This is a genomic window from Burkholderia sp. AU31624 (assembly GCF_020420065.1).
Taxonomy (GTDB): domain Bacteria; phylum Pseudomonadota; class Gammaproteobacteria; order Burkholderiales; family Burkholderiaceae; genus Burkholderia.
In genome coordinates this window covers 54,752-236,917 of sequence record NZ_JAIZRT010000012.1, presented here as the reverse complement: position 1 = coordinate 236,917, position 182,166 = coordinate 54,752, and the positions used below count along the sequence as shown (strand labels likewise).

Genomic DNA, 182,166 nt, shown 5'->3' with positions numbered 1-182,166 from the left:
CTTCCATCAAGCGCCCACACTTATCGGCTGTTAATTTTTAAAGAGCATTCTGCGAGGAACTTCGTGTTTCTCAGCAGCGCTGCGTTTTCAGCAGCAGAGAAGCGAGATTATGAACCGTGTTTCGCAGTTCGTCAACAACTTTTTACACTACATCGTTGCGACTGCGGGGCTCAACTTCCAGGCCAGTTGCGCGCTCCAGACTCCAGCACACCGCCAACCCTGCTTCCCTCTTCCGCGCCGCGTTTCCGTTAGCGCGAAAGAGGCGTGATTCTAAGCACCCGCCCCCGTCTCCGCAAGCCCTTTGTGAAAATATTTTGAAAAAGCCCCCGTGCGCTGGCGCGCACGGGGGCTTGGGGCTCGACGGGCCGGGCAATCATGCAGACGACCGATACCGCCACGTCGCCGGCCAACTACCCCAGCAACTCGATCAGCGGTGCTTGAACACCGGCTTCCGTTTCTCGACGAATGCCGCCATCCCTTCCTTCTGGTCTTCGGTCGCGAACAGCGAATGAAACAGCCGACGCTCGAAGTGGACGCCTTCGGCCAGCGTCGTCTCGTACGCACGGTTCACCGACTCCTTGACCATCATGACCGCCGGCAGCGAAAACTCGGCGATCGTCGCCGCGGCGGCAAGCGCCTCGTCGAGCAGCGTGTCGGCCGGCAGCACGCGAGACACGAGCCCCGCGCGCTCCGCTTCGGCAGCATCCATGAAACGGGCAGTCAGGCACATATCCATCGCCTTCGCCTTCGACACCGCGCGCGGCAGACGCTGAGTGCCGCCCGCACCCGGCATGACACCCAGCTTGATTTCCGGCTGGCCGAACTTGGCCGTGTCCGCTGCAAAAATGATGTCGCACATCATGGCCAGCTCACAACCACCGCCCAGCGCAAAGCCCGAAACCGCCGCAATGATCGGCTTGCGGATCTCACGGACCGTCTCCCAGTTGCGCGTGATGTAGTCGCCCCGGTAGACATCCATATAGGAGTAGGTCGCCATCATGCCGATGTCCGCGCCAGCCGCGAACGCCTTCTCGCTCCCGGTCACGACGATCGCGCCGATGCCATCGTCCGCATCGAACGCCTTCAGCGCGTCGCCCAGCTCATCCATCAGTGCATCGTTCAGCGCATTCAGCGCCTTCGGGCGGTTCAGCGTAACCAGCCCGACACGCCCCCGGGTCTCCACCAGGATGTTCTCGTAAGCCATCTATTTCTCCTCGATCAATGAAATGAGAAACGCCTCGCACATGCGAATAGTTTGATGCTACCATTCTCCGACCAACCGGTCGGTTAATTAATCGATCCAACCCCTCTCAACGTCCATCAGGCTGCCGCCATGACCCATGCACTGTTCACGAAGCACGAAGACACGCTGAAACACGCACTCGCCGCCATCGAGAGCCGCGGGTACTGGAGCCCGTTCGCCGAAATGCCAAGTCCCAAAGTGTACGGGGAAAGCGCGAACGCAGATGGTGAGGCCGCGTTCAAGTCGCACCTCGACAAGACGTTCGCGCTCGACCAGCCGGCGTCCGGAGAAACGGTCGGCGCAGAGCGGTCGCCGTACGGCATTGCACTGGGCATCCGGTATCCGAAGTCGACGCCCGACGAACTGATCGCCGCCGCTGCCGCAGCACAACGCTCGTGGCGCGAAGCCGGCCCAAGCGCCTGGATCGGCGTCAGTCTCGAAATCCTCGCGCGCCTGAATCGCGCCAGCTTCGAAATCGCCTACAGCGTGATGCACACCACGGGACAGGCATTCATGATGGCGTTCCAGGCCGGCGGCCCGCACGCACAAGATCGTGCGCTCGAAGCAGTCGCCTATGCATGGGACGAACTGCGCCGCATCCCGGCCGACGCGCACTGGGAAAAACCGCAAGGCAAGAACCCGCCGCTCGCGATGCACAAGCGCTACACGATCGTCCCGCGCGGCACCGGGCTCGTGCTCGGCTGCTGCACCTTCCCGACCTGGAACGGCTATCCCGGCCTGTTCGCCGATCTCGCAACCGGCAACACCGTGATCGTCAAGCCGCATCCGGGCGCGATCCTGCCGCTCGCCATCACCGTCCGGATCGCTCGCGACGTGCTACGCGAAGCCGGTTTCGATCCGAACGTCGTCACGCTCCTCGCGACCGAACCCAACGACGGCGCACTCGTCCAGGATCTCGCGCTGCGCCCCGAGATCAAGCTGATCGACTTCACCGGCAGCACGCAAAACGGCACGTGGCTCGAACGCCATGCCCACCAGGCACAGGTCTATACAGAGAAGGCTGGCGTCAACCAGATCGTGATCGACTCGACCGACGACCTGAAGGCCGTCGCCAAGAACATCGCGTTCTCGCTAGCGCTGTACTCCGGCCAGATGTGCACGGCACCGCAGAACATCTACGTGCCGCGCGACGGCATCCGGACGGCGGACGGCCATGCGAGCTTCGACGAGGTCGCACAAGCCATCGCCGTTGCCGTGCAAAAACTCACCGGCGACCCGGCACGCTCGGTCGAACTGATCGGCGCAATCCAGAACGAAAGCGTGACCGCACGCATCGACAACGCCCGCGAGCTCGGCCGCGTGCTCGCCGATAGCCTGACCCTCCAGCACCCTGCGTTCCCCGATGCCCGCGTGCGCACGCCGCTCGTGCTGCAACTCGACGTGGCCGATCGCGAGAAATTCACGCAGGAATGGTTCGGCCCGATCTCGTTCGTGATCGCGACCGACTCGACCACGCAGTCGCTCGACCTCGCCGGGGAAATCGCGGCCGAACATGGCGCGCTGACCCTCTCCGTCTACAGCACCGACGACGCGATCGTCGACGCCGCCCACGACGCGGCGGTACGCGGTGGCGTCGCATTGTCGATCAACCTGACGGGCGGCGTGTTCGTGAACCAGTCTGCCGCGTTCTCGGATTTCCACGGCACGGGCGCGAATCCGGCAGCCAACGCGGCGTTGGCCGACCCGGCGTTCGTCGCCAACCGGTTCCGTGTAGTGCAAAGCCGCGTCCATGTTGCGCCGAAAGCAGCCCCCGTGGAAGCCGGTCAACCGGTATAACCCGAATGGCCGACGTGCAAACGCCGCCACGTTCTCTACCATGAACGAATCCGCCACCCGGCGGGTTCGTTGCTCATCGATACGCCCATGACAGACGCCTTTATCTGCGACGCGATTCGCACTCCCATCGGCCGCTACGGCGGCGCCCTGAAAGACGTCCGTGCCGACGACCTCGGTGCGGTGCCGCTCAAGGCGCTCGTCGAGCGCAACCGTGACGTCGACTGGACGGCAATCGACGATGTGATCTACGGTTGCGCGAACCAGGCCGGCGAGGACAACCGCAACGTCGCGCGCATGTCGGCGTTGCTCGCGGGTCTGCCGACCGACGTGCCCGGCACGACGCTGAACCGGCTGTGCGGCTCCGGGATGGACGCGGTCGGCACCGCCGCGCGCGCGATCAAGGCCGGCGAGGCGCGTCTGATGATCGCGGGCGGCGTCGAGAGCATGACGCGTGCGCCGTTCGTGATGGGCAAGGCCCCGAGCGCGTTCGCACGCCAGGCCGACATCTTCGACACGACGATCGGCTGGCGCTTCATCAATCCCCTGATGAAACAGCTTTATGGCGTCGATTCGATGCCCGAGACGGCCGAAAACGTCGCAGTCGACTACAACATCAGCCGCGCCGACCAGGATCTGTTCGCGCTGCGCAGCCAGCAGAAGGCCGCGCGTGCGCAGCAGGACGGGACGCTCGCTGGCGAAATCGTCGCGGTCACGATTCCGCAGAAGAAAGGCGATCCGGTGGTCGTCTCGCGCGACGAGCATCCGCGCGAGACTTCGCTCGAAGCGCTCGCGAAGCTGAAGGGCGTCGTGCGCCCGGACGGCTCGGTGACGGCCGGCAACGCCTCGGGTGTCAACGACGGTGCGTGCGCGCTGCTGCTCGCCAATGCGCAGGCAGCCGACCAGTACGGCCTGCGCCGCCGCGCACGCGTCATCGGCATGGCGACAGCCGGCGTCGCGCCGCGCGTGATGGGCATCGGCCCCGGGCCGGCCACGCAAAAACTGCTGCATCAGCTCGGCATGACCATCGATCAGTTCGACGTGATCGAGCTGAACGAGGCGTTCGCGTCCCAAGGTCTCGCGGTGCTGCGCATGCTCGGCGTCGCCGACGACGATCCGCGCGTGAACCCGAACGGCGGTGCGATCGCGCTGGGACATCCGCTCGGCGCATCGGGCGCCCGGCTCGTGACCACGGCGCTCCACCAACTCGAGCGTACGGGCGGCCGCTTTGCGCTCTGTACGATGTGCATCGGCGTCGGCCAGGGCATCGCACTTGCGATCGAACGCGTGTAACCGACGCATAGCGCGCCTATAACGAAGTCATGAAGGAGACACTGCATGTCCTATCAGGCGATTCAGCTGGAAATCGATCAGGCCTCGAACGTAGCCACGATTACCCTCAACCGCCCCGATAAGCTGAACAGCTTTACGCGGGCGATGCATCGCGAGTTGCAGTCGGCACTCGATGATGTCGAGGCGGCCGGCGCGCGCGCGCTGATCCTGACAGGTGCGGGGCGCGGCTTCTGCGCGGGCCAGGACCTGGCCGATCTCGACTTCACGCCGGGTGCGTCCACCGATCTCGGCGCGCTGATCGACGAGCACTTCAATCCCCTGATCCGCCGCCTGCAGCGTCTGCCGATTCCGGTGATCGCCGCCGTCAACGGCACGGCGGCCGGTGCCGGTGCGAACCTCGCGCTCGCCTGCGATCTCGTGTTCGCCGCCCGCTCGAGCAGCTTCATCCAGGCCTTCGTCAAGATCGGTCTCGTGCCCGATTCGGGCGGCACGTGGTTCCTGCCGCAACGCGTCGGCATGGCACGCGCGCTGGGGCTCGCGCTGACCGGCGACAAGCTCGGCGCCGAACAGGCCGAGCAATGGGGATTGATCTGGCGCGCGGTCGACGACGACGCGCTCGCTGCGTCAGCCCGCCAGCTCGCCACCCAGCTCGCGCAGCAGCCGACGCTCGCGATCGCATCGATCAAGCAGTCGATGCGTGCCAGTGTCACGAACACGCTCGACCAGCAACTCGACATGGAACGCGACCTGCAGCGCAGGCTCGGCCAGTCGCACGACTACGCAGAAGGCGTGAAGGCATTCATCGAGAAGCGCGCGCCGCGCTTCGAGGGGCGTTGACATGACGAACGCCACTGCCACGCTCGACCCCGATGCGCTCGCCCGCGCCACCGCGCGGGCCATGTACGATGCCGACGCATGCAGCCGTGCGTTCGGGATGGAAATCGCCGAAGTACGCGCCGGCTACGCGCGCCTGCAGATGCGCGTGCGGCCCGAATTCCTGAACGGGCATCAGACCTGCCACGGCGGAATCATCTTCACGCTGGCCGATTCGACATTCGCGTTCGCGTGTAACTCGTACAACGTGAATACCGTCGCGGCCGGCTGCTCGATCGAATTCCTGCGCCCCGTGCACGGCGATGACGTGCTGACGGCCGAGGCGATCGAGCAGGCGCGCGCCGGCCGCCAAGGCATCTACGACATCCGCGTCACGAACCAGACCGGCGAAACCGTCGCGATGTTTCGCGGCAAATCCGCCCAGATCAAGGGCACGGTCATCCCGGAAGACCGCTGACGTCGACGGCTCGCACATAACAAACACTGGAGACATGCATGACTACCCCGCTACCGCTCGAGCCGATCGAGACCGCCTCACGCGACGAGCTGACCGCGCTGCAGCTCGAGCGCCTCAAGTGGTCGCTCCGGCATGCGTATGACCACTGCCCCGTCTATCGTCGCAAGTTCGACGACGCGGATGTCCATCCGGACGACCTGAAGACGCTCGCCGACCTGTCGCGCTTCCCGTTCACGACGAAGAGCGACCTGCGCGACAGTTACCCGTTCGGGATGTTCGCGGTGCCGCAGGACCAGATCTCGCGCATTCATGCGTCGTCGGGCACGACCGGCAAGCCGACGGTCGTCGGCTATACGGCCCGCGACATCGACACGTGGGCGAATCTCGTCGCGCGCTCGATCCGCGCCGCCGGTGCGCGCCGCGGCGACAAGGTGCACGTCAGCTACGGCTATGGCTTGTTCACGGGCGGGCTTGGCGCGCACTACGGTGCCGAACGCGCAGGGCTGACCGTGATCCCGTTCGGTGGCGGCCAGACCGAGAAGCAGGTGCAGCTGATCCAGGATTTCCGACCCGACATCATCATGGTCACGCCGAGCTACATGCTGTCGATCGCCGACGAAATCGAGCGCCAGGGTCTCGATCCCGTGCAGAGTTCGCTGCGCATCGGCATCTTCGGCGCGGAACCCTGGACCAACGACATGCGCGTCGCGATCGAGCAGCGGATGGGCATCGATGCGGTCGACATTTACGGGCTGTCCGAAGTGATGGGCCCCGGCGTCGCGTCCGAATGCGTCGAGACCAAGGACGGCCCGACCATCTGGGAAGACCACTTCTATCCGGAAATCATCGACCCCGAAACCGGCGAAGTGCTTCCGGACGGCGAACTCGGCGAGCTCGTGTTCACGTCGCTGACGAAGGAGGCGCTGCCGATCGTCCGCTACCGGACCCGCGACCTCACGCGGCTGTTGCCCGGCACTGCCCGCACGATGCGCCGGATGGAGAAGATCACCGGGCGCTCGGACGACATGATGATCGTGCGCGGCGTCAACGTGTTCCCGACGCAAATCGAGGAGCAGTTGCTCAAGCAGCACGCGCTCGCCCCGCACTATCAGATCGTGCTGACGAAGGAAGGCCCGCTCGACGTGATGACGCTCAATGTCGAGCCTTGCCCCGAGACAGCACCCGATACGGCGGCGATCCATGCGGCAAAACAGGCGCTCGCCTACGACATCAAGTCGCTGATCGGCGTGACGGCCGTGATCAACGTGCTGCCCGTGAACGGGATCGAGCGGTCGGTCGGCAAGGCGCGACGCGTCGTCGACAAGCGCAGGGGCTGACGAAAGTCGCTGCGCGTGAATGACGCGCGGTGAATCCGTGGCTGCAAATGAAACAACCCGATCGGCCAACACCGATCGGGCTGTTTCATTCCGGGATGCATTTGGGCATCCGCCGACGCAACAAGCGCATCACGAAATCTGACACTGCACGTCCGCCCTCACGATCAGAGCAACGTGCCCCACGCGCACAGCCGCTTCTACGAATGCAGCGTCTGCCGCATCGGCGGTGACCCGAGGAACCCCAGCCACCCGCGCCGCGTCACATCACGAATTCGGGAACAGCAGCCACATCCGGCCGACCTGCTTCATCCGCCCAGCCTGATCGCCTGCATCGTCGCCGAGCCCCCAGAAATAGTCGGCCCGCACGCCGCCCTTGATCGCGGAGCCCGTATCCTGCGCGAACACGAGCCGGTTCATCGGCGTATTCGTCAGCGGGCGCGTCGTCTGCAGGAACACGGGCGTGCCAAGCGGGATCGACGACGGGTCGACGGCGATCGAACGCTCCGGCGTCAGCGGCACGCCCAACGCGCCGATCGGGCCGTCCGCACCGCCGTGCGGTGCATCTTCCTTGGTCGGCATGTCGCGGAAGAACACGAACCGCGGGTTCGTGTCGAGCAACGCGTCGACCCGGGTCGGGTTCGCCTTTGCCCACGCCTTGATGCCCTGCATCGTCGCCTGAGCGGGCGTCAGCTCGCCACGATCGAGCAGCCACTTGCCGATCGAGCGGTACGGCTGGTTGTTGGTGCCGCCGAAGCCGACCCGCATCACCGAACCGTCGTCGAGCAGCACGCGCCCCGAGCCCTGCACCTGCAGGAAGAACGCTTCGATCGGGTCGTCGACCCACACGAGTTCGTTGCCGTTCAGGATGCCGGCGCGTTCGAGCTGCGCGCGTGCCGGGAGCGCGGCGCCCGCGCGATAACCGGCCGGCCAGCGGTAGAGCGCGTACTGATACGGACCGCGACGCACGCGCGAACCGTGCAGCAGCGGCTCGTAATAGCCGGTCACGAGCCCGTCGAGCGTACCGTCGGTGTTCGCGAGCTGGAACGGCGTGAAATACGTTTCGAAGAACGTGCGTGCACTGCTGACGTCGAGCTCGTCGAGCCTGTCGGCGGCCGCGCACGCGCGTGCCCAGGCCGGCTGGCGCGCGAGCCGCACGCAGTTCTGCCGCAGCGCGGCGGTTGCGCCGAGCAGCGAATCGTCCTGCCAGCCCGGCACCTGCTGCCACGCGACCGGCGTGAGCCGCTTCGCGGCAACCTGGCCCGGCACGATCGCCGCGCCGGTCGGCGGTTTCAGCGACGACGTCCGCGTCGGCGCGCCACCGCACGCCGCCAGCAGCGCCGCCGCGGCTGCAGCCGCAACCCACCCGGCCACCCGGGGCCCAAACCACATACAATGTCCGTTCTTGATGGAAACCGCCATGTCAGATTTTCTCGACCAATATCCGATGCTCATCTTCGCGCTCGAAGCCTTCGTAGCGCTCGCCCTGCTGATCTTCATCGTCGTGTGGACGTCGTCGGGCAGAAAGAAGCACACCCGCAAGCCGCGCTAACACCCTGACGCACGCCGCACGCTCAATGCAGCGTGCGCGGCATGTGCAGGGCGAACTCGTCGACCGGCGCCTCGAAGCGCTCGCCGTCCTCCGCCACGCAGAAGTACGCGCCACGCATCGTGCCGACCGGTGTCGCGATCACGGCCCAGCTCGTGTACTCGAAGTGCTCGCCCGGCTGCAGCAGCGGCTGGTGCCCGACGACGCCGAGCCCCTTCACTTCCTGCACGTGGTTCTCGCTGTCCGTGATGATCCAGTGACGCGCGATCAGCTGTGCCGCGACCTGCCCGGTGTTGCGGATCGTCAGCGTGTACGCGAATGCGTATTGACGGCGATCGGGGTCGGATTGTTCCGGCAAGTAGCTGGTTTTCACCGAAACGGTGAATTGATACTGACTCATGGTGTTTCCGCTGGAAGATGACTGCCCGTGCCGGCATGGGCAACGGGGCCGCGGGCGCGCCGCATTGGTTCGGCATTCTATGCGCAATCCGGCCTCGACCGCACGGCCTGCGGCCGCGCACCGGGTCGCCGGACGGTAGAATGGCGGTTTTGCGCCGCAACGTCCCCGCTCCCCTGCCATGACCCAATTCCGCATCGCTCCCAGCATCCTGTCGGCCGATTTCGCACGGCTCGGCGAAGAAGTCCGCAACGTGGTCGCCGCCGGCGCCGACTGGATCCACTTCGACGTGATGGACAATCATTACGTGCCGAACCTGACCATCGGCCCGCTCGTGTGCGAAGCGATCCGCCCGCACGTGCAGGTGCCGATCGACGTGCACCTGATGGTACGCCCGGTCGACCGGATCGTGCCCGATTTTGCGAAGGCCGGTGCCAACCTGATCAGCTTCCACCCGGAAGGCTCCGATCACATCGACCGCACGCTGTCGCTGATCCGCGACCACGGCTGCAAGGCCGGCCTCGTGTTCAACCCGGCCACGCCGCTGAACTACCTCGACCACGTGATGGACCGCCTCGACTTCGTGCTGCTGATGTCGGTCAACCCGGGTTTCGGCGGCCAGTCGTTCATTCCGGAAACGCTGAACAAGCTGCGCGAAGCACGCGCACGCATCGACGCGTACACCGAGCGCACCGGCCGCGAGATCCTGCTCGAAGTCGACGGCGGCGTGAAGACCGACAACATCGCGGAAATCGCGGCGGCCGGCGCCGACACCTTCGTCGCGGGTTCGGCGATCTTCGGCAAGCCCGACTACCGCAAGGTGATCGACGAGATGCGCGCCGCGCTCGCTACCGTCGAGCGGAGCTGACGCCGTGGCCGACTCGTCGCTCACCGGCCATGCGCCGGCCGGAGCCGCACCGGAAGCCGCTCCGATCCGCTTCGCCACGTCGCGCAGCATCGACGCGGCGCTGATCGATCTCGACGGCACCATGGTCGATACGGCCGACGATTTCACGGCCGGCCTGAACGGGATGCTCGCGCAGCTCGGCGCGCCAGCCACGTCGCGCGACGAGGTGATCGGCTACGTCGGCAAGGGCTCCGAACACCTGATCCAGAGCGTGCTGAAGCCGCGCTTCGCAGCCGACGAGGCGCACGCGCGCTTTGACGCCGCGCTCGCGATCTACCAGACCGAGTACGCGAAGATCAACGGCCGCCACACACGCCTCTACCCGGACGTGGCCGCCGGTCTCGACGCGTTGCGCGCAGCCGGCATCCGGCTCGCGTGCGTGACGAACAAGCCGCATCGCTTCGCGGTCGAGCTGCTCGAGCAATACGGGCTGGCCGATTGCTTCGGCATCGTGCTCGGCGGCGACAGCGTCGCGCGCAAGAAGCCCGATCCGCTGCCGATGCTGACGGCCTGCAACGCGCTCGGCGTCGCACCGGATGTGGCAGTCGCGATCGGCGACTCGGAAAACGATGCGCTGGCAGGCCGCGCGGCCGGGATGGCGACGCTGACGGTGCCGTACGGCTACAACCATGGCAAAGCTATACAAACGATAAATTCGGATGGTATAGTCGATTCGTTGCTGGTCGCAGCTCGCGCGATCTCCGCGCACAACGCCGGCCGGCCAACCTTCTGATCATTTCTTCCATCTGCATGTTTCTGAATAAAAAACGGAGTCTGAGCAGCATCGACCGGGGAGCCTGGCCCTGGCGTCGCTGGTCGCGCTAACCTCTTCGATGAGGTACGCTGAAGCACGTCTTCAGCGCCGTTTTTTATCTCGCTGCGCATCCGCGCGCCGATCGTCGCACCACCTCGAGTTCTACCGCGTCCGAACGCTTGCGTTCAGGCACGGCCGCAGGCTCGCGACGTTCACGCCCGGAGTGCCGGCCGGCAACAGGCACTTCTCGATCGACCGCCCTTTCGCCGACGGCAACCCGCGCAGCGTCAAGTGATCCCTGGCGCACGCGCCGCTCGTCCCGAACAGGACCGGAACATGACCGAACTCGAATTTCAATCGCTCGCGAACGAAGGCTACAACCGCATCCCGCTGATCGCGGAAGCCCTCGCCGATCTCGAAACGCCGCTGTCCCTCTACCTGAAGCTGGCCCAGCCCGAACGCTCGGGCGCCAACTCGTTCCTGCTCGAATCGGTGGTCGGCGGCGAACGCTTCGGCCGCTATTCGTTCATCGGCCTGCCCGCCCGTACGCTCGTGCGGACCCGCAACGGCGTGTCGGAAGTCGTGCGCGACGGCCAGGTCGTCGAGACGCATGACGGCGACCCGTTCCAGTTCATCGAATCGTTCCAGGCGCGCTTCAAGGTCGCGCAGCGCCCGGGCCTGCCGCGCTTCTGCGGCGGTCTCGCCGGCTATTTCGGCTACGACGCGGTGCGCTACATCGAGAAGAAGCTCGCGAACACCGCACCGCGCGACGATCTCGGCCTGCCCGACATCCAGTTGCTGCTGACCGAGGAAGTCGCGGTCATCGACAACCTCGCCGGCAAGCTGTACCTGATCATCTACGCGGACCCGAGCCAGGCCGAAGCCTATACGAAGGCGAAACAGCGCCTGCGCGAACTGAAGCAACGCCTGCGCACGACCGTGCAGCCGCCGGTTACGTCGGCAAGCGTGCGCACCGAGACGTTCCGCGAGTTCAAGAAGGACGACTATCTGGCCGCCGTGCGCCAGGCGAAGGAATACATCGCGGCCGGCGAGCTGATGCAGATCCAGGTCGGCCAGCGTCTGACGAAGCCGTACCGCGACAATCCGCTGTCGCTGTATCGCGCGCTGCGTTCGCTGAACCCGTCGCCGTACATGTACTACTACAACTTCGGCGATTTCCACGTGGTCGGCGCATCGCCGGAAATCCTCGTGCGCCAGGAAAAGCGGGGCGAAGACCAGATCGTCACGATCCGCCCGCTCGCCGGCACGCGCCCGCGCGGCAACACGCCCGAGCGCGATGCGGAACTCGCGACCGAGCTGCTCAACGATCCGAAGGAGATCGCCGAGCACGTGATGCTGATCGACCTCGCGCGCAACGACGTCGGCCGCATCGCGGAAATCGGCTCGGTGCACGTGACCGACCAGATGGTCATCGAGAAATACTCGCACGTGCAGCACATCGTCAGCTCGGTCGAAGGCAAGCTGAAGCCCGGCATGACGAACTACGACGTGCTGCGCGCGACGTTCCCGGCTGGCACGCTGTCCGGCGCGCCGAAGGTCCGTGCGATGGAACTGATCGACGAGCTCGAGCCGGTCAAGCGCGGGCTGTACGGCGGCGCCGTCGGCTACCTGTCGTTCTCGGGCGAGATGGATCTCGCGATCGCGATCCGCACGGGCCTGATCCACAACGGCAACCTGTACGTGCAAGCGGCGGCCGGCGTCGTCGCGGATTCGGTGCCCGAATCCGAATGGCAAGAGACCGAGAACAAGGCGCGCGCGGTGCTGCGTGCGGCCGAACAGGTCCAGGACGGCCTCGATAGCGACTTCTGACCGGAGACTGACCATGCTGCTCATGATCGACAACTACGACTCGTTTACCTACAACCTGGTCCAGTACTTCGGCGAACTCGGCGAGGACGTGCGCACCTACCGCAACGATGAAATCACGCTCGACGAAATCGCGCGCCTGAATCCCGATGCGATCTGCCTGTCGCCCGGCCCGAGCAACCCACAGCACGCGGGCATCACGCTCGACGTGCTGAAGGAATTCGCGGGCAGGAAGCCGATCCTCGGCGTGTGCCTCGGCCATCAGGCGATCGGCGAGGCCTTCGGCGGCCGCGTCGTGCGCGCGAAGACCATCATGCACGGCAAGGTGAGCAAGATCGAAACCGACTGCCGCGGCGTGTTCGCCGACCTGCCGAAGCACTTCGACGTCACGCGCTATCACTCGCTCGCGATCGAGCGCGAATCGCTGCCCGACTGCCTCGAGGTGTCCGCCTGGACCGACGACGGCGAAATCATGGGCGTGCGCCACAAGACGCTGCCGATCGAAGGCGTGCAGTTCCACCCGGAATCGATCCTGTCCGAGCATGGCCATGCGCTGCTCGAGAATTTCCTGAAACAGGCCCGCGCCGCGGCCGCGCAAGCCGCCTGACGGGAGCCTCACGATGACGATTACCCCGCAGGAAGCGCTGCAGCGCACGATCGAACACCGCGAAATCTTCCACGACGAGATGCTGCACCTGATGCGGCTGATCATGCGCGGCGACATGTCGCCCGTGATGGCGGCCGCGATCATCACCGGGTTGCGCGTGAAGAAGGAGACGATCGGCGAGATCGCCGCCGCCGCGACCGTGATGCGCGAATTCGCGAACCACGTCGAGGTGCAGGACAATTCGAACTTCGTCGACATCGTCGGCACCGGCGGCGACGGCTCGCACACGTTCAACATCTCGACCGCGTCGATGTTCGTCACGGCCGCGGCCGGCGCGAAAGTCGCGAAGCACGGCAACCGCGGCGTATCGAGCAAGTCCGGCAGCGCCGACGTGCTCGAGGCGCTCGGCGTGAACATCGACCTGCAGTCCGACCAGGTTGCCGCGTCGATCGCCGAAACGGGCATGGGCTTCATGTTCGCGCCGAACCATCACCCGGCGATGAAGAACATCGCGGCCGTGCGCCGCGAGCTCGGCGTGCGCACGATCTTCAACATCCTCGGCCCGCTGACCAACCCGGCCGGTGCGCCGAACCAGCTGATGGGCGTGTTCCACCCCGACCTCGTCGGCATCCAGGTGCGCGTGATGCAGCGCCTGGGCGCGCAGCACGTGCTGGTCGTGTACGGCAAGGACGGGATGGACGAGGTATCGCTTGGCGCGGCAACGCTCGTCGGCGAGCTGCGCGACGGCAAGGTGCACGAATACGAGATCCATCCGGAAGACTTCGGCCTGCAGATGGTGTCGAACCGCACGCTGAAGGTCGAAAATGCCGACGAATCGCGCACGATGCTGCTCGGCGCGCTGGACAACCAGCCGGGCGTCGCGCGCGAGATCGTCACGCTGAACGCCGGCACCGCGCTCTATGCGGCGAACGTCGCCGAGTCGATCGCGGACGGCATCCAGCTCGCCCGCGAAGCGATCGCGAGCGGCAAGGCCCGCGCCAAAGTCGACGAACTCGTGCGCTTCACGCAGCAGTTCAAGCGCTGACTCCCCTTACGAATCAAGCAGGAATCCACATGAGCGACATTCTCGACCGAATCATCGCCGTCAAGCGCGAAGAAGTCGCGGCGGCCATGCGCAGCGCGCCGCTCGAGGCACTGAAACTGGAAGCGTCCGCGCGCGACCTGCGCGACTTCGTCGGCGCATTGCGCGCGAAGCATGCGGCCGGCCACGCGGCCGTGATTTCCGAAATCAAGAAGGCCAGCCCGTCGAAGGGCGTGCTGCGCGAGAATTTCGTGCCGGCCGACATCGCGCGTTCGTATGCAGCGCACGGCGCCGCGTGCCTGTCGGTGCTGACCGACGAGCAGTTCTTCCAGGGCAGCGCCCGCTATCTCGAACAAGCGCGCGCGGCCTGCGAGCTGCCGGTGCTGCGCAAGGACTTCATCGTCGACGCGTACCAGATCATCGAAGCGCGCGCGATGGGTGCCGACGCGATCCTGCTGATCGCCGCCGCACTCGACACGCCGCTGATGCAGGATCTCGAAGCGTATGCGCACTCGCTCGGCCTCGCGGTGCTGGTCGAAGTACACGACCGCAACGAGATGGAGCAGGCGCTGACGCTCAAGACGCCGCTGCTCGGCATCAACAACCGCAATCTGCGCACGTTCGAGACGTCGATCCAGACCACGCTCGACATGCTCGACATGATTCCGGCGGACCGGATCGTCGTGACCGAATCCGGCATCCTGTCGCGCACCGACGTCGACACGATGCGTGCGGCAAACGTGAACACGTTCCTCGTCGGCGAGGCGTTCATGCGCGCCGAGCAGCCGGGCGAGGAACTCGCACGGATGTTCTTCTGATGGCGATCGAAAAGGAAATCAAGCTTGCGCTGCCGGCCGGCCAGGCCGACGCCGCGCGACGCTTCTTCGAGACGCTGACCGGCGAACCCGGTCGCGACATCACGCTCGCGAACGTCTATTACGACACGCCCGATCTCGCGCTGGCCCGCTCGAAGAGCGCGGTGCGCGTGCGCCGCACGCCGCAAGGCTGGCTGCAGACGTTCAAGACGGTCGGCAGCGCGGAAGGCGGCCTGCATCGCCGCCACGAGTGGGAGCTGCCGGTCGCCGGCGACGCGCTCGAAATCGACGCGCTCGTCGCGGCCTGCGACGTGCCGGAAGCCGCCGCCGCGCTGAATGACGCGGCCGGCTCGCTGTCGGCGCTGTTTCGCACGGATTTTTCGCGTACGCTGTGGCGCATCGCAATCGGCGGCGCAACCGTCGAAGCCGCGGTGGACCTCGGCGAGATCGTCGTCCAGGCGGAACACGAAACGCGCCGCGAACCGATCAGCGAAATCGAACTCGAACTGATCGACGGCCCGGAGGCGGCGCTCGCAACGCTCGCCGCCGAATTGCAGCAAGCGCTGCCGGGCCTCGTTCCCGAAAACATCAGCAAGGCGCAGCGCGGCTACCGGCTGCGCGCGCAATAACCCGCATCACGCATGGCAACCCGCAAGACTTCCCGCGCGCCGCAACAGGCGTCGCTGTTCGATGATCCCGTGCCGGAAACGGCACCGGCCGATACCCCGTCCCCGGCGCCCGAAGCGCCCGCGGCCGGACGCAAGCCCGCAAAGAAAGCCGCGGCTCCGGCTGCGGCCCCGACGGCACCGCAGCCCGTTGCCGCCGACGTCCCGCACCTCGCCGCGCAATTCGACGCGCTGCCGCCCGTCTGGCGCGACGTGCTGAAACCCTTTACCGACAGCGACGCGTATGCGCCGCTGTGCCGCTTCGTCGATGACGAGCGTGCGGCCGGCAAGACGGTCTACCCGACCGACGTGTTCCGCGCGCTGCGCCTGACGAGCCCGGACGACGTAAAAGTCGTGATCCTCGGCCAGGACCCGTACCACGGCGACGATCGCGGCACGCCGCAGGCGCACGGGCTCGCGTTCTCGGTGCCGCCGGCCGTGCGCACGCCGCCGTCGCTGCGCAACATCTTCAAGGAAATCGCCGCGAACTTCGGCCACGACACGCCGCGCCATGGCTGCCTCGACACCTGGGCGCGCCAGGGCGTACTGCTGCTCAACACGGTGCTGACGGTCGAGCGCGGGGCCGCCGCGAGCCATGCGAAGCGCGGTTGGGAGCAGTGCACGGACACGCTGATCCGCGAACTCGCCGGCCGCCATCAGGGGCTCGTCTTCATGCTGTGGGGCGCCCACGCGCAGGCGAAGCGCGCGCTGTTCGACGCCAGCGCGCACTGCGTGCTCGAGGCGCCGCATCCGTCGCCGCTGTCCGCGCACCGCGGCTTCCTCGGCTGCCGCCATTTCGCGCTCGCGAACGACTATCTGGTCGAGGCAGGCCGCGAACCGATCGACTGGCGCCTGCCTGAAGTGGCGGAAACGCTCGCGTAACCGCCGCGCCGCCGTTCGTTCGCCACGCCAGCCGGCATGCAAAAACGCCGCGCCCCTTTCGGGTCGCGGCGTTTTTTTATCGGGCGATGCGGCGGGTGCGGCGCACCCGCATCGACCTTACGCGGCGGCGATCGCTTCGCGTGCGCCAGCCAGCGCTGCGCTTTGCGCATCCGCGCCGAGGTTCAGGCCTTCCGCGAAGATGAAGTTCACGTCGGTCATGCCGACGAAGCCGAGGAACGTACGCAGGTACGGGGTCTGGCTGTCGTTCGGCGTACCGGCGTACTTGCCGCCACGGGCCGTCACCACGTGAACCTTCTTGCCCTTGATCAGACCTTCCGGACCGTTCTCGGTGTAGCGGAACGTTACGCCTGCACGTGCGATCCAGTCGAAGTACGTCTTCAGTTGCGAGGAGATGCCGAAGTTGTACATCGGTGCGCCGATCACGATGATGTCGGCAGCTTGCAGTTCGGCGATCAGTGCATCGCTCTTCGCGACGATCGCATTCTGTTCCGCGGTGCGCTTGTCGGCCGGCGTGAAGAACGCGCCGAGCACCGATTCGTCGAGGTGCGGCAGCGCGTCGGCCAGCAGGTCGCGAACCACGACGTTCGCGCCGGGGTTCGATTGTTGCAGCTTTGCCGTCAGTTCGTTGGCCAGCAGCGTGGATTGCGCACCTTGCGAACGCGCGGCGGAATTGATTTGCAGAATGGTCGTCATGTCAGGCTCCAGTAGGGTTGCGCTTGGGTAGCGCGAGTGACGCCATTGTGCGTGGCCGCACGACCGCGAAAAAGCGGGTTCAGGGCGACGGATTGTTGCAGCAGCAGAACAATCGTTGATCGCGCCCCGATACCCGCTTCAGACCGCTCAACCCTTCAGCCAGGCCTCCCGGGCCTTCGAAACCGCGGCCGGCTTCGCGGCCGCCGTCAGCCGGTAGCGCGTGACTTCCGGGCCGTCGAGCTTCAGTTTCGCGGTGCGGAGCTCGTCGCGACGGAAGGCGTGAACCTCGACCTTGTCACCGGGCCGGTAGCGCGCGAGCAGTGCGTCGAGGTTGGTGCCCGTGACGCGCAGCCCGTCGACCGCGATCAGCATGTCGCCGGCCGACAGCCCCGCACGATGTGCGGCGCCGCCTTCGTAGACGGCCGCGAGCGTGCAGTCCGCGCCGCCGCGCAGGCGCGCGCCGATCGTCGGCTTCGCGATCGCGCCGTTCGCGACATCGGGCGCAAGCGTCACGCCGAACGGTGCGAGCAGTTCGGCGAGCGGCAGGTCGCGCGTGCCGTGCACGGCATCGGCGAACAGGCGGCCGAGCGCGACGCCCGTCGCCGCTTCGATCAGCGCCTCGACTTCGTTCTCCTCGACGCCCATTTGCTTGCCGCGGTAGAAATCGCGGCCGTAGCGCTGCCACAGCAGGCGCATCACGTCGTCGAGCGACTTCTTGTTGCGCGTCTGCGCGCGGATCGCGAGATCGAAGGCGAGTGCGACGAGCGAACCCTTCGTGTAGTAGCTGACGATTGCGTTGGTCGCGTTCTCGTCCTGGCGGTAGTACTTGATCCACGCGTCGAACGAGCTTTCGGCGACGCTCTGCTTCAGGCGCCCCGTGCCGCGCAGCACACCGCCGACCGTACGGCCGAGCGCCGCGAAATATTCGTCCTGCGACATCAGCCCGCTGCGCACCAGCATCAGGTCGTCGTAATACGACGTGAAGCCCTCGAACAGCCACAGCAGCGACGTGTAGTTTTCCTTCGACAGGTCGTACGGCACGAACGCCGCCGGCTTGATGCGCTTCACGTTCCACGTATGGAAGTACTCGTGGCTGCAGAGCCCGAGATACGTGCGATAGCCTTCCGTCGTTTCGGGCCGCCCCTTCACCGGCAGGTCGGTGCGGTTGCAGATCAGCGCGGTCGACGCGCGGTGCTCGAGGCCACCGTAGCCGTCGCTGACCGCCAGCGTCATGAACACATAGCGGTCCATCGGCGCTTTCTTCGATTTCGGCTCGAACAGCGCAATCTGCGCTTCGCACACGCGCTTCAGGTCGGCGCGCAGGCGCTCCAGGTCGAGTTGCGTCACGCGCCCCGCGATCACGATGTCGTGCGGCACGCCGTGCGCGTCGAACGTCGCGAGCGCGAATTCGCCGATCGTCACCGGATGGTCGGAGAGCTCGTCGTAGTTCGCTGCGCGATAGGCGCCGAACCCGTAACGCTTGGTGCCGCGCGCCTCGGGCAGCGACGTGCCGACGCGCCATGCGCGGAACGCCGCACCGGCCGGCTTCGCGATATCGACTTCACACGGCGCCTCCTCGTGGCCCGCGACGCTCAGGAACACGGCCGTCGCGTTGAAGAAGCCGCCCGATTCATCGAGATACGCGGAGCGCACCGACAGGTCCCACGCATACACGTCGTAGCGCAGCGTCAGCGTGCCGTTCACGGGTGCGGCCTGCCACGTGTGCTTGTCGGTCTTCGCGATCCGCACCTTGCGGCCTGCGTCGTTGAACGCGCCGAGCGTCACGATGTTGCGCGCGAACTCGCGCACCAGGTAGCTGCCCGGAATCCACACCGGCAACGAAAAGCGCTGGCCTTCGGGGTCGGGATCGGTGACCGTCACCGACACTTCGAACAGGTGCGCGGCAAGATCTTTCGGAACTATCGAATAGCGGATCGGCTGGGTCATCGTGGCAATCGGTCGGTCGAATACGGCGGCGGAAACGAAGAGAGGCGCCGGCAGATGCGGGCGCCCCTCGCTGGCCGGGCCATACGGCCCGGCGTGTGTCGGTTACTTGCTCGAGGCGAGCGCCTGGTTGAGCTGGTCGGCCGACACGGCGCCCGGCAGGCGGCGGCCGTCCGGCAGGAAGATCGTCGGCGTGCCCGTGACGTTCATCCCGCGGCCGAGCGCGAGGTTCTTGTCGAGCGCGGTCGTGTCGCAAGTACCGGCGCCGGACGGCGCGCGGTGGTCGAGCATCCAGCCCTGCCACGTTTTCGCGCGATCGGTCGCGCACCAGATCGCCTTCGACTTCGCGGTCGAATCCGGCGACAGCACCGGGTACAGGAACGTGTAGACGGTCACGTTGTCGACCGACTGCAGCGTCGTCTCGAGCTTCTTGCAATACGGGCAGTTCGGATCGGAGAACACGGCGATCTTGCGGGCGCCGTTGCCCTTGACGACCTTGATCGCATTCGCGAACGGCAGGCTCGCGAAGTCGATCTTGTTGATTTCGGACAGGCGCGCGTCGGTCAGGTTCTTGTGCGTCTTGGTGTCGACGAGATCGCCGAGCAGCACGTAATCGCCTGCCGCATCGCTATAGATGATCTGCGAGCCGAGGTTGACTTCGTAAAGGCCGGCGACCGGCGCTTTCGACACGCTCTTGATCGGTGCGTCGCTGCCGAGGCGGGCCTGCAGCGTTGCTTTCAGCTTGTCGGTGGTCTGGTCGGCCTGCGCGGTGCAGCCAAGCGTCGCCATCGTGACGGCCAGCGCCAGCGACGCGATGCGGATCGTTTTTTTCATCGAAATCTTCCTTCAGCTCAATCGGAGTGCACGGCACAGTGTACGCCGTAACGGAACCGTGTCCGACCGGCGAAGCGGCCGAAGGTTCGATCGATCAGCCGAGCGCGGCCGATACGAGCCAGCGCTTCACGAGCGGCTGCGCGCCGACGAAGGCCATGCCCGCGTTGCGCACGACCTTCGCGAGCGAGCCCGGCACGGCGAACAGCCGCTGCAACCCATCGGTCGCGACCATCAGCGCGCGGATGTCCTCGCGGCGCGAACGCTCGTAGCGACGCAGCAGCACCGTATCACCGAGGTTGCGGAAGCTTTCCTTGCCCGCGATCGCGTCGGCAAGCGCCGCGACGTCGCGCAAGCCGAGATTCATCCCCTGCCCCGCGAGCGGGTGGATCAGGTGCGCGGCATCGCCGACGAGCGCGACGCGCGGTGCGATCAGCTTGTCGACCGTCTGCAGCGCCAGCGGGAAGCCGGCAGCCGGCGTCACGCAGTCGAGCGTGCCGACCTGACCGTGCGACACGCGCTCGACTTCGGCCGCGAGCTGCGCCGGATCGAGTGCGAGCAATTCGTCTGCATGCGCGGTGTGCGCGGACCAGACGAGCGATACATGGCCGTCCGGCAGCGGCAGCAGCGCGACGATCTCGCCTTCGTGGAACCACTGGTAGGCGGTCTCGCGGTGCGGCAACGACGCCTTGAAGTTCGCGACGACGCCGGTTTGCCGGTAGTCGCGCCGCTCGACCTTGGCCCCCATTTGCGAGCGCACCCACGAATGCGCGCCGTCCGCGCCGACGACGAGGTCCGCTTCCAGCACCTGCCCCGACGACAGCGTGAGCACGGCCGCGTCGTCGCGCACGTCGAAGCCCTGTGCGCGCGCATCGAACCACGTGAGGTTCGGCTGGAACCGCAGCGCGGCGTCGAGCGACGCCTCGACCAGCGACGATTCGGCGATCCACGCGAGCTGCGGCACGGACGCCTGGTACGCGGAGAAATGCAGTTCCGCGTGCGCGTCGCCGTACACGCGCATGTCGTAGACCGGCGCAAGCCGGCTGTGATCGAGCGCCTGCCAGACGCGCAGCCGCTCGAGCAGCGCCTGCGAACTGGAGGACAGCGCGTAGACGCGCGTGTCGAAGGCGAGATCGGCGGGGCGCGGCGTGGCCGGCTGGGCGAGCAAGGCTGTCTTGTAGCCGGACTGGGTCAGCGCGAGCGCGGCCGTCTTGCCGACGAGCCCGCCGCCGACCACGGCGACGTCGAAGGTGTGGTGGGCAGTCATGGCGGGCATTATAGCCGCGGGGCCAAACCCTTACGCGGCCGGACTTTGCGGGAAATCAGCAGAATCGCAGGGCGATGCGGCAACGCAGCGGCCCGCCGCATCGGCCATTCGGCGCCTGCCCGGAATCCGGGGCGTCGGCACGGTACAATAGCGACTTTGACCGTCGGCCCGCCGCGCCCCACGCGCCGGCCGCCCTTTTTTCCCGCGCCGCCGTGCCCTGTCCGGCCGCGCCGCCTTACCCGTCCGAAGGATTCCATGAGTCTCAAATGCGGCATCGTCGGCTTGCCCAACGTCGGCAAGTCCACCCTGTTCAATGCGCTGACCAAGGCCGGCATCGCCGCCGAGAACTACCCGTTCTGCACGATCGAGCCGAACGTCGGCATCGTCGAAGTGCCCGATACGCGCCTGAAGGCGCTCTCCGAGATCGTCAAGCCGGAGCGTGTCGTACCGGCCGTCGTCGAATTCGTCGACATCGCGGGCCTCGTCGCGGGCGCGAGCAAGGGTGAAGGCCTCGGCAACCAGTTCCTCGCGAACATCCGCGAAACCGACGCGATCACGCACGTCGTGCGCTGCTTCGAGGACGAGAACGTCATTCACGTCGCCGGCAAGGTCAGCCCGATCGACGACATCGAAGTGATCAACACCGAGCTCGCGCTCGCCGACCTCGGCACCGTCGAGAAGGCGCTCACGCGCTATTCGAAGGCCGCGAAGTCGGGCAACGACAAGGAAGCGGCAAAGCTCGTCGCGGTGCTCGAAAAAGTGCGCGCTCAACTCGACCAGGGCAAGGCCGTGCGCGGCCTCGAACTGTCGGACGACGAAGCGGCGCTGATCAAGCCGTTCTGCCTGATCACCGCGAAGCCGGCGATGTACGTGGCCAACGTGAAGGACGACGGTTTCGAGAACAACCCGCATCTCGACGCGGTCCGCAAGTACGCGGAAAGCGAGAATGCGCCGGTCGTGGCCGTATGTGCGGCGATCGAGGCGGAAATCGCCGATCTCGACGATGCGGACAAGGAAGCGTTCCTCGCCGACATGGGCATGGAAGAGCCGGGCCTCGACCGCGTGATCCGCGCGGGCTTCAAGCTGCTCGGTCTGCAGACGTACTTCACCGCGGGCGTGAAGGAAGTGCGCGCATGGACGATCCATATCGGCGACACGGCGCCGCAGGCAGCCGGCGTGATCCACACCGACTTCGAGCGCGGCTTCATCCGCGCGCAGACGATCGCGTTCGACGATTTCGTCACGTACAAGGGTGAGCAAGGCGCGAAGGAAGCCGGCAAGATGCGCGCGGAAGGGAAGGAATATGTCGTGCACGACGGCGACGTGATGAACTTCCTGTTCAACGTCTGAGCGTTGCGTTATCGCCTCAGTGAAAAGCCCGCTTCTGCGGGCTTTTCACTTTTCGGTGTACCTGCCTAGTCACGACCGGAGCCGCCCGTGTCCGATTTAGATCCGGCTATGCATAGCTGCATGGTGCCCCCCCCTGTGCCGTCTCATTGCATTGCGCAAATCGACGCGCGCTCCATACGGTTGCGCGGATGGTATTTCGACCAGACAAACTGACTGAAATAGCTTTCAGCAACCTCCGTCCATGTCCGAAGTCCGTCGTCTTCCTGCAGTACGTGCCTCGCGTTAACCAGCAACCAGGACATCACGGCCTGGCTGTCGCGACACTTCGCGCATTCTCCTGACGTACAACAGCGCGCAAGCGAGACAAAATCGGCACGATACGCATTGAACCTGGGTAGCGCGGGCCACCCCGACGCGAACCGATCCACGTTTTGCGGATGATCTTCGCTGACGCTCGGACAACTAGCACCATTGAATGCTCCCCAGGCGGTCTCACCCCGCATCAGGGCCGTCAGATAATAGGGATGGCTTGCAATGGTTTCAGGGTATTTCGCTTTCAAGTCGAGCAGGACGTCCAGCAACCGCTCCTCGCCTCGTCGACGTAGCGGGCCGTCAACGTCGTAGGGACTGTAGTAATTGAACAGCAACCGATTCCCGTTATCTCGAATTTTGCGCACCGTTTCCTCGATGTACGCAATACCGTCAATCGTCACTGCATAGACAAAACCCGCACGTTCGTCGTCGCGATAGTTTGCCAGCGTCTTGTCGAATAAGCCGGTGAAGCGTTTTCCGTTCGGACCAATCGCACGCAATTCATCGTCGAGTGGCCCGCCGCCAAATACGGAGATCGCGATGGTGATGTCCTCGAATCCTTCAGACGGGATTTTTCGAAGTCCATTCGTCGACACTGACACTTTCGGCATGTATTTCCTGAACATCCGTATCCGATCGAGGTGCAATGCAGGCTCGCCGCCAATCAATAGCGGCGCGTTGACCCCGCGCGCAGCCTCCTCCGTCACACGCTGCTCAAGGCGACGCGCATCGCTCAACTCTTGCGATGCTGTATCGAATTCGTTCTCGAAAAACCAGCAGCCCTTGCAACGGAGGTTGCATTGATTCGTGAGATGGTAAAGCGACGCGCGCGTCTCCTTCGCCTCATTTCTGACGGCCCTGAAGCGCGATTTCATTTCTGTTGAATCATCCATCATGGTCTCCTGATGTGAGGATGCGAACGACACGCGCCGTCAGCGCAGCAACCCTCTGGTGAGTTCCGGCCACAGCGACGAATGCTCGCGGCGGAACATGCCGACGTGGCCAATTGCTCGGCCGTCGGGATTTTCTGGATGGATGAAGTGGACGTCGGACTTGGCGCTCGGCAGCAGGCGCAGCCAATCTGCAATATTGGCCGGCGTGGCAAGCGGGTCGTCGGTTGCGGCCACAACGGTGACGGGAGCGATAAATTCGTCGTAGTAGTGGCGCACCACCTCTGCTCCGAATTCGTTCGCCACATATCCGGGCCGACGGCACCATCGGGCCCACTGACGTCCGACGCACGGCGGCAGATCATCTCCCCAGCCGAATACCCTGGCCGGAACGTAACCGAGCAGTCGAGCGGAAATCGGCACATACAGATGGGCAAGCAGCAAGGCCGCGAAACGCTTTGGCCAGCGAATATTGCCGACATACCCGGAAGACGCCGAGATGGCGCATAGCGAGCGAATCGACGCGTGATTCGGCATCAGACCGACCAGCTGTGCGCCCGCGCTATGCCCAATCAAGTGCGCGTCGCGCGCCCGGGTTTTGCCAAGGAGCCAGTCGAGCGCTGCGGGCATGTCGAGTTGCCCCCAGTCCTGTTTTCGCGCCCGGGACTGGCGGACGTGATCCGTACCGAGCGACGCGCCGATCCCCCGATAATCGAATACGACCGTTGCATGACCGCCTTTGCTTAGCCAATCTGCAAACGGGAAATAAAAGGATTGTCGGATTCCCGTCGCAGGGCAGATGAGCACCGGGGAACGATCACCCTCGGCCGCCGGGAAATAGGTTCCCTTGAGCTGGAATCCGTCGCGGGCGGAGAAAGTTATGCCGACGCGAGCAGTCGAACGCTCAGTCATTGTTGCGACCTCGATACAGTCGACAAACGACAAGGCGTATCGATCGCGCAATTGGATATCAGGTGCTTCCTGATAATGCCGATCATCAACAAAGGATGCCAAATTGATTCATCCATCGATTCACCTCGGTAATCGAAGCAATCAATGTACGAGCATGTCTTTGTTGACGAAATCAGACGAGTTCGATTATTGCGAGCTAGTTGCTTCTTGCCTCTCGCAACGCGTCGCGCGTCGGCATTTTCGGCCGCATTGGATGCGACAAAAGCAAATGGCCCGACCGGCAAACGCCGGTCGGGCCATTTTTCATGACGCGGGCTTTCCGCCCGCCATCACTTCACCCACTCAAGTCGCCGACACGCGCCGCCCTTCGCTCGCCTGCGCATCGCGACCACGCTTGTTCAGCCACGACGCCAGCAACACGATCAGCGCCAGCACGGCCGTCGCCCCCACTTCCATCCGGTGATCCTCGCTCACGAGCATCACGGTCAGTGTGCCGCAGATGAACAGGATCACCAACCACGTGAGCCACGGGAACAACCACATCCGCAGCGTCAGGTCCGCACCGGTCGATTCGAGCGTCTTGCGCATCCGCAGCTGCGAGATCGCGATCACGAGATACACGAGCAGCGCGATCGCGCCCGACGTTGCCAGCAGGAAGCCGAACACCTGCTCCGGCATCAGATAGTTCGCGATCACGGTCAGGAAACCGAACGCGGTCGACGCGAGCACGGCCGCGCGCGGCGTGCCGGTCGAATCGGTGCGGTGCAGGAACGCGGGCGCATCCTTGCGCTTGGACAGCGAGAACAGCATCCGCGACGCGGTGTACAGCGCCGAATTCAGGCAGCTCGCGACCGACACCAGCACGATCACGTCGATGATCGCCTTCGCGTTCGGGACGCCGATCAGCTCCATCGCGCGCTGATACGAGCCGTGCTTCGGCAGCAGCGGGTCGTTCCACGGCACGATGGCCGCAACGACGAGAATCGAGCCGAGATAGAACAGCGTGATACGCCAGATCACCGAGTTGGTCGCGCGCACGATCTGGCGTTGCGGGTTGTCCGATTCGGCGGCCGCGATCGTCACGATCTCGGTGCCGAGGAACGAGAACATCGTCGTCAGCATCGCCGCGAGCACCGCGCCGGCGCCGTGCGGCATGAAGCCGTCATGCACGAACAGGTTCGACACGCCCGACACAGCCGGCGCCGGGATGATGCCGACGATCGCCGCACCGCCGATGCACAGGAACACGACGATCGCGACAACCTTGATTAGCGCGAACCAGAATTCGAATTCGCCGTAGTTCTTGACCGAGAAGAGGTTGGTCACCGTCAGCACCAGCGTGATGCCAAGCGCGAAGACCCAGGTCGCGACGCCAGGGAACCATGCGTTGAGAATGGTCGCGGCGGCGGTCGCCTCGATCGGGATCACCAGCACCCAGAACCACCAGTACAGCCAGCCGATCGAGAAACCGGCCCAGTGGCCGATCGCGCGATCGGCATAGGTGGAGAACGAACCGCTGTCCGGATGGGCGACTGCCATCTCGCCGAGCATGCGCATCACGAGCACGACCAGCACCCCTGCGATCGCATACGCGAGGATCGACGCCGGGCCGGCTTCCGCGATCGCGTGGCCGGAGCCGACGAACAGGCCCGCGCCGATCACGCCGGCAATCGACATCATCGTCACGTGCCGCTGCTTCAGGCCCGTACCCAGGCCTGTGTTGCTTCCACTCATCTGTCTCTCTCCAAAAAACGGTTCCGGTATGGCCGGGTATCGCGTGAAGGCAGCACGGGGGATTGTGGTTCTTGAGCCGGGCCGGATGCGGCGCCTGCACGGGATGCAGGCGCGCAGCCGGATCGGGGGCCGTTCCGGAACGGGTCGCGACGCAGTCTGCGAAGCTGCGGGTGCGATGCGGCACGCAGGGCGCCGGCGCATCGCGTGCGCCCTTTCCGTCGGCTTTCGTCAGCTGCCTTCGAAGCGAAGGAGTGTAAGCATCAAACGGTTCTTCACTAAGAACCAATTGAAGAATTTCGATGGAACCACTTGTTGCATCGACATCGATCGATGCAACGCTTGTACCGTCCGTGGCGACTCGCGAGCGCGCCGAAAGCGCCCGGCGACATCGGGTCAGTCAGTCGCAACCGGCGGCGCGTCAGCGCGTGCCGTTCGCCATCTCGTCACGCCATTTGGCGGGGACGACGGCCTGCCATTCTCGCAGAAGCAGGCTTTTCACGGCGTCCGGATGGGCCGCCGACAGCCGCACCAGCACGATCGGCCAGCCGACGTAGTGATCCGTCACGTAATACACGTCGGGTTCCGATTCGATCAGCCACGCGCGCTCGTCGGGGCCGACGCCTTTCACGACGAGCGTGTCGCCGTCCTCGCGCAGCCGCGCGAGCATCTTGCCCTTCACCTTGAGGGAGGGCGTGCCGTATGACGTGCCTTCCTCGACGCCGCGCCACGCCAGCGCGATCTGCCGGACTTCGTCGAATGTCATGGAGCCTCCCGGCTGGATGCCTTCGGTTCACGATCCGGCCACCCTACCGGAATTCGCGAAGCCGTGCCGTGGGCAGTGCGCTTATCCGCGCGCTGCACGCGCGGCCGTCGACGCACGCCCCGTCGTCGCGACGATCGCGAACGCGATCGCATTCGCGGCGGCACTGGCCAGGATCGGAACGAGATAGCCGCCGCCCGCGTCATAGATGAAGCCGGCCGCGGTCGGCCCGATCAGCGTGCCGAATGCGACGCTCGTATAGAGCACGCCGATGATCCCGCTCACGTTGCGGCCGCCGAAATAGTCCATCACCACCGCCGGCAGCACCGCGACCCAGCCCCCGTAGAACACGCCGAACCCGAGTGCGAACGCGGCAAGCGTGGGGACGGTGCCGGCGCCGGCCCACGCAACGAGCGCGACGGCCATGCCCGCGAACATCGCGAGCAGCGACGTGCGGCGGCCGAAGCGGTCGGCGAGGCCGCCGAGGAAGAAGCGGCCGGCCGTGCTGCCGACGCCGATCGCGCCGAGCAGCAGCACGGCCGTCGATGACGAGACGCCATGATCGAGCGCGTACGGCACGAGATGAACGAACGGGACGAACACGCCAAACGAGCAGATGAGGCATGCCGCGTAGAGACTCGCGAACGAACGCGACGTAACGGCTTCGCGCACCGTCGCGCCGGCAGCCGGCTTGCGACTCGCGGCTGTACCGGACACCGAAGCCCCCGCATCGCGCGCGGTGGCTTTCGCGCCGCCGCCCTCGACGGACTCATGCGCCGCCTCCCCGTCCGGCAGCAGCCCCCGCCCGCGCGGATCGTTCTCGATCAGCAACGCCATCCCCGCGCCGATCACGACCGCGATCACGGCCAGCGCGAAATACGCACCGCGCCAGCCGACGTGCGCGATCAGCGCGGACGCGAGCGGCGGCATCACCAGCGTGCCGACGCCGATCCCGGCGACCGCGAGCCCCGACGCGAAGCCGCGCCGGCGCACGAACCAGCGCTGCACGGCGCCGACAGCCGGCACGTACGCGCAGCCGACGCCGAGACCGACACCGAGCCCGTACGCGACATAGACCTGCACCAGCGTATGCGCGGCGCCGGCAGCCGCGAGCCCGATGCCCGTCAGCAGCATCCCGGCGACAGCGAGCCGCCGCGAGCCGAAGCGGTCGGCCAGCGGCCCGCTGACGATGCCGAAGCCGAAATACAGGAAGCCGGCGAGCGAGAACACGAGCGAGATCTGTCCGCGCGACGCGGCGAAATCCTGCTGCAGCGACTCGACGAAGGCGCTGAACGTGTATGCGCTGCCGAAACCGACGAACGTGACGGCAAACGCGGCCGCCACCACGTACCAGCCGTAGAAAACGCGCGATGCGCCCTGGCGGTTCATGACGATGCTCCTCTCAGGTTCCGCCGGCTGCCGGGCGGCGTCCGGATTGCCTCATGGATATAGTTGAACTATGTTGATCGCACCGGCTGCCGACAGGCAGTCGCGAAGCATACGATCCGATGCGTCAACGGTACTCGTGCATACGCATCGTCTCAAACGATATTTCGTCGGACTTTCGATTTAGAAAAACTGAATGAATCGTTCCCGCTTGCCGCCTCTCAACCCGCTGCGCGCATTCGAAGCGGCCGCCCGCCACCTGTCGGTGAAGGCGGCTGCCGAGGAGCTGTCGGTCACGCCCGGCGCGGTAAGCCAGATGATCCGCACGCTCGAGACGCATCTCGGTGTACAGCTGTTCGAGCGCGTCAACCGCGGCATCCTGCTCACGGCCGCCGGCCGCGACTACCTGCCGCCGGTGCGCAACGCGTTCCGGCAGATCGCCGATGCGTCGCAGCGCGTGTCGGGTGCGGCCGACAGCGGCGTGCTGACGGTGAGCGTCACGCCGTTTTTCGCATCCGCGTGGCTCGTCCCGCGCCTCGCGCAGTTTCGGGAGGCTTGCCCGGACGTCGACCTGCAGGTCGTCACGAGCCATGCACCGGCTGATTTCTCGCGCGACGGTGTAGACGTCGCGATCCGTCATGGCCTCGGGCGCTACATCGGGCTGTGCAGCGAGCGCCTGCTGACGGTGGAGATCGTCGCGCTCGCGTCGCCCGAACTCGTCGCGCGGCTCGGCATGCCGGCGACGCCGGCCGAGCTCGTCGGCTGGCCGCAGTTGCACGACGCCGAGCGCAAGGGCTGGCACATCTGGTTCGGCGCACAGCGGATCGACGACTTCGGCCCGCCGCGCGGCCCCGCGTTCGACGACTCGGGCCTGTTGCTGCAGGCGATCGTCGCCGGCCAGGGCGCCGGGCTGCTGCCGGCCGCGATGGTGCGCGGCGAGCTGGCGAGCGGCCGACTCGTGCAGCTCGCCGACGTCGCGTGGCTCGACGATTTCGCGTACTACCTCGTCTATCCGCCGCATCACGCGGAACGGTCAAAAGTTGCCGCCTTTCGCCGATGGATCCTCGACGCCGCACTGGCCGACGGCGCGGCATCGATGTCCGGCGCGGCGTAGTGCCCTCCGTCACGGCGCGCTTCTTCTGCCGATCGGCTAACATGCGGCCCGGCACCGATAACAACAGACCGAGAGAGACCATGCCCGCCCTGCTCCGCCGCGCGACACGCGTCGCGACGCTGTCCGCCGCATTTTTCGTCGCGTGCGCCTCGCTGCCCCTTCCGGCACACGCGTATCGCGCACCGACCGGCTACAGCAACGAAGCCGATCTCGACCGCCACGACACGTATCGCAACCGCGACGGCGAAACCGTGCACGCCCCCGCGCATTCGAAATCGGGCCGCGTGCCCGACGGCGCGAGCGCGCGCTGTCGCGACGGCACGTACAGCTTCAGCCGCCACCGGCGCGGCACGTGCTCGGGGCACGGCGGCGTCGCCGCGTGGCTGTAGCCTCGGCCGAATGGCCAATCCGGACCGCTGCAGCCCCCCGCCGCTGTCAGCGACGCTCGGCGGCGAAGTACAATAGCCGCTCGCGCCGCCCACATGCGGCGACGCCGCCGCGCCCTGCGCGGCACGCTCCGTACCGAATCACCCGACGCCGCCACGCCCGCGCGCTGCGCGGCAGTCTCAACCACTTCTGACTTTCACACCGAAATGGCCCAATACGTTTTCACGATGAACCGGGTCGGCAAGATCGTGCCGCCCAAGCGCCAGATCCTGAAGGACATCTCGCTGTCGTTCTTTCCCGGCGCGAAGATCGGCGTGCTCGGCCTGAACGGCTCGGGCAAGTCGACACTGATCCGCATCATGGCGGGCGTCGACAAGGACATCGAAGGCGAAGCCACGCCGATGCCGAACCTGAACATCGGCTACCTGCCGCAGGAACCGCAGCTCGACCCGACGAAGACGGTGCGCGAAGCCGTCGAGGAAGGCCTTGGCGACCTGTTCCAGGCCAACAAGAAGCTCGAGGAAATCTACGCGGCGTACGCGGAGCCGGACGCCGACTTCGACGCGCTCGCAGCCGAGCAGGCGAAGTACGAGGCGATCCTCGCGTCGAGCGACGGCGGCAGCCCCGAGCAGCAGCTCGAAGTGGCCGCCGACGCACTGCGCCTGCCGTCGTGGGACGCCAGGATCGAACACCTGTCGGGCGGTGAAAAGCGCCGCGTCGCGCTGTGCAAGCTGCTGCTCGAAAAACCCGACATGCTGCTGCTCGACGAACCGACCAACCACCTCGACGCGGAATCGGTCGACTGGCTCGAGCAGTTCCTGGTGCGCTTCCCGGGCACCGTCGTCGCGGTCACCCACGATCGCTACTTCCTCGACAACGCGGCCGAGTGGATTCTCGAACTCGACCGCGGCCACGGCATTCCGTGGAAGGGCAACTACAGCAGCTGGCTCGACCAGAAGGAAGAGCGCCTGAAGCAGGAAGAAGCGTCGGAATCGGCGCGCCAGAAGGCGATCAAGAAGGAACTGGAGTGGGTGCGCCAGAACCCGAAGGGCCGCCAGGCGAAGTCGAAGGCCCGTATCGCGCGCTTCGAGGAGCTGAGCAGCCAGGAATACCAGAAGCGCAACGAAACGCAGGAAATCTTCATTCCGGCCGGCGAACGCCTCGGCAATGAAGTGATCGAGTTCAAGAACGTCAGCAAGTCGTTCGGCGACCGCCTGCTGATCGACAATCTGAGCTTCAAGATCCCGGCCGGCGCGATCGTCGGCATCATCGGCCCGAACGGCGCCGGCAAGTCGACGCTGTTCAAGATGCTGACCGGCAAGGAACAGCCGGATTCGGGCGAAGTCGTGATGGGGCCGACGGTGAAGCTCGCGTACGTCGATCAGAGCCGCGACGCGCTCGACGGCACGAAGACGGTATTCGAGGAAATCTCGGGCGGCGCCGACGTGCTGACGGTGGGCAAGTACGAAACGCCGTCGCGTGCGTACATCGGCCGCTTCAACTTCAAGGGCGGCGACCAGCAGAAGATCGTCGGCAACCTGTCCGGCGGTGAACGCGGCCGTCTGCACCTCGCGAAGACGCTGATCTCGGGCGGCAACGTGCTGCTGCTGGACGAACCGTCGAACGACCTCGACGTCGAAACGCTGCGCGCGCTGGAAGACGCGCTGCTCGAATTCGCGGGCTCGGTGATGGTGATCTCGCACGATCGCTGGTTCCTCGACCGGATCGCGACGCACATCCTCGCGTTCGAAGGCGATTCGCAGGTCACGTTCTTCGACGGCAACTACCAGGAATACGAAGCCGACAAGCGTGCACGCCTCGGCGAGGAAGCCGCGAAGCCGAAGCGTCTGCGCTACAAGCCGATCAGCCGCTGACCGGCACGACCCGGGTGCCCGGCGCCGCGGCAACGCGGGGCCGTCGCCGAGGGCGGCCGCTTCAGGACGGGTCACGTCACAACAAAAAAGCGGGCCGCTGGCCCGCTTTTTCTATCCGATGGCAGGCTGCTCGCCCGCCGCTTACGCGAGCGCGCCCAGTTCGCGCAGCCGCGCCTCGGTCGTCGCCGCACTCGTGTGATGAATGCCGTGCCAGCCGAGCGCCGTCGCGGCCGCGGCGTTCTTCGCGTTGTCGTCGATGAATACGAGTTCGTGCGGCGCGATGCCCGGCAGGTGCGGTTCGATCCGCGCATGCATCTCGCGGTAGATTGCCGGATCGGGCTTCACGAGCTTCACACGACCCGACACGACGATCTCCTTGAAACGCCGCAGCACCGGGAAGTTGTCCCACGCATACGGAAACGTCTGCGCGGACCAGTTCGTCAGGCCGAAAAGCGGCATCCCTTGCGCTTCAAGTCGATCGACGAGCGCGGCGCCCTCTTCGAGCACACCGCCGATCATCTCGTGCCAGCGCGCGTAGAACGCGCGGATCAGCGCCTCGTGCTCCGGAAACTTCGCAACGAGCTCGGCCGTCCCCTCTTCGATCGTCTGCCCGCCGTCCTGACGGATCACCCAGTCCATCGCGCACACGTGCGTGAGGAACCAGCGACGCTCCGCGTCGTCGGGAATCAGCTCCCGGTAAAGGTACTCCGGGCTCCAGTCGATCAGCACGCCGCCGAAATCGAACACCACGGCCTTGATCGTCATGCGAACTCCGTCGAAAGGACGTCCGCGAGCGGCCGCGGCGTCACCGGGTTGCCCGACAGCGAATTGTTTTGCCATACGAAGTGATGGTGCGCGACGATCTGCGCAGCCGACAGGTGCGTGCGCTCGTTCGTCGTGTGCAGATCGGACACGACCGTCGTCCGGTAGCCAAGCAGCGCCGCGCGGCGTGCGGCCGAATCGACGCAGAACTCGGTCGCATAACCGCAGATCAGCACCGAACGGACGCCGTGGCGGTCGAGCTGCGCCGCGAGCGGCGTGTCGTGAAACGAATCGCTCACCTGCTTGCGCACACGCCAGTCGTCGTTCCCGACGACCAGCCCCGCATGCAGCTCCCAGCCCGGCGTGCCGGGCACGATGTCGTCGTCCGCATCGCCGTCGTGCTGCACGAAGCACACGGGCGCGTTCGCCGCACGCGCCGCCGCCGTCAGCCGGTTGATGCCCGATACCACGTCGTCGAGCCGGTAAGCGGGCCGCGCCCGCTCCACCAGCCCGCGCTGCATGTCGACCACGATCACTGCGGTGTCCGCCATTGCCTGCCCTCGGTTGTGTCGTTCGGCCGTTGTCCGGCCGTTATCGCGTGTTGTGTCAGATCGGCTGCGTGCGCGCGACGAGCCACGCCTTCGCATCGCCGCTCAGGTGCCGGCCGACACGCTCGCGCACCGTCGCGTGATACGTGTTCAGCCATGCGCGCTCGTCGTCGTGCAGCATCTCGATCAGCACGCAGCGCGTGTCGATCGGGCACAGCGTCAGCGTCTCGAATGCGAGGAAATCGCCGAATTCCGTTTGCCCGGCCGCGCGGTTCACGACCAGGTTCTCGATCCGGATGCCCCACTGGCCGGGACGGTAGACGCCCGGCTCGATCGACGTGATCATGCCCTCTTCCATCGCCGTGTGCGGCTCGGCCGGCGCGTAGTGCGAGATCACCTGCGGGCCTTCGTGCACGTTCAGGAAGTAGCCGACGCCATGCCCCGTGCCGTGGCCGTAGTCGAGCCCGGCCGCCCACATCGGTGCGCGCGCGATCGCGTCGAGCATCGGCGAGCGGATGCCGCGCGGGAAGCGGGCACGCGACAGCGCCATCATCGACTTCAGCACGATCGTGAAATCGCGCCGCTGCAGGTCGCTGACGGTGCCGACCGGCACGACACGCGTGATGTCGGTCGTGCCCGTCACGTACTGGCCGCCCGAATCGATCAGCAGCAGGCCGTCGCCGGCGATCGTCGCGTGCGACGCCGGCGTCGCGTGGTAGTGCGGCATTGCGCCATTCGCGTTGAAGCCCGCAATCGTCGCGAAGCTTGCCGACACATAGCCGGGGCGCCGGGCGCGGGCGGCCGTGAGCTTTTCCTCGATCGTCAGCTCGGTGATCGTCTCGCGGTTCACCGCCTGCTCGAACCACGCGAAGAACTCCGCGAGCGCGGCGCCGTCGTGTTCCATCGTCACGCGCACGTGCTCGATCTCGGCGGACGTCTTGCGCGACTTCGCGAACGTCGACGGATTCACGGCCTCGACGAGCTTCACGCCGGCCGGCACGGCCTCGAGCGTGCCGAACGTCACGCGGCGGGGGTCGATCAGCAGCGTCGCGCCGTCCGGCAGCGACGCGAGCGCGGCGCGCGCGGCGTCGTAGGCACGAACGTCGACACCATCCTTCGCGAGCGACGCGGTCAGCGCCGGCGACACCTTGCCGTCGGCGACGAACAACGTCGCGCGATCGGCGCCGATCATTGCGTGCGCAACGAATACGGGATTGAAGTTGACGTCGGCGCCGCGCAGGTTGAACAGCCATGCGAGATCGTCGAGCGTCGAGACGAAATGCCATTGCGCACCCTGCGCGCACATCGCGCGGCGCACTTCGGCCAGCTTGCTCGCGCGCGTCGTGTCGGCCTGCGGCGCCGTGTGCTCGAACACCGCGTCGCCGGGCAGCCCCGGCCGCTCGGGCCAGATCGCGTCGAGCAGGTCGAGATCGGTGCGCAGCGCGATGCCACGCGCATTCAGCGCACCCGTCAGCCCGCGTGCGGCCGCGACGCCCAGCACGGCGCCGTCGACGCCGACCGTCGCACCGGCCGCCACGTTCTGCGCGAGCCAGTCGACGTGCGGCGCGCTCTGCTGCCCACCCGTCATCTTCATCAGTTGCACGCCCGTGCCCGCCAGTTCGGCATCGGCCTGCACCCAGTAGCGGCTGTCGACCCATAGCCCCGCGAAATCCGCGGTCACGACCAGCGTGCCGACCGAGCCCGTGAAGCCGGACAGCCAGCGGCGGGCCTGCCAGCGCTCCGGCAGATACTCGGACAGATGGGGATCGGCGGACGGCACGAGATAGGCGGCCAGGTCCTCGCGGGCCATGGCGCCACGCAGCAGCGCGAGGCGGGCCGGCACCGGCGAGACTTCGGGAAGACGGGCATTCATGATTTCACCTGAGAACATTCAGCGACGGGCCGACAGCGTAACCGTCACGGCTACGACGAGGAACGCGACACCGGTGCAGACCGGCCATTCGAGCGTCTCGCCATCGTAAAACAGTCCCGAGAGATTGCCGGCCATGCGGGCCGCGCCCGCGCCGACGATGCCGGCGAGCACCGCGATCCACCATGCCGGCCGGCCCGTGCGCCGCATCGGATGCAGCCATCGGCCGAACAGCCCGACGGCCGCTCCCAGGACAAGGATTCCAAACCAGTTCATTCGACGCCTTCTATAAATTCAGATTCGTCCCATAGGCGTGAACGTTGCCAGCGGCTAGCATCGATTCATCCATCGAACCCGAGACCAGCCGGGTGCCGCCAACATTCGAGTGTAGGGGCCGACTCGACGTTATGGCAAGCGCGCGCCGGCTGCCGTATTGAAGAAATTCTCATGCGAATCGCTCTGATCGATCCGGACGCGCGCCATGCCGCGCTCCTGAACCGCCTGCTCTTTGCGGGCGGTCATGTGTGCCACGCGTTTCCGTCCAGCGCGGCGTTGTTCGAGTGGCTCGCCACCGACAACACGTGCGACATGCTGATCACCGGCCACTGGGCCGGCGACCAGCCGGCCGAGGAAGTCATCCCGCGTGCGCAGACGGTCCTGCCGGGGCTGCCGGCCATCGCCGTGATGCTGCTGCCGCGCGAAAGCGAAATCGTATCGTGCCTGCACGCGGGCGCCGACGATTGCCTCGTACGCCCCGTGAGCGGGCCCGAGCTGCTCGCGCGCGTGAACGCGCTGAGCCGGCGCGCCGGCGTCCGCCGGCCGCCCAACCGCTCGCGCGAAATGTATGGCGAATACGTTTTCGACGCCACGCATTGCCTCGTTCGCTTCGACGACGCAATCGTTTCACTCACGCCGAAGGAGTTCCGGTTCGCGCAGTTGCTGTTCACGAACCTGTCGCGGCCGGTGTCGCGCGCCCATATCCTCGAAACGGTGTGGGCGCGCCGCCGCGACATGAAGTCGCGCACGCTCGATACCCATGCGTCCCGGCTGCGCAGCAAACTACGGCTGCTTCCGGAGCGCGGCTACCGGCTGCTGCCGCTCTACGGCTACGGCTATCAGCTCGACCGCGTGCCGATCGAGCCCCCAAATTCCCGGCCCCGCCACGCCGATGCCCGGTATGCAGCGAGTGAGGAAATCGCTGAAACGCTATAATATGGGGCTAAACGATAGCCCTCGATATGCAACTCCTCACGATCGGAATCAATCACCACACTGCGCCTGTCGCCTTGCGCGAACGCGTGGCGTTTCCGCTCGAGCAGATCAAGCCGGCTCTCGTCACGTTCAAGAACGTGTTTCTCGGCCCCCAGGCGCCCAATACGCCCGAAGCGGCGATCCTCTCCACCTGCAACCGCACCGAGCTGTACTGCGCGACCGACGATCGTGCGGCACGCGAAGGTGCGATCCGCTGGCTGTCGGAGTATCACCGGATCCCGGTCGACGAACTCGCGCCGCACGTCTACGCGCTGCCGCAGTCGGAAGCGGTCCGGCACGCATTTCGGGTCGCCTCCGGCCTCGATTCGATGGTGCTCGGCGAAACGCAGATTCTGGGCCAGATGAAGGACGCCGTCCGTACCGCGACGGAAGCCGGCGCACTCGGCACCTATCTGAACCAGCTGTTCCAGCGCACATTCGCGGTGGCGAAGGAAGTGCGCGGCACGACCGAAATCGGCACGCAGTCGGTGTCGATGGCCGCCGCCGCGGTGCGCCTCGCGCAACGGATCTTCGAAAAGGTGTCGGATCAGCGCGTGCTGTTCATCGGCGCTGGCGAAATGATCGAGCTGTGCGCGACGCACTTCGCCGCGCAAGGCCCGCGCGAACTCGTCGTCGCGAACCGCACGGCCGAACGCGGCCAGCGGCTCGCCGAACGCTTCAACGGCCGTGCGATGCCGCTCGCGGATCTGCCGACCCGCATGCACGAGTTCGACATCATCGTGTCGTGCACGGCGTCGACGCTGCCGATCATCGGCCTCGGCGCAGTCGAGCGCGCGGTGAAGGCGCGCCGCCACCGGCCGATCTTCATGGTCGACCTCGCGGTGCCGCGCGACATCGAGCCTGAAGTCGGCAAGCTGAAGGACGTGTTCCTCTACACCGTCGACGATCTCGGCGCGATCGTGCGCGAAGGCAATGCATCGCGCCAGGCCGCGGTCGCGCAGGCCGAAACGATCATCGAAACGCGCGTGCAGAATTTCATGCAATGGCTCGACACGCGCAGCGTCGTGCCGGTGATCCGTCACATGCATACGCAGGCCGACGCACTGCGCCGGGCCGAAGTCGACAAGGCGCAGAAGCTGCTCGCGCGCGGCGACGATCCGGCCGCCGTGCTCGAAGCGCTGTCGCAAGCGCTGACCAACAAGCTGATCCACGGCCCGACGAGCGCGCTCAACCGCGTGAACGGCGCCGATCGCGATTCGCTGATCGACCTGATGCGCGGCTTCTACCAGCACGCCCCGCGCTCGAACGACCAGTCCGGCCACTAGCGCCGCCAATCGCCCTGCCGCCGGCCGCGCGCCGGCCTATCCTTTCCGAATACCCCTTGCCCGGGAGCGCCGCTCCACACCATGAAAACGAGCATGCAACGCAAGCTCGACCAGCTGTCCACACGGCTGGCCGAACTGAACGACCTGCTGAGCCGCGAAAACGTCACGGCCGACCTCGACCAGTACCGCAAGCTCACGCGTGAACATGCGGAACTCGGCCCGGTGGTCGAACAGTACGCGCTGTGGCGCCAGTCGCGCAGCGACGAGACGGCTGCACAGGAACTGCTCGGCGATCTGTCGATGCGCGACTTCGCGGAAGACGAAATCCGCAGCGCACGCGAGCGCATGACCCGCCTCGAGACCGAGCTGCAGAAGATGCTGCTGCCGAAGGATCCGAACGACGACCGCAACATCTTCCTCGAAATCCGTGCGGGCACGGGCGGCGACGAATCGGCGCTGTTCGCGGGCGACCTGCTGCGCATGTACCTGCGCTTCGCGGAACGCCAGCGCTGGCAGGTCGAAATGATGTCGGAGAGCGCGTCGGATCTCGGCGGCTACAAGGAAGTGATCGTGCGGATCGCGGGCCAGGGCGCGTATTCGCGCCTGAAGTTCGAATCGGGCGGCCATCGCGTGCAGCGCGTGCCGGCCACCGAAACGCAGGGGCGCATCCACACGTCCGCGTGCACGGTCGCGGTGATGCCGGAAGCCGACGAAATCGGCGAGGTCGAGATCAATCCGGCCGATCTGCGGATCGACACGTTCCGCGCGTCCGGCGCGGGCGGCCAGCACATCAACAAGACCGATTCGGCGGTGCGCGTCACGCACATTCCGACCGGAATCGTCGTCGAGTGCCAGGACGACCGCTCGCAGCACAAGAACAAGGATCGCGCGCTGAAGGTGCTCGCCGCGCGCATCAAGGACAAGCAGTATCACGAGCAGCACGCGAAGGAAGCCGCGACGCGCAAGAGCCTGATCGGCTCCGGTGACCGCTCGGAGCGGATCCGCACGTACAACTTCCCGCAGGGCCGGATGACCGACCACCGGATCAACCTGACGCTGTACCGGCTCGAAGCACTCATGGACGGCGACCTCGACGAACTGATCAGCGCGCTGGTCAGCGAACACCAGGCCGAACTGCTCGCGTCGCTCGGCGATGCCGACTGAGACCGCAATGCCCGACACCACCGCCGACGAACTGCTGCGCGCGTCGCCGCTCGACGCGGTCGATGCGCGCGTGTTGCTCGCGCACGCGCTCGGCTGGACCCGCACGCAATTGATCACGCGCGGCGACGCGCCGCTCGACATGGCCGCGGTCGAACGCTATCGCGCGCTCGAGGCGCGCCGCCTGGCCGGCGAGCCGGTCGCGCAGCTCGTCGGGATGCGCGAATTCTTCGGCCGGCCGTTCGACGTGACGCCCGACGTGCTGATTCCACGCCCTGAAACCGAACTGCTCGTCGAAGCCGCACTCGATGCGATCGACGGGCTGCCGCATCCGGCCGTGCTCGATCTCGGCACGGGCAGCGGCGCAATCGCCGTCTCGATCGCCGCCGAGCGTCCCGATGCGCGCGTGTGGGCGCTCGACCGTTCGCCGACCGCCCTCGAGGTCGCACAACGCAACGCCGGCAAGCTTCTCGACGCGCGCCGCCCCGGCGGCCCGCTGCACTGGCTGCAGAGCGACTGGTACACGGCACTCGATCCGGCACTCGCATTCGACACGATCGTCAGCAACCCGCCTTACATCGCGCAGCACGATCCGCACCTCGAGCAGGGCGACCTGCGTTTCGAGCCGCGCGGCGCACTCACCGACGATGCCGACGGCCTCAGTGCGATCCGCACGATCGTCGCGGGCGCCGGCTCTTATCTGAAACCGGGCGGCACGCTCTGGATCGAGCATGGCTACGACCAGGCCGAGGCCGTGCGCGCGGTGCTCGCCTCCCACGGCTTCGTCGCGGTCGAATCGCTTGCCGATCTGGCCGCCATCGAACGCACGACAGGCGGCCGCCTGCCGGGCTGATGCCCGGCCCGCCCGGTTGAAATCCGCTATCATTTCGATCTAACGCCCCGCAAACGCAAGGTCAGTCATGGACACCCAACAACGTATCAAGCAAATCGTCGACGAAAACCAGGTCGTGCTCTTCATGAAGGGCAACGCGCAATTCCCGATGTGCGGCTTTTCGGGCCGCGCCATCCAGGTGCTGAAAGCCTGCGGCGTCGACCAGTTCAAGACGGTCAACGTCCTCGAAGACGACGAGATCCGCCAGGGCATCAAGGCATTCTCGAACTGGCCGACCATCCCGCAGCTCTATGTGAAGGGCGAATTCATCGGCGGCTCGGACATCATGATGGAGATGTACCAGTCGGGCGAACTGCAGCAACTGTTCGCCGCCGCGTAATACGCCCCTCCTTTCGATGGCCTCTCCCAGCGCGCCGCCACGCCGGCTGATCGTCGCGATCACCGGCGCCACCGGCGCGATCTACGGCGTACGGCTGCTCGACCTGCTGCGCGCCGCCGGCGGCGTCGAAACGCACCTGCTGATTTCGAACGCCGGCTGGCTCAACATCCAGCACGAACTGAAGCTGTCGAAGGCCGATGTCGAAAGCCGTGCGGACGTCGTGCATTCGGTGCGCGACGTCGGCGCGACGATCGCATCGGGGTCGTTCGCGACCGACGGCATGGTGATCGCGCCCTGCTCGATGAAGACGCTCGCGAGCGTCGCGCACGGGCTGTCCGACAACCTGATCACGCGCGCAGCCGACGTCACGCTGAAGGAACGCCGCCGCCTCGTGCTGATGGTGCGCGAAACGCCGTTCAACCTCGCGCATCTGCGCAACATGACGGCCGTCACCGAAATGGGCGGCATCGTCTTCCCGCCACTGCCCGCGTTCTACGCGATGCCGAAGACGATCGAGGAACTCGTCGACCAGACCGTCACGCGCGTGCTCGACCTGTTCGCGCTCAGCGCACCACTGACGACGCCGTGGGCCGGTATCCGGCACGCGCAGTAAGCGAGCACCCCACGGTCCGTTCGTCGCACATCCTCGCCGATTTTCACTGAAATTCGTTCAATTTCGCGCATACGGCGTCCAGCTGCCGTGAAGCGCACGGCGCCGCGCCCGGATTATCAACAAACAAGCGTCAATCAAATTCCCGATCGCAGATTTATCAATATCCGGTGCGCGCCTATAGTCACAGGCAAATCCCCTTGCAGGCCACCACCATGAACCGCTTGCCTTCGCTCTACCTGTCCCACGGCGCCCCGACGCTGCCGATCGACCCGACGCTGCCGTCCGGCGCGTTCACGCACCTGGCGGCCGAATTGCCGCGCCCGCGCGCAGTGCTCATGCTGTCCGCGCACTGGGGCACGCAGCGGCCCGTTTCCAGCATCGCCGCGCATCCGGAAACGATCCACGATTTCTACGGCTTTCCGCAGGCGCTGTACGACATCCGCTACCCGGCGCCCGGCGCGCCCGACGTCGCCGAGCGCGCGGCCGGGCTGCTGAATGCGGCCGGCATCGAGACCGCGACGACCGAGCACGGCCTCGACCACGGCGCGTGGGTGCCGATGCTGCTGATGTTCCCGGAAGCCGACGTGCCGGTGGCGCAGCTGTCGATCCAGCCGCGCGCGGATGCCGCCCACCACTTCGCGCTCGGCCGCGCGCTGCGACCGCTGCGCGACGAGGGCGTGATGGTGATCGGCTCCGGCCAGATCACGCACAACCTGCGCGCCGCCGATTTCGGTGCGGCACCGGAGGATGCGGACCCGCGCGTCACGGAGTTCACCGACTGGTTCGAGGCGAAGCTGGCCGCGCGTGACGTCGACGCGCTGCTCGACTACCGCCGGCAGGCGCCGCACGCGGCGCTGATGCATCCGACCGACGAGCATCTGCTGCCGGTGTTCACGGCACTCGGCGCGGCGGACGACGACTACCAGCTCGGCATCCAGTCGCTCGGCACGTACCAGCGCGTGCTCGCGATGACGAACTACGTGTTCGCCGGCACAACCGCCTGAGCGGCCGCGCGGCAGCCGCCGACCGCCCAACAAAAAACCCGCCCGAGCATCGCTCGGGCGGGTTTTTTTACGCTGCTTGCTGCCGCCGCCGGATCCGGCGGCAGGTCACGCGTCAGGCACCGACCCCTTCGAGGATCTCGTCGTGCGACTCGCGCTCGTCGAGATACTTGGTCCGGTAGCCGGTATTTACGCCCCAGAAGTAGAACACCAGCGAGATCGCCGCGACGACCACCATGTCCCAGCCGTACGGCAGCACGCCGTGGCCGCCGAACTCCTTGCTGCCGATCAGCGACAGCACGGCCATCGTCGGCAGGTACGCGACCAGCCACCAGGCGGCCTTCAGGTCGTCACCCCAGCCGGTCCAGCCCGACTTCGCCTGGAAGTAGAAGTACACCGGCAGCGCGACGATCATCAGCAGGATGATTTCGCCCGTCAGCGGCCACTTCGCCCAGTACAGGATCAGCGACGCGCAGACGAATGCGAACGGTGCGATCAACTTCATCAGCGGAATCGACAGCGGACGCTCGATGTCGGTCGCCGAACGGCGCAGCGCCATCAGGCTGATCGGGCCGGTCAGGTACGAAATCACCGTCGCCACCGAGATCACTGCCGCGAGCGAGCTCCAGCCGCGGAAGAAGAACAGGAAGATGAACGACACGAGCAGGTTGAACCACATCGCCTGGCGCGGCACGCCGTAGATCGGGTGCACGTTGCCGAACATCTTCGGCATCGTGTTGTTGCGCTCCATCGCGTAGATCATGCGGGTGGTCGTCGCCATGTAGGTCGTACCAGTGCCGCTCGGGCTGATGAACGCGTCGACATACAGCAGGATCGCGAGCCAGTTCAGGTTCAGCGCGATCGCGAGTTCCGCGAACGGCGACGAGAAGTTGAAGTGCGCCCAGCCCTTCGCGACGTCGGCCGGATTCACCGAGCCGATATACGCCATCTGCAGCAGCACGTAGATCACGAGCGCGAGCAGGATCGACGTGATCACCGCGAACGGCACGCTGCGCGACGGGTTGCGCGCTTCACCGGCCAGGTTCACCGGGCTCTGGAAGCCGTTGAACGCGAACACGATACCGCTCGTCGCGACCGCGGTCAGCACCGCCGACCAGCCGTACGGCGCGAAGCTTGCATTCGATGCCGTGCCGAGGTTCTCCGCATGGAAGCTCGTCAGCATCAGGCCCAGGATCGTGAGGCCGGGGATCAGGAACTTGAAGATCGTGATCGCGGTGTTCGCCCGCGCAAAGGCCTTGACGCCCCAGTAGTTCAGCATGAAGTAGATGACGACCAGTACGGCCGACAACAGCAGGCCGAGCGTCTGTAATTCGCCGTTCACGAACAGTGCGTGCGCCCAAGGATACGGCCACGTGCTCATGTACTGGATCGACGCTTCGGCCTCGATCGGGATCACGGATACGATCGCGATCCAGTTCGCCCACGCACTGATGAAACCGACCAGCGAACCGTGCGAGTAGCGCGCGTAGCGCACCATGCCGCCCGACTCGGGGAACATCGCGCCCAATTCCGCGTAAGTCAGTGCAATGGCGAGAATCACGACAGCGCCGATGATCCAAGCGCAGATCGCCGCCGGACCGGCAATCTTCGCGGCCTTCCAGGCGCCGAACAGCCAGCCCGAGCCGATAATCGAACCCAGCCCCGTCAGCATCAATGCAAACGGGCCGATGTTCCGTTGAATAGAACTCTTCACATCCTCTCCTGTGTCTCAAAAAGCATGGTCGGCTCGCGGTCCGGGATCGGCTCGGACAGCACCGCGCACGCAATTTTGGGGGGGCGTGTCACCCGATCGGGGCAACCCGTCCACGCGGCGCGTAGTTTAACGGTTGCACCTCAAACGTGGCGCCAAAATCGTTCGGCCCCTACAAAAAATTCGCATCGTTTGCAAGCTTTGTAAACCTCATCTCCGCAATAACCCTGAGTCCATGGAAATACGGTTGACCACGCGCTGGATAAGCCGTATAAAGGACTTCGCAGGATTTCAAGTGGCGAGTGAATTGGTTCTTTCGTAGTTCGCCCATCAACGGTACTCCGGTTGGTCCTATTACCCCTTCCTTGATTTTCCGCACCCCATGGGCCTCGGCCCCGTTTTATCTTTTTAGGAACAAGTAACATGGCAACCGGTACCGTCAAGTGGTTCAATGACGCAAAGGGCTTCGGCTTCATCACCCCGGAAGGCGGCGGCGACGATCTGTTCGCGCACTTCTCGGAAATCCGCGTCGAAGGCTTCAAGACGCTGCAAGAAAACCAGAAGGTTGAATTCGAAGTGAAGACGGGCCCGAAGGGTCTGCAAGCTGCGAACATCCGTCCGGTCTAAGCTTGGCGCGATAATTCGTGAAAAAAAGCCCCGCTTCGGCGGGGCTTTTTGTTTTTCGGCGCCGGTCGACCGGCATCGCGGCCTTTCAGCCGCCCGCATTCAGCCGAACAATCGCTGCGCGTGAATGCCGAGGCCCGTCGCGACACTCGCGAGGCGGTCGCCGAATACCGGCTGTGCATCCGGGAATGCGCCCGCGAGCGCGCCCGACAGGAACGCGAGCCCCGTCGAGCCGCCGGTGAAATACAGGGCGCCGACATCGCGCGGCGCCACGCCCGCCAACCGCACCGTCTCGCGCGCGGCGTCGACGATGCGTGCGGTGTCGTCGCGGCTCGCGTCGACGAGCCGGTCGGCATCGAATGCGATCTGCAGATCCTCTTCCACGTCGTTCAGGTCGATCATCGTCTCCCCGCCCGCCGCGACGCCGATCTTCGCTTCTTCCGCACGCGCCATCAGCGCATGCCCGAGCCGCTGCTCGACCACACTCGTGAGCCGGTCGTACTGCTGCACGTCCCGGTACAGGTGCTTCATCAGCTTCAGCTCGCCGAGCCGCTTCGGCGTGTAGACCGTGTTGATCAGGTGCCAGGTGGCGAGATCGAAGTAGATCTTGTTCGGCAGCTCGCGCCCTTCGGGGTCGAGCGAACGGTAGCCGAATGCGGGCAGGATCGCCGCCAGCTCGACACGCCGGTCGTAATCGGTGCCCGCGACGTGCACGCCGTGGTGGGCCAGCACGTCGTCCTTGCGCTCGAGCCGCGCCATCCGTTCGGGCCCGACGCGCACCAGCGAGAAGTCGGACGTGCCGCCGCCGATGTCGGCGACGAGCACGAGGCGCTCCGCCTGCTGGCGCGACTCGTAGTCGAACGCGGCCGCGATCGGTTCGTACTGGAATTGCACGTCCGCAAAGCCGACCGATCGCGCGGCGGCCTCGAGCTGATCCTGGGCGAGGCGGTCGGCGCGCGGATCGTCGTCGACGAAGAACACCGGCCGGCCGAGCACCGCACGGCCGATCGGCGCGCCCGCGCGGGCTTCGGCCTTGCGCTTCAGGTGCGTCAGGAAGCGCGCGATGATTTCGGTGTACGCGATCGCGCTGCCGTCGCCGAGATCGGTCGTCGTTTCCGCGAGCGGCGAGCCGAGGATGCTCTTCATCGAGCGCATCAGCCGGCCGTCGAAACCGTCGATATAGGAAGCCAGCGCCGCACGGCCGTATTCGACCGTCTCTTCGTCGTTGTTGAAGAAGATCGCGGTGGGCAGGGTCAGGTGGTCGCCCTCGACGGGCGCGAGGCGCATGCCGTCGCCGTCGGGCAGCGCCACGGCGGAATTGGACGTGCCGAAATCGATCGCGCAGTAAGTCATGGGAAGTTGCCGCAGCAGGGCCGGCGCGAAAACGGAAAGGACGGGCTTTTTAACATGAAGCCCGCGGGATCACAACCGGGGCCGGCCACCAGTCCCGCGCAACGGGCCCGGGAGGCGGGGGCGCGCAACCTGGCGCGCTGGAGAGCGATGCGGGCGGGATGCGCGACGCAGCCCGTCCGCCACGCAGGTCAGGCTGCCGCGTCGAAACCCTTCTTCCATGCGCCCGCATAGACGACCTCGCCGATCGCATGGCGCGTGCGCGGCGCCTTCTCGCGATCGCGCAGCACCGGATCGAGCTTGTCGACGTTGCCGTAGTGACCGAGCGAGATGATCGCCGGAATCGCGACGTCGGCCGGAATCGCGAATGCATCGCGGAACGCCTTCGCGTCGAAGCCGCTCATCTGGTGGGCGGCCAGGCCCAGTGCGTGCGCCTGCAGCACCAGCGACATCGCGGCGGCACCCGCGTCGTACAGCGCGGTGGGGGCCGGCTCACCCTTCGGCGTGAGCGTGTGCGCGGTCACCGCGATCAGCACGGGCGCCGGCGCATTCCAGCCCTGGTTGAACGGCACCAGCGTCGCGAACGCGCGTTTGAACGCGTCTTCGTCCTGCGTGCGGTCGAATACGATGAAGCGCCACGGCTGCGCGTTGTACGCGGACGGCGCCCAGCGGGCGGCTTCGAGCACCGCGTGCAGATCGCCGGCGCTGACGGCTTCATCCGAATACGCGCGCGGGCTCCAGCGGCCCGCGATCAGATCGTGAATCGAAACAGTGGTGGGAGCAGGTTTGACGGACATGCGGTTCCTCGCTGACATCGATGAAGGGGCGCGAACGCCTCGCGAACCGAAAGCATACCCGCTTGAGCCGATGCGCGCCCGATCCTCCCGCGCTATGCAAATCTCCGGGCGTGCATTGCCCGGCCGACCGCCGCGCGGCCGGCCGGGCCATCGGATTGCCGCGCTCAGGCCGCCTGCGCGGCTGCGCGCGACGGGCCGCGGTTGATCCGCAGCACGATCAGCGCGCCGACGATGCACAGGCCGCCCGAGATCATCGACGCGATCGTGTAGGTGCCGAGGCTGGCGCGCAGCAGCCCAGCGCCGAGCGCCGCGAACGCCGCGCCGAGCTGGTGGCCGGCGACGATCCAGCCGAACACGACGGGCGCCGCGGCCTTGCCGAACACGTCGGTCGCGAGGCGCACGGTCGGCGGCACGGTCGCGATCCAGTCGAGCCCGTAGAACATCGCGAACAGCGGCAGCCCGAAGAAATCGATCCCGAACGCGTGCGGCAGGTAGATCAGCGACAGCCCGCGCAGCCCGTAGTACCAGAACAACAGCATGCGATTGTCGTAGCGGTCGGACAGCCAGCCCGACAGCGTCGTGCCGAACAGGTCGAACACGCCCATTGCCGCAAGCAGCGACGCGCCCTGCACTTCCGTCATCCCGTAGTCGCTGCACATCGCGATCAGGTGCGTGCCGACGTAACCGTTGGTGCTCGCGCCGCAGATGAAGAAGCTGAAGAACAGCAGCCAGAAATCGCGCGAACGGCTCGCCGTCAGCAACGTGCGGAACGCGACCGTGAGCGGGTTCTCCTTCGCCGCCTCGGGCGCGGCCGGCGCATCGGCCGGTTCGCCATACGGGCGCAGCTGGACGTCGGCCGGCCGTTCGGGCAACAGGAATGCAACCAGCGGAATCACGATCGCGGCCGCGACCGCGACGACCAACACGACCGGCCGCCAGCCATGGCGCTGCGCGATCGCCGCGAGCATCGGCAGGAACACGAGCTGGCCGGTGGCCGTGCTCGCGGTCAGGATCCCCATCACGAGGCCGCGCCGCGCATGGAACCAGCGCGTGACGAAGGTCGCGGACAGCGTCAGCGCAACGACGCCCGTCGAGCAGCCGACCATCAGGCCCCAGATCACGACCATCTGCCAGCTCTGCGTCATCATCGACGACAGCGCGACGCCCGCGCTCATCGTCACGAGCGCGGTGAGAATGGTCGGACGCAGCCCGAAGCGCTGCATCGCGGCGGCCGCGAACGGGCCCGTCAGTCCGTACAGCGCGATGTTCACCGAGATCGCCAGCGAAATCGCCGCGCGGCTCCAGCCGAGCTCGCGCTCGAGCGGCACCATCAGCACGCTCGGCGTCGCGCGCGTGCCGGCCGCCGCCAGCAGGATCAGGAATACCACCGCCGCCGCGAGCCATCCGTAGTGGAAGCGCCCGCCGATTCGTGTCACCGCCCAGTTCATCTTCGCGTTCTCCAGTTGGCGGCTCCGGTGCCTCCGCACCCGCGCCGCCCGCCCTGCCAGGCCACCTCCGCCGCACACTGCATCGGCTGACCCGGGCCGACGCTTGGCATTTGTCTGTCGATCCGGCCGGCATTGTTACCGACCAGTCACAAGTGTGTTGCGATCGTAGTGACCAATCGGTAACATGTCAAGCAATCCAATATGCAGTCGAGGGTCATCATGTCGGGCATCGAGATCGCCAAACCGCTGCCGCGCCGCACGCGCCGGCCGATCGACGGCGCCACCGCGCAGGAGCACCTGCTGCGCGCCGCCGAGGAGCTGTTTTACAAGGAAGGCGTTCGGACGGTGGGCGTCGAGGCGGTCGTGGAGCGCGCGGGCGTCAACAAGATGAGCCTGTATCGCCAGTTCTCGTCGAAGGACGAGCTGATCCTCGCGTACCTGGAGCGGATGGATGCGTGCTTCTTCGACCGCTTCAACACGAGCGTCGCGAAGCACCCGGGCCAGCCGAAAGCGCAGCTGATCCAGTATTTCGTCGATCTCGCCGAGCGCGCGACGCAGAAGGATTACCGCGGTTGCCCGTTCGTCAACGTCGCGGCCGAATTCCCGGATGCGTCGCACCCGGCGCGCGAGCGCGTCGCGCAGAACAAGGAACAGCTGATGAAGCGGCTCGTCGCGCTATGCGAAGACGCCGGCGCGCGGCAGCCGCAGGCGCTCGCCGACTCGCTCGCGCTGGTGATCGAAGGCATCTACGCGGCAAGCCAGACCTACCGGCACGGCGAAACGCCGATCGGCGTCGCGCCCGCACTCGTCACGCAGTTGATCGAGGCCGCCTGCGCGTGACGGCGCGCCCGCTACAATGCGGCCCTCGCCGCCCTTCCGCCCGACTGGTTTCACGATGACCGACACCCGCCCCGAATCGCACGACGACATCCTCGCCGCCACGCGGCACTGGCTCGCGCGCGCGGTGATCGGGCTCAATCTGTGCCCGTTCGCGAAAAGCGTCTATGTGAAGGAACAGGTGCGCTACGCGATCAGCGAGGCGACGACGCTGGAAGACGCGCTCGCCGAACTCGAAACGGAACTGCACGCGCTCGACGCGGCGGACCCGCGGCAGGTCGACACGACGCTCGTGATCTTCCCGCATGCGTTCGCCGATTTCATCGACTACAACGATGCGCTGTTCTTTGCCGACCGACTGGTGCGGCAACTGCGGCTCGACGGCGTGCTGCAGATCGCGAGCTTCCATCCGGACTACCGGTTCGAGGGCAGCGAGCCCGACGACATCGAGAACTACACGAACCGCGCGCCGTACCCGATCCTGCACCTGCTGCGCGAGGACAGCATCGCACGCGCGGTCGACGCGTTCCCGGACGCGTCCGCGATCTACGAAAAGAATCAGGAAACGCTGCGGCGCCTTGGCCATGACGGCTGGCGCGAATGGATGCGCCGGCCGGGCGACGACGTCTGACGCGACGTGCAACGGACGGCGTGCAACGTGCGACGCGCCCGCCCACGCGCAGGTCAACCGGCGGCCGGTTCGACGACCTCGCCGCCCGCGGCCGCGGCCTCCGGCACGAAGAAGCGTGCGTTCAGCTCGGCCAGCCCGAACATCCCGAGGATCTCGTTCAACCGCTCGCCGGGCCGCCGGCGCGGCAGGTTCTTGTACTGCGCGATGATCAGCTCGTTCTTCATCGAATGCTCCCAGCCGACCAGCTCGGTCACGCTGACCTGGTAGCCGTGCGCTTCGAGCTGCAGGCAACGCAGCACGTTGGTGATCTGGCTGCCGAATTCGCGCGTATGCAGCGGATGCCGCCACACTTCCGTCAGCGCGTTCGCGAGCGACTTGCCCTTGTTCTTGCGCAGCACGCCCGCGACTTCCGCCTGGCAGCACGGCACCAGCACGATGTGTTGCGCGCGCTTCGCGAGCGCGAAGCGGATCGCGTCGTCGGTCGCCGTGTCGCACGCGTGCAGCGCGGTAACGACGTCGACCGTTTCAGGCAGTTTCGGCGACGTGATCGAATCGGCGACCGACAGGTTCAGGAACGACATGCCGCCGAACCCGAGCCGCGCGGCAAGCTCGGCCGAGCGCGTGACGAGCTCCTCGCGGGTCTCGATCCCGTACACGTGCGACGCGAACGCCGGCGTGCCGTGCCCCGGCTGCTGCTTGAAGAACAGGTCGTACAGGATGAAGCCGAGATACGACTTGCCGGCGCCGTGATCGACGAGCGTCACGCTGCCACGCTCGGCCTGCACGCCGGCGAGCAGCGGCTCGATGAACTGGAACAGGTGATAGACCTGCTTCAGCTTGCGACGGCTGTCCTGGTTCAGCTTCCCGTCGCGGGTGAGGATGTGCAGTTCCTTCAGCAGCTCGACGGACTGCTCCGGGCGGATTTCGTGGGTCTTGTTCGACATCGTGATGCGGCGCCGGGCCACGGTCGGTCGACCACGGCCCGGCGGCGGGAATTCGTGAGGAATGGCGACAGTTTACCGAAAATGCGCGGTCAGGCTCGTGCGCCGAGCCGCCAGAGCGACGTGACCTCGGCCTGGCGTGCCGCGTGCAGCGGATCGTCGGCGTCCATCGCCTTCGGATGCGCGGGACGGATATCGTCGCGACCGAGCACGACGAGGCCGGCTTCGTCGATCCATTGCAGCAGCGTGTCGCGCGGCCGCAGGCCCAGATGCTCGGCGAAATCGGACAGGATCAGCCAGCCTTCGCCGCCCGGCTCGAGGTGCGCGGCGAGCCCCGCGAGGAAACCGCGCAGCATGCGGCTGTCCGGATCGTAGACCGCGTATTCGATCGGCGCGCTCGGCCGGGCCGGCACCCACGGCGGGTTGCAGACCACGAGCGGCGCACGGCCGGCCGGAAACAGATCCGCCTCGACGACTTCGACGCGATCCGCGTGACCCAGCCGCTCGACGTTCTCGCGCGCACAGGCGAGCGCGCGCGGATCCTGGTCGGTCGCGACGACACGCTCGACGCCGCGCGACGCCAGCACGGCCGCCAGCACGCCGGTGCCGGCGCCGATATCGAACGCGAGCGACGTCGCCGGCAGCGGCGCGCGCGCGACGAGTTCGACGTATTCGCCGCGCACCGGCGAGAACACGCCGTAGTGCGGGTGGATCGGCGCACCGCCGAGCGCCGGGATCGGCACCCCTTTCTTGCGCCATTCGTGCGCGCCGACGAGGCCGAGCAGTTCGCGCAGCGACACGACCGACGGCGCGCCGCCGGGCCCGTATGCCTCCTCGCATGCGGCACGCACGTCGGGCGCGCGGCGCAGCGGGATCGTGTAGTCGGCCTCGAGCGGGATCAGCAGCATGCCGAGCGTGCGGGCGCGCTGCGACTGCGCGAGACGATGCAGGTTGAACGCGTCGACGCCAGCCGCGGCTTTCGCCTTCTTCGGCTTGCGCTCGACACGGCGCGCCATCGCCTGCACGAGCTGGCGCGCATTCTGGAAATCGCCCTGCCAGACGAGCGCGGTGCCCTCGCAGGCGAGACGGTAGGCCGCGTCAGCGGTGAGGCGGTCGTCGGCAGGCACCGCGCGCTTCGGCGGTTGCACGCCGGCTTCGGAGCGCCAGCGCACGGCATGATCGGCGCCGTCGGCGTCGGTCCAGTGGAAAACGGGGAAATCGGTCACGCGAACTCGGTTACGGTTGGCTTCAACGGGCGGCGCGACGGTATGGCGGGCGCCGCGCGGCTCACACCATACCGCGCTTTGCCCGCGCGGCAAAGCGCGGGGGCCGGCCCTTGCCGCGCGCCGCCGGTTTCGCCGGGTTCAGCCGCCCCACCCCGGCATCGCCGGCAGGCGCAGCGTCCCGGCATCGTTGAAGTGCACGGTGCCGAGCGCGCCGCCCGCGAGCCGGCCGCGCAACGCATACGGCAGCTCGCCGTTCGCGGCCGCGCCGGGCAGGTTCCACGCCTGCCGCGCGGCGGCGAAGGCCGACACGGAAACCGGCACGTCGAGCACGGCCTCGCCGAAGCGCGGCACGGTGCCCGAGCGATCGCTGACGCCGCTCGCGAACGGCGTGCCGTTCAGGTCGAGCGCGACCGAAATGCCGTCGTAGTCGATCGGCGCGTCGTTCGGGTTCTGCACACGCAGCTTCAGGCTGAAACGCATCTCGAGGCCTTGCCCGACGAGCGGGTCGAGCCCGGCGACCGTCACGCGCACCGGGTCGCGCGTCAGCCCCGCGCAGCCGCCGAGCAGGAGCACGGCGGCGAACAGCAGCAGCACGGCGCGCAGCGGCGCGATACGGAACAGGGTGCGTGGCATGGGAGAACCTCCTCGCGGCAATCGGTGAGCTTGTCGTCGCTGCATTGTACCGAGCACGCCCCGGTACGCCGGGTTTCGTAGTTTTCGCAGCCACGCGAGATCGTTAATAGATTAAAACTACGAAAATAACATCCGGACGGAAAGCGCATTAATGCTTCCCAGCATTCAATGAAGCACGGCGAATTCAATAGATGCAATTTCTAAATTTTTCGTTTCCTTTACCTAAAACCATCAAGTATATTTACGCATCCTTCGAGCAAGCCGACAAACCTTGAAGCCGCATGACGGTGATTTTACGGAACGGCGACACGCCTTCCTGCCATCCTGCGACGAGGCCCGGCCAGCCCCGTAGGTCGTCTGTTCAAAGGGGAAAGCACGCCCGCCCAGGGCGTGCGGCTCCGTGTCGTGCGCGCGAAATCAATTCAGTACAACACGCGCCGGCCATTTTGAACCGGCAAGTTAACCGACATCCGGAAATCCAGAGGGGGCAGTAAACCATGATTACCTTCACGTAGTCGGCCGCCGTCTTTTCGAATAATCCGTCATTGGCATTTTCATCGCTGTTGATTAACGGCGAGGGGATTGTCTTTGCCGGCGTTTTCGCAGCACTGAACGATTCTTTCAACAATCGAGGTTTCAGTCATGTCGATCAACATTCGCAAGATGCGTTATCTGCCGATCGTCGCCGCGCTCGCGCTAGCCGGGTGCGGCGGCGACGACGGCGGCGTGGGCTCGGCGTCCGCGCTCAGCTCCGCCGGCGCGCCGCACTCGGGCTCGTCGCCCACCGTCACCGCGCCGCCGAGCGCATCCAATGTCGACAAGAGCGTCTCGCCTGTCGAGTTGCCGGACACCGTGGTACCCGTGAACTACCGGCTGTGGTTCCGCCCGAACGACGCGCTGAACGCGTTCGACGGCCGTGCCGACGTCGAGATCAAGGTGCTGAAGCCGGTCAACAACATCGTGATCGCCGGCCACCGGATCAAGTTCACGAACGGCCGCATCACGCTGCAGCCGGGCAACATCCAGCTGATCGCGACGCCGCAGGACAAGGGCGACTTCTACCAGCTGCGCCCCGTGAGCGGCACGATCTCGCCGGGCAACTATTCGCTGCACATGGAATGGTCGGGCATCATCAACTTCAAGTCGTATGACGATCCGGTCGCAAAGACCGGCGGCAGCTGCGGCGACGATCCGTATCCGGGCTGCTCGGCCGCGGAAGGCATCTTCCGCGTCGACCTGAAGGGCACCGACGGCAAGACGAGCGGCGCGATCCTCACGCAAGGCGAAACCAACCTGTCGCGCCAGTGGTTCCCCGGCTGGGACGAGCCGGCATTCCGCCCGACCTATGAAGTGACGGCCGAAGTGCCGCAAAGCTGGCGGGTCGTGTCGAATGCGGCCGAGAAGCCGGCGACCAACGTCGGCGGCGGCTACAAGCTCGTGCAGTTCGAGAAGACCCCGCCGATGCCGTCGTACCTGCTGTTCTTCGGCGGCGGCCTGTTCGACACCTACGAGGACGACTTCTCGAGCCCGCTGCCGGGCGGCAAGGGCGGCCTGCACCTGCGCGTGTTCACGCCGCCGGGCATGAGCGACTGGGCGAAGCCGGCGATGGACCGCACCAAGCAGGCGCTCGACTTCTACTACCGCTACACGGGCATCGCGCTGCCGCTGACGAAGTTCGACACGGTGGCCGCGAACGACGCGTTCAAGGAGCAGAAGGACCTGAACTTCGGCGGGATGGAGAACTGGGGATCGATCCTCGAGTTCGCCGACGACATCCTGCCGCAGCCGGGCCAGCCGATGTCGCACTACGGCAACGAGGTGCTGACGCACGAAGTCGCGCACCAGTGGTTCGGCGATCTGGTCACGACCGACTGGTGGGACAACGTGTGGCTCAACGAGTCGTTCGCGACGTTCTTCGAGACGAAGACGACGATCCAGTTCTTCCCCAACGAGTTCAGCTGGCTCGACCAGGTGAAGAACAAGTACCGCGTGATCAATCGTGACATCGGCCCGAACGCGTTCCCGGTCGCACCGAACTTCAACGGCTGGGCGTCGAACGACTTCGTGCTGAGCGCCAGCGCGTTCACGTACGACAAGGGCGGCCACGTGCTGAAGACGCTCGAGAACTATCTCGGCGAACAGACGCTGCGTAAGGGTCTGCAGCAGTACCTGGTCGACTACTCGTTCGGCAACGGTACGCCGAAGCGTCTGTGGGATGCGCTGTCGAAGGAAAGCGGCCAGGCGATCGGCGCGATCGGCGACAGCTACGTCCGCCAGACCGGCGTGCCGCTGATCTCGCTCGACACGCAGTGCGACCTGACGAAGAACCAGACGGTCATCACGCTGAAACAGCAGCCGTTCCCGAACAAGAACGCGTATCCGGGCCTGCAATGGACGGTGCCGATCACGCTCGCGTACGGCCAGGGTCTCGCGAAACGCACGACGCTCGCGCTGAAGGACACGCAGACGCAAACGCGCGTCGACGGCTGCACGGGCGTAGTCGCCGACCCGAGCGGGCTCGACTACTACGTCGTGAACTACAGCGACGCGGCCTGGAGCGGGCTGCTCACGCAGGTCAACGGCTCGACCGATCCGGTCCTGCTCGCGAACCTGAAGAGCGAGGCCGCACTGCTCGTCGCGAACAACCTCGCACCGGCCTCGCGCTCGACGTCGATCGGCTCGGTCGCTTCGCCGGCCGCGATGAAGCTGCGCCAGACGCCGACCTTCGGCGGCCTCGAGCCGGTGACGAAGGAACGCCCGGCACTGCACTACCAGGGCATCTTCAAGCCGCGCAAGGTAGTGACGCAGTAACGGTGCGCATCCGGCCGGCGCCGCGCAGTTTGCGGCTGCCGGCCGGCGTGCCGGCTTCTCCGACCTTTGACGGGCCTCGCTTGCGAGGCCCTTTTTTCTTTCGGCACGGGCGCTCGGCCGCCGTCATGCCCACGCGGCATCCCATGCCGGCTGCGCGAACCACGTCGCGAGAAACGCAACGAGCCGCGACGCGCGCGCGGTGCCTCGCGCCTGCTGGCGCAACACGTGGATCGTCGCCGGCTCGGGCGCGGCCGCGAACTCCGGCAGCACCGCGCGCAAGCGTCCGTCGCGCAGAGCATCGCCCGCGAGCCAGGTCGGCAGGTGCGCGAGGCCGAGCCCGTCGATCGCGGCTTCGAGCAACGCTTCCGAATGATTGCTGCGAAACCGCGGCTGCGCCGGCACGTGGCGGCGCTCGCCGAAGCGCCATGCGCCCGGCGGCGGCGCGCCGTGCCAGGCGAGGCAGTCGTGACCGGCGAGCGCGTCGGGCGACTCGGGCTCGCCGCGCCGCGCGAGATACGCCGCGCTCGCGCACAGCACGCGCCGCTGCGGCGCGAGCACGGTCGCGACGAAGCGCGTGTCCTCGAGCGGGCCGATGCGCACCGCGAGATCGACGTCGGAGCCGAGCCGCGCGCCTTGCAGGTCGACCATGCTGTCGGTCAGCACCAGGTCGACCTGCAGCGCCGGATGACGCTGCATGAAGGCAGCCAGCGCGGCCATCAGGTGCCGGCGGCCGAACGGCGCCGGACAGTCGACGCGCAGCAGCCCGCTCGGCTCGTCGTGCTGGCTGTGCAGGTCTTCCTGCAGGCCGCGCAGCTCGGCCAGCATCCGCGTCGCGCGCCCGTACAGCAACTGCCCGGCCTCGGTCGGCCGCAGCGCATGCGTGGTGCGATGCAGGAGGCGGATGCCGAGCTGCGTCTCGAGCCGGTCGATGCGCCGCGTGACCGACGACGCGGCGACGCCCAGCCGACGCGCGGCCGCCGAGAAGCTCTGCTGGTCGACCACGTCGACGAACAGCGCCAGATGCGGGGAAAGAAAGTCGTCCATTCGGTTCTTCAGAGTTGGCTATGCGTTTGGCGCAAAGCAATCATCCGCCTTTGCACGTTTCCGCGTCAAACCGGGCCGACTAGACTGCATGCATCCTTTTCACCCGCTGCGCGCATCGCCCCATCGGGCCGCGCGCCAGCCATCCGCCACGGAGATCATCATGCGCAGCATCCGCTTCGACGCCCCCGCCGCCGACATCGAGTCGCTCGACGCGCGGGTCAGGGAAATCGACCCGCCCGTCCCGGCCGACGGCCAGATGCTGATCGAGGTGCGCGCGGCCGGCGTGAACCCGAGCGACGTGAAGGCCGCGCTCGGCCGCATGCCGCACGCGGTGTGGCCGCGCACGCCCGGGCGCGACTGGGCCGGCATCGTGCGCAGCGGCCCGGACGGCTGGATCGGCGCGCCGGTGTGGGGCTCGGGTGGCGATCTCGGCGTGCATCGCGACGGCTCGCATGCGGAGTGGCTCGTGCTCGACGCGGCCCTGGTGCGCCGCAAGCCCGCCGTGCTGACGCTCGACGAAGCGGCCGGCGTCGGCGTGCCGTTCGTGACCGCCTATGAGGGCTTGCGCCGCGCCGGCATGCCGACGGCCGGCGACGTCGTGCTCGTGTTCGGTGCGAACGGGAAGGTCGGCCAGGCGGCGATCCAGCTCGCGAGCGCGCACGGCGCGACCGTGATCGGCGTCGAGCGCAGCGCCGGCGGCTATCGCGGCCACGCATCAGGCGACGTGCACATGATCGACGCGTCGAAAGAACCGGTGGCCGACGCGGTGCGCGCGGCAACCGGCGGCCACGGCGCGGACATCGTCTACAACACGGTGGGCAGCCCGTACTTCGAAGCGGCGAACGCGTCGATGGCGATCGGCGCGCGGCAGATCTTCATCTCGACGATCGACCGCAGCGTGCCGTTCGACATCTTCGCGTTCTATCGCGGCCAGCACACGTTCGTGGGCGTCGATTCGCTGCAGCTCGGCGGCGCCACGGTCGCACAGATCCTCGACACGCTCGCGCCCGGCTTCGGCAACGGCACGCTGCGCCCGTTCCCGATCGGCGACGACTACGTATACCCGCTCGAGCACGCACACGACGCGTATCGCGCGGTGCTGGCCGGTGCGCGCGAGCGCGTCATCCTCAAGCCCTGACGCCGGACCACACGGGAGACTGCCATGATGGATTACGTGACTTCGCTCGCGGTGGGCCTCGGCGTCGGCGTGGTGTACGCGCTGCTGCACGTGCGCTCGCCCGCCCCGCCGCTCGTCGCGCTCGTGGGCCTGCTCGGGATGGTGATCGGCGAACGCGCGATCGCGCTGCTGCGCTGACGTGTCGATGCGGCGCCGGTGGTGCTAGCGGTCGTTGCGCCGGCGGAACGCCCACCACGCGGCGAGCGCCGTGAAACCCGCGACGAGCAGCACCATCAGCCAGAAGCCGTGCTTGTTCTCCGAGAACGGCACGCCGCCGACGTTCATCCCGAAGAAGCCGGCGACGATGTTGATCGGCAGCGCGATCACGGTCACGAGCGTCAGCGTGAACAGCGTCCGGTTGTTCTGCTCGTCGAGACGCGAACCGATCTCTTCCTGCAACAGCTTGATCCGCTCGTTGAGCCCCGCCAGATCGGCCAGCACCAGCGAGAACTCTTCGGTGGATTCGCGCAGCTCCTGCACGTCTTCCAGATGCAGCCACGCGGGCGGCTTCGCGAGCAGCCGGAAGATCGACCCGGGCTCGGGCGCGAGCATGCGCTGCAGGCGCGTCAGCGTGCGGCGCATCGCGCCGAGCTCGATGCGGCTCGACGTGAGCCGCTGCGACAGGAAGCGATCCTCGATGCGGTCGACGTCGACGCTCGTGCGCCGCATGATCTGGATCAGCAGGTCGGCCTGGTCGCGCAGCAGGTGCACGAGCAGTTCCGCGGGCGACCTGAACTGCTCGCCGTCGCGCACGCATGCGCGCAGCGTGTCGACCGAGCGCAGCGGCTTGAGCCGCGCGGTGACCATGATGCGCCGCTCGACGTGGACGAACAGCGTCGCGATCTCCGACGGCGTCAGTTCGAGGTTGAACATCACGTCGTTGACGATCGCGCGCAGCGCGCTGTCTTCCTGCTCGATGCGCGTCGAGCGCGAGCCTTCGTGGAGGAATTCGAAGAAGCTGTCGGGCAACCCGAGATGCGTGCGCATCCAGCGCTCGCTCGCGCCGTGCGCGAGATTGAAGTGCAGCCAGACGAAATCGCCCGACGCGGCATCGTGCTCGCGGCACGTGCGCAGCCACCCGGCGGCCGTGTCCGCATCGAGCGTCGCGCCGGAGCCGCCGGGAACGAAGCGGAATCCGCACACCATGCCGGACGTATCGGCGCCGTAAGTCTGTACGATCAGGTCCATCGTGTCGAAGGTCGTGCGGCGCACGGCGCGCCGCGCATAGCGGGTCGCGCACCCGCGCCGGAAAAGGAAAGGAGACGTATGCCCGACGGGCGTGACGCGCCGGTGACAGCGTCACGCCGCATCATACCGCCCGGTTCCGCGGCCCCCAAAAGCAACGCGCCGCCCAACGGGCGGCGCAGGTGCGGCGAGTCGACACGCGCGGGACGCGTTACTGCCGCGTCTCCGACTGCGCGGCGCTCGGGCACGCGGGGTCCTTGCCCCAGTGGCCATCGCAGACGCGCCAGCGGCACAGTTGATCCTCGAAGAAACCGCGCTCCGAACACTCCTTCACGCGCGACGCCAGCGAGCCGGTCGTCGCGGCCGTCTTGGTCGGCACGGCCTGCGCCTTCTGCGCGGCGAGCTTCTTGTCGGCCGGCTTCGTGCGCGCGACGAGCGCCGCGAGCAGGTCCGCATCCGGATCGTCCTTGCCGGCAGCCTTCGCGGTACGGGCCGGCGTCGCGTCGCGATGCTTCTTCGCCTGCGCGAGCTCGGCCTGCTGTTCCTTGTGACGCTTGCGGGCCTCGGCTTTCGTGTCGGCCTTCGTATCGGTCTTGCCGTGCGCGGCGACCTTCGCGCCCTTCGCGGCGTCGGCCTTCGCGGTTTTGGTCGTCGCGGCAGCGGCGGCGGCCGCACCGGCCGTGGCCGCACCCGACGCGTCGTCGGCGCCATTGGCGAGCGCACGCGACAGGCGGCTGTTGTCCGCGGCGGACGCGGACGATGCGGATGCAACGGTTCGGGAAGCCGCGTCGTCGTTGACGATCGTGGCCGGTTGCGCGGCGGATGCGGCGGACGCGGCATTCTGCGCGACCTGCACGGCGGCATCGCTGGCCGCCGCGGCCTTCGCCGGCGCGGCGGCTGTCGGCGCAGCCTCGGCCGTGACGGCGGGGGCCTGCTCGCCCGCATGCTGCATGCGCCATGCGCCCCAGCCACCGACGGCGACCACCAGGGCCACGACGGCGGCGATCGGCGCCTTCAGCGAACGGCGCGGCGGCTCGGCCGGCGGCGTGACACGTCCTTCCAGATTCGCGAGAATGCGCGACTGCTGAGCTCCGTCGCCTGCCGGTTTGGTATCGGACAGCAGGCTGGGCGGAGATTTCGAATTTGAATTTTCCGGCGCACTCATTCAGCGTCTCATTGAATCCTGGTTTAATTCACCGCGATAATATAGCCCGGCCTCTCGAAGCAGCCTGATTCTAAGAGCAAGCATTGCAAAACACAATCAATTCCAATTTCCGGGGATTTCTTTGATTGCCGTCGCACTCGTCGCCTATTTCGCCCTTGCCGTCGCGGTTGCGGCACTGTTGCTTTTACCGGGTATCCGCGCGACCGTATTCGAATCCGTCGCCCAGTTTCACGGCCGTCTAACGCGCCGCGCGAACGATCGTGCCTCGCGTACGCGAAGTCAGATTGTTAAATCGGCAAGCGCTACGCGCGGTGCTTTAAACGACGTGCAAAATTTACTGGTTCGCCGGCGCTTGATGATTATGGTATCGGCAGGTATTCTTGCGACGCCGCCATTGGTCGCCATTGCGTTACGCGGCCGGCAATTGTTCCAGTACGACGACACGGCGCGCGTGCCCGACGAGAAGATCGCCGCGCTGCTGCAGGGCGAACAACTCGTGCCGCCCCCGCCGCTGCCGCCGGAAGTCTTCGCCACCAAGGAAGTCGAACAGGTGCGCCCGGCGCTGAAGGATGCGAGCCGCGACTGGAACCTGCTGGATCCGGATTTCCGTACGCGTTTGCTGCTGGTCTACAAGATCATGCACGAACAATATGGTTATGAAATGGCGTTGCTGGAAGGTTACCGGAGCCCGGAACGGCAGAACCGGCTGGCGCAGATGGGCACCAACGTGACCAACGCGGCCGCCTTCCAGAGTTATCACCAATTCGGGCTGGCGGCCGACAACGCATTCCTGCGCGACGGCAAGCTGGTCATCTCCGAGAAAGATCCGTGGGCGATGCGCGGCTACCAGTTGTATGGCCAGGTCGCCGAACAGGTTGGCCTGACCTGGGGGGGCCGCTGGAAAATGATGGATCTCGGGCACGTGGAATACCATAAACCCGGTTTTAAACTGGGACGCGGCAGCTAGCCAGGGCTGCCGGACAGGAAATAATGAGGGCGGCATGGGGCTTTTTAATATCCCGGCAGGAAACGATATGGGCGGCGCAAAAAATCATGCATTCCGGTGCGCGATTTTTTCCGGCCGCCGCTTCCGTTTTAAATCTCACAGCGTCCTTTCGTTAATGCGCGCGCCTTCTCCGATGCCGCGGGCGCATTGATGCCAGCCCCCTTCATCCCGTTTGACAGCATGGCGACACATCGCGGCGCCACCCTTGCCGCTCGGCGCGCCTGCGTCGCCTCATCGAATCGCACCGGAACCTGAACGTCCTATGCAACGCATCCTCAACGTGCTGACTCATCCGCGTACGCTCTCGATCGTCGGGATCGTCGCGCTAGCGGCCATTCTCTTCATCGTCGCCGACATGCTGCAGCTGCCGCTCCTATGGGCGGCGATCGCCTTCGCGGCGATCCTCGCGCTGTGGCTCGTCGTCGCGCTGTGGCGCCGCTGGCGCGTGAAGCGCGCGAACCAGCAGCTCGGCCAGGTGCTGGAAGAGCAGGCGGAAACCGGCAAGATCGCCGCGCCCGCCGCCGCCGCGCTCGCCTCCGACGCGAAGACGGCCGACCTCGACGTGCTGCGCACGCGCCTGTCGGACGCGGTGAAGACGATCAAGACGTCGAAGATCGGCCAGGTGTCGGGCGGCTCCGCCCTGTACGAACTGCCGTGGTACATCGTGATCGGCAACCCGGCCGCGGGCAAGAGCAGCGCCGTGCTCAATTCCGGCCTGCAGTTCCCGTTCGCGGACAAGAACAGCGCCGTGATCCACGGCATCGGCGGTACGCGTAACTGCGACTGGTTCTTCACGACCGAGGGGATCCTGCTCGATACGGCCGGCCGCTATTCGGTGCATGAAGAAGACCGCAGCGAGTGGCTCGGCTTCCTCGGCCTGCTCAAGCGCTACCGCCCGAAAGCGCCGATCAACGGCATCATCGTCACCGCGAGCATCGCCGAACTCACCGGCAACCGCCCCGAATTCGCGATCAACCTCGCGAAAAACCTCCGCCAGCGCGTTCAGGAGCTGACGGAGAAGCTCGAAGTGTTCGCGCCGGTCTACGTGATGTTCACGAAGGCCGACCTGATCACCGGCTTCACCGAATTCTTCAGCAGCAGCGACAAGCACGAGTACGACCGCGTGTGGGGCGCCACCCTGCCCTACGAACCCGACGACAAGCGTGACGTCGTCGCGCAGTTCGACACGCACTTCGAGGAACTCTACGAAGGGCTGAAGGAGATCAGCGTCGCGCAGCTGTCGCTGTCGCGCGGCAACCAGCTGTCGCCGGGCCAGTTGAGCTTCCCGCTCGAATTCTCGACGATCAAGCCGTCGCTGCGCGCATTCCTCGCGACGCTGTTCGAGAACAACCCGTTCCAGTACAAGCCGATCTTCCGCGGCTTCTACTTCACCAGCGCGCTGCAGGAAGGCGAAACCAACAGCGCGGCCGCGCAGCGCATCGCGCATCGCTTCGGCCTCGACGGCGCCGCGCTGCCGAAGCCGCACAGCGCGTTCTCGAAGAACGGCTTCTTCCTGCGCGACCTGTTCTCGAAGGTGATCTTCGCGGACCGCCAGACGGTGCGGCAGTTCGCGAGCCCGACCAAGACGCGGCTGCGCTACGCGACCTTCTTCGGCTTCGTCGCGGCGCTCGCGCTCGCGCTGGGCGGCTGGACCTGGTCGACGATCGGCAACCAGCAGCTCGTCGCGAACGTGCAGGCCGACCTCGACAACGTCACGCGCCTGCAGCAGGGCCGCAACGACCTGCAGTCGCGCCTGCAGGCGATGGACATCCTCGAGGACCGGATCGAGCAGCTCGAGCAGTTCCGCCGCGACAAACCGATTTCGGTGTCGCTCGGCCTGTACCAGGGCGACCGTCTCGAGCAGCACCTGCTGACCGAGTACTACAACGGCGTGCGGCAGATCCTGCTGGCGCCGGTGTCGCAAAACCTCGCGTCGTTCATGAAGGACGTGAACGCGCACCCCGAACAGCTCGTGCCGATGACGCGCCCGCCCGAATCGGGCGCCGTGCAGGGCGGCACGATGCCGGTCTCGACGAACGCGGCGGGCGCCGCGCCGCAGGCCGGTGCCGCACTGGCCGCGTCTGGCGCCGCGCCGGCCGCAGCGCAGCAGCCGGCCGCACCGCAGGGCGGCCTCTACAGCGATGCGTCGCCGACCAACGTGCAGGACGCATACAACGCGCTCAAGACGTACCTGATGCTGTCCGACAAGCGTCACGTCGAGCAGGCGCACCTGACCGACCAGCTCGCCCGCTTCTGGCGCGGCTGGCTCGAGACGAATCGCGGCAACATGCCGCGTGACGAGATGATCAAGAGCGCGGAACGCATGATCTCGTTCTACCTGGCCCGCGTGAACGACGACAACTGGCCGATGATCGACGCGAACCTCGCGCTCGTCGACCAGACCCGCGAGAACCTGCGCCACGTCGTGCGCGGGATGCCGGCCCGCCAGCGCGTCTATGAGGAAATCAAGGCACGCGCGTCGACCCGCTTCGCGCCGATGACCATCGCGCGCATCGTCGGCGACGGCAACCAGGGGCTCGTGGCCGGCAGCTACGCGATTCCGGGCACGTTCACGCGCGAAGCGTGGTTCGACTACGTGCAGCCGGCGATCCGCGACGCGGCGACCAAGGAACTGCAGGCGAAGGACTGGGTGCTGAACACGTCGACGCAGGACGACCTGACGCTCGAGGGCAGCCCCGAGCAGATCCAGAAGACGCTGGTCGGCATGTACAAGACCGAGTACGCGCAGCACTGGCAGAAGTTCATGCAGGGCATCGCGGTGCAGGGCTTCAGCAGCTTCGGCCAGGCCGTCGACGGGATGAACCGCCTCGGCGACCCGCAGGATTCGCCGATCCGCAAGATCCTCGAGACCGCGTACGACCAGACCTCGTGGGACAACCCGTCGCTCGCGAACGTGACGATCAAGAAGGCACAGACGGGCGTCGTGAACTGGGTCAAGCAACTGTTCTCGCGCTCGCCGGCCGGCCAGGTGGCGGCCGCCAACATCGACATCAACGGCAATCCGGCCGAGGTGCCGATGGGTCCGATCGGCCAGGAGTTCATCGGGCTCGCGCGGATCGTCGCGTTGCATGACGGCACGTCGATGCTCAAGGGCTACATGGAATCGCTGTCGAAGGTCCGCACGCGCTTCAACGTGATCAAGAACCAGGGCGACCCGGGCCCGGGCGCACGCCAGCTGATGCAGCAGACGCTCGACGGCAACGGTTCGGAACTCGCCGATTCGCTGAAGCTCGTCGACGAGCAGATGCTGACGGGCCTCACCGATTCGCAACGCAAGTCGCTGCGTCCGCTGCTGGTGCGGCCGCTGATGCAGGCGTTCGCGGTCGTGATCCAGCCGGCCAGCGCCGAAGTCAACAAGGTGTGGAACGCGCAGGTCTACCAGCCGTTCCAGAACTCGCTCGCGACGAAGTACCCGTTCGCGGCGAGCGCGAAGGTCGAGGCCGGCGCCGGTGAAATCGCGCAGGTGTTCGGTCCGGACGGCTCGATCGCGAAGTTCGTCGGCACGACGCTCGGGCCGCTCGCGGTGCGCCGCGGCGACACCCTCGCCGCCCGCACGTGGGGCGACATGGGCATCGGCCTCACGCCGGACTTCACGAACGGCTTCGCACGCTGGGTCGCGCCGCTCGCCGGCGGTGCGGCAGGCAGCGCCGCCGCGTCGTCCGAGCCGCAGACCGTGTTCCAGATCCTGCCGCAGCCGAGCACGGGCACGACGGAATACACGATCGCGATCGACGGCCAGCAGCTGCGCTACCGCAACACGCCGCCGCAGTGGACCAACTTCGTGTGGCCGAACCCGCAGGGCTCGCCGGGCGCGACGCTGTCCGCGACGACCTTCGACGGCCGCACGGTGCAGCTCGTCAACGAGCCGGGCCGCTACGGTCTCGAGAAGCTGATCAACTCGGCGCAGCGCAAACGCCGTCCGGACGGCACCTTCGACCTGACGTGGGCGCAAGGCAGCGTGAACGTGTCGGTGACGATGCGCATCATCAGCACGTCGCAACCGTCCGGCGGCGGCGGTGACCAGCCGCAGCAGCAGAGCCTGCGTGGCCTGCAGCTGCCGTCGTCGGTCGCCGACGCGAGCGCGGGCGCCGCGCAGAACGCAACCCAGACCGCCGGCACGGGCACGCCGGCCGCAGCGCCGGCCGTCGCGGCCGCCAACGCAACGCATGCCCAGGGGGCGCAATGACGCAAACCGTACAGGCGCAGATCGCCTACTTCGGCAAGATTCCGTCGCGCGGCGACTTCGTGAAGAGCCCGCACAACCCGCAGTTGCTGCAGACGCTCGATCGCTGGATCGCGCAGGCGCTCGAGCTGCTTGCGGAAGATCCGCGCTGGAAGCTCGTCTACGAGGATGCGAAGCCGATGCATTTCGCGTTCCTCGGCTCGCGCAGCAAGCTCGCGATCGCGGGCCACATGGTCGCGAGCCACGACGTGTCGATGCGCCGCTTCCCGTTCCTCGGCGCGACCGCGCTCGAGGTCGACCGGCCGCTCGCGTTCCTCGCGCGCAGCCCGCTCGCGTTCGCGCGGCTGTGGTCGCGCGTCGCCACGCAGATCCCGCCGCTGCTCGGCAAGGACGAGCCGCCCGGCGCGCTGCAGGCGCTCGGCGACACGCAGGTGCCGATCGACATCGGCGGCCCCGGCACGTCGCATGACGGCACCTTCAACGATTTCGTCGAGCACCAGACGCTGCACGGCCTCCAGGAGATGCTGCTCGAAAGCGGTCATCCGGTGCGGCTGCGCGGCGCGATGCTCGCGCTCGGCTCGCTGCTGCGGCCGGTGATGCAGAGCGGCTCGTCGCACATCGAGCGCGGCCTCACGCTGCCGCTGCCGGTCGATCCGTTCTACCGCAGCCTCGTCGCCGCGTTCTGGCTCGAACTGATCGCGCCGTTCGTCGCGCAGGCCGACTTCGAGCTCGCGATCTTCATCGGCACGATCGCCGAGCGCGAACGGCTCATCATCGGCTTCAACGGCGCGTCGGCGAAGACGCTGCTGAGCGTCGTCGACCCGCAGACCTACGCCGCCCACAACATCGACATCGACGATCCCGAGTGGATCGACGCCCATGCGCAAAACGATCACCAGATCAGCAAGCTCGTCAGCTACCTCGACCAACCGCAACTCTCGCTGCGTGTCGCCATCGACGCGTTCCGCGAAGCGTTCATCGGAGGCTGACGGGATGCATCGCACGATTCAAGCCCGGCGCGCGCGCTTTTCGGCCGCGCTCTCGCCCGCCGTCGCCGCCCTCCTCGCCGCCGGGCTCTTCGCCAGCGGCGCGGCCTTCGCGCAGAACACCGGCGCGACCGTCACACCGGTCGGCAACGGCACGGTCGCGACCACCGCGCTGTCCGCGAACCCCGGCGCCGCGCCGGGGACGGCGTCCGGCGCCGTCGTGCACGGCACGGCCGGCACCGCGAACACTGTCACGCCGCCGCCCGCGACCGCGACGCCCGGCCAGGTGGTCGTCGGCGGCAAGGTGCCCGACGAGGCGACCAAGGCCGCCGTGCTGCAGAAGCTGCGCGATACCTACGGCGCGACGAACGTCGTCGACCAGATCGAGGTGGGCGATGTCGCAACGCCGCCGAACTGGAGCGCGAACGTGCAGAAGCTGCTCGGCACGCAGCTCAAGCAGATCAGCAAGGGGCAGTTGAAGATCAACGGCACGCAGATCGAGATGAAGGGCGAGGTGCACAACGAGGCGCAACGCCAGCAGCTCGCGAGCGACATGGCGAACACGCTGAACCCGACGTATACGATCAAGAACGGGCTGCGCGTGTCGGCGTCCGAACAGGGCGTGCTCGACCAGACGCTCGCGAACCGGACGATCGAGTTCGAGACGGGCAGCGCGACGCTCACGCCGCAGGGCAAGCTGATCCTCGACCAGATGGCCGCCGCACTCGCGAAGATGCAGAACCGCACGGTCGACATCATCGGCCACACCGACAACTCGGGGAACCGCACGTCGAACATCGCGCTGAGCCAGGCGCGCGCGGATTCGGTGAAGGGCTACCTGATCACGAAGAGCATTCCGCCGCAGCAGATGACGACGACGGGCGTCGGGCCGGATCAGCCGATCGCGCCGAACGATACGGCGGATGGACGGGCAAGGAATCGGCGGATCGAGTTCCGGGTGGGGCAGTAGGCGGCGCGTTTTGCCGCCTCGCGGGGCGGTGTTCGCATCGCGTCGTTGGATGCGGGTCGCGCGGGGCTGTCGGCGGGCAGGCCCTCTAAGCGCTCGCTGGCTGCTGTCGAATCGTGACCGGCCGCCAGCCTCGCTGTTTCAATCGTCCATCAATGTGACCGGCTTCCCGTGAACGCGCTCCAGCCGAAGGGGTGTGACAATCATCAACAGGATGCCCTTGACGGCAAGGCCCGCGAAAAACAGCGAGCACGGGGTCAGCAACACCGTCGAGAACAACAACAAATCCGCTGACGCCGGCAAAGGTGCCCGCATCCTCACAGCCAGGAACACGGCCGGCGCGGCGAACAGGACGAGCCCCTGAGCGATCCGGGCAATCGGGCCACGATGGTTCGACAACGTGCTCAACTGCTGCATTGCCGACAGGCTGTACTGAATCTCGCTGCCGGCATCTCTGAAGGCCTGCACGATGAATTCGGGCTTCCCGAGAACGGCGGATACCTGGCGGGCCGTCATGACCACCCAGAGAAGGGTCCCCGTCACGGCCACAGCAATGCACATGGCGCGAAGCGCCGATGGCATCGGCACGGATGAAACATAAAACATCCATGAGATACCCGCGGTCCACACGTAGATCGACGCGCTCACGAGAACCGCAGCCACGCCGTATAGCCACAGGCGCCCGCGCCCGTCGTCGACTCGCCATGCGGCGGCCTGGCCGATGCTGGTGGCCAGCGCCACGCCACCGGCGATCTTCCACGGCAGCGAATCGTCGAGAAACAGCGGCGATCCGATCATAACCGCACATCCGATCAGGAATGCGCCGGCGAGCAGATTCGCTTTGAAGATTGCGAGATATCGATCGTGGATGGTGCAGGGTTCCGTCGTTTCCATTGGCGGTATTGAGTCAAATGCCGTCACGTATTTTCAGGCTGTGGCGGTGCCACGGGAATCGGAGCGTTGCGAAGCAGACGCCGCTGCATGCGGGGCGATATGTGGCCGGTACGACCGGCAACGAATTGCCGGTCATTGCGCGAGGATGACCCTCTTGCCGGTTCGCCTCTCAAGCTTCAACGGCAAATACACACGAAAGAACAGCTGCCGTACATAAAAATTCCCGACAAGTGAGAGCGTCATTGGAAACGCAAGAAGCGAAAAAGCGATACACAACACATGGGGACCGATGTTCTCGCCAAAAACATGATTCACATTCCCCCCTAACGCAGCTGCGAGCGGCGTCAAATACGCAACCACCGACAACACCCCCGGTTTCAATGGATTTCTTGCTGTCAAACCATCGATATACCCACCACAAGAATGACGCAGGACCAGGTTTTTTCCATTGTCGTGATAAATCGTCTGCACGACTGACTCTATCTTTGCCGCACGACGAAAGTCCGAAAGAACCAAGAAGGCATGACGCGCGATAAGCGCGAAACAAGCCGCTATCACCGAAACCTTCAATACGAGCGGAATCGGGATGGACAGCAAATAAAACAGCCAGAGCAATGCAATCATCAAAAACGGGAACAGCATCAGCATTGAGACAATGCCTTCCACCCAGAGCCTACGTGGCCGTCGGTTCATCACATAGTGCAAAATCATTACAGTCGACACGAAGAGCTGAGCGGCCAGCACTAACTTCCACAACGAGGCCGCGACCACCCCAAATTGTGAAAACACGAAATACCCACCGGCCACGAGCGAACTCACCACCAGCTCAAGAACCGCCAATTTTCCGTGAAAATCTATCGGTGAAGCATCATCAAGGTCAATTGTCATTATTTACGGTTCAAAAAGCTGGCAACCCTCGGTTTCAGATGATCGACGCTCATGATCCAAGAATGACCTTCTTCCCGGTTTTTCGCTCTAGCTTGATAGCGATATAAATATGAAAATAAGCAAATCTCACAAAGAATTTCATCATGAGCCAGCAAGTGATAGGAAGCCCTATCGCCGACAAGATAATAAACATCCCATGCGGCCCACCATTCCCTTCAAAAAGCCGGGCTGACAACATAGAATATCCGATAAGAATCGGACCGACCACCGAGACCAGCCAATATGGGACTGCGATCGATTTTCCCGGCCCGTCCAGCTTTCCAATAACAGAATCAGATTCGTCTGGATACACAATACGATCACTTTCGTTCTTGAAAAGCCGCTCAAGCAATCCAAGCCGATCATTTTCCCGAGCAAAAGCAGCCCATGAGAGCCAGGCCCAAGTTGCCGTCACCGCCAAGCACATCAAAAGTGCAATCGAGCGAATTGCAACTGACATCGGCGCAAAACAAAAATAAAACAACCAGTACGAACCGAGCAGCATCCATGTCGGGATAAATCCGACACACACTGCAACCCCCTCCCAAATCAGCCGCCTCGATTGCCGATTCAGAAAATAATGCACATACAAAAACAGGGGACACCCGATCTCCAGCACCAAGGCAATGACCCAGGGTAGCCTAGACGACCAAAAACCGTTGAATGCATGCCAATATATGATTATAGGGATGATTCCAATTACCAATCCGATTTTGGCGGCCAACGGATGATCATCAATCCGGGTTCTGTTGCCTTTCCTCTTATCGCCTGAGCCGCGCATCACATCAGGTTTCATGGCGTCACTCCGAGGAAGCAGAAAGTCTATATTTATGGAGCAAGTATGACTTTCTTACCGGTCTGTCGTTCGAGTTTCCAAGCAAGATACACATGAAAAAAGAAAATTCGCGCAATCATTTTAGCGAACAACCAGCACGTAGCCGGAAGCGCAAAAACGGATAGAAAAATAAGTGGAACGTGCAGGGTGCTATTGCCGGTACCCATATGTATCGTCGATATCGCAAATCCCCCACCGATAGGACCTAATATCGAAACAACCCACATCGGCATGATCCAGGAGCGGCCTGGCCCCTCAAGCTCAGAGACTTCCGCATCAGAAGCTCCTGCCGGATAAATGATCCTGTCGCCCCTTACCATGTAGAGTTTTTTAGTCAAATCAAATCGGACAGTCGCACGCCGATAACTCCACCATGAAAGCACTACCCACCAAGCAACAATCAGAGTACAGGTCGAAAAACCGAGATATCGCAACCAAGTTGGCAGAGGAGCAAATCCAAAATAGAAAAAACACCATGACCCGAACATCAACCACATCGGCCCGAACATGCCGATGCACGTCGCAACGCCTGCCCAAACGAGTCGCTTCGATTGGCGATTGAAAATATAATTTGCAATCAGTACCAGCGAGGAAATAACCAGAACAGTAAGTGCAATCTTCCACGGCTGAAATGGCGATCCGCTGTCTCCAAACATGATCCAATAGATACCAACAGGACCAATGCCGATCACCAGACCTAACATCGCCGTTTTAAGATTATCGTCAATTCTCGTTCTTTCCACACCATCCCCACTGAGTCAAACTTCCCTTGCATCCTAATTCATGACGTCACTGCGCCGGAAATATTACCCACGACGATTCGGAGTATGAACTCCCATAATCAGCAGGAATTTGCTGCTCCAGCAGCTTTCCGGCTTCGCGAATGAGATTCGATACGTATTCGTTAAATTTCTCCATAGTCGCACCAGCCTCCCGGATCACCGACGCCAACCCTTCGGCCACGCCAAAATGGTTAAATGCCATGGCGACACCTATGCCGAATACCCATGTGACTGCCAACAACCCAAGGGCAATGACCGTAACCGGAAGGGCGATCGCCGTCCCACTTGCGACGAAAGCCAAGACTAGGGCGTATGCAATCGTTGCAAATATCGTCGTAAATATTGCCTGCAGCCCATCGGATATCAGTATTGCCAGCAAGTCCACTATGTCCTTATGCGCCGGACTGCCAACTGGCTCGAACCAGTAATCGTGAGCCCAGGCCATCGTATCTACTGCGAGGGCAAAATAGAACATCCGGCCGGTTAGCGTCTTGATACTCAATCCTCCTTTTACGCTTTCCCACGAAGCTCGAAACGGCGCGGTCAGAGAGCCCGTACCCGCAGCCAACGTCATGACACGCATGTCATTAGCTCGTGCCTGATAAGTAGCCAGGAGCCAGCCGAAGAGCTTGCGCTCCTTCGCGGACGTCGAAAACAGCAGACTAAATTCACCGGCCGAATTTCTATGCATCAGGAACTCGCGGTTCCAGAACTCCCTAAGCGGTCCATTCGGACCGAATGCATCCCATGCGTATCCGAATCCGGCCGATCCGGTGACCATTCCGATAAGAAAGTTCCGCGAGATCGTCCCCGTAGGATCCCATTTGAACACTCGGGTACCACTCTTAAAAAACGCAGTAAGCTCCTCTGGAACCTCTGAACCGCTGGTCTGCGTGACCTTAAATGCATGGATAGCCGGCAACCCTCCCCTGGGCTTGGTCGCTCTTGCTTCTGAACGCGGAACCGGTGCAGATGCGAATTGAGTCCTGCCTTCCGCCACGGCCGCATTTTTCAGCCCCGATCGCCCCGCTCGGGAGTGATCGAGGGCTGGCACGGGTTGCTGACCAGCGGTAGACGCGCTACCAAGCCGCTCCAGGTCATTCGCTAGCGTCTGACCAGACTGACTGTTGTGCAAGACGATCAACAAGGGCGCCGGCTTGTCCTTCGGGTCGTCAGTGCAACCCTTTGTACAGTCCATCTTGGCAATTGGATAGCACCCCAGTACCTTTTGGCCCTGCTTGAGAATCAGGCTCCCCTCGAAATTACGGCCGATCCAGATGTGACACGACTCCCCGTCCTTGAACGTCGTCTCACCGGTATTCACCTTTCGCTTCGTGTCATAAAAGCGCCCAGTCGGTCGATCGGGATGCGTCGTCGTGACGGTATACGTCGCGCCAGCATGAAGCTTGATGTCGAACACCACGTCCCGATGCTTGCGCAACAGCACCGTCAGATCCGTCTCGGCTCGGCAGCTCACTGCCTCCCCCGGCAAATCAATACAAACATTATGCTGAACAAGCGGCCTGCCCATTTCACTCTCCCGTCCGTTTGACCTGACTGGCAACGAACTCGTCAAAATCGATGTTCTTCAATTCCGCCCGGCCTTCCGCGTCGAGCGCGACGCTATGTTCGGTCCCGTCCTCGGTCGCGAACTTGATCGGTTCCCCGTGCGGCACGTTGCCGTCGGCGTCGACATAGCGAATCCGCATGTCCGCCTTGCGGCCCTCGGCCTTGAACGTCTTGTGCATGCTCGTCGGCCCGCTGAATGCATGCTGCCCGCCCTTCACGTCGATCTGGCCCGGTGCGTGGATCTCGATGTTGCCGTCCTTGATCCGGACATACGCGCCGCCCGCCGTCAGCAGGATCTCCTGCTTCGCGACGCCTTCGATCGATGCCGTCGCCGATAACACCTTGATCGCCTTCTGCGCAATCATCTCGACGTTGTCGCTGTGTGCCTGAATCTCGACCGGCCCCTTGCCGGCGAAGAGCTTCATGCCCGCGTTCTGCACGAACAGGCTGAGCTTGTCCTTGACGCTCGCCACCAGCGACTTGCCGCTCGCGAGATGCGTGCTTTGACCGCTGACAAGGTTCACGTGCCGGTCCGCTGCCACGTGCGCGCTCTGCTGCGACGACACGCCGATCCCCGCCGGGCTCGCGAACAGCATCACCGGCTCCTTGAACGCATTCGCGTCACCCGTCCCGCCGCCCGACGTCCTGCCGCCCGACGATGCCCCCGTCACGCTGTTCTTCGTCGCATCGGCGAACTGCTTCAATGCGTCGTGACCGGGGCCGAGGCTTTCGGCCTGATGCATTTCACTGGCCTGCGACATCGCTTCCAGTAGCCCGTCTGCATCGGTGAGTTGGTCCCGCGCCTCGCTCGCATCGAGCGGCTGGCTATTCGCCGCTTTCGGATGCGTCGTGACGTACAGCCCCTGCCCGGCACGCACGGCACCATACGCATCGGTGCGCAAGTCGAACCCCGAGCCGAGATACGCGCCCCGCGTGTTGCCGTTCTGCTCGATCAGGTAGCCGAGATGCAATAGCGAATTCGCACTGCTGCTGAACAGGCGTGCACGGTTCTGGCCGGTCGCGTCGTCGAGCACCATCTCGTTGTGCCCCGACCCCGCGTACTCCTTCGACCGGAAGCCCGACAGGATGCCGTCGCTATGCCACTGCGGCCTAGTTGCCCCGTTGTAGACGCGATGCATCACGATCGGCCGGTCGCAGTCCCCGCCGATGTAACCGATCAGCACTTCCTCGCCGACCCGCGGAATATGGACGGCCCCGTAGCCGCCGCCGGTATCCGACTGCACGACACGCATCCAGCACGATGCGGTTTCGGTGCCCTCGTTCTGCCGGTCCCAGACGAACATGACCTTGATGCGGTTCAGCTCGTCCGTATACACCTCTTCGCCCTTCGGCCCGACGACGACGGCCGTCTCGAGCTGCATCACGGGCTTCTTGTGCTCGAACGGGCTGCGATACGGCACCGCCGCACGTTGCGCTTCGACCTCGACGAGATAGAACCCGGCCGAACCGTCGTCATGACCCACTTCGAACGAAACAGCCGAACCGTGACCGGCTTTCGCCTGCGCGAGCCGCGCCTGCAGGCTGTGCGGGAAGTTCGCTTCGTGGTCCGAGATCGGCAGGTTGTTCTCGATGTACCGCGACACCTTCAAGGCCGCAAATTCCCGGTCCTGCGCCGAATCGCGGTCGTGCTCGGGATGGTCCGCCAGCGTGAAGCGCCGCCCCGCGTCGATCCCCCGCACGCCGCCCACGCCGAAGAAGCGTTTCGCGCGCGACTCCCATTCCTCGAGGCGGATCTTCGACAGATGCTCGCCGCGGTCCTGCCCCGCGTACGTGTATGCGCCGGTGTATTCGTAGATCTCCGTCTGGCCCGGCAGATCGCCCTGGCCGGCCTTCGTGGGCAACGTCGTGCCGTTCGGATTGCCGGGCGTCGACGGCGATTTGTAATCGAACGTGCGCGTGGTGTGCTGCGAACTCTGCAAGGTGCGCGACGCGGCCCACTGCGTGAATCCGGTGGCTTCGCTCCCGGCTCCCGAGCGGTCGAACCGGACGATATTCGGCGACACTTCGTCGAGCGCGTGCAGGTCGTCGGTGATGACGAGCGTGTGCGCGCTGCCGTCCTCGGCGTGCCGCCAGAAGCCGAACAGCCCTTCGTCTTCCATCAGGCGATGCACGAAGTTCCAGTCGGTTTCGCTCTGGCGACAGTAGGACCGCGACGGCAGCGGCTTCGACAGCGCAAACTGATAGCGACCCTTGGCCTGTGGATGCATATCGAACACGTCGGCCAGGATCGCGTCGACCGGCTTGTCCTGCCAGTACCGCATGTCGCTGCGGAACTTGAGGAAGTGCATCCACGACGCGAAGGTCAGCTGGTAGCCGGACAGGCTGCCGTCCGTGCCGAGCCGGCGCGCCGTATGGACGTAGCCGTTGATCGGGAGATACGACCGGTCCACCTGCTGGATCCACAGCGTCATCGGCTGCGCGATCAGCGTCTTGAGCTCGACGTCGCTCGCGCTGGACACGAGATCGAGCGTCACGCTGAAGTCTCGGCCCAGTTCGGAACAGATCACGGCCCGGCGCGGCACCAGCGCGTTGTTCGGCAGCGACGGGATGTCTGTCTTCAGCAGGCGATCCTGCTGAATCAGGCCACCGCGAATCGCCTGCGCCAGTTCTGTCATGTTCATGCGTCACTCATCTTCTTGTTTGCCGCGGACCCGCCCGGGTCCACGCTCTCAGGAAAGAGCCCTTCTCTCACCGCACGACGGCGTCCGGGCACGCGTCACGCGCGCCGCCACCACATCGTCTTCACGACTGCTCGTCCGGCCTCACGCCCAGCAACTCACGAATATGCGACAGCGAGCCGTCGTCCTTCACGACGCTCTCGAGCCACTTGTGCAGCGGCATGTCGGCCCATTCGGCGGCCTTGTCGGCGAGATACGCGACCGGGCTGTGCGGCTCGGTCTGGCGGAAGTAACGGGCGACCGCGCGCAACTGGTCGACGGCCTGCGCACGGTTCTGGATGCCGGCGATCATCTGCGTCACCGGGGCGCGCGGAACGGGCTGCGGCTGCACGTGGGTCTCCTCCGTCTGGATCGGGTTGCCGAACACCGGCTCGATGCGCTCGGGCTGCGCCTGCTGCGCCGCCTGCGTGTGCGGCGCGCTGCCCGTATAGCCCTGCTCGCGCGCAAAGCGCTCGGCGAGCCGGTACACGGTCTCGAACGCGTCGCGCGCCTGCCGGAAGCTCGGCGCCGAATCGCCCGCGCGCTCGACGAGCCGCTCCTCGAACGCATCGAGCGCGAACTCGAACGCCTTCAGGTTCGCGAGCAACGCGGTGTAGAACGCGATCGACGTCACGCGTCGCGACGAATCGATCTGCTCGATCGACGGCTTGCCGCGCGCGATGTCGTCCGCATGTTCGGGGTCGCGCTTGATGGCCTGCGCGACGTGCTGCGCCACTTCCCAGTCGAGTGTGCTGAACGCGTTCGACGCGCCGTCCGTCATCGGCACCGCGCGCAGCAGCTCGGCCGTGCGGCCGGACAACCACGCGACGTTGCCGAGCCGGTGCTCGGTATCGCCGTCCTCGGGCAGCGGGTGCACGGTGTCCCAGAAGTCGCGGCACAGGCCCTCGAGCAGCGCATAGCCTTCGGTGAGGCCGGTGATGCCGTCCTCGAGCGCGAGCGCCTCGGTCAGCCACACGGCGAGCCGCAGGTCCTTCGTGCGCGTGCGCAGCAGCTCGCCCGCATGGTCCACCACGAAGCCCCAGTCGGCCTCCTTGATCTCGGTCACCCACTCGCCCTGGTCGAGCGTCGGATCGTCGTAGCGCCGCGCATCCTGGATCGCGTCGAATTCGTTCGAAAACAGCAGGTCGTCGCCGCTGGGCGACGCATCGCTGATCGGCGTCAGCAGCTCGGGGAGATTGATCGGCATGGTTCGGTCAGTTCATCAGATGCTTGCGTTGCTCGGCCGCGCTCATTCGACGGTGTACGTGAATTCGCCGGCCTCGTCCGCGCGCACCGCGATGCGCGCGATGGCCTCGCCGTCGGCGATCCGGCCGAGCACGTGGCCCGCGATCTCCGGCAGCAGCGTGCCGTTCAGGATGTGGTCGACGTTGCGGGCGCCCGAATCGACCTCGGTGCAGCGCGCGAGCACCGCCTCGACGAGCGACTCGTCCCATTCGAACACGGCCTTGTGGTTCGCCTCGATCCGGCGGCGGATCCGCTCGAGCTTCAGCTCGATGATCTCGGCCAGCACGTCGTCGGAAATCGGGTAGTACGGCACGACCTTCATCCGCCCGAGGAACGCGGGCTTGAAGGTCTTGTACAGCTGCGGGCGCAGCGTCTCGGCGAGCGCGTCCGGATCGGGCAGCTCCTCGGCCGGCTTGTTCAGGCACGCCTGCATCACCGCGGATGAACCGACGTTCGACGTCAGGATGATCAGCGTGTTGCGGAAGTCGATCTCGCGGCCTTCCGCATCGTCCATCGCGCCCTTGTCGAACACCTGGAAGAACATCTCGAGCACGTCGGGGTGCGCCTTCTCGACCTCGTCGAGCAGCACGACGGAATACGGGTTGCGGCGCACGGCCTCGGTCAGCACGCCGCCTTCGCCGTAGCCGACATAGCCCGGCGGCGAGCCCTTCAGGCCCGACACGCTGTGCGCTTCCTGGTACTCGCTCATGTTGATCGTGACCATCTTGCGCTCGCCGCCGTACAGGATGTCGGCCAGCGCGAGCGCCGTCTCGGTCTTGCCGACGCCCGACGGCCCGACGAACATGAACACGCCGCGCGGCTTGTTCGGATCCTCGAGGCTCGCGGTCGCGGTGCGCACGCGCTGCGCGATCGCTTCCAGCGCGTGATCCTGGCCGATCACGCGCGCGGCGAGCAGCGGCTGCAGGTTCAGCACGGTGTCGATCTCGTCCTTCACCATCCGGCCGAGCGGAATGCCCGTCCACGCGGCGACGATCTCGGCCACCACGTGGCCGTCGACCTGCAGCGGCACCATCGGCTCGCCGTCCTGCAGCGCGTGCAGCGCCGCGACGCGTTCGGCGAGCTTGTCGCGGGTGGCTTGCACGTCGACCGGCTGGCCGTCTTCCGACGGGCCGCGTGCCTTGTCGAGCGCTTCGCGCAGTTCGGTGATCTCGGCGACGATCACGCGCTCGGCTTCATAGCGCGCTTCGTCCTTCGCCAGTTGCTCGAGCGCCGTGTCGCGCGTGCCACGCAGCTCGCCGAGCCGCTCGTCGTGCGACGCGCCGCCCGCTGCCTCGCGCTCCAGCGACGCGATTTCCGCGTCGATCCGCTCGATGCGCTTCTTCGTGTCGTCGATCGCCGCCGGCGTCGCGCTGTGCGCGAGCGCGACCTTCGCGCACGCGGTGTCGAGCACGCTGATTGCCTTGTCCGGCAGCTGGCGGCCGCTGATGTAGCGGTGCGACAGGCGCACGGCCTCGGTGATCGCATCGTCGAGGATCCGCACGTTGAAGTGCTTCTCCATCAGGCCGGACATCCCGCGCAGCATCGCGGCCGCGAGCGGCTCGCTCGGCTCCTCGACCTTCACGACCTGGAAGCGCCGCGCGAGGGCCGCGTCCTTCTCGAAGTACTTCTTGTATTCGCTCCACGTCGTCGCGGCGATCGTGCGCAGCTCGCCGCGCGCGAGCGCCGGCTTCAGCAGGTTCGCCGCGTCGTTCTGGCCGGCCTGGCCGCCCGCGCCGATGATCGTGTGCGCCTCGTCGATGAACAGGATGATCGGATGCGCGCTCTTCTTCACCTCGTCGATCACGCTCTTCAGGCGGTTCTCGAACTCGCCCTTCACGCTCGCGCCGGCCTGCAGCAGCCCCATGTCGAGCACGTGCAGCGCGACGCCGCGCAGCGGCGGCGGCACGTCGTCGGCCGCGATGCGCAGCGCGAGCCCCTCGACGACCGCCGTTTTGCCGACGCCGGCCTCGCCGGTCATGATCGGGTTGTTCTGGCGGCGGCGCATCAGGATGTCGATCGCCTGCCGAATCTCGGCTTCGCGGCCGATCACCGGGTCGATCTTGCCGTCGCGTGCGCGCTGCGTGAGGTTGGTCGTGTACGTGTCGAGCGCGGGCGTCTTCGACGGGCCCGATGCGGGCGCCATGCCGTCGGCGGCCGGCGCGACGTCGCTCCCTTCGTCGTCCGCCTGACGCGGCTCGGCTTCGCTCGAGCCGGCCATGATCTCGTCGAACTTGTGCTTCAGGTCCGTCACGTTCATTTCCGCGAACTGCGACGACATCCGCTGCGCGAATTGCGCGAGATCGGGCGCGGTCAGCAGCGCGAGCAGCAGGTGCCCCGAACGGATGCGGCCGAGCTGCGAGTCGAGCGACGCGATCAGCCAGGCCTGTTCGAACAGTGCGATCAGGTGCACGGAGAACACCGGCGTGCGCGTGTTGCCCGTCTTCAGGCGCGTCAGTTCGCGCTCGAGATCGGCGTGCAGCGCATGCGGATCGACGCGGCTCGCGCGCAGGGCGAGCGGCAGGTCGCCCGTCGCTTCGTCGAGCAACGCGAGGAACAGGTGCTCGAGATCGACCTCGTAGTGGCCGCGCGCCAGGCATGCGCTCGCCGCACGCTCGGTCGCGTGGCGGCACAGCGGGTTCAGTTTCGTGATCAGGGTCTTCAGAGGCGTGCTCATGGCGTCGATCTCAGGTTCGATTGCGTGTTTGTTGTCGTTTGGAATGAGTGAATCAATGAATCACGTGCAGTTCGTAGCGGGCGTCGGAGCGGTCGTCGATCGCGTCGCGCGTGCAGAGGAACGCGTCCCAGCCGAGCCGCGAGCCCGCGCCGAGCACGCTCGCGCCGACTTCGGTGCGCTTGAGCACGAGCTTCACTTCGTATTCGAGCGTGACGCCGGCGAGCAGCGTCAGCATCCGCTCCAGTGCGATGGCGTGCGCGCCGCCGGGCAGGAACGCCTCGTAGTCGCGCTTGGACAGCGGGCCGACGACGATCCGCGCGCGCATGTCGCGCTGCCACACGCGTTCGCCGACGAGCGCCGTCGCGCCGAGCACCGCGTTGACTTCGCCGAGCACGCTCAGCTGGTCGGGCGGCACGTCGTACCACTTGCCGACGAACTGGTCGATCTTCACCGGCACGCGGAAATAGTCGGACAGCGTGCGCTGCAGGTAGGCGGCCGACATCGGCCGGTGCCGCGCGGCAAGCGCATAGCCGGCCACGGCCTCGTCGAGCACGCCGCCCACGCCGGCCGCGAGACTGTCGCGCACCTCGTCGCTCGGCACGCCCGCGATCGCGAGCAACAGCGGCAGATAGCGCTCGTCACGGTCGAGCTCGTAGTGGAACGGCAGCCGGTATTTCTTCCACGCGGCATAGAACAGCGCGGTCGCGCGGTTCGAGAACACGTCGAAGAAGGCACGCGCCGCATGGTCGCGCTTCAGGTGCTCGCGCGCGACGATCTGCTCGGTGTAATGCAGCGGCAGCGCGCCCTGCCCGCCGAGCAGCCCGAAGAACGCGGGCGTCAGCTCGACGTGGCCGAGCTCGCCGGCCGCGAGCGCGGCGCCGCGTGCCTCGCCCGTGTCGAGGTGGGTGCCATCGTCGTCGAACGAACGCGCGCCTTCGATCTCGCTCGGCGGAAAGCCGAGCGACAGCGTATTGCGGAATTCGATGCGCTGCGCGACCACGTCGCCCTGCCGCCACGCGCCGGGCGCGTCCGACGCCTGCCGCGCGAACAGCCCTTCGAGCACGCGCACCGCCTGGAAGAACTCGAAGCGGTGCGGCTCGTCGAGCAGCGCGTCGACTACGCCAGGATCGATTCGCCGGTCCGGGGCTTGCATCGGATGATCTCCTCGCCGGTGCGCTTCGACACGACGACTAGTTGAACGAAACTGTTGAGGTGCACGTACAGCCCGAAGAAGCTGTCGAGCACGCGCACGAACGAGGCCAGGCTCGCGCCGACGAAGTGTTCCTCGTCGATCGTCAGGCGGATCTCGATGCCGCGCACGAAGGTCGCGAACGGCTTGCCGGGCAGCCACTGCACGGCGCCGCGCTGCTCGATGCCGGCCAGGCCGTCGATCTGGCGCATCGACACGGCGGTGCGCCGCAGGTCGTACAGCGTCAGCATTTCCTTCAGCGGCGCGAGGCCGTGCGCGACCAGCGACACGTGATTGAGCGCGAGATGCGACACGAGCCGCCAGTGCGCGGCGCGGCCGCGCTCGAAGCGCACGCTCTGCGTCGGGCGGCGCAGCAGCGAAATGCCGCTCGTCTGCGCACCGCCTTCCTGGAACAGGTCGCCGCCTTCGAGCCCGAACGCGAGCATCGCCGGCAGGTCGCGGTTCGTGCAGGTGAGGTCGAGGCTCAGCGTGTCGGTCTGCGGCGACGTCGGCTCGAAATCGATGTCGACGATCGAGATCTCGGTTTCGTAGCCGGGGCTCTTCTGCGCGACCCAGTCGTTGCGGCGCGCGAACCAGTAATGGCCGATCCGCGCCGATTCACCGTGGTGCAGCGAATAGAACGGCCGGAACTCGATCACCGACTCCTCGTGCGCCTGCTGCCTCACGAGCTTCACCGAATCGATCGAATACACCTCGTACGCGAACGCGCGCCGCGCCTCGGCGATCACCGGGTAGGACACCGCGCGGTGCGTGATGCGGATCGGTTCGCCGTGCTGGCGGAACAGGTTGACGATCGGCGTGCAGAACAGCCGGAAGTGGCTCGCCGTCAGCAGTTCGAGCAGCCGCGCGACGTGCGAATCGCTGCGCACGTCCTGCAGCACGAGATGCAGCGTCGCGCGCTGGCAGCGGCCGCTCGCGCGCGCGATCGCCGCGATGTCGAAGTCGACGAAATCGAACTTGTCGGGGAACGCGAAGTATTCGGTGAGCAGGCGATACGCGGGATGCGATTTCGCCGGATAGTCGATCAGCGCGTCGTCCTCGTCGAAGCCGGCATGCGCGATCGGCAGCTTGCGCAGCGCGGTCCAGCGGCCGTTGCGCTCAGGCTCGACATACGCGCCGAGCACGTTGACGAACAGGCAGTCGGTCAGCGCGGCGACGAACGACTGCTCGCCGTGCAGGTGCGCGCGCAGCGTCGGCAGCTTCAGCGCGCCGAGATCGAGCTGCGCGGCGAGCGATTCGAACGTGATCGAGATCACGCCCGTCGCGTTCGACGGCAGCACCGTCGCACTCGGCGCGAGCGCGACCGGCGTATAGCGGGCTTCCGAGATGCGGATCGGCGCGAGCGTCACGTCATAGGCGGTGCGGAACCGGCACTGCACGCCGCGGATCGGGCGGCTCTTCAGCTCGGTGCCGCGATCGATCACGACCGGTTCGGTCTGCTGGCCGGGGGACGCCGGCGTGAACTGCGCGATCGAGCACGACGGGAACGGCCGCAGGTAGTGCGGATACAGCACTTCCAGCAGCGCTTCGGTGAATTCCGGGTAATCGTCGTCGAGCTTCTTGTTGATGCGCGCGCCGAGCAGCGCGAACGACTCGATCATCCGCTCGACGTGCGGATCCTCGCAATGCTCGCCGGACAGCGCGAGCCGCGCCGCGATCTTCGGATAGCGTTCGGCGAAATCTCGCGAATAGCGCCGCAAAAACGATAATTCGCGCTCGTAATACGGCAGCAATTCTTCCATCGACGACCCCGAACCTCAATATTTCCTGCCGGACCCTGATCCACCACCGGGCGGTCCGGCCCGCTCGGCGGCTTGATTTACTGCATTCTTGCGGCGCGTGCGCGCGTGACCGAATACTGCAGCGTCGAGGGCTGCAGCATCGCGTCGAAACTCACCGGCTCCTCGGCCGGGTGCACGACGAGTAGCGCCTGGATCGCGAAGTAAAGCGCGTTGGTGGCCTGCTCGTTCAGCTCGAACGTCACCTGCACCTGCTGCAGGCGCGGCTCGTGGCGCGCGATGGCCTGCTGGATCGACTTGCAGATGAACGCGCGATCGTAGTGACTCGCGAGGCTCAGCCCCGCGAAATCGTTCAGCCCGTAGGTCAGCACCGACTTCTGGCACTCCGGCAGCGTGGCCAGCTCGTTCTCGGTGTGGGCGATACGGGTGTTGAGGATCGCCTCGACGTCGCGGGCGACCGTGTTCTTGAGCTCGTCCAGCGACAATTGCCGCATCGCTGCCGAGGCCGGCAGGTGCGGTTCGTCGTCGAACAGCTTGTCGAGAAAACTGGGTTCGAATCGTTTCATCGGCCGGTATGTACAGCGAAAACGGCAACGGGGACGCCGAGCGCCCCGTTGCCGCAACCGACCTTAGACCGCGTAGGTCTTGTCGTTCTTCGTCAGACTCCAGGCGCCTTGCGTGTTGCCGCCCTGGTTGCCGCCGATCTTCTGCTGGGTTTGCTTCCACTGCACAGCTGCGTACTTCAGCGAGAACGTCTCGAGCGGCAGACCTTCTTCGCGAACGCTCGGGGCGATGCTCGAGATGATCACGTACTTGAGCTTGACTTCCAGATACTGCACGCGCTTGCCTTCACCGTCAGCGCGCGAGAAATGGACCGTCACCTCGTCGAACGTGGTGCCGCCCGAAGCGTGTTGGTACAGCAGCGGGCTCGACGAATCGATTTCCTTCGTGAAGATCATGTCGCCGTGTTCGCAACGCGTCATCGTGTGACCGCCAGCGGTCGATGCGGTTGCCGAACGCGGCTGAACGATCGAGTGATCCCACGATTTCAGTTCGATCCAGCCCTGGTGGTCCTTGTCCGCGGATTCGCCCTTCACCGCGGGACTACCAAACTGCAAGTGCATATGTAACATGGCCCTTCGACTCCCCAAAGAGGTGGTTTTAACGTCCTACCCAGGCGGCCCGCCCGGGCGATTTACTCGCTTATGAATTTGCCGGTTTGGGCAGATCAGCGACAAGTCGCAGAGAAATCGAGAGTTCGTCGAGCTGAAAGTGCGGGCGCAGGAACGCGACCGAACGATACGAGCCCGGCTTGCCCGGAATCTCCGACACTTGTATGGATGCCTCGCGCAGCGGAAATTGCGCTTTCTGTTCCTGCGAGGCGTTGTCGTCGAGCAGGACGTATTGCGAAATCCACCGGTTGAGGAAAGTCTCCACGTTCTGCGCCGATGCGAAGCTGCCGATCTTGTCCCGCATCATCGCCTTCAGGTAGTGCGCGACGCGCGATACCGAGAAGATGTACTGAAGCTGGGCGGACAGGACGGCGTTCGCATTCGCGCTGTCGGTGCTGTATTTCTTGGGTTTCTGCACCGACTGCGCAGCGAAGAACGCGGCGTAATCTGAGTTCTTGCAATGGACGAGCGGGATGAAGCCGAGGTCGCTCAGCTCCTTCTCGCGGCGATCGGTGATCGCGATTTCGGTCGGGCACTTCAGCGCGACTTCACCGTCGTCGGTCTTGAACGTGTGGGTCGGCAGGTCCTCGACGAGGCCGCCGCCTTCGACGCCGCGGATCGCCGCGCACCAGCCGAAGTCGTCGAATGCGGCCGTCAGGCGCGCAGCGAACGCCCACGCGGCGTTGCACCACAGGTACTTGTCGTGGTCGGTGCCGTCGACGTCCTCGACGAAGTTGAAGTTCTCCGCGGTCTGGCCGTCCTTCGGATTGAACGGCAGGCGGCCGAGGAAGCGCGGCAGCGTCAGGCCGACGTAGCGCGAATCTTCGGCATCGCGGAACGACTTCCACTTCGCATATTCGACCGTATCGAACACCTTGCCCAGGTCGCGCGGCTTGCCGAGGTCGGAGAACGACTCGAGGCCGAGCAGCTCGGGCGATGCCGACGCGATGAACGGCGCATGCGCGGCCGCCGCGACGTGCGACATCTGCTCGATGAAGTACATGTCTTCCGGCTGGCGCGAGATCTCGTAATCGCCGATCAGCGCACCGAACGGCGAGCCGCCGAACGTGCCGAATTCCTCTTCGTAGACCTTCTTGAACAGCGCGCTCTGGTCGAACTCGCTCGCGCCCTTGAAATCGCGCACGAGGTCGCGCTTCGGTGCGTGCAGCGCCTTGATCTTGATCGTCTGGCCGGTGTTGCTTTCCTTGACCAGGTAGTCCATCCCGCGCCACGTGCTTTCGAGGCGCTGGAATTCCGGCGCGTGCATCACCGCGGAAAGCTGCGTGGAAATCAGGCGGTCGAGTTCCGCGACGCGCGCGTCGATCGTGGCCGACAGGTTGTCCGACACGATCACCGTGCCGTCGAGCACCTGGTGCACGAGTTCGCCGATCAGGTCCTTCGCACGCGCATGCTCGGAATCGGATTTCGCGACCTTGCTCTTCTCGACGATGTCGTCGAGCAGCGAGGTCCCGGCGGCGTAGTCCGCGCCGCTCGCTTGGGCCGCAGCCGTTTGCTGGTTCATCTCAACACTCCGTCGTCATTCGCCGTCTTTGTCGCTGCCCGTGCCCTTCGCGAGCTCCTGCAGCTGCTGCGTGTTCTTCAGCACCTCGGACAGCAGATCCTCGAGCTTGTCGTTGCCGGCGAGCTTGTTGCGCAGGTCGGCGAGCTTCGAGCGCGCCTCGAGCAGGCGGCGCAGCGGCTCGACCTGTTCGACGACTTCGTCCGGGCTGAAATCCGACAGCGAACGGAACTTCAGGTCGACCGCGAACTTGCCGCCTTCCGGGCTCAGGCGGTTTTCCACCTGGAACGCGGCACGCGGCTCGATCGCCTTCATCACGTCGTCGAAATTGTCGCGATCGATGTTGACGAATTTACGGTCGCGCAGCTTCGGCTGCTCGATTTCGGACTGGCCCGCCAGATCGCCGACGACCCCGACGACGAACGGCAGTTCCTTCACCTCGATCGCATCGCCCTTCTCGACCTCGTAGGTCAATTGGACGCGCGGCGGCCGTATTTTCTGCAAGCTTTTCTGAATGCTTTCTTTCTTGGCCATCTCGACGGCTCCCAGGTTAGTTGTGGTTATCGCGTCAGTTTTGCGGTCAGTTGCGCAGTGCGCCGAACGGGTCCGCACCGCCCTTCTGCGGCGTGGCGGGCGGCGTCGGCGTGCTGGTCGCCGCTGCTTCGGCCGCCGGTGCAGCGCCGGCCTTCGGACGATGGACGACACGACGCGGCTGGCGCGGCTTCACGACCTTCGTTTCCGGCGGGAACAGCGCCGATTCGCCCAGCGTATCGCGCAGCTGCTTCGCGAGCGCCTGCGCATCCGACTTCGCGTCACCCGCGAGCGACGAATCCTGGCGCAGCTCGCCGAGCGACTGCGTCGCGATCCGCAGGCCGGCCACGGCCAGCACGCTCTTCGCCTGACGGTCGGTCGCGTCGCGCTGCAGCGCTTCCTGCGCGGCAACGATTGCCTGACCGTAATGGTTCTGGGCGAACTGGATTTGCGCGATGCGCGACCACGGCTCCTCGCGCGTCGGATCCGACTTCGCGAGCTGCTGATACAGGCCGAGGGCCTTGTCCTGATCCCCTGCCTTCGCAACTGCGTCCGCATCCGCCAGCGACTTGTTGAACACGTCGGCGGTCGGCGGCGCGGGAGGCTGGCTCGCACAACCGGCGATCACGCCGCAAGCCACTACTACCCCAGACAGTTTTGCGAAGAGACGGTCTTTCATCGTTATATCCACCGGCGCGTGAGTTTTAAATCGTTGAGAATCTGGTTCTTTTGCTTTGCAAGAAGCGCGCGGGTATAGTACCGATCAATTTTTCATAATTCAATCGTCGTGTGAAGAGTAATTCCTTTTAAAACCGGGCGCTACCCCCTCCAATGGCCTCTCGCAGCGGGCTCGCAGCGATTTTTCTTTCGGCCGGAACGGGCAAGTTTTACTGGTTTCGCGACGCGCCGCCCGGACGGCGGCAAAATTTTCCGGGCGCCTGCCTCGACGCGGGCGTGCTTAATAGTTGAACAGTGCAATGCCGGGGATACGCAGCGAACGCGGAAATACCCGGCAGATTTGACAGGGATAAAAGGCAGCCCGCCGGAAATACGATGAGATCGTTGATGATTCGCTACGCGCTGCCACTGGTTGCCTGCGCCCTTCTGGCCGGATGCGCGGCCGCCCCGCTGCTCGGCTCGGCCGCGAGCGCCGTGATGTCCGCGGCCGGCATCGGCAAGCCCGAGGTGCCCGACGCGCAGAAGCCGCCGCGCAACCTCGGCATCACGCTCGCCGCCGCGCCGAACCTCAATGCCGCGACCGACCACAAGCCGCTCGCGCTCGTCGTGCGGCTCTATACGCTGAAGGACCCGACGTCGTTCCAGCAGGCGCCGTTCGACGCATTCACGGATCCGACCAAGGAAAAGGCCGCATTGGGCGCGGATCTGCTCAACGTGCGTGAAATCACGCTGATTCCGGGCCAGCGCTATACGGCAACCGAGAAGGTTTCGCGCGAGGCGCAGGCATTCGGCGTCGTCGCGCTGTTCCGCGATCCCGCACTCCAACGATGGAAACTGACGTTCGACCCGGTGAAGTCGGAGAAATCCGGCATAATCATCGGCCTGCATAATTGCGCGATGACGGTCACCGACGGCACTGTCATCGCACCGCAACAGGGTGCGCCTTCACAACCGCTGAATTTGCTTTCTTCGGTCTCCTGCGGTTAAACAATGACGCACGAATGTCAATTAACAAGAGTTAACAATTGGCGATTTAATTCGGGCACGAACAAATCGATTACATCGCAACGCGACATTAACCGGATTTGACATGAGTTATTCGGCCAAGGTGCTGTGGGGGGAAGGGCTGTTCCTCCGGCCTCAACACTTTCAGCGACAGGACGCGTACCACGAAGCGCGCCTGTTCGAATCGATCCAGGCGATCCAGCCGTACAACTGGGGCGTGCGCTCGGTGCGCATCGACCGCGATGCGCTCGGCAGCAACGTGCTGCGGGTGGCCGAGCTTGCGCTCGTGTTCCCGGACGGCGCGCTGTATGCCGCGCCGCAGGCCGACGACCTGCCGCCGCCGATCGCGCTGGACACGCTGCCTGACGGCATCAACGAATTCGTGTTCTATCTTGCGCTGCACCCGCTGCGCGAGAACGGCACCAACTACAGCGACGATCCGGCCGCCGGCTTCATGACGCGCTTCGTCAGCGAGCAGACGAGCGTCGGCGACAACTTCACCGACGCCGCCGAAGCCGACATCACGTTCCTGAAGACGCAGGTCAAGCTGATCGCGCACAGCGAACCGCGCGACCAGCTGCTGTCGGTGCCGCTCGTGCGCGTGCGCCGCACCGCGACGTCCGGTTTCGAGATCGACGACAGCTTCGTGCCACCGTGCCTCGCGATCGACGCGTCGCCGATCCTCCACCAGCGGCTGCGCCAGCTCGTCGACGCGCTGCAGGCGAAGGTGAACGCGCTGTACGGCTTCCACCGCGAGCCGTCGAAGAACATCATCGAATTCCGCTCGGGCGACATCGCGTCGTTCTGGCTGCTGCACACCGCGAACGCCGCGTTTGCGACGCTCGCGCACCTGCACCAGCACTCGGCGCTGCACCCGGAGCGGCTGTTCCAGGAACTGCTGCGCCTCGCAGGCCAGCTGATGACGTTCTCGAAGGGCTATACGCTCGCCGACCTGCCGGTGTACCGCCATGACGACCCGGGCCCGAGCTTCGCGCGTCTCGACCTGATGCTGCGCGAACTGCTCGACACCGTGATCTCGACGCGCTACTTCGCGATCACGCTCGACGAGGTGCGCCCGTCGTTTCACCTCGGTCGCCTCGACTCCGGCAAGATCGACGACAAGACCGAGTTCTACCTGGCGGTCTCCGCGGACATGCCGAGCGTCGAGCTCGTCGATGCGGTGCCGGCCCGCTTCAAGGTCGGCGCGCCCGACGACGTCGACAAGCTCGTGCTGTCGGCGATGCCCGGCGTGCGGCTCTCGTACACGCCGCAGGTGCCGCCCGCGATTCCGGTGCGCCCCGGCGCATGCTACTTCGCGCTCGATTCGCGTAGCCCGCTGTACGAGCGCATGCTGCAGGCCCAGTCCGCGATGATCTACGCGCCGACTGGCATCAATGACCTGAAATTCGAACTGATCGCGGTCACATCATGAGCTACGCGCCTTCCCTGTTCGGCGACAACGCGCCGGCACCCCTGCATACGCCGGCGTCGACCGACGCCTCGTTCCAGGCCCGTTCGCTGCTCGACCTGCTGTACGACGGGTTCTTCATGCTGTTCCTGCTCAAGAACGGGCGGGAGCCGGAGAGCGCGGGCGAGTTCGGCACGCGCATCCAGGAATTCCTGTCGGACTTCGAGCGCGGCGCGAAGAAGCTGAATATCGCCGCTGAAGACGTGTACGGCGCGAAGTTCGCGTTCTGCGCGGCGATCGACGAGATGGTGCTGTCGTCGCAGTTCAAGATCCGCACGGAGTGGGAACGCCGGCCGCTGCAGCTCGTGCTGTTCGGCGAGCAGCTGGCGGGCGAGAAGTTCTTCCAGTATCTCGAGGATTGTCGCGCGCAGGGTGCGGCGCGGCTGCAGTCGCTCGAGGTGTTTCATATGTGCCTGCTGCTCGGGTTCCAGGGGAAGTATCTGCTCGAGGGGCCGGAGAAGCTGGCTTATCTCACCGCGCGGCTGGGGGACGAGATCGCGCATATGAAGGGCAAGCGGGCCGCGTTCGCGCCGCATTGGCCGCTGCCGGATCAGATCGCGCATCGACTCAAGCGTGAAGTGCCGGTTTGGGCGATTGGGGCGGTTTTTGCGCTGGTTGCGCTGCTTGGGTATCTCGGGCTGAATACGTATCTGAAGGACAAGACGCTGCAGGCGTTGGCGCCTTATTCCCAAGTCATCAAGGTCGGGCCGGAGTCGGCTAATTTGACGATTTCGTTGCCTTGAGGGGTGGGCGTCGCTCCGGCGCTGATGCTTCATGAAAAAAGGACCGCTTGGCGGTCCTTTTTTACTGTGGCGCGCGGCACATGCCTCGTCAGAGCAGAATGAACTCGTCGTTGTCGACGTAGTACACAAATGCGTCGAATAATTGCGCGACGCTCGGTTCGTCGACTTGGTCATGCGCGTTGATCACGATGTCCTCGATCGTCGCGCTGTCCAGCGTCACTTGCCAACCGGGGTGGCAAGCGATGGCAGGCAACGCTTCGTCTTCAGCGTCGTTCGCGTCTTCGGAGAATGCACCCTCCGTGTCAAGCGTCCATGGCATCGGAGGGAGATAGAGCCATCCGGAGAAATCGCCCGGGCGTTCGAGAATGTGTTTCAGCGACACGACGGTCGCGGGGGTGGTCGACATGGGGTATTGCGGTGATAACAGAGGTAAATGGGCCCGCGTGGCAATGCGGCGGGCGCAACGATATGCATGCGCTGCAGCGCTCGTGTCAGCGAGCCGTGATTATGCCAATTCCGCACGCGTGAGGTTGGTCCTGCGACCGTTGTTGCCTCATGCCCGGCCGCAAATCAATCGAGGTGCAGCGTGATCCTCTGACCCGCGAAGATCGCCGTCAGCCCCTGCTTCAAGTGCTCGAGCCGATCGGTTGCACGCACTTCGATCGTCACCAACGCCAGCCCTCCCGGCCATGCGACATCGCGAGACAGTTCGATGTTGAGCATTTCACCCTGCAGCGAAACCGACGCGACGCCACCGTATCCGGCCACGCCATCGACTTCCATGTAGTAGGTGTCGAGACCGAGCGCCTCGTCCTGCTCGTCGTCTTCGGTTCCGCGCTGCAGGATCACGTAACTGGACGGTGGGTCGTGGTCCGCGAGGCCGACGATGTGGACGCCCTCCTCGAACATGTAGGTCACGATATTCGCGAAGAATCTGAAGTCCATTTCGTTAGGATCCTGATGGATATACGGGATTAGCGACGAACGGCGCGATACCCGCCGCCTTCGACGCCCGCGCGATCACCTCCCGCGCTTCTCCCCACGCCTTATACGACGCCTCCCACACCACATCGCCTTCATCATCCGTCAGCAATTGCGGCGTGCCGATCTGGTCGCAGTGGTAATAGAACGCGTGCGCCTCACCCACCCGTTCCGGCAACCGTTGCAACGGATCGTCTTCCGGTACATAGCGATCGGTCTCACGGCGTGACGGCGTCTCGAACCCGTCTACCGATGCACTTACGTATTGCACCATCGGCACGAACGAACCCGCTTCGTAAAGGTAATGCGTGCTGCCCTGCTCCCCGCTCTCATACGCCAGCGTATCGCCATCCCACCCGAACACCGTGCGCTCGCCGTTCACCTCTTTCGCAATCCGACGGCCCAGCGCATCGTAGTAGTACCGCGACTCGCTCCGGCGAGCCACCTCGTCAACCGTCGCTGCAGTCATCCGATTGAACGCGTTCCACTCGTAACGCTGCTCACCCGCTGGCGATCTGCAGTGGACGAGATTGCCTCGCATAGTTGCTCGGTTTGCAGTCGCCAACCTTCAAGAGTGGTTGGCAAGCACTTTCCCCCACTCAAAATCACCGCCTTAAATTTATAAATAGAATTCTCTCCTATCAGGCCCCGACAGCCAAATCCGGCAGAGAAATACCATTTCTATCCAGTATAGACATTGCCCTATCCAAGAACCTCAAAGGAAGACCCGTCTTCTCCCCATAAAGATCAACAATCCCAACCTCCACCACACTATCAACCAAATTAGAAAATTCATTTATTAAATCACTACTAGACAGCGCATCCTTAAGATCATCTGGCATTGGATCACCCCGCCCATTTAGATCAAGCAATGCGCCTCGCGAATCCCACTCCACCAAGCTTCGACTGGAAACTATCGAATCCAGATGATTCAACAAGGCGTCGATAGCTGGATGAGAAATCCCCTTGGCTTCACAGTACCGCCGCAAGCACAAAGACGCATAGAGCTGCTTCCCTTCAGAAGGACAGCTCTCCAATTTTTCAAGCAGCTTCACTCTATCCATGATGTCCACATCGTTGAATTAAATTCATATTAAATTTCCTGAGCAACGGATTACACACCGTACACGGCGTCTTGTCAGTGCCATGAATTCCACTCGTACTATTTTTACCACGCACGTTGGCTACAGATATCGTCGCACCATCCAAGTCAACACCCTTGTTTCTTGCTCTTGCGATCGCATTCACCTCAGCACATTGAGCATCGAACTCATTCGGCGGAATATCCTTCAATGCGTCCCCGACCTCTGGATTAGTAACGCCACCTTGATTTCGCCCAATAACGATACGCCCATCCTTGGAAACAATCACAGCAACGGTATTCGGTCGCTGCGATGCCGGCAGATTTTGTGCTTTATCTGCAAGCCGGCCCGCAAGGGTGCCACTCAAGCCCAAAGGATCCACCCACTGCACTGGACTTGGCGTGTATTGATAGACGTTCAGCCCACCCGCAAGTCCAATTGGATCCTTCGATACGAATCTACCGCTCTGCGGGTCATAATACCGATACCGGTTATAGTGCAGCCCCGTCTCATCATCAACCTGCTGCCCCTGAAACCGCAGCGAATTCCTCGGCGTAATCCCCGCCGCCTTCGACGCCCGCGCGATCACCTCCCGCGCTTCTCCCCACGCCTTATACGACGCCTCCCACACCACATCGCCTTCATCATCCGTCAGCAATTGCGGCGTGCCGATCTGGTCGCAGTGGTAATAGAACGCGTGCGCCTCACCCACCCGTTCCGGCAACCGTTGCAACGGATCGTCTTCCGGTACATAGCGATCGGTCTCACGGCGTGACGGCGTCTCGAACCCGTCTACCGATGCACTTACGTATTGCACCATCGGCACGAACGAACCCGCTTCGTAAAGGTAATGCGTGCTGCCCTGCTCCCCGCTCTCATACGCCAGCGTATCGCCATCCCACCCGAACACCGTGCGCTCGCCGTTCACCTCTTTCGCAATCCGACGGCCCAGCGCATCGTAGTAGTACCGCGACTCGCTCCGGCGAGCCACCTCGTCAACCGTCGCTGCAGTCATCCGATTGAACGCGTTCCACTCGTAACGCTGCTCACCCGCTGGCGATCTGCGATGAACGAGATTGCCGCGCGCGTCGTACGCGAAATGCTCCCCCGCGTATTGCTTCAACAGGTTGCCCAACACCTTGGGCACTTCCGCGGGGAACGTGCTCTCCGTAGCACGTACCGGACTCGGCCGGCTCTCCGTGCGAGGCGGCTCAACACGTACCGGGTCGATGATGTTGCTCGCCGGATCGAACGCGAACCGCTCCTTGCCCGCCGGACCAATCGACTCCAGCAACCGTCCGACCGGATCGTAACGATAGTCCGTCAACCCTCTGCGATTGTCTTCAATCTGCACGAGCTGGCCGGCCGCATCGTAGCGATACCGGCGCTCTGCCAGCGGCGCGGGTGCATTCGCACGCTGTACCGTGCGCTGCGCCAACCTGCCTGCGCGATCGTATCCAGTGTGTTGATCGATCTTGCTCGGCAGGGTACGTAATATCTCGCGATGCAGATCATCCCGCTCGATCTGAACGAGTTCCTTGCCGTCCAACATCAGTCCGTGAACATGTCCCGAGCCATACGTGAGCCAGTCGACAGCATGGCCGTCCGGCCGGACCGTTCTGATGCGGTTGCCGATTTCGTCGTACTGGTGATGCCACACGAAACTCCGGCTCGCGCCGAACAGGTCGTAAGCGTGATGCTCACGCACCAGATTGCCGACCGGGTCGAAGAACCGTTGAACGCGGCTATATCGATTGCCGGCCTCGATCAATCGTCCCAGCGGATCGTAGGCGAAACGCTCTGCCTCTTCGCCGACCGACCGGCCATCAAGCCGCCCACCGCGATCGTAGGACATCGTCATGACCTGTCCCGCCTCGTCGACCGACTCGAGACGGCTGCTCGCCTCGTCATACGAATAGCGCGTGGCCTTCCCGTCGAAATCGATCTCCTCGATCAATCGGCCTGTTGCGTCATAGCGGAACGTGTAATTCGCGTGATTCTGGTCGGTCAGTCCGACGATCCGACCGAGCCGGTCATAGCGATACGACAGCGATTGCCCCAATGCATCGGTGCGGATATTGATACGCCCGCTCGCGTCGTATCCGTAACGCGTGTTGCGGTTCAGCGGATCGATATGCGTCAGCAGACGCCCTTCCGCGTCGTAGCTCAACTGCTCGCGCCCCGCCGGCGACACGACTTCGATCAACTGGCCATTCGCGCCATAACGGTATGTCGTTACCCCACCCTCGGCATCTTTCGCTTCCGAGAGGCGACCCTGAGCGTCATACGCCCACTGCGATGTCTTGCCCGAGCAGTCGGTATAGCTGATCAACTGGCCGACGTCGTCATACTTCAGCGCTTTTACGCCCCCCTTGGCATCCTTGATCCGGGTAAGCAGCCCTCGCTCGTCGTACGCATACTCGGTCTTGTGGCCGAGCGGATCGACCTCCGCAACCATGTTCCCCGCATCGTCATATTCACGCAGCCACGGGTGCCCAAGCGGATCGGTCACGCGGACGAGTTGGTCCTTCTGGTCATACGCCATCTCGACCACGCTGCCGTCGGTACGTTGATGGCGGACGAAGTTGCCGCGCGCATCGTATTCCATGCGCTCAACGGTACCGTCGCGATGGATGTACTGAACGAGTTTGTCGTTCGCATCCCGGTACATCCACTCTTCGCTACCGTCCGGATGAATCACACGGAACGAATAACCCTTGCTGTCGTAGTAGTGGTGCGTGACATTGCCAAGCGCATCGGTCACGCTGACCATCCGGAAGTCCGGATGCCACGCGAGGCGAACCTCATCGCTGCCGTCATCGGCGTATTCGCGGAAGCATTTTGCCTTCGGCCCGTCACCGTTCCACTCGAGGTTCACACCTCGACCGGTGCGATCGGTATATCGCGTCACGAGGTGATGTCGATAACGGTATTCGCGGCGATTACCGTAGCGATCCGTCGCCCCGATCAAGTCGTTCTCGTCGTCGTACTCATAGTTCGCAAGCGTGCCGACGTATTCGCCTTGTGCGTCATGATGAGTGACGCCAACGATCCGCCCTCGCATGTCATGTCGGAACGCAACCTGAACGTGCGGTGCAATCAGGCGATGCAACCGCCCTTCCGCATCGTAGTCGAGCGTCACCTGATTGCCGGCGCGGTCCTTGACGAATGCGAGACGGAACACGTTACCGTGCCGCTCGTACGCTTCGAGCAACACATGCCCGCGCGTCACGGTCAGCCACTGCTCGTCCAGCCGCAACAACGTTTGCCCCTCGGAAAGATCATCATGCGCACTTCCGACGCGGAGCAGCGGGTATTCGATACTTCGTCCGGCGGCGTCGTGATAGACGAGCTTTTCTGAGGCAATATCGAAACGAGTCGTATACGGCGTAATCCAGCGTGCGCCCAGTTCGCCATGCTCGTCGTTCGCGTCGAAGAACGATCGATAGGTACGCGCCCAGACAATGGGCAACGGCCCGTCGATCGTGAAATCTTCGTGATTGATCTGCTCGTCGCCGAGCGCGAATCCGATTGAATTCAGGGTGGCGGCAGGTGGCGTCTTCACCGGGGTATGTGTCAGGCAGCAATTCGGCCCCGGATGATGCGCTTCAGTGGTTTTTTGAACCTCGTCAATTCGATGCTGCGCACGCGTCTCATTGACCTTCGCCGTCGTGTGTTCCTGAATCCCCGTCGTCTGCGGCTTCGGATTGCGCTTGTGCCAGCTCCGCATGCCGTCTTCACCGATCGTGATGATCCACCCGATCTTGCCCGCATCGTTCCCATCGAGCTCGCGAATGCACTTCTGAACCGTCGGAATCCGCTTGTAGATATCGTCAGCGAAGAGCTGCAGCTTCTTCGTCGAATTCGGGTCGATCAAATCGGCGGCCGAGGTCACCGTGTTGATAGCGATCTTCCCCTCGACCTTGCGGATATCCGAGAGGAATCCCCCGATATTGTCGAGAACCTTCCTGCCGTCATACGCAACGATAGCCGCCCCGACACCCTTCAGATGCGACCCGGCCGACTTCACGTTGTGCCCGACTTCGTACTTCTTCCCCGCCGCGTGTGCGAACACGTCGGCGATCGCCTTCATCAGATCGCCGATGAATTTGGCGCAGTGGTCGAGCAGTTCCTTCAGCCCGTCACGTATCACCTTCAGGAATTTCTCGATCTCGCCCGCGTAACGCTCCTGCACGTTCGCCACCATCGCCGAGATGATCGAATCGCGCAGCGCCAGCATGGCAGCCTCCCCCGCTGCCTTGCCGCTCTCGACGACCTTCTGTCGAATCAGCTTCAGCACCGGGCGCGCGCCAAGCCGAAGCTCGGCCGTAGCCGGCGGCAGCGGCACGACCCCGATCAGGTCGAGACCGAGGTTGACCCAGTCGAACATGTCGATCGGTTTGTCGCCATGCTCGATCATCGCCTTGATATCGAGCACCGCATCGACTGCCGCAAAGATATTGGCCAGAACCGGCACGTTCTCCGCGACCGTCTTCAGCCGGCCGACGTTGACGACGCCGCCGCTGACCTTGATCAGCCACTTGTCGAATGAATCGATGCCGGCCTGTACGTCGGCCTCCGTGATCTTCATGATCGGAGACACGAACACATCGGTAGGTTTGGGTTGAAGGACGCCCGCAGCGGTCATGATTTTTCTGTTCTCGAATAGGTGAAAGGGGCGACGCTCAGCTCATTTTCAGCACGGCTGCGGCGCTACGCGCCGTCTGCGCGAGACCGCTGACCTGCTGAGCGGCAGCACTCAACTGGCCCGCTTGCGACAGCGCCGCCTGCGCTCCCGCCGGCAGCATATTGGCCGCAGCCTGCTGTGCGATACCGAGGCCCTGGCCTGCCACCGCCTTCGCCAACGCGGCTCCGCCCTGCGACGCCGAGCTCGCCAATCCCGCGACCGTTTTCGCCGCACCCAGTGCATTCGACGCACCCGCCGGCAACATGCCGCCTACCGCCTGCTGCGCCATGCCCATGCCTTGACCAACGGCGGCCTTCGCCAGCGCCGCGCCACCCTGCGTCGCCGCACCGGCTAGGCCCGTCAGCGCGCCGGCGGCACCGCCTGCTGCCGGCAAAAACGAACCGAGCTGCGCCTGCGCGGTTTCCGCGGCGCCTGCCGCCGGCGCCGGATTGGCCGGCCATGACGCCACGTCGAAACGGCTCGACTGCTGATCCTGCGAGCGGGGATCCTCCCCGAACTTCACCTGCACCGCCCCCGGTGGCAGGCCGCTCACGATCATGTGCCCGTTGTTGTCGAGCGCTCCTTTCTTCAACAGCCCGCCATTCGCATCAAACACCGAGAACAAACCGCCCTTCACCGGTTGGCCGTTCCCGTACGTATGCAACAACTCCAACTGCCCCGGCTGATCCGGCCGCGGGCTCGGCAACGGATACCCCATGCTCGCCGGCCCCGCGAACGTATGCGACGCCCCCTTCACATCCACCGCACCCGGCGTATGAATCTCGATGTTCCCGCCTTGAATGCGGATATACCCGCCGCCGCTCGTCAGCAGGATCCCCTGATCGGCCGCGATCTCGATCCGGTCCGTCGCCGACACCACCTTCACCGCCTTCTGCGCGGTCACCTCGATGTTGTCCGACTGCGCCTGGATCTCCACCTTGCCCTTGCCTGCGAATAGCTTCATCCCCGCGTTCTGCACAAATAGGCTCAGCTTCTGCCCGATGCTCCCGATCAGCGACTTTCCTGCGGCCACATGCACGCTCTGCCCGCTCGCCACGTTCACGTGATCGTTCGCGACCACATGTACCGACTGCTGCGTCGACATCCCGATCCCCGACGGGCTGCCGAACAGCATCACCGGCTCCTTGAACGCGTTCGCGTTACCCGTGCCGCCGCCGGCCGTACGCCCGCCCGACGCGCTACCCGATGCGCTGTCCTGCGTCGCATCCGTGAACGCGCGCATCGTGTCCTGCGCGTCCTTCAGGCTTTCCGCCTGATGCTGCTCGCTCACGCCCGACATCGCCTCGACGAGGCTCTCGCCCGTCACGAGCTGCTGCTGCGCTTCCTTCACGTCGAGCGGCTGGCTGTTCGCCGCCTTCGGGTGCGTCGTCACGTACAGGCCCTGGCTCGCCCGCACCGCGCCATACGCATCCGAGCGCAGGTCGAACCCGCTGCCGAGGTACGACCCGCGCGAATTGCCGTTCTGGTCGATGATGTAGCCCAGATGCAGCAGGCTGTTCGCGCTGCTGCTCATCAGCTGCACGCGGTTCTGCCCGGTCGCGTCGTCCATCACGAGCTGGTTGTAGCCGCCGCCCGAATACTCCTTCGACCGATACCCGGACAGGATCCCGTCGGTATGCCATTGCGGCTGGTTCGCGCCGTTGTACACGCGCCCGACCGCGAGCGGCCGGTCGCAGTCGCCGCCGACGTAGTCGATCAGCACTTCCTCGCCGATGCGCGGCACATGCACGCCGCCGTAGCCGCCGCCCGTATCCGACTGCACGACGCGTACCCAGCACGACGCGTTCTCGTTGCCCGGATTCAACCGGTCCCACACGAACTGCACGCGGATCCGGTTCAACTCGTCGGTATAGACCTCCTCGCCCTGCGGCCCGACGACGATCGCCGTCTCGAGGTGCATCTCCGGTTTACGATGCTCGAACGGGCTGCGGTACGGCACGCTCACGCGCTGCGCTTCGACTTCGACGAGATAGAAGCCGGCCGATCCGTCGTCGTGCTGCACGCGAAACGCGGGATCGGTACCGTAGTTGTCCTGTGCCTGCGTCAACGCTTCGCGCAGGCTGTACGGAAAGTCCGCGCTGTCGCTCGCGACGGGCAGATTGTTCTCGATCCACCACGCCACCTCGATCGCGGCGAATTCGCGCTGATCGGCGGGATCACGATCGTGCTCGGGATGGTCGGCCAGCGTGAAGCGCCGGCCGGCATCGATCGCGCGCACTCCGCCCGCGGCATGGAAACGCTTCGCCCGCGACTCCCACTCCTCCATCTTGATCTTCGTCAGATGGTCGCCGCGCGTCTGGTCGAGATAGGTGTAGGCGCCCGTGTACTCGTAAACTTCGAGTTGATCCGGCAACTCGCCCTGGCCGCCCATCGTCGGCAACGACGTGCCTTTCGGGTTCGACGGCTGCGAAGGATTCTTGTAGTCGAACGTGCGCGTCGTACGCGTCACGCTCTGCAGCGTGCGCGTACCCGACCATTGCGTGAACGCGTCGGGTTCGCTGGCCGCGTCGCCGCGATAAAAGCGCACGGTTTCCGGCGACAGCGGGGCGAACGCCTGCAGGTTGTCGGTGATCACGAGCGTATGCGACTTGCCGTCGTCGGCCTGCTGCCATGCGCAATAGAGCCCCTCGTTCTCCATCAGCCGATGCACGAAATGCCAGTCGGTATCGTGCTGGCGCGTGTACGAGCGGTTCGGCAAGGGCTTGGTCAGCGCGAAGCGGAAATGCCCCTGCGCCTGCGGGTGCTGGTTCAGCACGTCGCTGATGATCTGGTCGACGGTCGTGTCGTTCCAGAGCCGCTGATCGCGACGAAACTTCAGGAAGTGGGTGAAATCGGCGAACGCGAGCTGATAGGTCGTGAGCCCACCGTCGTCACCGAGCCGGCGCGCGGTATGCACATAGCCATTGATCGGCCGGTAACCAAGATCGCCTTGCTGGATCCACAACGTGACGGGCTGGGCGATCAGCTTTTTAAGTTCCACATCGCTGTCGATCGACAGCACGTCGAGCGTGAACTCGTATGCGCGCCCAATACGTGAGCGACCGACTGCCCGCTGAACGGTCAGGACGTTGGCCCCCAATGGCGTATCGAGCTTCAGCAACCGGTCCTGCTGAAGCAATCCGCCGCGCAATGCGGCGATTGTGTTCTGCATGTTCATGAACGGCCTTTTTTCTTTTGACACGCCCTCGGATGGCGCGAGCATTCGATTTTGCTCGCGCGATTTTACAGACAAAACCTCGCACGCCCTCAAATCTGACCTGATTTAAACGAGCAGAATCAGATCAGTCCGCGTGCCACGCGGGTGGACGGCAACCATGCCCGCCGTCCCGCACATCGATGAAATCGCTTTCAATCAGGGCCAATTCGACTTCCGGCGCGGCCCGGTTGCGAGTAGTGTCTACGTGCCCGTCTTGCGGCCCGCCGCGCCCCCACCCGGCGCCGGCGCCAACCCACACCACGCTGACCACTGGAGATCTGCGATGAAACGTTCGAAATTCCTGCTGTCGGGCCTGCTGCTCGCGTCGGCCCTCGGCTTCACGGCCGTTGCCGCGCACGCGGAAGACCTGCTCGATTCAGTGAAGAAAGCCGGCGTGCTGCGCGTCGGCCTCGAAGGCACGTATCCGCCGTTCAACTCGCGCGGCACGTCGGGGCAACTCGAAGGCTTCGACGTCGACGTCGCGAACGCGGTCGCCGGCAAGCTCGGCGTGAAGACGCAGTTCGTCCCGACCGAATGGAGCGGCATCATCGCGGGCCTGCAGGCCGGCAAGTTCGACGTGATCGTCAATCAGGTCACGATCACGCCGCAGCGCAAGGAAGCGCTCGACTTCAGCCAGCCGTACACGTACTCGGCCGCGCAGTTGATCCAGCGCAAGGACGACTCGCGCAACTTCAAGTCGCTCGACGACTTCAAGGGCAAGAAGCTCGGCGTGACGCTCGGCACCAACTATGACCAGATGGCGCGCACCGTGCCGGGCATCGAGGTGCAGACGTATCCCGGCGCGCCGGAGAAACTGCGCGACCTCGCCGCGGGCCGGATCGAGGCGACGCTCGACGACCGCCTGATGCTGCCGTACATGATCAAGACGTCGAACCTGCCGCTGCGCGCGGGCGCGGTGCTGAACGGCGGCAAGCAGGAAATGGCGATCCCGTTCCGCAAGGGCAACCCGAAGTTCGAGAAAGCGATCAACGACGCGCTCGATTCGTTGCACAAGGACGGCACGCTGAAGAAGATCTCGATGCACTGGTTCGGCAGCGACGTGACCGTGCCGGTCGCGCAGTAAGCGGCCCGGCGCTTCAATGCGTCACGCCCTTCGTCTCGACGAAGGCGTGACGCTTCCCCTCAAGCCGCTTCGTCGAAGCGCGCCAGCAGCATCTGGCCGATCGGTGTCAGCGCCGGGCGCGCGGCCACGGCATTCATACGCACCTGCGTATCGTCGACCAGCCGCTTCTCGACCAGCACGGCGAAGGCCGGATTCGATGGATCGACGCTGTCCGGCGCACGCGCAACGCGCAACAGCATCGAGAATTCATGCGGACTCAGCATGGTCCCTGTCTCCTGATCGTCCGCGGTCCGGTTCGAACCGTCGTCGATCGTATTTTCGAATGAAATGGCGCGATGCATGACCACTGCGGCGCCGGGAGCGAGATCCCGGTCGGCCCCCACCTGCGACGCGAGCACGTCGTCGCGAGCGGGTTGCGCACGTTCCCGGTTCGGCGGTGCCGCCGCGACGGGAACGTGCAACGTTATGGGCGCCCCATGACGCGACCGTGACAGGAAAACGGGGCGCGTCACACACCGCTTTCGGTTCGATGCCGCCACGATCGACGAAGACGGGCCGCATCGCCTGTCAGGCCGTCCACTGACCACTCGCGGGCCGTTTCGCCCCCTTCATCGCGGATCGACCGAATACGGGAAACTCCCCTGCTTCGATCCGTTCGCATGGCGCATGCAGCGCACGACTACGTTCACCGCGCGCCCGAGCGTCATCCCGATGAGCACGCCCCATACCGCGAACGACAACATCACGAAGCCGCCCGTCGCCGCCCACGGCGCATGCACGGCGACTGCGTAATGGATGCCCGTTTCGGCGACGAACGTCAGCATCAGCGTGACGAGCAGGCTCGCATCGCCGGGCAGGCGCACGCGCAGGCCCGACGAGGCCGGACGGAACGCGAGCCGCCACCGGCTTGCGTGCAGCCAGCCCAGCGCCGCGCCGCCCAGGACGGCCGCCAGCGCGACTGCGTTCGCGTCGATGCCCGCATGCGGAAAGCGTTCGTTCAGACTGACGATGCCGAGCATCCCGAACACGACCGGCGAGATCAGCGGTCGGGCAGCCGGTACCTCGCGCGGGAAACAGCGCTTGATGCCGATATAGAGCAGCACGCAGAACATCACGTAGACGTAAGGCTTCAGGTGAAGGAGCGCGGACATGGTCGGAGTCGCCTGATCGGAGTGGACACGGCAACACCGTACTGCCGGATCCCGGCAGGCGGCGGGGGCTTGCGACGGGCGGCCGGAATTCGCGGACGAGTGGCGCGTCGCGGCGATGATCGCTCGGCTGATCGGGAAGACCGATATGCCCGCGAATCCGGCGGCCGGTGACTTCCGAACCGAAAGGCCGGCGCTTCATGCTCGACACGACACCTGCCGCGTCTGGTGTCCTTCCGCAGCCCCTTCCACTACACTCGTGACGGAAACCGGCCAACCGTCGGCAGCCGACGCGCTTCGTCGCGGCCGCGCACCGTTCGTCGCAATGCGTGCGCAGTCGGCCCGCCCGGCAGTAAGGTCAAGACCATCAGCGCATCGCGCGCCCTCCTCACCCGACATCATGCGAGCCACGTCCGACCCTTCGCCGATTTCGCCGCCACCCGCCAGCGCGGCGCCGCGATTGTTGCGCGATCCGGCCGCACTGCTCGCGTTCGCGTGCTTCAACTCGGTCGTCGGCCTGGGTTTCTGGGCACTCCATTTCCAGGAACCGCTGTTGCCCGACCTCGTCGTCGCCAACGCGATCGGTTTCTCCGCGCTGCTGCTCAGTCACGCCGCCGACTGGCTCCTGCCGCGCAAGCCGGGGCTCGCGCTCAAGGCTATCGTAATCGCACCGGCCAGCGTGCTCATCGGTTTCGAGATCACGGCAGCGATCATCAGCGGGAACGTGCCGCACGTGTTCGGGCGTGCCCGCATCGGCACGTGGGACAACTACGGGCCGTCGTTTCTCATCTCGGCGATCCTGTTTGTGTGCGTGTCGCTGTTCCTGCAGTCGATGCGCATGCGCGCGACGCTCGAGACCGAGCGCCGCGAAGCCGCCGAGGCGCGCCAGGCCGAGACGGCCGCGCGCCTGGCGCTGCTGCAGGCGCAGATCGAGCCGCACTTCCTGTTCAATACGCTCGCGAACGTGCAGAGCCTGATCGAGCGCGATCCGGCGCGCGCGTCGACGATGCTCGACAGCCTGAACCGCTACCTGCGTGCGAGCCTGCGACGCACGCGCGATGCGACGTCGACGCTCGGCGAGGAGCTCGAGCTCGTCGACGCGTTGCTGAAGATCGCGTCGATCCGGCTCGGCGAGCGGCTTTCCTATGCGATCGACGTGCCGGCGGATCTGCATGCGCTGCCGTTCTCGCCGCTGCTGCTGCAACCGCTCGTCGAGAATGCGCTGCTGCACGGGATCGAGCCGTCGATCGACGGCGGTGTGATCGTGATTCGCGGCAGGATGCGTGGCGACAGCCTGGAACTGAACGTGATCGATACGGGCGTCGGCCTCGGCAAAGGCAACTCGCGCCTGCACGGCGGCGTCGGGCTCGCCAACGTTGCGGCGCGCATCCGGACGCTGCACGGCGAGCGCGGTCGCGTCTCCGTCGAAACGAATGCCGCCGCCGCGCATGGCGTCACCGCTACCCTGCTGATTCCGATCGACTGACATGCCGACCGCCCTCATCGCCGACGACGAACCGAACCTGTCCGCGTCCCTCGCGCAGCGGCTGAATCAGCTCTGGCCCGAACTGGACATCGTCGCGATGCCGCGCAACGGCATCGAAACGCTGGCCGCGCTGAACGCGTCGCCGCGACCGGACATCGCGTTTCTGGATATTCGGATGCCCGGCATCGACGGGCTGAAGCTCGCGGCGCTGGCGCCCGACGTGCATGTCGTGTTCGTCACGGCCTACGACGAATACGCGGTCGACGCGTTCGATCGTGCGGCGGTCGACTATCTGCTGAAGCCGGTGACGGACGAGCGGCTGCTGCGCTGTATCGCGAAGCTGCAGCGCGGCGGGCCTGCGCTTGCGCAGGGCGATGCGCTCGCGCAGGCGGCGCAAGCGCGGGACGCGGCGCCGATCCGATGGCTGACGGTAGGCGTGAAGGATGCGACGCGGCTCGTCTCGGTCGACGACGTGCTGTACTTCCAGGCGTCGGAGAAATACACGGAAATCGTGACGGCCAGCGAACGGCTCGTGATTCGCACGCCGCTGAAGGAACTGATGCAGCGGCTCGATCCGGAGCGGTTCGCGCAGGTGCATCGCGGCGTGATCGTTGCGTACGCAGCGATCGATCGCGTCGAGCGCGATCTGTTGGGACGGTTGCGGATCCGCGTGCATGGGCAGCGGGAGATGCTGCCGGTCAGTCGTGCTTATGCGGGGTTGTTCAGGCAGATGTGATGCTATCTGCCTCCATGCGCTGTCCCCGGTGGGACGACACTGCCGCCATGTCGTTCGCCGGCGCACGGATCAATTACAGGCGTCGAGCCCGAGCACACCTGTTCGCAGCATCACACGTCCCTTGTCCTTGATGAACGACAGACTGTATGCGCGAATGCGCTGCCCGGCGACGCACTGGGCACGGCTTGTATCGATCGAGTAATTGAATTCGGAAACGCACTGCCCGACGGGGAACGTCGACGACGTACGCACGGCATCGGGGCTGTGGTCGCGTCCGGGATAGTACAGATAGGCCGCGTCATGCGCGTTCTTGAACGATCCGAACACGTCCGGATGCTGCGCAAGGAATGTGGCAACGGCGCGCGCCCGTGCCGGACCGCTCGTCGTGGCCGCAAGCGACCGCGATAGCTCCGTGATGTTCGTGCCGAGCGAAAACTTCGGCGCTGCATACGCGGCGAAACCGTCCGGCGACGGGAATGTCGCCCAGAAGTCGCGATCCATCTGCCGGACCTCGGCTTGCGTCAGGCAGTCTTGCGCCGACGGTTGGGAAAATGCGACAGCGCTGCCACCGGCCAGCACTGAAACCAGGACGGTGACGCACCACGTCTTAACGATCTGCATTTTTCTTTTTCTTGGCAAAGGTAATGTGAAACTCGTTATTGAGGTCTTGCGTTGTGCTCTTTTCGAGCTCGATGCCCTTGGCCAAACGGTCCTGCGTAAACCAGATAACTGGCGGGCACGAAGAACCCCTTCAGTTCTGAGGCCTTCTGCATGCCGAAGTTGATCGTTTAACGCTACGAACGGCGCGCCCGGATTGAGGCGAGTCGGACCAGAGAGAAGATGCCCGTCGGCGACAGCAGCGAATTATGCTGCCGCCCGGTTCCCAATCTTCACCATTGGTTGCTGCGAGAGATGCGTGTGCAGGAAAATGACACCTCGCGTGGCTAAATCCCCGGTCAGTAGGAAAAGCCCTGCATGCCGTAGTCGGTGTCGTGTCGACGCCCCCACCACGGTAGATACGCATTGTTCTCGCCCCGCGCGCGGAACCAGTCCTTGTCCGGGTCGATCGGCGTGATTCTCGACGGCGGAATCACCACCACCGCAGTCGGATGCTCCGCATCCGTCGTCCCCGCCACCAGCACCTTCTCATCCAGGTGATTCGCCCGCCCGATCGCCAGCACCACGTCCGTCAATGCCGTACCGGCGCCCATCGGGCCCAGCAGCGCCGGCGTATTGAATGTCTGCTCCCGAAAGTCGTAGTCCGGCAGCACTTCCGTCAGCGTCTGCGACAACGCGCCGATCCGCTCCGACGCCGCCTCGCCACCGCGGCCCGCGTCATGCACCACGAAGTTCAACGATCGCACCGTCACGCCCGCATTGCGCGCCGCACCGTCGATGGTGGCTTTCCACGCCTGCACCGCTCGCGTGGCGCCGGCCTTCGTCTCGTAGTCCTTGACGTTGCCCGTCGCCGCTCGGCCGATCCACGCCAGCGGTTCGCGCTCCGTCTTGAAATTCGGCCCAACGAGAAACAGCACCACCATGTTCTCGTTGATCTGCGCGTCCTTCGGCGGGAAGCTCGGCGCGTCCCAGTTCATCACCCAGGCGCTCTTGTCGGGGTTCGCCTGCAGATACTCCAGTGCGCGGTTCAGCGACGTGAAACCTGCATTTGCGCCACCTTGGTTGACGTGGACGTCGGGAGGCGTGTCTTTGCTCCAAAGATCGACCGCATATTTGTTCCCAATCTCAAACTCATCGATGATGCTTTCCTGCAGATACCTCTGCGCCTCGTCAGCATCCAGTCTATCCGGCACCGCAAACTCCACATGGATGCCGGCCAGTTCACGCCAGTCTCTCTTTTTCTTGGACTTGACCGTGTAGAAATACTTGGCGTTCATCACATAGCGATCACCGAACAGTCCGAGCACTTTACGGACGTATTTGTGATAGAAGCCTTTGAAGGTTTCCGCTCCTTGGTTGCCGTATACGAGCGCACCAATTGACTGGAGCTTCGCAAATTTCTGCGGCATCGTCCGAACCATATCGTCGTTCTTGTTCGGCTGAACAAGCCCCATTGTCCAGAGAACCTGCCATTGCGTCGGATAGTCGCGCCGCTGCAACGGGTTCAGCCACTCCAGTCCAACGACTTGCGCGACGAACGGTTGAGTATTTTCGTTCGCATTCGCCGCAGCGGTATCTTTCTGTATCACGGCATCCGCATGCGCAGGCGTCATCGTCATGATGGTCGATACAACCAACGCCAAGTTTGCTACCAAGGACGGTGCTGTCAACAGTCGCTTCATCCAGTCTCCTGCGCCCGATTCGCCATAAGGCATCTGTGCTGATAAAGCACTCAAGCCGCACATGATACCCATGGTGAAAATCCACCTGCAGGAAAAGAGAGAAATCAGCCCGGATTTAACTGCCCGCTCGTTACAAGAGCGTCACCAACACCAAGCAACGAATTTAAAAATGAGACCCTCCAAAAAATCAGCACGAATATCCGATACGCGCTGCCAGAATGGTCCCAGGCAAAGAAAACCTGAATACGACAAAGGGCGACGCAAACGTCGCGTCGCCCTTTGTTGTGAAATGTGTTGCGAGGATGTAGTCGACTCTCACGAAGCCGGCAACATTCGCCCACGAACGTGCCGCTACATTCGATGCCGAAACGATGAACCGGGCTACATGTCGCCGCACGGAACCAGCGACAACGCGCGAGCCGGGAAAGTGAACGCAGAAACGACAAAGGGCCGGGAGGCAAAACCTCCCGGCCCTTCGTTCAATTTGGTGCGGCTGCAGCACTCGAATCGTCGACAAAAACGGTTTAAAATCAAGCGGCTGATTTTCTAATACCGAAAAAGTACCAACAAGAATACCAACAAAATTCTCGGATTTCCATATCCGGCAATGGAATCCGTCATTCACTGAAAGATGGTTATGGACACCCGGCGCTAGAGGTGGATCCGCCTTGCTTCGCAGGCAAGGCAGCTTGTATCCGACATCTTCACGGCGCTATGACCATGTCCGCCTCGATATTTTCCTCATCGACGGAGACGTCCTCGCCCTCCTCCTGCTCATCTCCAGTCTCCGTGTATGTTGCTTTGCCAGTCGCCTGCTCTATCAAGGTCAGCAAACGCTTTTGCCGGTCGACCATAAAAGCTTCGAACGCGTCGCTGCGCAGGAGCGCAGGGTCAATCATGTGCGAAGCCAAATAGCCATCCAACCGCTTCGGGTCGATCGCCGGCGTATTTTTATCCCCGTTCTCCAGCTTGGCCAAATATTCGGAAGGCGCAACACCCCCGATGATACGGTTGGTGCGGAACGACAGCGGCGTCTTGTTGATGATGCAATCGTAAACGGCCGGCTTGATGCCTTGCCTCTTGCACCAATCTTGGGGAAAGATGTGGTGAATATCGACGTTTTCCCCAAAGAACACGGTGTGGTCAAACTTCTGCCCGGAGCGAAAATCCTCCGCGCCTTCCTTCATCAGCAACGCGTTCACGCCTTTGTAGGCTGCCGACAAACGCATGCGCATCGTCTTCAATCGGTCGGCACGGAAAAGGGTCTCGCTTACGGTAGAGGGTTCAGGGCCGCCTTGAAGCCAGCGCGGAACCTCCATGAAATCGCGAGCAATACGCGACTCTACTGCGGAGCCGTACAGTTCCCCAAATACACCATTCCAATACCAGCGCACAAGTTTGGCGCGATTTGCCTCATGCTCCCAAGCGTCGCCGATGTCGGCGATGATCGCAGCAAGCGGCACTATCTGCGACTGATAGGGAAGGTCGAAGATCCGGTAGATATGCAGCATATGCAAGAACTTCGCGGCTTGCACGAAACCATGCTCGACCTGCTTTTCGTACCGCTTATAAGCCGCCAGCGGCAGATTCAGCAACGCCTGACGGTTGCCGATCACAGCAGGAAGCTCTTTGCCAGTCTTGCCGGCGCGTTCCGCTTCGCGGCGGCGGTCCCGCGTATAGAACAACGAGATCGCCTGCAGAAAGTCGGTGTTGCTAACGTTAGCGATGATTCCGGCCTCGGAGTCGGCTGGCCGCTGAGTGTCCACGAATCTGCGGTGCCGGCCCCTGTGCTCGTCGTTGCCGTACCAATCCTTGCGAAGCTCATGACCGTCCGCGGCGTACATTGCCGTCACCAGCTCGAACGCGTCCAACGGCTTGCCGCCAGTGTTTACCTTCTCGAATACAACGCACACTGCTTCCTTCGATGTGGTTCGGTCCAGCGAAATCACGGGCACGCGGTAATACTTGAAGTTCTCCAGCACTTGGCGCTTAAATGCACGGAAAGCCTCGCGGACTGCTTCATGCTCATCTCCACGCCAGTGCTTATCGAAGCCATCCTGCCACCGGTCCCAGTCGAAAACCCGCGATACGGGATACATCAACGCCGCGTATTCCTTGTCGGGCAAGGAGAGGTCTAGCGCAACCTCGCGACCGAAATCGGTACGAATTACCCTGTCCTCGGGCACGCCGATAATGGCCTCTTCTCGGTCAACGGTATCATCCAAGGCTTTACGTATGTCGATGTAGAACCAGCGTTTCACCTTCTTGTTCTTCGGCGTTACTGTCTCCACGACCTTGCCGCGAATCGTTACCTGATACAGCGAAGTCATACGCTGCTGACCGTCCAACAACAGTGAATGCGGCGTAACGTTTTTCGCCTCGATTGGCGCCCCCTCCACCGGCCGGGGCTTGAAGTTCACCTCGCCGCCGGTTTCAAGCGTCATGAGCGCACCCACGGGAAAGGCGCGCGAAATCGACGCGATCAGACTTTTGATGCGATCCTCATCCCACACCCAACTCCGCTGAAAGTCGGGCAGTTGCAGCACGCCACGATGACAGTCGTCCAGCAACTTGTAGAGATCGTAGGGGTTGGTCTGAAAGGTCGAGCCGGCCATTTTCGTATTGTCCTTGATTGTTTATGCGGCCCCAGCTCGCCAACGCGGAATTGCGGACATGGATGATGAGCGAGGTAGGCTCGTTTCACCCATGTCCAGCCTTGGCGTTCAGTTCAGCCGGGATGCCAAAGTCTACCCCACCTCAGGCTACTTTCCGCCAGCTCCGATTGCAGCGTCCCATAGAGGGCACATTGGCGTGGAATCGCTGGACGCGATGACCGCGATTCCACGCCGGCGTCAGTCATCTGGCCACTCGTCGAACATGCCCCGCACCCGCAGCGGGGAATCAGGCCACTCATCCCCGTCGTCGCGCATGCTGTCCGGAGCCTGAATCGCATCCCGACCGGCACCAGCGTTACGGGCCAGCAATTCGGCCGTCAACGCCTCCAACTGATCATACGCAGCCGGAGCGCTGCAACGCGAATACACGACCTCTTGGAGGTGCTCGCGCGGCACGAACTGCCCCGTGTACTTCAACACTTCAGCCAGCCCCGGCCGTATCCCGTTTTGCTGAACCTTCCAGGGAATCCTCAGATCGATGCCGGTTGCGTCAAAAACCCGGCTACGAATCGCAGAAAGGCGCTTACTTCTGGCCTTTTCATCCTCATACTCGCGCAGCACCGGATAGTCGCCGAACTCCGTACCCGCAATATGCAGGGATAGGCACCGCCGATCCTCGTTTGGCAACGCGAGATTGAAGATAGTCGTTTTTCGTATCCGGCTAACCCTCCATTTTCTTGCTAGTTGCAACCTCTCCTTGAGCAAATTAAATACTTTCTCATAGGCACCCGGATTATTAAGCCACTCATCCGGTCGATTAAGACCATTTTCCGCCAACCATGCCCCATGCGGAGTTACTTCGATTCGAACGGTGCGCTCAGATCGCTCCTGCACCTCAGATTCCAGTTCAGGATCGTCTATTTTCTTCAGAAACGCCTTCTCCACGCCGGGTTGTTTCACATAAAGAGTCGCTCCAAATGCCCGATCCCTGATATACAAGGTAAACACATCATTGGGCCACTCCGCCCCCTCCGGCTTGACATAAACCTTTTTCTCTCCCGGCAACGAGTGCGGGCCGCGATTGAGGACCGACTCGGCGTGCTGCCGGACATCGTCAATTAGGAAAAGTGCTTCCGTAGAACTCGCGCATTCCTTTAGAAACGTCAACGTAAGCGGGCCGATCTCTACATTCTCCCACGGCAAACAAGTCAGCCCCTTTTCAGTACAGCCACGACTAGCAAGAAAATGTCGCAGCAATGCCCAAGCAATACTTGCCGCCCAATACACGCCATTGACAAGTTCTCGGTTGTGTCCGACGGAACAGGCAGGGATATTCACACTTAACCAATAACCTCCTATTCGACCGTACCGAATCCCACCGACGCCAACCGCCTTCACCACAAATCCGGCACCGGTCAAAGGGCTTTTTACCTCAAAATCGTAAAACTCTCCACGCCTGCCATCTGCATCATCGGGTTCCCACGGAAAACAACATTCCGCATACTCATCATCGGATATGTCGGACTTCAACGAAACAAAAATCTGTATTGAATCACACACGCGACCTCCATTATCGACAATGGCGACTGCATGCTGATTATCTTCATCGATCACTAATCTTCATCGCTGGCTCAGCCGAAGGCTACACATGCAGCCATGCTTTAGGACGACACACAAGCCAATTAGGCTTATATGTCCATACAGCCAAGCAACATACGGCCAAGTAGCGCATATGTATAGGCTACATACTATCAACCGTTTAGCTTATAGCTGTAATAGTTACTATTGGCGCGTTTTTCAGTTCTAGTAGGCCATCTTAACTGGCACGAAAGGCCGCGCGGCAGCCTCTTGCGCCTGCGGCTAACGAACCTCGCACTCAAGTCACGAAAGCACCTCGTGCCACACAGAGCCCGACCTTCCGGGACATGTAGGCCGCGAAAATTTCGCCGCTTCGACGAGCATTTTTCAGCATCACCCGGACTGAAAAGTGGGCCGCGATTGTGCGCGCTGTTCAGCCGGGCGAAGTCGATTCGGTGGATAATCAGCTCCAATCGTTCCGATATTATCTCGGTTAGTGCATCAAGCCACGCTCTTTACGGCGGCGCTCAATCCACTCAATGACCTCCCCGTAAACCCAGTAACTCGATCGACCATTTTTCACCGGAGCAGGAAAAAGCCCCTTTTTCACAAGGGCGTACATATAAGCAGGACTCATCCCAGTTAGGGATTTGACCTCCGGCTTCTTTATGAGGGTGAACCAATCTTTTTTCATACAGGGACATCTCCTTTTCAAGTTATCTGTGCAGATCGCACAAGACACACGATATTCCCCGAGGACACCCCTGTCACCTGTGCAAACACGCTTGCACACCAAAATTTCTATCGATCCATCTTGCTTTTCACCCTGAAGTGACCGAACGCGGAAACCAGCGCTTCCGGTATTATCTCAATCAGCTTGCTGGAATCCTTGGGCCAATCGAATTCGATAGACTTAGCGCCACCTAGAAGACTAATTCCCGTATTAATCTCCCCTCGCCCAAAATCGAGAGCAGATTTTGCGTTCTCGATCAAGACGCCGATATTTATATTCTCCATAAGGTCGAGAGAGACACACTGCTCCATACCTTTTAACGCCTCGCCGCTTGCTGACAAATTCTTTGACGGCATGATCTGCAACAACCAAGATGCCCACAGGTGAGCCGATTCCGCGAACTCTTTAAAATAGCCCCTGATCGAACTCTGTTTGAGAGCAATCATTTCGGCCGCAGCTTTTTCGGCACCACCCTTTCCATCACCATATCGCCTTTTCGAGGCATTCTGAAAAACACAACAACCGAGCAAAACTAAGCCCGAGACAAATCCCTTTTTAAAGCGAAGATCTACACCAGCTTTCCGCAGAAATTTCTCATAATCATCATGAAATTCAACGATCTCTATAGGCGACGCAATTAACACGCTTCCCCTTTCGTTTTGGTCCGTCAGCGAGGGAAGATGCTCGACCGCGTGCATCTCATTTCCGGATTTCACCCACTTGTACTTTTGACTTGACGGGTCAACTGGCTGCCCCGCGCCCTTCAGATCGCGCATAATGCGAACGTGTTTGACCGCTGAACGATATAGCCTTCTCAAATCGTCATCTTCTGGCTTCGGAAACAGCATCCATTCGCCGATAATCAAGCCTTTCGAAACATCATGATCGGGGAGTTTGATTTTCATTTTTTTGACACCCATGAAGCAGCATCCACGATGCGTCGGGTACGCACACTCCGCTGCCGGCAACGGCGTTCCTAATGAGCGGGACACCGTTGCGGTCGAGCAAAAAAAGGACTTGTTTTCCATAAACGGCGGATCTTCAGGCATCTAGCACGTCTTCGCGCGCCAGGAACAGGTCATGGTGGCGCTTCAGTTGAGCCGGGGACGGCTGATCATTCAGATCGGTGGGAAGCGCAACGAGGCGGCGGCTGCGGTATTGCGCGTACTCGGTGCATTCCAGTGACCGCGAAACGGCCACCCGCCCTTCGGCATCAACGGCAATCAGGTGTAGATCAAACAGTGTGTGGATATCTGCGCGCAGCACAAGCCCGTTGGAGGTGGCGTAGTTCGTTTCCAGTGAATGGGGGACGATGTGAGCCGCTTCGAGCAGCGGCTCGACCGTTGAGCCACTGACGGCGCAGGTGCAGCCATAGGCGCGCAGAAGCCGGTCGCGGAACTCGGGCTGGCCACGGCGCGTCTTGATGGCGACGAGTTGCCGATTCTCACTGTCTCCGGCGGGGCCGTCAGATGCCACATCGTGCCTCGCCGCTGGCGCGGTGGTTCCGGCCTTGACATCGGCTTGTGGCCCATCCGCCGGTACCGACGCGAAGCGGCGGAAATCCACGTACTGCTGTTCGAGGTCGTGCCCCACCGTCCGCCATCCCGCGCGCTGCCACGCCAAAGCATGGACGTGTGAGTCGGTATTGCTCCAGAACGGCGGGTGCTCGTAAGCCGAGGCAGGTAGCCCCTTGGGAAGGATCGTGTTGATCTCTTCAAAGGTGAGCCGGACGGTGTCGCCGGGCAGGCTGCGCAGATGCGCTCCAAGGGCGTCGTATTTCGCCATGTCGTGATGGGTAGCCGGCCTGATCCACTGGGATGGGTTTTGGAATCGCCAGCATAAGCGGGAATGAGGTCCGAAGGGGAATGACTGCCCCACGAACTGCGCGGCGCACGAAAACTTGCTCCCTAGTTGATAGCCCCGTCAACTGCACTCTCGTGCCGATGCAGGGCGGTAGCTACCTCTGCGTGCAAGACGGACTAATGAAAATTCTTCTTGCCAAGAAGTGGTTCACATGCAACCATAACGGTTCACGTTGTCAACCATAGAACCTATACGGGGAAAATTTTATGTTCACTTTCCGACCGCCGCCCGACCTCGAGGCGCAGCTCGAATATCTGTCTCAGGCCACGGGACATACCAAGAACACCATCGCGAGTCTCGCACTGGCGCAGTACCTGAAGACGGCCGACCTGAGCAAGATGCCGCTCTCGAAGCCTGTCATGGAGTCCGACTTCGATCGCCACATCCGCGAGACCGAGGCGCAGCGGGAGCAGTACAAGCTCGCACACCAAATCGCTCACTGGAGCAGCACGAACCAGATCTGGAGCGCCAAACCCGGCAAGAGCCACGGAGAGCCCTCGCCGGCCATCTACGGCCGCAACGTCGTTGTCGGCTTCACCGACTCCTTCAAGCCCGATGGCAAGACGTGCGATCGCGAGCTGTACGTGATTAGCCGCAACCTTGCGAGTGTCGGCATGGGGACGGACAGCTACCACCTGTACGTGACGAAGTATCAGGACTGGGACGATTACATGGTGGAGGTCAAGCCGAAGCGCTAAGGGTGCTGGCGCGCAACCCAATCCGGCTGCGGCCGGTTTTTTTTGATCGCCGGTAATGCCGATGATCAAAAGGGACCGGTCGGTCGGATGTTCGTCGCCGCGCAGTCGAGAATGGCCGGACCCTGGCCGACTACCGCCGGTCGATTCGAGCGCAGCCGTTGCAGTTGGCTAATAGCTATCGCAGCACACGCGGCGCTCGAAACTGGCCGGATCTACGTGTCGCTGGTTGTTGCATAACGGTACGACGCCGTAGCGGAAATTCGGACGACCCTATTGCAACAGCGAACCGACCAACATCAGCCACCATCGTCTCGCGGCACATTCACAAGCTTTGTCGATGTTTGACAATCCTTGATACCATCGCCGGATATCTCAAAAAGACACGCGTGCCGATGAATGTCAATCTGACCCCAAATCTCGAGGCAATGGTGAAAGCCAAAGTCGCTAGCGGCCTCTACAACAACGCCAGCGAAGTCGTCCGGGAGGCGCTGAGGTTGATGGCTGCCCGTGACCAACGGGACCTCCCGCCGAATATCGATGCGAGTAGCGGCACGGTCCGTGCCCCGAGTGAGCCCGGCTCCGACTGACGGCTCCCACCTCGAATACGCCTTACGTGGTTACGTGGCCCAGGTTCGGGCTTGGGTCTGCTCGAAGCATCGGGTATAACGGCATCCAAAATAGCTTTCCACACAATGACAACCGCATCGAGCCCATCGGCATTCACCCCGCATCAAAGTAGCTTTTTTGCGCACCGCCTCACACTTGACGGCATTGGCGACGAAGCGATCACACAATCGCTCTCTACCGCGCGCGTCGATATGAACCCGCATCAGGTTGATGCGGCTCTTTTCGCGTTATCGTCGCCGCTGTCAAAAGGCGTCGTACTTGCCGACGAAGTTGGCCTTGGCAAGACGATCGAAGCTAGCCTAGTGATTGCCCAGCGATGGGCTGAGCGGCGGCGAAAAATCCTATTGATCGTGCCCGCCTCCTTGCGGAAGCAATGGAGTCAGGAGCTATCCGATAAATTCTCGCTACCGTCAACGATCATCGAAAGCAAGAGTTATAACCTTGCGAAAAAGAACGGTAACGCGCGCCCCTTCGATCTGCCTGATACAGTCCTGATCACCTCATACGAGTTTGCGGCAACCAAGGCTGAAGACGTTGCGCGTGTCCAATGGGACCTCGTTGTCTATGACGAAGCGCACCGGCTTCGCAACGTGTACAAACAAGGGACCGGACTGCGCGCCAAACGCCTTCGCGAGGCAACCGCGCCATACTTTAAGATCCTACTCACGGCAACGCCGCTCCAGAATTCCCTGATGGAACTCTTTGGCCTCGTCTCCGTGATCGATGAGCATTTCTTCGGGGACGAGAAGAGTTTTCGCGCGTCCTATGTGGGAGCCAGTTCGTCAAACAACGCCTTCCTGTTCCTGCGCAAGCGTCTCGAAGCGGTGTGCAAACGAACGTTGCGTCGCCAAGTGCAGCAGGCTGGTTTGATCAAGTACACGGCGCGATGCCCGCTGACGCTCTCTTTCGAACCCTCGGATGACGAAGCCCGTCTCTACGAGGGCGTATCGGCATACCTTCAACGTCCTGGCACAATCGCATTTGGAGACCGGCCCAATGCGCTTGTTACGCTCGTAGTCCGGAAGATCCTCGGTTCCTCCACGTTTGCGCTATCCGAAACACTTGCCAAGATCATCGAACGGCTGCGTGACAAACAGCGCCCATCCATTGAAGCGCTCGTCGACTACGATGCAATAGACAATACGGTTGAAGAATTCGACGACGAAGAAAGCGAAGACGATGAAATCGATCCTGCCAAGCTCGCTGCGGAAATCGCAGAGTTGGAGGAATTTCGTGCTCTTGCGCTCTCAATCGGCGAGAATGCCAAAGGCGGCATGCTCGTCAATTCGCTTCCTGCCGCGCTGGATACCATCGAATCCAAGAAAGGGCTTCGCAAGGCCGTCATCTTCACAGAATCGGTCCGCACGCAACGCTATCTCGCTGACCTACTGACGGCAAACGGCTACGGTGATCAAATCGCTCTGCTCAACGGTCAAAACAACGACCCAGCCAGCGCGGCCATTTACCGCGACTGGCTGGCCCGTCATAAGGATTCGGACGCGATTTCGGGATCGAAGACAGCCGATATGAAGGCGGCAATTGTCGAGGCATTCCGCGACGACAAGTCGATCCTCATCGCAACTGAGTCGGGCGCCGAAGGTATCAACCTGCAGTTCTGCTCGCTTCTCATCAACTTCGATCTGCCATGGAATCCGCAACGCGTGGAACAACGTATCGGGCGCTGCCACAGATATGGGCAGAAGATCGATGTCACCGTCGTCAACTTCCTGAATCTGAAGAATCGTGCCGAGCAACGCGTTTTCGATTTGCTCGATAAGAAATTCCGGCTGTTCGATGGCGTATTCGGCGCTAGCGACGAGGTTCTTGGAGCAATCGAGCGCGGAGTCGATATCGAGCGCCGTATCTTGGAAATCGTGCAGGCGGCGCGCAATGAAGACGAGATCAATAGTGCATTCGACCAGCTACAGTCGGACTTGCAAGCGCAGATCAGCGAACAGGTGCTCGACGCCCGCAAACGGCTCCTCGAAAACGTCGACGAGAAAGTGACGCGTCAACTGAAAACGCGCAATGGCGAGATCCGGAAGCATCTTTCTGATTTTGATCGCGATCTTTTACGTATTGCGCGTGCCGAGTTGCCCGAAGCAGATTTCCATACTGATGATGAGCGCCGGTTCGATTATCGCGGACATACCTACACTACAGAGTGGCCCATCGCAGACGAGCGCGGCTGGCAATTCTTCCGTTTGACGGAAGGCACCCTTGCGCAGCAAGTGATCGCCGACGCGAAAAAGCGCGAGTTCAAGGAGATCAGTCACGTCCGCTTTGATCTCTCGGCATACCCGGGCGTCCTTGCAGATGTGAATCCGCTACGCAGCCGAAGCGGATGGCTGCGTGTCGCCAAGCTTCGGGTGAACACCGCCGCACTCAATCGCGAATATCTGGTTCTGTCGGTTACAGCCGACGACGGCGAAGCGCCGCATCCCGAAACGATTGAGCGGCTCCTGGCTGTTCCCGCACACGTCATCAGTATGGTGGCCGATGTGCCACCGCTTGCCGAGCTCGACACAATCGAAGCCTCACGGAAAGACGATCTGCTTGCGCTGGCGGAAGAGCAAAACAATGCTTGGCTTGAAGAAGAGAGCGAAAAACTGGACGCCTATGCGGAAGACCTCGAACGAGCTTTCGAGGCAGACGTGAAGGCTATGGATGTGGAAATCAAAGCTGCCAAGAAAGCCCTACGAGGCTCCAATCTGGCGATGAGCGAAAAGCTCGCAGAGAAGCGCCGTATCAGTGCGCAGGAAGGAAAACGGGACAAGATGAAAGCTGCATTTTTTGATCGCAAAGCGGAGATTCGTGCCGAAGTGGAGTCGTTGCTCGACAAGATTCAGGAGAACCTGAGGGCATCTCCTGAACTGACGCCTCTGTTTACTCTCCGGTGGGAGGTGGCATGAAGAAGCAGCGCCTTGAGCTGACTTGGCTCGGCAAAGATGCTCGAGTCCATCTCGAACCTCGTATTCTGGTAGAAGACACCGCAAAGTCCTACCATGCTTCGGAACGAGTCGGTTCACATGATATTTTTGATAACCGGCTGATCTTCGGCGACAATCTTCTCGCACTTAAAGCTCTCGAAACTGAATTCTCGGGTCGAGTAAAGTGCGTATTCATTGACCCGCCTTACAACACCGGAAGTGCCTTCACCCACTATGACGATGGAATCGAGCACTCCCTGTGGCTGTCACTCATGCGTGATCGACTTGAACTGATTGAGAGGCTGCTATCGGATGACGGTTCCCTTTGGATAACCATTGACGATAATGAGGCCCATTATCTTAAAGTTCTGTGCGATCAGGTATTTGGTCGGTCCAATTTTATAGCAAACGTAGTTTGGCAAAAAGCCTACACGTCTAATCAGACTGCTATGCATCTTTCGAATACACACGACCACATCCTTGTGTACGCGAAAGATGTAACGAAATTCAAAATAGGAAAAATCTCTCGAACAGAAGAACAAAAAAAATCGTTCAGCAACCACGACAACGACCCCAGAGGGGATTGGAAAGCCGAGAATTTATCAGCAGGCAAGTTCTATTCTGCAGGTCAATTCCCGATCACCGGACCCAAAGGGGAAGTTTTTTTACCTCCGAAAGGTCGCTATTGGCGCTGCAATCAAGAGCAGTATGAGGCATGGCTCAAAGATGGCCGAATAACGTTCGGCAAAAGCGGGGAGGGAAGACCCATGTTGAAAAAGTTCCTCGCTGAGATGAAAGATGGACTGACTGCTAACACCTGGTGGACCCACGAAGAGGTTGGTAGTAACAAAGAAGCCAGTATCGACCTGAAGCGCATGTTCGGGGATCGGGACGATGTATTCCAAAACCCGAAGCCGGAAAAATTAATCTGGCGGATTCTGACCCTCGCCACGAACCCCGGCGACTTGGTTCTTGACTCATTTGCAGGGTCCGGCACGACTGGCGCAGTTGCTCATAAGATGGGCCGCCGATGGATCATGGCCGAGCTCGGTGAGCATTGCCATACACATATTATCCCGCGGCTGACCAAGGTTATTGATGGCGATGATTCAGGCGGGATAACGGAGATAGTTAATTGGAAAGGCGGTGGTGGGTTCCGATATTACAAGCTCGCGCCCTCACTTCTTGAAAAAGACAAATGGGGCAATTGGGTCATTCAGTCCGACTACAATCCGACCATGCTCGCCGAGGCCGTCTGCAAGCTCATGGGCTTCACCTATGCACCGAGCGAGCAATCCTACTGGATGCACGGGCACTCCTCCGAGCACGACTTCATTTACGTCACCACACAGAGTCTGACGCACGACCAATTGCGCGCCATTTCGGAAGAAGTCGGCGACGAACGGAGCCTGCTGGTTTGCTGCAAGGCGTTCAACGCCAAGCCGGATGCCTTCTTGAATCTGACGATCAAGAAAATCCCGCTCGCGGTCCTGCGCAAATGTGAATGGGGCAGAGACGACTATAGTCTGACGGTCCAGAATCTGCCGGAAGCCGAGACGGAGCACGATGCGCAACCTGCACCAACGCCGAAGCGCCGGACATCGAAAGAACAGGCAGACCTGTTTGCGGAAAAGGAATAGTTACAAGAATGAATCGCGAACTTCAAAGCATCATCCAACGACTGTCCCTCCGCAAGCCACAAGCGGATTCGCTCGAAATCCTGGCCGAAGTGCTTGAACGCATTCCGCTCGGAAAGGACATTGCCGACGGCCAGGCTCTTGCGGCCGTTCGTGAGAGATGGTCGTCTTTACAGGATTTCGAGCGCGACTTCCCTTCGCTTTGTTTCGCTCTTGCGACCGGCGTCGGCAAGACCCGCTTGATGGGTGCCTTTATCTCCTATCTTTACCTCACGGGACAAAGCCGCCATTTCTTCGTGCTGGCGCCGAACACGACGATCTATAACAAGCTAATCAACGATTTCACGCCTGGACATCCGAAATACGTCTTCAAGGGGATTGCCGAGTTCGCGACCAATCCGCCGCTCATCATCACGGGCGACAACTACGAAAGCGGTCGCGGTGTCCGGCATGTCGATGGGCGCGCCTCCGATCTGTTTGGAAGCGACGTTCACATCAACATCTTCAACATCGATAAGATCAACAAGGAAGAGGGACCGCGTGGCACCCCGAAGATGAAGAAGTTGCAGGAGACCATCGGCGAGAGCTACTACGACTATCTCTCCGGACTCGACGATCTGGTGGTCGTCATGGATGAAGCGCACCGCTATCGCGCCAGCGCCGGATCAAAGGCGATCGATGGTCTTAGACCGATCCTCGGTCTTGAACTGACCGCGACACCTAAAACGGTCGGGGCTCGCTCTGTCGCCTTTCGCAACGTCATCTACAGCTACGGGCTTGGTGAGGCAATGGCGGACGGCTTCGTTAAAGAACCTGCCGTTGCGACGCGGAAGGATTTCGATCCGAAATCTGTCCCGGAAGAACGGCTTGAACAGATCAAGCTGGAAGATGCCGTTCACAACCACGATCATGTCGCTGTGGAACTGGATCGCTATCATCGCGTGACCGGACGCCCAAAGGTGCATCCGTTTATTCTTGTCGTAGCGCAAGACACGGATCACGCTCGCCGTTTGCGCACATACATCGAGTCGGAGGATTTCTTCCGAGGACGGTTCAAGGACAAGGTGGCCGAGGTCCATTCGGCATTGCGCGGCGAAGAGAGTGAAGAAGCGACCCAGCGCCTCGTTTCACTGGAACAGGATGGGCGCACCGAAATCGTCATTCACGTCAACAAGCTGAAGGAAGGCTGGGACGTTACCAATCTCTACACAATTGTTCCGCTCCGCGCCTCCGCTTCCGACATCCTGACCGAGCAGACGCTCGGTCGCGGCCTTCGCTTGCCATATGGTGAGCGCGTGACGCACCGTGACGACGAAGACTTCGCTGCGGTGGACCGGCTCACCGTCATCGCCCATGACCGTTTCGACGAGATCATTCAAAAGGCGCGCGAGCCAGGTTCGATTGTCATGAAGCATATTGAGATCGGCGAGGGATGCGACGTTTCCTCAGACGGCGCGATGCTTGTGACCGCTCCGTCGATTGTCGAAATCATGATCACGGGTTCCAGCCCTTCCCTGCCGGGACTCGATGAGCCTCCCGCCGTTCAGGTGATTACCCTACAGACGCCGGAGGAAACGCGGACCGCAGAGGTCACGCTTGAGGTCATCCGGAAATTCGAAAGAAAGCTCGGCAGCGCCGACGAACTGCGTTCGGCGGACGTGCAGCGCCAGATCGCTGACGCAGTTCGAGAGATTGTCCGCCCGGCGCAAAGTACGCTGGAAGGCATCATTGCTGCTCCGCGCGTTGAGGAGATCGTGGCGGCCGTCACGCAGATGGTCGCCGAGCGCACGATGTCGATTCCGCAGATCCTCGTCCTGCCGAAGCGACAAACCACGTTCGAGTTTGCCGATTTCGACCTCAAGGACCTCTCGTCGGTCAATGTCCGCCCCATAGACGACGGCCTGATCATCCAGACGCTGCGAACCGAGGCGCGCACATACCTCGCGAAATCCGTTGACGACCCACGCGAAGAACGTCTGGAAGACTACCTTGTCCGATTCCTCATCGAGCGCAACGAGATCGACTACGACGCCCATGCGGATCTGCTGTACAAGCTCGCCGGGCAAGTTGTGGATCGCATCAGCTCGTATCTAGAAACTCGTGCGGAAGTCGAGAACGTTCTCTTGCGCAACGGGCGTCAGCTCGCGGAATTCATCTTCGCCCAGATGATGCAGAACTATGTCGAGACTCCGCTGGGAGATGATGATTATGAAGTCCGCGTAACGCGGGGATTCTCTCTTCTTGAACCTCAGGCTTTCAATGTTGTGCCGGAACAAAAGGTCCGCGATTTCCGAAAAGTAGTGACTCCGATGTCCGACACGAAGCGACAGGTTTTCGGTGGCTTCAGAAAATGCTGCTACTCGCTCCAAAAATTCGACTCCGATCCGGAGCGCCGCTTCGCCGTTCTTGTCGATGCCGATCCGGTCGTTGAAAAGTGGCTCAAACCCGGTCGAGCACAGTTTCAGATTGAGTATCGCTCCGGGGACAACTACGAGCCGGACTTCGTGATTGAAACTGATACCGCGATGGTGATATGCGAGGTGAAGAACCGGGACGAACTTACAGATCCCGTCGTTCTTGCCAAGGCAAAAGCCGCCGTGAAATGGTGCCGCGCCGCCACGCAGCACGCGGAGGAATCGAGGACAAAACCGTGGACTTATGTCCTCATCGGCGATGATCAGGTTATCGGTAGCGCCACCCTGCCAGGGTTGATGGCACGTTTTTCACGCAGCGAGTAGCTATACGGACCGGTGATGCCGGTCCGGTTTCTATCCCTTCAAATCGAATTGAAGAACCTCCTCAAAGACCTTGTTTCTGGCCTTCGCATCCTTTATAAGCGCCGACGCGGGCATTACGTATAGATGCAGTGGAATTTCATCTTTCGAACCAATCAAGAAATCGTTATATACCACTCGTTCAGTTAGCGAAAAAACGTCCTTGAAGCCCGTCTGTTTCATGTCCCTATAAAACTCATAATCGATTTCGACGATCGAGAACGCAAAAACTTCTCGCACCGTTGGAATTCGATCGGCAAGCTCGCTGGCGTACAGTCTACACTGCATTAGCGCCTTATTGTTTTCGAAAATATCCGCGCCGGGTTTTTTAAATTCGATAATAACCAGCTTGTTAGGATGATTTTCATTATCTTTCGAAAAGAAGGCTGCGACATCTGGCCGTCGCTGCTGCTTTGCCTCGATGGCCTCTCCAACCTCTTGGATGATCGTAGCTAGCGCCTGCTCACTATAAATACTGGAATACGACAAAAATTTATCGTCAACCAACCAGACATTATTTTCCCTAATCTCCGAGCCATCACTTCTTTTTGGGAGAATAGCGTTATGGATTGCATCTTCGGCGCTATCCGATGGCATGTTCGCTAACGAGTCAATAACCAACGCCCGATGAACGATGAACCTAGCTAAATCTTCACTCGCAAGGTGTGAAACGTCATCCCAAGAGACGGGTTTCCCACTCTCCAGAGCCTCGACCACTTGATCTTCTTTTCTGGCCTGCTGAGCCCTATAGGTTTTCACCACCTCATCAGCATCTAGCAGAGCAGCGTTGCCATCCAGCGAATCGATTTTGATAAATGGATAGTACCTCTTGAGCTTCTCGATATTATCCGTCTTGAATTGCTCAATATCACCTTCTGCAGACTCATCAATCATTGCCAAGCATTCTTCATGAATGCGCGGCATTAGCTTCTCACGACTGATGGGAGAAACCATGTCGACATCATTATCCGTCCTCGGAAGCTCCAATCGTTGCCGCTCAATATTGGAGCGCTTATTAAAGTAGTCCGACGTGACAAAAATCAGATGCCTGCATACGTCGAACCTCTTACTGATAACGTATTCTTCGATGCAGAGCTCATCAGCACAGAGCATGGCGAAAATACCTTTTCTGGGAGGCTCATCCCTGAAAAGATAACAATTAAATTTTTCACCCTGAAATTCAAACTCCCTAGTCAATTCCGCCTTGATGCTATCTCCCGAAAATATATAGACATCATCGAACGGTTGCCTCGAATTGTGAGTGAACTTTAAGGTTATGCTGCGCCCCGCCTGATGCTTGAGGAAGAGCAGAAGGTGCAGATCATCGCAAATCGAACTAATCAGCTTGGTTACCTGAGTGTTGATTCTGTCCTTCAGGTCCCGCAAGGTGATGCTGGTACTTGAGGCGCCAACGATCGGCGATTTCTTAACATCATCGAGTTTGAAATCCGGGGTATAAGTGAACTCAACCAGCTCAGTCGGGAGCTGACTGGTAATTTCAACCTTATTAGCATATTTAAGGAATGCCAGCCGCCCCACACCTTTGCCACCAATATCGTCTTTGTGGCTGGTACAGATTTCATCGAAGAAGTTCAGATTTTCGGTCGTGAAGCCTTCACCATCATCAACTATGGTGATCTGCTCTAGAACCCTTCTTTCCTCACTACCGGGAGTCAATTCTTGTTGCCTCTCCGAGAAGTGGAGATCGACGGACACGATCTTTCCGCCAGCATGAATAGAATTCGTGACTGCCTCACGAATCACGTCACGAGCGGTAACCCCACCTCTATAGTGCTCGGCAATAAATTTTCGAAGATTGATTCGCGCCATCTTTGCAATGTATCGCTGAGCTATCCATGAACAGGTAGAGCTTACAGCGGCTTCCCCTATGGCTGAAGATTTTTCAGCGCAACTCTTTCGTTTACGCTTCTCGCGTGTACGCTCCCCGCCAGCGCGCTCACGGTCAAGATCAGATCATAGCCTACGAAGGCCCCTCAGCGCGTGCGGTCACAACCGTTCCGATAGTGGCAACGAATATTAGCCATCGGTGCGCGAACAATATCTATGGACCGTTACACGGTCAATCCCGAACTCACGAGCAAGCTGGCTTCGGTTCTCTCCAGCCTCGAAACGCTGCCTTAAGGCGGCTTGCTGCTCGGCCGCAAGTTTAGGCTTGCGCCCCCGATATTTGCCGCCCTCCGCGCGAGCGCGGGCAATCCCTTCTCGCTGACGCGCGACCCTGATACCGTTCTCGAACTCGGCGAACGCCGCGAACATCGTCAGCGCCAGCTTGCCCGCCGGCGTGCCGGTGTCGAATTGTTGTTGAAGGATCACCAACCGCACGCCCCGCGCATCCAGCGCACTGATGGTCGAGAGCACGTCGACCGTGCTGCGGCCGAGGCGATCGAGCGCATAGACCGCGAGGGTATCGCCGTCCCGTAGATATTGGGTGCATGCGGCCCAGCCGCTGCGACTGTCGGCGGCAGTCGTGCCGCTGGTCGCCTCGTCGGCGAACTCCTTTTCAACTATGTAGCCAGCGGCGGCGATAGCCTGGCGCTGATTCTCGACCGACTGCGCGGCCGTGGATACCCTCAGATAGGCTACGACGCTCATACGGTGCCCTCCCTTGATGTCGTTTCCGAAGCGTTCACAAAAACCGGGAAACAGATATACCCGTCCCGGTTCAGGACATGCTTTCCGGGATACAGTGCGGTCGCCGCGAATCCACCCGCGAACCACTGCTGGAAGCGGTCGAAGACCTCTGTTCGCCATAGCGCGAACCGGTCAGGATAGACGACGACATACTCCGGCATAACCAGATCGCACACATAGCCGCCGGATCGCCAGCGTGGGGCCGAGTCGAATTCGACATTCCAGTCGTGATACCGGCCGACCGTGACAAAAACACCGACGCCCATGACCGAAACGGAGAACGACAGTACCGGGTTCAGGTTGCCAAAGCGCACTTCCATGCTTGTACGGGTCCGCCCGACTACCGTGATCGCGCCAAGGATTCCGTCGAGCCGATTCGCCCACGCAAGGAACGTCCGGCGACACTGAACGTACAGCACCTGCTCTCGTCGAGCTTCGGAAGCCTTGCCCTCGAAACGGGAACGCTTGACGTGCTTTCGCAGGCGGCGCGCCGATGACTTCGTGTAGCGGGAGCGCGTCTCTCGGTACCGACGCGCCATCATTCGGTCAAGAAACCGAACTTTCCGAGAATTCGTCATGGGCCTCATGTATCGCACACTCCGGGCAGAGGTTTGTCGGAGCGCCCCGTGCCGTCGGGCACGTAATCCGCCGTGTAACGCCGGCATTCGATCGACAGCCCGTGGACGTGCAACAGCATTTCCCCCAGTTCAACGAGTAGCCGGCCCAGCGCTGCCGCGTGTGTGGCGCCGACCTCGCCGCCTTGGATCTGCCGCGCCGTGCTGGCCTGAAGCAGGCCGATTGCCGAAAACCCACCATGTACGATCTGCAACGCAGGCTCGGCGGACTCCGCGAGATTCACGAGCAAATCGGGATCGGTCTCCGCGTAATCGGGCTCGCCGGACGCCGTAACGGCCAAGGACGGCAGTTGCCGTAATAAGTCTCGCAGTGGTCGCCGAATCAGGTCCATAGAGGCTGCGGCGGGCGATACAGGAAAGCTTCCCATCAGTATTCCTCTGGAAAAAGGAGCGTCGTTACGCTGCGATCCGCCTCGGTGATCACCCACACGCGCCTTCCCCCAATGTCGTAAGTCGACAGGATGCGCGTGCCGTGCTGAACCGCAAGGCAGTTCGCCCGCGCGTCCTCGGGCGGTACCATGCCCCAGTCGCCGCACATGTGGCGCTTGAGATAATGGTCGGTGGCGATGCCGTGGTGTTCGAGATGGGTCAGTACGCCTCGCGTTGCGACGATCTGGCCGAGCCTGAAAAGCGGCAGTGCAGGCTGTAGCGCACGCCGGCTTGACGATCGGTAGAGCAGGTTTCCGTCCAGGTTTGAGCAGGCCATGAGATTTCTCTAGTGAAGTGAAGGACGATCCGTCACGGCAACCAACTCCAGAAATGCAAAAAGCCAGAGCGCGATGCTCTGGCTTTTGCGGCAGGACGTTGGTCGAGCCGTAACAGCGTCGATGGGATGGCGCAGTGCGCCGGGTATCAAGGAGTCTGTCTATCCGTCATGCTTCGGCGCGCCCGTCACCACCATTCCCTCCGGTTCAGCACGGTCTTCCGGTAGTAATCGACGTTCGCGCATTGTTTGAACATGACGGCCGACACAATCCAGAGGAAGTTGTCGACGGGCACGCTCAGCGCGTCACCGGCCATGCCGAGAAGGACATCGATCACCAGCGCGAGGAGCGATAGCGTGATGGCCTTGCGCCACATGCCAAGGTACAGGTAGTAGAACGGCCCGAACACGAACGCCCAGAGGTTCGAGGTAATCAGCCGTTTCTCCTTGCCGGTAAGCTGCTTCGCCTCCGGCCAGCGCCACCAACGCGTGCGCTCGCCGCCCGCCTTCTCGATGGCGGCAAAGCGCCGCCGCCATTTGTCCGATAGTCCAGCCAAATTGTCGGGGGCCGGTGCTGGTGCCACAAACTCCGGTCGTGTCGGCGGGTTCGCCGGTGTAACGGCCAGCGTCGCAGCGGGTACGGCGGCCGGCTTGCCGCAACCGCTACAGAAAGCGGCGCTCGCACCAAGCTGCGTCCCGCATTGCTCACAAAATGCCATGAAGGTGGTCTCCTAATTGATCGTGACACGCCGCCGGATGGCAGCGCATCAGTCAGATGGGCGTGTGCGGGTTAGCGACCGAGCGCGAGGCGGCAAATGCGGGTCTTCTCGCCGTGCCAGTTCGTCAATGCGCCATCAGCCTGAAACGCCGGCTGCTCCGTCGTACCGCCAAACCGACCTGTAAAGGCGGTGGTCCACGCGTGCCGGGCGTCCGCATACTGCCCGGTGCCGTCCAACTGCACCGTCAGATCGGCTGCAACCGTACCGGTGAGAACCTCGCGGTAGGGATGCTCGCCGTGCGACAGACGGACGAGCTGCGCCTGTCCGTTGTGGATGGTGAGCGTGACTCGATGGGACCAGGCATCCGTGTCGGGCACCGAACCCGAGCCACTGTAGGGACCGCATTGATAGGTGCCGTGCCAGTCGCCTTCAAGGTCCGCGAGTACCAGCGCCCGGCTCACCGGCTGCGGCACGGGCGTAGTCGTTGTCGCCAATGTCGGCGTCTGCGCTGGCGCGGTTGCTGGCGGCGGCGACACTCTGGCTGTTGCCTCCTGCCGGGCGCGTCGCGCGCTCGCCCGGAGCTGTTGCGCCTGCGTGTTGGCGGGATCGAGCAGCAGGATGGCTTCGGCGGTCGCAACGGCATCGTTGTACTGCGCGTGGCGGTACTCGTCCTGCGCCTTCCGCAGCAGTAGTTGCAGTTTGGCGGCCTGACCGGTGCCGGCCTGCGTCGGCGACACCTCGATCGCACCAGTCGCGGGGACGCTTGACGCTGCCGCCGATGGCACTGGCTGCGATGGGGCCGGCGCCGACGCTGCAACCGCTGTCGCGCTCGCCTCCCTAGCCGCGTCGCCAGCCGCAGCGCTGGACGCATCTTCGACCGCGCTGGCTATCGGGGCTGGCGCGCTCGTTGCCGACGCCGAGCCGGCAATGGTCGCCGGAGCCTGAACGCTGACCACGTCATCCGAATGCGAACCGCCACCCCGGAACAGCGACACGACGAGCAGGTTGAGGCGATGGAAGATGCTTTGCGTCCCGCCTGCCTCCCCGTTCTCGGCCGACTGGCCCGAGTCAGCAACAGCCGAACTGGCCTGCAACGCGGCAGCCGTGGCATCGTCGACGGAGGTGAACTGATCGTAGGTCGACGGGTCTCGTGGATTGGGCGGCGATGTGTTCAGGTGCCAGCCTTGCTCGCTTTGAACAAAAACCCGGTCGCCGGTGCCCTGATAGCTGCGTGGGACAGGCGCCTGCTCCTGGCTGATCACTGCGGCAAGAGGAAACGCACCGTAAAAGCAGGGGTCGCTCACGTCGCCCATCGTGACGGCTGCGATGTGCCGGGCATCCTCTTCGCTCACATTCGCACCGTGCCCGATCAGCTCACCCGGATCTTTCAAGGTCAGGACGAACGAATACGACACTTCGTAGCCATCCGGATTCGGTGCGCCGTCGATGCGTCGGACATTGCCGAGTGTCCAGAGCGGGCACTCCCCGTACCGCTCCTGCAACGCGGTTTTGACGTCATTCAGATCCGGCTTCGAATGGTCTTCGTGATTGCACCCGCCTAGAAGGGCACCGACAGCGAAAACCGGCGCGATCAGGCAAAGGCTTCTTCTTGATTGTTTGGCGTGCATGTTCTTGTGTCTGGTTGTGCGCCACCCCGATTACTGCCCCGACCGGAATGACCATCGCCGGCTGCCGGACATATCGCCCGGTACCAGCTCCATCTGTCCCTGCCATCAGCCAGCGCGCGTCGCTTCGCCGATGCCGATTCCCCGCAGCCATGACCCTTCGAGCGACACTCCATTCGACGAATTGTCACTCATAGAGCGGGTAATCATAGAGCGTGTCCCTGAACCGGTCAAACCCATACGCTAGGGGTTCTTTCATTACGAAACCCCGATGGATTACGATCCCCTTGCGCTGTTCGGAAAGCGCCTCATTGAACTTCGCAAGCGGCGCCACTGGTCGCAGGAGCGACTTGCCCTCGAAAGCGGCCTTGCCCGCTCGTATCTGGGCGGGGTCGAACGAGGCAAGCGCAACATCGCGCTCATCAACATCTGCGTGCTGGCACATACGCTTGGCGTGCCGCCTTCCGCGCTGCTCGAATTCAGCGAGCCGGCGACTGCTAAGGAACCGGCCGCTGAAACGACGCCTGACGGCCGCTAAGCCGTTCGGCCCGACCGGCTGATGTACCGGCTTCGGTTACTTGCCGGTCCCTGCTTTGCCGTTCATGGCGTGGATGCCGATCACCCAATGACCGGCGATGTTCTTGAAGTTGGTACGGACGCGGTCGGCAGGTTTGCACCATGGCGCCGGATCAAGGGCGTACTCGATCGTCGTGCCCGAGGCGTGGCTCGCCTTCGCCCGGTGAAACAGGATGTGCCGGCCAACCTCCATCTCGTCGTTGTAGTCGACTAGGATCAGCGCGACATCGGGGATATCCGATACGCGGGAAACCTCCTTGTACACGGTTGCAACGAGTCCCAGCTGCGCCATGAGCGCCGCGATGTGCGTCTCCCCGAGGTAGTACGGCCCTCGTGCTGGATGCTTCGTCTTAGCGATGGCAATCTCCCTCACCTCCTCGATCTTCTTGCCCGAGAGCATCGCGGCGCACGCGAAAACGTCATCGAAATCGGTGGTCTGCGCCGCGAACGGAAACGCTGGGTTGAAGGTCGTCGGCGTGCTCTCGACTCCGGTTGGAAGGACAGGCATGGATCAGGCTCCTGAAAACGCAAAAAAGAAGCGCGCAGCAACGCCTGCCTGGTGGCATCGGACAATTCGGGGCAAATCAGAGGAGAAAAGTGAGGCGAAAATCCGGCAAATTTCCTGCGGATTCGCTCAGGCATGCGCTGCGGCGCGAGCGGCGAGCCGAAAACCGGTTTTTGGTCGGTTTTTCAGCCGTATCATCATTTTATCAGGGTCAAATCACGCCCTCAACGGCGATTTAACTTTGGTCAGGCACGCGAAAATCGACTAATTGCCGGCCCAATTCCGGCGAAAATCGCTGAGCACGACCTCTTTTCCGCTGGCCGCAATATCAAGATAATCGGACCAGACCTGCATCATCTGCCTCCGCTCGGCCAAGTACAGCGCGCGGTTATACGCGGCCCGTACTTTGTTCCGCTCGGCGTGAGCGAGTTGCCGCTCAATCCAGTCGGGATGAAATCCCATTTCATTTAGAATGGTCGACGCCGTGGCACGAAACCCATGTCCGGTCGCGCGTGAGTGGTAGCCCAGCCGGTACAGCGCGTAGAGCAGCGTATTCTCGCTGATCCACTTATTGCGACGCCCGTTGCCCGAAGGAAACACGAGATCTGAACCACCGCCGACGGTCTGCAACTGACGAAGCAAAGCAACTGCCTGCCTCGACAGCGGAACGATGTGCTCTTCGCGCATCTTCATGCGTTCGGCAGGGATGCGCCATTCGCCAAGTTCCAAGTTGAACTCGGCCCAGTTGGCTGCGCGTAGTTCGCCTGTGCGGACGAACGTGTGAACCATCAGTTGAAGCCCGAGCCTAGTTTGGGGATCACCGTCGTACCCAGCCAGCTTGGCCAAAAACTCCGGCAATTCGTCGTGCGACAGTGCGGCATGGTGCTTTCGCTCCGGCGTTTTCAATGCACCCCGCAATTCAGCCGCCGGGTTAGCAACAATTCGCCCAGTTGCGACCGCGTATCGAAAGACCGCATTGCAACGCTGCAAAACCCGCCCCGCTATCTCCAAAGCCCCGCGCTTCTCGATTACACGCAACGCCATCAGTAAGTCAGGGGCGCTGATCGAGCCGATGGGGCGGTCACCCAGCTTCGGAAAAATATCGGCCTCAAGCGAATTCATGATTTTTTTGGCATGAGATTCAGTCCACGCCGATCGCTTCGTCTTGTGCCACTCACGGGCAATGAGTTCGAACGTCGTCGCCTGCTCGTCGGATCTGCGTCGGACGGTCTGCTTTCGCTCGACAACTGGATCAATCCCCTGTTTGATGAGCTTTTTCGCCTCGTCGCGCATCTGCCGCGCTTCGGCTAGCGACACCTGCGGATAGACACCGAGAGCGTAGATCTTCTGCTTGCCATGCAGGCGAAAGGCGAGCCGCCAGTATTTGCCGCCGTTCGGCGTAACGTGCAGGTACATGCCGCCGCCGTCGGCAAGCTTGTACGGCTTGTCAGAAGGCTTAAGGTTCCGAACTCCAGTATCTGTAAGGGACATTTTATTGATACCAACATTTTGAGTGTCGATACCAACCAATATACCATCATCGATACCAGCAATCAGCGCACGACCACGGACACCGAAAAACAAAAAACCCCGCAAAATCAACGATCTTACGGGGTTTTCTGGTCACCGCTGTACGTCAGCGGATGGATATGTGGTGCCGGCTGCAGGACTCGAACCCGCCACCTGATGATTACAAATCAACTGCTCTACCAGATGAGCTAAGCCGGCGTAGCGCGAGATTCTACCTCATTTCACGATCTTGAGGCGAGGTCTGCTGCCACCTTTTGAACCGTCGCCATCGCCGTCGGTTTTCGGCGGTTCGTCGGCGCCTTCGGAGGGCTCCTCGTTCGCACCGCTGTCGGCCACCGGCGTCAACACCGCTGGCGATTCGTCGCGCTGCGCCTCATCCGCCTCCACGGCTTCATCATCGAACGCACCCGAATCCGCGCCTTCACCCGCAACCGCATCGACCTGGAACGCCATGCCCTGCCCGTTCTCGCGCGCATAGATCGCGAGCACGTTGGCAACCGGAATCTCGATCTTGTGCGCCTTCCCGGAGAACCGGGCCGTGAACTCGATCCACTCGTTGCCCATCTGCAACTGGCTCGTCGCCTCGAAGCTGATGTTGAGCACGATCTCGCCGTCACGCACGAACTGACGCGGCACGCGCGTCGAGTTGTCGACCCTCACCGCGATATGCGGCGTGTAACCGTTATCGGTGCACCACTCGTACAACGCGCGCAGCAGATAAGGCTTCGTTGAAATCTCTTGCATCACAATCCTCGAACCCGGAGCGGGGGCGCGGCACGCCGCGCCGCCCTCTCCGTCATGCACTCATTGCACCATCAACGACGCATGACCTTTTCGGACGGCGTCAGTGCTTCGATGTAGGCCGGACGGCTGAAGATCCGTTCGGCGTACTTCATCAGCGGCGCCGCGTTCTTCGACAGCTCGATGCCGTAGTGATCCAGACGCCACAGCAGCGGCGCGATCGCGACGTCGAGCATCGAGAATTCCTCGCCGAGCATGTACTTGTTCTTCACGAAGATCGGCGCGAGCTGCGTCAGGCGATCGCGGATCGCGAGGCGTGCCTTCTCGTGGTTCTTCTCCGCTGCCTTGCCCTTCTCGTTCTCGAGCGTGCTGACGTGGACGAACAGTTCCTTCTCGAAGTTGAGCAGGAACAGGCGTGCACGTGCGCGCTGCACGGGGTCGGCCGGCATCAGTTGCGGATGCGGGAAGCGCTCGTCGATGTACTCGTTGATGATGTTCGATTCGTACAGGATCAGGTCGCGCTCGACCAGGATCGGCACCTGACCGTACGGGTTCATCACCGAAATGTCTTCCGGCTTGTTGAACAGGTCGACGTCACGGATTTCGAAGTCCATGCCCTTCTCGAACAGCACCAGCCGGCAACGCTGGGAGAACGGGCAAGTTGTGCCGGAATACAGAACCATCATGTTTGCGTTTCCTCAAAAAAGCCGAGGGCCGGCACGCGGCGAGCCCCTTCCGGGGTTCCACCTTGCGCCGGCCCCACGCCGGTCAGGCGTGATTACTTGATATCTTTCCAGTACGCGGCATTGAGCCGCCAGGCCAGGAAAGTCAGGACACCGAGAAAGATCAGCACCCATACGCCGAGGCGTTTGCGGGTCTGCTGAGCCGGCTCGGACATCCAGGTCATGTACGCCACCAGGTCGGCAACCGCAGAATCATAATCCACCGCGGACAGTGTCCCCGGTGTGACCTGCTGGAAGCCGACGAGCGTATGGACCTTCTCGCCCGTCTCCTCGTCCGTCTTGTCTTCGAATTTGGCGGTGCGCTGCCCCTGCAGCTGCCACAGTACATGAGGCATGCCGACGTTCTCGAACACCGCGTTGTTCCAGCCGCTCGGCCGTGTATCGTCGCGGTAGAAGCTCCGCAGATACGTATACAACCAGTCGCGGCCGCGCGCACGCTCCTCGACCGACAGGTCGGGCGGCGAGGTGCCGAGCCAGTTCTTCGCGTCTTCGGGCCGCATCGCGACGGACATCGTGTTGCCGACCTTGTCGGTCGTGAACAGGAGATTCTTTTCGATCTCCTTCTGGGATATGCCCAGATCCGTCAGACGGTTGTAGCGCATCAGGTTCGCGCTGTGGCAGTTCAGGCAATAGTTTACAAACAATTGCGCGCCGTGCTGAAGCGAAACGAGATTTTCCGTGTTATCGGGCGCCCGGTCGAGCGGAAAATTACCTTCCGCCCGAACCGCCGGCGCCGCCAGCAGCGCACACGCGGTCGCCCCGATCAGCGCGAGTGTCGAAAGCAGTTTCTTCATGTCGTTCTCTCCTCGCTCACGTTAATGGGGCTTGAAGCGCACCCGCTCCGGCGGCTGCTTGAACGTGCCAAGCGGCGTCCAGACGGGCATGCCGAGGAAGAACGCGAAGTAGATCAGCGCACAGGCCTGCGCGATCAGCGTCGAGGCCGGCGATGGCGGCCGCGTGCCGAGGAACCCGAGGGTCAGGAACGCCACGACGAAGATCCCGAGGAACACCTTGTGGAATAGCGGCCGGTAGCGGATCGACTTCACAGGGCTGCGGTCGAGCCACGGCAGGAAGAACAGCGAGACCACCGCGGAACCCATCACGACGACGCCCCAGAACTTCGACTCCGTCAGGTACATGAACACGACGATCGCCGCGGCCAGCACCGGCAGGCCGACCTTCCACTTGCCGCGCGCGCGGATCAGCGCGAGCACGCCGAGCAGCGCGATCACGATCATCAGGACGATCTTGAACGGGTCGGTGGTCGCGCGCAGCATCGCGTAGAACGCGGTGAAGTACCAGACCGGCGCGATCTCGGGCGGCGTCTGCAGCGGGTTCGCCGGGACGAAGTTGTTCGCCTCGAGGAAGTAGCCGCCCATCTCCGGCGAGAAGAACACGATCAGCGCGAACACCATCAGGAACCCGCACACGCCGAGGAAATCGTGCACCGAGTAGTACGGATGGAACGGGATGCCGTCGAGCGGCACGCCGTTCTCGTCCTTCTTCGCCTTGATCTCGATGCCGTCCGGGTTGTTCGAACCCACTTCGTGCAGCGCGACGAGGTGCGCGATCACGAGGCCGACCAGCACGAGCGGAATCGCGATCACGTGGAACGCGAAGAAGCGGTTCAGCGTGACGTCCGACACGACGTAGTCGCCGCGAATCCACAGCGACAGGTCGGGGCCGACGAACGGGATCGCCGAGAACAGGTTCACGATCACCTGCGCGCCCCAGAACGACATCTGGCCCCACGGCAGCAGGTAGCCGAAGAACGCCTCGGCCATCAGGCACAGGAAGATCGCGCAGCCGAAGATCCACACGAGTTCGCGCGGCTTGCGGTACGACCCGTAGAGCAGCCCGCGGAACATGTGCAGGTAGACGACCACGAAGAACATCGACGCGCCCGTGGAGTGCATGTAGCGGATCAGCCAGCCCCACGGCACCTCGCGCATGATGTACTCGACCGACGCGAACGCGAGCGTGGAGTCGGGCTTGTAGTTCATCGTCAGGAAGATGCCGGTGACGATCTGGTTGACCAGCACCAGCAGCGCGAGGGAGCCGAAGAAGTACCAGAAGTTGAAGTTCTTCGGCGCGTAGTACTCGGAAACGTGCTTCTTCCAGGTGGACGTGAGCGGGAAGCGCTGATCGATCCAGCCGGTGAGACCTGTCGTGGAGACTTCCTTGTTGTCGGCCATCACGCTTCTCCTTTCTCGTCCTTGCCGATCACGAGGGTCGTTGCCGACGTGAACATGTAGGGCGGGATGTCGAGATTCTGAGGCGCCGGTTTGTTCTTGAACACACGGCCGGCGAGGTCGTAGGTCGAACCATGGCACGGGCAGAGGAAACCGCCCGGCCAGTCGTCCGGCAGGTTCGGCTGCGGACCCGGCGTGAAGCGTTGGCTTGGCGTGCAGCCGAGGTGCGTACACACGGCCATCACGACGAGAATGTTCTTGCGATCGGCCCGCGCGCGATATTCGTTCGCGCAATACGCGGGCAACGGCATCGTATAGGGCTTTTCGGTGGTCGGATCGGCCACTTCCTTGTCGGCCTTGACCACGTCGGCCAGCATCGCGTCGGTGCGGTTCAGGATCCACACCGGCTTGCCGCGCCACGGCACGGTCACCATTTCACCGGGCTTCAGCCCGCTGATGTCGACTTCGACCGGTGCACCGGCCGCTTTCGCTTTCGCGGACGGCGCAAGCGACGCCGCGAAAGGTATGACGGTGGCTACGCCTCCCACGCCACCTGCTACGGATGTCGCAATCAGCCAGGTACGGCGGCCGCTGTCGACGCGTTTCTCTTCCTTGTCTCGCATCACACGCCCCACTTCTGAGTTGGATTTTCCGTCACGACTTTTCATTCCGCCGCTAGTTTGCGCGAATGGAGTCGCCATTTACAAGGCCCGGAGATGAAAATCCCTTCGAAGTGATTGATAGTTAAGGGTTTTCCCCCACTATCGGAGCGATTAAATCATTTCACTTTTAAGCATCTGCTACATTGCGAAATTTCGATGCGCTGCCGCAAATCCGGCATTCAGACCGGGTTATGGATATCGATAAAAAGGTGTTCGATATCGAATTCTTCGGACAAGTGGGCGCCAAGTGCCTGGATTCCGTAGCGCTCGGTCGCATGGTGCCCTGCCGCAACGAACGCGACACCGCTCTCGGCAGCCGTGTGCGTCACGTATTCGGACACCTCGCCCGTCAGGAACACGTCCGCGCCGGCGTCGATCGCCGCGTCGAAATAGCTCTGCGCGGCGCCCGTGCACCACGCGATGCGGCGCAGCTGCATGTCCGGATCGCCGAGCACGAGCGGCGTGCGGCCGAGCGTGCGCTCGACCTTCGCGACGAAGTGCTCGAGCGTGACGGGCATCGGCAGCGTCGCCATCCAGCCGAGGTCGCCTTCGCCGAACCGCTGCTCGCCGATCAGGCCGAGCCGGTCGCCGAGCTGCGCGTTGTTGCCGAATTCGGGATGCGCGTCGAGCGGCAGGTGGAACGCGAACAGATTCAGGTCGTTCGCGAGCAGCAGCTTCAGGCGCTGATACCTGCGGCCCGTGATCTGCGGGGGCTCGTTGCGCCAGAAATAGCCGTGATGGACCAGCACGGCATCCGCCCCCCATTCGAGCGCGGCTTCGAGAAACGCGACCGACGCCGTCACGCCGGTAGCGATCTTGTCGATTTTGCGGCGCCCCTCGACCTGGAGGCCATTCGGGCAATAGTCCTTGAAGCGCGCGGTTTCAAGGGTATTGTTCAAGTACAATTCAAGTTCGATCCGATCCATATAAACCTCTAATCCATTCAGATGCTTAGACGCTTCTGGCTGTTCTTCGCGCAGGCGGTTACCGTGCTGCTCGCGCTGATGTTCATCGTCGTGACGCTCAAGCCGCAATGGCTGCAACGGCAAGGACAGCTCGGCAAGCAGCTCGCCACGCCGATCGTCGCGCTGCGGGAAGTCGCGCCGGGCATCGGCGGCGCACCGGCGACCACGTCGTACGCCGAAGCCGCGCAAAAGGCGATGCCGGCCGTCGTCAACGTGTTCTCCAGCAAGGACGGCTCGCTGCCGCCCGACCCGCGCGCGAAAGATCCGCTGTTCCGCTACTTCTTCGGCGACCGCAACGCCCGCAAGCAGCAGGACGAACCGGCCGCCAACCTTGGCTCGGGCGTTATCGTGAGCCCTGAAGGTTACATTCTAACGAACCAGCACGTCGTGGACGGCGCCGACCAGATCGAAGTCGCGCTCGCCGACGGGCGCACGGGCACCGCGAAGGTGATCGGCAGCGATCCCGAAACCGATCTCGCCGTGCTGAAAATCAACATGACGAACCTGCCGACGATCACGCTCGGCCGCTCCGACCAGTCGCGGGTCGGCGACGTCGTGCTCGCGATCGGCAACCCGTTCGGCGTCGGCCAGACGGTCACGATGGGGATCATCAGCGCGCTGGGCCGCAACCACCTCGGCATCAACACGTTCGAAAACTTCATCCAGACCGATGCGCCGATCAACCCCGGCAACTCGGGCGGCGCGCTGGTCGACGTGAACGGCAACCTGCTCGGCATCAACACCGCGATCTACTCGCGTTCGGGCGGCTCGCTCGGCATCGGCTTCGCGATCCCCGTGTCGACCGCGCGCACGGTGCTGGAAAGCATCATCACGACGGGCTCGGTCACGCGCGGCTGGATCGGCGTCGAGCCGCAAGACGTCACGCCGGAGATCGCCGAGTCGTTCGGGCTGACGCAGAAATCGGGCGCGATCGTCGCCGGCGTGCTGCAGGGCGGCCCGGCCGACAAGGCCGGCATCAAGCCGGGCGACATCCTGATCTCGGTCAATGGCGACGAGATCACCGACACCACGAAGCTGCTGAACACCGTCGCGCAAATCAAGCCCGGCACGGCGACCAAGGTGCACGTCGTGCGCAAGGGCAAGGCGTTCGACCTGAACGTGGTGATCGGCAAGCGCCCGCCGCCGCCGAAGCAGGCGCTCGACGAGCAGGACAGCGATACCGAGTGACGTCGGGCGAGCGGCGCACCGCCGCATGCCCGGACACCGTCGGGAAATGACAAAGGGCAGCCGGTTGGCTGCCCTTTTGCTTTGTATCGAAAGACCCGTGTTGCCGGGCAGATGGCCCCGCCCTCCGCTTTCCGACCGACTACGCTACCGGGTTTCGCTCAAGCCCGGCGCCCGGAAGTCCGGCCACCGACGCGCCGCCCGGCGCGTTGCCGTCAACTGGCGGCTTCGCCGTTCTCCGCCTCGCCTTCCTCGGCGGGCTTCTTCGGCACGAAGAACCGCGCCGCCAGCAGCCCGATCTCGAACAGCACGACCAGCGGCAAGGCGAGCATCAGTTGCGAGAACACGTCCGGCGGTGTGACGACCGCCGCGACGACGAACGCGCCGACGATCACGTACGGACGCATCTCCTTCAGCTTCTTCAGCGACAGCACGCCCATCCGGACGAGCAGCACGACGACGATCGGCACCTCGAACGTGACCCCGAACGCGATGAACATCCCGAGCACGAAGCTCAGGTAGTTGTCGATGTCGGTGGTCATTTCCGCGCCGAGCGGCGCGTTGTAGTGCGCCATCACGCGGAAGATCGTCGGAAACACGAGGAAGTACGCAAATGCCATCCCGCACAGGAACAGCAGGTAGCTGCTGCCGACGAGCGGCGCGACGAGCTTCTTCTCGTGCTGGTACAGCCCGGGCGCGACGAACGCCCAGATCTGGTACAGCACGATCGGCAGCGCGATCACGAGCGCGACGAGCATCGTGACCTTCATCGGCACGAAGAACGAGCCGGTGACGTCGGTGACGATCATCTTGCCGTCCTTCGGCAGGTTCTCCATCAGCGGCCGCGCGAGCAGCCGGAAGATGTCGGGCGCCCAGTAGACGAGCCCGAGGAACACGACGATCACGGCCGCGCCCGCGCGAATGATGCGATCGCGAAGCTCGACGAGATGGGAAATGAAGGTTTCTTCCGGGGCGTCGCCCGGGTTCTGCTGGGGGTCGCTCACACCGGCCCTCGGTAGGATTGACGAGCGAGCATGCGCTCGGCTCAGAAGAAGCGCGTCGGCCGGCGCAGGCTGGCCGGCTGGTGACGCGCGACACGCGCGGCGCCCGACTGCACGTGGGTACGGCGGGTGGTCGCGCGCTTGTACCAGGCAGGCGCAGCCGCCTGCTTGACGCGCCAGTTGCGGCGCTTCGGCGCGAGCGCGGCCGAACTACCGCGCCACGACGGCATGGCGGGCGTATCGGACCCCGTCGAACCGGCGTCGCCCGCCGCTTCGTTGAGACCGCCGACCGCGGAATGCCACGTGTCGTTCAGGTCCTTCTCGTGCTCACGCAGGTTGTCGTGAATCGTCGTCTCGACATTGCGCGCGGCCGACTCGAAATCGGTCTTCATCGTGCGCAACGCGTCGAGTTCGATTTCGCGCGAGACCTCGGCCTTCACGTCGTTGATGTACCGCTGCGCACGGCCGAACAGCGCGCCTGCCGTGCGCGCAACGCGCGGCAGGCGCTCGGGGCCGAGCACCACGAGCGCGACGACGCCGATCAGCGCCATCTTCGAAAGACCGAGATCCAGCATCGCGAATGCCTGTCAGCGTACCGGCGTTACGCCTTGTTCGAGTCGGAACGCGTCGTTTCCTTCGCGTTGACGTCGACCGAGCCCGAGCGCGGCAGTTGCTGCGCGTCCGCCGGTGCTTCGCCGTCCTTCATGCCGTCCTTGAAACCCTTCACGGCGCTGCCGAGATCGTTGCCGATGTTGCGCAGCTTCTTCGTACCGAAAACCAGCGCGACGATCAGCAGCACGATCAGCCAGTGCCAAATGCTCAATCCACCCATGATGAAACCTCTCCTCAACCACGCCGCGATGCGGCGTAAATCGCCGGCAACGCGCCGGCTTCGACCATCGATGCGGGGAAACGCCCCGCGCCGTCAACCCATCCGCTGCCAGGGGCGCGGGCCGGCCAGGATATGCGCGTGCAGGTGGTAGACCTCCTGCCCGCCGCCCGGGCCCGTGTTGATCACCGTACGGAAACCGGTTTCGCCGCCCGTATACGCGACGCCGAGCTGGCCGGCGAGACGCGAGACGAGCAGCATCAGCCGGCCGAGCATCGGTGCATCGGCGTCGCTCGCCGCCGACAGCGTCGGCAGATGCTGGCGCGGAATCACGAGCACGTGGGTCTCGGCCGCCGGGCGGATGTCGCGGAACGCGACGAATTCGTCATCCTCGTGCACCTTGGTGCTCGGGATCTCGCCTGCCGCGATCTTGCAGAACAGGCAATTCGGATCGTGACTCATGTTGCTCCTGCAGACGCCCGAGCGCGGCCGGTCAGAACCAGGCCTGCGGATCGAGCGGCTTGTTGTCGTTCAGGTACAGCCAACCCTTGATGATACGGTACAGCGTCCAGATCCATGTGACAAACATCACGGCGAATCCGATCACCACGAACATCAGCGCGAACCCGATCACATACGCGATCAGCGCGCGCCAGAACGTGCGGATCTGCCACTCGAAGTGGGCCGCATACGGCGTGCCGGCCACATCGTCGCGCTTCACGTAGTTGATGATGATCGCGATGATGCCCGTGACGCCGCCCGTCAGCCAATGAAACGCATAGAGGCCGTAGAGCACGTGAGTCAGCGTGCGCAGCCCGTTCAGGCGCTCGGCGTCCGCGGCCCCCGGCACCGACGGCGGCGGAAACTGGCTTGGCGTATCGGTCATGATGCTACCCCCGTTAGATGACAATTCTTACAGCTTACCGCACTGTGGCCATCCCGCGACAAGGGCCTGTCAACCGCCGTTTTCCTCGCGCTCGCGACGCTTGCGCAGGGCCTTCTCCTCGATCCCCGACAGCCCTTCGCGGCGCTCGAGCTCGGCGATCACGTCGGCCGGGCTCAGGTCGAAATGCGACAGCATCACGAGGCAGTGGAACCACAGGTCGGCCACCTCGCCGACGAGCGCGGTCGGCGCGCCGCCCTGGCGCACGTCCTTCGCGGCCAGCACGACTTCCGTCGCCTCTTCGCCGATCTTCTTCAGCACCGCGTCGTCGCCCTTGTGGAACAGGCGCGATACGTACGATTGATCGGGATCGCCGCCCTTGCGGCTATCGATCACGGCCGCGAGGCGCAGCAGCGTGTCTTCGGTCGATTGCGTCATTTGTAGATGTGTTCGGGATCTTTCAGCACCGGTTCGACCGCGACCCAATCGCCGCTGTCGACGGTGCCTTCGAATTTCTGGAAGAAGCACGAATGCCGGCCAGTGTGGCACGCGATGCCGGACACCTGCTCGACCTTCAGCAGCACGACGTCCTCGTCGCAGTCGAGCCGTATCTCGTGCACGTGCTGCACGTGGCCCGACTCCTCGCCCTTGAACCACAGGCGCTTGCGCGAGCGCGAATAGTAGACCGCGCGCTGCGTCTCGATCGTCTTCGCCAGTGCCTCGCGGTTCATCCACGCGAACATCAGCACGTCGTTCGTCGACGCTTCCTGCGCGATCACCGGCACGAGGCCGTTGTCGTCCCAGCGGACCTTGTCGAGCCACGCGGGCAATGCATTCGTTTCCGTATTCATCACAGCCTCACCGGGATGCCCTGGTCGGCCATGAAGCGCTTCGCCTCGCCGACCGTGTGCTCGCCGTAGTGGAAGATACTCGCGGCCAGCACCGCGTCGGCGCGGCCGTCCTTGATGCCGTCGGCCAGATGCTGCAGCGAACCGACGCCGCCCGATGCGATCACCGGCACCGGCACCGCGTCCGACACGCCGCGCGTGAGCGCGAGGTCGAAGCCCGACTTGGTGCCGTCGCGGTCCATGCTCGTGAGCAGGATCTCGCCCGCGCCGAGCTCGGCCATCTTGCGCGCCCACTCGATCGCGTCGAGGCCCGTGTTCTTGCGGCCGCCGTGCGTGAACACTTCCCAGCGCGGCGCTTCGCCGTCGGCCGACACGCGCTTCGCGTCGATCGCGACGACGATGCACTGCGAGCCGTACTTGTCGGCCGCGTCGCGCACGAGCTGCGGGTTCGCGACCGCCGACGAATTCATGCTGACCTTGTCCGCGCCCGCGTTCAGCAGGCGCCGCACGTCCTCGACGGCGCGCACGCCGCCGCCGACGGTCAGCGGAATGAACACCTGCGACGCGACGGCTTCGATGATCGGCAGGATCAGGTCGCGCTGGTCGGACGTCGCGGTGATGTCGAGGAACGTCAGTTCGTCGGCGCCCTGGTCGTCGTAGCGGCGTGCGATCTCGACAGGATCGCCGGCGTCGCGCAGCTCGACGAAGTTGACGCCCTTGACGACACGCCCGGCAGTCACGTCCAGGCAGGGGATGATGCGTTTAGCTAGAGCCATGATGTTGCGCCAAATGCCGCGATGGGACGGCCGGTTGCGGAAAGCCTCGCGCGAGGCTTCCGGTCGGGGCCGCCTGCAGGCAGCCCCGGCGAGCGGGACAACCGCGTTTATGCGTTGTCGAGTTCGCCGTTCAGTTCGTCCGCGCGCCTTTGCGCGGCCGCGAAATCGAGATCGCCGGAGTAGATCGCACGGCCGCAGATCACGCCTTCGACACCGTGCTCCTCGACTTCGCACAGGTTCTCGATGTCCGTGAGGTTCGACAGGCCGCCGCTGGCGATCACGGGGATGCCGACTGCCTGCGCAAGCTTCACGGTCGCCTCGATGTTGATGCCCTGCAGCATCCCGTCGCGGCCGATGTCCGTGTAGACGATCGATTCGACGCCGTAGTCCTCGAACTTGCGCGCAAGGTCGATCACTTCGTGGCCGGTCAGCTTGCTCCAGCCGTCGGTCGCGACCTTGCCGTCCTTCGCGTCCAGGCCGACGATGATGTTGCCGGAGAACGCGGTGCACGCGTCCTGCAGGAAGCCGGGGTTCTTCACCGCGGCCGTACCGATGATCACGTAGGACAGGCCGGCGTCGAGATACTTCTCGATCGTCTCGAGGCTGCGGATGCCGCCGCCGAGCTGGACGGGGATTTCATCGCCGACCTCGTCGAGGATCGCTTCGATCGCCTCGAGATTCTTCGGCTTGCCGGCGAACGCGCCGTTCAGGTCGACGAGATGGAGCCGCCGGGCGCCGAGATCGACCCACTTGCGGGCCATCGCCGCCGGGTCCTCGGAAAAAATCGTGGCCTGGTCCATATCGCCCTGTTTGAGGCGCACACACTGACCGTCTTTGAGGTCGATGGCCGGAATCAGCAACATAGCAATCGGGTGTCGTCGTGGAAAAAGAAAAGAATCCGGCGCGTACCGGCCAATCCGGTACCGCGCCGTCTCGCTAGTTTAGTACAACTCTTTCGGCGCTTAGGCGCGAGCGCGCCGTGCGACAGGCCGTTCGGCCAGATCGACTGTGGCTCGCGCACCACGTTTCACGGTTTCCAGTGTACGAAGTTGCGATACAGACGCAACCCGACCTCCGCGCTTTTCTCGGGGTGGAATTGGGTCGCGAAGAGGTTGTCCCGCGCGACCGCGGACGTAAACGGCGCGCCGTAGGCCGTTTCGCCAACCGTATGCGCCGGGTTGTCCGGCGTCACGTAATAACTGTGCACGAAGTAGAAATACGCGTCGTCGGGCACGCCGTCCCACAGCGGGTGCGGCTGCGACTGGCGCACGCGGTTCCAGCCCATCTGCGGCACCTTGAAGCGCGAGCCGTCGTCCTGCAGGCGGCCGTCGAGCGCGAAACGCACGACCTTGCCGGGCAACAGGCCGAGGCCCTTCGTGTCGCCTTCCGCGCTCCAGTCGAACAGCATCTGCTCGCCGACGCACACGCCGAGCAGCGGCTTGGTGCGCGAGGCCTCGATCACGGCCTCCTGCAGGCCCGATTCGCCGAGGCTGCGCATGCAGTCGGGCATCGCGCCCTGGCCGGGCAGCACGACACGGTCGGCCGCGCGGATCGCGGCCGGCGTGTCGACGATCGCCACGTCGGCGGCCGGTTCGGCCTTCTTGAGCGCCTGCGCGACCGAGCGCAGGTTGCCCATCCCATAATCCACAATCGCAATCGAAGTTTTCATCTCAGTGCAGGCAGTAGCGCCCTCAGTCCATTGACGATGAATTCCACCGCCAGCGCCGACAGCATCAGACCCATCAGCCGCGTGGCGATGTTGATGCCCGTGCGGCCGATCCAGTTCGCGATCGGCTCGGCGAGCCGCATCGCGACGAAACACAGAAAAGCCAGGACCGCGCCGATCGCGACCAGCCCGGCCCGCTCATACCAGTGATGCGAGTTCGCCGCATAGATGATCACCGTGCTGATCGAGCCGGGGCCCGTGAGCAGCGGAATCGCCAGCGGCACGACCGCGATGTTGTCCTTCAGCTCGGCCTCGTGGCGCTCCTCCGGCGTCGATCGCGTGTTGCCGATCTGCGCGTTCAGCATGTTGATCGCCATCAGCAGCATGATGATCCCGCCGCCCACTTCGAGCGACCCGACCGAAATGCCGAAGAAGTCGATGATCTGCTGCCCGAGCAGCGTCGTCACCGTGATCACGCAGAACACCGACACCGACGCGATCCGGATCGTGCGCCGCCGCTCGGCATCCGTCTGCTGCGCCGTCAGGCTCAGGAAGAACGGCACCGCGCCGACCGGGTTGATCAGCGCCAGCAGCGATATGAACGATTTGAGCAGATCCATCGCAAGCCGGCGCCGCGCGCCGAAGCCGTGAGGTTGTCCTTGACGCGCCGTCCGGTCAGTTCAGGTTCAGAGACTGCCCTTCGTCGACGGAATCTGCCCCGCCGCACGCTCGTCCAGCTCCACCGCCGCGCGCAGCGCGCGGCCGAAGGCCTTGAACACCGTTTCGAGCTGATGGTGCGCGTTGATCCCGCGCAGGTTGTCGATGTGCAGCGTGACGCCCGCGTGGTTCACGAAACCGCGGAAGAATTCGATCGACAGGTCGACGTCGAACGTGCCGATCCGCGCCCGCGTGAACGGCACGTGGAATTCGAGGCCCGGCCGGCCGGAGAAGTCGATCACGACGCGCGACAGCGCCTCGTCGAGCGGCACGTACGAATGCCCGTAGCGGCGGATGCCCTTGCGGTCGCCGATCGCCTTCGCGACGGCCTGGCCGAGCGTGATGCCGACATCCTCGACCGTGTGGTGGTCGTCGATATGCGTATCGCCATGCGCTTCAACCTCGAGATCGACCAGACCGTGTCGAGCGATCTGATCGAGCATATGGTCGAGGAACGGCACGCCGGTGGCCAGCTTCTGCTGGCCCGTGCCGTCGAGATTGAGCTTCACACGGATCTGCGTTTCGCTGGTATTGCGAACGACTTCCGCCACACGCATGGCAATTCCTTGACTGAGTCGATGTAAATGGGGATTGATCGTTTCGCGCTGCGGCGCCCAGAGGCTCAACCGGGCAGCGCGAGTTTCAAAGCGGCCAGCAGGCGCGCGTTTTCGTCGGGAGAACCGACGGTCAGCCGCACGCATTCAGCCAGCAACGGATGCATTTTACTCACGTTTTTGACCAACACCCGCTCGGTGAGCAGCGCGTCGAACACGGCGGCCGCGTCCGGCACGCGCACCAGCAGGAAATTGCCGGCGCTCGGGAACACCGTCGTGCCCGGCAGCGCGGCCACTTCCCGTGCGAGACGCGTGCGTTCCGCCCGCAGGTCGGCCGCCTGCGCGTCCAGCACGTCGAGGTGGTCGAGCAGGAAATCGGCGGTCGCCTGGGTCAGCACGTTGATGTTGTACGGCGGGCGCACCTTGTCGAATTCGGTCAACCACGCGGGCGAACCGACCAGATAGCCGAGGCGGATGCCCGCGAGGCCGAGCTTCGACACCGTGCGCATCACGACGACGTTGTCGAACTCGGCGGCGCGCGGCAGCCACGAACGCTCGGCGAACGGCTGGTACGCCTCGTCGATCACGATCAGGCTGTGCCGCGCGGCCGCGACGATCCGTTCGACGTCGGCATCGTCGTACAGCGTGCCGGTCGGGTTGTTCGGGTACGCGAGATAGACGATCGCGGGCCGATGCTCGGCGATCGCCGCGAGCATCGCGTCGACGTCGAGCGTCAGGTCGGCCTTCAGCGGCACGCCGACGAATTCGAGCTGCGCGAGCTTTGCGGAGAGTTCGTACATCACGAAGCCCGGCACCGGCGCGAGCACCTTCGCGCCCGGCTTGGCACAGGCCATCGACATCATGCTGATGATTTCGTCCGAGCCGTTGCCGAGCAGCACGTCGCAGCCGGCCGGCACGCCCATCGCATGGCGCAGCTTGTCGAGCAGCGCGGCCGGGCGCGGCGCCGGGTAGCGGTTCAGCGCGACCTGCGCGAGACGCTCCCCGAGCGCCGCGGCGAGCGGTTCGGGCAGCGGGTACGGGTTCTCCATCGCGTCGAGTTTCACGAACCCGCTCGCGTCCGGCACCGGGTAGCTCGTCATCGCGAGCACGTCGCGGCGGATGATGTCTTGTGGCGTCGTCATGGTCTCAAGCCGGCGTACGTCGCGCCGGCGTCAATAAGTCGGCAAAGCGGCGGCTGCCGCCCTGCACAGGTGTCTCCCGCCCCGACCGTCGGGGGCCGGCCGGGCGGCACATCGGCGCCGGCCACGGCCTCAAGCAGCGTGCTGTCAGTTCTTCATCCGGAATTCGGCGCTCTTCGCGTGCGCCTGCAGCCCCTCGCCGTACGCGAGCTCGGATGCGATCTCGCCGAGCGTCTGCGCACCTTCCGCGCTGACCTCGATCACGCTCGAGCGCTTGATGAAGTCGTACACGCCGAGCGGCGACGAGAAGCGCGCGGTGCGCGACGTCGGCAGCACGTGATTCGGGCCCGCGCAGTAGTCGCCCAGACTCTCGCTCGTGTAGCGGCCGAGGAAGATCGCGCCCGCATGGCGGATCTGCTGGCCCCATTGCTGCGGCTCCAGCGCGGAGATTTCCAGGTGCTCGGGCGCGATGTCGTTCGCGATCCGGCAGGCTTCGGCCATGTCGCGCACCTTGATCAGCGCGCCACGGCCTTCGAGCGACGCGCGGATCACGTCCTGGCGCGGCATCGACGGCAGCAGCTCGTCGATCGCCTTTGCGACGCGCTCGAGGAACGCGCCGTCCGGGCACAGCAGGATCGATTGCGCGAGTTCGTCGTGCTCGGCCTGCGAGAACAGATCCATCGCGACCCAGTTCGGGTCGGTCGTGCCGTCGCACAGCACGAGGATTTCCGACGGCCCGGCGATCATGTCGATGCCGACCGTGCCGAACACGCGGCGCTTCGCCGACGCGACGTACGCATTTCCGGGGCCGCAGATCTTGTCGACGGCCGGCACCGTCGCCGTGCCGTAGGCGAGCGCGCCGACCGCCTGCGCACCGCCGATCGTGAACACGCGATCGACGCCGCCGAGCAGCGCCGCGGCGAGCACGAGGTCGTTCTTCACGCCGTCCGGGGTCGGCACGACCATCACGATCTCGCCGACGCCCGCGACGCGCGCGGGAATCGCGTTCATCAGCACCGACGACGGATACGCGGCCTTGCCGCCCGGCACGTACAGGCCGACGCGGTCGAGCGGCGTGATCTTCTGGCCGAGCACCGTGCCATCACTTTCCGTGTATTGCCAGCTGTGCGTGCCGCACTCGATCTTCTGCTTCTCGTGGTACGCACGCACCCGCGCGGCAGCGGCTTCCAGCGCCGCGCGCGCCTTCGGCGCGAGGCCGTCGAGCGCCGTCTGCAGCGCGTCCTGCGGCAGCTCCAGCGCGGCGACGCTCGTCGCGCTCAGCCGGTCGAAGCGGTTCGTGTACTCGAGCACCGCGGCGTCGCCGCGCGACTTCACGTCGCCGAGGATCTGCGCGACCGATTGCTCGATCGCCGCGTCTTCGCTCGCCTCGAATGCGAGCAGCGCGCGCAGCTCGGCGCCGAAGCCTTCGCTCGTCGAATCGAGCTTGCGGATGGTGATGGACATGGGAGTTCCGTTACGGTGATGCGCTCAACCGCCATTCTGCGACGCGCGTTCGAACGCGTCGAGGATCGGCTTGAGCGCCGTGCGCTTCAACTTCAGCGCAGCCTGGTTCACGACGAGGCGCGACGAGATCGCCATGATCTCCTCGACCTCGACCAGATTGTTCGCCTTCAGCGTGCCGCCCGAGCTGACGAGGTCGACGATCGCGTCGGCCAGCCCGACCAGCGGCGCCAGTTCCATCGAGCCGTATAGCTTGATCAGGTCGACGTGCACGCCCTTCGCGGCAAAGTGCTCACGGGCGGTTTCGACGTACTTCGTCGCGACGCGCAGGCGCGCGCCCTGGCGCACGGCGCTCGCATAGTCGAAACCGGCCGACACGGCCACCGACATCCGGCAGCGCGCAATGTTCAGATCGATCGGCTGGTACAGGCCCGAGCCGCCGTGCTCGACCAGCACGTCCTTGCCGGCCACGCCGAAATCGGCCGCGCCGTATTCGACATAGGTCGGCACGTCGCTCGCGCGCACGATGATCACGCGCAGGTCGGGGTTCGTCGTCGGCAGGATCAGCTTGCGCGACGTTTCCGGATCCTCGGTCACCTGCACGCCGGCCGCGGCCAGCAGCGGCAGGGTTTCCTCGAAAATCCGGCCCTTCGACAGGGCAAGGGTCAGCGGCGCGGTCATGCTTGGCTCCCGGAAAGGCGGCGCACGTTCGCGCCGACGGCGGTCAGTTTGGCTTCCATGCGGTCGTAGCCGCGGTCCAGGTGATAGATGCGGTCGACCAGCGTTTCGCCGTCGGCACGCAGCCCGGCGATCACGAGGCTCGCCGACGCGCGCAGGTCGGTCGCCATCACGTTCGCGCCCGACAGCTTCTCGACTCCCGTCACGAGCGCGGTGTTGCCGTCGATCGTGATGTTCGCGCCGAGCCGGTTCAGCTCCTGCACGTGCATGAAACGGTTCTCGAAAATGGTTTCGACGACTTGCGCGGTGCCCGTCGCGACCGTATTGAGGGCCATGAACTGCGCCTGCATGTCGGTCGGGAACGCCGGATATTCCGACGTACGGATCGTCACCGCCGACGGGCGGCGGTCCATCTTCACGCGCAGCCAGCTGTCGCCTTCCTCGATCGACACGCCGGCTTCGCGCAGCTTGTCGATCACCGCGTCGAGAATGTGCGGGCGCACGCCCGTCAGCGTCACGTCACCGCCGGCCGCCGCGACCGCGCACAGGAACGTGCCGGCCTCGATGCGGTCGGGGATCACCGAATGGCGCGCGCCGTGCAGCCGCTCGACGCCCTGGATCACGAGGCGATCGGTGCCGATGCCGTCGATTTTCGCGCCCATCGCGACCAGCAAGTGTGCGAGATCGCTCACTTCCGGCTCGCGCGCGGCATTTTCGATCACGGTCTCGCCGTCGGCGAGCGTCGCGGCCATCAGCAGGTTTTCCGTGCCCGTCACCGTGATCATGTCGGTCACGATGCGCGCGCCCTTCAGGCGCTTCGCGCGGGCTTCGATGAAGCCGTGCTCGATGCTGATCTCGGCGCCCATCGCCTGCAGGCCCTTGATGTGCTGGTCGACCGGACGCGCGCCGATCGCGCAGCCGCCCGGCAGCGACACCTTTGCCTCGCCGAAGCGCGCGAGCAGCGGCCCGAGCACGAGGATCGACGCGCGCATCGTCTTCACGAGCTCGTACGGCGCGACGAGGTTGTCGACGCGCGACGCGTCGAGCTGCACGCGGCAGCCGTCCGTCTCGCTCTTCACGCCCATCTGGTTCAGCACCTTCAGCGTGGTCCGCACGTCCTTGAGATTCGGCACGTTGTCGAGATCGACCGGGTCACCGGTGAGCAGCCCCGCGCACAGGATCGGCAGCGCGGCATTCTTCGCGCCCGACACGACGATCTCGCCCGACAGGCGGTGGCCGCCTTCGATCACGAGCTTGTCCATCCCATGGCCATGCGCTTCCCCGTTGGCGGCCGGGTGTGCCGTGGCGACGCTCTGGACGGCGTCGCGCTCGTTGACGGTGACTTGCACTCAGTGATTTCCGTTTATGCGTTCTGCCATTCGGCGGGCGTCAGCGTCTTCATGCTGAGCGCGTGAATTTCCTGTTTCATGCGGTCGCCGAGCGCCGCATAGACGAGCTGGTGCCGCTGGATCGGCCGCTTGCCTTCGAAGGCCGCCGACACGATCGTCGCGAAGAAATGCTGGCCGTCGCCTTCGACTTCCAGATGCGTGCAGGCGAGACCGCCGGCGATGTATTGCTTGACCTGTTCGGGAGTCGGCAACATGGTGTAAGGCTCCTGTCGGCGCGCGCCGCCCGGATGGCGGCCGCTGCCTGTCGATATCAATGACGCAGTTTGTAGCCGGTCGCGAGCAGCCGCATCGCGATCAGCGCGAGCAGCACGAAGAAACCGGTGACGATCGCGAGGCTCGCGAACGGGTTGATGTCGGACGCGCCGAAGAACCCGAAACGGAAGCCGTCGATCATGTAGAAAAACGGATTGAGACGCGAGATCTCGCGCCACACGGGCGGCAGCGAGTGCGTCGAATAGAACACGCCGGACAGGAACGTCAGCGGCATGATCAGGAAGTTCTGGAACGCGGCGAGCTGGTCGAACTTCTCGGCCCAGATCCCGGCGATCAGGCCGAGCGTGCCGAGGATTGCCGAGCCGAGCAGCGCGAACGCAATGATGAACAGCGGCGCCGCGAAATGCATCGGGATAAACCAGATCGTCACGACGAACACACCCGCGCCGACCGCGAGGCCGCGCACCACGGACGCGAGCACGTACGCGCCGAAGATGTCGCGGTACGACAGCGGCGGCAGCAGCATGAACACGAGGTTGCCGGTGATCTTCGACTGGATCAGCGACGACGAGCTGTTCGCGAACGCGTTCTGCAGCACGCTCATCATCACGAGGCCCGGCACGAGAAAGCTCACGTACTCGACGCCCGGATAGACTTCGACGCGGCCCGACAGCGCGTGGCCGAAGATCGTCAGATACAGCAGCGCCGTGACGATCGGTGCGCACACCGTCTGGAACGACACTTTCCAGAAACGCAGCAGTTCCTTGTAGAACAGCGTTTGAAACCCGCTTCCCGACACTCGCCGGGCCGCCCCAAGAGTGGCGGGCGCCCCCTCGGGGGGCAGCGAACGCAGTTCGCGTGGGGGTTGTTGATTCATGCCAGACCCTCGATGACCTCGGCCCCGTTCATCACCTGGACGAACACATCCTCGAGGTCGGCCTTGCGGACCTCGATCTCGTCGAACGTGCAGCCCGCCGCGCGGCACTGCGCGAGGATCCGCTCGACATCGTCATAGCTCGTGAGGCGCAGCAGGTGCTCGCCCGGCGCGCGGGCGGCCGGGTCGGACTCCAGCCCGCGCAGCTCGGACGGCAGCGCGCCGGTCGCGAGGCGCAGGTAGAGCTGCAGCCCCGCGAAGCGGCGCAGCAGCGCATCGGTGCGGTCGAGCGCGACCACTTCGCCACGGCGCAGCATCGCGATGCGGTCGCACAGCGACTCGGCTTCCTCGAGGTAATGGGTGGTCAGCACGATCGTGTGGCCTTCGCGGTTCAGGCGCGAGATGAATTTCCACAGCGTCTGGCGCAATTCGACGTCGACGCCGGCGGTCGGTTCGTCGAGCACGATCACGGGCGGCCGGTGCACGAGCGCCTGCGCGACCAGCACGCGGCGCTTCATCCCGCCCGATAGCGCGCGCATGTTCGCGTCGGCCTTCTCGGTGAGGTCGAGATTGGCCATCACTTCGTCGATCCAGTCGTCGTTGCGGCGCAGCCCGAAATAGCCGGACTGGATCCGCAGCGTCTCGCGGACGGTGAAGAACGGATCGAACACGAGTTCCTGCGGCACGACGCCGAGTGCACGGCGCGCGCCACGGAAGTCCTTGACGACGTCGTGACCGCGCACCGAGATACTGCCTTCGTCGGCCCGGGCGAGCCCGGCGAGGATACTGATGAGCGTGGTCTTGCCTGCGCCGTTGGGGCCGAGCAGACCGAAAAACTCGCCTTCCTCGACCGACAGGCTGACGCCCTTGAGCGCCTGAAGCGACTTGTAGCGCTTCTTGACGTGACGGATTTCTATGGCTGACATGACTGTGCGCGACGCCAGGGCCGCGACGCCTATTCTGTGCTTGCTGCGTATGAAAATGGGGGCCGGACGCCGATTGGCTGCCCCGCAAAACGCTTGATTATAGGGCAAACCGGCTGGGGGAGCCGGTGCCGGAGGCACGCGGCCTGAAGCTTGCGCGCGCCGGGCGGCGCGGCAGGCTCCGGTCGGACAGGGTCAATGTCGCCCGGTGCCGTCGATGAGCGCGTCGACGCCGTACGCGCGCGCGAGGCTGGCGAGCTTCGGGGGGAGATTGTGGATGTCGAGGGTCGCGCCGCGCGCTTTGGCGGCACGTTGCCATGCGAGCAGCACGGCGAGCGCGGACGAATCGAACTGCGTCAGCGCCGCGCAATCGACGGCGGTCGCGCCCGCGCCGATGCGCGCAAGACCGTCCGCGAGCGCGGACTTCGCGCTCGCGACGGTCAGCGAGGAGCCGGCTTCGAAGCCGCTCACGACGCTTGCTTGCCGGCGGCAAGTTGCTGGTTGCGCTGCGTGAGGAACTGGATCAGGCCTTCCACGCCGCTTTGCTGGATCTTCTCGTTGAACTGCTGCTGGTACGTCTGGATCAGCCACGCGCCGAGCACGTTCAGGTCATACACCTTCCAGCCGTTGGCCGTCTTGTACAGGCGGTAGTCGATCTGGACCGGCTGGCCGTTGTTCATCGCGACCGTCTTGACCACGACATCGGTATCGGCCGGATCGGCGCGGAACGGCGGGTACTGGATCTGCTGGTCCGGCTTCAGCTGCGCCAGCGCGCCCGAGTACGTGCGGATCAGCAGCAGCTTGAACTGCTCCTGAACCTGCTGCTGCTGCTCGGCCGTCGCCGTGCGCCAGTTGCGGCCCATCGCGAGCTGCGTGGTGCGGCGGAAATCGGTGTACGGCAGGATGTCCTTGTTGACGATCGTAATGATGCGGTTGGTGTCGCCCTGCTTGATCGTCTGCTGCTTGACTTCGTCGAGCACCTGCTGCGTCGCCGTCTTGATCAGCGCCTGCGGGTTCGACTGGTCGACTTGCGCGTGGGCTGCGCTGCCGAACGAGAACAGCGCCGCGAAAACGGGGATCAGGAACAGTTTTTTCATCATAGTGGCCTGCATGAATGAGTCGATGCGAAGGTTGGAGCAGGTAGCTTACGCGCAAGTTCGCATACGCTACCGACTGAATCGTTTCCGGCTGTAACGAATGTAAATCCGTCAGTGCAGCCGGATGCTCGGGAACCGGAACCCGCCCGGCGACGGCGGCGCCACCTGCATCGCCGGCACGTTCGTCTCGCTGGCCGGGTTCGGCGATTCGGCCGTGCCCGAAGCCGGCGCGGCCACCGCCGCGCCCGATGCGCCTGCCGGCGCCGTTGCACCGCCCACCGCCGCGGCGCCCGCCGCACCGGCCGCGCCAGCTGCCGCCGGTGCCGCGCCGTCTTCCGGCAGGTCGTACTTCGGCAGCGCATCGTTGCTCGACGTCGCGGCCGCCTCGCCGCGCGCGTTGCTGATCAGCATCTGGCGGCGCTGCAGGTATGCGTTACGGACGAACGAATACTTGTCGAGCGCCGCGGCATCCAGCACGTCGCCCGCGCCGAGCAGGTTCGAGCGCGTGTTGACGAGGTTCACGCCGAACAGGCCCCAGCTCAGGCCATCCGGTTTCACGTACGTGAGCGGGTTGCCGACGTAGTCGACGCCCAGGCCCGCCGTGTCGCGCAGCGTGCTCGGGCCGAGCAGCGGCAGCACGAGATACGGGCCCGACGGCATGCCGTAGCGGCCCATCGTGATCCCGAAGTCGGCCGTGTGCTTCGGCAGCTTCGCGATCGTCGCGACGTCGAACAGGCCGCCGACGCCGAACACCGTGTTGATCACGACGCGCATGATGTCGCCGACGCCGTCGGCAATGCGCAGCTGCACGATGTTGTTCGCCGCGATGTAGACGTCACCGATGTTCGAGAAGAAGTTCGTCACGCTGTCGCGCACCGGCTGCGGCACCACGTACTGGTAGCCCTTCGCGACCGGCTTCAGCGCATACGTGTCGACCGTGTCGTTGAACTTGTACATCGACCGGTTGAAGCCTTCGAGCGGATCGCCCTTGGTCGGCGTCTGCACGGTCGCGCAGCCGCTCAACGCGGCGACTGCCGCTACCGCCAGCGCGGCCTGCCTGATGCGGATCGTCTGCATGGTCATTCCCTCTTGTTTTCTCTCGTGTGGTTATTGGGCCGCCGAACCGGACGCAGCGGACACCGCCGACGCCGGCACCGCCACCGGTGCGGGCGCGGCGGGCGCGACGGCCGACGCGCCGGCTGCCGGCTTCGCCCCGCCCGCATCGGCGGCCTTGCTGTACAGGAACTGGCCGATCAGGTTCTCGAGCACGATCGCCGATTGCGTCATCGTGATCGTATCGCCCGACTTCAGCATTTCGGTGTCACCGCCCGGATCCAGGCCGATATATTGCTCGCCGAGCAGGCCCGACGTCAGGATCTTCGCCGACGAATCCTTCGGGAACTGATACTGGCCGTCGACATCGATCGTGACAAGGGCCTGGTACGTATTCGTGTCGAAGCCGATCGACTTCACGCGGCCGACCACGACGCCCGCGCTCTTCACGGCCGCGCGCGGCTTCAGCCCGCCGATATTGTCGAATTTCATCCTCACCGAATAGGTCGGCTGAAACGACAGCGAGCTCATGTTGCCGACCTTGAGCGCCAGGAACAGCACCGCAAGGAAGCCCACCACCACGAACAGGCCGACCCAGAAGTCGAGAGCAGTCTTTTTCATCGTCATCCCAAAATTTGGCTTGGCTGAGGCTTAGCTGAACATCAGCGCGGTCAGCAGGAAATCGAGGCCGAGTACGGCGAGCGACGCGAACACGACCGTCTTGGTGGTCGCGCGCGACACGCCCTCGGGCGTGGGCTTCGCTTCATACCCTTGATACAGCGCAATGAAGGTCACGGCGAACCCGAACACGATGCTCTTGATCACGCCGTTGCCGACGTCGGCCCAGACCTGCACGCCGCCCTGCATCTGCGACCAGAACGCACCCGGATCGACGCCGATCAGCACGACGCCGACGAAGTAACCGCCGAGCACGCCGACCGCGTTGAAGATCGCCGCCAGCAGCGGCATCGCGATGATGCCCGCCCACATGCGCGGCGCGATCACGTTCTTGATCGGGTCCACCGCCATCATCTCGAGCGCGGTGAGCTGTTCGCCGGCTTTCATCAGACCGATCTCGGCCGTGAGCGACGTGCCCGCACGCCCCGCGAACAGCAGCGCGGTGACGACCGGCCCGAGCTCACGCACGAGCGACAGCGCGACCAGCAGGCCGAGCGCCTGCTCGGAACCGTAGCGGTTCAGCGTGTAATAGCCCTGCAGGCCGAGCACGAAGCCGACGAACAGCCCCGACACGGCAATGATCACGAACGAATAGTTGCCGAGGAAGTGGATCTGCTTCGTGACCAGCCGCGGCCGGCGCAGCAGCGGGAAGAATTCCAGCACGAGGCGCACGAACAGCCGCGTGCCGTAGCCCGCGCGTTCGAGGCCGCCGATGACGTAACGTCCGATCGCGCTGATCATGCGCGCCCTCCGCCGAGCCCGAAATCCGCTGCGAGCGGCGGGCTCGTGTAATGAAATTTGAACGGGCCGTCCGGCGCGCCGTCGATGAACTGCCGCACGCTCGGATCGGTCGACGCGCGCAGCTCGTCGGGCGTGCCCTGCGCGAGCACGCCGCCGTTGGCCAGGAAATACACGTAGTCGGCGATCGCGAACGATTCCGGCACGTCGTGCGTGACGAGGATCGACGTGGCGCCCAGCGCCTGGTTCAGCGTGCGGATCAGGTTCGCGGTGATGCCGAGCGAGATCGGATCGAGGCCTGCGAACGGCTCGTCGTACATGATGAGCTGCGGATCGAGCGCGATCGCGCGTGCCAGTGCGATGCGGCGCGCCATCCCGCCCGACACCTCGGACGGCATCAGGTCACGCGCGCCGCGCAGCCCGACCGCGTTGAGCTTCATCAGCACGAGGTCGCGGATCAGGTCTTCGGGCAGGTCGGTGTGCTCGCGCAGCGCGAACGCGACGTTCTCGAACACCGACATGTCGGTGAACAGCGCGCCGAACTGGAACAGCATGCCCATCTTGCGGCGCAGCGCGTACAGGCCGTCGCGCGTTTGCGCGCCGACATCGGCGCCGTCGAACAGCACCTGGCCGCGGCGCGCGCGCACGAGGCCGCCGATCAGGCGCAGCACGGTCGTCTTGCCGCAACCCGACCCGCCCATGACCGCAACCACCTGCCCACGCCCGAAGCGCAGGTTCAGGTTGGACAGGACGAGGCGGTCGCCGTAGCCAAAGTCGACGTCGCGAAGTTCCAGCAGTGTCTCGGTAGGAGTGGGGCTCACGGAGCTGACAGTCCTTTTACGCAGAACGCCGAATTATAGGGCCTGCATTGGAATGATGTCGTGAAGCCGTTCCGGGCCCTGCGGTCAACGATTGTCAAATTGTCCGGGAAAACATTGCTGCAGCGCAGCAATGGCGGCCCGATAGTCGGTCGCGCCCGTCACCGCACTGACCACCGCGACACTGCCGACGCCCGTTGCCAGCACGCCCGGCAGCGCGTCGAGCCCCACCCCGCCGATCGCGACGAGCGGCGCCTGGGTGCCAGCGAAGCGCGCATAGCGGGTGATCCGCGCGAGGCCCTGTGGCGGCGCAGCAACGGCCTTGGTCGCGGTCGCGTACACGGGGCCGAGCGCGAGGTAGCTCGGGCGCTCGTGCAATGCCCGCAACATTTCGTAATAACCGTGGCTCGAAAGTCCGAGCCGCAGGCCCGCGCGCGCGATCGCGGCCAGATCGGCCGTCTCGAGGTCTTCCTGGCCCAGATGAACGCCGTACGCCCCCTCTTCTGCGGCGATCTGCCAGTGATCGTTGATGAACACGCGCGCATCGGAATAGCGGCGCCCGGCCGCGACCGCGCGGGCGATTTCCCGCCGCAAGGTGTCCGGCGTCGCGCCTTTCACACGCAGTTGCACGGTCCGCACGCCGCAATCGAGCACACGCTCGACCCATTCGGCGTCCGGCACGACCGGATACAGGCCGAGTTGCGCGGGACACGGCGCGAACGCGGGTTCGGGCGCGGCCGGCAGCCCGGCGACCCGCGGAAACCGCGCGGCGTCGACCGGCCACGCATCGGCGGCGCGGGTTTCATCGCCGTCGCGCCAGGCCAGCGCCAGCACCAGCGCGTCGATCGGCGCAAAGCCGCAATCGAGGAACGCCGCGAGCGCGGCGATCCAGTCGTCCCCGAGCGGATGCGCGGCGTCGAGCGCGTAACGCGCGCCCGCCGTGTGAAACACCGCGCCCTGCTCGTCGAATTCGATCGCGACGGCGCCCGGCGCCGCGGGCCGCGACGCGGCCGACACGCGCGCCTGCGCGGCGCGGTCGCCAGCCGAGACGATCAGCACGTCGCCATCGGCCGGCACATCGGGCACCGCGACGCAGAGCCGCCAAGGCGCAGCGCCGCGCGGCCAGTCGCCGAGCCGCGCGCGAATCCGCTCGGCCGCTTCGGCCAGTTCGTCGGCCGGCGGCCAGAATGCATCGGCGAAACGCGCGCTCATGCGGCGCCTCCGTCCTGGTGCCAGAACGGCATCCCGACGACCGGCGTGCTCGCATGCGCGGTCTCGCGCGCATCCATCGGCCCGGCGAGATACGCGGCACGGCCGGCCTCGACGCCCTGCGCAAACGCGCGCGCCATGATCTCGGGATGCGTGGCCTGCGACACGGCCGTGTTCAGCAACACGCCGTCGAAGCCCCACTCCATCACCTGGCACGCATGCGACGGCACCCCGAGCCCCGCGTCGACGATCAGCGGCACGTCCGGCAGCCGCTCGCGCAGCACGCGCAGGCCGTACGGGTTCACGACGCCCTTGCCCGTGCCGATCGGCGCGCCCCACGGCATCAGCGCCTCGCAGCCGACATCGAGCAGGCGCCGGCCGATCACCAGATCCTCGGTGCAGTACGGCAGCACCTTGAAGCCGTCCTTGACCAGTTGCGCGGCCGCTTCAATCAGGCCGACCGGGTCGGGCTGCAGCGTGTAGTCGTCGCCGATCAGTTCGAGCTTGATCCAGTCGGTGCCGAAGACCTCGCGCGCCATATGCGCGGTGGTCACGGCTTCGGCGACGGTCTGGCAACCGGCCGTGTTCGGCAGCAGCGGCACCGCGTGGCGCTTGAGCAGGTCGAAGAAGCCGGCTTCGGCCGTGCCGCCGGTCATCTGGCGGCGCAGGGCGACCGTCACCATCCCGGGACGCGACGCGGCGATCGAATCGGACAGCGACTGCAGCGACGGATAGCGCGACGTGCCGAGCAACACGCGGCTTGCGAAGGTTTCGCCGTACAGCGTCAGCGCGTCGGCGGAGGTGAGGGACGTCATGTCGTTTTCCTGAAAGAGCGGGGACGAAGCGTGAACAACGCGGCGGCGCTCAGCCGCCCGCGACCGGGTGCACGACGTCGAGCTTGTCGCCCGCCGCGAGTGCGCGCGCCGCATGCTGCGTGCGCGCGACGAAGTTGCCGTTCAGCGCGACCGCGTACGGCGGACGCGCGCCGTACGCGGCGAGCGCGTCGGCCACCGTTGCGCCGTCGGGCAACGTCAGGTTCTGTTGGTTGATCTGGATGTCCATGGGGCTTCGTCGAATTCGGTCGGCAGCGCGCGTCAGGCCGGCTGACGCGCGTCGTTGCGGTGATGAAGGAGCGTCGGCCAGCGCTCGGCGTCGCGCCACGCGGCGAACGCATCGGCATCGCCGAACGCGCCGCCGAGCGCGGCTTCGGCGAACGCGACCGCCGCGTGCGCGACTTCCGGCGCGATCATGAAGCCGTGCCGGTACAGGCCGTTGACGGCGAGCGTCGACGCGCCGTCCCAGATCACCGCCGGGCGATGATCGGGCAGCGTCGGCCGGCATTGCGCATTGAGTTCGAGAATGCGCGCCTCGCCGAACGCCGGATGCACGGAGAACGCCGCGCTCAGCAGTTCGAGCGCGGAGCGCACGCTGACGGGCGACATGTCCTCCCCCTCCACCTCGGTCGCGCCGATCACATAGAGATCGTCCTGCTTCGGCGCGATGTACAGCGGGTAGCGCGGATGCAGCAGCCGCACGGGCCGGGTGAGCCCGATGCCGGGCGCGCGCACGCGCGCGACTTCGCCGCGGATGCCGCGCAACGCGGGCAGCGCGGGTTTCGCGCCGAGCCCGCGGCAATCGATCGTGAAGTGCGCGGCGGGCAGGTTCGCCTCGTCGATCGTGACGTGCCAGTGCAGGTCGACGCCGCGCTCGACGAGGCCGGCCGCGAGCGCGTGCAGCGCCTGGCGATTGTCGAGCTGGCCTTCGTTCGGCAGCAGCAGGCCGCGCGCGAAGCGGCCCGCGAGCACGGGCTCGGCCGCGTCGACCTGCGCGCCGGCGAGCGTCACGAAACCGCGGTCGAACAGGTCGGCCGGCGCGTTCGCGCGCACGCGCCGCTCGAACAGCGGCGCCTCCGCGCGATCGGCGTGGTGCCAGACGACGAGCGTGCCGTGCTGCTGGAAGAAGACGGGTTCGGGCAGTTCCGCGAGCCACTGCGGCCAGCGCGCGAGCGACGCGGCGCCCAGCTCGGTGATCAGCAGCTCGGCGCTCGCCGCTTCCGCGAGCGGCGCGAGCATCGCGGCCGCGATCCACGCGGCCGACTGCTCGCCGTCCGGGCCGCCGCGCTCGTAAAGCGCGACGCGATGCCCGTCGCCCGCGAGCCGCCAGGCGATCAGGCGGCCGACGAGGCCGCCGCCGAGCACCGCGAAATCGGGTTGGGAATCCCGGACGTTCATCGCGCGCCCTCCGCGCGAGCACGCACGACGAGTGTCGACGCGCACGCGCCGCCGCATGCGGACGCACGCGGCATCGGGCCGGGAATCATGCAAAAGACTGAAGATTGTGCGGTCATCATTCCTTCCGTAACGCGCAAGGCGCGTACCCAAAAGGACGAAACCGGCAGCAAAGGCCGGCCGGGCGGGACAAGGGCGCTGACCATGTGGGATGGCAGCCAGCGCGACCCGGCGGGATCAGAAACTTCCCTCGCCGGTATTACCCGGATCGGGTGCGAAGGGTCTTTCTCAGCCTCATCGCGCTGTCCGGAACATCTGCCGGCCGCGCCACGAAGCACCCCTGTTTCGTCGTCGGCCATTAGACCATAAAAGCGGAAAGCGCCGCAAACTGTCCCCCTTGCGGCAAATTCGCCGACGTGCCGCGCCGCTCTGGCACAATGCCCGCAGGCCGGCCGCGCGAGCGGCCGGTTGCCGCGTCACCGCCGGCCTTAAGTGCCGTTTAAGACGCGCGGGCGACCATCCGGACGCCCGCCGTCAGTCGGCGCCGCGTCCCGGCATGCCGTATCGCGGCGCGCGCCCGGCTTCGCCCGGCCCGCGCGCCGGCTACTCATCAGGAAGCACATGACCCAATCGATCGATCCCGTCCGCTCCGCCTCCGACGCGCCGCAGGACGAGCGCCCGGTATCCGCATGGAGCCTCATCAAGCCCTACTGGGTATCGTCCGAATGGAAAATCGCGTGGGGCCTGCTGGTCACGATCATCGCGATCAACCTCTGCGTGGTCTGGATCAACGTCCGGCTGAACAAGTGGAACGCGGAGTTCTACAACGCGCTGCAGTCGAAGGACGTCCACGACTTCCCGAACCTGCTGATGCAGTTCTCCGCGCTCGCGTTCGCCTTCATCATCCTCGCCGTGTACGGCCGCTACCTGCGGCAGATGCTCGGCTTCCGCTGGCGCCAGTGGCTCACCGACCGCTTTCTCGGCCAGTGGCTCGGCGATCGCGCGTTCTACCGGATCGAGCGTGACCGCCTCGCCGACAACCCCGACCAGCGGATCACCGACGACCTCCAGTCGTTCGCGACGACCACGCTCGCGCTGTCGCTCGACCTGCTGTCGACGGTCGTCACGCTCGTGTCGTTCATCACGATCCTGTGGTCGCTCGCCGGCGCGCTGACGATTTCGCTCGGCGCGACGCCGATCGCGATCCCCGGCTACATGGTGTGGGCGGCCGCGCTGTACGCGGTGGTCGGCTCGCTGATCATCCAGAAGGTCGGCCATCCGCTCGTGTCGATCAACTACCAGCAGCAGCGCGTCGAGGCCGACTTCCGCTTCGGGCTGATCCGCGTGCGCGAGAACGCCGAGCAGATCGCGTTCTACGACGGCGAGCAGACCGAGACCGGCAACGCGCAAAACCTCTTCATGCGCATCCGCGACAACTGGTGGCGCGTGATGAAGTACACGAAGCGGCTCACGTTCGTGCTGAGCTTCTACGGGCAGATCGCGATCATCTTCCCGCTCGTCGTCGCCGCGCCGCGCTATTTCGCGGGTGCGTTCTCGTTCGGCGTGCTGATGCAGATCTCGTCCGCGTTCGGCACCGTCAGCGATTCGTTCTCGTGGTTCATCAACAGTTACTCGACCCTCGTCGAATGGCGCGCCACCGTCAACCGTCTGCGCGAATTCAAGCGCGTGATGAGCACGTCGCACCTGAAGGAAAGCCTGTCGCCCGCGACCGAGCACGGCGGCATCAACCTGCACTACGTCGACGGCGCGAAACTGTCGACGTCGTCGCTCAAGCTCGCGCTGCCCAACGGCAACGCGCTCGCGAACATCGGCAGCGTCACGATCGAGCCCGGCTCGCGCTGGCTCGTGATCGGCAAGTCGGGTTCCGGCAAGAGCACGTTCATGCGCGCGCTCGCGGGCCTGTGGCCGTTCGGCGACGGCGCGATCGACGCGCCGGTCGGCGCGCGGATGATGTTCGTGCCGCAGACGAGCTACTTGCCGATCGGCACGCTGAAGGCTGCGCTCACCTATCCGGCGACGGCCGACGCGTTCAGCGACGAAGCCTGCCGCGACGCGCTGCGCGCATGCCGCCTCGAGGATTACGTCGACCGCCTCGACGAGACCGCGCACTGGACCCGCGTGCTGTCGCCGGGCGAACAGCAGCGCCTGGCCGGCGCGCGCGTGCTGCTGCACAAGCCCGACTTCCTGTTCCTCGACGAAGCGACCAGCGCGCTCGACGCCGACAACGAAGCGCGCCTGTACCACCTGTTCGCCGAACGGCTGCCGAAGGCCGCGATCGTCAGCATCGCGCACCGCGAATCGCTGGCCGCGTTCCACGTCGGCACGATCAACGTCGAGCGCGTGAACGACAGCGACAAGGTCGCGGCTTGAGCGCACGCGCCGCGCACATCGCACGGATCGCGCTGATCACCGGCGCGGGTTCCGGGATCGGCGCGGCGCTCGCGCGGCGGCTCGCGGCACCCGGTATCGCGCTGGCGCTGCACGCGCGCGGCGCGGACGAAGCGGCGCGCGCCCGGCTCACCGAAGTTGCTCATGCATGCACGGCGGCCGGCGCGGCGTGCGTCACGCTCACCGGCGATCTCGGCGAGCCGGGCGTCGCCGCGTCGCTCGTCGATGCGACCGCCACGCACTTCGGCGGGCTCGATCATCTCGTTGCCAATGCCGGATTCGCCGCGCGGCAATCCTTTTCCGGTCTTTCCGCGGACGCGCTCGCGTCCGCCTTCGCGGCGATGCCCGGCGCGTTCTCCGCGCTCGCGGGCCGCGCGCGGCCGCTGCTCGAAGCGTCGGTTGCGCCGCGGATCGTCGCGGTCAGCTCGTTCGTCGCACACCGCTACCGCGCCGACGCGCCGTTCGCGGCCACTGCCGCTGCGAAGGCCGCGCTCGAATCGCTCGTGCGCTCCGCCGCCGCCGAATTCGCCGCGCGCGGCATCACCGTCAACGCGGTCGCGCCCGGCTTCACGCGCAAGGACCACGGGCCGAGCGCCGGCAACGCCGCCGCATGGGCGCAGGCCGAACAGGCGACACCGCTCGGCCGGATCGCCGAACCCGACGATGTGGCTGCGCTGATCGCGTTCCTGCTGTCGGACGCCGCGCGGCAGATCACCGGCCAGGTCGTGCATGTCGACGGTGGCCTGACGCTCTGAAGCAAGTGCCCGCGCGCCGTGCCGGCGCGTGGACCGTCACCGTTGCCCGGGCCTGCCTGTCGCCCAAGCGCGATCGGATCGGCCATCCTGCCTTTCCAGGACGAACACCCTCCGCCCTCACCGTTCACCGCGCCGCCACACACCGGCACTCCCCTTTTTGGCACCCCGCATCCCGCCCGTAAAATAGCCGCCAGACGGCAGCGCGAGACGAGACAAAAGAGGGGGCGGCAAGCATGCAGGCATTCCAGTGGTTCAACGAACTGTCGACGCGCGAGCGCAGGACGCTGTACGCCGGCTTCGGCGGCTACGCGGTCGATGCGTTCGACTTCATGATCTATTCGTTCCTGATTCCGACGCTGATCGCCACCTGGGGCATGACGAAGAGCGAGGCCGGGATGATCGCGACGAGCTCGCTGATCTCGTCGGCGCTCGGCGGCTGGGTCGCCGGCATCCTTGCCGACCGCTACGGCCGCGTACGCGTGCTGCAGTGGACGATCGCGACGTTCGCGCTGTTCACCTGCCTGTCCGGCTTCACCCATTCGTTCTGGCAGCTGCTCGCGACGCGCACGCTGCAGGGCTTCGGCTTCGGCGGCGAATGGTCGGTCGTGACGATCATGATGGCCGAGACGATCCGCTCGCCCGAGCATCGCGGGAAAGCGGTCGGCACCGTGCAGAGCAGCTGGTCGTTCGGCTGGGGCGCGGCCGCGATCCTCTACTGGGCGTTCTTCGCGCTGCTGCCCGAGCAGGTCGCATGGCGCGCGTGCTTCTGGATCGGCATCCTGCCCGCGCTGTGGATCCTGTACATCCGTCGCAACGTCAGCGATCCGGACATCTACACGGCCACCCGCCGCGCGCGCGACGAAGGCCGCGTGTCGGGCCACTTCCTCGAGATCTTCTCGCCGCCGCACCTGCGCGCGACGCTGTTCGGCAGCGCGCTGTGCACCGGGATGCTCGGCGGCTACTACGCGATCACGACGTGGCTGCCCACCTACCTGAAAACCGTCCGCCACCTGTCGGTGTTCAACACGAGCGGCTATCTCGTCGTGCTGATCGTCGGCTCGTTCGTCGGCTACGTGGTCGGCGCGATCCTGTCCGACCGGCTCGGCCGCCGCGCGTCGTTCATCCTGTTCGCGATCGGCTCGTTCTCGCTCGGCATGGCGTACACGATGCTGCCGATCACCGACACCGCGATGCTGCTGCTCGGCTTCCCGCTCGGCATCGTCGTGCAGGGGATCTTCGCGGGCGTCGGCGCTTATCTGTCGGAGCTGTATCCGGGCGCGATCCGCGGCTCGGGCCAGGGCTTCTGCTACAACCTCGGGCGCGGGCTCGGCTCGTTCTTCCCGATTCTCGTCGGCGCGCTGTCGCAGTCGATGTCGCTCGTGAAGGCGATCGGCCTCGTGGCCGGCGGCGGCTACCTGCTCGTGATCGTCGCCGCGCTCGTGCTGCCGGAAACGCGCGGCAAGTCGCTCGTCGACGATCCGGCCGTCGCGTCATGATCGGCCTCTTCGTTCGGGAAACCGCATGCACGTGATCGTTCTCGGCGCCGGCGTGATCGGCGTCACCACGGCCTGGCACCTGCGCGAAGCAGGCTGCGACGTCACCGTGATCGAACGCGAAGCCGATGTCGCGCAGGCGACGAGCCTCGGCAACGCGGGCGTGATCGCCCCCGGCTACGTGACGCCGTGGGCCGCGCCCGGGATGCCGGGCAAGATCCTCAAGTACCTGTTCAAGCCCGCTTCGCCGCTGATCTTCCGGCCGACGCTCGACGCCGCGCAGTGGCGCTGGATCGCGCGCTGGCTGCGCGAATGCGAGTTCGAGCGGTTCCGTGTGAACAAGCAGCGGATGCAGCGCATCGCGTACTACAGCCGCGCATGCCTGCACGCGTTTCGCGACAGCCATCCGTTCGACTACGGCGCGAGCCGCGGCTACCTGCAACTGCTGCGCGGCGCGTTCGACGTCGAGATGGTGCAGCCCGCGTTGAAGGTGCTGCGCGACGCGGGCATCGCGTTCCGCGAACTCGACGCGGCCGGCTGCACCGCGATCGAACCGGGCCTGCGCTGGGCGCGGCAGGCGCCCGTCGGCGGCATCTACCTGCCCGACGACGAAGCCGGCGACTGTGCACGCTTCACGCGCGAACTGCGGGCACTGTGCGAAGCCTGCGGCGTGACGTTCCGCTTTCGCACGGAAGTGCGGGCGCTCGACGTTGAAGCCGGCCGGGTGCGCGGCGTGCGGATCGTCGGCACCGGCGACGAGGATGGCGGACCGAATCCGCGCGCATCGAACCCCAACGGCCAGCACCGCGACCTGCGGCTCGCCGCCGATGCGATCGTCGTCGCGCTCGGCGTCGACAGCGCCGGCCTGCTGCGGCCGCACGGCATCGACGTGCCGCTGTATCCGGTGAAGGGCTACTCGGCGACGCTCGCCGTCGTCGACGACGAAAAATCGCCGCACGCCGCGCTGATGGACGAATCGCTGAAGACGGCGATCACGCGTTTCGGCCCGACGCTGCGCGTCGCGGGTACCGCGGAACTCGGCAACTGGCACGCCGCGCTGCGCCAGCAGGCGCTCGATACGCTGATGAAGGTGCTCGACGACTGGTTCCCGCACGCGGCCGATCGGGCGTCGGCGCGCTTCTGGGTCGGCCGCCGGCCGATGACGCCCGACGGGCCGCCGCTGCTGGGCGCGAGCGGGATCGACGGACTCTGGCTGAACGTCGGCCACGGCTCGACGGGCTGGGCGATGTCGATGGGGTCGGGGAAGGTGGTGGCGGATCTCGTCACGGGGCGAGAGCCGGAGATCGATCTGTCGGGGTTGACGCTCGAGCGCTACGCCCGGTAGGGCCGGCAGGCCCGGCAGGCCCGCCGATATCGTCGACGCGATGCGCTGACGCGATACACATGGCAGCCGGCAATCGCAACGCGGCTCACAAGCCGCTCACTGCGCCGCCTGGCCGCCCGCCTCGCCGTCCGCCCGCGCAATCGGCGCCGACACGATCGGCCGATGCGACACGCCTTCGTGCGACAACCGGCTTTCGAACAGCGCGAGCGCGTCGAACCGCAGCGCGACCGGCCGCTTCACCGCACCGCCGTGCGCCGGCTGCCCGACCGCATCGTGCGGCAGCCGCGCGAGCGTCACGTGCGGGCGGAACGGCCGCCGGTCGGCCGGCACGCCGAGTTCGCGCAGCTTCGCCGACAGCGCGACATTCAACGCCGCGCACGCCGGCTCGGCGGCCAGCTCGGCGACGATCAGCCGCGCGCGCGGCAGGCTCGGCCACCACGCGATCCGTTCGACCGGCATCAACGGCAGTGCATGCGCGGCCGCGAGCGCCGGCAGGCACGCGGCCAGCGCGTCGCAGCACGCCCGCTCGATCGCGCCGACGAACGCAAGCGTCACATGCAGTTGCGCGGGCAGCGGACGCCGCGCGCCCCGGGTAACCGGCAACGCGTGCAGCGCGTCGCGCGATGCCGCATCGGGCATCAGCGCGACGAACACGCGCAGCCGGTCGCCGTTCATGACTCGCTCGCCGCCACGCGCGGCGCGCGCGCAGGATCAGCCGCGGCCGGACGTTGCGGCAGCGGGCCATGCTCGCCCCACACGTCGGTCGGCAGCACGTTCGCGAGTTCCGGGATCGTATTGCGCGTGAACACCGGATCGGCCACGCCCGCCGCGCGCTGGCGGCGATAGTCGCGCCAGGCCGCGTGCGCGTACTTGCCGAGCGCGAGGATCGCGATCAGGTTGATGATCGCCATCAGCCCCATGCTCGTATCGGCCATCGCCCACACGAGCGGCAGTTGCCCGACGCTGCCGAACATCACCATCGCGAGCACCGCGACGCGGAACAGCGGCAGCACGCCGCGCCGCTTCGTGATGAATTCGACGTTGCCTTCCGCATACGCGTAGTTGCCGATCACCGACGAGTACGCGAAGAAGAAAATCGCGAACGCCATGTAGATGCCGCCCCAGTCGCCGACGTGGCTCGCGATCGAGCGCTGCGTGAGCGCCGCGCCTTCCATGCCGGTGCCGAGTTCGTACTGGCCCGACAGCAGGATCACGAAGGCGGTCGCGCTGCAGATCACGATCGTGTCGACGAACACGCCGAGCATCTGGATCAGCCCCTGCACGACCGGATGCCGCGTGCTGGCGGTTGCCGCCGCATTCGGCGCGCTGCCCATGCCGGCCTCGTTCGAGAACAGCCCGCGCTTCACGCCCATCGCGACGGCCTGGCTGACCGCATAGCCCGTCAGGCCGCCCGCCGCCTGCTCGAGACCGAACGCGCTCTTCACGATCAGCGCGATCACGCCCGGCACCAGCGCGATATGCGTCGCAACCGCATAGACCGCCAGCGCGAGGTAGCCGATCGCCATCAGCGGCACGATCACCTGCGCCACCGCCGCGATCCGGCGAATCCCGCCGAAGATGATCGGCGCGGTCAGCAGCACGAGCCCGAGACCGACCGTCGCGCGGCTCCAGCCGAACGACGTGTCGAACGCATCGGCGATCGCGTTGGCCTGCACCGCATTGAACACGAAGCCGAACGCGAGGATCAGCGACAGCGAGAACAGCACGCCGAAGCCGCGCGAGCGCAGGCCCGTCTGGATGTAGTACGCGGGGCCGCCGCGATAGCTGCCGTCCGGATGCGACACCTTGAAGATCTGCGCGAGCGTCGCCTCGACGAACGCGGACGACATCCCGACCAGCGCCGTCATCCACATCCAGAAGATCGCGCCCGGCCCGCCGACGGTCAGCGCGACCGCGACGCCGGCGATGTTGCCGGTGCCGACGCGGCTCGCGAGCCCGGTCGCGAACGCCTGGAACGACGAGATGCTGCCCGGCTCGCCCTTGCTGCCGACCAGCTTCACGCTGAGCAACAGCGCCTTCAACTGGATCATCCGGAACCGTAGCGTGAACCACAGGCCCACGCCGAGCAGCAGCGCGATCAGCACGTAGTTCCACAACACGCCGTTGACGGCGTCGATCAGCCCTTGCACGAGTGCTTCCATCCAGAGTCCTTGTAAATAGGGTCAGTCACATGCAGTCACCGCAAATGCGGCCCGAGGGGCGACATGATATGACAGTTTGCAAGGATTATTACAAAACGAAAGGTTCGGGATGGCGGGAAATTGCTGCCGGATGTGATCAGATTAGGCGACGCTTAACGAAAATGCGGGGGTGCCAGGATCGTGAAGCCGCGACATGGGACCGTGTCGTGGCGCGTCCGGAGCGGTGGCCGACGCGCCGCAACGCCAGCCGGTCGCTCGATACGGAACGCACGGCGCGCGCCGCACGATCACCGAATCGCGTGTGCAAAAAACCGGGCGCCCTTTCGGACACCCTGTTTCCACGACGGCTACCGACCTACGCTTATCGCGGCAGGTTCGAATGCCCCATCAGATACGCATCGACCGATGCAGCCCCCTTCGCCTTAGACAACCCGTAACTGTTGGACACATTACTGCGCCGACAGAACATGCAGAGAAAGCGCTTCCGCGTTTCGATCTTTCTCGACTCTTGTCCGAAGGTTATGCAGTGGCGGTCAATCGACCCACCGACCATGAATCTTCGGCATTCCCGCATCCAGAGGCCATGCCCGGTGAATACCAAGACAGGAGGCACGATTACGTGCGCTCGAAAATTTCCTTTGAAATCGCCTCTCAGAATCCTTCCAGATGACGCTGTCGCGGACACATTCCGAACAAATTCCTTGCAAGTCTCACGGAAAAACACAACCGTCTCACTCTCAGGCATGCGAATCAATCATTCAATCATCACTGCACGGGGTATGAAATGACGACGCGTAATCCTTTGAAACAGATAAACCACTCTTCCGAAGAAGAACAACAGCCTTTGATGCGACGACGTTTTCTGGTTGCGTCGACGGCACTCCCGATCGGCGCGCTGCTGAAGCACACGACGGCCATGGCTCAGAACAATACTCTTCCACCTATCACGATCACAGCGCCGAAGCCGCCGGATTTCAATTTTGGCGATTTCGGTATCAAGGCAAACGAAATTCCCGGTGCCAGCCCTGGAGCCGGAATTCCGGCTCCTTCCGTTTGCTTCAATCAGTACTGCACATCGAATTTCATGTTGCTTTTTGCAAACATGGGAAACATGGTCATGGCCACCAAGATGTTTCTCAAACATCTCGAGATCTTCGGCGGAAATGACACAGCATTCTGGCGCAATCAATTAACGCTAGTGGGCGGCTTCACCCCGTGGCTGGCCATCGGCGGCTACAAATATTTGCCAGGCGCCAACCAATACGGATTCAATTTCGACCCGGGACAATATGCCAACATCACCGCGCTATTTGGCATATACGTTGGTCAGTCACATGGCATCCCTCCAACGAGCACATTCGCATCGTACGGCAATCCATTGATGTTCGTCGAAGCAATCAATCACTGGATACACGGCGATGGAACCCAACGAACGGTCAACATTGAATCGCTCAACTTGAAAATGGGCGTCGCCGATTTCAGAGAAATAACGAAGGCCATTGAAAATCCCGGGTATGGCCCTGGCACTTACTCGTTCGACACTGCTTTCAGCACCAACATATTCAGTCACGGAACACAAGATCTCTGGAGCGCCTCGGTCTTTGGGCGAGTATCCGGCAGGATACGTGGCACGCTTGTGATGCTTGAAGACGATACATACAGGTTTGACGGTTACTACTCGCTCAATCCCGACAAGTTCGATGCAGACCCTTCCAACCGGCCGTTCCTGCAGGAGACTGCGACTACGTTTCTAGCCAAGCTCGGAGCCATCTTGGGACACAAGGACTATCAAATTAATTTTTTCGGTGAAAAGAGCCTCTCGTTTTCAGGCCAACGACCGGTCAAGAACGCAGGCACACGCCCCCCTGAGGCAGTCCATAGGCCATCACTCGGTGGACTGATGCGACCACCTCGCTAGCATGCTCCCGGGCAGATCCAGTCAATTGGCTGCCCGGGACAACCCCGCATGTTTGCTTACGTCCACATCGAGCACGTCATGATTTCCAGAGCCATGCGCAGAGTTCTCTGGCTAGTTCTTTGGCTAGTTACCGCAGTGATCTGCGCCTATACGCTCCTGTTCATCGTTGTCGCGACTTCCCGGTATGAGAGAACGGAAGGCAGTTGCCCCGATATGTCTCTCGATGCACTACGGAAAAAAGTCCTGATCCGTCTTCTCGATGAGCACGGAATACCGCCAGACAGCGTCCGGTTCGACGGTGCGCCGCAGTATCACGCATGGAAGCTAGGTGTGTGGGAATTCCCGCTGCGCGTGGACGAAACCCAATACACCGCGATGATCGATTGCAACGAGCAACTTGCGAGCTACGGGCAGTCGGTTGCCCCAGCCGGACAAGCTCGCAAGCCTCCGCTGCTTCAGAAATGAAAAAAACCGGGCGCCCTTTCGGACGCCCGGTTTCCACGACGGCTACCGACCTACGCTTATCGCGGCAGGTTCGAATGCCCCATCAGGTACGCATCGACCGAGCGTGCGCACTGGCGACCTTCGCGGATCGCCCACACCACGAGCGACTGGCCGCGGCGCATGTCGCCCGCCGCGAACACCTTGTCGACCGACGTGTAGTACGAACGATCGCCTTCGGTCGCCGCACGCGCATTGCCGCGCGCATCCTTCGCGACGCCGAATGCCTCGAGCACGGGGGCTGCCGGCTGCGTGAAGCCCATCGCGAGCAGCACGAGGTCGGCCTTCATTTCGAACTCGGAGCCCGGCACTTCCTGCATCTTGCCGTCCTTCCACTCGACGCGCACCGCGATCAGCTTCTCGACCTTGCCGTTCTTGCCTTCGAGACGCTTCGTCGCGACCGCCCAGTCGCGCTCGCAACCTTCCTCGTGCGACGACGACGTGCGCAGCTTGATCGGCCAGTACGGCCACACGAGCGGCTTGTTTTCCTCTTCCGGCGGCTGCGGCAGCAGCTCGAACTGCGTGACCTGCTTCGCGCCGTGACGGTTCGACGTGCCGACGCAGTCCGAACCCGTGTCGCCACCACCGATCACGATCACGTGCTTGCCCTTCGCGAGCAGCTGGTCGACGAGCTTGTCGCCCGCGTTCACGCGGTTCTGCTGCGGCAGGAAGTCCATCGCGAAATGCACGCCCGCGAGTTCGCGGCCCGGCACCGGCAGGTCACGCGGCGTTTCCGAACCACCCGCGATCACGACCGCGTCGAATTCTTCCTTCAGCGTGTCCGGCGAGATGGTTTCCTTTGCCAGGCTGCCGATCGACTCGGGCAGCGGATCCTTGCCGATGAACACGCTGGTGCGGAACGTCACGCCTTCCGCTTCCATCTGGCGCATGCGGCGGTCGATCAGCCACTTCTCGAGCTTGAAATCGGGGATCCCGTAACGCAGCAGGCCGCCGACGCGGTCGTTCTTCTCGAACACCGTCACGTCGTGGCCCGCGCGTGCGAGCTGCTGCGCGGCGGCGAGGCCCGCGGGGCCCGAACCGACGACCGCGACCTTCTTGCCGGTCTTGTGCTCGGCCGGCAGCGGCTTCACCCAGCCTTCCGCCCAGGCCTTGTCGATGATCGCGTGCTCGATCGACTTGATACCGACCGGATCGTCGTTGATACCGAGCGTGCACGCGGCTTCGCACGGCGCCGGGCAGATGCGGCCCGTGAATTCCGGGAAGTTGTTGGTCGAGTGCAGGACTTCGATCGCCTGCTGCCAGTCCTGGCGGTAAACGAGATCGTTGAAGTCCGGAATGATGTTGTTGACCGGGCAGCCGTTGTTGCAGAACGGGATGCCGCAATCCATGCAGCGCGCGCCTTGGACCTTTGCGTCCGCGTCGGTCAGTGCCGCGACGAATTCCTTGTAGTGCTTCACGCGCGTGAGCGGTGCTTCGTACGCCTCGTGGCGGCGTTCGAACTCCAGAAAACCGGTTGCCTTGCCCATAAGGTGCTCTTCTGTTCGGTGTATCGGGTGGGGGAGCCGCGCGCGGCAATCATGCGCGCGCGGCATTCGCTATGTCGTTCGTCGCTCAGGCGGCCAGCTCTTCCTTCGCCGCCTTCTTCGCACCGATCTCGCCCAGCGCGCGCTTGTATTCGTGCGGGAACACCTTCACGAACTGGCGGCGCGCCGCGTCCCAGTTTTCCAGCAGCGACTTCGCGCGCGGCGAACCCGTGAACTGGAAATGACGCTCGACGAGCCCCTTGAGCAGCGCTTCGTCCGTCGTGCCTTCGTGCCAGAGCGCGCGGTCGACCGTGCGCTCCTGCTCGGCCTGCTGCAGCACCGGCTCGAGCGCGACCATCGACTTGTTGCACTTCGCCGCGAACGTGCCTTCCGGATCGTAGATGTATGCGAGACCGCCCGACATGCCGGCCGCGAAGTTGCGCCCGGTCTCGCCGAGCACGACGACCGTGCCGCCCGTCATGTATTCGCAACCGTGGTCGCCCGTGCCTTCGACGACCGCCGTCGCACCCGAGTTGCGCACGCAGAAGCGCTCGCCCGCCACGCCGCGGAAGAACGATTCGCCTTCGATCGCGCCGTACATCACCGTGTTGCCGCAGATGATGTTTTCCTCGGACTTGCCGCGGAAGTCGTTGGTCGGGCGGATGATGATCCGGCCGCCCGACAGCCCCTTGCCGACGTAGTCGTTGCCGTCGCCGACGAGGTCGAGCGTCACGCCCTTCGCGAGGAACGCGCCGAAGCTCTGGCCGGCCGTGCCCTTCAGCTGGATGTGCACCGCGTCGTCGGCCAGGCCGTCGTGGCCGTGCTTCTTCGCGATCACGCCCGACAGCATCGCGCCGACCGTCCGGTTCACGTTGCGCACCGGCTGGATGAACGACACATGCTCGCCGTTCTCGATCGCGGCCTTCGCCTTCTCGATCAGCACGTGGTCGAGCGCGCGCTCGAGGCCGTGATCCTGCACGTCGACGTGACGCGGCGCGACGTCCTCGCATTCTTCCGGCTGGTAGAACACGCGCGAGAAGTCGAGGCCCTTCGCCTTCCAGTGCTCGATGCCCTTGCGGGTGTCGAGCAGGTCGGCGCGGCCGATCAGGTCGTCGAACTTCGCGACGCCGAGCTGCGCCATGATCTCGCGCACTTCCTCGGCGACGAAGAAGAAGTAGTTCACGACGTGCTCGGGCTGGCCCTTGAACTTCGCACGCAGCACCGGATCCTGCGTCGCGACGCCGACCGGGCACGTGTTCAGGTGGCACTTGCGCATCATGATGCAACCTTCGACGACGAGCGGCGCCGTCGCGAAGCCGAATTCGTCCGCGCCGAGCAGCGCGCCGATCACGACGTCGCGGCCCGTCTTCATCTGGCCGTCGGCCTGCACGCGGATACGGCCGCGCAGGCGGTTCAGCACCAGCGTCTGCTGCGTTTCGGCCAGGCCGAGTTCCCACGGCGTGCCCGCATGCTTGACCGACGACAGCGGCGACGCACCCGTGCCGCCGTCATGGCCGGCGATCACGACGTGGTCGGCCTTCGCCTTCGCGACACCGGCCGCAACCGTGCCGACGCCCACTTCCGACACGAGCTTCACGGAGATGCTCGCGCTCGGGTTCACGTTCTTCAGGTCGTGGATCAGCTGCGCCAGATCCTCGATCGAATAGATGTCGTGGTGCGGCGGCGGCGAGATCAGGCCGACGCCCGGCACCGAGTAACGCAGCTTGCCGATGTATTCGGACACCTTGTGGCCCGGCAGCTGGCCGCCTTCGCCCGGCTTCGCGCCCTGCGCCATCTTGATCTGGATCTGGTCGGCCGACGCGAGGTACTCGGCGGTGACGCCGAAGCGGCCCGACGCGACCTGCTTGATCTTCGAGCGCAGCGAATCGCCGTCCTTCAGCGGAATGTCGCTGACGATTTCATCGCCGATCACCGACTTCAGCGTCTCGCCCGACTTGATCGGAATGCCGCGCAGTTCGTTGCGGTAGCGCTTCTCGTCCTCGCCGCCTTCGCCGGTGTTCGACTTGCCGCCGATCCGGTTCATCGCGATCGCAAGCGTTGCGTGCGCTTCCGTGCTGATCGAACCGAGCGACATCGCGCCCGTCGCGAAGCGCTTGACGATGTCCTTCGCCGGCTCGACGTCGTCGATCGGGATCGCCTTGGTCGGCTCGACCTTGAACTCGAACAGGCCGCGGAACGTCATGTGACGCTTGGTCTGGTCATTGATCAGGTGCGCGTATTCCTTGTACGTCTGGTACGAGTTGCTGCGCGTCGCGTGCTGCAGCTTCGCGATCGAATCCGGCGTCCACATGTGGTCTTCGCCACGCACGCGGTACGCGTACTCGCCGCCCGCGTCGAGCATGTCGCGCAGGACCGGGCTGTCGCCGAACGCGTCGCGGTGCAGGCGGATCGCCTCTTCCGCGACTTCGAACAGGCCGATGCCGCCGACCTTCGATGCGGTACCCTTGAAGTACTTCTCGACCAGGTCGCTCGACAGGCCGAGCGCTTCGAAGATCTGCGCGCCCGTGTACGACATGTACGTCGAGATGCCCATCTTCGACATCACCTTCTGCAGGCCCTTGCCGACTGCCTTCGTGAAGTTGTAGACAGCCTTCTCCGGCGACAGGTCGCCCGGCAGCCCTTCGGCCATCTTCGCGAGCGTTTCCATCGCGAGGTACGGGTGCACGGCTTCCGCGCCGTAGCCCGCGAGCAGCGCGAAGTGGTGCGTCTCACGTGCGGAGCCCGTCTCGACGACGAGGCCCGTGCTCGTGCGCAGCCCCTGCTGGACGAGGTGCGAGTGGATCGCCGACGTGGCGAGCAGCGCCGGAATCGCGACATGCTCGGCGTCCGTCTTGCGGTCCGACACGATCAGCATGTTGTAACCCGACTTCACCGCGTCGACGGCTTCCGCGCACAGCGACGCGAGGCGCGCCTCGATGCCTTCCTTGCCCCAGGCGACCGGGTAGCAGATGTTCAGCTCGTACGCGCTGAACTTGCCGCCCGTGTACTGGTCGATCGCGCGGATCTTCGCGATGTCCTTGAAGTCGAGCACCGGCTGCGACACTTCGAGACGCATCGGCGGGTTGATGTTGTTCGTGTCGAGCAGGTTCGGCTTCGGGCCGATGAACGACACGAGCGACATGACCATGTTCTCGCGGATCGGGTCGATCGGCGGGTTCGTGACCTGCGCGAACAGCTGCTTGAAGTAGTGATAGAGCGTCTTGTTCTTGTTCGACATCACCGCGAGCGGCGAGTCGTTGCCCATCGAACCGACGGCTTCCTCACCCTGCTGCGCCATCGGCGCCATCAGGAACTTGAGGTCTTCCTGCGTATAGCCGAACGCCTGCTGGCGGTCGAGCAGCGCGGCGCCCTGCGTGCGGCCGGCCGCGACTTCCTCGGCCTTCGGCTCGATCTCGTCGAGCTTGATGCGCACGGCGTCGATCCAGCTCTTGTACGGCTTCGCGTTCGCGAGGTTGTCCTTCAGTTCCTTGTCGTCGATGATGCGACCGTGTTCCATGTCGATCAGGAACATCTTGCCCGGCTGCAGGCGCCACTTCTTGACGATCTTCGATTCGGGGATCGGCAGCGTGCCGGCTTCCGACGCCATGATGACGAGGTCGTCGTCGGTGACGATGTAGCGCGCCGGACGCAGGCCGTTACGGTCGAGCGTCGCGCCGATCTGGCGGCCGTCGGTGAACGCGATCGCGGCCGGGCCGTCCCACGGCTCCATCATCGCGGCGTGGTATTCGTAGAACGCGCGGCGGTTCTCGTCCATCAGCGTGTGCTGTTCCCACGCTTCCGGGATCATCATCATCACCGCGTGCACGAGCGGGTAGCCGGCCATCACCAGCAGCTCGAGACAGTTGTCGAACGACGCGGTATCCGACTGGCCCGGATAGATCAGCGGCCACAGCTTCGGCAGATCGTCGGCGAGCACGTGCGACGCGATCGCGCCGGTACGCGCGTTCAGCCAGTTCACGTTGCCCTTCACGGTGTTGATCTCGCCGTTGTGCGCGATCATCCGGTACGGGTGAGCCAGCTCCCACGCCGGGAACGTGTTGGTCGAGAAGCGCTGGTGCACGAGCGCGAGCGCCGACACGACACGCGCGTCCTGCAGGTCGCGGTAATACACGCCGACCTGGCCCGCGAGCAGCAGCCCCTTATAGACGATCGTGCGCGCCGACATCGACGGCACGAAGTATTCCTTGCCGTGCTTGAGCTTCAGCGCCTGGATGCGGTGGCTCGCCGTCTTGCGGATCACGTACAGCTTCCGCTCGAGCGCGTCCGTCACCATGATGTCCTTGCCGCGGCCGATGAAGATCTGGCGGATCAGCGGCTCGCTCGCCTTGACCGTCGGCGAAATCGGCATCGCATGATCGACCGGCACGTCGCGCCAGCCGAGCACGACCTGGCCTTCGGCCTTCACCGTCCGCTCGAGCTCCTGCTCGCACGCGAGACGTGATGCGTTTTCCTTCGGCAGGAAGATCATGCCGACCCCATATTCGCCGGCCGGCGGCAGGTTCACGCCCTGCTTCGCCATTTCCTCGCGATAGAACGCGTCCGGAATCTGGATCAGGATGCCCGCGCCGTCGCCCATCAGCGGATCGGCGCCGACCGCGCCACGGTGATCGAGGTTCTCGAGGATCTTCAGACCCTGCTGAATGATCTCGTGGCTCTTCTTGCCCTTGATGTGAGCGACGAAGCCGACGCCACAGGCGTCGTGTTCGTTTTGCGGGTCATACAGACCTTGTGCGGCGGGCACCGCGGCGAGCGGCTGCTGGTGGTCGTTCATGGGGACACCGTCGTAAAGGGGGCCTGGAGGCCGTTGAACCATTTTCTTGTTGCCGTCGATCCCGCTCCCAACGGGAGACGGCACGGCCGACCGTGGATGGGCATGCTTCGCCCGGGCCACCGGAATTCGGAATATACGCGACGAATCAAAGGAATAGCAACAAAAACCGCTTGATCGAGCCCCAATAAAATGGATGCCTCGATCTGGTGCCGTTTTATTGGGGACGTATCGTTTTGGTGCAAAAAGAAGCGGCACCCGCAGCGCCGCCTCCTGAACCGCCATTCCTGCGTTACTGCTGGATCGGCGGCGTGTTTTCACGCACCTTTCTGGGGCGTCCGCGCGGCAGCGGCGACACGCGCCGGTTCGCGGTACGCGCCGCCCACTCGCGATAATTCTCGCCGCCGAGCACCCAGCCCTTCAACGTCGCCTGCTGCAGCTGGTCGGCCTGGCGCTCGTCGAGCGGCTGCTCGCACAGCTCCTTGTACGCGCGCTGGCGGTCGAACGGCGTATTGCCGAGCGCCCAGTAGAGCGGATGGTCGGTGATCAGGCTGTCGACGGTGAGCCCGACGTGGTGCCGGTAGCTCGACCAGCGATAGGCCTCGGGCGTCGCGACGAGCTGCGCGCGCACCGGGCTCATCTCGACCACGCGGCTCGCGAGCAGGAAATAGCGCTCGCCTTCGATCACGGTCGCGCGATAGCGGCCTTCCCACAGGGTGCCGCGCCGCGAATAGCGCCGGTTGAAATGCGCGACGTAGCGGCGACCGACTGCCTGCATCGCTTTCGGCAGGCTCGCTTCGTCGCTCGGCGTCACGAGCAGTTGCACCTGGCGCGGCAGCAGCACATAGGCGTGCACCGACAGGTGATGATCGCGCGCGGCGGCCTTCAGGCAATCGATGAAGAGTTCGTAGTCCTGGTCGTCGACGAACGCGGGTTGCTGATCCAGGCCGCGCAGTATCACGTGCTGCGGCTGGTCGGGAACGTAGAGTCGTGCTAACCGTGCCATGCTGAATGTCCGTTTGAACGCGTTAGGAAATACCCGGGGGTCCGAAAGTGCGCACCTGCGTAGAATGCCTGTCCCCGCGGGGCGCGAAAGCGTACGGTCGTACGAAACCTAGGGAGAAAACTCTAACTTACGAGCTTGTTTGGTTTTAAACGCAGTCGTCATAATGAGCACGCCTTTGATCGGAGGAGACACAATGAAACGAAAACTGGCCATTACGGGGGCCGCAGCGCTCGCATTCGCTTTCGCGGGCGGTACGGCACATGCACAATCCGCAGGTGATTTCTACGTCAGCACCGGCTGGCTGCACCTTTCGCCGCAGGACAGCAGCGACCCGCTGTTCGTCTACCGCGTAGGCGGCACGCCCATCAACCAATCCATTCCCAACACCGGCGCGGGCATCAACGACGCCGACACGCTGGGGCTCGCGGCGGGCTACTTCGTCACCGACCATATCTCCACCGAGCTCGTGATGGGGATACCGCCGAAGTTCGACATTACCGGCAAGGGTCAGTTCGATAGATTCGGCGTACTCGGCCGCGCGTACCAGTGGAGCCCCGCCGTCTTGCTGCGCTACCACTTCAACGACGCCAATGCGAAGTTCCGTCCGTATGTCGGTGTCGGCGCGACCTATGTCTGGTTCACCGGCGCGAAGATCACCAACGGCACGTTCGAGAACGGCGTGCTCGGCGGCCCGACCAGCGCGACGACCAGCAACCAGTGGGCGCCCGTCTTCAACGCCGGCTTCACGTACAACTTCACGAAGCACTGGTTCGCGGGGCTGTCGCTCTCGTACATCCCTGTCAGCGTGACCGCGACCTTCACGACGGCCCGCCGGACGCCGGTCGGCACCCTGACCGAAACGTCGAAAGCGAAGATCTCGCTGAACCCGATCGTCACGTACCTGAACCTCGGCTACCGCTTCTAAGCGTAGTCGAATATTTGGGGAATGGTTAATCCTGCTGCAATTTGTAGCGGATTTTTCGTGACGTAACGTCTCCACGATGCGAAACGCCCCGGCGGGAATCCCGTCGGGGCGTCGTTTTTTCGCATCAGGCACGTTCCTGACGCCGGTTTCGCCAGCCGTTGTCGCGCCGTCAGGGGATGGCGATGTCGTCCAGCGCTGCCGGCCCGATCAGGTCGATCCGGTCCGTGCAGACCGCGTCGACGCCCCAGCGGGCGAGTTCGCGTGCCCGTTCGAGGTCGTTTACCGTGTAAACCAGGATGCGCAGCCCGGCCGCCTTGATCGCGCGCACGAGCGGTGCGTCGAGCTGGGTGTGGTCTGCATGCAACGAAACGCAGCCGAGCGCGCCGACGACCTGCGCATGCCAGTCGTCCGGCACGGCCTCGTAGAGCATTCCGCGCGGCAGCGCAGGCGCCGTCGCGCGTGCCTGTTGCAGCGCATCGAACGAGAACGACGACAGGAGCGGCGGAACCGCGGCATCACGCCAGTACGCGGCCGCGTCGGCCGCCACGCGCTGCCCCGTCTCGCGCTCGCGCCCCGGGCACGGCTTGATCTCGACATTCGCGGCCAGCCCGTGGGCGAGGCAGCGCGCCGCCGCCGCCTCGAGCGTCGGCATCCGCTCGCCCGCGAAGCGCGCGTCGCGCCACGCGCCCGCATCGAGCGCGGCCAGCGCGTCATAACGCATATCCGCCGCCGCGCCGTGACCGTTCGACGTGCGGTCGACCGTGTCGTCGTGCAGCAGGAACGTCACGTCGTCGGCCGACAGCTTCGCGTCGAACTCGACCATCCGGTGGCCACGGCGCGCGCCCTCGTCGAGCGCGGCGAGCGTGTTCTCCGGCGCGAGCGTGCCGCCGCCGCGATGGGCGACGACGCGCGGATAAGGCCACCAGTCGGTACGGATCGTCATCGTCGGTCTCTCGGCAAGGTCAGCAGGGTCAGCCGGCACGCTTGCCGGTCTCGGGATCGAAGAAATGCAGCCGGTGCGCGGGCAGCGCGGCCGCCAGCGCCGTGCCGCGCGCGGGACGGTCCGCGTGCGGCAGGCGCACCGCGACGTCGTGACTGCCCCAGCGGCCGTGCGCGAGATTGTCCGCGCCGAGCAGCTCGCACGAGTCGACCGGCAGCGTCGCCTGCGCGACGCCCGGCTGCGGCGTCATGTGTTCCGGACGCACGCCGAGCACCCAGTCGCGCCCGGTGGCGATCTCGCGGCCGATGCCGGGGGCGCCCGCGACCGGCAGCGCGGGGCCGCCGCCCGCGACCGTAAACGTCGCGCCGTCGTCCGACAGCCGGCCGTGCATCAGGTTCATCGCCGGCGAGCCGATGAAGCCCGCGACGAACACCGTCGCCGGCTTCTCGTACACGTCGACCGGCGCGCCGATCTGCTCCGCGTAGCCGCGGTTCATCACGATCACGCGCTGCGCAAGGGTCATCGCCTCGATCTGGTCGTGCGTCACGTAGACGCTCGTCGTCGCGAGCCGCGCATGCAGCCGCTGGATCTCGAGCCGCATCTGTACGCGCAACTTCGCGTCGAGGTTCGACAACGGCTCGTCGAACAGGAACACCGACGGCTCGCGCACGATCGCGCGCCCCATCGCGACACGCTGCCGCTGGCCGCCCGACAGCTCGCGCGGCCGCCGCGCGAGCAGCGGCTCGAGCTCGAGGATCTTCGCGGCCGCGGCCACCCGCGAATCGATCGTCGCGCGCTCGATCCCGCGGATCTTCAGCCCGTAGCCCATGTTCTGCGCGACCGTCATGTGCGGGTACAGCGCATAGTTCTGGAACACCATCGCGATGTCGCGATCCTTCGGCTCCAGCGCGTTGACGACGCGCTCGCCGATCGCGATCTCGCCGTCCGTCACCGTCTCGAGCCCCGCGATCATCCGCAGCAACGTCGACTTGCCGCAGCCCGACGGGCCGACCAGCACGATGAATTCGCCGTCGGCGATCTCCACGTCGATGCCATGCAGCACGTGCTGCTTGCCGTCGTAGGATTTCCTGACGCCCTTCAAGCTCAGCGCAGCCATTCTTGGTCTTTCTCCCGGTTGCCGTCCGTCATTCATTTCTCGGAATCGACGAGGCCGCGCACGAACCAGCGCTGCATCGCCAGCACGACGACGAGCGGCGGGATCATTCCCAGCAGCGTCGCCGCCATCACGTATTGCCATTCGGTCGCGGCGTCGCCGCTCGCGATCATCGTCTTGATACCCACCACCGCCGTCGACAGCGACGCCTCCGTCGTGATCAGGATCGGCCACAGATACTGGTTCCAGCCGTAGATGAACGTGATCACGAACAGCGCCGCGATGCTCGTCTTCGACAGTGGCAGCACGACGTCCCAGAAGAACCGCAGCGGCCCCGCGCCGTCGATGCGTGCGGCATCCATCAGCTCGTCGGGCAGCGTCATGAAGAACTGGCGGAACAGGAACGTCGCGGTCGCCGATGCGATCAGCGGCAGCGTGAGCCCCGCGTAGGTGTTCGTCAGGTGCAGCGTCGACACGACCTGCACGGTCGGGAAGATCCGCACTTCCACCGGCAGCATCAGCGTGATGAAGATCAGCCAGAACGCCGTGTTGCGGAACGGGAAGCGGAAATAGACGATCGCGTACGCGGACAGGATCGACACCGCGATCTTGCCCACCGCGATGCCGAGCGCCATCGCGAAGCTGTTCACGAGCAGGCGGCCGAACGGCGCCGTCGTACCGCCGCTGCCATGCCCCCAGATGTACGCGACGTTCTCGAACAGGTGCGTGCTCGGCACGAGCGACAGCGGCACCGTGAACACTTCCTGCGCGTTCATCGTCGCCGCGCAGAACGCGACGTAGACGGGAAACACGATCAGCACCACACCCGCGATCAGCACCGCGTGGCAGAACAGGTCGAAGCCCTTGCGATTTTCGATCATGCGTATTGCACCCTGCGTTCGACGAAGCGGAACTGGATCACCGTGAGCCCGACGACGATGATCATCAGCACGACCGACTGCGCGCCCGAGCTGCCAATGTCGAGCCCCTGGAAGCCCTCCGCGAAGATCTTGTAGATCAGTGTCTTCGTGCTCTGCGCCGGACCGCCGCCAGTGGCCGCGTCGATCACCGGGAACGTGTCGAAGAACGCGTAGACGAGGTTCACGACCAGCAGGAAGAAGCTGGTGGGCGACAGCAGCGGCAGCACGATGTTGAAGAAGCGCCGTACCGGCCCGGCGCCGTCGATCGCCGCCGCCTCGATCAGCGAGCGCGGAATCGCCTGCAGGCCCGCGTAGAAGAACAGGAAGTTGTAGCTCACCTGCTTCCACACCGATGCGAGCACGACGAGGAACATCGCCTGCCCGCCGTTCAGCGCGTGATTCCACACGATGCCGCTCTTCGCGAGCGCATAGGTGATCAGGCCGATGCTCGGGTTGAACAGGAACGCCCACAGCACGGCAGCGATGGTCGGGGCGACCGCGTATGGCCAGATCAGCAGCGTGCGGTACACGCGCGCGCCGCGGATCACGCGATCGGCGCACGCGGCGAGAACCAGCGACACGACGAGCCCGCTCACCGTGACGAGCGAACTGAACACGAGCGTCGTGCGGAACGAATCGAGATATAGCGGATCGGCGAACAGGTGCGCGAAGTTCGCAAGGCCGACGAATTCGCTCGACGTGCCGAACGCGTCCTGCATCTGCGTCGACTGCCATAGCGCGACGCCGGCCGGCCACAGGAAGAACACGGCGGTGATCGCGAGCTGCGGCGCGATCAGCAGGTACGGCAGCAGGCTCGTACCGAAACGGGAACGGGATTGCATCGCGAAGATCCGGTCAGGCGCAACGGAAAGGGGGCGTGCCGCCGGCCGGCACGCGCATCCGCACTGGATGCGACGCGGCCGGCGGCACGGTGCGATGCGGGCTCAGCCGCCCGACTTCTCGAAGCGGCGCAGCAGTTCGTCGCCGCGCGACGCGGCCGAATCGAGCGCGTCCTTCGGCGACTTCTTCTGCGCCCAGACCTGTTCGAACTCCTCGTCGACCACCGTGCGGATCTGCGGCATGTTACCCAGGCGCAGCCCCTTCGTGTACGGCAGCGGTGGCTTGTTCAGCATCTGCTTGATCGCGGTTTCGGCGCTCGGGTTCTTCGCGTAGAAGCCCTGCTGGCGCGTGAGGTCGTACGCCGCGGTCGTCACGGGCAGGTAGCCCGTGTCCTGGTGCCACTTCGCGGCGACCGCCGGCGAGGCCAGGTACGCGAGGAATTTCGCGACGCCCTTGTAGGTCGCCGGATCCTTGCCCGCCAGCACCCACAGGCTCGCACCGCCGATGATCGCGTTCTGCGGAGCGCCCTTCACGTTCGCGTCGTACGGCATCATGCCCGTGCCGTAGCTGAACTTCGCGAACTTCTGCACGTTCGCGAGCGCGCCCGACGACGTCGTCAGGATCCCGCAGTCGCCGCTGTAGAACTTCGCCGACGCCTCATCCTTGCGGCCCGCGTACGTGAACGTGCCGTCCTTCGCCATCTGTTGCAGGAACGAGATGTGCGCAATCTGCTGCGGCTTGTTGAATTCGAGCGCCGCGTCGGTACCGTCGAAGCCGTTGTTGCGGCTCGCGAACGGCAGCCCGTGCCACGCGCTGTAGTTCTCGAGCTGGATCCAGCCCTGCCAGCCGGTCGTGAAGCCGCACGCCATCCCCGACTTGCGCAGCTTCTCGGCATCGGCCTGCACGTCGGCCCACGTCTTCGGCGGCTGGTTCGGGTCGAGCCCGGCCTTCTTGAACGCGTCCTTGTTGTAGTACAGCACCGGCGTCGAGCTGTTGAACGGCATCGAGACGAGATGGCCCGTCTTCGCGTCGCTGTAGTAGCTCGCGATGGTCGGCACGAACGCCTTTTCGTCGAGCGGCACGCCGGCCTGCTTGAACACGTCGTAGACGGGCACGACGGCCTTCTTCGCCTGCATCATCGTGGCCGTGCCGACTTCGTAGACCTGGAGGATCGCCGGCGCGTTGCCGCTGCGATAGGCGGCGATGCCGGCCGCGAGCGCCTGGTCGTAGGTGCCCTTGAAGACCGGCACGATCTTGTAGTCGCTCTGCGACGCATTGAACTGGTCGGCGATCGCATTGACCCGCTCGCCGAGCGCGGCCTCCATCGCATGCCAGAACTGGATTTCCGTCGCGGCGAGCGCCACGTGCTGTACCCCGAACATCAGCGCGCCGCCGAGCGCGATCGAACGAACCAGTGTCCCCGCAGGCTTCTTCTTCATCGACCTCTCTCCTATGAAAACGTTACCAACAGCGTGTGCAACATTCCCGTCGCCATTGAACCGGCGAAGTCTAGTGATCGTTTGTGACAGTCAGTTGTCGCCGATGACGAACAGGCGCTGATACTCCTTCAGCGCGAAGCGGTCGGTCATGCCGGCGATGTAGTGCGCGACGAGGCGCGGCTGCTGCGCGGTGTCGTCGGACTGGTACGGCGGCGGCAACAGGCGCGGATCGTCGATGAACGCGTCGAACAGGCCGGTGACGACCCGCTGCGCCTTGCTCGCCATGCGCATCACCTTGTAGTGGCGATAGAGGTTCTTGAAGAGGAAACGCTTGAGGGCGGCCGCCTGCGCGGCGACCGTTTCGCTGTGCGACACGAGCGGCGGCGCGGCGCGCACGTCGTCGAGCGATGCGGGCGCGACACGCGCGAGATTGCGCGTCGTCTCGTCGATCAGGTCGACGATCAGCGTGTTGATGATGCGGCGCACCGTCTCGTGCACGAGACGGCGGCCTTCGAGGTACGGGAATTCGGCGAGCGCCGCCTCGTAGTGGCGCTGCCACAGCTCGACTTCCGCGAGCTGCTCGATCGTGATCAGGCCGGAACGCAGGCCGTCGTCGACGTCGTGGTTGTTGTACGCGATCTCGTCCGCGATGTTGGCGAGCTGCGCTTCGAGCGACGGCTGGCGGCCTTGCAGGAAGCGCTCGCCGAGCGCGCC

The 182,166-nt window shown here is 64.2% G+C and carries 166 protein-coding genes, 1 tRNA gene, 2 pseudogenes and 1 riboswitch (1 of these 170 running past the window's edge); of the genes and pseudogenes, 57 read left to right on the top strand and 112 right to left on the bottom strand.

Going from position 1 to position 182,166, the window contains the following annotated elements:
- Positions 1-427 precede the first annotated feature (427 nt).
- Positions 428-1,204 (bottom strand): enoyl-CoA hydratase, encoded by a 777-nt coding sequence (locus tag LGM89_RS34340; protein ID WP_089424403.1) that lies wholly within the window; start codon positions 1,202-1,204, stop codon positions 428-430.
- 129 nt (positions 1,205-1,333) lie between these two features.
- On the opposite strand from LGM89_RS34340, the gene paaN reads away from it, so the two are divergent.
- From paaN to paaK, 5 genes are all read left to right on the top strand, one after another.
- Complete coding sequence (gene paaN / locus LGM89_RS34335; RefSeq protein ID WP_089494030.1) at positions 1,334-3,040, top strand: phenylacetic acid degradation protein PaaN; 1,707 nt, start codon at positions 1,334-1,336, stop codon at positions 3,038-3,040.
- An 87-nt stretch (positions 3,041-3,127) separates the two neighbouring features.
- A complete protein-coding gene (pcaF, locus tag LGM89_RS34330) occupies positions 3,128-4,330 on the top strand; it encodes a 3-oxoadipyl-CoA thiolase (RefSeq protein ID WP_226275402.1) in 1,203 nt (400 codons plus the stop codon).
- Between the two features lie 45 nt (positions 4,331-4,375).
- Positions 4,376-5,167 (top strand): 2-(1,2-epoxy-1,2-dihydrophenyl)acetyl-CoA isomerase PaaG, encoded by a 792-nt coding sequence (gene paaG / locus LGM89_RS34325; protein ID WP_226207812.1) that lies wholly within the window; start codon positions 4,376-4,378, stop codon positions 5,165-5,167.
- Between the two features lies 1 nt (position 5,168).
- A complete protein-coding gene (gene paaI, locus LGM89_RS34320) occupies positions 5,169-5,621 on the top strand; it encodes a hydroxyphenylacetyl-CoA thioesterase PaaI (protein WP_071335534.1) in 453 nt (150 codons plus the stop codon).
- A 38-nt stretch (positions 5,622-5,659) separates the two neighbouring features.
- A complete protein-coding gene (gene paaK, locus LGM89_RS34315) occupies positions 5,660-6,958 on the top strand; it encodes a phenylacetate--CoA ligase PaaK (RefSeq protein WP_226275400.1) in 1,299 nt (432 codons plus the stop codon).
- A 264-nt stretch (positions 6,959-7,222) separates the two neighbouring features.
- Here the strand turns inward: paaK and LGM89_RS34310 are convergent, their stop codons facing one another.
- Positions 7,223-8,347 (bottom strand): murein transglycosylase A, encoded by a 1,125-nt coding sequence (locus tag LGM89_RS34310; RefSeq protein WP_226275398.1) that lies wholly within the window; start codon positions 8,345-8,347, stop codon positions 7,223-7,225.
- Positions 8,348-8,375: 28 nt separating this feature from the next.
- On the opposite strand from LGM89_RS34310, the gene LGM89_RS37255 reads away from it, so the two are divergent.
- Positions 8,376-8,507 (top strand): hypothetical protein, encoded by a 132-nt coding sequence (locus tag LGM89_RS37255; RefSeq protein ID WP_256940834.1) that lies wholly within the window; start codon positions 8,376-8,378, stop codon positions 8,505-8,507.
- Positions 8,508-8,529: 22 nt separating this feature from the next.
- On the opposite strand, the gene apaG is transcribed toward LGM89_RS37255, so the two are convergent.
- Positions 8,530-8,904, bottom strand: a complete 375-nt coding sequence (apaG, locus tag LGM89_RS34305; protein ID WP_011350820.1) for a Co2+/Mg2+ efflux protein ApaG — start codon at positions 8,902-8,904, stop codon at positions 8,530-8,532.
- Positions 8,905-9,082: 178 nt separating this feature from the next.
- Between apaG and rpe the strand changes: the two genes are divergently transcribed.
- The 8 genes from rpe (at position 9,083) to LGM89_RS34265 (ending at position 16,400) form a co-directional block, all read left to right on the top strand.
- The gene (gene rpe, locus LGM89_RS34300) at positions 9,083-9,769 is read left to right on the top strand and encodes a ribulose-phosphate 3-epimerase (protein WP_011883156.1); all 687 of its coding nucleotides are present in this window, start codon (positions 9,083-9,085) and stop codon (positions 9,767-9,769) included.
- A gap of 4 nt (positions 9,770-9,773) precedes the next feature.
- Entirely contained in the window at positions 9,774-10,541 is a 768-nt protein-coding gene (locus tag LGM89_RS34295; RefSeq protein ID WP_226275396.1) for a phosphoglycolate phosphatase, read from the top strand.
- 357 nt (positions 10,542-10,898) lie between these two features.
- Positions 10,899-12,392 carry an anthranilate synthase component I gene (trpE, locus tag LGM89_RS34290; RefSeq protein ID WP_039362349.1) on the top strand — a complete coding sequence of 498 codons (1,494 nt, stop codon included), beginning with the start codon at positions 10,899-10,901 and terminating at the stop codon, positions 12,390-12,392.
- 13 nt (positions 12,393-12,405) lie between these two features.
- Positions 12,406-12,996, top strand: coding sequence for an aminodeoxychorismate/anthranilate synthase component II (locus LGM89_RS34285; protein ID WP_089472086.1), 591 nt, complete (start codon positions 12,406-12,408; stop codon positions 12,994-12,996).
- A gap of 13 nt (positions 12,997-13,009) precedes the next feature.
- Positions 13,010-14,041, top strand: a complete 1,032-nt coding sequence (trpD, locus tag LGM89_RS34280) for an anthranilate phosphoribosyltransferase (protein WP_043191545.1) — start codon at positions 13,010-13,012, stop codon at positions 14,039-14,041.
- 29 nt (positions 14,042-14,070) lie between these two features.
- Positions 14,071-14,856, top strand: coding sequence for an indole-3-glycerol phosphate synthase TrpC (gene trpC / locus LGM89_RS34275; RefSeq protein ID WP_226275394.1), 786 nt, complete (start codon positions 14,071-14,073; stop codon positions 14,854-14,856).
- Positions 14,856-15,482: a CYTH domain-containing protein gene (locus LGM89_RS34270; RefSeq protein ID WP_089424394.1), complete on the top strand. Its 627-nt coding sequence runs from the start codon at positions 14,856-14,858 to the stop codon at positions 15,480-15,482. The genes trpC and LGM89_RS34270 overlap by 1 nt, the downstream gene beginning before the upstream one ends.
- A gap of 12 nt (positions 15,483-15,494) precedes the next feature.
- Positions 15,495-16,400: a uracil-DNA glycosylase gene (locus tag LGM89_RS34265; RefSeq protein ID WP_226207815.1), complete on the top strand. Its 906-nt coding sequence runs from the start codon at positions 15,495-15,497 to the stop codon at positions 16,398-16,400.
- 117 nt (positions 16,401-16,517) lie between these two features.
- Here LGM89_RS34265 and LGM89_RS34260 read toward each other — a convergent pair whose 3' ends face one another.
- From LGM89_RS34260 to LGM89_RS34245, 4 genes are all read right to left on the bottom strand, one after another.
- On the bottom strand, positions 16,518-17,114 hold the full coding sequence (locus LGM89_RS34260) for an FMN-dependent NADH-azoreductase (protein WP_039362334.1): 597 nt from the start codon (positions 17,112-17,114) through the stop codon (positions 16,518-16,520).
- Positions 17,115-17,261: 147 nt separating this feature from the next.
- Positions 17,262-19,061: a M61 family metallopeptidase gene (locus LGM89_RS34255; protein WP_226275391.1), complete on the bottom strand. Its 1,800-nt coding sequence runs from the start codon at positions 19,059-19,061 to the stop codon at positions 17,262-17,264.
- Between the two features lie 102 nt (positions 19,062-19,163).
- Positions 19,164-19,892: a DsbC family protein gene (locus LGM89_RS34250; RefSeq protein ID WP_089424391.1), complete on the bottom strand. Its 729-nt coding sequence runs from the start codon at positions 19,890-19,892 to the stop codon at positions 19,164-19,166.
- A 94-nt stretch (positions 19,893-19,986) separates the two neighbouring features.
- Positions 19,987-21,165 carry a UbiH/UbiF family hydroxylase gene (locus LGM89_RS34245; protein ID WP_089494022.1) on the bottom strand — a complete coding sequence of 393 codons (1,179 nt, stop codon included), beginning with the start codon at positions 21,163-21,165 and terminating at the stop codon, positions 19,987-19,989.
- A 246-nt stretch (positions 21,166-21,411) separates the two neighbouring features.
- Here LGM89_RS34245 and ychF point away from each other — a divergent pair, with 246 nt between their 5' ends.
- Positions 21,412-22,506 (top strand): redox-regulated ATPase YchF, encoded by a 1,095-nt coding sequence (gene ychF, locus LGM89_RS34240; protein ID WP_089439131.1) that lies wholly within the window; start codon positions 21,412-21,414, stop codon positions 22,504-22,506.
- A gap of 143 nt (positions 22,507-22,649) precedes the next feature.
- Here the strand turns inward: ychF and LGM89_RS34235 are convergent, their stop codons facing one another.
- From LGM89_RS34235 to LGM89_RS34215, 5 genes are all read right to left on the bottom strand, one after another.
- Positions 22,650-23,711, bottom strand: a complete 1,062-nt coding sequence (locus LGM89_RS34235) for a radical SAM protein (protein ID WP_226275389.1) — start codon at positions 23,709-23,711, stop codon at positions 22,650-22,652.
- Between the two features lie 39 nt (positions 23,712-23,750).
- On the bottom strand, positions 23,751-24,722 hold the full coding sequence (locus tag LGM89_RS34230; RefSeq protein ID WP_226275387.1) for an alpha/beta fold hydrolase: 972 nt from the start codon (positions 24,720-24,722) through the stop codon (positions 23,751-23,753).
- Positions 24,723-24,962: 240 nt separating this feature from the next.
- Positions 24,963-26,354, bottom strand: coding sequence for a GABA permease (gene gabP / locus LGM89_RS34225; protein ID WP_089494019.1), 1,392 nt, complete (start codon positions 26,352-26,354; stop codon positions 24,963-24,965).
- A 418-nt stretch (positions 26,355-26,772) separates the two neighbouring features.
- Entirely contained in the window at positions 26,773-27,117 is a 345-nt protein-coding gene (locus tag LGM89_RS34220) for an MmcQ/YjbR family DNA-binding protein (protein ID WP_089494018.1), read from the bottom strand.
- Positions 27,118-27,198: 81 nt separating this feature from the next.
- Positions 27,199-28,503, bottom strand: a complete 1,305-nt coding sequence (locus LGM89_RS34215) for an MFS transporter (RefSeq protein WP_089494017.1) — start codon at positions 28,501-28,503, stop codon at positions 27,199-27,201.
- Positions 28,504-28,696: 193 nt separating this feature from the next.
- Between LGM89_RS34215 and gcvA the strand changes: the two genes are divergently transcribed.
- The 3 genes from gcvA (at position 28,697) to ettA (ending at position 31,875) form a co-directional block, all read left to right on the top strand.
- Entirely contained in the window at positions 28,697-29,614 is a 918-nt protein-coding gene (gene gcvA / locus LGM89_RS34210) for a transcriptional regulator GcvA (protein WP_089494016.1), read from the top strand.
- 80 nt (positions 29,615-29,694) lie between these two features.
- Positions 29,695-30,003, top strand: a complete 309-nt coding sequence (locus LGM89_RS34205; RefSeq protein WP_226207823.1) for a DUF3761 domain-containing protein — start codon at positions 29,695-29,697, stop codon at positions 30,001-30,003.
- Positions 30,004-30,207: 204 nt separating this feature from the next.
- Positions 30,208-31,875, top strand: coding sequence for an energy-dependent translational throttle protein EttA (gene ettA / locus LGM89_RS34200; RefSeq protein WP_089472072.1), 1,668 nt, complete (start codon positions 30,208-30,210; stop codon positions 31,873-31,875).
- 141 nt (positions 31,876-32,016) lie between these two features.
- On the opposite strand, the gene LGM89_RS34195 is transcribed toward ettA, so the two are convergent.
- From LGM89_RS34195 to LGM89_RS34180, 4 genes are read right to left on the bottom strand one after another with little or no spacing between them, the layout of a single operon-like run.
- The gene (locus tag LGM89_RS34195; RefSeq protein WP_089494014.1) at positions 32,017-32,640 is read right to left on the bottom strand and encodes an HAD family hydrolase; all 624 of its coding nucleotides are present in this window, start codon (positions 32,638-32,640) and stop codon (positions 32,017-32,019) included.
- Positions 32,637-33,188, bottom strand: a complete 552-nt coding sequence (locus LGM89_RS34190) for a cysteine hydrolase family protein (protein ID WP_226275384.1) — start codon at positions 33,186-33,188, stop codon at positions 32,637-32,639. Before LGM89_RS34190 ends, LGM89_RS34195 begins: the two co-directional genes overlap by 4 nt.
- A 55-nt stretch (positions 33,189-33,243) precedes the next feature.
- Positions 33,244-35,058, bottom strand: coding sequence for an aminopeptidase P family protein (locus LGM89_RS34185; protein WP_226275382.1), 1,815 nt, complete (start codon positions 35,056-35,058; stop codon positions 33,244-33,246).
- An 18-nt stretch (positions 35,059-35,076) separates the two neighbouring features.
- Positions 35,077-35,331 (bottom strand): hypothetical protein, encoded by a 255-nt coding sequence (locus tag LGM89_RS34180; RefSeq protein ID WP_039352130.1) that lies wholly within the window; start codon positions 35,329-35,331, stop codon positions 35,077-35,079.
- A gap of 171 nt (positions 35,332-35,502) precedes the next feature.
- On the opposite strand from LGM89_RS34180, the gene LGM89_RS34175 reads away from it, so the two are divergent.
- From LGM89_RS34175 to LGM89_RS34145, 7 genes are all read left to right on the top strand, one after another.
- On the top strand, positions 35,503-36,267 hold the full coding sequence (locus LGM89_RS34175; RefSeq protein ID WP_089494011.1) for a response regulator transcription factor: 765 nt from the start codon (positions 35,503-35,505) through the stop codon (positions 36,265-36,267).
- 26 nt (positions 36,268-36,293) lie between these two features.
- The gene (gene hemA, locus LGM89_RS34170) at positions 36,294-37,592 is read left to right on the top strand and encodes a glutamyl-tRNA reductase (RefSeq protein ID WP_089424380.1); all 1,299 of its coding nucleotides are present in this window, start codon (positions 36,294-36,296) and stop codon (positions 37,590-37,592) included.
- Positions 37,593-37,673: 81 nt separating this feature from the next.
- A complete protein-coding gene (gene prfA / locus LGM89_RS34165; RefSeq protein ID WP_089430537.1) occupies positions 37,674-38,756 on the top strand; it encodes a peptide chain release factor 1 in 1,083 nt (360 codons plus the stop codon).
- A gap of 7 nt (positions 38,757-38,763) precedes the next feature.
- Positions 38,764-39,606, top strand: a complete 843-nt coding sequence (prmC, locus tag LGM89_RS34160; protein WP_089494010.1) for a peptide chain release factor N(5)-glutamine methyltransferase — start codon at positions 38,764-38,766, stop codon at positions 39,604-39,606.
- Between the two features lie 67 nt (positions 39,607-39,673).
- A complete protein-coding gene (gene grxD / locus LGM89_RS34155) occupies positions 39,674-39,985 on the top strand; it encodes a Grx4 family monothiol glutaredoxin (RefSeq protein WP_011350791.1) in 312 nt (103 codons plus the stop codon).
- Between the two features lie 16 nt (positions 39,986-40,001).
- Entirely contained in the window at positions 40,002-40,598 is a 597-nt protein-coding gene (locus tag LGM89_RS34150; RefSeq protein WP_048251007.1) for a UbiX family flavin prenyltransferase, read from the top strand.
- A gap of 212 nt (positions 40,599-40,810) precedes the next feature.
- The gene (locus LGM89_RS34145; RefSeq protein ID WP_226275380.1) at positions 40,811-41,602 is read left to right on the top strand and encodes a DODA-type extradiol aromatic ring-opening family dioxygenase; all 792 of its coding nucleotides are present in this window, start codon (positions 40,811-40,813) and stop codon (positions 41,600-41,602) included.
- A gap of 112 nt (positions 41,603-41,714) precedes the next feature.
- Here LGM89_RS34145 and LGM89_RS34140 read toward each other — a convergent pair whose 3' ends face one another.
- Positions 41,715-43,313 carry an APC family permease gene (locus tag LGM89_RS34140; protein WP_089472067.1) on the bottom strand — a complete coding sequence of 533 codons (1,599 nt, stop codon included), beginning with the start codon at positions 43,311-43,313 and terminating at the stop codon, positions 41,715-41,717.
- A gap of 420 nt (positions 43,314-43,733) precedes the next feature.
- Between LGM89_RS34140 and LGM89_RS34135 the strand changes: the two genes are divergently transcribed.
- Positions 43,734-43,937 (top strand): cold-shock protein, encoded by a 204-nt coding sequence (locus LGM89_RS34135; protein ID WP_006477070.1) that lies wholly within the window; start codon positions 43,734-43,736, stop codon positions 43,935-43,937.
- Positions 43,938-44,036: 99 nt separating this feature from the next.
- Here the strand turns inward: LGM89_RS34135 and LGM89_RS34130 are convergent, their stop codons facing one another.
- From LGM89_RS34130 to LGM89_RS34120, 3 genes are all read right to left on the bottom strand, one after another.
- Complete coding sequence (locus LGM89_RS34130; RefSeq protein WP_089424376.1) at positions 44,037-45,287, bottom strand: Hsp70 family protein; 1,251 nt, start codon at positions 45,285-45,287, stop codon at positions 44,037-44,039.
- A 188-nt stretch (positions 45,288-45,475) separates the two neighbouring features.
- Positions 45,476-46,081: a nitroreductase family protein gene (locus LGM89_RS34125; RefSeq protein ID WP_089439116.1), complete on the bottom strand. Its 606-nt coding sequence runs from the start codon at positions 46,079-46,081 to the stop codon at positions 45,476-45,478.
- A gap of 164 nt (positions 46,082-46,245) precedes the next feature.
- Positions 46,246-47,529 (bottom strand): MFS transporter, encoded by a 1,284-nt coding sequence (locus tag LGM89_RS34120; protein WP_226275378.1) that lies wholly within the window; start codon positions 47,527-47,529, stop codon positions 46,246-46,248.
- A 219-nt stretch (positions 47,530-47,748) separates the two neighbouring features.
- Between LGM89_RS34120 and LGM89_RS34115 the strand changes: the two genes are divergently transcribed.
- Entirely contained in the window at positions 47,749-48,369 is a 621-nt protein-coding gene (locus tag LGM89_RS34115) for a TetR/AcrR family transcriptional regulator (protein ID WP_069247011.1), read from the top strand.
- A 55-nt stretch (positions 48,370-48,424) separates the two neighbouring features.
- On the top strand, positions 48,425-48,997 hold the full coding sequence (locus LGM89_RS34110) for a DUF1415 domain-containing protein (protein ID WP_226275377.1): 573 nt from the start codon (positions 48,425-48,427) through the stop codon (positions 48,995-48,997).
- A 53-nt stretch (positions 48,998-49,050) separates the two neighbouring features.
- On the opposite strand, the gene LGM89_RS34105 is transcribed toward LGM89_RS34110, so the two are convergent.
- From LGM89_RS34105 to LGM89_RS34095, 3 genes are all read right to left on the bottom strand, one after another.
- Positions 49,051-49,941 (bottom strand): class I SAM-dependent methyltransferase, encoded by an 891-nt coding sequence (locus LGM89_RS34105; RefSeq protein ID WP_089424408.1) that lies wholly within the window; start codon positions 49,939-49,941, stop codon positions 49,051-49,053.
- 89 nt (positions 49,942-50,030) lie between these two features.
- On the bottom strand, positions 50,031-51,164 hold the full coding sequence (locus LGM89_RS34100) for a methyltransferase (RefSeq protein ID WP_226275375.1): 1,134 nt from the start codon (positions 51,162-51,164) through the stop codon (positions 50,031-50,033).
- A 138-nt stretch (positions 51,165-51,302) separates the two neighbouring features.
- Positions 51,303-51,797: an LEA type 2 family protein gene (locus tag LGM89_RS34095; RefSeq protein WP_226275372.1), complete on the bottom strand. Its 495-nt coding sequence runs from the start codon at positions 51,795-51,797 to the stop codon at positions 51,303-51,305.
- 642 nt (positions 51,798-52,439) lie between these two features.
- Here LGM89_RS34095 and LGM89_RS34090 point away from each other — a divergent pair.
- Positions 52,440-54,608, top strand: a complete 2,169-nt coding sequence (locus tag LGM89_RS34090; RefSeq protein ID WP_226275370.1) for a M1 family metallopeptidase — start codon at positions 52,440-52,442, stop codon at positions 54,606-54,608.
- Positions 54,609-54,731: 123 nt separating this feature from the next.
- On the opposite strand, the gene LGM89_RS34085 is transcribed toward LGM89_RS34090, so the two are convergent.
- On the bottom strand, positions 54,732-55,652 hold the full coding sequence (locus LGM89_RS34085; RefSeq protein WP_174935979.1) for a LysR family transcriptional regulator: 921 nt from the start codon (positions 55,650-55,652) through the stop codon (positions 54,732-54,734).
- 160 nt (positions 55,653-55,812) lie between these two features.
- Between LGM89_RS34085 and LGM89_RS34080 the strand changes: the two genes are divergently transcribed.
- Together LGM89_RS34080 and LGM89_RS34075 are read left to right on the top strand one after the other, a co-directional pair.
- A complete protein-coding gene (locus LGM89_RS34080) occupies positions 55,813-56,790 on the top strand; it encodes a quinone oxidoreductase family protein (RefSeq protein ID WP_226275368.1) in 978 nt (325 codons plus the stop codon).
- A 27-nt stretch (positions 56,791-56,817) separates the two neighbouring features.
- Positions 56,818-56,964 (top strand): annotated as a pseudogene (locus tag LGM89_RS34075) (DUF1427 family protein); the annotation flags it as partial.
- Between the two features lie 27 nt (positions 56,965-56,991).
- Here the strand turns inward: LGM89_RS34075 and LGM89_RS34070 are convergent.
- Entirely contained in the window at positions 56,992-58,017 is a 1,026-nt protein-coding gene (locus LGM89_RS34070) for a transporter (protein ID WP_226275366.1), read from the bottom strand.
- A gap of 208 nt (positions 58,018-58,225) precedes the next feature.
- Positions 58,226-59,179 (bottom strand): phage tail protein, encoded by a 954-nt coding sequence (locus tag LGM89_RS34065; RefSeq protein WP_226275364.1) that lies wholly within the window; start codon positions 59,177-59,179, stop codon positions 58,226-58,228.
- Positions 59,180-59,300: 121 nt separating this feature from the next.
- Between LGM89_RS34065 and LGM89_RS34060 the strand changes: the two genes are divergently transcribed.
- The 4 genes from LGM89_RS34060 to LGM89_RS34045 all read left to right on the top strand — a co-directional run bounded on the left by LGM89_RS34060 (position 59,301) and on the right by LGM89_RS34045 (position 66,345).
- On the top strand, positions 59,301-60,146 hold the full coding sequence (locus LGM89_RS34060; protein WP_069247001.1) for a M15 family metallopeptidase: 846 nt from the start codon (positions 59,301-59,303) through the stop codon (positions 60,144-60,146).
- Positions 60,147-60,447: 301 nt separating this feature from the next.
- Positions 60,448-64,392 carry a type VI secretion system membrane subunit TssM gene (gene tssM / locus LGM89_RS34055; protein ID WP_226207835.1) on the top strand — a complete coding sequence of 1,315 codons (3,945 nt, stop codon included), beginning with the start codon at positions 60,448-60,450 and terminating at the stop codon, positions 64,390-64,392.
- Entirely contained in the window at positions 64,389-65,378 is a 990-nt protein-coding gene (tagF, locus tag LGM89_RS34050) for a type VI secretion system-associated protein TagF (protein ID WP_069246999.1), read from the top strand. The genes tssM and tagF overlap by 4 nt, the downstream gene beginning before the upstream one ends.
- 4 nt (positions 65,379-65,382) lie before the next feature.
- On the top strand, positions 65,383-66,345 hold the full coding sequence (locus tag LGM89_RS34045) for an OmpA family protein (RefSeq protein ID WP_226275362.1): 963 nt from the start codon (positions 65,383-65,385) through the stop codon (positions 66,343-66,345).
- 138 nt (positions 66,346-66,483) lie between these two features.
- Here the strand turns inward: LGM89_RS34045 and LGM89_RS34040 are convergent, their stop codons facing one another.
- The 15 genes from LGM89_RS34040 to LGM89_RS33970 form a co-directional block, all read right to left on the bottom strand.
- Positions 66,484-67,236 carry a hypothetical protein gene (locus LGM89_RS34040; protein WP_226275360.1) on the bottom strand — a complete coding sequence of 251 codons (753 nt, stop codon included), beginning with the start codon at positions 67,234-67,236 and terminating at the stop codon, positions 66,484-66,486.
- 132 nt (positions 67,237-67,368) lie between these two features.
- The gene (locus LGM89_RS34035) at positions 67,369-68,124 is read right to left on the bottom strand and encodes a hypothetical protein (protein ID WP_226275357.1); all 756 of its coding nucleotides are present in this window, start codon (positions 68,122-68,124) and stop codon (positions 67,369-67,371) included.
- Positions 68,125-68,173: 49 nt separating this feature from the next.
- The gene (locus LGM89_RS34030; RefSeq protein ID WP_089493995.1) at positions 68,174-68,959 is read right to left on the bottom strand and encodes a hypothetical protein; all 786 of its coding nucleotides are present in this window, start codon (positions 68,957-68,959) and stop codon (positions 68,174-68,176) included.
- A 32-nt stretch (positions 68,960-68,991) separates the two neighbouring features.
- Positions 68,992-69,741 carry a hypothetical protein gene (locus tag LGM89_RS34025; protein ID WP_226275355.1) on the bottom strand — a complete coding sequence of 250 codons (750 nt, stop codon included), beginning with the start codon at positions 69,739-69,741 and terminating at the stop codon, positions 68,992-68,994.
- Positions 69,742-69,787: 46 nt separating this feature from the next.
- Positions 69,788-71,311, bottom strand: coding sequence for a hypothetical protein (locus LGM89_RS34020; protein ID WP_089493994.1), 1,524 nt, complete (start codon positions 71,309-71,311; stop codon positions 69,788-69,790).
- A 1-nt stretch (position 71,312) separates the two neighbouring features.
- Positions 71,313-73,991, bottom strand: coding sequence for a type VI secretion system Vgr family protein (locus tag LGM89_RS34015; protein ID WP_226275354.1), 2,679 nt, complete (start codon positions 73,989-73,991; stop codon positions 71,313-71,315).
- A gap of 121 nt (positions 73,992-74,112) precedes the next feature.
- Entirely contained in the window at positions 74,113-75,234 is a 1,122-nt protein-coding gene (gene tssA / locus LGM89_RS34010) for a type VI secretion system protein TssA (RefSeq protein ID WP_089439100.1), read from the bottom strand.
- 42 nt (positions 75,235-75,276) lie between these two features.
- On the bottom strand, positions 75,277-77,946 hold the full coding sequence (gene tssH / locus LGM89_RS34005) for a type VI secretion system ATPase TssH (RefSeq protein ID WP_226275353.1): 2,670 nt from the start codon (positions 77,944-77,946) through the stop codon (positions 75,277-75,279).
- A 52-nt stretch (positions 77,947-77,998) separates the two neighbouring features.
- On the bottom strand, positions 77,999-79,099 hold the full coding sequence (tssG, locus tag LGM89_RS34000) for a type VI secretion system baseplate subunit TssG (RefSeq protein ID WP_226207843.1): 1,101 nt from the start codon (positions 79,097-79,099) through the stop codon (positions 77,999-78,001).
- Positions 79,063-80,898 carry a type VI secretion system baseplate subunit TssF gene (gene tssF, locus LGM89_RS33995; RefSeq protein WP_089424357.1) on the bottom strand — a complete coding sequence of 612 codons (1,836 nt, stop codon included), beginning with the start codon at positions 80,896-80,898 and terminating at the stop codon, positions 79,063-79,065. Before tssF ends, tssG begins: the two co-directional genes overlap by 37 nt.
- 77 nt (positions 80,899-80,975) lie before the next feature.
- Entirely contained in the window at positions 80,976-81,461 is a 486-nt protein-coding gene (gene tssE / locus LGM89_RS33990) for a type VI secretion system baseplate subunit TssE (protein ID WP_021161818.1), read from the bottom strand.
- Between the two features lie 63 nt (positions 81,462-81,524).
- A complete protein-coding gene (locus LGM89_RS33985) occupies positions 81,525-82,028 on the bottom strand; it encodes an Hcp family type VI secretion system effector (RefSeq protein WP_006477093.1) in 504 nt (167 codons plus the stop codon).
- 70 nt (positions 82,029-82,098) lie between these two features.
- Entirely contained in the window at positions 82,099-83,589 is a 1,491-nt protein-coding gene (tssC, locus tag LGM89_RS33980) for a type VI secretion system contractile sheath large subunit (protein WP_011350759.1), read from the bottom strand.
- A gap of 15 nt (positions 83,590-83,604) precedes the next feature.
- A complete protein-coding gene (tssB, locus tag LGM89_RS33975) occupies positions 83,605-84,120 on the bottom strand; it encodes a type VI secretion system contractile sheath small subunit (RefSeq protein WP_027783377.1) in 516 nt (171 codons plus the stop codon).
- 46 nt (positions 84,121-84,166) lie between these two features.
- Complete coding sequence (locus LGM89_RS33970) at positions 84,167-84,796, bottom strand: tetratricopeptide repeat protein (protein WP_089439098.1); 630 nt, start codon at positions 84,794-84,796, stop codon at positions 84,167-84,169.
- A 374-nt stretch (positions 84,797-85,170) separates the two neighbouring features.
- Between LGM89_RS33970 and tssJ the strand changes: the two genes are divergently transcribed.
- The 3 genes from tssJ to icmH all read left to right on the top strand — a co-directional run bounded on the left by tssJ (position 85,171) and on the right by icmH (position 88,011).
- A complete protein-coding gene (gene tssJ / locus LGM89_RS33965) occupies positions 85,171-85,782 on the top strand; it encodes a type VI secretion system lipoprotein TssJ (protein WP_089439097.1) in 612 nt (203 codons plus the stop codon).
- Positions 85,783-85,885: 103 nt separating this feature from the next.
- Positions 85,886-87,232 carry a type VI secretion system baseplate subunit TssK gene (gene tssK / locus LGM89_RS33960; RefSeq protein ID WP_039352024.1) on the top strand — a complete coding sequence of 449 codons (1,347 nt, stop codon included), beginning with the start codon at positions 85,886-85,888 and terminating at the stop codon, positions 87,230-87,232.
- Complete coding sequence (icmH, locus tag LGM89_RS33955; RefSeq protein WP_089455485.1) at positions 87,229-88,011, top strand: type IVB secretion system protein IcmH/DotU; 783 nt, start codon at positions 87,229-87,231, stop codon at positions 88,009-88,011. Before tssK ends, icmH begins: the two co-directional genes overlap by 4 nt.
- 88 nt (positions 88,012-88,099) lie before the next feature.
- Here the strand turns inward: icmH and LGM89_RS33950 are convergent, their stop codons facing one another.
- From LGM89_RS33950 to tssI, 6 genes and pseudogenes are all read right to left on the bottom strand, one after another.
- A complete protein-coding gene (locus tag LGM89_RS33950; RefSeq protein ID WP_089493988.1) occupies positions 88,100-88,417 on the bottom strand; it encodes a hypothetical protein in 318 nt (105 codons plus the stop codon).
- A 164-nt stretch (positions 88,418-88,581) separates the two neighbouring features.
- Complete coding sequence (locus LGM89_RS33945; RefSeq protein ID WP_089493987.1) at positions 88,582-88,956, bottom strand: Imm10 family immunity protein; 375 nt, start codon at positions 88,954-88,956, stop codon at positions 88,582-88,584.
- A 46-nt stretch (positions 88,957-89,002) separates the two neighbouring features.
- Positions 89,003-89,530 (bottom strand): annotated as a pseudogene (locus LGM89_RS33940) (RHS domain-containing protein); the annotation flags it as partial.
- Positions 89,531-89,633: 103 nt separating this feature from the next.
- A complete protein-coding gene (locus LGM89_RS33935; RefSeq protein WP_089460360.1) occupies positions 89,634-90,056 on the bottom strand; it encodes a hypothetical protein in 423 nt (140 codons plus the stop codon).
- Positions 90,049-94,722: an RHS repeat-associated core domain-containing protein gene (locus tag LGM89_RS33930; protein WP_226275352.1), complete on the bottom strand. Its 4,674-nt coding sequence runs from the start codon at positions 94,720-94,722 to the stop codon at positions 90,049-90,051. The genes LGM89_RS33935 and LGM89_RS33930 overlap by 8 nt, the downstream gene beginning before the upstream one ends.
- A gap of 37 nt (positions 94,723-94,759) precedes the next feature.
- Positions 94,760-97,939, bottom strand: a complete 3,180-nt coding sequence (gene tssI, locus LGM89_RS33925; RefSeq protein ID WP_226275351.1) for a type VI secretion system Vgr family protein — start codon at positions 97,937-97,939, stop codon at positions 94,760-94,762.
- A gap of 322 nt (positions 97,940-98,261) precedes the next feature.
- Between tssI and LGM89_RS33920 the strand changes: the two genes are divergently transcribed.
- A complete protein-coding gene (locus tag LGM89_RS33920) occupies positions 98,262-99,062 on the top strand; it encodes a transporter substrate-binding domain-containing protein (protein ID WP_089439092.1) in 801 nt (266 codons plus the stop codon).
- Between the two features lie 59 nt (positions 99,063-99,121).
- On the opposite strand, the gene LGM89_RS33915 is transcribed toward LGM89_RS33920, so the two are convergent.
- Positions 99,122-99,325: a hypothetical protein gene (locus LGM89_RS33915; protein WP_011350748.1), complete on the bottom strand. Its 204-nt coding sequence runs from the start codon at positions 99,323-99,325 to the stop codon at positions 99,122-99,124.
- 345 nt (positions 99,326-99,670) lie between these two features.
- Positions 99,671-100,213 carry a hypothetical protein gene (locus LGM89_RS33910; RefSeq protein WP_226207850.1) on the bottom strand — a complete coding sequence of 181 codons (543 nt, stop codon included), beginning with the start codon at positions 100,211-100,213 and terminating at the stop codon, positions 99,671-99,673.
- 460 nt (positions 100,214-100,673) lie between these two features.
- Between LGM89_RS33910 and LGM89_RS33905 the strand changes: the two genes are divergently transcribed.
- Together LGM89_RS33905 and LGM89_RS33900 are read left to right on the top strand one after the other, a co-directional pair.
- Positions 100,674-101,696, top strand: coding sequence for a sensor histidine kinase (locus LGM89_RS33905; RefSeq protein WP_413227492.1), 1,023 nt, complete (start codon positions 100,674-100,676; stop codon positions 101,694-101,696).
- 1 nt (position 101,697) lies between these two features.
- Complete coding sequence (locus LGM89_RS33900) at positions 101,698-102,432, top strand: LytR/AlgR family response regulator transcription factor (protein WP_089493982.1); 735 nt, start codon at positions 101,698-101,700, stop codon at positions 102,430-102,432.
- A 69-nt stretch (positions 102,433-102,501) separates the two neighbouring features.
- Here LGM89_RS33900 and LGM89_RS33895 read toward each other — a convergent pair whose 3' ends face one another.
- Together LGM89_RS33895 and LGM89_RS33890 are read right to left on the bottom strand one after the other, a co-directional pair.
- Positions 102,502-103,011 carry a hypothetical protein gene (locus tag LGM89_RS33895; protein ID WP_226275350.1) on the bottom strand — a complete coding sequence of 170 codons (510 nt, stop codon included), beginning with the start codon at positions 103,009-103,011 and terminating at the stop codon, positions 102,502-102,504.
- Between the two features lie 377 nt (positions 103,012-103,388).
- Positions 103,389-104,732: a virulence factor gene (locus tag LGM89_RS33890; protein WP_413227491.1), complete on the bottom strand. Its 1,344-nt coding sequence runs from the start codon at positions 104,730-104,732 to the stop codon at positions 103,389-103,391.
- A gap of 70 nt (positions 104,733-104,802) precedes the next feature.
- On the opposite strand from LGM89_RS33890, the gene LGM89_RS33885 reads away from it, so the two are divergent.
- Positions 104,803-105,282 carry a hypothetical protein gene (locus LGM89_RS33885; RefSeq protein WP_226275349.1) on the top strand — a complete coding sequence of 160 codons (480 nt, stop codon included), beginning with the start codon at positions 104,803-104,805 and terminating at the stop codon, positions 105,280-105,282.
- A 154-nt stretch (positions 105,283-105,436) separates the two neighbouring features.
- Here the strand turns inward: LGM89_RS33885 and LGM89_RS33880 are convergent, their stop codons facing one another.
- The 5 genes from LGM89_RS33880 to LGM89_RS33860 all read right to left on the bottom strand — a co-directional run bounded on the left by LGM89_RS33880 (position 105,437) and on the right by LGM89_RS33860 (position 111,443).
- Positions 105,437-107,347 carry a DUF262 domain-containing protein gene (locus tag LGM89_RS33880; protein ID WP_226275348.1) on the bottom strand — a complete coding sequence of 637 codons (1,911 nt, stop codon included), beginning with the start codon at positions 107,345-107,347 and terminating at the stop codon, positions 105,437-105,439.
- Between the two features lie 237 nt (positions 107,348-107,584).
- Entirely contained in the window at positions 107,585-108,961 is a 1,377-nt protein-coding gene (locus LGM89_RS33875; protein ID WP_226275347.1) for a hypothetical protein, read from the bottom strand.
- Positions 108,962-109,418: 457 nt separating this feature from the next.
- Complete coding sequence (locus LGM89_RS33870; protein WP_226275346.1) at positions 109,419-109,619, bottom strand: helix-turn-helix transcriptional regulator; 201 nt, start codon at positions 109,617-109,619, stop codon at positions 109,419-109,421.
- A 107-nt stretch (positions 109,620-109,726) separates the two neighbouring features.
- A complete protein-coding gene (locus LGM89_RS33865) occupies positions 109,727-110,707 on the bottom strand; it encodes a hypothetical protein (RefSeq protein WP_226275344.1) in 981 nt (326 codons plus the stop codon).
- Positions 110,700-111,443 carry an HNH endonuclease gene (locus tag LGM89_RS33860; RefSeq protein WP_226275343.1) on the bottom strand — a complete coding sequence of 248 codons (744 nt, stop codon included), beginning with the start codon at positions 111,441-111,443 and terminating at the stop codon, positions 110,700-110,702. Before LGM89_RS33860 ends, LGM89_RS33865 begins: the two co-directional genes overlap by 8 nt.
- A 284-nt stretch (positions 111,444-111,727) precedes the next feature.
- On the opposite strand from LGM89_RS33860, the gene LGM89_RS33855 reads away from it, so the two are divergent.
- From LGM89_RS33855 to LGM89_RS33835, 5 genes are all read left to right on the top strand, one after another.
- Positions 111,728-112,219, top strand: coding sequence for a ribbon-helix-helix domain-containing protein (locus LGM89_RS33855; protein WP_226275340.1), 492 nt, complete (start codon positions 111,728-111,730; stop codon positions 112,217-112,219).
- A 392-nt stretch (positions 112,220-112,611) separates the two neighbouring features.
- Positions 112,612-112,806 carry a type II toxin-antitoxin system ParD family antitoxin gene (locus tag LGM89_RS33850; protein WP_226275338.1) on the top strand — a complete coding sequence of 65 codons (195 nt, stop codon included), beginning with the start codon at positions 112,612-112,614 and terminating at the stop codon, positions 112,804-112,806.
- A 51-nt stretch (positions 112,807-112,857) separates the two neighbouring features.
- On the top strand, positions 112,858-115,758 hold the full coding sequence (locus tag LGM89_RS33845) for an SNF2-related protein (RefSeq protein WP_226275335.1): 2,901 nt from the start codon (positions 112,858-112,860) through the stop codon (positions 115,756-115,758).
- A complete protein-coding gene (locus LGM89_RS33840) occupies positions 115,755-117,416 on the top strand; it encodes a site-specific DNA-methyltransferase (RefSeq protein WP_226275333.1) in 1,662 nt (553 codons plus the stop codon). Before LGM89_RS33845 ends, LGM89_RS33840 begins: the two co-directional genes overlap by 4 nt.
- An 8-nt stretch (positions 117,417-117,424) precedes the next feature.
- Positions 117,425-120,151 carry a DEAD/DEAH box helicase gene (locus LGM89_RS33835; protein WP_226275331.1) on the top strand — a complete coding sequence of 909 codons (2,727 nt, stop codon included), beginning with the start codon at positions 117,425-117,427 and terminating at the stop codon, positions 120,149-120,151.
- A gap of 30 nt (positions 120,152-120,181) precedes the next feature.
- Here LGM89_RS33835 and LGM89_RS33830 read toward each other — a convergent pair whose 3' ends face one another.
- The 7 genes from LGM89_RS33830 to LGM89_RS33800 all read right to left on the bottom strand — a co-directional run bounded on the left by LGM89_RS33830 (position 120,182) and on the right by LGM89_RS33800 (position 126,524).
- On the bottom strand, positions 120,182-122,017 hold the full coding sequence (locus LGM89_RS33830) for an ATP-binding protein (protein WP_226275329.1): 1,836 nt from the start codon (positions 122,015-122,017) through the stop codon (positions 120,182-120,184).
- A 207-nt stretch (positions 122,018-122,224) separates the two neighbouring features.
- The gene (locus LGM89_RS33825; RefSeq protein WP_226275328.1) at positions 122,225-122,800 is read right to left on the bottom strand and encodes a recombinase family protein; all 576 of its coding nucleotides are present in this window, start codon (positions 122,798-122,800) and stop codon (positions 122,225-122,227) included.
- Positions 122,797-123,159 (bottom strand): hypothetical protein, encoded by a 363-nt coding sequence (locus LGM89_RS33820; RefSeq protein ID WP_226275327.1) that lies wholly within the window; start codon positions 123,157-123,159, stop codon positions 122,797-122,799. The genes LGM89_RS33825 and LGM89_RS33820 overlap by 4 nt, the downstream gene beginning before the upstream one ends.
- Positions 123,160-123,422: 263 nt before the next feature.
- Positions 123,423-123,806, bottom strand: coding sequence for a hypothetical protein (locus LGM89_RS33815; protein WP_226275326.1), 384 nt, complete (start codon positions 123,804-123,806; stop codon positions 123,423-123,425).
- Positions 123,807-123,841: 35 nt separating this feature from the next.
- The gene (locus tag LGM89_RS33810; RefSeq protein WP_226275325.1) at positions 123,842-124,180 is read right to left on the bottom strand and encodes a hypothetical protein; all 339 of its coding nucleotides are present in this window, start codon (positions 124,178-124,180) and stop codon (positions 123,842-123,844) included.
- Between the two features lie 185 nt (positions 124,181-124,365).
- Complete coding sequence (locus LGM89_RS33805) at positions 124,366-124,896, bottom strand: DUF2628 domain-containing protein (RefSeq protein WP_226275324.1); 531 nt, start codon at positions 124,894-124,896, stop codon at positions 124,366-124,368.
- A 71-nt stretch (positions 124,897-124,967) separates the two neighbouring features.
- Positions 124,968-126,524: a hypothetical protein gene (locus tag LGM89_RS33800; RefSeq protein WP_226275323.1), complete on the bottom strand. Its 1,557-nt coding sequence runs from the start codon at positions 126,522-126,524 to the stop codon at positions 124,968-124,970.
- A 268-nt stretch (positions 126,525-126,792) separates the two neighbouring features.
- On the opposite strand from LGM89_RS33800, the gene LGM89_RS33795 reads away from it, so the two are divergent.
- On the top strand, positions 126,793-127,059 hold the full coding sequence (locus tag LGM89_RS33795; RefSeq protein WP_226275322.1) for a helix-turn-helix domain-containing protein: 267 nt from the start codon (positions 126,793-126,795) through the stop codon (positions 127,057-127,059).
- A 36-nt stretch (positions 127,060-127,095) separates the two neighbouring features.
- Here the strand turns inward: LGM89_RS33795 and LGM89_RS33790 are convergent, their stop codons facing one another.
- On the bottom strand, positions 127,096-127,605 hold the full coding sequence (locus tag LGM89_RS33790; protein WP_226275321.1) for a hypothetical protein: 510 nt from the start codon (positions 127,603-127,605) through the stop codon (positions 127,096-127,098).
- On the opposite strand from LGM89_RS33790, the gene LGM89_RS33785 reads away from it, so the two are divergent.
- Positions 127,604-127,870: a hypothetical protein gene (locus tag LGM89_RS33785; protein WP_226275320.1), complete on the top strand. Its 267-nt coding sequence runs from the start codon at positions 127,604-127,606 to the stop codon at positions 127,868-127,870. The two genes, LGM89_RS33790 and LGM89_RS33785, sit on opposite strands and share 2 nt — an antisense overlap.
- Here LGM89_RS33785 and LGM89_RS33780 read toward each other — a convergent pair.
- The 8 genes from LGM89_RS33780 to LGM89_RS33745 all read right to left on the bottom strand — a co-directional run bounded on the left by LGM89_RS33780 (position 127,867) and on the right by LGM89_RS33745 (position 134,396).
- Entirely contained in the window at positions 127,867-129,093 is a 1,227-nt protein-coding gene (locus tag LGM89_RS33780; RefSeq protein ID WP_226275408.1) for a tyrosine-type recombinase/integrase, read from the bottom strand. The genes LGM89_RS33785 and LGM89_RS33780 overlap by 4 nt on opposite strands.
- A 161-nt stretch (positions 129,094-129,254) precedes the next feature.
- A tRNA-Thr gene (locus LGM89_RS33775) sits at positions 129,255-129,330 on the bottom strand.
- Positions 129,331-129,348: 18 nt separating this feature from the next.
- Positions 129,349-129,876: a ClpXP protease specificity-enhancing factor gene (locus tag LGM89_RS33770; protein WP_089493979.1), complete on the bottom strand. Its 528-nt coding sequence runs from the start codon at positions 129,874-129,876 to the stop codon at positions 129,349-129,351.
- Between the two features lie 71 nt (positions 129,877-129,947).
- Positions 129,948-130,559, bottom strand: a complete 612-nt coding sequence (locus LGM89_RS33765) for a glutathione S-transferase N-terminal domain-containing protein (protein ID WP_006400565.1) — start codon at positions 130,557-130,559, stop codon at positions 129,948-129,950.
- Between the two features lie 92 nt (positions 130,560-130,651).
- Positions 130,652-131,410 carry a cytochrome c1 gene (locus LGM89_RS33760; RefSeq protein WP_071335456.1) on the bottom strand — a complete coding sequence of 253 codons (759 nt, stop codon included), beginning with the start codon at positions 131,408-131,410 and terminating at the stop codon, positions 130,652-130,654.
- Positions 131,411-131,431: 21 nt separating this feature from the next.
- Positions 131,432-132,814 (bottom strand): cytochrome b, encoded by a 1,383-nt coding sequence (locus tag LGM89_RS33755; protein ID WP_089493978.1) that lies wholly within the window; start codon positions 132,812-132,814, stop codon positions 131,432-131,434.
- Positions 132,811-133,431 carry a ubiquinol-cytochrome c reductase iron-sulfur subunit gene (gene petA, locus LGM89_RS33750; RefSeq protein WP_039366620.1) on the bottom strand — a complete coding sequence of 207 codons (621 nt, stop codon included), beginning with the start codon at positions 133,429-133,431 and terminating at the stop codon, positions 132,811-132,813. The genes LGM89_RS33755 and petA overlap by 4 nt, the downstream gene beginning before the upstream one ends.
- A gap of 218 nt (positions 133,432-133,649) precedes the next feature.
- Positions 133,650-134,396 (bottom strand): Nif3-like dinuclear metal center hexameric protein, encoded by a 747-nt coding sequence (locus LGM89_RS33745; protein ID WP_089439076.1) that lies wholly within the window; start codon positions 134,394-134,396, stop codon positions 133,650-133,652.
- 21 nt (positions 134,397-134,417) lie between these two features.
- On the opposite strand from LGM89_RS33745, the gene LGM89_RS33740 reads away from it, so the two are divergent.
- Positions 134,418-135,623 carry a Do family serine endopeptidase gene (locus tag LGM89_RS33740; RefSeq protein ID WP_089493977.1) on the top strand — a complete coding sequence of 402 codons (1,206 nt, stop codon included), beginning with the start codon at positions 134,418-134,420 and terminating at the stop codon, positions 135,621-135,623.
- Between the two features lie 212 nt (positions 135,624-135,835).
- Here LGM89_RS33740 and tatC read toward each other — a convergent pair whose 3' ends face one another.
- From tatC to LGM89_RS33595, 29 genes are all read right to left on the bottom strand, one after another.
- Entirely contained in the window at positions 135,836-136,624 is a 789-nt protein-coding gene (gene tatC / locus LGM89_RS33735; RefSeq protein ID WP_046544799.1) for a twin-arginine translocase subunit TatC, read from the bottom strand.
- 41 nt (positions 136,625-136,665) lie between these two features.
- Positions 136,666-137,196 (bottom strand): Sec-independent protein translocase protein TatB, encoded by a 531-nt coding sequence (gene tatB / locus LGM89_RS33730; RefSeq protein WP_089493976.1) that lies wholly within the window; start codon positions 137,194-137,196, stop codon positions 136,666-136,668.
- A 26-nt stretch (positions 137,197-137,222) separates the two neighbouring features.
- The gene (gene tatA / locus LGM89_RS33725) at positions 137,223-137,453 is read right to left on the bottom strand and encodes a Sec-independent protein translocase subunit TatA (protein ID WP_021161850.1); all 231 of its coding nucleotides are present in this window, start codon (positions 137,451-137,453) and stop codon (positions 137,223-137,225) included.
- Between the two features lie 93 nt (positions 137,454-137,546).
- Entirely contained in the window at positions 137,547-137,912 is a 366-nt protein-coding gene (locus tag LGM89_RS33720; protein ID WP_059491979.1) for a histidine triad nucleotide-binding protein, read from the bottom strand.
- Between the two features lie 31 nt (positions 137,913-137,943).
- Positions 137,944-138,336 (bottom strand): DUF4870 family protein, encoded by a 393-nt coding sequence (locus LGM89_RS33715; RefSeq protein WP_011350734.1) that lies wholly within the window; start codon positions 138,334-138,336, stop codon positions 137,944-137,946.
- 69 nt (positions 138,337-138,405) lie between these two features.
- Complete coding sequence (locus LGM89_RS33710) at positions 138,406-138,771, bottom strand: phosphoribosyl-ATP diphosphatase (RefSeq protein ID WP_006485344.1); 366 nt, start codon at positions 138,769-138,771, stop codon at positions 138,406-138,408.
- Entirely contained in the window at positions 138,768-139,184 is a 417-nt protein-coding gene (gene hisI / locus LGM89_RS33705; RefSeq protein WP_089493975.1) for a phosphoribosyl-AMP cyclohydrolase, read from the bottom strand. The genes LGM89_RS33710 and hisI overlap by 4 nt, the downstream gene beginning before the upstream one ends.
- Positions 139,184-139,957, bottom strand: coding sequence for an imidazole glycerol phosphate synthase subunit HisF (gene hisF, locus LGM89_RS33700; protein WP_089424339.1), 774 nt, complete (start codon positions 139,955-139,957; stop codon positions 139,184-139,186). The genes hisI and hisF overlap by 1 nt, the downstream gene beginning before the upstream one ends.
- Positions 139,958-140,064: 107 nt before the next feature.
- Positions 140,065-140,820, bottom strand: a complete 756-nt coding sequence (hisA, locus tag LGM89_RS33695) for a 1-(5-phosphoribosyl)-5-[(5-phosphoribosylamino)methylideneamino]imidazole-4-carboxamide isomerase (protein ID WP_089472032.1) — start codon at positions 140,818-140,820, stop codon at positions 140,065-140,067.
- A 164-nt stretch (positions 140,821-140,984) separates the two neighbouring features.
- Entirely contained in the window at positions 140,985-141,626 is a 642-nt protein-coding gene (hisH, locus tag LGM89_RS33690; protein WP_089439072.1) for an imidazole glycerol phosphate synthase subunit HisH, read from the bottom strand.
- Complete coding sequence (locus tag LGM89_RS33685; protein ID WP_039366649.1) at positions 141,623-142,243, bottom strand: YchE family NAAT transporter; 621 nt, start codon at positions 142,241-142,243, stop codon at positions 141,623-141,625. Before LGM89_RS33685 ends, hisH begins: the two co-directional genes overlap by 4 nt.
- A 66-nt stretch (positions 142,244-142,309) precedes the next feature.
- Positions 142,310-142,897: an imidazoleglycerol-phosphate dehydratase HisB gene (gene hisB / locus LGM89_RS33680; RefSeq protein ID WP_011350728.1), complete on the bottom strand. Its 588-nt coding sequence runs from the start codon at positions 142,895-142,897 to the stop codon at positions 142,310-142,312.
- Positions 142,898-142,962: 65 nt separating this feature from the next.
- A complete protein-coding gene (gene hisC / locus LGM89_RS33675) occupies positions 142,963-144,036 on the bottom strand; it encodes a histidinol-phosphate transaminase (protein ID WP_226275318.1) in 1,074 nt (357 codons plus the stop codon).
- A gap of 144 nt (positions 144,037-144,180) precedes the next feature.
- The gene (gene hisD, locus LGM89_RS33670) at positions 144,181-145,497 is read right to left on the bottom strand and encodes a histidinol dehydrogenase (protein WP_226275316.1); all 1,317 of its coding nucleotides are present in this window, start codon (positions 145,495-145,497) and stop codon (positions 144,181-144,183) included.
- Between the two features lie 24 nt (positions 145,498-145,521).
- Complete coding sequence (gene hisG / locus LGM89_RS33665; protein WP_011350725.1) at positions 145,522-146,175, bottom strand: ATP phosphoribosyltransferase; 654 nt, start codon at positions 146,173-146,175, stop codon at positions 145,522-145,524.
- On the bottom strand, positions 146,172-147,521 hold the full coding sequence (gene murA, locus LGM89_RS33660; protein ID WP_226275314.1) for a UDP-N-acetylglucosamine 1-carboxyvinyltransferase: 1,350 nt from the start codon (positions 147,519-147,521) through the stop codon (positions 146,172-146,174). Before murA ends, hisG begins: the two co-directional genes overlap by 4 nt.
- A gap of 14 nt (positions 147,522-147,535) precedes the next feature.
- Positions 147,536-147,775, bottom strand: coding sequence for a BolA family protein (locus LGM89_RS33655; RefSeq protein WP_006477131.1), 240 nt, complete (start codon positions 147,773-147,775; stop codon positions 147,536-147,538).
- Positions 147,776-147,831: 56 nt separating this feature from the next.
- The gene (locus LGM89_RS33650) at positions 147,832-148,671 is read right to left on the bottom strand and encodes an ABC transporter permease (protein ID WP_226207856.1); all 840 of its coding nucleotides are present in this window, start codon (positions 148,669-148,671) and stop codon (positions 147,832-147,834) included.
- Positions 148,668-149,594: an ABC transporter ATP-binding protein gene (locus LGM89_RS33645; RefSeq protein WP_059522281.1), complete on the bottom strand. Its 927-nt coding sequence runs from the start codon at positions 149,592-149,594 to the stop codon at positions 148,668-148,670. Before LGM89_RS33645 ends, LGM89_RS33650 begins: the two co-directional genes overlap by 4 nt.
- Positions 149,595-149,786: 192 nt before the next feature.
- A complete protein-coding gene (locus LGM89_RS33640; protein WP_089424333.1) occupies positions 149,787-150,062 on the bottom strand; it encodes a lipid asymmetry maintenance protein MlaB in 276 nt (91 codons plus the stop codon).
- Positions 150,059-150,688 (bottom strand): phospholipid-binding protein MlaC, encoded by a 630-nt coding sequence (locus LGM89_RS33635; protein ID WP_050013177.1) that lies wholly within the window; start codon positions 150,686-150,688, stop codon positions 150,059-150,061. Before LGM89_RS33635 ends, LGM89_RS33640 begins: the two co-directional genes overlap by 4 nt.
- Positions 150,689-150,799: 111 nt before the next feature.
- Positions 150,800-151,765, bottom strand: a complete 966-nt coding sequence (locus tag LGM89_RS33630; RefSeq protein WP_046546273.1) for a VacJ family lipoprotein — start codon at positions 151,763-151,765, stop codon at positions 150,800-150,802.
- Positions 151,766-151,795: 30 nt separating this feature from the next.
- Complete coding sequence (gene mlaD / locus LGM89_RS33625; protein ID WP_226275312.1) at positions 151,796-152,368, bottom strand: outer membrane lipid asymmetry maintenance protein MlaD; 573 nt, start codon at positions 152,366-152,368, stop codon at positions 151,796-151,798.
- Between the two features lie 24 nt (positions 152,369-152,392).
- Entirely contained in the window at positions 152,393-153,160 is a 768-nt protein-coding gene (gene mlaE, locus LGM89_RS33620) for a lipid asymmetry maintenance ABC transporter permease subunit MlaE (protein ID WP_006486220.1), read from the bottom strand.
- Positions 153,157-153,978, bottom strand: a complete 822-nt coding sequence (locus LGM89_RS33615) for an ABC transporter ATP-binding protein (RefSeq protein ID WP_006477138.1) — start codon at positions 153,976-153,978, stop codon at positions 153,157-153,159. The genes mlaE and LGM89_RS33615 overlap by 4 nt, the downstream gene beginning before the upstream one ends.
- 84 nt (positions 153,979-154,062) lie before the next feature.
- The gene (gene thiE / locus LGM89_RS33610) at positions 154,063-155,187 is read right to left on the bottom strand and encodes a thiamine phosphate synthase (RefSeq protein WP_226275310.1); all 1,125 of its coding nucleotides are present in this window, start codon (positions 155,185-155,187) and stop codon (positions 154,063-154,065) included.
- Complete coding sequence (locus tag LGM89_RS33605; RefSeq protein WP_089455465.1) at positions 155,184-155,999, bottom strand: thiazole synthase; 816 nt, start codon at positions 155,997-155,999, stop codon at positions 155,184-155,186. Before LGM89_RS33605 ends, thiE begins: the two co-directional genes overlap by 4 nt.
- 49 nt (positions 156,000-156,048) lie before the next feature.
- A complete protein-coding gene (thiS, locus tag LGM89_RS33600; RefSeq protein WP_011350713.1) occupies positions 156,049-156,246 on the bottom strand; it encodes a sulfur carrier protein ThiS in 198 nt (65 codons plus the stop codon).
- Positions 156,247-156,278: 32 nt separating this feature from the next.
- Positions 156,279-157,415: an FAD-dependent oxidoreductase gene (locus tag LGM89_RS33595; RefSeq protein ID WP_226275308.1), complete on the bottom strand. Its 1,137-nt coding sequence runs from the start codon at positions 157,413-157,415 to the stop codon at positions 156,279-156,281.
- Between the two features lie 225 nt (positions 157,416-157,640).
- Positions 157,641-157,764: riboswitch (TPP riboswitch) on the bottom strand.
- Positions 157,765-158,033: 269 nt separating this feature from the next.
- Between LGM89_RS33595 and LGM89_RS33590 the strand changes: the two genes are divergently transcribed.
- From LGM89_RS33590 to LGM89_RS33575, 4 genes are all read left to right on the top strand, one after another.
- Positions 158,034-159,803: an ABC transporter ATP-binding protein/permease gene (locus tag LGM89_RS33590; RefSeq protein WP_226275305.1), complete on the top strand. Its 1,770-nt coding sequence runs from the start codon at positions 158,034-158,036 to the stop codon at positions 159,801-159,803.
- On the top strand, positions 159,800-160,576 hold the full coding sequence (locus tag LGM89_RS33585; RefSeq protein ID WP_226275303.1) for an SDR family oxidoreductase: 777 nt from the start codon (positions 159,800-159,802) through the stop codon (positions 160,574-160,576). Before LGM89_RS33590 ends, LGM89_RS33585 begins: the two co-directional genes overlap by 4 nt.
- Positions 160,577-160,809: 233 nt before the next feature.
- Positions 160,810-162,072 (top strand): MFS transporter, encoded by a 1,263-nt coding sequence (locus tag LGM89_RS33580; protein WP_089430505.1) that lies wholly within the window; start codon positions 160,810-160,812, stop codon positions 162,070-162,072.
- Positions 162,073-162,097: 25 nt separating this feature from the next.
- Complete coding sequence (locus tag LGM89_RS33575) at positions 162,098-163,414, top strand: D-amino acid dehydrogenase (RefSeq protein ID WP_264172746.1); 1,317 nt, start codon at positions 162,098-162,100, stop codon at positions 163,412-163,414.
- A gap of 96 nt (positions 163,415-163,510) precedes the next feature.
- On the opposite strand, the gene thpR is transcribed toward LGM89_RS33575, so the two are convergent.
- Positions 163,511-164,089 (bottom strand): RNA 2',3'-cyclic phosphodiesterase, encoded by a 579-nt coding sequence (thpR, locus tag LGM89_RS33570; protein ID WP_089493963.1) that lies wholly within the window; start codon positions 164,087-164,089, stop codon positions 163,511-163,513.
- Positions 164,086-165,576, bottom strand: a complete 1,491-nt coding sequence (locus LGM89_RS33565) for an alanine/glycine:cation symporter family protein (protein ID WP_089493962.1) — start codon at positions 165,574-165,576, stop codon at positions 164,086-164,088. Before LGM89_RS33565 ends, thpR begins: the two co-directional genes overlap by 4 nt.
- A gap of 784 nt (positions 165,577-166,360) precedes the next feature.
- Between LGM89_RS33565 and LGM89_RS33560 the strand changes: the two genes are divergently transcribed.
- Positions 166,361-167,494, top strand: coding sequence for a lipid II-degrading bacteriocin (locus LGM89_RS33560; protein ID WP_226275302.1), 1,134 nt, complete (start codon positions 166,361-166,363; stop codon positions 167,492-167,494).
- Between the two features lie 48 nt (positions 167,495-167,542).
- A complete protein-coding gene (locus tag LGM89_RS33555; protein ID WP_226275301.1) occupies positions 167,543-167,959 on the top strand; it encodes a hypothetical protein in 417 nt (138 codons plus the stop codon).
- Between the two features lie 56 nt (positions 167,960-168,015).
- Here the strand turns inward: LGM89_RS33555 and LGM89_RS33550 are convergent, their stop codons facing one another.
- From LGM89_RS33550 to LGM89_RS33540, 3 genes are all read right to left on the bottom strand, one after another.
- A complete protein-coding gene (locus tag LGM89_RS33550) occupies positions 168,016-169,482 on the bottom strand; it encodes a glutamate synthase subunit beta (protein WP_226275300.1) in 1,467 nt (488 codons plus the stop codon).
- A gap of 85 nt (positions 169,483-169,567) precedes the next feature.
- Positions 169,568-174,271 carry a glutamate synthase-related protein gene (locus LGM89_RS33545; RefSeq protein WP_089424321.1) on the bottom strand — a complete coding sequence of 1,568 codons (4,704 nt, stop codon included), beginning with the start codon at positions 174,269-174,271 and terminating at the stop codon, positions 169,568-169,570.
- 289 nt (positions 174,272-174,560) lie between these two features.
- Entirely contained in the window at positions 174,561-175,274 is a 714-nt protein-coding gene (locus LGM89_RS33540) for a transposase (RefSeq protein WP_006477151.1), read from the bottom strand.
- A 193-nt stretch (positions 175,275-175,467) separates the two neighbouring features.
- Here LGM89_RS33540 and LGM89_RS33535 point away from each other — a divergent pair, with 193 nt between their 5' ends.
- Positions 175,468-176,199: an OmpW/AlkL family protein gene (locus LGM89_RS33535; protein ID WP_226275299.1), complete on the top strand. Its 732-nt coding sequence runs from the start codon at positions 175,468-175,470 to the stop codon at positions 176,197-176,199.
- Between the two features lie 169 nt (positions 176,200-176,368).
- Here the strand turns inward: LGM89_RS33535 and ugpQ are convergent, their stop codons facing one another.
- The 6 genes from ugpQ to LGM89_RS33505 form a co-directional block, all read right to left on the bottom strand.
- Complete coding sequence (gene ugpQ / locus LGM89_RS33530; protein WP_226275298.1) at positions 176,369-177,142, bottom strand: glycerophosphodiester phosphodiesterase; 774 nt, start codon at positions 177,140-177,142, stop codon at positions 176,369-176,371.
- Between the two features lie 28 nt (positions 177,143-177,170).
- A complete protein-coding gene (locus tag LGM89_RS33525) occupies positions 177,171-178,256 on the bottom strand; it encodes a sn-glycerol-3-phosphate import ATP-binding protein UgpC (protein WP_226275297.1) in 1,086 nt (361 codons plus the stop codon).
- Positions 178,257-178,288: 32 nt separating this feature from the next.
- Positions 178,289-179,134, bottom strand: coding sequence for a sn-glycerol-3-phosphate ABC transporter permease UgpE (gene ugpE / locus LGM89_RS33520; RefSeq protein WP_089444814.1), 846 nt, complete (start codon positions 179,132-179,134; stop codon positions 178,289-178,291).
- A complete protein-coding gene (gene ugpA / locus LGM89_RS33515; protein ID WP_089493958.1) occupies positions 179,131-180,015 on the bottom strand; it encodes a sn-glycerol-3-phosphate ABC transporter permease UgpA in 885 nt (294 codons plus the stop codon). Before ugpA ends, ugpE begins: the two co-directional genes overlap by 4 nt.
- A 102-nt stretch (positions 180,016-180,117) precedes the next feature.
- Complete coding sequence (ugpB, locus tag LGM89_RS33510) at positions 180,118-181,452, bottom strand: sn-glycerol-3-phosphate ABC transporter substrate-binding protein UgpB (protein ID WP_089424316.1); 1,335 nt, start codon at positions 181,450-181,452, stop codon at positions 180,118-180,120.
- A 90-nt stretch (positions 181,453-181,542) separates the two neighbouring features.
- Positions 181,543-182,166: the 3' portion of a deoxyguanosinetriphosphate triphosphohydrolase gene (locus LGM89_RS33505; protein WP_089493957.1), read on the bottom strand. The gene runs 585 nt beyond the window's last position; 624 of the gene's 1,209 nt are visible here — the last part of the coding sequence; its start codon lies off the right edge, out of view; its stop codon occupies positions 181,543-181,545.

What these genes read in the sequence shown, in the direction of transcription:
- LGM89_RS34340 (WP_089424403.1), bottom strand. Translation starts at nt 1,204, where the DNA reads ATGGCTTACGAGAACATCCTGGTGGAGACCCGGGGGCGTGTCGGGCTG.
- paaN (WP_089494030.1), top strand. Translation starts at nt 1,334, where the DNA reads ATGACCCATGCACTGTTCACGAAGCACGAAGACACGCTGAAACACGCA.
- pcaF (WP_226275402.1), top strand. Translation starts at nt 3,128, where the DNA reads ATGACAGACGCCTTTATCTGCGACGCGATTCGCACTCCCATCGGCCGC.
- paaG (WP_226207812.1), top strand. Translation starts at nt 4,376, where the DNA reads ATGTCCTATCAGGCGATTCAGCTGGAAATCGATCAGGCCTCGAACGTA.
- paaI (WP_071335534.1), top strand. Translation starts at nt 5,169, where the DNA reads ATGACGAACGCCACTGCCACGCTCGACCCCGATGCGCTCGCCCGCGCC.
- paaK (WP_226275400.1), top strand. Translation starts at nt 5,660, where the DNA reads ATGACTACCCCGCTACCGCTCGAGCCGATCGAGACCGCCTCACGCGAC.
- LGM89_RS34310 (WP_226275398.1), bottom strand. Translation starts at nt 8,347, where the DNA reads ATGTGGTTTGGGCCCCGGGTGGCCGGGTGGGTTGCGGCTGCAGCCGCG.
- LGM89_RS37255 (WP_256940834.1), top strand. Translation starts at nt 8,376, where the DNA reads ATGTCAGATTTTCTCGACCAATATCCGATGCTCATCTTCGCGCTCGAA.
- apaG (WP_011350820.1), bottom strand. Translation starts at nt 8,904, where the DNA reads ATGAGTCAGTATCAATTCACCGTTTCGGTGAAAACCAGCTACTTGCCG.
- rpe (WP_011883156.1), top strand. Translation starts at nt 9,083, where the DNA reads ATGACCCAATTCCGCATCGCTCCCAGCATCCTGTCGGCCGATTTCGCA.
- trpE (WP_039362349.1), top strand. Translation starts at nt 10,899, where the DNA reads ATGACCGAACTCGAATTTCAATCGCTCGCGAACGAAGGCTACAACCGC.
- LGM89_RS34285 (WP_089472086.1), top strand. Translation starts at nt 12,406, where the DNA reads ATGCTGCTCATGATCGACAACTACGACTCGTTTACCTACAACCTGGTC.
- trpD (WP_043191545.1), top strand. Translation starts at nt 13,010, where the DNA reads ATGACGATTACCCCGCAGGAAGCGCTGCAGCGCACGATCGAACACCGC.
- trpC (WP_226275394.1), top strand. Translation starts at nt 14,071, where the DNA reads ATGAGCGACATTCTCGACCGAATCATCGCCGTCAAGCGCGAAGAAGTC.
- LGM89_RS34270 (WP_089424394.1), top strand. Translation starts at nt 14,856, where the DNA reads ATGGCGATCGAAAAGGAAATCAAGCTTGCGCTGCCGGCCGGCCAGGCC.
- LGM89_RS34265 (WP_226207815.1), top strand. Translation starts at nt 15,495, where the DNA reads ATGGCAACCCGCAAGACTTCCCGCGCGCCGCAACAGGCGTCGCTGTTC.
- LGM89_RS34260 (WP_039362334.1), bottom strand. Translation starts at nt 17,114, where the DNA reads ATGACGACCATTCTGCAAATCAATTCCGCCGCGCGTTCGCAAGGTGCG.
- LGM89_RS34255 (WP_226275391.1), bottom strand. Translation starts at nt 19,061, where the DNA reads ATGACCCAGCCGATCCGCTATTCGATAGTTCCGAAAGATCTTGCCGCG.
- LGM89_RS34250 (WP_089424391.1), bottom strand. Translation starts at nt 19,892, where the DNA reads ATGAAAAAAACGATCCGCATCGCGTCGCTGGCGCTGGCCGTCACGATG.
- LGM89_RS34245 (WP_089494022.1), bottom strand. Translation starts at nt 21,165, where the DNA reads ATGCCCGCCATGACTGCCCACCACACCTTCGACGTCGCCGTGGTCGGC.
- ychF (WP_089439131.1), top strand. Translation starts at nt 21,412, where the DNA reads ATGAGTCTCAAATGCGGCATCGTCGGCTTGCCCAACGTCGGCAAGTCC.
- LGM89_RS34235 (WP_226275389.1), bottom strand. Translation starts at nt 23,711, where the DNA reads ATGGATGATTCAACAGAAATGAAATCGCGCTTCAGGGCCGTCAGAAAT.
- gabP (WP_089494019.1), bottom strand. Translation starts at nt 26,354, where the DNA reads ATGAGTGGAAGCAACACAGGCCTGGGTACGGGCCTGAAGCAGCGGCAC.
- LGM89_RS34220 (WP_089494018.1), bottom strand. Translation starts at nt 27,117, where the DNA reads ATGACATTCGACGAAGTCCGGCAGATCGCGCTGGCGTGGCGCGGCGTC.
- LGM89_RS34215 (WP_089494017.1), bottom strand. Translation starts at nt 28,503, where the DNA reads ATGAACCGCCAGGGCGCATCGCGCGTTTTCTACGGCTGGTACGTGGTG.
- gcvA (WP_089494016.1), top strand. Translation starts at nt 28,697, where the DNA reads ATGAATCGTTCCCGCTTGCCGCCTCTCAACCCGCTGCGCGCATTCGAA.
- LGM89_RS34205 (WP_226207823.1), top strand. Translation starts at nt 29,695, where the DNA reads ATGCCCGCCCTGCTCCGCCGCGCGACACGCGTCGCGACGCTGTCCGCC.
- ettA (WP_089472072.1), top strand. Translation starts at nt 30,208, where the DNA reads ATGGCCCAATACGTTTTCACGATGAACCGGGTCGGCAAGATCGTGCCG.
- LGM89_RS34195 (WP_089494014.1), bottom strand. Translation starts at nt 32,640, where the DNA reads ATGACGATCAAGGCCGTGGTGTTCGATTTCGGCGGCGTGCTGATCGAC.
- LGM89_RS34190 (WP_226275384.1), bottom strand. Translation starts at nt 33,188, where the DNA reads ATGGCGGACACCGCAGTGATCGTGGTCGACATGCAGCGCGGGCTGGTG.
- LGM89_RS34185 (WP_226275382.1), bottom strand. Translation starts at nt 35,058, where the DNA reads ATGAATGCCCGTCTTCCCGAAGTCTCGCCGGTGCCGGCCCGCCTCGCG.
- LGM89_RS34180 (WP_039352130.1), bottom strand. Translation starts at nt 35,331, where the DNA reads ATGAACTGGTTTGGAATCCTTGTCCTGGGAGCGGCCGTCGGGCTGTTC.
- LGM89_RS34175 (WP_089494011.1), top strand. Translation starts at nt 35,503, where the DNA reads ATGCGAATCGCTCTGATCGATCCGGACGCGCGCCATGCCGCGCTCCTG.
- hemA (WP_089424380.1), top strand. Translation starts at nt 36,294, where the DNA reads ATGCAACTCCTCACGATCGGAATCAATCACCACACTGCGCCTGTCGCC.
- prfA (WP_089430537.1), top strand. Translation starts at nt 37,674, where the DNA reads ATGAAAACGAGCATGCAACGCAAGCTCGACCAGCTGTCCACACGGCTG.
- prmC (WP_089494010.1), top strand. Translation starts at nt 38,764, where the DNA reads ATGCCCGACACCACCGCCGACGAACTGCTGCGCGCGTCGCCGCTCGAC.
- grxD (WP_011350791.1), top strand. Translation starts at nt 39,674, where the DNA reads ATGGACACCCAACAACGTATCAAGCAAATCGTCGACGAAAACCAGGTC.
- LGM89_RS34150 (WP_048251007.1), top strand. Translation starts at nt 40,002, where the DNA reads ATGGCCTCTCCCAGCGCGCCGCCACGCCGGCTGATCGTCGCGATCACC.
- LGM89_RS34145 (WP_226275380.1), top strand. Translation starts at nt 40,811, where the DNA reads ATGAACCGCTTGCCTTCGCTCTACCTGTCCCACGGCGCCCCGACGCTG.
- LGM89_RS34135 (WP_006477070.1), top strand. Translation starts at nt 43,734, where the DNA reads ATGGCAACCGGTACCGTCAAGTGGTTCAATGACGCAAAGGGCTTCGGC.
- LGM89_RS34130 (WP_089424376.1), bottom strand. Translation starts at nt 45,287, where the DNA reads ATGACTTACTGCGCGATCGATTTCGGCACGTCCAATTCCGCCGTGGCG.
- LGM89_RS34125 (WP_089439116.1), bottom strand. Translation starts at nt 46,081, where the DNA reads ATGTCCGTCAAACCTGCTCCCACCACTGTTTCGATTCACGATCTGATC.
- LGM89_RS34120 (WP_226275378.1), bottom strand. Translation starts at nt 47,529, where the DNA reads ATGAACTGGGCGGTGACACGAATCGGCGGGCGCTTCCACTACGGATGG.
- LGM89_RS34115 (WP_069247011.1), top strand. Translation starts at nt 47,749, where the DNA reads ATGTCGGGCATCGAGATCGCCAAACCGCTGCCGCGCCGCACGCGCCGG.
- LGM89_RS34110 (WP_226275377.1), top strand. Translation starts at nt 48,425, where the DNA reads ATGACCGACACCCGCCCCGAATCGCACGACGACATCCTCGCCGCCACG.
- LGM89_RS34105 (WP_089424408.1), bottom strand. Translation starts at nt 49,941, where the DNA reads ATGTCGAACAAGACCCACGAAATCCGCCCGGAGCAGTCCGTCGAGCTG.
- LGM89_RS34095 (WP_226275372.1), bottom strand. Translation starts at nt 51,797, where the DNA reads ATGCCACGCACCCTGTTCCGTATCGCGCCGCTGCGCGCCGTGCTGCTG.
- LGM89_RS34090 (WP_226275370.1), top strand. Translation starts at nt 52,440, where the DNA reads ATGTCGATCAACATTCGCAAGATGCGTTATCTGCCGATCGTCGCCGCG.
- LGM89_RS34085 (WP_174935979.1), bottom strand. Translation starts at nt 55,652, where the DNA reads ATGGACGACTTTCTTTCCCCGCATCTGGCGCTGTTCGTCGACGTGGTC.
- LGM89_RS34080 (WP_226275368.1), top strand. Translation starts at nt 55,813, where the DNA reads ATGCGCAGCATCCGCTTCGACGCCCCCGCCGCCGACATCGAGTCGCTC.
- LGM89_RS34070 (WP_226275366.1), bottom strand. Translation starts at nt 58,017, where the DNA reads ATGGACCTGATCGTACAGACTTACGGCGCCGATACGTCCGGCATGGTG.
- LGM89_RS34065 (WP_226275364.1), bottom strand. Translation starts at nt 59,179, where the DNA reads ATGAGTGCGCCGGAAAATTCAAATTCGAAATCTCCGCCCAGCCTGCTG.
- tssM (WP_226207835.1), top strand. Translation starts at nt 60,448, where the DNA reads ATGCAACGCATCCTCAACGTGCTGACTCATCCGCGTACGCTCTCGATC.
- tagF (WP_069246999.1), top strand. Translation starts at nt 64,389, where the DNA reads ATGACGCAAACCGTACAGGCGCAGATCGCCTACTTCGGCAAGATTCCG.
- LGM89_RS34045 (WP_226275362.1), top strand. Translation starts at nt 65,383, where the DNA reads ATGCATCGCACGATTCAAGCCCGGCGCGCGCGCTTTTCGGCCGCGCTC.
- LGM89_RS34040 (WP_226275360.1), bottom strand. Translation starts at nt 67,236, where the DNA reads ATGGAAACGACGGAACCCTGCACCATCCACGATCGATATCTCGCAATC.
- LGM89_RS34035 (WP_226275357.1), bottom strand. Translation starts at nt 68,124, where the DNA reads ATGACAATTGACCTTGATGATGCTTCACCGATAGATTTTCACGGAAAA.
- LGM89_RS34030 (WP_089493995.1), bottom strand. Translation starts at nt 68,959, where the DNA reads ATGAAACCTGATGTGATGCGCGGCTCAGGCGATAAGAGGAAAGGCAAC.
- LGM89_RS34020 (WP_089493994.1), bottom strand. Translation starts at nt 71,311, where the DNA reads ATGGGCAGGCCGCTTGTTCAGCATAATGTTTGTATTGATTTGCCGGGG.
- LGM89_RS34015 (WP_226275354.1), bottom strand. Translation starts at nt 73,991, where the DNA reads ATGAACATGACAGAACTGGCGCAGGCGATTCGCGGTGGCCTGATTCAG.
- tssA (WP_089439100.1), bottom strand. Translation starts at nt 75,234, where the DNA reads ATGCCGATCAATCTCCCCGAGCTGCTGACGCCGATCAGCGATGCGTCG.
- tssH (WP_226275353.1), bottom strand. Translation starts at nt 77,946, where the DNA reads ATGAGCACGCCTCTGAAGACCCTGATCACGAAACTGAACCCGCTGTGC.
- tssG (WP_226207843.1), bottom strand. Translation starts at nt 79,099, where the DNA reads ATGCAAGCCCCGGACCGGCGAATCGATCCTGGCGTAGTCGACGCGCTG.
- tssF (WP_089424357.1), bottom strand. Translation starts at nt 80,898, where the DNA reads ATGGAAGAATTGCTGCCGTATTACGAGCGCGAATTATCGTTTTTGCGG.
- tssE (WP_021161818.1), bottom strand. Translation starts at nt 81,461, where the DNA reads ATGAAACGATTCGAACCCAGTTTTCTCGACAAGCTGTTCGACGACGAA.
- LGM89_RS33985 (WP_006477093.1), bottom strand. Translation starts at nt 82,028, where the DNA reads ATGTTACATATGCACTTGCAGTTTGGTAGTCCCGCGGTGAAGGGCGAA.
- tssC (WP_011350759.1), bottom strand. Translation starts at nt 83,589, where the DNA reads ATGAACCAGCAAACGGCTGCGGCCCAAGCGAGCGGCGCGGACTACGCC.
- tssB (WP_027783377.1), bottom strand. Translation starts at nt 84,120, where the DNA reads ATGGCCAAGAAAGAAAGCATTCAGAAAAGCTTGCAGAAAATACGGCCG.
- LGM89_RS33970 (WP_089439098.1), bottom strand. Translation starts at nt 84,796, where the DNA reads ATGAAAGACCGTCTCTTCGCAAAACTGTCTGGGGTAGTAGTGGCTTGC.
- tssJ (WP_089439097.1), top strand. Translation starts at nt 85,171, where the DNA reads ATGAGATCGTTGATGATTCGCTACGCGCTGCCACTGGTTGCCTGCGCC.
- tssK (WP_039352024.1), top strand. Translation starts at nt 85,886, where the DNA reads ATGAGTTATTCGGCCAAGGTGCTGTGGGGGGAAGGGCTGTTCCTCCGG.
- icmH (WP_089455485.1), top strand. Translation starts at nt 87,229, where the DNA reads ATGAGCTACGCGCCTTCCCTGTTCGGCGACAACGCGCCGGCACCCCTG.
- LGM89_RS33950 (WP_089493988.1), bottom strand. Translation starts at nt 88,417, where the DNA reads ATGTCGACCACCCCCGCGACCGTCGTGTCGCTGAAACACATTCTCGAA.
- LGM89_RS33945 (WP_089493987.1), bottom strand. Translation starts at nt 88,956, where the DNA reads ATGGACTTCAGATTCTTCGCGAATATCGTGACCTACATGTTCGAGGAG.
- LGM89_RS33935 (WP_089460360.1), bottom strand. Translation starts at nt 90,056, where the DNA reads ATGGATAGAGTGAAGCTGCTTGAAAAATTGGAGAGCTGTCCTTCTGAA.
- LGM89_RS33930 (WP_226275352.1), bottom strand. Translation starts at nt 94,722, where the DNA reads ATGACCGCTGCGGGCGTCCTTCAACCCAAACCTACCGATGTGTTCGTG.
- tssI (WP_226275351.1), bottom strand. Translation starts at nt 97,939, where the DNA reads ATGAACATGCAGAACACAATCGCCGCATTGCGCGGCGGATTGCTTCAG.
- LGM89_RS33920 (WP_089439092.1), top strand. Translation starts at nt 98,262, where the DNA reads ATGAAACGTTCGAAATTCCTGCTGTCGGGCCTGCTGCTCGCGTCGGCC.
- LGM89_RS33915 (WP_011350748.1), bottom strand. Translation starts at nt 99,325, where the DNA reads ATGCTGAGTCCGCATGAATTCTCGATGCTGTTGCGCGTTGCGCGTGCG.
- LGM89_RS33910 (WP_226207850.1), bottom strand. Translation starts at nt 100,213, where the DNA reads ATGTCCGCGCTCCTTCACCTGAAGCCTTACGTCTACGTGATGTTCTGC.
- LGM89_RS33900 (WP_089493982.1), top strand. Translation starts at nt 101,698, where the DNA reads ATGCCGACCGCCCTCATCGCCGACGACGAACCGAACCTGTCCGCGTCC.
- LGM89_RS33890 (WP_413227491.1), bottom strand. Translation starts at nt 104,732, where the DNA reads ATGAAGCGACTGTTGACAGCACCGTCCTTGGTAGCAAACTTGGCGTTG.
- LGM89_RS33885 (WP_226275349.1), top strand. Translation starts at nt 104,803, where the DNA reads ATGGTGAAAATCCACCTGCAGGAAAAGAGAGAAATCAGCCCGGATTTA.
- LGM89_RS33880 (WP_226275348.1), bottom strand. Translation starts at nt 107,347, where the DNA reads ATGGCCGGCTCGACCTTTCAGACCAACCCCTACGATCTCTACAAGTTG.
- LGM89_RS33870 (WP_226275346.1), bottom strand. Translation starts at nt 109,619, where the DNA reads ATGAAAAAAGATTGGTTCACCCTCATAAAGAAGCCGGAGGTCAAATCC.
- LGM89_RS33865 (WP_226275344.1), bottom strand. Translation starts at nt 110,707, where the DNA reads ATGCCTGAAGATCCGCCGTTTATGGAAAACAAGTCCTTTTTTTGCTCG.
- LGM89_RS33860 (WP_226275343.1), bottom strand. Translation starts at nt 111,443, where the DNA reads ATGGCGAAATACGACGCCCTTGGAGCGCATCTGCGCAGCCTGCCCGGC.
- LGM89_RS33855 (WP_226275340.1), top strand. Translation starts at nt 111,728, where the DNA reads ATGTTCACTTTCCGACCGCCGCCCGACCTCGAGGCGCAGCTCGAATAT.
- LGM89_RS33850 (WP_226275338.1), top strand. Translation starts at nt 112,612, where the DNA reads ATGAATGTCAATCTGACCCCAAATCTCGAGGCAATGGTGAAAGCCAAA.
- LGM89_RS33840 (WP_226275333.1), top strand. Translation starts at nt 115,755, where the DNA reads ATGAAGAAGCAGCGCCTTGAGCTGACTTGGCTCGGCAAAGATGCTCGA.
- LGM89_RS33835 (WP_226275331.1), top strand. Translation starts at nt 117,425, where the DNA reads ATGAATCGCGAACTTCAAAGCATCATCCAACGACTGTCCCTCCGCAAG.
- LGM89_RS33830 (WP_226275329.1), bottom strand. Translation starts at nt 122,017, where the DNA reads ATGGCGCGAATCAATCTTCGAAAATTTATTGCCGAGCACTATAGAGGT.
- LGM89_RS33825 (WP_226275328.1), bottom strand. Translation starts at nt 122,800, where the DNA reads ATGAGCGTCGTAGCCTATCTGAGGGTATCCACGGCCGCGCAGTCGGTC.
- LGM89_RS33820 (WP_226275327.1), bottom strand. Translation starts at nt 123,159, where the DNA reads ATGGAAGTGCGCTTTGGCAACCTGAACCCGGTACTGTCGTTCTCCGTT.
- LGM89_RS33815 (WP_226275326.1), bottom strand. Translation starts at nt 123,806, where the DNA reads ATGGACCTGATTCGGCGACCACTGCGAGACTTATTACGGCAACTGCCG.
- LGM89_RS33810 (WP_226275325.1), bottom strand. Translation starts at nt 124,180, where the DNA reads ATGGCCTGCTCAAACCTGGACGGAAACCTGCTCTACCGATCGTCAAGC.
- LGM89_RS33805 (WP_226275324.1), bottom strand. Translation starts at nt 124,896, where the DNA reads ATGGCATTTTGTGAGCAATGCGGGACGCAGCTTGGTGCGAGCGCCGCT.
- LGM89_RS33800 (WP_226275323.1), bottom strand. Translation starts at nt 126,524, where the DNA reads ATGCACGCCAAACAATCAAGAAGAAGCCTTTGCCTGATCGCGCCGGTT.
- LGM89_RS33795 (WP_226275322.1), top strand. Translation starts at nt 126,793, where the DNA reads ATGGATTACGATCCCCTTGCGCTGTTCGGAAAGCGCCTCATTGAACTT.
- LGM89_RS33785 (WP_226275320.1), top strand. Translation starts at nt 127,604, where the DNA reads ATGGATCAGGCTCCTGAAAACGCAAAAAAGAAGCGCGCAGCAACGCCT.
- LGM89_RS33790 (WP_226275321.1), bottom strand. Translation starts at nt 127,605, where the DNA reads ATGCCTGTCCTTCCAACCGGAGTCGAGAGCACGCCGACGACCTTCAAC.
- LGM89_RS33780 (WP_226275408.1), bottom strand. Translation starts at nt 129,093, where the DNA reads ATGTCCCTTACAGATACTGGAGTTCGGAACCTTAAGCCTTCTGACAAG.
- LGM89_RS33770 (WP_089493979.1), bottom strand. Translation starts at nt 129,876, where the DNA reads ATGCAAGAGATTTCAACGAAGCCTTATCTGCTGCGCGCGTTGTACGAG.
- LGM89_RS33765 (WP_006400565.1), bottom strand. Translation starts at nt 130,559, where the DNA reads ATGATGGTTCTGTATTCCGGCACAACTTGCCCGTTCTCCCAGCGTTGC.
- LGM89_RS33760 (WP_071335456.1), bottom strand. Translation starts at nt 131,410, where the DNA reads ATGAAGAAACTGCTTTCGACACTCGCGCTGATCGGGGCGACCGCGTGT.
- petA (WP_039366620.1), bottom strand. Translation starts at nt 133,431, where the DNA reads ATGCGAGACAAGGAAGAGAAACGCGTCGACAGCGGCCGCCGTACCTGG.
- LGM89_RS33745 (WP_089439076.1), bottom strand. Translation starts at nt 134,396, where the DNA reads ATGGATCGGATCGAACTTGAATTGTACTTGAACAATACCCTTGAAACC.
- LGM89_RS33740 (WP_089493977.1), top strand. Translation starts at nt 134,418, where the DNA reads ATGCTTAGACGCTTCTGGCTGTTCTTCGCGCAGGCGGTTACCGTGCTG.
- tatB (WP_089493976.1), bottom strand. Translation starts at nt 137,196, where the DNA reads ATGCTGGATCTCGGTCTTTCGAAGATGGCGCTGATCGGCGTCGTCGCG.
- tatA (WP_021161850.1), bottom strand. Translation starts at nt 137,453, where the DNA reads ATGGGTGGATTGAGCATTTGGCACTGGCTGATCGTGCTGCTGATCGTC.
- LGM89_RS33720 (WP_059491979.1), bottom strand. Translation starts at nt 137,912, where the DNA reads ATGAGTCACGATCCGAATTGCCTGTTCTGCAAGATCGCGGCAGGCGAG.
- LGM89_RS33715 (WP_011350734.1), bottom strand. Translation starts at nt 138,336, where the DNA reads ATGACCGATACGCCAAGCCAGTTTCCGCCGCCGTCGGTGCCGGGGGCC.
- LGM89_RS33710 (WP_006485344.1), bottom strand. Translation starts at nt 138,771, where the DNA reads ATGACGCAATCGACCGAAGACACGCTGCTGCGCCTCGCGGCCGTGATC.
- hisI (WP_089493975.1), bottom strand. Translation starts at nt 139,184, where the DNA reads ATGAATACGGAAACGAATGCATTGCCCGCGTGGCTCGACAAGGTCCGC.
- hisF (WP_089424339.1), bottom strand. Translation starts at nt 139,957, where the DNA reads ATGGCTCTAGCTAAACGCATCATCCCCTGCCTGGACGTGACTGCCGGG.
- hisA (WP_089472032.1), bottom strand. Translation starts at nt 140,820, where the DNA reads ATGTTGCTGATTCCGGCCATCGACCTCAAAGACGGTCAGTGTGTGCGC.
- hisH (WP_089439072.1), bottom strand. Translation starts at nt 141,626, where the DNA reads ATGAAAACTTCGATTGCGATTGTGGATTATGGGATGGGCAACCTGCGC.
- LGM89_RS33685 (WP_039366649.1), bottom strand. Translation starts at nt 142,243, where the DNA reads ATGGATCTGCTCAAATCGTTCATATCGCTGCTGGCGCTGATCAACCCG.
- hisB (WP_011350728.1), bottom strand. Translation starts at nt 142,897, where the DNA reads ATGCGTGTGGCGGAAGTCGTTCGCAATACCAGCGAAACGCAGATCCGT.
- hisC (WP_226275318.1), bottom strand. Translation starts at nt 144,036, where the DNA reads ATGACGACGCCACAAGACATCATCCGCCGCGACGTGCTCGCGATGACG.
- hisD (WP_226275316.1), bottom strand. Translation starts at nt 145,497, where the DNA reads ATGTCCATCACCATCCGCAAGCTCGATTCGACGAGCGAAGGCTTCGGC.
- hisG (WP_011350725.1), bottom strand. Translation starts at nt 146,175, where the DNA reads ATGACCGCGCCGCTGACCCTTGCCCTGTCGAAGGGCCGGATTTTCGAG.
- LGM89_RS33655 (WP_006477131.1), bottom strand. Translation starts at nt 147,775, where the DNA reads ATGTTGCCGACTCCCGAACAGGTCAAGCAATACATCGCCGGCGGTCTC.
- LGM89_RS33650 (WP_226207856.1), bottom strand. Translation starts at nt 148,671, where the DNA reads ATGAATCAACAACCCCCACGCGAACTGCGTTCGCTGCCCCCCGAGGGG.
- LGM89_RS33645 (WP_059522281.1), bottom strand. Translation starts at nt 149,594, where the DNA reads ATGTCAGCCATAGAAATCCGTCACGTCAAGAAGCGCTACAAGTCGCTT.
- LGM89_RS33635 (WP_050013177.1), bottom strand. Translation starts at nt 150,688, where the DNA reads ATGAAAAAACTGTTCCTGATCCCCGTTTTCGCGGCGCTGTTCTCGTTC.
- LGM89_RS33630 (WP_046546273.1), bottom strand. Translation starts at nt 151,765, where the DNA reads ATGCAGACGATCCGCATCAGGCAGGCCGCGCTGGCGGTAGCGGCAGTC.
- mlaD (WP_226275312.1), bottom strand. Translation starts at nt 152,368, where the DNA reads ATGACGATGAAAAAGACTGCTCTCGACTTCTGGGTCGGCCTGTTCGTG.
- mlaE (WP_006486220.1), bottom strand. Translation starts at nt 153,160, where the DNA reads ATGATCAGCGCGATCGGACGTTACGTCATCGGCGGCCTCGAACGCGCG.
- thiE (WP_226275310.1), bottom strand. Translation starts at nt 155,187, where the DNA reads ATGAGCGCGCGTTTCGCCGATGCATTCTGGCCGCCGGCCGACGAACTG.
- LGM89_RS33605 (WP_089455465.1), bottom strand. Translation starts at nt 155,999, where the DNA reads ATGACGTCCCTCACCTCCGCCGACGCGCTGACGCTGTACGGCGAAACC.
- thiS (WP_011350713.1), bottom strand. Translation starts at nt 156,246, where the DNA reads ATGGACATCCAGATCAACCAACAGAACCTGACGTTGCCCGACGGCGCA.
- LGM89_RS33595 (WP_226275308.1), bottom strand. Translation starts at nt 157,415, where the DNA reads ATGAACGTCCGGGATTCCCAACCCGATTTCGCGGTGCTCGGCGGCGGC.
- LGM89_RS33590 (WP_226275305.1), top strand. Translation starts at nt 158,034, where the DNA reads ATGACCCAATCGATCGATCCCGTCCGCTCCGCCTCCGACGCGCCGCAG.
- LGM89_RS33580 (WP_089430505.1), top strand. Translation starts at nt 160,810, where the DNA reads ATGCAGGCATTCCAGTGGTTCAACGAACTGTCGACGCGCGAGCGCAGG.
- LGM89_RS33575 (WP_264172746.1), top strand. Translation starts at nt 162,098, where the DNA reads ATGCACGTGATCGTTCTCGGCGCCGGCGTGATCGGCGTCACCACGGCC.
- thpR (WP_089493963.1), bottom strand. Translation starts at nt 164,089, where the DNA reads ATGAACGGCGACCGGCTGCGCGTGTTCGTCGCGCTGATGCCCGATGCG.
- LGM89_RS33565 (WP_089493962.1), bottom strand. Translation starts at nt 165,576, where the DNA reads ATGGAAGCACTCGTGCAAGGGCTGATCGACGCCGTCAACGGCGTGTTG.
- LGM89_RS33560 (WP_226275302.1), top strand. Translation starts at nt 166,361, where the DNA reads ATGACGACGCGTAATCCTTTGAAACAGATAAACCACTCTTCCGAAGAA.
- LGM89_RS33555 (WP_226275301.1), top strand. Translation starts at nt 167,543, where the DNA reads ATGTTTGCTTACGTCCACATCGAGCACGTCATGATTTCCAGAGCCATG.
- LGM89_RS33550 (WP_226275300.1), bottom strand. Translation starts at nt 169,482, where the DNA reads ATGGGCAAGGCAACCGGTTTTCTGGAGTTCGAACGCCGCCACGAGGCG.
- LGM89_RS33545 (WP_089424321.1), bottom strand. Translation starts at nt 174,271, where the DNA reads ATGAACGACCACCAGCAGCCGCTCGCCGCGGTGCCCGCCGCACAAGGT.
- LGM89_RS33540 (WP_006477151.1), bottom strand. Translation starts at nt 175,274, where the DNA reads ATGGCACGGTTAGCACGACTCTACGTTCCCGACCAGCCGCAGCACGTG.
- LGM89_RS33535 (WP_226275299.1), top strand. Translation starts at nt 175,468, where the DNA reads ATGAAACGAAAACTGGCCATTACGGGGGCCGCAGCGCTCGCATTCGCT.
- ugpQ (WP_226275298.1), bottom strand. Translation starts at nt 177,142, where the DNA reads ATGACGATCCGTACCGACTGGTGGCCTTATCCGCGCGTCGTCGCCCAT.
- LGM89_RS33525 (WP_226275297.1), bottom strand. Translation starts at nt 178,256, where the DNA reads ATGGCTGCGCTGAGCTTGAAGGGCGTCAGGAAATCCTACGACGGCAAG.
- ugpE (WP_089444814.1), bottom strand. Translation starts at nt 179,134, where the DNA reads ATGATCGAAAATCGCAAGGGCTTCGACCTGTTCTGCCACGCGGTGCTG.
- ugpA (WP_089493958.1), bottom strand. Translation starts at nt 180,015, where the DNA reads ATGCAATCCCGTTCCCGTTTCGGTACGAGCCTGCTGCCGTACCTGCTG.
- ugpB (WP_089424316.1), bottom strand. Translation starts at nt 181,452, where the DNA reads ATGAAGAAGAAGCCTGCGGGGACACTGGTTCGTTCGATCGCGCTCGGC.